The organism is Sporomusa termitida, assembly GCF_007641255.1.
In the GTDB taxonomy this organism is placed as follows: Bacteria; Bacillota; Negativicutes; order Sporomusales; family Sporomusaceae; genus Sporomusa; species Sporomusa termitida.
Genome location: NZ_CP036259.1, coordinates 3,217,843 through 3,448,528 on the forward strand (window position 1 = coordinate 3,217,843; position 230,686 = coordinate 3,448,528).

General features: G+C 48.1%; 196 protein-coding genes, 1 other RNA gene, 7 pseudogenes, 4 riboswitches and 3 other annotated features (2 of these 211 running past the window's edge). Of the genes and pseudogenes, 36 read left to right on the plus strand and 168 right to left on the minus strand.

Going from position 1 to position 230,686, the window contains the following annotated elements; genetic code table 11:
- The 12 genes from SPTER_RS15185 to SPTER_RS15240 form a co-directional block, all read right to left on the minus strand.
- A protein-coding gene (locus tag SPTER_RS15185; protein WP_144351150.1) for a sulfurtransferase crosses the window boundary here: on the minus strand, nt 1-9 show its 5' portion. Its footprint begins 993 nt before the window's first position; the window shows 9 of its 1,002 coding nt (coding positions 1-9); the start codon lies at nt 7-9; its stop codon lies off the left edge, out of view.
- Nucleotides 10-32: 23 nt separating this feature from the next.
- Nucleotides 33-719: an aquaporin gene (locus tag SPTER_RS15190; protein ID WP_144351151.1), complete on the minus strand. Its 687-nt coding sequence runs from the start codon at nt 717-719 to the stop codon at nt 33-35.
- 19 nt (nt 720-738) lie between these two features.
- Nucleotides 739-1,707 (minus strand): arsenosugar biosynthesis arsenite methyltransferase ArsM, encoded by a 969-nt coding sequence (gene arsM / locus SPTER_RS15195; RefSeq protein ID WP_144351152.1) that lies wholly within the window; start codon nt 1,705-1,707, stop codon nt 739-741.
- 71 nt (nt 1,708-1,778) lie between these two features.
- The gene (locus SPTER_RS15200) at nt 1,779-2,495 is read right to left on the minus strand and encodes a TorD/DmsD family molecular chaperone (RefSeq protein ID WP_144351153.1); all 717 of its coding nucleotides are present in this window, start codon (nt 2,493-2,495) and stop codon (nt 1,779-1,781) included.
- Complete coding sequence (locus SPTER_RS15205) at nt 2,492-3,040, minus strand: 4Fe-4S dicluster domain-containing protein (protein ID WP_144351154.1); 549 nt, start codon at nt 3,038-3,040, stop codon at nt 2,492-2,494. The genes SPTER_RS15200 and SPTER_RS15205 overlap by 4 nt, the downstream gene beginning before the upstream one ends.
- 27 nt (nt 3,041-3,067) lie before the next feature.
- Nucleotides 3,068-5,272 (minus strand): molybdopterin-containing oxidoreductase family protein, encoded by a 2,205-nt coding sequence (locus tag SPTER_RS15210; RefSeq protein WP_211367294.1) that lies wholly within the window; start codon nt 5,270-5,272, stop codon nt 3,068-3,070.
- A gap of 42 nt (nt 5,273-5,314) precedes the next feature.
- Nucleotides 5,315-6,310 (minus strand): radical SAM family protein, encoded by a 996-nt coding sequence (locus SPTER_RS15215; protein WP_144351155.1) that lies wholly within the window; start codon nt 6,308-6,310, stop codon nt 5,315-5,317.
- Between the two features lie 24 nt (nt 6,311-6,334).
- Nucleotides 6,335-7,108: an ABC transporter ATP-binding protein gene (locus SPTER_RS15220; RefSeq protein ID WP_144351156.1), complete on the minus strand. Its 774-nt coding sequence runs from the start codon at nt 7,106-7,108 to the stop codon at nt 6,335-6,337.
- Nucleotides 7,102-8,121, minus strand: a complete 1,020-nt coding sequence (locus SPTER_RS15225; RefSeq protein ID WP_144351157.1) for an ABC transporter permease — start codon at nt 8,119-8,121, stop codon at nt 7,102-7,104. The genes SPTER_RS15220 and SPTER_RS15225 overlap by 7 nt, the downstream gene beginning before the upstream one ends.
- Entirely contained in the window at nt 8,118-9,107 is a 990-nt protein-coding gene (locus tag SPTER_RS15230) for an ABC transporter substrate-binding protein (RefSeq protein ID WP_144351158.1), read from the minus strand. The genes SPTER_RS15225 and SPTER_RS15230 overlap by 4 nt, the downstream gene beginning before the upstream one ends.
- Nucleotides 9,108-9,219: 112 nt before the next feature.
- Nucleotides 9,220-10,182: an arsenosugar biosynthesis radical SAM (seleno)protein ArsS gene (gene arsS, locus SPTER_RS15235; RefSeq protein ID WP_144351159.1), complete on the minus strand. Its 963-nt coding sequence runs from the start codon at nt 10,180-10,182 to the stop codon at nt 9,220-9,222.
- Between the two features lie 230 nt (nt 10,183-10,412).
- A complete protein-coding gene (locus tag SPTER_RS15240; RefSeq protein ID WP_144351160.1) occupies nt 10,413-11,249 on the minus strand; it encodes a replication initiation protein in 837 nt (278 codons plus the stop codon).
- A gap of 259 nt (nt 11,250-11,508) precedes the next feature.
- On the opposite strand from SPTER_RS15240, the gene SPTER_RS15245 reads away from it, so the two are divergent.
- A complete protein-coding gene (locus SPTER_RS15245) occupies nt 11,509-12,669 on the plus strand; it encodes an amidohydrolase (RefSeq protein ID WP_144351161.1) in 1,161 nt (386 codons plus the stop codon).
- 62 nt (nt 12,670-12,731) lie between these two features.
- Here SPTER_RS15245 and SPTER_RS15250 read toward each other — a convergent pair whose 3' ends face one another.
- The 4 genes from SPTER_RS15250 to SPTER_RS24820 all read right to left on the minus strand — a co-directional run bounded on the left by SPTER_RS15250 (nt 12,732) and on the right by SPTER_RS24820 (nt 14,338).
- On the minus strand, nt 12,732-13,172 hold the full coding sequence (locus SPTER_RS15250) for a hypothetical protein (protein WP_144352928.1): 441 nt from the start codon (nt 13,170-13,172) through the stop codon (nt 12,732-12,734).
- A gap of 120 nt (nt 13,173-13,292) precedes the next feature.
- The gene (locus tag SPTER_RS15255; RefSeq protein ID WP_144351162.1) at nt 13,293-13,580 is read right to left on the minus strand and encodes a sll1863 family stress response protein; all 288 of its coding nucleotides are present in this window, start codon (nt 13,578-13,580) and stop codon (nt 13,293-13,295) included.
- Nucleotides 13,581-13,777: 197 nt separating this feature from the next.
- Nucleotides 13,778-14,035 (minus strand): hypothetical protein, encoded by a 258-nt coding sequence (locus SPTER_RS15260; protein WP_144351163.1) that lies wholly within the window; start codon nt 14,033-14,035, stop codon nt 13,778-13,780.
- A 147-nt stretch (nt 14,036-14,182) separates the two neighbouring features.
- Nucleotides 14,183-14,338: a hypothetical protein gene (locus SPTER_RS24820; RefSeq protein WP_170233292.1), complete on the minus strand. Its 156-nt coding sequence runs from the start codon at nt 14,336-14,338 to the stop codon at nt 14,183-14,185.
- A gap of 310 nt (nt 14,339-14,648) precedes the next feature.
- Between SPTER_RS24820 and SPTER_RS15265 the strand changes: the two genes are divergently transcribed.
- Nucleotides 14,649-15,329 carry a flavodoxin family protein gene (locus tag SPTER_RS15265; protein ID WP_144351164.1) on the plus strand — a complete coding sequence of 227 codons (681 nt, stop codon included), beginning with the start codon at nt 14,649-14,651 and terminating at the stop codon, nt 15,327-15,329.
- Nucleotides 15,330-15,412: 83 nt separating this feature from the next.
- Here SPTER_RS15265 and SPTER_RS15270 read toward each other — a convergent pair whose 3' ends face one another.
- Complete coding sequence (locus tag SPTER_RS15270) at nt 15,413-16,687, minus strand: multidrug effflux MFS transporter (protein WP_144351165.1); 1,275 nt, start codon at nt 16,685-16,687, stop codon at nt 15,413-15,415.
- Entirely contained in the window at nt 16,674-17,165 is a 492-nt protein-coding gene (locus SPTER_RS15275; protein ID WP_144351166.1) for a MarR family winged helix-turn-helix transcriptional regulator, read from the minus strand. The genes SPTER_RS15270 and SPTER_RS15275 overlap by 14 nt, the downstream gene beginning before the upstream one ends.
- 189 nt (nt 17,166-17,354) lie before the next feature.
- Between SPTER_RS15275 and SPTER_RS15280 the strand changes: the two genes are divergently transcribed.
- Together SPTER_RS15280 and cydB are read left to right on the plus strand one after the other, a co-directional pair.
- Complete coding sequence (locus SPTER_RS15280; protein ID WP_144351167.1) at nt 17,355-18,689, plus strand: cytochrome ubiquinol oxidase subunit I; 1,335 nt, start codon at nt 17,355-17,357, stop codon at nt 18,687-18,689.
- A gap of 31 nt (nt 18,690-18,720) precedes the next feature.
- Nucleotides 18,721-19,938 (plus strand): cytochrome d ubiquinol oxidase subunit II, encoded by a 1,218-nt coding sequence (cydB, locus tag SPTER_RS15285; RefSeq protein WP_144351168.1) that lies wholly within the window; start codon nt 18,721-18,723, stop codon nt 19,936-19,938.
- A 198-nt stretch (nt 19,939-20,136) separates the two neighbouring features.
- Here the strand turns inward: cydB and SPTER_RS15290 are convergent, their stop codons facing one another.
- Genes SPTER_RS15290 through SPTER_RS15300 form a run of 3 tightly spaced genes read right to left on the minus strand, consistent with a single transcriptional unit; the run spans nt 20,137 to nt 21,867 of the window.
- Nucleotides 20,137-20,991, minus strand: coding sequence for a pirin family protein (locus SPTER_RS15290; protein WP_246105315.1), 855 nt, complete (start codon nt 20,989-20,991; stop codon nt 20,137-20,139).
- A 5-nt stretch (nt 20,992-20,996) separates the two neighbouring features.
- Nucleotides 20,997-21,443, minus strand: coding sequence for a DoxX family protein (locus tag SPTER_RS15295; RefSeq protein WP_246105316.1), 447 nt, complete (start codon nt 21,441-21,443; stop codon nt 20,997-20,999).
- Nucleotides 21,427-21,867, minus strand: coding sequence for a MarR family winged helix-turn-helix transcriptional regulator (locus tag SPTER_RS15300; RefSeq protein WP_144351169.1), 441 nt, complete (start codon nt 21,865-21,867; stop codon nt 21,427-21,429). The genes SPTER_RS15295 and SPTER_RS15300 overlap by 17 nt, the downstream gene beginning before the upstream one ends.
- Before the next feature lie 321 nt (nt 21,868-22,188).
- On the opposite strand from SPTER_RS15300, the gene glgC reads away from it, so the two are divergent.
- The 6 genes from glgC (at nt 22,189) to SPTER_RS15330 (ending at nt 29,007) form a co-directional block, all read left to right on the plus strand.
- Complete coding sequence (glgC, locus tag SPTER_RS15305) at nt 22,189-23,424, plus strand: glucose-1-phosphate adenylyltransferase (RefSeq protein WP_144351170.1); 1,236 nt, start codon at nt 22,189-22,191, stop codon at nt 23,422-23,424.
- 100 nt (nt 23,425-23,524) lie between these two features.
- Nucleotides 23,525-23,784: a binding site (T-box leader), on the plus strand.
- 107 nt (nt 23,785-23,891) lie between these two features.
- Nucleotides 23,892-25,214, plus strand: a complete 1,323-nt coding sequence (locus SPTER_RS15310; RefSeq protein WP_144351171.1) for an MFS transporter — start codon at nt 23,892-23,894, stop codon at nt 25,212-25,214.
- A 199-nt stretch (nt 25,215-25,413) separates the two neighbouring features.
- The gene (locus tag SPTER_RS15315) at nt 25,414-25,884 is read left to right on the plus strand and encodes a GNAT family N-acetyltransferase (protein WP_144351172.1); all 471 of its coding nucleotides are present in this window, start codon (nt 25,414-25,416) and stop codon (nt 25,882-25,884) included.
- Nucleotides 25,885-26,499: 615 nt separating this feature from the next.
- Complete coding sequence (locus SPTER_RS15320; protein ID WP_144351173.1) at nt 26,500-27,000, plus strand: metallophosphoesterase family protein; 501 nt, start codon at nt 26,500-26,502, stop codon at nt 26,998-27,000.
- Entirely contained in the window at nt 26,997-27,275 is a 279-nt protein-coding gene (locus SPTER_RS15325) for a hypothetical protein (RefSeq protein WP_144351174.1), read from the plus strand. The genes SPTER_RS15320 and SPTER_RS15325 overlap by 4 nt, the downstream gene beginning before the upstream one ends.
- A 106-nt stretch (nt 27,276-27,381) precedes the next feature.
- Nucleotides 27,382-29,007 (plus strand): NADP-dependent glyceraldehyde-3-phosphate dehydrogenase, encoded by a 1,626-nt coding sequence (locus SPTER_RS15330; RefSeq protein WP_211367295.1) that lies wholly within the window; start codon nt 27,382-27,384, stop codon nt 29,005-29,007.
- A gap of 80 nt (nt 29,008-29,087) precedes the next feature.
- Here the strand turns inward: SPTER_RS15330 and SPTER_RS15335 are convergent, their stop codons facing one another.
- The 7 genes from SPTER_RS15335 to SPTER_RS15365 all read right to left on the minus strand — a co-directional run bounded on the left by SPTER_RS15335 (nt 29,088) and on the right by SPTER_RS15365 (nt 37,166).
- Nucleotides 29,088-30,179 carry an alpha/beta fold hydrolase gene (locus SPTER_RS15335; RefSeq protein WP_170233293.1) on the minus strand — a complete coding sequence of 364 codons (1,092 nt, stop codon included), beginning with the start codon at nt 30,177-30,179 and terminating at the stop codon, nt 29,088-29,090.
- 156 nt (nt 30,180-30,335) lie between these two features.
- Complete coding sequence (locus SPTER_RS15340; RefSeq protein ID WP_144351177.1) at nt 30,336-31,604, minus strand: serine hydroxymethyltransferase; 1,269 nt, start codon at nt 31,602-31,604, stop codon at nt 30,336-30,338.
- A 340-nt stretch (nt 31,605-31,944) separates the two neighbouring features.
- Complete coding sequence (locus SPTER_RS15345) at nt 31,945-33,756, minus strand: sigma-54 interaction domain-containing protein (protein WP_144351178.1); 1,812 nt, start codon at nt 33,754-33,756, stop codon at nt 31,945-31,947.
- 525 nt (nt 33,757-34,281) lie between these two features.
- Nucleotides 34,282-35,466, minus strand: coding sequence for a M20 metallopeptidase family protein (locus SPTER_RS15350; protein WP_211367296.1), 1,185 nt, complete (start codon nt 35,464-35,466; stop codon nt 34,282-34,284).
- A gap of 67 nt (nt 35,467-35,533) precedes the next feature.
- Nucleotides 35,534-35,980, minus strand: coding sequence for a hypothetical protein (locus SPTER_RS24825; RefSeq protein WP_170233294.1), 447 nt, complete (start codon nt 35,978-35,980; stop codon nt 35,534-35,536).
- On the minus strand, nt 35,977-36,777 hold the full coding sequence (locus SPTER_RS15360; RefSeq protein WP_144352931.1) for a DUF3100 domain-containing protein: 801 nt from the start codon (nt 36,775-36,777) through the stop codon (nt 35,977-35,979). Before SPTER_RS15360 ends, SPTER_RS24825 begins: the two co-directional genes overlap by 4 nt.
- Nucleotides 36,778-36,821: 44 nt before the next feature.
- Complete coding sequence (locus tag SPTER_RS15365) at nt 36,822-37,166, minus strand: hypothetical protein (protein ID WP_144351180.1); 345 nt, start codon at nt 37,164-37,166, stop codon at nt 36,822-36,824.
- 356 nt (nt 37,167-37,522) lie between these two features.
- Here SPTER_RS15365 and SPTER_RS15370 point away from each other — a divergent pair, with 356 nt between their 5' ends.
- Nucleotides 37,523-39,208, plus strand: coding sequence for an ATP-binding protein (locus SPTER_RS15370; protein WP_144351181.1), 1,686 nt, complete (start codon nt 37,523-37,525; stop codon nt 39,206-39,208).
- Nucleotides 39,209-39,831: 623 nt separating this feature from the next.
- Here the strand turns inward: SPTER_RS15370 and SPTER_RS15375 are convergent.
- Entirely contained in the window at nt 39,832-41,139 is a 1,308-nt protein-coding gene (locus tag SPTER_RS15375; RefSeq protein WP_144351182.1) for an MFS transporter, read from the minus strand.
- 49 nt (nt 41,140-41,188) lie between these two features.
- Nucleotides 41,189-42,403 carry a metal-dependent hydrolase family protein gene (locus tag SPTER_RS15380; protein ID WP_144351183.1) on the minus strand — a complete coding sequence of 405 codons (1,215 nt, stop codon included), beginning with the start codon at nt 42,401-42,403 and terminating at the stop codon, nt 41,189-41,191.
- Nucleotides 42,404-42,628: 225 nt separating this feature from the next.
- On the opposite strand from SPTER_RS15380, the gene SPTER_RS15385 reads away from it, so the two are divergent.
- Nucleotides 42,629-43,534 (plus strand): LysR substrate-binding domain-containing protein, encoded by a 906-nt coding sequence (locus SPTER_RS15385; RefSeq protein ID WP_144351184.1) that lies wholly within the window; start codon nt 42,629-42,631, stop codon nt 43,532-43,534.
- On the opposite strand, the gene SPTER_RS15390 is transcribed toward SPTER_RS15385, so the two are convergent.
- From SPTER_RS15390 to SPTER_RS15475, 18 genes are all read right to left on the minus strand, one after another.
- Nucleotides 43,525-45,315 carry an ABC transporter ATP-binding protein gene (locus SPTER_RS15390; RefSeq protein ID WP_144351185.1) on the minus strand — a complete coding sequence of 597 codons (1,791 nt, stop codon included), beginning with the start codon at nt 45,313-45,315 and terminating at the stop codon, nt 43,525-43,527. The two genes, SPTER_RS15385 and SPTER_RS15390, sit on opposite strands and share 10 nt — an antisense overlap.
- Nucleotides 45,300-47,099, minus strand: a complete 1,800-nt coding sequence (locus tag SPTER_RS15395) for an ABC transporter ATP-binding protein (RefSeq protein WP_144351186.1) — start codon at nt 47,097-47,099, stop codon at nt 45,300-45,302. Before SPTER_RS15395 ends, SPTER_RS15390 begins: the two co-directional genes overlap by 16 nt.
- A 38-nt stretch (nt 47,100-47,137) precedes the next feature.
- Nucleotides 47,138-47,347: a hypothetical protein gene (locus SPTER_RS15400; protein WP_144351187.1), complete on the minus strand. Its 210-nt coding sequence runs from the start codon at nt 47,345-47,347 to the stop codon at nt 47,138-47,140.
- Nucleotides 47,348-47,543: 196 nt separating this feature from the next.
- A complete protein-coding gene (locus SPTER_RS15405) occupies nt 47,544-48,521 on the minus strand; it encodes a helix-turn-helix domain-containing protein (protein ID WP_144351188.1) in 978 nt (325 codons plus the stop codon).
- Between the two features lie 210 nt (nt 48,522-48,731).
- A complete protein-coding gene (locus SPTER_RS15410) occupies nt 48,732-49,610 on the minus strand; it encodes an urease accessory protein UreD (RefSeq protein WP_144351189.1) in 879 nt (292 codons plus the stop codon).
- Entirely contained in the window at nt 49,610-50,221 is a 612-nt protein-coding gene (gene ureG / locus SPTER_RS15415) for an urease accessory protein UreG (RefSeq protein WP_144351190.1), read from the minus strand. Before ureG ends, SPTER_RS15410 begins: the two co-directional genes overlap by 1 nt.
- Nucleotides 50,222-50,232: 11 nt before the next feature.
- Nucleotides 50,233-50,910 carry an urease accessory protein UreF gene (locus SPTER_RS15420; RefSeq protein ID WP_144351191.1) on the minus strand — a complete coding sequence of 226 codons (678 nt, stop codon included), beginning with the start codon at nt 50,908-50,910 and terminating at the stop codon, nt 50,233-50,235.
- Nucleotides 50,907-51,338 carry an urease accessory protein UreE gene (locus SPTER_RS15425; RefSeq protein WP_144351192.1) on the minus strand — a complete coding sequence of 144 codons (432 nt, stop codon included), beginning with the start codon at nt 51,336-51,338 and terminating at the stop codon, nt 50,907-50,909. Before SPTER_RS15425 ends, SPTER_RS15420 begins: the two co-directional genes overlap by 4 nt.
- Before the next feature lie 33 nt (nt 51,339-51,371).
- Nucleotides 51,372-53,078 carry an urease subunit alpha gene (gene ureC, locus SPTER_RS15430; protein ID WP_144351193.1) on the minus strand — a complete coding sequence of 569 codons (1,707 nt, stop codon included), beginning with the start codon at nt 53,076-53,078 and terminating at the stop codon, nt 51,372-51,374.
- Nucleotides 53,079-53,107: 29 nt separating this feature from the next.
- A complete protein-coding gene (locus tag SPTER_RS15435; RefSeq protein WP_144351194.1) occupies nt 53,108-53,461 on the minus strand; it encodes an urease subunit beta in 354 nt (117 codons plus the stop codon).
- Nucleotides 53,458-53,781, minus strand: a complete 324-nt coding sequence (locus SPTER_RS15440) for an urease subunit gamma (RefSeq protein ID WP_144351195.1) — start codon at nt 53,779-53,781, stop codon at nt 53,458-53,460. Before SPTER_RS15440 ends, SPTER_RS15435 begins: the two co-directional genes overlap by 4 nt.
- 27 nt (nt 53,782-53,808) lie before the next feature.
- Entirely contained in the window at nt 53,809-54,501 is a 693-nt protein-coding gene (gene urtE, locus SPTER_RS15445) for an urea ABC transporter ATP-binding subunit UrtE (protein ID WP_144351196.1), read from the minus strand.
- On the minus strand, nt 54,494-55,249 hold the full coding sequence (gene urtD, locus SPTER_RS15450) for an urea ABC transporter ATP-binding protein UrtD (RefSeq protein WP_144351197.1): 756 nt from the start codon (nt 55,247-55,249) through the stop codon (nt 54,494-54,496). The genes urtE and urtD overlap by 8 nt, the downstream gene beginning before the upstream one ends.
- 20 nt (nt 55,250-55,269) lie before the next feature.
- Nucleotides 55,270-56,325 carry an urea ABC transporter permease subunit UrtC gene (urtC, locus tag SPTER_RS15455; RefSeq protein WP_144352933.1) on the minus strand — a complete coding sequence of 352 codons (1,056 nt, stop codon included), beginning with the start codon at nt 56,323-56,325 and terminating at the stop codon, nt 55,270-55,272.
- A gap of 43 nt (nt 56,326-56,368) precedes the next feature.
- A complete protein-coding gene (gene urtB, locus SPTER_RS15460; protein ID WP_144351198.1) occupies nt 56,369-57,274 on the minus strand; it encodes an urea ABC transporter permease subunit UrtB in 906 nt (301 codons plus the stop codon).
- A 75-nt stretch (nt 57,275-57,349) separates the two neighbouring features.
- Nucleotides 57,350-58,597 (minus strand): urea ABC transporter substrate-binding protein, encoded by a 1,248-nt coding sequence (gene urtA / locus SPTER_RS15465; protein WP_211367297.1) that lies wholly within the window; start codon nt 58,595-58,597, stop codon nt 57,350-57,352.
- Between the two features lie 232 nt (nt 58,598-58,829).
- Nucleotides 58,830-59,921 (minus strand): response regulator transcription factor, encoded by a 1,092-nt coding sequence (locus SPTER_RS15470; RefSeq protein WP_144351199.1) that lies wholly within the window; start codon nt 59,919-59,921, stop codon nt 58,830-58,832.
- A 28-nt stretch (nt 59,922-59,949) separates the two neighbouring features.
- Nucleotides 59,950-62,583 carry an ATP-binding protein gene (locus SPTER_RS15475; RefSeq protein WP_144351200.1) on the minus strand — a complete coding sequence of 878 codons (2,634 nt, stop codon included), beginning with the start codon at nt 62,581-62,583 and terminating at the stop codon, nt 59,950-59,952.
- A 246-nt stretch (nt 62,584-62,829) separates the two neighbouring features.
- On the opposite strand from SPTER_RS15475, the gene SPTER_RS15480 reads away from it, so the two are divergent.
- A complete protein-coding gene (locus SPTER_RS15480) occupies nt 62,830-63,927 on the plus strand; it encodes a response regulator (protein ID WP_144351201.1) in 1,098 nt (365 codons plus the stop codon).
- Nucleotides 63,928-64,076: 149 nt separating this feature from the next.
- On the opposite strand, the gene lpdD is transcribed toward SPTER_RS15480, so the two are convergent.
- The 12 genes from lpdD to SPTER_RS15545 all read right to left on the minus strand — a co-directional run bounded on the left by lpdD (nt 64,077) and on the right by SPTER_RS15545 (nt 75,024).
- A complete protein-coding gene (gene lpdD / locus SPTER_RS15485; RefSeq protein WP_144351202.1) occupies nt 64,077-64,445 on the minus strand; it encodes a prenylated flavin chaperone LpdD in 369 nt (122 codons plus the stop codon).
- Nucleotides 64,446-64,472: 27 nt separating this feature from the next.
- Nucleotides 64,473-64,676, minus strand: coding sequence for a hypothetical protein (locus SPTER_RS15490; RefSeq protein WP_144351203.1), 204 nt, complete (start codon nt 64,674-64,676; stop codon nt 64,473-64,475).
- Between the two features lie 12 nt (nt 64,677-64,688).
- Complete coding sequence (locus SPTER_RS15495; protein ID WP_144351204.1) at nt 64,689-66,041, minus strand: UbiD family decarboxylase; 1,353 nt, start codon at nt 66,039-66,041, stop codon at nt 64,689-64,691.
- An 84-nt stretch (nt 66,042-66,125) separates the two neighbouring features.
- On the minus strand, nt 66,126-67,106 hold the full coding sequence (locus SPTER_RS15500; protein WP_144351205.1) for an ABC transporter substrate-binding protein: 981 nt from the start codon (nt 67,104-67,106) through the stop codon (nt 66,126-66,128).
- Nucleotides 67,107-67,133: 27 nt separating this feature from the next.
- Entirely contained in the window at nt 67,134-67,949 is an 816-nt protein-coding gene (locus SPTER_RS15505) for an ABC transporter permease (RefSeq protein ID WP_211367298.1), read from the minus strand.
- Nucleotides 67,950-67,971: 22 nt separating this feature from the next.
- Complete coding sequence (locus SPTER_RS15510) at nt 67,972-68,745, minus strand: ABC transporter ATP-binding protein (protein WP_144351206.1); 774 nt, start codon at nt 68,743-68,745, stop codon at nt 67,972-67,974.
- Between the two features lie 52 nt (nt 68,746-68,797).
- The gene (locus SPTER_RS15515) at nt 68,798-69,649 is read right to left on the minus strand and encodes a nitroreductase family protein (protein ID WP_170233295.1); all 852 of its coding nucleotides are present in this window, start codon (nt 69,647-69,649) and stop codon (nt 68,798-68,800) included.
- Nucleotides 69,650-69,671: 22 nt separating this feature from the next.
- A complete protein-coding gene (locus tag SPTER_RS15520; RefSeq protein WP_144351208.1) occupies nt 69,672-70,997 on the minus strand; it encodes an amidohydrolase in 1,326 nt (441 codons plus the stop codon).
- A gap of 165 nt (nt 70,998-71,162) precedes the next feature.
- Nucleotides 71,163-71,525, minus strand: coding sequence for a 2Fe-2S iron-sulfur cluster-binding protein (locus SPTER_RS15525; protein ID WP_144351209.1), 363 nt, complete (start codon nt 71,523-71,525; stop codon nt 71,163-71,165).
- Between the two features lie 13 nt (nt 71,526-71,538).
- Nucleotides 71,539-73,206 carry an FAD-dependent oxidoreductase gene (locus SPTER_RS15530; RefSeq protein ID WP_144351210.1) on the minus strand — a complete coding sequence of 556 codons (1,668 nt, stop codon included), beginning with the start codon at nt 73,204-73,206 and terminating at the stop codon, nt 71,539-71,541.
- Nucleotides 73,199-73,726, minus strand: coding sequence for an L-2-amino-thiazoline-4-carboxylic acid hydrolase (locus tag SPTER_RS15535; protein WP_144351211.1), 528 nt, complete (start codon nt 73,724-73,726; stop codon nt 73,199-73,201). The genes SPTER_RS15530 and SPTER_RS15535 overlap by 8 nt, the downstream gene beginning before the upstream one ends.
- 248 nt (nt 73,727-73,974) lie before the next feature.
- Nucleotides 73,975-75,024, minus strand: a complete 1,050-nt coding sequence (locus tag SPTER_RS15545) for a LacI family DNA-binding transcriptional regulator (RefSeq protein ID WP_144351212.1) — start codon at nt 75,022-75,024, stop codon at nt 73,975-73,977.
- A gap of 565 nt (nt 75,025-75,589) precedes the next feature.
- Between SPTER_RS15545 and SPTER_RS15550 the strand changes: the two genes are divergently transcribed.
- Complete coding sequence (locus tag SPTER_RS15550) at nt 75,590-76,279, plus strand: DUF421 domain-containing protein (RefSeq protein WP_144351213.1); 690 nt, start codon at nt 75,590-75,592, stop codon at nt 76,277-76,279.
- Nucleotides 76,280-76,612: 333 nt separating this feature from the next.
- Nucleotides 76,613-77,392, plus strand: a complete 780-nt coding sequence (locus SPTER_RS15555; protein ID WP_144351214.1) for an IclR family transcriptional regulator — start codon at nt 76,613-76,615, stop codon at nt 77,390-77,392.
- Between the two features lie 216 nt (nt 77,393-77,608).
- On the opposite strand, the gene SPTER_RS15560 is transcribed toward SPTER_RS15555, so the two are convergent.
- From SPTER_RS15560 to SPTER_RS15675, 24 genes are all read right to left on the minus strand, one after another.
- Nucleotides 77,609-79,108, minus strand: coding sequence for a UbiD family decarboxylase (locus SPTER_RS15560; RefSeq protein ID WP_144351215.1), 1,500 nt, complete (start codon nt 79,106-79,108; stop codon nt 77,609-77,611).
- A 149-nt stretch (nt 79,109-79,257) separates the two neighbouring features.
- Complete coding sequence (locus SPTER_RS15565; RefSeq protein ID WP_144351216.1) at nt 79,258-80,604, minus strand: MFS transporter; 1,347 nt, start codon at nt 80,602-80,604, stop codon at nt 79,258-79,260.
- Between the two features lie 63 nt (nt 80,605-80,667).
- Entirely contained in the window at nt 80,668-81,573 is a 906-nt protein-coding gene (locus SPTER_RS15570) for a phosphate acyltransferase (protein ID WP_144351217.1), read from the minus strand.
- 13 nt (nt 81,574-81,586) lie between these two features.
- Complete coding sequence (gene buk / locus SPTER_RS15575) at nt 81,587-82,654, minus strand: butyrate kinase (protein WP_144351218.1); 1,068 nt, start codon at nt 82,652-82,654, stop codon at nt 81,587-81,589.
- A 124-nt stretch (nt 82,655-82,778) separates the two neighbouring features.
- Entirely contained in the window at nt 82,779-83,651 is an 873-nt protein-coding gene (locus tag SPTER_RS15580; RefSeq protein WP_170233296.1) for a thiamine pyrophosphate-dependent enzyme, read from the minus strand.
- A gap of 2 nt (nt 83,652-83,653) precedes the next feature.
- Entirely contained in the window at nt 83,654-84,838 is a 1,185-nt protein-coding gene (locus tag SPTER_RS15585; RefSeq protein ID WP_144351219.1) for a pyruvate ferredoxin oxidoreductase, read from the minus strand.
- Nucleotides 84,835-85,155: a 4Fe-4S binding protein gene (locus SPTER_RS15590; protein WP_144351220.1), complete on the minus strand. Its 321-nt coding sequence runs from the start codon at nt 85,153-85,155 to the stop codon at nt 84,835-84,837. Before SPTER_RS15590 ends, SPTER_RS15585 begins: the two co-directional genes overlap by 4 nt.
- Nucleotides 85,109-85,648 carry a 2-oxoacid:acceptor oxidoreductase family protein gene (locus tag SPTER_RS15595; RefSeq protein WP_144351221.1) on the minus strand — a complete coding sequence of 180 codons (540 nt, stop codon included), beginning with the start codon at nt 85,646-85,648 and terminating at the stop codon, nt 85,109-85,111. The genes SPTER_RS15590 and SPTER_RS15595 overlap by 47 nt, the downstream gene beginning before the upstream one ends.
- A 221-nt stretch (nt 85,649-85,869) precedes the next feature.
- A complete protein-coding gene (locus SPTER_RS15600; protein WP_144351222.1) occupies nt 85,870-86,424 on the minus strand; it encodes a UbiX family flavin prenyltransferase in 555 nt (184 codons plus the stop codon).
- Nucleotides 86,425-86,569: 145 nt separating this feature from the next.
- On the minus strand, nt 86,570-87,706 hold the full coding sequence (locus SPTER_RS15605) for a uroporphyrinogen decarboxylase family protein (protein WP_144351223.1): 1,137 nt from the start codon (nt 87,704-87,706) through the stop codon (nt 86,570-86,572).
- 503 nt (nt 87,707-88,209) lie between these two features.
- Nucleotides 88,210-88,749, minus strand: a complete 540-nt coding sequence (locus tag SPTER_RS15610; protein WP_144351224.1) for a GDSL-type esterase/lipase family protein — start codon at nt 88,747-88,749, stop codon at nt 88,210-88,212.
- A gap of 62 nt (nt 88,750-88,811) precedes the next feature.
- Entirely contained in the window at nt 88,812-89,372 is a 561-nt protein-coding gene (locus SPTER_RS15615) for a hypothetical protein (RefSeq protein ID WP_170233297.1), read from the minus strand.
- Between the two features lie 214 nt (nt 89,373-89,586).
- Nucleotides 89,587-90,447, minus strand: a complete 861-nt coding sequence (locus SPTER_RS25695) for a methyl-accepting chemotaxis protein (protein WP_144351226.1) — start codon at nt 90,445-90,447, stop codon at nt 89,587-89,589.
- A 47-nt stretch (nt 90,448-90,494) separates the two neighbouring features.
- A complete protein-coding gene (locus SPTER_RS15625; RefSeq protein WP_144351227.1) occupies nt 90,495-90,878 on the minus strand; it encodes a RidA family protein in 384 nt (127 codons plus the stop codon).
- Nucleotides 90,879-90,996: 118 nt separating this feature from the next.
- On the minus strand, nt 90,997-94,503 hold the full coding sequence (gene nifJ, locus SPTER_RS15630; protein ID WP_144351228.1) for a pyruvate:ferredoxin (flavodoxin) oxidoreductase: 3,507 nt from the start codon (nt 94,501-94,503) through the stop codon (nt 90,997-90,999).
- 124 nt (nt 94,504-94,627) lie between these two features.
- Nucleotides 94,628-95,137: a nucleoside recognition domain-containing protein gene (locus tag SPTER_RS15635; RefSeq protein ID WP_144351229.1), complete on the minus strand. Its 510-nt coding sequence runs from the start codon at nt 95,135-95,137 to the stop codon at nt 94,628-94,630.
- Nucleotides 95,130-95,786 (minus strand): nucleoside recognition domain-containing protein, encoded by a 657-nt coding sequence (locus SPTER_RS15640; RefSeq protein ID WP_144351230.1) that lies wholly within the window; start codon nt 95,784-95,786, stop codon nt 95,130-95,132. The genes SPTER_RS15635 and SPTER_RS15640 overlap by 8 nt, the downstream gene beginning before the upstream one ends.
- Nucleotides 95,787-95,849: 63 nt before the next feature.
- Nucleotides 95,850-97,016 carry a M20 family metallopeptidase gene (locus SPTER_RS15645; RefSeq protein WP_211367300.1) on the minus strand — a complete coding sequence of 389 codons (1,167 nt, stop codon included), beginning with the start codon at nt 97,014-97,016 and terminating at the stop codon, nt 95,850-95,852.
- Between the two features lie 232 nt (nt 97,017-97,248).
- Entirely contained in the window at nt 97,249-98,154 is a 906-nt protein-coding gene (locus SPTER_RS15650; protein WP_144351231.1) for a glycyl-radical enzyme activating protein, read from the minus strand.
- Nucleotides 98,141-100,510 (minus strand): glycyl radical protein, encoded by a 2,370-nt coding sequence (locus SPTER_RS15655; RefSeq protein WP_144351232.1) that lies wholly within the window; start codon nt 100,508-100,510, stop codon nt 98,141-98,143. The genes SPTER_RS15650 and SPTER_RS15655 overlap by 14 nt, the downstream gene beginning before the upstream one ends.
- An 88-nt stretch (nt 100,511-100,598) precedes the next feature.
- Nucleotides 100,599-101,261, minus strand: coding sequence for a GntR family transcriptional regulator (locus tag SPTER_RS15660; RefSeq protein ID WP_144351233.1), 663 nt, complete (start codon nt 101,259-101,261; stop codon nt 100,599-100,601).
- Nucleotides 101,262-101,431: 170 nt separating this feature from the next.
- The gene (locus tag SPTER_RS15665; protein WP_144351234.1) at nt 101,432-104,575 is read right to left on the minus strand and encodes an efflux RND transporter permease subunit; all 3,144 of its coding nucleotides are present in this window, start codon (nt 104,573-104,575) and stop codon (nt 101,432-101,434) included.
- 13 nt (nt 104,576-104,588) lie between these two features.
- A complete protein-coding gene (locus SPTER_RS15670; protein ID WP_144351235.1) occupies nt 104,589-105,755 on the minus strand; it encodes an efflux RND transporter periplasmic adaptor subunit in 1,167 nt (388 codons plus the stop codon).
- Between the two features lie 24 nt (nt 105,756-105,779).
- Nucleotides 105,780-107,075 carry a TolC family protein gene (locus tag SPTER_RS15675; protein WP_144351236.1) on the minus strand — a complete coding sequence of 432 codons (1,296 nt, stop codon included), beginning with the start codon at nt 107,073-107,075 and terminating at the stop codon, nt 105,780-105,782.
- Between the two features lie 235 nt (nt 107,076-107,310).
- Between SPTER_RS15675 and SPTER_RS15680 the strand changes: the two genes are divergently transcribed.
- Nucleotides 107,311-107,745 carry a MarR family winged helix-turn-helix transcriptional regulator gene (locus SPTER_RS15680; protein WP_246105317.1) on the plus strand — a complete coding sequence of 145 codons (435 nt, stop codon included), beginning with the start codon at nt 107,311-107,313 and terminating at the stop codon, nt 107,743-107,745.
- Between the two features lie 102 nt (nt 107,746-107,847).
- Here the strand turns inward: SPTER_RS15680 and SPTER_RS15685 are convergent, their stop codons facing one another.
- From SPTER_RS15685 to SPTER_RS15740, 12 genes are all read right to left on the minus strand, one after another.
- Nucleotides 107,848-108,111, minus strand: coding sequence for a hypothetical protein (locus tag SPTER_RS15685; protein ID WP_144351237.1), 264 nt, complete (start codon nt 108,109-108,111; stop codon nt 107,848-107,850).
- 516 nt (nt 108,112-108,627) lie between these two features.
- A complete protein-coding gene (locus SPTER_RS15690) occupies nt 108,628-110,310 on the minus strand; it encodes an FAD-dependent oxidoreductase (RefSeq protein ID WP_144351238.1) in 1,683 nt (560 codons plus the stop codon).
- On the minus strand, nt 110,303-110,548 hold the full coding sequence (locus SPTER_RS15695; protein ID WP_144351239.1) for a 4Fe-4S dicluster domain-containing protein: 246 nt from the start codon (nt 110,546-110,548) through the stop codon (nt 110,303-110,305). Before SPTER_RS15695 ends, SPTER_RS15690 begins: the two co-directional genes overlap by 8 nt.
- A 19-nt stretch (nt 110,549-110,567) precedes the next feature.
- The gene (locus SPTER_RS15700) at nt 110,568-111,581 is read right to left on the minus strand and encodes an ABC transporter substrate-binding protein (protein WP_144351240.1); all 1,014 of its coding nucleotides are present in this window, start codon (nt 111,579-111,581) and stop codon (nt 110,568-110,570) included.
- 20 nt (nt 111,582-111,601) lie between these two features.
- On the minus strand, nt 111,602-112,372 hold the full coding sequence (locus SPTER_RS15705) for an ABC transporter ATP-binding protein (RefSeq protein ID WP_144351241.1): 771 nt from the start codon (nt 112,370-112,372) through the stop codon (nt 111,602-111,604).
- 13 nt (nt 112,373-112,385) lie between these two features.
- The gene (locus tag SPTER_RS15710; protein ID WP_170233298.1) at nt 112,386-113,189 is read right to left on the minus strand and encodes an ABC transporter permease; all 804 of its coding nucleotides are present in this window, start codon (nt 113,187-113,189) and stop codon (nt 112,386-112,388) included.
- Between the two features lie 601 nt (nt 113,190-113,790).
- Nucleotides 113,791-114,384 carry a hypothetical protein gene (locus SPTER_RS15715; protein ID WP_144351243.1) on the minus strand — a complete coding sequence of 198 codons (594 nt, stop codon included), beginning with the start codon at nt 114,382-114,384 and terminating at the stop codon, nt 113,791-113,793.
- A gap of 89 nt (nt 114,385-114,473) precedes the next feature.
- Nucleotides 114,474-116,048: a hypothetical protein gene (locus SPTER_RS15720; RefSeq protein WP_144351244.1), complete on the minus strand. Its 1,575-nt coding sequence runs from the start codon at nt 116,046-116,048 to the stop codon at nt 114,474-114,476.
- Nucleotides 116,049-116,075: 27 nt separating this feature from the next.
- On the minus strand, nt 116,076-117,050 hold the full coding sequence (locus SPTER_RS15725; protein WP_144351245.1) for a CHAT domain-containing protein: 975 nt from the start codon (nt 117,048-117,050) through the stop codon (nt 116,076-116,078).
- 190 nt (nt 117,051-117,240) lie between these two features.
- Entirely contained in the window at nt 117,241-117,849 is a 609-nt protein-coding gene (locus SPTER_RS15730; protein WP_144351246.1) for a hypothetical protein, read from the minus strand.
- A 161-nt stretch (nt 117,850-118,010) separates the two neighbouring features.
- Nucleotides 118,011-119,387: a hypothetical protein gene (locus SPTER_RS15735; RefSeq protein ID WP_144351247.1), complete on the minus strand. Its 1,377-nt coding sequence runs from the start codon at nt 119,385-119,387 to the stop codon at nt 118,011-118,013.
- Between the two features lie 126 nt (nt 119,388-119,513).
- A complete protein-coding gene (locus tag SPTER_RS15740) occupies nt 119,514-124,820 on the minus strand; it encodes a TonB-dependent receptor domain-containing protein (protein ID WP_484376702.1) in 5,307 nt (1,768 codons plus the stop codon).
- A 261-nt stretch (nt 124,821-125,081) separates the two neighbouring features.
- Nucleotides 125,082-125,264, minus strand: a riboswitch (cobalamin riboswitch).
- A 258-nt stretch (nt 125,265-125,522) separates the two neighbouring features.
- Nucleotides 125,523-125,712: riboswitch (cobalamin riboswitch) on the minus strand.
- Nucleotides 125,713-125,999: 287 nt separating this feature from the next.
- Here SPTER_RS15740 and SPTER_RS15745 point away from each other — a divergent pair.
- From SPTER_RS15745 to SPTER_RS15785, 7 genes and pseudogenes are all read left to right on the plus strand, one after another.
- Nucleotides 126,000-126,239, plus strand: a complete 240-nt coding sequence (locus SPTER_RS15745; protein ID WP_144351249.1) for a helix-turn-helix domain-containing protein — start codon at nt 126,000-126,002, stop codon at nt 126,237-126,239.
- 166 nt (nt 126,240-126,405) lie between these two features.
- Nucleotides 126,406-126,589: riboswitch (cobalamin riboswitch) on the minus strand.
- Between the two features lie 903 nt (nt 126,590-127,492).
- A complete protein-coding gene (locus SPTER_RS15755; RefSeq protein ID WP_144351251.1) occupies nt 127,493-127,705 on the plus strand; it encodes a helix-turn-helix domain-containing protein in 213 nt (70 codons plus the stop codon).
- A gap of 403 nt (nt 127,706-128,108) precedes the next feature.
- Nucleotides 128,109-128,495: a helix-turn-helix domain-containing protein gene (locus SPTER_RS15760; RefSeq protein ID WP_144351252.1), complete on the plus strand. Its 387-nt coding sequence runs from the start codon at nt 128,109-128,111 to the stop codon at nt 128,493-128,495.
- 162 nt (nt 128,496-128,657) lie between these two features.
- Nucleotides 128,658-130,391, plus strand: a pseudogene (gene dptF, locus SPTER_RS25410) (DNA phosphorothioation-dependent restriction protein DptF).
- Nucleotides 130,392-131,810 carry a DNA phosphorothioation-dependent restriction protein DptG gene (gene dptG, locus SPTER_RS15775; RefSeq protein ID WP_144351255.1) on the plus strand — a complete coding sequence of 473 codons (1,419 nt, stop codon included), beginning with the start codon at nt 130,392-130,394 and terminating at the stop codon, nt 131,808-131,810.
- The gene (dptH, locus tag SPTER_RS15780) at nt 131,791-136,980 is read left to right on the plus strand and encodes a DNA phosphorothioation-dependent restriction protein DptH (RefSeq protein ID WP_211367301.1); all 5,190 of its coding nucleotides are present in this window, start codon (nt 131,791-131,793) and stop codon (nt 136,978-136,980) included. Before dptG ends, dptH begins: the two co-directional genes overlap by 20 nt.
- A gap of 281 nt (nt 136,981-137,261) precedes the next feature.
- Complete coding sequence (locus tag SPTER_RS15785) at nt 137,262-138,005, plus strand: KAP family P-loop NTPase fold protein (protein WP_144351256.1); 744 nt, start codon at nt 137,262-137,264, stop codon at nt 138,003-138,005.
- Nucleotides 138,006-138,055: 50 nt separating this feature from the next.
- On the opposite strand, the pseudogene istB reads toward SPTER_RS15785, so the two are convergent.
- Nucleotides 138,056-138,706, minus strand: a pseudogene (gene istB / locus SPTER_RS15790) (IS21-like element helper ATPase IstB); the annotation flags it as partial.
- Nucleotides 138,707-138,849: 143 nt separating this feature from the next.
- Nucleotides 138,850-140,070, minus strand: a pseudogene (gene istA, locus SPTER_RS15795) (IS21 family transposase).
- A 741-nt stretch (nt 140,071-140,811) separates the two neighbouring features.
- Here istA and SPTER_RS15800 point away from each other — a divergent pair.
- Nucleotides 140,812-141,324 (plus strand): hypothetical protein, encoded by a 513-nt coding sequence (locus tag SPTER_RS15800; RefSeq protein ID WP_144351257.1) that lies wholly within the window; start codon nt 140,812-140,814, stop codon nt 141,322-141,324.
- A gap of 166 nt (nt 141,325-141,490) precedes the next feature.
- Here the strand turns inward: SPTER_RS15800 and SPTER_RS25790 are convergent, their stop codons facing one another.
- The 12 genes and pseudogenes from SPTER_RS25790 to SPTER_RS26050 all read right to left on the minus strand — a co-directional run.
- A complete protein-coding gene (locus SPTER_RS25790; RefSeq protein WP_144351258.1) occupies nt 141,491-141,697 on the minus strand; it encodes an ATP-binding protein in 207 nt (68 codons plus the stop codon).
- Between the two features lie 661 nt (nt 141,698-142,358).
- Entirely contained in the window at nt 142,359-143,561 is a 1,203-nt protein-coding gene (locus SPTER_RS15810; protein WP_144351259.1) for a cysteine desulfurase family protein, read from the minus strand.
- Entirely contained in the window at nt 143,558-143,932 is a 375-nt protein-coding gene (locus tag SPTER_RS15815; RefSeq protein ID WP_144351260.1) for a DndE family protein, read from the minus strand. Before SPTER_RS15815 ends, SPTER_RS15810 begins: the two co-directional genes overlap by 4 nt.
- Nucleotides 143,929-146,121: a DNA sulfur modification protein DndD gene (gene dndD, locus SPTER_RS15820; RefSeq protein ID WP_170233299.1), complete on the minus strand. Its 2,193-nt coding sequence runs from the start codon at nt 146,119-146,121 to the stop codon at nt 143,929-143,931. The genes SPTER_RS15815 and dndD overlap by 4 nt, the downstream gene beginning before the upstream one ends.
- On the minus strand, nt 146,111-147,499 hold the full coding sequence (dndC, locus tag SPTER_RS15825) for a DNA phosphorothioation system sulfurtransferase DndC (protein WP_144351262.1): 1,389 nt from the start codon (nt 147,497-147,499) through the stop codon (nt 146,111-146,113). Before dndC ends, dndD begins: the two co-directional genes overlap by 11 nt.
- Nucleotides 147,496-148,590 carry a DNA sulfur modification protein DndB gene (dndB, locus tag SPTER_RS15830; protein WP_144351263.1) on the minus strand — a complete coding sequence of 365 codons (1,095 nt, stop codon included), beginning with the start codon at nt 148,588-148,590 and terminating at the stop codon, nt 147,496-147,498. Before dndB ends, dndC begins: the two co-directional genes overlap by 4 nt.
- A 268-nt stretch (nt 148,591-148,858) precedes the next feature.
- Complete coding sequence (locus tag SPTER_RS15835; protein ID WP_144351264.1) at nt 148,859-149,350, minus strand: restriction endonuclease; 492 nt, start codon at nt 149,348-149,350, stop codon at nt 148,859-148,861.
- 585 nt (nt 149,351-149,935) lie between these two features.
- The gene (locus SPTER_RS15840) at nt 149,936-150,250 is read right to left on the minus strand and encodes a type II toxin-antitoxin system RelE/ParE family toxin (protein WP_144351265.1); all 315 of its coding nucleotides are present in this window, start codon (nt 150,248-150,250) and stop codon (nt 149,936-149,938) included.
- Entirely contained in the window at nt 150,234-150,521 is a 288-nt protein-coding gene (locus SPTER_RS15845) for a type II toxin-antitoxin system prevent-host-death family antitoxin (protein ID WP_144351266.1), read from the minus strand. Before SPTER_RS15845 ends, SPTER_RS15840 begins: the two co-directional genes overlap by 17 nt.
- A 921-nt stretch (nt 150,522-151,442) precedes the next feature.
- A protein-coding gene (locus SPTER_RS15850; protein ID WP_246105599.1) for an IS3 family transposase occupies nt 151,443-152,590 on the minus strand; the annotation gives its coding sequence in 2 pieces (ribosomal slippage) (nt 151,443-152,335 and nt 152,335-152,590; 1,149 coding nt in all).
- A gap of 71 nt (nt 152,591-152,661) precedes the next feature.
- A pseudogene (locus tag SPTER_RS26045) lies at nt 152,662-152,990 on the minus strand (transposase); the annotation flags it as partial.
- A 9-nt stretch (nt 152,991-152,999) separates the two neighbouring features.
- A pseudogene (locus SPTER_RS26050) lies at nt 153,000-153,269 on the minus strand (transposase); the annotation flags it as partial.
- Between the two features lie 352 nt (nt 153,270-153,621).
- Here SPTER_RS26050 and SPTER_RS15860 point away from each other — a divergent pair.
- From SPTER_RS15860 to SPTER_RS15905, 9 genes and pseudogenes are all read left to right on the plus strand, one after another.
- On the plus strand, nt 153,622-155,052 hold the full coding sequence (locus SPTER_RS15860) for a sigma-54 interaction domain-containing protein (RefSeq protein WP_144351269.1): 1,431 nt from the start codon (nt 153,622-153,624) through the stop codon (nt 155,050-155,052).
- Nucleotides 155,053-155,572: 520 nt separating this feature from the next.
- Entirely contained in the window at nt 155,573-156,790 is a 1,218-nt protein-coding gene (locus tag SPTER_RS15865; RefSeq protein WP_170233300.1) for a CaiB/BaiF CoA transferase family protein, read from the plus strand.
- 106 nt (nt 156,791-156,896) lie between these two features.
- A complete protein-coding gene (locus SPTER_RS15870; RefSeq protein ID WP_170233301.1) occupies nt 156,897-157,772 on the plus strand; it encodes a 3-hydroxyacyl-CoA dehydrogenase family protein in 876 nt (291 codons plus the stop codon).
- A gap of 51 nt (nt 157,773-157,823) precedes the next feature.
- Nucleotides 157,824-159,032, plus strand: a complete 1,209-nt coding sequence (locus tag SPTER_RS15875; RefSeq protein ID WP_144351272.1) for an acetyl-CoA C-acyltransferase — start codon at nt 157,824-157,826, stop codon at nt 159,030-159,032.
- A 142-nt stretch (nt 159,033-159,174) separates the two neighbouring features.
- Complete coding sequence (locus SPTER_RS15880; RefSeq protein WP_144351273.1) at nt 159,175-160,314, plus strand: acyl-CoA dehydrogenase; 1,140 nt, start codon at nt 159,175-159,177, stop codon at nt 160,312-160,314.
- A gap of 162 nt (nt 160,315-160,476) precedes the next feature.
- Nucleotides 160,477-161,577, plus strand: a complete 1,101-nt coding sequence (locus tag SPTER_RS15885; protein WP_144351274.1) for a glycerol dehydrogenase — start codon at nt 160,477-160,479, stop codon at nt 161,575-161,577.
- A 125-nt stretch (nt 161,578-161,702) separates the two neighbouring features.
- Nucleotides 161,703-163,094 (plus strand): short-chain fatty acid transporter, encoded by a 1,392-nt coding sequence (locus tag SPTER_RS15890; RefSeq protein WP_144351275.1) that lies wholly within the window; start codon nt 161,703-161,705, stop codon nt 163,092-163,094.
- Between the two features lie 778 nt (nt 163,095-163,872).
- On the plus strand, nt 163,873-164,697 hold the full coding sequence (locus SPTER_RS15900) for a hypothetical protein (protein ID WP_144351276.1): 825 nt from the start codon (nt 163,873-163,875) through the stop codon (nt 164,695-164,697).
- Between the two features lie 297 nt (nt 164,698-164,994).
- Nucleotides 164,995-165,186, plus strand: a pseudogene (locus SPTER_RS15905) (transposase); the annotation flags it as partial.
- Between the two features lie 235 nt (nt 165,187-165,421).
- Here SPTER_RS15905 and SPTER_RS15910 read toward each other — a convergent pair.
- The 24 genes and pseudogenes from SPTER_RS15910 to SPTER_RS16020 form a co-directional block, all read right to left on the minus strand.
- Nucleotides 165,422-167,332 carry a TonB-dependent receptor plug domain-containing protein gene (locus SPTER_RS15910; RefSeq protein ID WP_246105318.1) on the minus strand — a complete coding sequence of 637 codons (1,911 nt, stop codon included), beginning with the start codon at nt 167,330-167,332 and terminating at the stop codon, nt 165,422-165,424.
- A 523-nt stretch (nt 167,333-167,855) separates the two neighbouring features.
- On the minus strand, nt 167,856-167,990 hold the full coding sequence (locus tag SPTER_RS25700) for a hypothetical protein (RefSeq protein ID WP_281289451.1): 135 nt from the start codon (nt 167,988-167,990) through the stop codon (nt 167,856-167,858).
- Nucleotides 167,991-168,097: 107 nt separating this feature from the next.
- Nucleotides 168,098-169,096, minus strand: coding sequence for a short-chain-enoyl-CoA hydratase (locus SPTER_RS15915; RefSeq protein WP_342787134.1), 999 nt, complete (start codon nt 169,094-169,096; stop codon nt 168,098-168,100).
- Between the two features lie 13 nt (nt 169,097-169,109).
- On the minus strand, nt 169,110-169,514 hold the full coding sequence (locus SPTER_RS25415; protein WP_246105319.1) for a 3-hydroxyacyl-CoA dehydrogenase NAD-binding domain-containing protein: 405 nt from the start codon (nt 169,512-169,514) through the stop codon (nt 169,110-169,112).
- Entirely contained in the window at nt 169,511-170,704 is a 1,194-nt protein-coding gene (locus SPTER_RS15925; protein ID WP_144351279.1) for an electron transfer flavoprotein subunit alpha/FixB family protein, read from the minus strand. The genes SPTER_RS25415 and SPTER_RS15925 overlap by 4 nt, the downstream gene beginning before the upstream one ends.
- A gap of 22 nt (nt 170,705-170,726) precedes the next feature.
- The gene (locus SPTER_RS15930; RefSeq protein ID WP_144351280.1) at nt 170,727-171,515 is read right to left on the minus strand and encodes an electron transfer flavoprotein subunit beta/FixA family protein; all 789 of its coding nucleotides are present in this window, start codon (nt 171,513-171,515) and stop codon (nt 170,727-170,729) included.
- 152 nt (nt 171,516-171,667) lie between these two features.
- Entirely contained in the window at nt 171,668-172,807 is a 1,140-nt protein-coding gene (locus tag SPTER_RS15935) for an acyl-CoA dehydrogenase (RefSeq protein ID WP_144351281.1), read from the minus strand.
- A 146-nt stretch (nt 172,808-172,953) separates the two neighbouring features.
- Entirely contained in the window at nt 172,954-173,160 is a 207-nt protein-coding gene (locus SPTER_RS25100) for a thiolase family protein (RefSeq protein ID WP_144351282.1), read from the minus strand.
- A gap of 32 nt (nt 173,161-173,192) precedes the next feature.
- The gene (locus SPTER_RS25955; RefSeq protein WP_425474277.1) at nt 173,193-173,318 is read right to left on the minus strand and encodes an acetyl-CoA hydrolase/transferase C-terminal domain-containing protein; all 126 of its coding nucleotides are present in this window, start codon (nt 173,316-173,318) and stop codon (nt 173,193-173,195) included.
- Nucleotides 173,318-174,886 (minus strand): acyl CoA:acetate/3-ketoacid CoA transferase, encoded by a 1,569-nt coding sequence (locus tag SPTER_RS15950; protein ID WP_144351283.1) that lies wholly within the window; start codon nt 174,884-174,886, stop codon nt 173,318-173,320. The genes SPTER_RS25955 and SPTER_RS15950 overlap by 1 nt, the downstream gene beginning before the upstream one ends.
- Before the next feature lie 142 nt (nt 174,887-175,028).
- Complete coding sequence (locus SPTER_RS15955) at nt 175,029-176,426, minus strand: GntP family permease (protein ID WP_144351284.1); 1,398 nt, start codon at nt 176,424-176,426, stop codon at nt 175,029-175,031.
- Nucleotides 176,427-177,116: 690 nt separating this feature from the next.
- Nucleotides 177,117-177,515 carry a MarR family winged helix-turn-helix transcriptional regulator gene (locus tag SPTER_RS15960; RefSeq protein WP_246105320.1) on the minus strand — a complete coding sequence of 133 codons (399 nt, stop codon included), beginning with the start codon at nt 177,513-177,515 and terminating at the stop codon, nt 177,117-177,119.
- A 1,262-nt stretch (nt 177,516-178,777) separates the two neighbouring features.
- Nucleotides 178,778-180,229: an IS1182 family transposase gene (locus SPTER_RS15965; RefSeq protein WP_246105321.1), complete on the minus strand. Its 1,452-nt coding sequence runs from the start codon at nt 180,227-180,229 to the stop codon at nt 178,778-178,780.
- Between the two features lie 388 nt (nt 180,230-180,617).
- The gene (locus SPTER_RS15970) at nt 180,618-181,103 is read right to left on the minus strand and encodes a hypothetical protein (protein ID WP_144351287.1); all 486 of its coding nucleotides are present in this window, start codon (nt 181,101-181,103) and stop codon (nt 180,618-180,620) included.
- Between the two features lie 4 nt (nt 181,104-181,107).
- Nucleotides 181,108-182,118: a DUF3231 family protein gene (locus SPTER_RS15975; RefSeq protein ID WP_144351288.1), complete on the minus strand. Its 1,011-nt coding sequence runs from the start codon at nt 182,116-182,118 to the stop codon at nt 181,108-181,110.
- A gap of 153 nt (nt 182,119-182,271) precedes the next feature.
- Nucleotides 182,272-183,339 carry an ABC transporter ATP-binding protein gene (locus tag SPTER_RS15980; RefSeq protein WP_144351289.1) on the minus strand — a complete coding sequence of 356 codons (1,068 nt, stop codon included), beginning with the start codon at nt 183,337-183,339 and terminating at the stop codon, nt 182,272-182,274.
- Nucleotides 183,323-184,153 carry a molybdate ABC transporter permease subunit gene (modB, locus tag SPTER_RS15985; RefSeq protein WP_144351290.1) on the minus strand — a complete coding sequence of 277 codons (831 nt, stop codon included), beginning with the start codon at nt 184,151-184,153 and terminating at the stop codon, nt 183,323-183,325. The genes SPTER_RS15980 and modB overlap by 17 nt, the downstream gene beginning before the upstream one ends.
- 87 nt (nt 184,154-184,240) lie before the next feature.
- Nucleotides 184,241-185,269, minus strand: coding sequence for a substrate-binding domain-containing protein (locus SPTER_RS15990; protein ID WP_144351291.1), 1,029 nt, complete (start codon nt 185,267-185,269; stop codon nt 184,241-184,243).
- A gap of 355 nt (nt 185,270-185,624) precedes the next feature.
- Nucleotides 185,625-188,329: pseudogene (gene ppsA, locus SPTER_RS15995) on the minus strand (phosphoenolpyruvate synthase).
- A gap of 495 nt (nt 188,330-188,824) precedes the next feature.
- Complete coding sequence (locus SPTER_RS16000; RefSeq protein WP_425474372.1) at nt 188,825-189,826, minus strand: ABC transporter substrate binding protein; 1,002 nt, start codon at nt 189,824-189,826, stop codon at nt 188,825-188,827.
- A gap of 108 nt (nt 189,827-189,934) precedes the next feature.
- Nucleotides 189,935-190,147 (minus strand) — a binding site (T-box leader).
- A gap of 84 nt (nt 190,148-190,231) precedes the next feature.
- The gene (locus tag SPTER_RS16005) at nt 190,232-191,023 is read right to left on the minus strand and encodes an ABC transporter ATP-binding protein (protein ID WP_144351293.1); all 792 of its coding nucleotides are present in this window, start codon (nt 191,021-191,023) and stop codon (nt 190,232-190,234) included.
- The gene (locus SPTER_RS16010; protein ID WP_144351294.1) at nt 191,024-191,905 is read right to left on the minus strand and encodes an ABC transporter permease; all 882 of its coding nucleotides are present in this window, start codon (nt 191,903-191,905) and stop codon (nt 191,024-191,026) included.
- A gap of 84 nt (nt 191,906-191,989) precedes the next feature.
- Nucleotides 191,990-192,988, minus strand: coding sequence for an ABC transporter substrate binding protein (locus SPTER_RS16015; RefSeq protein ID WP_425474373.1), 999 nt, complete (start codon nt 192,986-192,988; stop codon nt 191,990-191,992).
- 108 nt (nt 192,989-193,096) lie between these two features.
- Nucleotides 193,097-193,306 (minus strand) — a binding site (T-box leader).
- Between the two features lie 292 nt (nt 193,307-193,598).
- Nucleotides 193,599-194,126 carry a cysteine hydrolase family protein gene (locus tag SPTER_RS16020; protein ID WP_144351296.1) on the minus strand — a complete coding sequence of 176 codons (528 nt, stop codon included), beginning with the start codon at nt 194,124-194,126 and terminating at the stop codon, nt 193,599-193,601.
- Nucleotides 194,127-194,860: 734 nt separating this feature from the next.
- Between SPTER_RS16020 and SPTER_RS16025 the strand changes: the two genes are divergently transcribed.
- Together SPTER_RS16025 and SPTER_RS16030 are read left to right on the plus strand one after the other, a co-directional pair.
- Nucleotides 194,861-195,484, plus strand: coding sequence for an ABC transporter permease (locus tag SPTER_RS16025; protein WP_246105322.1), 624 nt, complete (start codon nt 194,861-194,863; stop codon nt 195,482-195,484).
- Nucleotides 195,485-195,618: 134 nt separating this feature from the next.
- On the plus strand, nt 195,619-196,032 hold the full coding sequence (locus tag SPTER_RS16030; RefSeq protein WP_170233303.1) for a M20/M25/M40 family metallo-hydrolase: 414 nt from the start codon (nt 195,619-195,621) through the stop codon (nt 196,030-196,032).
- A 260-nt stretch (nt 196,033-196,292) separates the two neighbouring features.
- Here SPTER_RS16030 and SPTER_RS16035 read toward each other — a convergent pair whose 3' ends face one another.
- The 23 genes from SPTER_RS16035 to ssrA form a co-directional block, all read right to left on the minus strand.
- The gene (locus SPTER_RS16035; protein WP_144351298.1) at nt 196,293-197,120 is read right to left on the minus strand and encodes an epoxyqueuosine reductase; all 828 of its coding nucleotides are present in this window, start codon (nt 197,118-197,120) and stop codon (nt 196,293-196,295) included.
- 105 nt (nt 197,121-197,225) lie between these two features.
- On the minus strand, nt 197,226-198,008 hold the full coding sequence (locus tag SPTER_RS16040) for an ABC transporter permease (RefSeq protein ID WP_144351299.1): 783 nt from the start codon (nt 198,006-198,008) through the stop codon (nt 197,226-197,228).
- A complete protein-coding gene (locus SPTER_RS16045) occupies nt 197,992-198,825 on the minus strand; it encodes an ABC transporter ATP-binding protein (RefSeq protein ID WP_144351300.1) in 834 nt (277 codons plus the stop codon). The genes SPTER_RS16040 and SPTER_RS16045 overlap by 17 nt, the downstream gene beginning before the upstream one ends.
- 23 nt (nt 198,826-198,848) lie before the next feature.
- Nucleotides 198,849-199,844, minus strand: coding sequence for an ABC transporter substrate-binding protein (locus SPTER_RS16050; protein ID WP_144351301.1), 996 nt, complete (start codon nt 199,842-199,844; stop codon nt 198,849-198,851).
- Between the two features lie 371 nt (nt 199,845-200,215).
- Nucleotides 200,216-200,389, minus strand: a complete 174-nt coding sequence (locus SPTER_RS25960; RefSeq protein WP_425474279.1) for a hypothetical protein — start codon at nt 200,387-200,389, stop codon at nt 200,216-200,218.
- The gene (locus SPTER_RS25110; protein WP_211367302.1) at nt 200,365-200,823 is read right to left on the minus strand and encodes a reverse transcriptase domain-containing protein; all 459 of its coding nucleotides are present in this window, start codon (nt 200,821-200,823) and stop codon (nt 200,365-200,367) included. Before SPTER_RS25110 ends, SPTER_RS25960 begins: the two co-directional genes overlap by 25 nt.
- 1,191 nt (nt 200,824-202,014) lie before the next feature.
- Nucleotides 202,015-202,602, minus strand: coding sequence for an LOG family protein (locus tag SPTER_RS16060; RefSeq protein ID WP_144351302.1), 588 nt, complete (start codon nt 202,600-202,602; stop codon nt 202,015-202,017).
- A gap of 167 nt (nt 202,603-202,769) precedes the next feature.
- Complete coding sequence (locus tag SPTER_RS16065; protein WP_144351303.1) at nt 202,770-204,077, minus strand: amidohydrolase; 1,308 nt, start codon at nt 204,075-204,077, stop codon at nt 202,770-202,772.
- Nucleotides 204,078-204,223: 146 nt separating this feature from the next.
- Nucleotides 204,224-205,474: a C4-dicarboxylate transporter DcuC gene (gene dcuC / locus SPTER_RS16070; RefSeq protein WP_144351304.1), complete on the minus strand. Its 1,251-nt coding sequence runs from the start codon at nt 205,472-205,474 to the stop codon at nt 204,224-204,226.
- Nucleotides 205,475-205,753: 279 nt separating this feature from the next.
- Nucleotides 205,754-207,079: a GTP cyclohydrolase gene (locus tag SPTER_RS16075; protein WP_144351305.1), complete on the minus strand. Its 1,326-nt coding sequence runs from the start codon at nt 207,077-207,079 to the stop codon at nt 205,754-205,756.
- A 214-nt stretch (nt 207,080-207,293) separates the two neighbouring features.
- Nucleotides 207,294-207,389: riboswitch (guanidine-I (ykkC/yxkD leader) on the minus strand.
- Between the two features lie 74 nt (nt 207,390-207,463).
- Nucleotides 207,464-208,429 carry a hydroxyacid dehydrogenase gene (locus SPTER_RS16080; RefSeq protein WP_144351306.1) on the minus strand — a complete coding sequence of 322 codons (966 nt, stop codon included), beginning with the start codon at nt 208,427-208,429 and terminating at the stop codon, nt 207,464-207,466.
- A 49-nt stretch (nt 208,430-208,478) separates the two neighbouring features.
- Nucleotides 208,479-209,528, minus strand: coding sequence for a tripartite tricarboxylate transporter substrate binding protein (locus SPTER_RS16085; protein ID WP_144351307.1), 1,050 nt, complete (start codon nt 209,526-209,528; stop codon nt 208,479-208,481).
- A 77-nt stretch (nt 209,529-209,605) separates the two neighbouring features.
- The gene (locus tag SPTER_RS16090) at nt 209,606-211,129 is read right to left on the minus strand and encodes a tripartite tricarboxylate transporter permease (protein ID WP_211367303.1); all 1,524 of its coding nucleotides are present in this window, start codon (nt 211,127-211,129) and stop codon (nt 209,606-209,608) included.
- 3 nt (nt 211,130-211,132) lie between these two features.
- Nucleotides 211,133-211,588: a tripartite tricarboxylate transporter TctB family protein gene (locus tag SPTER_RS16095; RefSeq protein WP_170233304.1), complete on the minus strand. Its 456-nt coding sequence runs from the start codon at nt 211,586-211,588 to the stop codon at nt 211,133-211,135.
- 432 nt (nt 211,589-212,020) lie between these two features.
- Entirely contained in the window at nt 212,021-212,653 is a 633-nt protein-coding gene (locus tag SPTER_RS16100) for a VOC family protein (RefSeq protein WP_211367304.1), read from the minus strand.
- Nucleotides 212,654-212,886: 233 nt separating this feature from the next.
- A complete protein-coding gene (locus SPTER_RS16105) occupies nt 212,887-213,318 on the minus strand; it encodes a hypothetical protein (RefSeq protein ID WP_144351309.1) in 432 nt (143 codons plus the stop codon).
- 1,243 nt (nt 213,319-214,561) lie between these two features.
- Complete coding sequence (locus SPTER_RS16115; RefSeq protein WP_144351310.1) at nt 214,562-214,987, minus strand: EamA family transporter; 426 nt, start codon at nt 214,985-214,987, stop codon at nt 214,562-214,564.
- Nucleotides 214,988-215,673: 686 nt separating this feature from the next.
- Complete coding sequence (locus tag SPTER_RS16120) at nt 215,674-215,925, minus strand: DUF2442 domain-containing protein (protein ID WP_342787135.1); 252 nt, start codon at nt 215,923-215,925, stop codon at nt 215,674-215,676.
- A 9-nt stretch (nt 215,926-215,934) separates the two neighbouring features.
- Nucleotides 215,935-216,135, minus strand: coding sequence for a hypothetical protein (locus SPTER_RS16125; RefSeq protein WP_144351311.1), 201 nt, complete (start codon nt 216,133-216,135; stop codon nt 215,935-215,937).
- Nucleotides 216,136-216,624, minus strand: a complete 489-nt coding sequence (locus tag SPTER_RS16130) for a PIN domain-containing protein (RefSeq protein WP_211367306.1) — start codon at nt 216,622-216,624, stop codon at nt 216,136-216,138. It lies immediately after the preceding gene.
- Between the two features lie 234 nt (nt 216,625-216,858).
- Complete coding sequence (locus SPTER_RS25420) at nt 216,859-217,062, minus strand: nucleotidyltransferase family protein (protein ID WP_246105323.1); 204 nt, start codon at nt 217,060-217,062, stop codon at nt 216,859-216,861.
- A 381-nt stretch (nt 217,063-217,443) separates the two neighbouring features.
- Nucleotides 217,444-217,941 carry an HNH endonuclease gene (locus SPTER_RS16140; protein WP_144351312.1) on the minus strand — a complete coding sequence of 166 codons (498 nt, stop codon included), beginning with the start codon at nt 217,939-217,941 and terminating at the stop codon, nt 217,444-217,446.
- Between the two features lie 77 nt (nt 217,942-218,018).
- Nucleotides 218,019-218,365, minus strand: a transfer-messenger RNA (tmRNA) gene (gene ssrA / locus SPTER_RS16145).
- 342 nt (nt 218,366-218,707) lie between these two features.
- Here ssrA and SPTER_RS16150 point away from each other — a divergent pair.
- Nucleotides 218,708-219,607 (plus strand): DMT family transporter, encoded by a 900-nt coding sequence (locus SPTER_RS16150; protein ID WP_246105324.1) that lies wholly within the window; start codon nt 218,708-218,710, stop codon nt 219,605-219,607.
- On the opposite strand, the gene smpB is transcribed toward SPTER_RS16150, so the two are convergent.
- From smpB to SPTER_RS16205, 11 genes are all read right to left on the minus strand, one after another.
- Complete coding sequence (smpB, locus tag SPTER_RS16155; protein WP_144351313.1) at nt 219,608-220,078, minus strand: SsrA-binding protein SmpB; 471 nt, start codon at nt 220,076-220,078, stop codon at nt 219,608-219,610.
- Nucleotides 220,079-220,155: 77 nt separating this feature from the next.
- Entirely contained in the window at nt 220,156-222,441 is a 2,286-nt protein-coding gene (rnr, locus tag SPTER_RS16160) for a ribonuclease R (protein WP_246105325.1), read from the minus strand.
- The gene (locus SPTER_RS16165; protein ID WP_144351315.1) at nt 222,434-222,829 is read right to left on the minus strand and encodes a PaaI family thioesterase; all 396 of its coding nucleotides are present in this window, start codon (nt 222,827-222,829) and stop codon (nt 222,434-222,436) included. The genes rnr and SPTER_RS16165 overlap by 8 nt, the downstream gene beginning before the upstream one ends.
- A gap of 19 nt (nt 222,830-222,848) precedes the next feature.
- On the minus strand, nt 222,849-223,580 hold the full coding sequence (locus SPTER_RS16170) for an alpha/beta hydrolase (protein ID WP_144351316.1): 732 nt from the start codon (nt 223,578-223,580) through the stop codon (nt 222,849-222,851).
- Between the two features lie 176 nt (nt 223,581-223,756).
- Complete coding sequence (locus SPTER_RS16175; protein ID WP_144351317.1) at nt 223,757-225,763, minus strand: sodium-translocating pyrophosphatase; 2,007 nt, start codon at nt 225,761-225,763, stop codon at nt 223,757-223,759.
- A gap of 78 nt (nt 225,764-225,841) precedes the next feature.
- Nucleotides 225,842-226,072, minus strand: a complete 231-nt coding sequence (secG, locus tag SPTER_RS16180; protein ID WP_144351318.1) for a preprotein translocase subunit SecG — start codon at nt 226,070-226,072, stop codon at nt 225,842-225,844.
- A 190-nt stretch (nt 226,073-226,262) separates the two neighbouring features.
- Nucleotides 226,263-226,502, minus strand: a complete 240-nt coding sequence (locus SPTER_RS16185; RefSeq protein WP_144351319.1) for a hydrogenase maturation nickel metallochaperone HypA — start codon at nt 226,500-226,502, stop codon at nt 226,263-226,265.
- Between the two features lie 27 nt (nt 226,503-226,529).
- A complete protein-coding gene (eno, locus tag SPTER_RS16190) occupies nt 226,530-227,819 on the minus strand; it encodes a phosphopyruvate hydratase (RefSeq protein ID WP_144351320.1) in 1,290 nt (429 codons plus the stop codon).
- 12 nt (nt 227,820-227,831) lie between these two features.
- Nucleotides 227,832-229,373 carry a 2,3-bisphosphoglycerate-independent phosphoglycerate mutase gene (gpmI, locus tag SPTER_RS16195; protein WP_144351321.1) on the minus strand — a complete coding sequence of 514 codons (1,542 nt, stop codon included), beginning with the start codon at nt 229,371-229,373 and terminating at the stop codon, nt 227,832-227,834.
- 23 nt (nt 229,374-229,396) lie between these two features.
- Nucleotides 229,397-230,146, minus strand: a complete 750-nt coding sequence (tpiA, locus tag SPTER_RS16200; protein WP_144351322.1) for a triose-phosphate isomerase — start codon at nt 230,144-230,146, stop codon at nt 229,397-229,399.
- Between the two features lie 21 nt (nt 230,147-230,167).
- Nucleotides 230,168-230,686, minus strand: the end of a protein-coding gene (locus tag SPTER_RS16205) for a phosphoglycerate kinase (RefSeq protein WP_144351323.1). It continues 669 nt past the right edge of the window; 519 of the gene's 1,188 nt are visible here — the last part of the coding sequence; its start codon lies off the right edge, out of view; the stop codon is at nt 230,168-230,170.

A 230,686-nucleotide genomic window follows, 5' to 3' on the forward strand; every position in this document is an offset into this window, starting at 1 on the left:
TCTTTCCATCTTATCCGCTCCTTTGCCTGTGGTTAGTTACTGCACTGCTTACGCAATTGCGGAACTTCCAGAAACTTATAAATGACGGCCGCGGAAACCGCGCCTAACACCGGTGACACAATATACAGCCAGAGGTGTGCCAGGTTGCCGGATATAACAGCCGGCGCAATGGAACGGGCCGGATTGAAAGAACCGCCGGAGACCGGTCCGGCCACCGCAGCGCCAATAAAAACAGTCAGGCCAATGGCCAGCCCGGCGAAGCTGCCCTCCGCCCGGGCATCGGTGGCAACACTGATAATGACAAACATCAGGAAAAAAGTAAAGATGAACTCAATGGCAAAAGACACGCCGATAAGGTGCTGACCCACCGGCAGCGAAGGAAACGTACCGCCCAGATCATACAAATTGCCAAACAGCAGCCGCAGCACGGTACTCGCGCTTAATGCGCCCAATAACTGGCTAATGATGTAAGGCGCAACCTGGCCGGGGCTGAATTTACCCACAGCGAAAAAGGAAAGTGTGACCGCCGGGTTAAAATGGGCACCTGAAATATGCCCGCAGGCATAAATCAGAACAACAATGACAAAGCCAAACGCCAGCGCGATGCCAATATGGCCCAGTGCATTCTGGGCGAGGTGATTGACAATGATCGCGCCTGTGCCGACAAACAACAGGAAGAACGTACCAATAAACTCAGCAATATATTTTTTCATTTCCATATTTGTCCCGCCTTTCCGGCTAGCAGCAGCCGCCGCCCCCATAATGATAAGTGGCCTTGGTGATGAACAGGTCCGGCCGCTTCAGCGCCCGCAGATTGCCGGCTGTTTTTTGGCAGACCGGCAGGGGCACATCGCGCTGAATGACATGGCCTTTCCCATCGTCATAGGCTTCGTCCGGCCCGGCATAGATTGCCGTCTCGCCCGCGAATACGCAGGCCCCGTCTGCCGGCACCGGATTTTTATAAACAACAAGCTCCAGCGATTCCAGTAGAATATCTTCGTTTATCCCGTAGCGCCCTTTGTCCAGAATCCGGTACGGCCGGCGGGACCGGACCTCAATTGTGCCAAAGCCGGCATCAACAAATTTGTCCAGGTAAGCCTGATAAGCAAGAGCTCCCGACAGGCACATCGCCCGCAGCCGTTCATCCTCCCGCAAATGCGCCGGGATCGGCTGGGACGTAATCGGATCTGATATGTACAGCCGGCCGCCAGGCCTTAAAACCCGGTACATTTCACTGATAGCCCGCTTTAGTTCCTCTTCTTTAAAAATATTAAACAGGCAGTTCTGCGCGGCTACGTCGACGCTATCGTTTGCCAGTGGCAGGCTGAGGGCGTTGCCCCGGACCAGCTTCACAAAATCCGGCCGAAACCACTTATTCGCCTGAGCTGCCAGTTGGAAATTCTCCTCGGCCCGGGCCAGCATCTCCGGCACACTGTCAACGGCGATAACCGACTGGGACCTGCGGGTAAAATAAGCAAACTGCAGCGCTTCCAGCCCCCCGCCCACGCCGACATACAAAACCGTCTCGCCGGCGTTAAGATCGCCGTAATGCACCGTAGTGCCGCAGCCATAATTCATTTCCTCCATAACCTCCGGAATCACCAGCTCCGGCAAATATCTGGCCTGACTCGTCACGCAGCACAGACCGGGCTGCGGCGTAAGGGCCGCTTCCTTATATAACTCTTGGGCGGTTTGCAGGTAACTCATATTATCCACTCCCTCTAATATTTTAGTTTGCGCCGGCATAAACACGTGAAAGAATCATATTGCTCCCCTTCTCAGCCACAGTCCCGGCCGGCGATTGCCCGCTTTAACAAATCCACCTGCGCCAGGTCTTCCCTAATAAATCCGGCCATAAACCCAGCCAGCTTCCGGAAAAAATCCTGACCGGTATTCGCGGCGATATCCCCACAGAACGCAGGCACCCACTGGCTAAGGTGCTCAGCCAGAAATTGCTGCTGCCGGTCAATGGCCGCCAGCACGGCGGCCGCTTGCTGCCGCGCCAGAGCTGCCGCCGCCTGCTGGTTAAGGTAGTATATAAATTCCAGTTCCAAACCAATATGATCATCGGGTTCACGATTGAAATTCCGCACCAGCAGGCCGGCAGCCCGGTATTTTTTCCGGACTGCCAGGGTTGTCTCCTGCATCAGCGCCCGGGCCGGCGACCGGTACACGGACTCGTAAGGCGGGGCCGGCACATGGCGGGGGCCGATAAACAGACGGGTAAATTCGGGCTGGAGGATTGCACTCAGCCGCTCGGTCCGGTCCGGCTCCAGGGCTTGCAAAAAACAGATAAAATTCTGTTCCCAGACAGGTCCTGCCCCGGTATCAGCCGCTGGTTGCCCGGCAGTCAGTTCAATCAGGGACGACAGCAAATCCCGGTTCGGCCCGGTCAAAAACAAACGCCGGAGGAAATCATAAATACACTCGCGCCGGCTAAACATAATGCGTAAACTGCTGCCGTCCAGAAAAAAGGCCTGCTTATCTTCAGTCATGAGCCGGCCCTTTTTTCCGGGGCAAAGCGCATAGCCGGCCCGGTTGCGTTTCGCGAAAATCCCGGACAGTCCCCGGTGGCCCCCGCCTTGTCCATGCGGTTGAGCTCCCCGGCCTGCAGCACCTGCAGCGGACAGCCGCGGACACAGGCCGGCGCCTCGCCCTGCTGCCGGTTATCCAGGCACAGATCGCATTTGGATGCCTTTATTTCCCGCTGGCTAAAGGCAATTGCCTTATACGGACAGGCATAAACGCAGGCGCGGCAGCCAACACATTTTTCGTGATTCTGAATTACAATCCCGTCTGCCGGCCTTTTACTAAAAGCCTTCACCGGGCAGACCCGGACACAGGCCGGTTTTTCACAATGCATGCAGGCCCGGGACAGATACCGGTCGACCTGCCGCCCGTTAGCCTTGGTTTCAAAGTGATCGACAATTCGCCATCTGATGCCGGGCGCCAGCTTATTTTTCACTTTGCAGGCCGTTTCACAGGCCTGACAGCCAATACAATAGTTCTGATTGTAATAAAACCCCACTTGTTTGCTCATCAGTATCTCCCCTTTATTAGTAAGCGGCTAGGCCCTGGCAACCTGGACAAGGTTGGTATGATAGGTTGAGACCCCGCCCATATCGCCAAGCCGGTCAGGCGCCAGGGCATTGATATTGTTTAACCCGGGGCTGAGTTTTTGCCACGGGGCTTTAGGCGACATAACCACCCCCGGCTGCACCGCTTCGGTCACTTTTACTTTCAGCCTGACTTTGCCCCGGTCGTTGACCGCATGGACCCAGTCCCCGGTATCGACCCCTCTGGCTTCCGCATCCCGGGGATTGATAAAAATAAGCGGGCCGTCATAAATCTCCTGAATATACGGCAGGTTATGAAATTGAGTGGTAATAAAATATTTTGTTGCCGGCGTCACCAGCTGCAAAGGATATTTGGCATACAAGGCCGGCGTCACCTCTGCGTCCTCGGCCGGCGGCACATGTTCCGCCACAGGGTCGAACCCGGCTTTAGCCAGGCTTTCCGAATAAAATTCAATCTTACCGGAGGGTGTATTAAATTTTTTATCGGCAAAAGGAGTGGCTAGATTTAATTTTTGCCAGTGCCTGGCCTGCAGCGTTTCATACGTAATCCCCGCAAACAGGGGACTGCCGGACTGCAGGGAGGCCTTAATCACCTCGGCGGCAGATTCGCTAAAACACCGGTCCGTAAAGCCCATCCAGCTGGCCAGCTCGGCAAAAACCTCCAGATTGGACTTACTTTCGCCCAGCGGCGGAATAGCCGGCTGATTCAGCCTGACATACCAGCCGAGATAATCGGAGTTGATATCCTCATACTCGAAGAAGGTTGCCGCCGGCAGCAGGATATCGGCATAATCGGCCGTGTCGGTAACAAAAGGGTCCACGACGACAGTAAACAGATCCTCCCGGGCCAGCCCCTGCTTGATCAGATTGGTATTAGTGGACATCGCCAGCGGATTGCTGTTATACACAAACAACGCCTTGACCGGCTTGTCCCGGGTCTCCGGGGTCTGCCCGTTAAGCGCCTTGCCGATCTCATTCATATTGATCGAACGGACCTGCCGGTTGGCCAGCAGATCGGGCCGCTGGAGCGCTTTCCAGTCATAAGCCCAGTAATCGCCGTTGATATAGACATAGCCGCCGCCGTCAACGCCCACCATTCCCACCAGGGCCGGCAGCAGGGAGATAGCCCGCACCATCCGGCCGCCGTTGGAATTGCGCTGCAGGCCGTAGCCAACCCGGATGATGGAGGGTTTGACGGTTGCATACAGCCTGGCAAATTCTACAACCGTACCGGCAGGTACGCCGGTGATTTCCTCTACCCGTTCCACCGGGTAGTCCTGCACCTTGGCCGCCAGCTTGTCAAACCCGAAGGTGTAGTTGTCCACAAAATTTTTGTCGTACAGCCCTTCATTAATAATGACATTCATAATCCCCAGTGCCAGGGCGGCATCCGTCCCCGGCCGGGGCTGAAGATGCAGGTCGGCCTGGGAAGCCAGCGGCGTCCGCACCGGATTTATCTCTACCAGCTTCGCCCCCTTGTCCCGGGCCTGGTTAATAAATTTAATGATATGAACATTGGTTGCCCCATGATTAACACCCCAGGCAACAAAAAGTTTGGTCTTGGCATAAGTTTCCGGATCAATCCCGCCTACCTGACCATAAGTATATTTTGTTGCCGGTTTACCGGCGTCGGAGCACACGGCCCGTTCCAGCTTGCTGGCCCCCAGCTTGTTCCAGAAACGAAAGGGAACCCCGTAATTATTCACAATCCCCAGATTGCCGGAATAGCTGTAGGGAAGAATGGCCTCGGCCCCATCGGTGTCAATAATCAGCTTGAATTTGTCGGTAATGGTGCGGTAAGCTTCATCCCAGGAAATACGCTGCCAGCCGCCCTCCCCCTTTTTGCCGGTCCGTTTCAGCGGATACAGAATCCGGTCCGGGTGATACACCCAGGTTGGGTAACAATGCCCCTTGACACAGGGAGTACCGGCAGTAATCGGATGCGTGGGATCGCCGGTAACACTCACAATCCGCCCATCTACTACTTTGGAGATCAGTGTGCACGTATCATGACAATTACGCGGACAGGCCTGATAGCTCAGGGTGCCGGCAGCGGCAGCCGGCAGCCGGCTGGCTGCTTCCGCCGTCAAAACATCCATCAGGCCAAGCAAGGAAACACTTGCCCCCATGGCGGCAGCTCCGGCTAAAAAAGTCCGGCGCGTCATCTTTAGTTCAAATCTGTTTTCATTATCCATAATCACTACTCCTTTGTCCCCTATCCACAGAAACTGTTACACCTAGCCGGGACTAAACAGCACCGACGGCCCCTCTACCATTTCCCACCCGGCCTGCTGGAAGGTTTCCCGCCGGCTGGCCACCGTCCCGCCAATCACCGTATTGGCTTGCGTATCCCGGGGATTGGAACCGGACTCCGCCCATGACAGGTTTACGCCCGCCATCGCGGCAATGCCGTAATCGCCGCCGCAGTGACCGGGTACCGAATAGCCAAAAGCCAGTTTAACCGCGGCAATAATGTGGGCTTGCCGGGCCTGGGTCAGAGCGCCATACGGCTCCAGGGGCGAACCGGGAATATTGATGCGCCGCCCTGATCCGGCATGTACCGGCCTGATTTCTTTAATCAGCATCGTTTTCTCGACAATCTCCTCAACAGTGTGTTCGGGTCCCACCGGTTCCACACAGGTGCCGACCAGCAGCCCCGCTTGCCGGGCAGCCGCAATTGTCCGCAGTCTGGTCCCGGGGGCGATATTTGTCACCCGGCCCTCACCCATCCGCAGCACATGATATACGCCGGCAAATCCGGCCTGTTTCAGAGCTATGGCGCCGTCTTCAGCAAAATCGTCGACATTGCCCACCAGCGGTGTCTCCGGCTTTAAAGCCGTCCTTACCGCCCGGGCAACGGCCAGATAAGCCGGCAGCCCATAGGTGGCCGTCGCCATGAGATAAATGGCATTGGCACCGTCAGCCTCAAATACTAAGGCTTTGTCAATTATCTCTTCCAGGCTGTACACCTTTTCGGCCTCGAAAATCTTATTGACCGGTGCAAACGAGCAAAAATGACAATTTTTCGGACAGGGTCCGGCGTTTATCCCCACCTGGGCATGTACTTCAGCCTTTCCGCCCGCAGCAGCGGCGCTGATCTTTCTGGCGGCATACTGGATCATGTAGGCTTCTTCCGACAAATAATCGACCGTGAGCAGGCGACTTAGTTCCAGGCCTGTAAGTTCGCCGCCGTCAATGGCCTTATTGATGATCTGGGCAATATTTCTATTCACGCCACCATTCCCCCCTGCATTTCGTTATGTTGACTGCCCTACCCCCAGCAAAGCCAGCAACCGGCTCCGGCCGGCAAAAAACTCCGGTGCATTTCTGCGGCGGGGCCGGGGAAGCCTGACCCTCATGGTGTCTTTTATCCGCCCCGGCCGTTCGCTCATGATGATAACCCGGTCACTCAGATACAGCGCCTCATCAATATCATGGGTGACAAACAGCATCGTCGCCTGCCTTTTCGCCCAGATACGGAGAATTTCATCCTGCATTGTCATCCGGGTCAGGGCATCCAGCGCTCCCAGCGGCTCATCCAGCAGCAATACCTTGGGGTGATTGATCAGCGCCCTTGCCAGTGCGGCCCGCTGCGCCATCCCGCCAGACAGCTGATGAGGAAACGCCCCGGCGAAATCGGCCAGGCCAACAAGCTCCAGGAATTGGCCGACCTCACCTTTATGTGCTGCCAGCAGGCCTCTCGCCCGCAAGCCGGAAGCCACATTGTGCCAGATATCCAGCCAGGGGAACAGCAGCGGGTCCTGGAATACAAAGCCCCGTGTGTGGTCCGGCCCGGTAATTGGCAGCAAATCGGCCTGCACGGTCCCGGACGTCGGCTGCTCAAGCCCGGCAATCAGCCGAAGAAGTGTTGATTTCCCGCAGCCGCTGGGGCCGATAATGCTGACAAACTCACCGGCAGCGACATCCAGATCGACAGGTTCCAGCGCCCGGATTGGCCTGCCCGAATAATCCCCGTAGGTTTTTTCCACCTGCCTGAGAGTAATTTTAGCGCCAGTTGCCGCCTCTACCATTTTACTAAGCCCCGCTGCCAGACCAGCAGCCGGTCCCGGAATTTAAACAACAGCGAAATCAGTGAAGAAAAAAGCACAGCACTGATAATCAGGGCTGCATAGACTTTATAATACTCGCCCCAGCCCTGGGCCCATTCGATATACCAGCCAAGTCCTGCTTTCACGCCCAGCATCTCGGCTACAACCAGGGTAACAAAAGAGGTCCCCATGCCCATAAACAGGCCGATAAACACCATCGGCAGCGCCGCCGGCAATGCGATTTTGAACATGAGATACCGTTCATCAGCCCCCAGCGTCCGGGCGATTTCAAAATATGATTTATTAACACTTGCCACCCCGGACCAGGTCATAACAGTCACCGGAAACCAGGTGGCCAGGGCAATCAAAAAAACGCTGCCGGCGAAACTGGTCGGAAAAACCGCCAGCGTAACAGGTATCCAGGCAGTGGCCGGAACCGGACCGATAATCCGGACCAGCGGATTGACCCAATAGCGGAATTGCCGGTACCAGCCCATTAGAAGGCCGGTGGGCAGTCCCAGCAAAACACCGCACATATATCCCAAAAACAGCAGTCGCAGTGAATACAGCGTACTAACCGTCAATATCTTCCCATCATGGGTAAAAGCCTCCAGAATCTTCGCCGGCGAAGGAAAAAACGGCAGGGGCAGGCTATTGAATTTAAGAGTATGCAGATCATAGAGAGCCAGCAAACCAAAAGCGGCTGCCGCCAAAGGCGCGTGACCATGCAGCTGGCGGCGCCAGTCGGGGCGGAAAAAGCCGGCAATCGCCCAAATTGCATAGATTGCGGTAAGAGCTGCCAATAACCGGCAATAGTTCGCAGTTGTCAACACCAGCTGCCTGTCAGGCAGCCCGGTGTGCAGGAGCAGTGAAATCCCCAGTACCAATGCCGGCAGCCACAGGATAAGCCACCCGGCCAGGCAGCCTGCCACTGCGCTCCTGCCGGCAGCCGCCATGGGACTGAGGACCGGTTCCGCAACCCAGTGCCTGCTCATTCCTCTAACACCACAAACGTATGTCCAACCAGGGCGTCCACTTCGGTCGCAGCATCAAGCACCTGCAGCTGCTTCATGCCGTTAAGGAAATAGGTATAGCTTGCCCGGGCCTGCAGGGGATCGGCTATCCAGCGGTACTGAGCCAGCAAGGCACTGTTCAGCGCAACATCGCCCCCGGTGTATTTTTTATCAATACTGATTTGAGCAGCTTCCGCCGGATGCTCCCCAACCCATTTAGTCGCTTCGGCAAACGACCGGGTCAGCGCCTTGGCAATATCCGGTTCATTGCTGACGACCCTGCCGTTGATCCCCACATAACAGCATAGCTGATCGGCATAGGGCGCCGAGTGGGTGTTGCTGAAAAACGCCCTGGCCTTACCTTCATTGACGGCAATCTGCGGAAACGGGTCCCAGGTGGAAAACGCATCAATTTCCTTTTTGGCCATGGCCAGGCTTAGCTGGGGTCCCGGATAAGCCTGCCAATTGACCTCTGTCTTGGGGTCGATCCCCAGCCTGATCATTTCCATTCCCAGATAGATCATCGGCGGTCCGCCAATTGCGTCTACCCCCACAGTCCGGCCTTTCAAATCAGCAATTGACCGTACCGGCGAATCAACTGGAACAACGGCCTGAATACAACCGGTATGAATGCCGGCGGTTAGCTTAATATTCAGCCCCTGTTCCATGGCCTTAAAACCGCCCGGCGACATCATAACGGCGTCAACCTTGCCGGTCGCAATCCCCTCTTTGGTAGTAGCCGCCGTAAGTTTAACAAGTTCAACCGTAAGGCCGTTTTTCTTAAACACCCCTTGCTCATGGGCAACATAAATCGGAGCTTCACAAGTTCCGCCATAATAACCGACATGCACTACCCTGGCCTCCCGGTCCGCGTTGGCACTGCTTTGCTTATTGCCGCCGCAGCCGCCAATAAACAAAGCAGCGGCAAACAACCCCGCCAGTATCAGCCCTGCCGTTTTTTTCCTCATCCTGCTTACTTCCCTTCTTAAAATAATTCCCGCTGTTCCTGCCTGAGCGATTAAAGCCGGCGCCGGGAACGGCAACCACCGGGAAGCCCCGCAGGTTGCGGTGGCGCAGACTTTAGCCGGCCTTATTATCCAGACTCCCCTGACAACTGCTGCCGGCACCGGCCGTGCAGGTGAAACAATGATTCCCCAGCCTGACAGGCATCCCGGCCAGGCCCTGGGCGGTAATGCTGCCTATGTAACTATCGCCGGCCGCAATCGGCAGCTGTAATACCTGATTAAAATCACAGTCGTAAACACGGCCCTGCCAGTCTACATTAAGCAAATTCCGGCACATCACCTTAGCCAGATTAGCGGGATTGAAATTGTCGGCCAGCAGGTTCATATAGCCTTCCAGCTGCCCTTGTTGTTCCAGGTCGGCCCGGAAGCGGCCAATAGGAGCATTGGTAATTGTATACAGATTATTGAACATAATCCCGAACCGTTCGCCCAGGCTCTCTTTATAGGCAAAATCCAGTTCATTTTGGGGCGCAGGCAAAAAGCTGCCGCCGGGGTTATAAACCAAATGCAGCTTGGGGCCTGCCCCCCCATAGCCCAAACGGTTCAGTTTCTGCAGCACCTTAATGTTCTGGCTGTAGACCCCCTTGCCCCGCTGAAACTCCACATTCTCCTCCAGGTAACAGGGCATAGATGAAATAATGTCGACATTATTCTCCTTTAAAAACGCCGGCAATCTTGCATACTTAGGCTCATTCAGAATCGTGAGATTACTCCGCAGTAAGATGCTTGCCGCCGGTTTCAGCCTGCGCAAGCCCCGAATCAGTGCCTGTAAATTAGGATTCATCTCCGGAGCGCCGCCGGTAATATCGACAACATTTATGTCTGAATTTTCAATAAAGCGCAGACAGTCATTAACCACTCTCAAACTCATCATTTCCTGCCGGTCGGGACCGGCCTCCACATGACAGTGCCTGCAGCTAAGATTGCAGACATATCCCATATTCATTTGGAGACACCGGACATTATCTTTTAACACCACATCGCCGAACCGGCCCACATACTCACCGAAGTTTTTCATAATGCCACATCCTTCCCATTAAAAATCGCTTTGTTGACTACAATAATTTTTTTGCCAGCTGTTTGTTTCGCATTTATAATTGCAAATTAATTGCAATTTGCAATTGTTGTGATTAAAAAAAATGCGAGAAATACGGATTATATCTCGCCTAGTTCTCAGTTATCTATATTATATGGCAATCTTTTATCAATTGCAACATAAATTATATTTGCAATTGATGTATTTTACTTTTATTTTATTGCGCCATGCTTTTGCTCCGGCGACGAGAATTTAAATTCCGGTTCTTGTTTTCGCAACTGCCTGGCTTTTTCCCCGGTTATCACTTCAAACCAGATACCTTCCACTCTGCGTCCGGAAAATGTTGGTCCAAACCGGACAAAAATAGCGTCATCCCATTCATAAATTTCCTGGATTGACGGTTCAATGACCCGCAGCCGCAGCTGGCCATAGGAATAGCGAGTGTGTTCCAGCGATAGCTGCCGCATCATCTCGGCAATACTGTATTCTACCACCCCGGCGGATTTCCAGGACCGGAGAATCTCGAAAACAGCCAGCGTATGTTTGCCTTTATACTGAATTCCTTTTACCAGCCGGTACTCAATATCACCGGGATCAATAGCAGCAATTAAAGACAGTACGCGCTCAGTAAACTGAAAGAGAATCTCCTGCCCCCGATAGGCAATCGCCTGGAACCACTGGGTCCGGATCAGGGTTTGCGTCTGCTCATCATACAGCCACAGGCCTTTTTTGGATATTTTCTCAATTTCATTGACGATATAAGCATACATGTCATTAGACGATGAATCACCACAAATTTTAACAAAATCATTAAAATGCATCTTATAAGCAGCGTGATCCGGTTTATTCGGCCTGCTTTCGTAGCTTAGGGCGATCGCGGCAGTCAGTATTTTTTGCTGCAATTCTGTCAGTGAATCCCGGCGGCCAATGATACTGCCTGTTTTAACAAGCTGATTAGGCCGGGTTATTTGTCCGTCCGGGCAAAGAGCAGTATTAATAAGCTTTTGCTGTTCCAGCCCGGTAATCGTTCTTTTGAGATTAATATCCATTCAGCCTCACCTCTTGGGTTTATTATATAGTATACCGGCCTCCGATTGCAAGCTTATATTTATTTGCAATCCATGTTTCCAACCCAGAGCCGGACCGGAAAATATCAGGCAGGAAATCTTGCCGGCAGGAGGTAATATAGGTATAGAGCCCGGCCTGAATACAAGGGGCTCCGAAACCGTCCGCCCCGGCACCGGGCTGGAGCAAAGCTGGCTGCGCCGCTGCCGATTGCGGCGCCCAATACTGACTTGGAGGAAAAAAATGATTGCATTAACAGGGGGGAAAATCCTGACCATGTGCGGCAAAACCCTGGACCAGGGCACCATTATCATCCGCAACGATAAGATACGGGCCGTCGGCAGCAACCTGGACATCCCGTCCGGCTGCCGGGTCATCGACGCAACCGGCAAAATCGTCACCCCCGGCCTCATTGACGCCCATACCCATTTGGGGATTGAAAGCGAGGGTATGGGCTGGGCCGGTTCGGATGTCAACGAACGCAGCGAACCGGTTACCCCCGGCCTGCATGCCCTGGATGCCATTAATCCCGCCGACCTCGGCCTGCTGGAAGCCTACCAGGGGGGAGTAACTACCGTGATGGTGGCGCCTGGCAGCGCCAATCCCATTGGCGGCCAATGCGTGCTCCTGAAAACGGCCCCCCGGGCCACCGTCGAACAGATGCTGCTGCAGCGGTATGCAGGGCTGAAGATTGCCTTTGGCGAAAACCCCAAACGGGTTTACGGGGCCGACCGCAAAAAGATGCCGGTGTCGCGCATGGCTACCGCCGCCCTGATCCGGGAGGCCTTCTGGCAGGCCCGCCAGTACCTGCAGCAGCAGGGGGAAAAAGATTTCAAGTATAATATGGGCCTGGAGGCAATCGCCAGGGTATTGCGCCGGGAGATGCCGCTCCGGGCCCACGCGCACCGGGCCGATGACATTATTACAGCCATCCGGATCGCCCGGGAATTTGATGTTGAAATCATTATCGAACATGGCACCGAGGCTTATCTTGTTGCCGACCTGCTGGCAGCCGAAAAGATCCCGGTAGTCCTGGGGCCAGCATTATCCACCCGGTCAAAAGTGGAGCTAAAAGACAAGACCATGGAATCGCCGGCCCTGTTATACCGGCAGGGCGTAGCCTTTACCATGATGAGTGACCATCCGGTAACTCCCAGCTGCTTCCTGTCACTCTATGCCGGCCTGTCCACCCGCTATGGCCTGCCGGCCCGGCAGGCGCTGCGCATGATTACCTGCGACGCCGCCAGAATTCTGGGGCTTGCCGACCGGATCGGCAGCCTGGCACCCGGTCTGGACGCTGATTTGGTCGTATGGAGTAAAGATCCGCTGATCATGTCGGCCCGCCCGGAGATTGTCATGGTCGACGGCGAAATCGACTTTTTACAGGCTCCGCCTCCCTGCTAAAAGGGTGGCCCATAACAAAGAACCCGCGAAAATTCCGCGGGTTCTCATGTCAGGCTTACGCTTTAAAACTTAAAGGTTGCGCCGACACCAAACTTGCTTTTATTGCTGCCTTCGTCCGGTCTGAACGAGCAGTAATTAACGTTTAGATCAACATTATGGGTGAGACTGTAGTTGGCCCCAACCTGAAATTCCGCAAAACTGCCGCCGGCAATCACCGAGGCGTAGCCATCCACAGCAGGAGCCAGGGAAGTGGTGGCCGCAACACCACCATAAAGATGCGAATCAGAATCATAATCCCGGCTGCCAATAATAGCCCGGAAATTCCCCTTAAGGTTAAACTGACCGTAAATATCGTCATCCTGCAGCCCTACCGTAATCTCATTAGTAAGTTTATGTTCAATATAGAAATCATCTCTCACGAAGCCGACCGCGGTCTGGCCTTTATCCAGGTTATTTATCGGCGCGGCAAAAACGGTGCCTGCGCTAGTTACAATAAGAAGCATTAATGCAAATATAATTTTTCTCAACAAGAACTCCCCCTAATATTTTTTAACCTTATAAAAAATTCCATATATAATCAGTAGCATCCGGGTGCCAAGCCGGTCCAACAAACCAGCCGGTGGTTATTTAAACCGGTGAGTGGCTTTATCAACAGCCTCTGTCAGCTCATTCCACGCCTTTTCAGTCCCTGATTTTACATCCTCCCAGGCACTCTCACTAGCCTGTTGGAGCTGCTCATGCTTGTCCTTAACATTATCACGCATCTTTTCGACCTTCTCTATCTGATTAAGGTATTCTAATTTCATGTCGGCCTGCACCTCAGCCGCTTTAGCCCTCATCTCCGCTAACTTTGCATTGTACTGGGCCAGATTGGCCTCAATCTTTTCTATGTACAGATTGCGTTTTTCCATATACTTGTCCCCCTTATTAATCTTCCGACCGATCTATCCAAGTCGTTGTTAGCACTCGTCGCCAATGAGTGCTAACAACCTATACTTAGTATACACTGGAATAAAATTACTGTCAAGCAATTTTTTGTAATTTTTGTCGAACCTTGTCGAAAAGTCAGAATATTGGTGGCCGCCATCGCCGCTGAACACCCTCCGCCTCAGTGTTGGGTTGATATATGTAACGGATCCGTCTTTTTTAAGACACCGGCGGCAAGCAGCTGCTGAACGATATCCTCCTGAATGGCCAGCGACTGGATAAAGCCCTCCAGCGGCATGATGACCCGCTTGCTGATATTCACCACCGGCTTACCGTCTTCCCCGTTACACTGGGGCTGCAGGGACATCAGGTCGATACGGACAAGATTGCCGGTTACATGGATAGCACTGATCCCATCGGCAAAAATTTCGTGCTTCATAGGTTCACCCGCCATTTCATTCGATGTTAAACTCCTGGATTTACTCCCTGTATTCCTATTCAGTCCAGCTGCTTATTATTAATCGAATGTGTGATTATCCGGCTGCAGCTACTCCCCGGCTGGCTGCGCAAAACACAAAGATGCACCCTATGGGTGCATCTTAAGTAATTCTTCCGCCTGCTTCAGTAATTGAATATCACCGCACATCGGTATATTGCCGCAGGTTTCGCGCATCGGACACCTGGCACAGATTGATTCGGCCAGGTGAGCAAGGCCGTCAGTCACCGCTTGGATTTGGAGCATACTGCCACCTCCCACCGTCAGTATACTCCCGGCAATAACACCCGGCAATTACCGGTTAATGGCAATAACGGCACCTAATTTCCATTATTGCCATTATTCAGTTAAATTCCAGCTGTAAAAACGTATCAGTAAAATTTAGGCTCCGCTTGGATATTTTCCGTCTTCTTGTTCAAATCATTCATAAAAACAACCCCCTTTACTTACTTTAAGGTTAGTATATAACAAATATGTTCATACTTAACTCCTGTCTTATAACAATATATAATACATATCAGGAAGTCACGTTCAAATACTAAAGGAGGAATTTTCAATGAATGTGTTAGCGATCAACGGCAGCCCCAGAAAAAGCTGGAACACGGCAACACTGTTGAACAAGGCGCTGGCGGGAGCAGCCGCTCAGGGCGCTGCCACTGAGCTCATCCATCTGTATGATCTTAACTACAAGGGATGTGTCAGTTGTTTTGCCTGTAAATTAAAAGGCGGGAAAAGCTATGGCCGCTGTGCCTATCAGGATGATCTGACGCCAGTGCTGGCAAAAATCGCCAAGGCGGATGCCGTTTTCCTCGGATCGCCGATTTACCTGGGCAATGTCACCGGCGAGATGCGATCACTCATGGAACGCATGGCCTTTCAGTATCTGGTCTATGATAAGAATTACTCATCCCTTATTGAACAGAAAAAACCGGTAGGTTTTATTTACACAATGAATATCACCCACGACATGGTACACGAATGGGGCTATGATCTTATTCTCTCGACAACGGAAAAAGCTTTTGCCAGAACTTTCGGCGCTATCGAATCGTTGTATGTCACAGATACTTACCAGTTTAGCGATTATGATAAGTATGTGGTAACAGCATTTGATGCAGCCGCCAAGGCGAAACGCCGTGAGGAGATATTCCCCCAGGACTGTGAAAAAGCCTACGCGCTGGGCGTCAGGTTCGCAACCAAAAGCGTGGCCGAGATTGGCACCGGGCAGCCGGCGCTTTAAGGCACGAACCCCCGTATTGACTTTCAGCAAAACAAGGAAGCAACCTGGCCTGGCTCAGGAGGGTTGCTTCCTTATTCTGTATACTAATCATTGGCAATCAACGCTTTTCCTTCTTCTTCCCCGGCCTCTTCACAAGCCTGGTTTAAAAAATCCTGCCGCGAGATGTATAGCCAGACCCCGCCGCATACCAGGCCAAGAATGAGGTGCAAGGCCCCAACAACAGCCATCAAATTACTCCAGTCAAAAGAAACAATCAATATCCCGATACTTCCGAGGGCAATACCAAAACAATTAATTAGCGACGACACTGAGCCGGTGTCGCCGTTTTGTTGTTCCATCATCAGATAAGTACTTGGCGGGCGCAAAGCGCTGGTGATAATCGTTGCCGGCAATAAAACAACGGCAAATAACCACGGACTGTAATCACCAAAGAGACACATCAGCAGGCCACTAAGGATCAGAACGACAAACCCTGAGTTAATAATCATATTCCGCCGGAAATACATAGACAAACGCAAGTACAGCAAGGGGCCAAGCAGCATGCCGATGGCATTGAAGGCAAAGTAGTAGCTGTACGCCTGACTACTAAGGCCAAACGAATTTTGATAGATATAGGTCGAGCCGGCAATAAAGGACAAGGAAGCTATCCCGAGCAGCGAAAAAGTAATCAAGAGAGAGGTAAACCGGGGATTTTTGAGTACCGCCCCCAGTCTGCCGATCGTGTGGAGCACCGTACCGGCGCTTTTTTCAGCCAGCGTTTCCTGTAAAGCAAACGTACCGGCCACCGCCACCAGCCCGATGGCTGCCTGCACCAGGAAAACGCCTTGCCAGGAGGTAAACATCAATAAAAATGCACCGATAACAGGGGCAACAGCCGGGCAAATCACCACCATCGACTGCACCAGCCCCAAAACAGCTTCGCGTTTGCGGCCACGGTAAACATCCTTCACGACTGCAGTCGCGACTGCAGTGGCGGCACTCCCGCCCAGGGCCTGCAAGGCCCGGGACAAAATCAGCTGGTTTATCGTCAACGAAACAGCACAAAAAACACTTGCCGCCGTATAAATAATAAGACCGGTCAGCAGCACCGGCTTCCGTCCGTACTTATCGCTCATAGGCCCCCAGAATAAAGTACCGATACCGAAAAAAATGAAAAACAGGAGTAAGGTCAGGTTGGCAAGCGACTGATGCGCCTGGAAGTAATGAGCAATAGTAGGCAACGCCGGCAGATAAATGTCGGTTGAAAGCGGTACAAAAGCGCTAAGCAACCCTAACAGAGCAACAAGTCCTTTGTTGCCAAGATAGCGCTGCGGCTGCCCACCTTGCTGCCTAGGGTCTGTATCGTTAGCAGTTTGCATGCGGCATGCTCCTTTTTAACTGGGCCGGCGGCTGGGCACCCATAACCTCAAGATTATTAATCATCCGGAGGTAAAACATTTTTAATTGCTCAATTTCAGCCGCTGTAAAGCCGGTGAGCATACCCTGGTCTACTTTTTCAAATGCCAGCTCACACTCGTTGATAAGCTGTATTCCTGTTGCCGTAAGCGTGATCAGCTTCCGCCGGGTATCCTGTTTATCCGGGATTTTGTAAAGCAGTCCGGCTTTTTCCATCCGCTTAATTGAAATGGCCGCAGTCGGCGGGCTGATCCCGATTGCATCGGCAATCTCCTTCTGGGATGCCAGCATATCTTTTATTTCGTGCTTCAATGCAAATAAAATCACCGGGTGGCTTGCTGCCCGCAGCCCCCGTTTTTTCAATTCAGCCTTCAGGCAATTGTGGTGCATCCGGTCAAAGGCCCGGAACAGCCATTTCAGCCCATCTGGATTGTATTCCATGGCAATTCCTCCCAACAGTTTTATGACTAACTATTTGCCGACTAACTATTATTCTACAGATTCCAGACGCCGGCGTCAATATAAATATTGCCGCAATGGATTAGTATCCGCCCCCTTTTCCCGGGACTAACCTTCTCCGAAACAGGAGATACTAACATAACCACGATTGCAGCGGTTATGAGGATACGAATGGATAAGCTACTGTTAGCACGATTGCAATTCTCGACAACATTGACATATCACTTCTGGTTTTTATCACTCACCCTCGGCTTAGTCTTGCTGATTGCCCTGCTGGAAACTATGTACGTCCGCTCCGGCAACAACAACTATAAAGTACTGGCCAAATTCTGGGGCAAGCTTTTTCTGATCAATTATGCAGTAGGTATCCTCACCGGTATTATTCAGGAATTTGAATTTGGTATGAACTGGTCCGAATATTCCCGGTTTGTGGGCGATATATTTGGTGTGCCTTTAGCCATCGAAACGCTGACGGCCTTTTTTGTGGAATCCACCTTCATCGGCCTCTGGGTCTATGGCTGGGACCAGCTGCCCAAGCGGCTTCACTTGGCCGCCATCTGGCTGGTGGCTGTGGCCGCCAATATTTCTGCTTTCTGGATTCTTACAGCCAACGCCTTTATGCAGCACCCTGCAGGGTATATACTGGCCGGTGAGCGTTTGGAGCTGCTTGACTTTATTGCCGTCATCACCAACCCTTATGTTTTCTATCAGTATCCTCACACAGTGCTGGCCGGAGTGATGACCGCCGGGTTCTTTATGATGGCGGTCAGTTCCTACTATCTGTTACACAAACGGTATACCGGTTTGTTTAGAATTTCCTTTAAAATGGGCTTCCTCTGTGCGGCCATTGCCACTGCTCTGGTCATTGGCACAGGCCATGTTTATACGCAGTATCTGGGAAAAGCCCAGCCGATGAAGCTTGCGGCGATGGAGGCTTTATGGGAGACCTCCGACCAGGCTCCCTTCACGGTTGTGGCCCTGATCGACAAGCCCAACAGCAGGAATTCGTTTGAGATATCAGTGCCGGGCCTGTTGTCCATAATGGCTGGCAACCACGCAGCTACGCAGGTCCAGGGTATAAAAGACCTGCAGGCCGGCTTTACAGCCGCTTATGGCCCCGGGGAGTATATACCGCCGGTCGCTCTGTTATTCTGGAGTTTCCGGATTATGCTTGTTATCAGCATGTACCTGGTGGTGCTGCTGCTGGTAGTATATTGGTACTGGCGGACACAAAGGCTGGAGGCAAGCCCCTTCCTGCTCCGTACTATTATGTGGAGTATCCCTTTACCCTATATCGCCCATACCGCCGGCTGGATTATTACCGAAGTCGGCCGGCAGCCCTGGATCGTGTATACCCTGCTCCGGACAGAACAGGGGATTTCGAAAGTTGTCCCCCTGGTAAACATCGGCATCTCACTGACCGGGTATACGGTAATTTATCTGATCATGACCGCGGCAGCCTTATACTTCATGCGCAAAGTCATTATCGCCGGGCCTGAAGCATAATCATAAAAAACTTTTTTTAAAAAGGTGCTGCATGGATCTAAATACTCTTTGCTTCCTCTTATTCTGCCTCTTGTTTACCGGCTTTCTGCTATTAGACGGCCTCGATTTCGGGGTCGGCATGCTGCTGTGGGCCGGTAAGAATGATATCGAACGGCAGGCGCTTATCCAAACAATTGCTCCGGTATGGGAGGGCAATCAGGTTTGGCTCATTGTGGCGGCCGGGGTATTATTTGCCGGCTTTCCCCACGTGTACGCCACCCTGTTCAGCGGGTTATATCTCGCTCTGTTTATTGTTCTTGCGGCCCTGCTGCTCAGAGGTCTGGCGATTGAACTCCACAATAAAGAGGATCATCCGGCCTGGCGCAGCTTTTGTTACTGGTCGGTTTTTCTGGGCAGCCTGGTGCCGGCGCTGCTATGGGGGATTGCGCTAGGCAGTATGCTGAGCGGATTACCCATTGCCGGGGATAAGCAATACAGCGGCGGCTTCTTGGCTTTAATTAGCATGCATTCCCTGTTAAGCGGTCTCACCTATGTTCTCTTGTTTTTATCCCAGGGAGCAATCTATCTTGCTGTGAAATTGGAATCCAGCCTGGCCCGGCGTATGCAGCAAGCAAGCCTGGCTACCGTCAAATATACCCTGCCGGCAGTTGTTTGTCAGGCCATCTTCACGGTCACCGCTACAACGGCAGGTCATAAGGGTCTGGTCTTTATACTGGCTGTAACAACGCTTATATGCCTGTTTTTCAGCGGCCACTATCTGCGCCGGGAGCAATATCGCCCCAGTCTGGGTCTCAGCGGCCTGGCGCTGATCACCCAGACCGTCTCGCTCTTCACCGGCTTGTACCCCCGCATCATCGTATCCAGCCTTGACCCCCGCTGGAGCCTCGATATTTATAATTCTGCCGCCAGTCCTTTAACATTAAAAATTATAACGTCATTAATGCTCGTTGTCCTGCCTGTCATTATTGCCGTCGAAATGTGGAAGTTTTATATTTTCCGGCAGATAGTCAGTTTACAGGAAATTGAACTGGCCCCCCGGCTTCCCAGGCTGCGCCAAATGCGCGAGCAACTGCAGCAATATATCAAATATGCCTGCTGCCTCGCAGATACCCTGGATAAAACCAGGAAAGCGCTTCGCAGCAACGACGGCATAATCATTAATAAATTAAAAGCAAAGCACCGGACACTCTTATTTGGCAAACCGCATTTACACCGGCGGCCCGTAAAGCAAAACCGTACCAAAAAATAGTGGCGTACGTAATCTATTTTTGCCGTGATTCCCCCCTTATTCTATAGCCAACAAGCATAAAAACCGTATCAGGCCCAAAGCTGATACGGTTTTTATGCTTGTTGTTAAAAGCGCGCCGGCACAATGGCGTTAATGCTGGTACAACAAAGCGAGCAAGCAATCCCCCCTTGCCGGTGATTGCTTGCTTCAAACAATGCATTATTTGCCGATAAACGTCCCGTCTTCAATCTCTTGAAAAGCCTGCTGCAATTCCTCGCGCGTGTTCATAACAATTGGCCCGCCCCAGGCTACCGGTTCCTGCAGCGGTTGGCCGGCAAACAGGAGAAATCGAACTCCCTGCCCGGCCGCGTGGGCAACAAACCTGTCGCCCTCGTCAAACAGCACGGCCTGATGGCTGCCGATCACCTGGTGCCTGTCACCGGCAAAATAGCCGGCCCCGGCCACAAGATAGATAAACAGTGTGGCCTCCCGGGCTGTTGGCAGCTGCCACTCGCGGCCCGGTTCCAGCTCAACATCCAGAAACAGTGTTTTTACATAATCGCCCTGGGTCGCACCGGTTGTCCGGCCATAACGGCCGGCAATCACCCGTACAACCGCCCCCGGCTCCTGTACGCACGGGATCATCGCTGCGGAAATGTCACGATACTGCGGCCGGGTCATCTTGTCGCGGCGGGGCAGGTTCAGCCACAGCTGAACCCCCAGCATCCGCTCTGAGGCCTGGGGCATTTCCTGGTGGAGAATGCCGCTGCCGGCGGTCATCCACTGGCAGCAGCCATCCAGAATACTGCCCTTATTGCCCAGACTGTCACTATGTTCAATGTCACCGCTGATCAGATAGGTCACGGTTTCAATGCCCCGGTGCGGATGCCAGGGAAACCCCCGGATATAGTCGTCAGGATTGCGGGAGTCAAAGGCATCCAGCATCAGAAACGGATCAAACTCCCGGGTATCGGCGCGGCCAATCACCCGCACCAGCCTCACTCCTGCCCCGTCAACCTGAGCAGTACCGGCCACAAGCCGGCGTATTGTCCTGACAGTATTAATTGTGCTCACCCTCTCTACCTGGTCTGGTTTAATTTCGGCATATCCTTATTCTGGCACAGCCAGTCTACACTATACCGGCCGGGGCCGATAAATATCAGGCTTAAAAAGACGATCCCCACTTCCAGGGCATGGGAAGCCCCGCTCAGGCCGGCGCCGGTACTAAACTTAAGCACAACGGCCACAAACATATTGAAGGCCAAGGCCATAGCCGCCAGGCGGGTCAGCAAGCCGGCAGCAATAAGCATACCGCCGAAAAATTCGGCAGCGGCTGCCAGGAAGCCCCAGAATACAGGCGCAAAACCTAAGCCCAGGTGTTGCATCGCCAGACCAAGCTTATTCCAGGTTTCTACACCGCCGGAGATTTTCGGCCAGCCATGAAAAACAAACATTAAGCCAATCCCCACCCGCAATATCAAGATCCCAATATCCCTGTGCCTGTCCCAATTACTTAGCATCATCATCCTTACCTCCTCTTAAACTGTTTATAAATGACACCTCCGCCCCATGTACTGCTCGCGTCTGGTGTCCATATAACCCAAGCTTCTTAAGCAAAGCAATCACCTGCTCCATCTCGGCTGGTGTCAGGCCCCGAAAAGCCTGCGTCAGCGTGCGGGCATGACGGGGGAAAATCTCGGTAATCAGCCGGCGCCCCGGCTCTGTCAGGGTGGCATAAATCACCCGCCGGTCCCCTGCACAGGGTATACGCGCCAGCAAGCCTTTCTGCTCAAGCTTGTTAATCACATAAGTGATACTGCCGCTGGTAATAAGGATTTTTTCCCCGATCTGCTGCAGCGGGTATGAATCCCGGTGATACAAAAGTTCCAATACGGCAAATTCTGTCTGATTCAGGCCATATTGCCTGATATCACGCCGGTCGATCTCCATCAGGGTATTATGAGTCCGGGCCAGAACCGTAAATAAATTTAGTGCCAGCGTCTGTTCATCACTTCTCAGGCGCGCTTCACCTCCCGGTAATTTTATGTATTAATTATCTTGATGTTAAGATAATTTTAACTCTCATAGTAATAAATGTCAATAAATAATTATTATTATTTTAAAATATTTATATTAACAATAAATATAAATATTTCCAAATAAAAGTAGGAATTTTATCTCTATTATTAGAATAATTAAATGCAAAGACCTGTCTTACATTCCATTTTCCCAGCAGACTTTTTCATTGACAACGAATAAGGAGGGAGAATAATGTATACTTCGGCAATAAGTAACTTTGCGGGTAATACGATCGCTATGGTATTGGCAGGCGGCAAAGGTGAACGGCTGAGTCCGATCACCGAAAACAGACCCAAACCCTATGTTCCTTTTGGCGGCAAATACAAAATTATTGATTTTGTCCTGAGTAACCTGTTTAATTCCGGAATCAAAAGGGTATACATTCTAACCCAGTACCGGGCTTACTCCTTAAACAAACACATTCAAGACTCCTGGGCCAAATGGGCCGGACTAGGCGAGTTTTATGACACGATTTCACCGGAGACCACCAATATAGGGGAAGAATGGTTTAAGGGTACGGCTGACGCTATCTTTCAGCTTATGAGAGTCCTGGAGTCGACTGATGCCGATTATATTGCCATTTTTAGCGGCGATCATGTATACAAAATGGACATCGGCCAGATGATCAGCTACCATATTATCAATAAAGCCGATATGACCCTGGCGGCGCTGGAGGTATCACCGGCGGAAGCAACACGGTTTGGCATCTTCACAGTCGATGACAACTACCAGGTCACCGCCTTTACCGAAAAACCCCGGGAACCGGTTACTATTCCTGACCGCCCGACTTGTTTTGCCTCAATGGGCAATTATATTTTCTCCACCCAAAAGCTCATTGAGGTACTGAAAGCCGGCCGGCAATACCATGCCGATCTTGATTTCGGCAAACATGTCATTCCGATGATGATCGAAACCGGCAACCGGATCCTTGCCTATAATTTTATGGATAACCTGCTGCCCCGGATGGGGCCGGGGGAAAAAGGCTACTGGAAAGATGTGGGGACCATCGATTCCTATTATGAGGCCAATATGGATCTGATTAATGTGGTGCCGCAGCTCAACCTCTACAACTACCGGTGGCCGATCATCACTAACCAGGGCAATTATCCGCCCTCCAAAACCGTGTTCGATGAGGACGGCCGCCGCGGCCAGAGCCTCAACTCCTATACCTGCGGCGGCTGCATCATCAGCGGCAGCACCGTACGCCGGTCGATCCTGGGACCATGCTGCAAAATCAACAGTTACAGCCTGGTCGAGGATTCAATCCTGTTTGACAATGTTGAGATTGGCCGCCATGTCAAAGTCAAAAAAGCAATCATTGATGCCCAGATAAAAATTGCCGATGGCGAGGAAATCGGCTATAACCATGAAGCCGACCGGCAAAAAGGCTACATGGTTACCGACTCGGGTATTGTTGTGGTAACCTGACAGGTGAAATTATCATTGACAGCAGGAACAATTCCTGTATATACTGTACATAGATTTACAGTGTTACATTGTTTCCTCACCCAAAACTACATAATGTTAATGAAAAGTGATGAAGGAACTAATTGTGTGTAGTATGTTTCAGAGAGCCGGTGGCAGGTGCGAACCGGTAACAGAACGGCACAATCGTCATTCCTGAACTGCAACGCTGAACGTTGAGTAGGCGGCGCCGGTATCAGCTCGCTATGAGTGCAACCGTTATATTGCTAGGGTTGTTGGACCTGATGAGATGTATCTATATGTTTTTATGTTTTATAGATATAACAAGGGTGGTATCGCGAGAGTTAACCTCTTGCCCCTTTATAGGGGCAGGAGGTTTTTTATTTTCGCCGCCAGCCACGCGCGCCCCCGCGCATCAGGCCCGGAAGTACAGCAGCGTGCCACTATTATTCACAGGAGGTTTTTTTATTATGGAGCCAAAGTCTTCCCAGTTCCGCTGGGCCTTAGCAGCCCTGATGTTCCTGATCAGTTTTCTCTCCTACATGGACCGCGTCAATCTGTCGGTCGCCGCCCCGGCCATCATGCAGGAATTCGGCTTTAGCAAAATTGACATGGGCTTACTGCAAACCGCTTTTTTTCTGGGCTATGCCCTGATGCAAATCCCGGGCGGCATTATGGCCGAGCTGTTCGGCTACCGCAAAACCATCACCTTTGCCGCCTCTTTCTGGTCGGTCTTCACCGCCTTAACCGCCATCTGCAGCAACTTTACCATGTTTGCCGCCATGCGGGCCTTGTTTGGTATTGGCGAGGGTCCGCTGGCCCCGTCCTTCGGCCGCTTTATCTACCGCTGGTTTAACCCTGGCGAGCGCGGCCGGGGCTCAGCTCTGTTTCTGAGTGGTATGTTTATCGGCCCCGTTTTTGGTCCGGCCGTTACTGTGGCCCTGATGCTGGCCTTCGGCTGGCGTTCGGTATTTATCCTTTTCGGCGCCGCCGGCCTTGTCCTGGCCTTGGCCTGGTACTGGTTTGCCACCGAATCGCCCCGTGACAATAAATATGTGTCAACCGCGGAAGCGGACCATATCGAAGCCGGCCGGCCGCCAAATACTGCCAAGGAACTGGCTCCCTGGCGTGATTTTATGTACTCCTCCCAGTTTTGGGCCGTCGGGATTCAGTTCTTTATCACCGACTATATCATGTATGTCTTCCTCGCCTGGCTGCCGATGTATCTCATGGAAGCCCGCAATTTCACCCTGACCAGTATGGGCATTGCCGCTTCCTTCCCCTGGGCGGCCCTGTGCCTGGTGACCCTGGCTACCGGCTTTATCAGTGACAGGCTGATTGGTGCCGGCCTGTCCAATCACAAAGTCCGGACCCTGTTCGGCATAACCGGCCTGACCATTTGCTGTGCCGCCCTTTACCTCGGCGCCGTCACGGCCGATCCCTGGTGGAACGTCTTCTGGCTGACACTGTCCCTGGGTTCACTTGGCTTTACCTTCAACGCCGGCTGGGCTGCCTGTATCGACATTGGCGGCAAATTCTCCGGTTCTGTCACCGGCTGGATGAATTTCTGGGGCAATATCGGCGGGGTAACCGCCCCGACCCTGACCGCCTGGCTAGCTACCACCTATGGCTGGCAGATGGCCATTACCTTCACCGCCGCCCTGGCCGTGATCGGCATCGTCGCCTGGCTGGCCGTTAAGCCCGACAGACCGCTCGTCCCTGCCGGCCACGGCGGCGGTGCCGGGCAAAGAGATTTGTTAATCCGACCAAAAACGACTATCCCGAATAGATAGAATGCAAGCACAAAATAATTTTGGCAATACAAAAAGCGCGGCCGCTGACTGATTTACCTTAGCCGTCAGATAGGGTATAATATAATTGTTTTATTTTAACAATTGAGCATTATAATTGTTTTTTGGCTGATGCTTGTATGTAGTAGTTTTGGGCGGCTGCTAAGCAAATTTTAATTGGCGTGCATGCAGGAGGTTACCAATGAAAGACTATACAATCGGCGAGATTACCCCTGAGGAAGCCGGCAGCGCCCTCACCTTAATCAATGCAACCTTTGACCGCTTTGTTGGCCCTGGCTATTCCGAACAGGGGATACAGGCCTTTAAGGATTTTATCACCCGGGAACGCAGGCAGCAAGGCTTTACCGATTATGCCTTTATGCTGGTTGCCCGGCAGGAGCGACAAATCATTGGCGTCATAGAAATTTGGCATTACCGTCATATTACGCTGCTATTCACAGCGGCAGAATGGCATAACCGGGGCGTTGCGAAACGACTGCTCCAGGCAGCGATCAGCATATGCCGCCGGGAAAACCCGGCCCTCAATGAAATCAGCGTCCGCTCTTCCCCTTTTGCCGTTCCCGTCTATCAAAAGCTGGGCTTCATTGCCAGCGGTCATGAACAAACGGTTGACGGTATGCGCTTTACCGAAATGACAAAACCCATACCCTAGCGCCCCAGTGCCTGCGCGTGTCAACTGAGGCACTGGCGCCTGCTGTGAGAGCAGCGGTTATCACCGGCCTAACTATGGAATTTACATTAATAAACCGCAGTCCGTTTGCTTCGAAAAACACCTGGAAAAATCTAATCACCGGAAGGAGCCGCTATGATTACATGCCTGTATTGTGGATATGAATGCCCGGACACAGCCCAGCTCTGCCCAAACTGTGGCAAGCCGCTTGTCCGGGTCCCAATGGACAAACGGCCGGCAGCTGCCAACAGTAAAGAAACCGGGCACGGGGACCAGGCGGGGGAAAGCCGGAACAATCACTCCCGCCCCGACAGGTTATCCTGGCAGCCAGCGGCATTCTATTACTGGCTTTTATTGTGTATCAGATCTTTGCCGGCTAAGGCCAGGCGGCAGCAACACACAAAAAGGCAACAGAGGGTGAGCAGCCGGAGGAGTGTCCTCCGGACTGCTTACCCTCTGTCAGCTTTCAGGAATGGGTTTCCCCCAACCGCGGGGTAACCGCCCCCCTGCCGGCTTTAAATAAGCCAGTACAGCTTTTGGATATAGTAATAAGGGATTCATAATTTTTCAAGATCAGCAATCGCTGCAGGAGGTTCCATGAAAGCAATCGTTATTGCCGACACCCATCTCAAAGCCCCGGAGAAGCTGGCCTGGCTGACCAGCAAGCATACTGACGCCGGGGTGATTATCCATGCCGGTGACTATACCGGCAGCTCTGTCCTGACATTTCTGCAAAGCCAGGGGCCTTTCTTCGGCGCCGCGGGCAACGCCGACCCGGAGGCAATAAAGCTTTTGCTGCCCGAGAAGCAGGTGCTGACACTGGGGTCCTACCAGGTTGGTCTGTATCACGGGCACGGACCAGGCGGCACGACGCCGGCCAGGGCGTTCCGGGCCTTTGCCGGCGAACAGGTAGATATTATCATCTTCGGCCACAGCCATCAGCCCTGCATATTCACCCGCAGCAAAATCCTCATGCTGAATCCGGGTTCCCTCACCACCAAACGCCAGGAAAGATGGTTTTCCTACATCGTACTCACCCTTGCGCCAACAGGCCCAACCGCCCAACTAATATTTGACTCAAGGGGACGGTTCTCATGAGTCATTTCATCGGCGCTTCAGACTGCCAGGGAAATAACGAAACAAGGGGCAGAGCGCTGTCCTCTGCCTCTTTAATTAAGGGTAATCTGCAGTTCAGCGTAACCGGCAAATTGCTCCAACAGACCATTAAGCGCGTTGTCACATTCGCCAGGGTTACAGTCAACGGGTTATTTTTATTCCCCCAAGGAAGCTCGAAGCCAAACAACCCGGCCAGCAACATGATAGGCTTTATTGTTGCCGATCTTTATGTTGGAGATGGCCTTATTCTGAAATAACCGGCCAGCTTTACCTTATCCCGCCTTATAAGTTGGAGGAAAGTGGAAACTATAATCGAAGTACTTAATCAATATAGACAATTATCATTTTAAGGAGTGTGAAATTTTGGGGCAGAACAAACTAGTTAACAGTTTTTTTCCCTGCGAAACCGATATCCCTGAGCAATACCGGATTAAGCAGCCTATCCAGCAGCAAGAGTACTTGATTAATGGCGAGATCAGACGGTGGGAAGGACCGTGCCAGCAAGTAGTCTCACCGATACAGGTACTGAGAGAGGGAACTCTTCAGCCGGTCGTGCTTGGCTGTTATCCTGTCCTGACTGAGCAGGAAGCCCTGGCGGCCCTGGACGCTGCGGAAAGAGCCTACGATAATGGCGGCGGGCTATGGCCTACGATGTCTGTGGAAAAAAGAATCCGCCACATGGAGCTTTTTACCCGCAATATGATTGCGAAGCGGGAAGAGGTTGTAAAACTGCTCATGTGGGAGATCGGGAAAACACTGGCAGACTCGGAAAAAGAATTTGACCGGACGGTAGAATACATCCGCGATACCCTGGAGGCACTCAAGGTCCTGGACCGGGAGTCTTCCCGCTTTACCATCGAAGAAGGCATTCTGGCCCAGATCAGGCGCGCCCCGCTGGGCGTGGTATTATGCATGGGACCCTATAATTATCCATTGAACGAGACCTTTACGACACTGATCCCGGCCCTGGTTATGGGCAATACCGTGGTTTTCAAACCGCCCAAGCTGGGAGTATTGCTGCATTCGCCACTGCTGGAGGCCTTCCGGGCTGCTTTTCCGCCCGGGGTTGTCAATACCGTATACGGGTCCGGACAAAAAGTGGTTGGACCGATCATGCGTTCAGGAAAAATCAACACGCTGGCCTTTATCGGCTCAAGCACGGTGGCCGTTACCCTGAAACAGCAGCACCCCAAACCGCACCGGTTGCGCAGTGTTCTGGGACTGGAGGCCAAAAACGCCGCCATTGTCCTGGCCGACGCGGCCCTGGACCAGGTCGTGGAGGAAACGCTGGCCGGCTCACTCGCCTATAACGGCCAGCGTTGTACAGCGCTAAAAATCCTGTTTGTCCATAACCGGATTATTGACGAATTCATTAAGCGCTTCGCCGGCAAAGTCAGCAGCCTCAAGCTCGGTATGCCGTGGGAACCGGGGGTCAAAATTACGCCGCTGCCTGAACCGAATAAAAGCAGGTATCTGCAAGAACTTATTGAAGATGCCGTTAAGCATGGGGCAACAGTAATCAATCCGGACGGCGGGACCAGTGCCGGCTCGCTGTTCAAGCCGGCGGTATTATATCCGGTGAATGAAAAAATGCGGGTATACAGCGAAGAACAGTTCGGACCGGTGGTACCGATTGCCGGTTATGATGATATCCGTGAACCTATACAGTATATTATCGACTCCAATTACGGCCAGCAGGTCAGCCTCTTCGGCACCGATGCCGATCTGATGGCCAGCCTCATTGACCCGCTGGTTAATCAGGTCTGCCGGGTAAACATCAACAGTCAGTGCCAGCGTGGCCCGGACCGGTTCCCCTTTACCGGCAGAAAGGATTCAGCCGAAGGCACATTATCTGTCACCGACGCGCTGCGGGTATTCTCGATCCGGACGATGGTGGCCGCAAAAATGACACCGGCCAATAAGCAATTAATTACCGATATTGTTAAAGGGGATAAATCAAAATTTTTATCGACAGATTTCCTGTTGTAGAATTTAACGGGATTTTAGCACCAAGGGACGGTGGGTTGTAAGACACAACCCGCCGTCCCTTTTGTCGCTCAATATTTAATTTAAGAGAGAAAACTCCTAAGAATTCTACTATAAAGCAATTCATCCATTAAAAAAGCATCATGCCCATACTTCGAGTTCACAATTATTTTGTTTATTGCGGCGAACGGGCCAAGCTGCAAATTTGTTTCTTCAATAATCCCAACCGGAAACAAGATATCTTCCACGCACCCAGCCAGAAATACGCTAGGTTTAAAGGAACACGCAGCCAGTGGTGAATTGCGAAGCTTTAACTCATACCGCCGCATCGCCTGCAAGAAACCCAGGTAACTATCACAATTAAATCCGGAGGCAAACATATCTTCCTCTGCTTTTAAAAAGCAACCCAGCTGCCAATCAGGATTGGTGCTCTGCTGATATGTAAAAAATTCTTCACCGACATAAGAAAGATTAGCCAAACGCCGGGCCAGTTTTAAGCCGTTGTCTGGCATTGCTCTGATTATCTCTTCTTGAATATCCAAAAGTCCTTGTCCAATAAACGATAATTTAGCACCGGCATTAAGGCACACAGCCCGCTGAATCTTTTCCGGATAGGAAACAAGCCACTCAAGTACCGCCATACCGCCAAGCGATCCACCAATGACAGCGTACCATCGATCAATTCCCAGTTCGGCTTGCAACTGTTGCTGACAAAACACGATGTCGGCAATAGCAGGCGGTGGAAATACCGGCCCGGTACTGCCAAAACAGCCGCCGAAATTATTGGCACAAACAATAAAATATCGGTTCGTATCCAAAGGCTTGCCCGGCCCAACTGCCCATTCCCACCACCCTGTCACATCAGCAGTATTATGGGCGGCAACGTGGGAGCCGGATGAAAAACCATGAATCACTAATAGTGCATTGTCTTTAGCCGGATTCAGTTCCCCATAGGTTTCATAAGCTAGTGTTATTTCCGGAATATGGTTAGAGTAACGTAAAGGTACTTTATTGGTTGTAAAAAACGCAACATCACAAATCATAAGCAAATCACCTTCCGGCCTCCTGTATCTGCCCTCTTTCCTGTCATCAAGGCAAGCTTCACCTATCAACGCCCTGTATCTTATTATAGCTGAAAATACTCCCATAAATAAACAGACAAAGTAAAGTAACATCATTCCTCTTTACTCTGTCTGGGTTATTCCAGTCATTCATTTATAACCGCTCTGGCCACAGCATTGGTTTAATAACCGCTAAATCTACCTCAGCCCATACTGACACCTTCAGCCTGCCCTCCCGCCCCTTGCCCCAGGCCCCGTGGCTTTTACAGCTTAATCCCCTACTGCAGCTCTTAGTTCGGTCGTTGTGAGATATAACGGGTAGTGCAGGCAAAACTCCCGGACGCGGTTCTTAGCATCCGCAAGCACCGATTCATCCTGGCCGTTGGTCAAAACGCGCGCTATGATATTCCCTATTTCCTCCATGGCATCTTCTTTACTGCCGCGAGCGGTCATGGCTGCCGTACCAAGCCGGATGCCACTGGCATGCACCGGCGGACGCGAATCGTAAGGAATCAGGTTTTTATTAACCATAATGCCAATTGCGGCTAAGCGTTCCTCCGCGGCCTTGCCTGTCAGCATTCCTTCCAGATCTACCAGGAATAGGTGGTTGTCGGTGCCGCCGGCAACGATACGGAAGCCACTTTTCTGCAACGTACGGCACAGTAGCTGGCTATTTTTCACTATCTGTTGTTGGTAAGCAATAAAATCATCAGTCATAGCCAGTTTAAAGCATAGAGCTTTTGCGGCTACAGCCTGCAAAATATGTCCGCCCTGAATGCCGGGAAAGAGAGCTTTATCAATCTTGTCGCCAAATTCCTGGCGGGCGACAATCATCCCCCCTCTGGCGCCGCGCATCGTTTTGGTGGTGGTAAAAGTAACAAAGTCGGCATACGGCACCGGGCTGGGCAGCAGCTTGGCTGCTACCAGACCGGCGATATGGGCCATATCAACAAGCAAATAGGCGCCCACTTCATCGGCGATGTTCCGGAAGGCAGCATAATCGATCTGGCGGGAATAGGCGCTGGCCCCGGCCACAATCAGCTGCGGTGAATGCTGTTTGGCCAGCGAGCGTACCTGGTCATAATCAATGACTTCGGTATCTTGGGTTACACCATAGGCAAAAGACTTGTAAAAACGGCCGGAGATACTCATTTTTGTGCCGTGTGAAAGGTGGCCGCCATGGTCAATACTCATGCCAAGAATGGTATCACCCGGTTTGAGCACAGCAAAATATACCCCCAGATTGGCATTGACGCCCGAATGTGGCTGGACGTTGGCATACTCCGCGCCAAATAGTGTTTTCGCCCGTTCAATGGCCAGTGTTTCAATAACGTCGATGTGCTCGCAGCCGGCATGATAGCGCCGGCCGGGATAACCTTCAGCGTATTTATTGGTCAGTATTGACCCCTGTGCTTCCAGGATGACCGGTGGAACGAAATTCTCCGATGCAATTAATTCAATGGTCATGTTCTGTCTAATCAGTTCGTTATGCAGCTGATCGGCAAGTTCACGGTCAACTACGGTCAGTTTGCTAAGCATGTTGCCCCCACTCCTTTCAACAGGATGTTTTTGCAGCTTACGAACCCATAATATAGCAAGTATAATGCCAACGACAGGCCAGTCGGAAAACACCTGCCAGGATACGCGCCGGTGTACAGGGTTCCGGACTCTTTGGCGATTTGCGGAAAAAACCATGTTGTAAGCGCAAAGTCCTTTTTATCAATTATGAGAAAAATTTGTTCCATACTAAGCTCAACTTGTTGGTATTACACGGCACTGCCCATAGGACAACGATCTTATTAATTATTAGAAGTAGATTCTTATATTTAATAAATCGTATACAAAAACCTATACCCGGCAGGGGTATAGGTTTGGTGCTTTATTTATAAGGCCGAACCCGCTTATCAATTTCAGAACCGGGGAAACTGCCTTTATCCATCGCCATTAATTTTCGGTATAATGAGGGTACACTGATTCCCAGCTCCAGCGCTGCTTTTGTCTTCCCACTAATTCCCCAGCCGTAATTGTTTAACGCTTCCCTTATTTGTCCAAGCTCAAATTGTCTCACTTTATCCCGCAAGGTCCGTTTAGGATTAGACTGTTGAAACAGCCGTTTAGGTAAACTGGCCGGTTTTATATACCTGTCGGTTTCAATATTGACGGCATACTCAACGGCATTTTCCAATTCTCTTACATTACCGGGCCAGGAGTAACTGCCCATTACCTCCAAAGCACCGGGTAAAAAACCAATGATATCCTTTTTCAGTTTTTGATTGTAATGCAAAAGAAAATATTTGCTGAGCACGGTAACATCTTGTTTTCGCTCACGCAGGGGAGGGATAAAAATCGGAATTACATTAAGCCGGTAAAATAAATCCCGCCGGAATTCGCCGGCCCGGACTTTGGCCTCCAGGTCCTGGTTGGTGGCGGCGATAATCCGGATATTTAAATGAATCGTAGTTGTGCCTCCCACCCTTTCCAGGCAGCGCTCCTGTAAAACCCGCAGTAATTTTACCTGAAGATGAAGCGGCATGTCGCCAATCTCATCCAGAAACAGTGTTCCTCCTTCAGCCAGTTCAAACTTGCCCGGTTTACCGCCTTTTCTCGCGCCGGTAAAAGCTCCCTGCTCATAGCCGTAAAGCTCGCTTTCCAATAGCATTTCCGGAATAGCGGCGCAATTAATGCCCACAAATGATCCTTTCCCTCTGCCACTGGCTGAGTGGATCGCCCGGGCAAAAACCTCTTTGCCTGTACCACTTTCTCCCTGGATCAGAATATTGGAATCACTTTGCGCCATTTTCAGTGCCTGCTGCTTCACATCGATAATAAGCTCACTCTCGCCGATAATGGCTTCAAAAGTTGCATTTCCCTGCATTCCGGTCATCTCATTGACAACGGTCCGGATATTATGAATATCGCTCAGGGTCAGCACCGCACCGGAAATTGCCTGCTCATTATAAATAGCCTTTATCGAAATTAAGCAATGAATGGCAACCGTACCCGGAAAAATATACTCCTGGTTCAACAGGGTATTGCCGGCCCGGATAAAGGCCAATATGCTTTTCCCGACAATAATTTCATCAATATGACTGCCGATTAACCGGGCATTATCAATTTTCAACAGGCGGCAGGCCACGCCATTGGCATGGGTAATTATCCCTTTATCATCAAAGGTGATAATTCCGTCATTGATCGAATCCAGGGTAGTTTCAATAAGACCGTTGACTTGCTTCATCCCGTCAATAAATTCCTTTTCCCGGATTTTACTGACCAGCATTTGGGCCATTTCGTGAATAAACTCCAGCAGGGTGTCAATTTTGCCCAACAAACGGTAGCGCTGCTCCTCATCCAAAGCCACCATACTGATAACGCCGATGATTTTTTCATCCATTTCGATGGCACACAGCACTTCGGCCGTTTCCGGGCACTGTCCCTCCAGCCGGCAGCCCTTGCAATAGAGGAAATGCCCCGGACTTTTGCAAACAATGACCTTTTCTTTCATTACGGCCTCAATAAAAGGTTTATGGGGTTTATAGATTTCCAAGTTGTTAACCTTAGCATCTATATAGCCTCTGCTTGAAGCTATCAGTTTCGAATCGGAATCAATGATCGCCACTTCCACGCCAATCGCTGCTGCTATCGCAGCCACCGTTTGCTGGACCGAATCCTGAATATTGCCAAGCTTGAACATGAACTTTCCTCCTCCTGGTAAGCCACTATACTTGTTCCGGTATCAGCCCCTGCTCTGCCTGCACCATCTGCTATAAATACTGCGCCGCTCGGCAAATAGCAGGTTCGCATAAATATTTTACAGTATATTCAAATAATTGTTCAGTAAAAAAACGCTTTTACAGCATTTTCTGTCAAAAGCGTCATTGCTTGCCACATCTATTTTAATATTTATAATAACATAGCAGGGAAAGTTGTCAACATACCGCCACGCATAGCGGCTCCAGGCTGCTGCTATTCATTTAATTTCGTGACCGTTTCGGCAAGCCCCCGCATGACAGCATTGATTGCCCCGGTGCCTGCTTTTGAATTCCCAGCCAAGAATTCAGCGGCTTTTCCCTCTACAAAATTGAGCAAAAAAGGCAAAAAGCATTATATCTGCTTTTTGCCTGACGCTGCCGGCCTACACCCTAGCCCCAACCGGAATTCACAGTGTTTTATCCCTTCGCTTACTCCGGCCAAGTCTACTGCGGTGGTGCAGTTGCAATTACTCATGGCTTGTCAACGGATAATCATAGGCCAACTGAGCTAACGCGGCCGCCCCGTATGGGAGTGCGGCCTCATCAATATCGAAACAGGGGCTGTGCCATTGATGAACTATGCCTTTGCCCGGATTGCCCACGCCCAGCCAGAAGAAGACGCCGGGCACCTGCTCCTGAAACAGGGCGAAATCCTCGCCCCCCATACTTGGTATTGGCGTAACCAGGCCAGTCTCACCCACCACCGCTGCGAGCCGCCGGCGGCACCAGGCTGCCAGAGCCGGCGGATTGAAAACAGCCGGCAAATCCTGCCGGTACACAAACTCAGCTTCCGTGCCCATAGCCTGGGCAATGCCGCTGATCAGCCCCTGCATCCGCCCGGGCATTTCCCGGCGCAGCTCAGCGTCAAAAGTCCGCACGGTGCCGGTCAATTCCACCTTTTCGGGAATTACATTATTGGCGTTCCCGCCCTGGATGGTGCCGAAGGAAATAACTGCAGCTGCCAGCGGGTCGACCTGGCGGCTGACAATGGTCTGCAACCCTTGGATGACGGCGGCAGCTGCCGTTATCGGGTCTTTTGTCTTCTGCGGAATGCCCCCGTGGCCGCCGGTGCCTTTGATCGTCAGAAAGGTAGTATCGACAGCCGCCATTAACGGACCTTCCTTGCAGCCGATTTGCCCGGCGGGAAGCGTAGGCGTATTGTGCAAGCCGAATATTGCGTCAACATTGGGGTTTTTCAGGACGCCCTGTTCCAGCATCAGCCTGGCCCCGGCATTAATTTCCTCGGCCGGCTGAAAAATAAACTTAACGGTACCGGCCAGACTGGACCGGTGCGCGGCCAGGATCAACGCCGCTCCCAGCAGGCAGGCGGTATGGGCGTCATGGCCGCAGGCGTGCATAACCCCCGGTTGCTGAGACTGGTAAGAGCAGTCGTTTTCCTCATTCACCGGCAAACCGTCAATATCGGCCCGCAAAGCAACCACCGGCCCCGGTTGATCGCCTTTGAGCAAACCAACGACCCCGGTTTCGCCGCCCCAGGGCACCACTTCAATGCCCGCCTGGGCCAGAATTGCGGCAATATAGCGGGTTGTGCGGTACTCCTTAAAACTAAGTTCAGGGAAACGGTGCAAGTCCCGACGGATTTCAATCATCTGCGGCGACAAGGCAGTTGCCTGTTCCAGAATAGAATTCATGCGCATTCCTCGCTTCCGATCGCAGGCCGCAACAGCTGCCGTCAGCCGGCCTGCATATCAAATTATATTAAATCAAACCCTCAACCTTAAGCATAACCTGGGCAATCATCGTGGCGCATACAAAAGTGCCGGTATAAACGAACAAGGCGACAACAATAATCCGCCAGGACATATTCTTAAACAAGGGCAAATCCTTGCCTACAGCCAGACCGGCGTAAGCCAGAATCGGGGTAGCTAAAGCCATAAATTCCAGCTTGCTGGTATACTCAATAATGATTGAGGCCCAAGGCGAGATCGGCGATGTCGACAACACGGCCAGCAGGGAACTCCAAAAGACAATCGGCATCTTAACAGGCAGGTACCGGGCCAGGACCATTCCCAGTAAAGTAATCACCAGCAAAAACAGGTAGCCGGCAGCAGCCATCGCCAGTGGCTGTTGATACCCGACAGTATTACCAACTACTGTTATAATACCAGTAACAGCAAAGATTGCAACTGTTTCCGCCCATTTCATTTCACAATTACCTCCTGCTTCTGTTTCGGCCCAATAATAGGTGTCAGCACCTTATACAGGTAATTGGTTACAGGCAGGGATACAAACAAGCAAAAGTAGATACCGATAACTGTAGTCAGCAGGTTGCTGGCCCCGGCATACATCAAAATCTCATTGCCGTATTCGGGGAATACCGCTTTAATTGCTCCGGAAGCTGCTGCCATCATACTGCCTGAACCAACACCGGCTCCCATGGCCAGCGCATAGGGATGGAAAATTTTGAGCGCGGCCAGATAACCGGCCAACAACCCCAGCCAGATCGCGCCAAAAACGGTGCCGCAGATATATACTGCCATAACCCCGCGCCCTTCCGGCGAATCCAGCCCGTATTTTTCCCCAATAATGGCGATATTGGGCTCCCGGTCGATAGAAAAGGTAGCGCCTACCGATTCCCGTCCCAGACCTAAAAAAATGGCAACAGGCAACCCCAGAATCACGGTACCGAAAAAGTGCCCCAATTCCTGCAGCGACAAGGCCAGACCCGATTGCGCCACTTTGGCCACCTGCGGTCCAATAATTACCCCCAGTTTTGTCACCAGCAACAAGGCAATCAGACTTAATACCCGGGAGGCGGTATTCATTTCCTGCAATTTGATCAATTTAAGACGAGGCCAGCTGATTATGCCGCCAATCACCATGGCGTACAGCAAAGGCAGGAATAGTAATACTCCCGGACCGACCGACACCTTCTTTGTGCCGATCCATTCACAAATAGCAACAATAAAAAATGCGAAAATATGAATTCTCCAATCTTTCATCACCCAGACTTCAGCCCCCTTACTTATTCACCCCAGGAAACACTTTATCCCTTGTTCAGTTCTCCGTTTGCGCCCGCTTTTGCCAGATAAAGCAATCCTTTTTTGTCAACATTTACTCCTATATCTTCGCAAATTCTATGCCAGCATGAGCTATGATTTTTAAAACAAATAAATATAGTATAATCATCTATTTTCCAGCCCGTACAAGCTGCCGTCGATACGGATTTGAGAACACCATAAAGCATATTGCGATCGATACTGCACTGTGGGATTATGCTAAATTTTCCGACTACCGCTAGCAGCAGTAACCGAATTTTTATTATATTTAATAATTTTTGGGCTTCACTTATATAAAATTCAGGAATAACCTTACCATTCCTGGACCTCATATCGTGTTATCAAAAATAATAACAGAATTATTACTTTTGAGTATACGGTTACCCCATTCACATCTTATCCAGACCTGCTCAACAGTTAATGCTAAAGAAAACACGGCCGGGATCATTGGCTCAGTCAAGCCCGGATTCCTTTCAGGAAACGGTCCCCTGCCCCTTTAATTAAGTTTATTCTGCAGTTCAGTTAACCGGCAATTGCTCCGGAAGACCAGTAAGCGCGTTTTCACATTCGTCAGGGTTATTTACCTATTACAAAAAATGCTAAAACATCCTAAAGCAGGAAATATTGCGATTATTGTAGAACAAATTATTTTAAATGTGTAATAAACTAGCTTTCGGCAGGAGTAATTATGGATTATATTCAATTATCAGTAATTGGATCATCGATTGGCACGATTTCCATAGTTCTTGTTTATATATATTTGTATGTACTGTATCGCGAACCCTACATGGGTATATGGGCATTAAGCTGGCTCATCCTTCTCTCACGGTTTGTGATTTTCGATTCAGGACTACTCTCCTGGAAACAATCCGACTTAGGCATAACTACATATCAAATGCTAAATATAATCAGTGCTCTACTGTTTGTATGGGGTACTTGCAACTTTATAAATAAACCTCTTAGTAAATGGTGGTTTTATGGTGTTGTCGGCATTTTCTTCCTCAATGCTGCGTTAAACGTCCTATGCTCATCTGTGGTTTATAAATTGTTCCCCACTCTCTTTATTTGCTGCGCTGCAATCCTATGGCTAGGTTTAACTTTTATACGCTACTTGGCACTACCGGCAATTGGCCGCTTAATTACCGGCTATGCGTTCATTCTATGGAGTTTACTCAGTTTAGCGCTGCCTTTTTCAGTTGCCGGATCATGGTTTGCACCTTGGGGTTACTTATTAGGTGGGATATTGCGCATGGTCATCGCTCTAGGTACACTAATAGTATACTTTGAAAAGACCAGAGCAGATTTGGTAAACAAGGAAACGCAATACCGGCTATTAGCCGAGAATGCCATTGACGTAATCTATCATTATCAACTATTGCCTGAAGCAAAACTCGAATATATAACCCCCTCGGTCTTGTCAGTCACTGGTTACTCCCCGGAAGAATATTACGCCGACAACAAATTAGTTCTCAAATTGATACATCCTGATGATCGTTGTCTGTTTGACCGTTTTATCAGTAATCTGCCACACTCGGTGGAATTGCCACTAACACTGCGCCTGATTTGCAAAGATAAAACTACCCTGTGGATCGAACAAAAATGTGTCCCCATTTATGATGGCAAAGGCCAGCTCATAGCACTGGAAGGTATTATTCGCGACATCACGGTGCGCAAAAAGCTGGAACAAATGACCTCAAGGTTTGATAAGATGAATATGGTAGGTAATATGGCTGCAACTGTCGCGCATGAAATTAGAAATCCGCTGACTACTGTACGCGGTTACCTGCAGGTTCTGGGAAGAAAAGAAAAATATCAAACCGAGCAAGAAAAATTCAAACTAATGATCGAGGAAATAGACAGAGCCAATAACATTATCCGGGAATACCTTTCTTTGTCCCAGAACAAGGCAATGAATTTTAAAATAGGCTCTTTAAACAATATTATCGAGGCGTTGCTCCCCCTAATCCAGGCAGATGCTACTACTTCAAAAATATATACACAGATTGAACTTGCCCGTATTCCCGGACTACTGCTCGACGAAAATGAAATTCGCCAGCTACTGCTGAATCTGGTACGTAATAGTATTGAAGCAATGCCGGCAGGGGGGAACCTGATTATTCGCACCTTCGCGGAAGATACCAAAGTTGTTTTGTCCATCAGTGACCAGGGCTCCGGCATACCCGCGCATGTACTTGATAAGTTGGGTACACCGTTTATTACTACCAAAGATACCGGCACAGGTTTAGGGCTGCCAATCTGTTACCAAATAGCCCACAGACACAATGCCGTTATTAAAATCAATACCAGCGATGAAGGAACTACGTTCTTGGTTAATTTTACATTGTCAGTAATAAAAAACTCCAAATCACTCTGACCCTTTTTTAATGAGTAAAAACACTCCTGAAAAAGGGCTTTTTATATCTTCCAAATAGTTATATTTACTTATCGCCTTATAATTTAACATTATTTCCCAATCGAAGAAATGGTAGGTAATGGAAATGTAATATCTACCTGCAAAAAATTCGGTACATCAATACCTATTGCCTTGACCATGTCAGATGTTAGTTTTAGGGCGAGACAAAATGGCAAAGGCAAGGAAGCACTTATAATGCATACAGGAAGGGGTCTGCTAGGAGGGGCTGACGCCGCCATTTGCCATTTTGGCCGTCCATCAAACGTAAAATATACTTTGCCAAGGTACTATAGGAAAAAACCCTCCGCTTAAAATGATGTTAACCCGCCCTCCCCCCAGAATCATATACTGGCGTCACAATCGCAATATATACGAATTGGAAGGTATGCATAAATCAAAAACCGCGCTTATCAGGCGGGCTTCCAGCCTAAGAGGCGATGCCGGGGGATAAAGTAGTGTTCACTGCGCCGCCGGGTACAGTGCCGTGGTCACCTAAAGCAAGGAAGCAACCTTTCCTAATAACAGGAGGGTTGCTTCCTTGTTTTACGGCATCACCAGCTGCAGTAACGACTTTAGTCACACGGTTAGGCCAGCTCTTTATTATGCGTTTCTTCAGCCAAAAGCACTAAAACCAGCAAGGTGACCATCGCGCCGGCGATCAAATAGTAGGTCGGAGCCAGGTTACTGCCGGTAACCGAGATCAGCCAGGTCGAAACAAACGGCGCTGTCCCGCCAAAACAGGCCACCGCAATATTATACCCAACGGCAATTGCGCTGCAGCGGATGTTGGTCGGGAATATCTCCGTCATGTAAACCGTAGCGCCGCCGCAAATCATGGCTTCCAGAACGGCTAATACAACTAATCCTGCAAGAAACATAACAGAGCTTTCCGTAGTGCTTAACAAATAAAATACCGGGTAGCCCAAAACAATTAAGCCTAAGGCTGCGCCCATCATGACCGGCTTTCGCCCCACTTTATCAGCAAGCATGCCGGTAAACGGAATGGCAATCATAAAAATTATAATTAAGAACGTATTAAAGGAGAGTCCGACAGATAACGGAAATTTTAATACCTTGGAAATATAAGTTGGCATATAGGCCATGATAATCCAATACGAAATCGTCCAGCCAATTACAATACCGAAGCTCAGTATCGTTTCCCGCTTATAGTGCTTGAACACTGTCTTAAGCGGCGTCTGCACCAATGCCTGGGCATCCTCACAGCCTTTAAACACCGGCGTTTCATCAATTTTACGCCGTATATACAAACCGTAAGCGGCAATTAAAATTCCACTCAAAAACGGGAGACGCCAACCCCAGGCATTCATGTCCTCAGGCGAAAGCAGGGAACTGAGAATAGCGCCGGAGCCCGAGCCGAGCAGCAACCCCACGGCAATACTAAACTGCGACCAGCTTACAATAAAGCCCCGGTTGTACGGAGTAGCGTATTCCGCCAAAAACGACATGCAGCTTCCCCATTCACCGCCGGTGGATATTCCCTGCAACAACCGGCAAACAGCCAGCAAAATTGGTGCTAAAACCCCTACCTGCGCATATGTTGGCAGAATTCCCACAATGAATGTACTAACACCCATTAACATAACCGTCCAGGTCAGCACATTACGCCGGCCCACCCGGTCGGCATAATGGCCAAAGATAAGCCCGCCTACAGGCCGCATGACAAAGCCAACCCCAAATACAATGAACGCCAGCATCAGCGCAGTAACAGGATCTTGGGAAGAAAAAAACTGGGAAGAAATAATGGAAGCAAAATAACCATACAGACCATAATCAAACCATTCCAATGCATTGCCGATTGATCCCGCAAGAACCGCCTTGAACATACGGGGACTTGCCGGTACACTACTGTTGAGCTTACTGGAAGCAATCATATTTTTCTCCTTTCCAAGCTTGTATTTTTTCACCTGACAAACCGAACAGTTACAGCATCACCCCGCTTTTGATCACCTGGCAAATACTATTGATGCTGCGAATATCTTCCAAAGGGTTTTCCTTTAAAAGCAAAATATCAGCCTTTTTCCCGGCCTCAATCGCCCCAAGCACCTGGCTCCTGCCTAACGCAGCCGCCGCGGTGTGTGTTGCCGCCCGCAAAATATCGGCCGGCTTCATCCCGTACTGGCCCATTGTACACATTTCCAGCAATACCGACGGCTGAGGCCCAAAATTGGGCGAACCGGCATCCGTTCCCAGCGCAATCGGAACACCAATATCCATTGCCTTGCGAAAAGTCTCCCGGTGCCAGCCAGCAACCGTCTTGGCCTTGTCAACATATTGTTCAGGGATTTGCCCTGAGCTCTCCGATAACTTTTTATATACAGCCAGTGTGGGAACAAAATACGTGTTTTTTTCATGCATCGCCTGCAGAATACCTGACGAAATATCTGCGCCATGCTCTATGGTATCCACCCCGGCCCGCACCGCATTTTCAATCCCCACCCGGCCGAGCGAATGGGAAGCCACCTTTAATCCCAAATGGTGGGCCTCGGCTACGATTACCGCCAGGTCTGCTTCTGAATAGACCGATGGACCTATCTCCTCCGGACCGTAGGCGCCGCCGGTCGAGGCTACTTTGATCACCCCGGCGCCCCGCATTTTCATATAACGGACAGCTTTAATCAGCTCCTCCCGGGAATCAGCGATATAACCAAGCGCCGGCACATGGCCGCCGGTCGGCTGAATAATCCGCCCGGCGCCAACCACGGTTGGACCCAAAATCATCCCCACCTCAAATACCCTGGCAATATCCACGGCAACATCATCAACAGACCCGACATCCCTGACCGTGGTAACCCCCTGGGCCAGTGATCTCCGGGCATTCATTATCCCTCTGGCAAAAGCCAGATAATTGCCTTCTTTGGCCATGGTATACAGCGGATCGGCACTGCCGTCCCAAACCAGATGGACATGCAGGTCGATCAGGCCCGGCATCATATACATTCCCGCTGCATCAAAGCTCTCAACCCCTGCGGGAATTTCCGGACCGGTAAACAGCTCCACAATGCTGTCATCCTGAATGCGAACCGCTCCCCCCCTGATAACTGCTCCCTGCACTATATCAAGCAACGCAGCATTTTTTATTATGTATTCGCGTGGTCTCCCGGTAACAGACAATCTGTCTTCTGACAATTGAATCATCCTTTCCTCCCGCCTTGAAAAAAAAAGCAACAAAAAAACTTTTGACCGGTAAAAGTCAAAAGTTCAGCGCTGAACAATTATATGTTTCCCCAATAAACCGTGCTCCGGTATCTGGGGTTCTGTATAAACTTAGTATATAGCAGCAGGAAACAGATGTCTAATATATAAATAACACTTAAATAATACTTTTAAAATATAATAAAAAAATGTAAAGGATGGATAGAAATGGAGCTACGGCATCTACACTACTTTATTGCAGTCGCGGAAGAATTGCATTTCAGCCGGGCCGCCAGCCGTTTAAAGATGGCCCAGCCGCCGCTAAGCCAGCAGATTCAAAACCTGGAAACAGAAATAGGGGCTCCGTTGTTTTACCGCACGAAACGCCAGGTGGCACTGACAGAAGCAGGCAAGGTCTTTCTGGAAAAAGCCTATCAAATCATTGCCGACGTTCAAAAAGCCGGTGTTGCTGCCCGGAATACGCAGCAGGGAAAGCAAGGCTGCTTAATTGTCGGCTTTACCGGCATCGCGACCTTTAATATGCTGCCCCGCCTGATCCCCGCGTACCGGGCCAGGTATCCGCTGGTCGAGCTGACCTTGCGCCAGCTGGGCACCACTGAGCAGGCCCGGGCCTTGCTGCAGGAAGAGCTGCAGGTGGGGATACTCTGCCTGCCTGTCATTACCGCCGAGTTGAACTTTGAGGTTGTTTGCCGGGACGCCTTCGTTGTCGCCTTGCCCCAAAATCATCAGCTGGCAGAATGCCAGTCGGTTGATGTGCGGCAGCTGGCGCCGAATTCCTTCATCATGACAACCAGGAAGGTCGGGGAAGGGTATCATGACGGCATCATTAATATCTGCCGCCATGCCGGTTTTGAACCCCGCATATCGCAGGAGGTCCATGAGCTGCAAACCTCGGTATCCCTGGTTGCGGCCGGCATGGGCATCGCCCTGCTGCCCGGCTCCATTCAAAAATTAAACATAAAGGGGGTCGTCTACCGGCCGCTAACAAACGCCATCCCGCCGCTGGAAACGGCCATAGCCTGGCATAAAAATGAAAAATCACCCCGTGTCGAAAATTTTCTGGCCCTGGCCCGCAGCGTTTCACCCGGGGTCAGCACCCGGGGTCAGGCTTGACTTATAACTAAATTTGACTTATTTCCATCTACTTCGCCTAAACTCCACCCTTCCGCCGCCTGCCGGATGGCCAGGAACCGCCTGTACACCCCGTCCTGCCGGCTCAACTCCGCGTGGGTGCCCTGCTGGGCAATGCGGCCGGCTTCGACCACCAGGATCTGATCGGCGTTTTGGATGGTGGCCAGGCGGTGGGCAATAATCAGCATGGTTTTACCCTGCACCAGGGCACTGAGCGCCTGCTGAATGAGATGCTCATTCTCCGGATCCACACTGGCGGTTGCCTCGTCCAAAATGACAATAGGTGCCGCCTTCAGTATGGCCCGGGCAATGGAAATGCGCTGTTTTTCCCCGCCCGAAAGGGTGGCGCCGCCGTCGCCGATTACAGTCTCGTACCCGTTGGGCAGCTTGGTAATGAAATCATGGCAGCAGGCCTTGCGGGCGGCCGCCACCACCTCGTCCATTGTTGCCGCCGGCTGGCCGAAGCGGATATTATTCAGTACCGTATCATGAAACAGGTAGACCTGCTGGAATACCATACTGATATGGGCAAGCAGGCTGTCGCAGGTCATGGTTTTGATATCAACCCCGCCAATCAGCACCCGGCCCTGATCCACATCATAGAAGCGGGCGATCAGGCTGCAGATTGTCGATTTGCCGCTGCCCGAAGGACCGACAATGGCTGTCGTGGTGCCGGCCGGGACCGTAAAGGACACATTCTGCAGCACCGCCTGCTGGTCATAGGCGAACGTGACCGCCTGAAACCGGATATCATAGGCCGGCAATTGCACATCGACCCCGTCTTTATCAATAAACTCCGCGGTCTCAATCTCCCCGAGCTTATCGAGGGTGGCATCAATGAGTTCCAGCACATGGGCGGCATTGTTGACTGTCTCAATCTGTTTAAAGATCACAAAGGAGAAGATCGCCATCATCAGCAGCGTCGGCACAGCCATCGCCCCCTGCAGCGTCAGCAGGGCCGCGGCCAGGACCACGCCGGTGGCGGCGGTTTTCAGTGCCAGTAAATGGAGGCAGTTATAAGGCACATACTCTTTTTCAATCTTGCAGTTGATCTCCTTGCTCAGCCGGTAGGCATTACGGATTCCGTCCCGGGCCACACCGTCCTGCTTAAAGGCCTTGACAACCGCCATGCCCCGGACATACTCAAGGGTGGCGGCAATCATGCGGTCCTGGGCGGTCTGATGGACAGGGGCGTTGGCCTTGCTCTTTAGGCCCAGCAGCTGCAGCGACCAGGCCGAGGCCGCAATGCCGGCCGCCGCAACCAGCGCGACCTGCCAGCTGTACAGAGCCAGGCACAACACCAGGGTAATCGCACTGATATAGCCGTTGACCACCACGTCAACCATCTTCATGCCAAACAGCTCCAGTAAGGATAGATCGGTCGTCACGGCGGCGGCAATCTCGCCGGCAGTTTTCTTGCTGAAAAAGCCCAGCGACACCCGTTTTAAGAGGGCGCCAATCGCCAGCCGCTGCTCGGCGGCCACTTCATAGCCAATACTCTCCTGGGCGGCGGCCCGCAGATAGGCGAACCAGAACCGCCCGGCCACGGTAACCAGCATAAACCCCAGCATATACCAGACCCGCGCCCCGTCAAGGGCAGCGGCGCCCCTGCTGTCCTCTATAATCAGATTGAGGCCGCAGGCGGCGCCCATAATCGGCAGAGCGGTAAATACCGTGTGCAGGAACGAATACACACAACCGGCATATAAGCGTCTTTGGCGCGGCCCCGACCAGGCGATAATCCGTTTTATTGTTTGCAGCATGGGCTGTTGTCTCCTTGTTCATGATTGGCCGCCCACTGGCGGGCCCCGGTATGGGCCGCCCACATCGACCGGTAAAGCGGGCAGCCGGCAAGCAGGGCGGCGTGCGTGCCGGTCTGGACAATCCGGCCCTGCTCCATAACCACGATCTGGCCGGCCCGGATAATTGTCGACAGCCGGTGGGCGATGACCAGCAGGGTCTTGTCGCGGGTCAGGGCAGCCAGGGACTGCTGGAGCTTGTCCTCATTCTCCGGATCGGTAAACGCCGTTGCTTCATCCAGGATGACCACCGGCGCGTTTTTTAAGATGGCTCTGGCAATCGCGATTCTTTGCTTTTCCCCGCCCGACAACCTGCTGCCCGCTTCACCGGCGCCGGTATCGTACCCCTTAGCCAGCCTGCGGATAAACCCGTCGCAGCAGGCCGCCCGGGCAGCGGCCATAACCTCCTCGTCCGACGCCCGGGGATTGCCAAGGCGAATGTTCTCCCTCAGGGAGCAGTTAAACAGGAAATTATCCTGAGTTACAAAACTGACTGTGTCGGCCAGCTGGGACAGGGGCAAATCTTTGATATTCACCCCGCCGATGCGGACTGCGCCGTTCCCCACATCCCAAAAACGGGCGATCAGCCTGGCAACCGTCGATTTGCCGCTGCCCGACGGCCCCACCAGCGCCGTAAAGGTTCCCTGGGGCAGGCGCAGCGTCAGGCCGTCGAGCACCCTGCGGCCCCCGGCCGTCCCCGGGGCCGCTGCGTCATAGGCAAAAGACACCTGGTCCAGCGCAATATCATAGGCTGCCAGCTCCACCGGCGCCGCCGCAACCGGCAGCCCCGGCAGGTTTAAAAAATCAGCCGCGTCTTTCACCGCATATTCGATGGCCTTGTCATCATTGACAAACACCGTAAAGCTCGTCAGGGGCGCGACCAGCCCCAGGGACAGGATCAGGCACATCGTAAGCTCTGCTGGCTGCAGCGTGCCATTAAGATACAAGTACATCCCGGCCGGCATGGCGCCAAGCAGGGTGGACGGCAGCACCGCGCCGCCCAGGTTCATGACTTTCCAGGTACTCCGGAACCAGGCCAGGGTATACTCCCTAAACTGCCCAACTGCGCGCTCATACCGTTCATAGGACGCGGCCGACTGGTTAAAGGCCTTGATAACCTCAATCCCCTCAATATATTCGACAATCACACTATTGACATAATTGCCGGCAGCCATATATTCAGCATACTTTCTGTCAAAGGCTTGCAGCAGCACTGCATAGATGACGGCAGCGGCCGGTATCGTAAGCGTAGCCGCCAGGGCCATCCGCCAGTCGATTGCCAGCAGATAGGCAAATATCGCCAGCGGCAGCAGCAGATTGGCAGTGCCCTCCGGGATGAGATGGGCCAGGGGGACCTCCACGCTTTCCACCTTATCGACAATCACACTTTTCATTTTTCCCGCCGTCTGGTTCAACACCGTTCCCAGCGGCGCCTGCAGCAGCCGGTCGGCGATGCGCAGGCGCATATTTTCCAGGATGCTGTAGGCGGAAAAATGGGCCAGCATCGTCGACAGGGCATAGAATCCAAGCTGGATTAGATGTCCGCCCAGACTCAGGGCCGCCCAGAATAAGACGGCCCGGACCGTTGCCTGTTCTTCCAGAAATAAGATAATAATCTGATAAACGCCCAGATACGGCACCATGCTGCCGGCCACACTGACAATTGCGCATAGTATCGCCAACAGCAGCTGCAGCCGGCACCCGCCGGCAAACAGCCACACGGTTTTCAGCCAGTTATTTTCCTCCATGAATGCTTCCACCTTTCTTAGGCGACCACGCCGTCCAGTCAAAAAACAATCAGCAGAAAAGCGCCTGCAAAACGCAGCGCCGTCCGCCCCATTTTCTGAACCGCCATCAATGCGGCCAGCAGCAGAAATAAGCTGAAAAGCTCGCCGCGGCTCCCGCACACATAGGTCAGCCAGGAGACTGTGACAACCAGAAACAGCCACACCCGCGGGTCAGGTTTGGCCGCCTTTAAACCGGAGCCTCCATCCATCAATTCCCCTCCTCCACCTTGCCCGCTATATGATAATAATTATTTATATCATTTATTAGTCTACTAAACCGGACGGACGGCCTCTACCTGTATCCGGATTTCAGCAACAGTATCGGGATTTTTTCGCTCGCCGCCCCGGGTCGCAAACAACAAACCGGCTGCATCCTAATTGATGCAGCCGGTCCACAGCCGGGGCTTATTCTCTCTGGGCTAAATACTCGCGGGGGTTGATACCGTTTTTCTTACGGAAGGCCAGAGCAAAGTAACTGGCGTTCGCATAGCCGATGTGCGAAGCCACCTCGCCGATGTTGAGCTTTTTTTCGGTCAACAACCGGACAGCCAGTTCCAGCCGCTTATCGACAACATAGCTGTGGACCGTCTGGCCGAATACCTGTTTAAAGCCGTTTTTCAATTTAAACTCATTCAGGCAGACCATTCTGGCCAGGCCGGCCAGAGTCGGCGGTGTGATAAAATTCCGGTCCAGAAGCTGCCGGGCCTGCTGCAGGCTGGTAATATCCTGCCGGGAAAGCCGGAGCGGTCCGTCCGGGAGGACAGCCTGCCGGTAAACCGTCTCATTGAAATAAACAGCCAGCAGTTCCAGCAGCTTTCCTTCTATATACAGCTCCCGTACCGGGTCCGGATAAGGGCAGTCGATCAGTTGCTGCAAAATATGCCTCAGGCCCGGGGACAGCCGGTGGTTGGAGAAAAAACGCTCCCCGGCCGGAAAACTGGGCAGCAGGGCCTGCAGGCTACTGTCCACCCCCTGCATTTGCTCAGGATAGATTTCCACCGTAATTATCCGGTTATACAGACCGGACTGAAACCGGACCTGCCGCAGCTCAGCCGAGCGAAACGCCAAAAAGTTGGTGTCATCCACGGCCAGGTCGTTTTCCTCCAGGGCAAACTGCCCGGCCAGGCAGAAATACAGCACAATATGCGGTATGGCAAAGCGGGCGCCGCCGGCAATGCTGTCGCCAAAGGTCAGCTCTGTGTCCCGGATGCGGGCAAAGGGGCCGCTGAACAAATGCCGCACACTGGCCCGGCCAAAGCGCTCGCCAGCCCCGGCCACAACCCGGTCCGGGGTTGAATACATTACATAAGGCCGATTGTTATGCATCAGCCAGTGTTCTTCGCCGGCCGGGACTGTTTTTTCTGCCGCTTCCCATCCATTCATGGCAATCTCCTCATCCCCAGGTTAACCTGCCTGGCCTGCCCCAAAAATGACACCGGTTATCAGGACAGCAATACCCCCAGTAATTAATTAATTGATTATCATTATCAATTATATCATGAGCAAACGCCATATACAAGCTGTCCCTGAACAAACCGCCGCCCCAGCCAGACACGAGTCACCCCTGCCCAGCGGGCCCCGGTATAGTAAGCTTCAGTACTTTCGCCACGGCCAGGCCGGTTGGTTAAATAACCGGTTACGGAAAAACTGCCATAGTTCCTTGAAGGCTGCCTGAATATTGTCGGCACTGGGCCCTAATGCCCGGAAACAATAGGCCTGGCCGGTAAGCTTAGTACCGGCCAGCAGTACACCGCACCTGCCGGCTAGCTGCTCCAGATAACCGGCTTCCGCTTCCGTATTTCGCTGCAGCACCTGGCCTAGTGCCTGTTCGGCATTAGGATCAATGGTCCAAAAGGTGCCGGTATGCGTATAGCCATGCAGCAGGCCAAGCGGCTTGCGCCAGGACTGCAGCTCGGCCGGAATACTTGCCGGCGCAAGCACAAACCGGTCGCTGCCAATTAACTCCCGGTCAATATAGACATTGGTCTGCTGGTCCAGTTTATGATAGGCAAAAAGCTCCTGCCGGGCGACACGGCCGGGGGCGTTAATTTCCCAAAACAGGGCCGAGGCCTGGCTGGCAACCAGGATGTTGGTTCTGCTGAACAGACAGCTTTCGGCAAAGGGAATGACCACCTCCGGCAGATACTCCAGTCTGGCCCCGGCCTCGACGCGGATAGTCGTAAACTGCCGGGAAAATTTGCGCCGGGGGGAGCGAAAAACCTTGGTGGCGCCCTGCCCCAGGACGACAGCCTGCGCCCCGGCTTTAACACATAGATAAATACGATGCTGGTCTCCCTGGAGAAGACCGGCCGCAGGATTCATAATAAAAAAACTTACCGTCCGGGGACTGACAGGATACAGCGGGCTGGAGACACGCAGCGGCATCCGCTGCCGCAGGGAACTAACCACGCTGCGCCCGTTTACCAAAGCTACCTCGGCCTGAATAACGCCCTGTTTTAACCTGGCCAGCATCAGGCAATATCCGCCATAATGACATTATGACGAAGCCAGGCCAACACCTCAGCCAGGCCTTCCTCGGTCTTTAGGTTTGTAAACAAAAACGGTCTCTCGCCGCGCATGCGGCGGGAATCGGCAGCCATAACTTCCAGACTGGCACCAACATGCGGGGCCAAATCAATTTTATTAATAACCAGCAGGTCCGAGCGGGTAATGCCCGGGCCGCCTTTGCGGGGAATCTTCTCCCCCTGCGCTACATCAATAATGTAGATGGCCACATCAACCAGCTCCGGACTAAAGGTTGCCGCCAGATTGTCACCGCCGCTTTCCACAAAAATAAGCTCCAGGTCGGGATGGCGCTCCAGTAAAGCTTCGATGGCCTCCAGATTCATGGACGCATCCTCCCGTATGGCCGTGTGGGGACAGCCGCCGGTCTCGACACCAATAATCCGGTCAGGGGGCAAAATGCCGTTGCGGCAGAGAAACAGAGCATCTTCCTTGGTGAAAATATCGTTGGTGATAACCGCTAAGCTGAACTCCGCCGCCAGGTACCGGGTTAACTTTTCCACCAGAGCCGTTTTTCCCGAACCTACCGGTCCGCCTACGCCAATGCGAATGGGCTTCATTCCCTCGCCTCCTATGACATAAAGATTCGTGAATATAAGCCTTCATGCGCCATACCGGCCCAGTCCAAGGCCGGGGCGCTGCCGCCCCATTCCTGTTCGGTCGCCGTTAAAGCCCAGTTAATACACACCTCGGCCAGCGGCTGGAGCCGGGCAATGACTTGCTGGCCGTCAGTCTGCCCCAGCGGAATGGCCCGTACGCCATTGGCAACCAACGACACAACGGCAGCATGGGCATAGGCTGCCAGCAGCGGCTCCAGCTCGCTGGCCAGCGCCCCATAATGACCAAAGACAATGGCATGATGGCACCAGGGCAACCGGCCGGCCGGCTGATACGCCGGGTCGATTTCACCTAAAATCCGTCTTAGGCGCTTACCCATTTTCACACTGCCCTCCCGGCTTTCATAAGGCAGCTTCATGGCATGCAGCCGTTTGTCCAGCACCATCAGCTTATTCATGTTCAGCGCCCGGGCGGCCTGCCAGGCAAGCCTGACCGCCAACAAATCAGTAACGCGCCAGGTATAGTAGAGATAGGTTGCCATATAGCCGGCCAAGTGGCGGCTGTTGTTAATATCGCCCCGTTGAATAAACGTTTCCAGCCCAAACGACTGCGTAAAACTACCTGACGGAAAAGCCGAATCGGCAAGCTGCATCAGCCTTAGGCTTGCCTGTAATGACGGCCGGCTGCTCATGGGGCGAACGGCCGATTTTCCACCTGGGTTGCCAACCCCAATTTCTGCAGTTGAGCCGCTAACACAGAATTATACGGTGTAATAATTGTGTCTGCCGTTATCTCGACCGGCGCATGCATGTTGCCGATGGCATGCGCCGCCAGGCCCATATTGCGCATAGTGTCGACAGACACAACCAAAACAGCTTCGGCTTTGACTGCCACAATGATTATATGCTGACCCTCGCGATGCAGAATATCGCCGGGATGTAAATGTCCGTGCTCAAGCTGGATACCGATTTCCCGGCCGCCATCGGTAGTTTTGCGCAAAATCCGTTTAGGCAGCTCATCCCAGGACAGCAGCACTCTTTCGATGGTAAAGTCCGCATTGCCCTGCTGGTGGTCCAAATTCAACTCGGCCAGCTTGCCCACAACCTGATGAACAATCATAGCGATTTACTCCTTGTTTCCATTAGCTTCAGTTTAAAACAGGAAATACCGCTGCGCCAAAGGCAATTCGGCCAGTGGTTCACAGACCAGCGCCTCGCCGTCAGCGGTAACCTGATAGGTTTCCGGATCAACGGCAATAGCCGGGGTGGCAAAGTTATGCTTCATATCCTGTTTGCCAATATTGCGGCAGTTGCTGACAGGCACCAGCTGTTTCTCCAGTCCGAGCCGGTCTGCCAGCCTGGCGGCAGCCGCGGCCTGCGAAATAAAAGTAACTGCACAACTGGCAATAGCCTGGCCAAAAGCAGCAAACATCGGGCGCTGGATGACCGGCTGGGGGGTGGGAATCGAAGCATTGGCATCACCCATTGCCGCATTCATAATCAAGCCGCCCTTAATAACCAGGGCCGGCTTCACCCCAAAGAACTTCGGCTGCCACAATACCAGGTCTGCCAGTTTTCCGGGCTCTACCGACCCGACCAGCTGACTGATGCCGTGGGTTATGGCCGGATTAACGGTATATTTGCTGATATACCGTTTAATACGGTTGTTATCCTTATGCAAACCGTCGCCTGCTAACGCCCCCCGCTGCAGCTTCATCTTATGGGCTGTCTGCCAGGTCCGGATGATAACCTCACCGACCCGCCCCATGGCCTGGGAATCGGAAGACATCATGGCAATCACCCCCAGGTCGTGCAGGATATCCTCGGCAGCAATGGTTTCCGGGCGAATGCGAGAATCAGCGAAAGCCACGTCTTCCGGAACATTGCGGTCCAGATGGTGGCAGACCATCAGCATATCCAGGTGTTCTTCCAGGGTATTCACGGTAAACGGCCGGGTAGGATTGGTGGAGGACGGCAGGACGTTCGGCAGTGCAGCTACCTTAATAATGTCCGGCGCATGGCCGCCGCCGGCGCCCTCGGTATGGAAGGTATGGATCGTCCGGCCGGCAATGGCGGCAATGGTATCTTCGACAAAGCCGGCTTCATTGAGCGTGTCGGTATGAATGGCAACCTGCACATCAAACTCATCAGCCACTTTAAGACAACAGTCGATGGCAGCCGGGGTAGACCCCCAGTCTTCGTGCAATTTGAGCCCGATGGCCCCGGCTTTAACCTGGGCGGCTAAGGCCTCAGGCCACGAATTGTTGCCTTTGCCAAAAAAGCCAATATTGACGGGAAAAGCTTCTGCCGCCTGCAGCATGCGGTACATATTCCATTCACCGGGTGTACAGGTGGTGGCATTGGTGCCTGCGGCCGGACCGGTACCGCCGCCCAGCATAGTTGTAATGCCGGCGGCAATGGCGGCTTCGATTTGCTGGGGGCAAATGAAGTGAATGTGCGAGTCGATGCCGCCGGCGGTAACAATGTAATTCTCCCCGGCAATCACCTCGGTGCCGGCGCCGATGGGCAGGTTGACACCAGCCATGGTCTTTGGATTGCCGGCTTGACCGAGCCCGCAAATGCGGCCGTCTTTAATGCCGATATCGGCCTTAATAATCCCCCAGTGATCAATAATCACCGCGTTGGTGATCACCAGGTCCATGGCGGCGGCAAGCGCCTCCGGGTCCTGGCCCATACCGTCGCGGATAACCTTGCCGCCGCCAAATTTGGCTTCATCGCCCGGTTTTGTCAGGTCTTGTTCAATTTCAGCCCATAGCTCCGTATCAGCCAGCCTGATTTTATCGCCGGTGGTCGGTCCGTACATATCGGCATGCTGCCGTCTTGTCATGGTTAAACTCACGCTAGTCCCCCCTCAGCTCTTGGTCCAAGCTATTTTATAAAGCCCTTTTCTCTGGCCCGGTCAATGCATTGCTGCCTGTCGGTCGAGCCGGCGGTTAAGTTATTGGCCCCATGCCAGGGGCCGGTACCGGAAAACCTGACAAGCGCAACGGTACGGCTCTCGCCCGGCTCGAAGCGTACAGCCGTTCCCGCCGGAATATTAAGGCGCATCCCCCAGGCCCTGGTCCGGTCAAAGGCCAGGTATCGGTTGACCTCAAAAAAATGAAAGTGCGAGCCGACCTGGATGGGCCGGTCACCGGTGTTTTCCACTGCGATTCTAAGTACTGCCAGATTGCAGTTGGCGCTAATATCCTCAGTGGCCAATATCAGTTCACCCGGTATCATAATGCAGTCCCCCTGGCCAGACGTATCGGCTGATGTACGGTAACCAGCTTGGTGCCATCGGGAAAAGTTCCCTCGACCTGAAGCTCAGCAATCATTGCCGGCACACCTTCCATAACCTGCTCATACCCCAAAATGGCCGTTCCCCTTGTCATCAGCTCGGCCACACTATAACCATCGCGAATGCGCTCCAGCAATTCGGCCGTTATCAAGGCTACCGCCTCAGGATAATTGAGCTTCAGGCCCCGGTTCAGCCGTTCCCGCGCCACCTGCCCGGCAACATATATGAATAGCTTGTCTTTTTCCATCGGACTCAGATGCATTGTCTAACCCCCTGCCAGCAAATTCACCTAAACAGCCATGCGCTTTTGAATCTCTTCCGGATTGATCTCCTTGGTCAACCCCTCGGCAACAATCTGCCCTTTCTCCATGACATAATAGTAGTCGGCAACCGTCATGATAAATTCAAGATACTGTTCAACAATCAGAATAGTAATATTGCCCTCTTGCCTTAACTGCTTGATTACGCTGCCAATATCCTTGATTACCGACGGCTGAATCCCTTCTGTAGGCTCATCTAAAATAAGCAGTTTGGGCTTGGACACCAGGGCTCTGGCAATGGCTAGCTGCTGCTGTTGGCCGCCGCTTAAGTCGCCGCCTTTGCGGGCGAGCATGGTTTTTAATACGGGAAACAGGCTGAATATTTTATCGCTGATTGCCCCTTTGCCGCCGGCCATGCCCAAGCCCAGCTGCAAATTTTCCGCTACCGTCAACTGGGGGAAAATATCCCGTCCCTGCGGTACATAGCCAATGCCCCGCCGGGCGCGCCGGTAAGTAGGGTCACCAATCATTTCCCGGCCGTCAAAAACAATACTGCCTTGCGGAGTATTCACCAGACCCATTAGGCTTTTAAGAAAGGTTGACTTGCCAACCCCGTTCCGGCCAAGGAGACAAACGACCTGCCCCGGCGCCACCGCCAAATTTACTTGGTCTAAAATAGTACTTTCCCCATAACACGCCGTTAAATTTTTTACACTAAGCATCCTGCTCGCCACCTCGCCCCAGATAAACGTCAATGACTTTGGGATTGTTTTGTACATCGAAGACACTGCCTTCATCCAGCACGGCGCCTTCATGCAATACCGTGACCCTGGTGGCAAAGTCTCTGACAAACTGCATATCATGCTCAACAACAACCACCGTACAGTCCTGACAAATCTTTTTCAGCAATTCTCCCGTTTTCTCGGTCTCGCTGCGGCCCATGCCGGCAACAGGTTCATCCAGCAGCATCAGCTTGGGCTGCTGGGCCAGCAGCATGCCGATTTCCAGCCACTGCTTTTCACCATGGGACAGGGCTGCCGCCCCCCGGCGGCGCTTTTCATACAGCCCGATGGTATTCAGGATATCGTCATTACACGCTTGCTGGGCTTTACTCATACCGGCGAACAGCGACGCATACAGCGAACGGTCTTTGACTACAGCCAGTTCCATATTTTCCTCTACGGTGAGACTGGTAAACACCGACGGAACCTGAAACTTGCGGCCAATACCAATGTTAACAATCTCATGTTCGGCATATCTTGTCACATCAAGCTTGCCGTTGAATAAAACCTGGCCGTCTACCGGCTTGACCCGCCCGCAGATGGCATCAAGCAAGGTCGTTTTACCGGCCCCGTTAGGGCCAATGAAAAATCGTATTTCCCCTTGCGCAATCTCGGTATTTACACTATTGACGGCCTTGAAGCCATCAAAACTGACCGTCAGATTATCAATTTGTAAAATTGCCTCCATTTGACCTGCCTCCTTCCCTGTTACGCAGCCTCACCGGCTTTAACATCCTTACTGCCGGGCAGCCTTAACCGGCGGGCAAGCTTCCTGGCCAGACCCACAATGCCTGCCGGCATAAACAAAACGACGGCCACAAAAGCCAGGCCAATAAAGTACGACCACACAGCCGGGAAACTTTCACTGACCCCGCTCTTCAGGGCATTGACCAGGATGGCGCCGATTACCGCCCCGACTAATGTCCCCCGGCCGCCGATTGCCACCCAGATAATCATTTCGATAGAAGGAACGATCCCCATTTCCGCCGGTGAAATAATGCCCACCTGGGGTACAAAGACGGCGCCGGCCACACCGGCAATCGCAGCGGACAGACAATACACAAAAATTTTATAGGCCGCCGGATTATACCCGGAAAATCTGACCCTATTTTCACCGTCGCGAATGGCTATCAATATTTTGCCGATCCGGCGGTTCACCAGCACCCGGCACAGATAGTAGGTCAAACCCAGCAAACCTACCGCCACATAATAAAGCACCAGCTTGGTAGTATCATTCGCTAACGGCAAGCCCATTATGCTTTTGTAGTTGGTTAAGCCGTTTGTACCGCCGGTATAGGCTTGCTGACCAACAAACAGTACGACAAAGATAAGAGCCAGCGCTTGTGACAGTATGGAAAAATACACGCCCTGAATCCGGTTTTTAAAGGTCAAATAGCCGATTACCAGGGCGATTCCTGTGGGAATCAGGATTGCCAAGACCATCGCTGCCGCCCCGTTGGCAAAAGGCTGCCAAAACCAGGGCAACACCTCCAGGCCGCTCCAGGACATAAAGTCGGGCAGTTTCCCGTTTGCGGCTTCCAGTTTTAAATACATGGCCATCGCATAGCCCCCCAGGCCGAAATAGACCCCGTGGCCGAGACTTAAGATCCCGGTATAACCCCAGATTAAATCCAGCCCAATAGCCAAAATAGCGTAAGCAACAAACTTGCCCAGCAGATTGGTTCTGAACTCTGACAAAAATAAGGGCGCCAGCGCCAGGCCGATAAGGATCGCAATAAAAACCATTTCTTCTTTGGCTTTCATCTTATGTAAAAGGTGCAAAGGTAACCCTCCTTCCTTTGTTTGCTTAATCCAATGAGCGGCTGTTAATCGTAAACAGCCCTTTGGGCCGCCACTGTAAGAATAAAATAACCAGGGTAAAAACCAACACTTTTCCTAATGAGGTATTAGTAAAAAATTCAAAAGTGGTATTAGCGGTGCCAATGACCAGACCCCCGGCAATCGTACCCAGCAAAGTGCCGACGCCGCCCAGCACAACCACCATAAAAGTATCCACAATATAATAGGTGCCGACCGTAGAGCCAATCGACCCCAGTAAGGTTAAGGCACAGCCGGCAATACCGGCAATACCGGAGCCGACAGCAAACGTATACGCGTCAACCAGCCGGGTATTAATACCAAGGCTTGCCGCCATTGCCCGGTTTTGCATAACCGCTCTGATCTGGATACCATATTTACTTTTATACAAAAAAACAAACACCCCAATAATACAGGCAATAACCAGGACAATAATAAACAGCCGTTTATAGGGAAACTGCAGGCCCTGGGAGATTACTAAAGCCCCCTCTAACCAGCCCGGGCTCTGTACATCAACATTGGGCGCGCCAAAAATACTTCTGGCTAATTGCTGGAGAACCAGGCTGATCCCCCAGGTGGCTAATATACTGTCTAACGGCCGGCCGTAAAGATGCTTAATCACCGCACCTTCGAGCAGGAAACCCATCGCCCCGGCCACAAGAAAAGCCACGGGGATGGCGGCAACAAAATAGTAGCCAAAGAGACTTTTATCAACATAGTGCAGAAAAATATTCTGCATAACATAGGTTGCATAGGCGCCAATCATAATGAATTCACCATGGGCCATATTAATGACTTTCATTAAACCGAAGGTAATGGCCAGCCCCAGGGCGGCCAGTATATAGATTGAACTGACGCTAATGCCGTTAAAAAGCTGCAAGATATATGTTTCCATCTGCCCACCACCTTATTTTAGCCGTCAGGCGATGCCGGCCGGTCAGCCGCTGCATCGCCCCTGACTCATAACATGCTAATTGCTTAGCCCTTTGGCCCAGTCGTAGGTCTTGAGATAGGGGTCAGGCCTTACGGTCTGGCCCGTACTCCAGATTTCTTTAATCAGGCCATCGGCGGTAACTTCACCGATTCTAACCGGTTTCCAGATATGCTGATTCTCACCCTCGATTTTTACAAGGCCTTCCGGCGCTTTAAACTCGATGCCCTTGGCTGCCTCTTTTACTTGTTCAATATCGGTTGTCCCTGCTTTTTTAACCGCTTCGGCCCATAAATATACGGCAATATAAGCGGCTTCGATCGGATCATCGGTTACCCGGTCGGCCCCGTACTTGGCCTTGTAATTTTTCACAAACTCCTTGTTTTCCGGAGTATCAGTGGTTTGATAATAGTTCCAGGACACCAGATGGCCTTCCATATTGGCGGCCCCAATCCCGCGCACTTCTTCTTCAGCCACGCTTACCGAACAGGTTGTCAGGTCTTTAGCCGTAATGCCGGCATCTTTAAGCTGTTTAAAGAAAGCCACATTGCTGTCGCCATTGAGCGTATTGAAAACAACATCCGGCTTCGAAGCCTTTATTTTGTTGATAATTGTGCTGTAATCCGTATGGCCCAGCGGCGTGTATTCCTCGGCAATTAATTCGCCGCCCATGGCTTTTAGCTGTTCCTTGATGATTTTGTTGGCGGTGCGGGGAAATACATAGTCAGAACCTAATAAGAACATCTTTTTGCCTTTGTTTTGCAGCAGCCATTCTACCGCCGGGACGATTTGCTGATTGGGAGCAGCCCCGGTGTAAAAGATATTCGGCGATGACTCCATGCCCTCATATTGGACCGGATACCAAAGCAGCCCTTTATTCTCCTCGAATACCGGCAGTACAGCCTTCCGGCTGGCCGAGGTCCAGCAGCCAAACACCGTCGCCACCTTATCTTGCTGCAGCAGTTTTTTCGCTTTTTCGGCGAACGTAGTCCAGTTAGATGCACCGTCTTCAATTACCGGTTCAATTTTTTTACCTAATAAACCGCCGGCGGCATTAATTTCTTCGATCGCCATCAGTTCGGCATCCTTAACCGATACTTCGCTAATCGCCATTGTCCCGCTGAGGGAATGCAGAATCCCTACCTTAATCGTCTCGCTGGCCGGGGACGCCGCCTGGTTGGCCGGCTGGCTGGAAGAGCAGCCGGTAAGTACTACGCTGGCCGTTAGCGTCACCGCTAAGGCAGCGGCAAGACGCTTCTTCAACATTTGCCAAACACTGTTTGTCATGGATTTTCCACCTTTCATTCCTTGTTCATTACTGCAACACCGCCGCGGCCGCTAACGGTGCTGACAAAGTGCCATAGCGCTACAGTCCAAACAGAAAAGCGCTGTAAGCAGGGACATATCCTTAAGGATACGGTCTGCTCACAGCGCCGGTGCTGGTTGGATTACTTTTCTATTGATGCTATTTTACAATGTTTACGCACCAAGGAGAACAGTAAAATCCCGCTATTTTCCCTCAAAAAACTGAAAAGAAAACTTTTCTATATTCCAGCGGCGTATGGCCTGTGTAGTTTTTAAACAGCCGGCAAAAATAGTCCGGACTGCTATAACCAAGCTTTTCGCTGATTTCATAGTTTTTATACTTGCCGGTGCCGAGCAGTTGTTTGGCATGCTCCATTTTGGCTCTGGTCACATAATTAATAAAATGAAGTCCGGTTTTTTGCTTAAACATTTTGCTTAAATAATCTTTATGCAGCTGCACCTCCTGGGCAACAACCTCCAGGGTGTTATTCTCTTCAATATGCTCCATAACATACTGGCAGGTTCTTCTGATAACACTGTCGGTGTGATGGAGCTCATATTTCCTTATTATCTTGATCCGCAGCGAAATACAGGTGAGAAAACTGTCTTTAATGCTCGCCAGCGCGTCATTTCGTCCTATCTGATCCTGACACAGCATACTTTCAAAGCTGGGCAGCCACGGGAACTGTTTGACCAGCTCCGCATTGACATTGGCAAGAATGATCTCCAGTAATTGCCCCACTTTTAAGCTGTCCCGACCCAGCATGGCGGCTAAGTCGTTAAAGGCAGCTTCCGCCGACACCAGGGCGGCCGCATTGCCGGCCAGGATATAGGCTATAATTTCTTTTTCCTGATTTACCGGATAATGGATGGCGAGGCTTTCTTCGATCAGTCTTTGCTCCGCCTGTATTTTTCTCCGGGTGTTTTCTTTTTCTTGCAGACAGTGTTTAACCCGTTCCAGTACCTCGCCCAGGACTGCATCATCAACGGGCTTGGTTACATAGTCAAACACCCCCAGCCTTATGGCTTGTTTAGCATACTTAAAGTCGCTGTGGGTGCTGAGAAAAATCATACAAATATCGATATGCGCCCATTTGAGCTCGTTCAAAAACTCAATGCCATCCATTCCCGGCATCTTAATGTCGGTAATGACCAGATCAAAGCTCTCATTAGCGAGCATTTTCAGCGCTTCTTTGCCATCACCGGCCTCACCGGCAATAGCAAACCCATAGGTTTTCCATTTGCCGAACCGCTTGAGAATATAGCGGGCTGTTTTATCATCGTCGACGAGCAGAACCTTATACATGTTTTCTTCCTCCGGGCGGACTGAATTTTTACTGGTGGCCGCGAATGGCCTTAAGCTGGTTATACGCTTCAGCGAAATCATAAGCCTGGATCGTCTTGTAAATTTGCCAATAGGCATCACTGCCCATCCCGGTCTGCAGAATCGCCTGCGATTGCGCAAACAGGCTGCAGGCCTCGGCATCGCCGGCTTCCAGCAGCTGCGCTATTTTATCGAGAATATCGTCCAGGTCGGTCCCTTGACCAGCCGGCATTGTATTTGCTGCCGGTTCAGTAATGGCAGTCGCATATTCAATGGCACCCAGACAGGTTTCCGCCAGGACAATGGCCAGATTTTCTGTTGCCAGTCGCAGCGCCTGGTCATTTTCCTGGCTTAAGGCCTGTTCTACCTGGCAGCAAACCTGGGTTAACCTGGTGGCGCCAATGTTGGCAGCCGTGCCTTTAAGCGTATGCACCAACAGCTTAGCGCCGGCAAAGTCGCCTGTGGCTATTTGGGTTGCCAGTGTGTCTGCATCCCCGCCATGACCTACAAAACGCTTCAGCAACTGTTTATAGGCGGCTTTTTTGCCGCCTAACCGCGCAACCGCACTGGCAGCGTCCAGGCACGCAGCGTTGTTAGACTGCTCGCCGGCGGTTGCTGCTCCAGACCCGGATGCCGGCGGCAAAGCAAGATGCGTTTGGAGGACCTCAATCAACCTGGCAACCTCCAGGGGCTTGGTTAAATAGCCGCTAAAGCCGGCCTGTCTGGCCTGCTCCTCTACGCCCTGGACAGCATCGGCAGATAAAGCCACCAGCGGCGGACATTTTTCCCCGGTGGCGGCGATAATCCGGCGGGCCGTTTCATAGCCATCCATTTCCGGCATCCGTATATCCAGCAAAATGGCGTCATATGTTGCCTGGCCCAGCCATGCCAGCGCCATTCGCCCGCTCGGAGCGGTGTCGACAGTAAAACCAAAAGTTTCCAGAATTTCCTTGGTCATCTGCAGATTAATCAGATTATCTTCGACCAGCAAAATTCGTTTTTCGATCATGATCTTCTTATTGCCGGCAGCAGCGGTCCGGTGACAGGAAAGCTGCGCTACCGCGGCCAGCGGCACAGCAAAACTAAAACACGAGCCCTGGCCAACAGCACTGTGAACAGTAATGCTGCCGGACATAAGCTCAACCATTTTCCGGGCAATAGCCAACCCTAAGCCGGTGCCGCCATATTTTCTGGAGGTCGAGGCATCGCCTTGCGTAAAAGCATTAAACAGCCGCTGCTGCTGCTCCGGGCTGATCCCAATCCCGGTATCGGTTACGCTGACGCCAAGGACAATATGCTCGCCCTCGTTTTCAATAAGTTCTAAAAAAATCCCAATACTGCCCTGCTGAGTAAATTTAACGCTGTTAGCAAGCAAATTCAGAATAACTTGCTTAAGCTTTACCATATCGCCCTTTACATACCTGGGTACAGCCGACTGAATTTCACGGTTAAACATCAGGCCCTTCTGCCTGGCCTCCACCTCGACCATACTGCAAAGCTCTTCCACCGTATCATAAAGATCAAACTCCACTGCTTCCAGGGTCATCCGCTGCGCCTCGATCTTGGAAAAATCAAGAATTTCGCTAATAATTGCCAGCAGCCCGGTTGCGGCCTTACTTATATTGCCGCTGTATTCCTGCTGCTTGGGCGTAAGTGTTGTACTGCCCAGCAAATAATTATAGCCGATAACCGTATGCAAAGGCGTACGGATTTCATGACTCATATGAGCAAGAAATTCGCTCTTGGCCTTGTTGGCCTGCTCGGCCTCTTCCTTGGCCGCTTTCATTGATGTAAACAGATTATTAAAAGTGTCGGCAAGCAGGCGTAATTCCCGGGAGCCGTCAGGAACAAGCCGAAAATGTTCGTCATCAAGCGAAAAGCCTGTTAAGACCTCATTATAATTTTGAATCGGGCGATTCACCTGCGTAAAAAACAGTCTTAACAGCGCCGCAACAGCACCGATAATAATGACGGCCAGGACGACCTGCAATAACGCGGCCTTCTCGGTTCGGTCACGGGCCGCCGATAATTCGGCTTCCAGCCGGGCATTCATAATATCCTGAAACTGAGCAATGGGCTGCATGATACTTTGCTTGTCTAAGTCATATTTATTGTCAAACATGATATCCCGGGCCCTGGCTAGTTTTTCAGCGGCATTTAATTTTTTATCCTCCGCAGTGAGTTGAAAGTGGGCAACCGCCGGCGGCATCTCGCTTTCAGCCGCCCCTTGTGCTTCCAGAACCAGCCGCATCGACTCCTTTTCCGTTTCTACAAGCGCATCGGAATTTTTCTTGGCTTCGGCCAGCAATTCCATTTCGGCGTTGGGTGAATCAAGCTCCCCCAACCGGGCGATAACATAATCCCTGGTTTTGGTCTGGTTAATTTCCTCCCAGTATTTATACATATGAATAGCGTCTGTCGTGACAGCATACTTGCGGGCCTCATCGGTTAAATAGTCGGAAGCGGCCGCCAGGTTAATGCCTAACTGCTTAAATTCGGTTCGCCTTTTTTCTGCGGTCTGCTCATCTTGAATACTAATGTTCATATAGATAACACTGCCGCCAAGCAGCAGGGCGATAAACAGAAAAATCACCAGCAGCAGGGCACTAAGCGTGGACTGCCTGATAATAAATTTTGCCGGCATGAATTCACCTCCCCCGCCAAAAATAGCAAAAAGGCATAGTCGCAAGTTTGATTGCTCAAACGGCCACTATGCCATACTTACTTTTTTCTTTTATTGTAATGCAAATAAATGCCGTTGACAAATATTTTTTTGCCAGACCGGCAAGCAGCATCGCTTTATCTTTTTTATCAACAGCATATCTTGAGATTATGTTATCACTACTTTAAAATAAATAGTAACATACGACTTTACGGAGGATGACCGGAAATGGAATTTAATCAGCCTGCCAATCAGCCAACCATACTTATCATTGATGATACCCCGGAACACATTGAAACTGCGGTAGTTGTCCTCCGCGCCAATAATTTTAATGTCCGCGTGGCTACCAAAGGCAGTATAGCTTTAAAATTGCTGGAACAGCATATCCCGGACTTAATTCTCCTTGATATCTATATGCCGGAAATGGATGGTTTTGAAATCTGTCAGCTGATCAAAAGCGATCCTAAATTCAGCTCGCTGCCCATCATATTTTTGACCTCCCTTACGGATGAAGCAAGTATCAGCAAAGGCTTTACCCTGGGCGCCCAGGACTATGTGGCCAAACCCTTTAATACTTCGGAACTGCTCGCCCGCGTCGACACCCACATCAAACTAAAAAAACAGGCTGAATCCCTGCAGCATGCGAATAAAGAACTGGATAGTTTCTGCTACTCTGTCGCCCATGATCTTAAATCACCTTTACTATCCATAAATAAACTTACCGAATATCTTGCTGCTGATTATGCCGCTAACATGGATGCCGAAGGCCGGGAACTCATCAGCAATATCCGGGAAAAATCGCAGGAAGTCGTCCAAATCATTGATCATCTGCTTGATTTATCCCGGATGTCGGAAATAAAGATGAGCCTGACGGCGATTAACCTGAACCGGTTGTTTGCCGAAACCTATACTGAACTGGTTGCCCTGGAACCCAGGCGGGATATTGAATTTACCCTGGCCCCGCTCCCCACCCTCCAGGGCGATGTTCTCATGCTTAAACTGCTTGTACAAAACATCCTGGCTAACGCCTTGAAGTATACGCGCCATCAGGCCAAAGCCACGATTAACGTTACAGCTACGCAGACTGACACGGAACATATTGTTGCCGTCCAGGACAATGGCGTGGGTTTTGACATGAGATATGCCGCCCGACTGTTTAACATCTTCCAGCGGCTTCATGCCAATAATGAATTTGAAGGCTCCGGCGTAGGCTTGGCCATCTGCCAAAAAATCCTCAAAAGGCATCAGGGCACAGCCTGGATGACCGGCAAAGTCAATGAAGGGGCCACCTTTTATTTTAGCTTAAAAAGAGATGATCTAACCTAATTCTCGACAACTCGTAGGCAATGTTGCCCGATATGACTGTCACCGAACAAGGCACAATGATCATGCCGTCCCATTTCTGTGAGCCGCTGGCTACAGGCGCAAACAGGTCAAGTACTGCTCCCTTCCCCTATATCAACTGCTTCATCACCTTATATACGTATCTTTTCCAGGAACTCTGTCTGAGTTTCTTCCACGAGCTTTTTTATACGCTGCACTGCTTCTGCCGATATTTGATCATAATGAATGCCACAACTGACAACCACTGACTGATTCAGTTCTTTAGCAAAAAACAGAGCAGCCGGTCTGGCAATTTCGTCATCCATATGCCCGGTGACACTTAATACCGATGCAGATGCGCTGATTTTTCCTGAACCGGATAAGCTAAGACGGGGAATAGCCAGGGCGACAGCTCCCAAATGGGCTGCACCTCCGGTAATAACTATGTTCCATTGACTGCCCATCGCGATTGCCTGCAAGCTTATATTTATGTCGCCCTGCGTTTTATTGATTTCAATCATGGACCGCCTCGCCTCATTCTCAAAACATTAGTCTTTAACAGCATCTATACCATTAATTAAATAATGACCTTCCTCGTTGCGTTGCAAAATATTCTTCTCACGAATGATTGCCCAGGCTAACAGTATATTTCTATAAGGATTAGTCTTAAATTTTCTGAGAACATCGGCAAAAAAGCGCGGTTCTGCTGTAATATAAGTTTCAATTTCCCTGGATAATGCTGTGATTTCCATCTCTACTCCCCCTTAGTCCAGATAATCTGACAGATGCACATTGTCAGGATTGAAATATTGAAGACGCTCATAAGCCTTGCGCGGAATACCGACCGGAATGGTAGCATCAATTCCCATTTTACTGGTAGTCGGCATTTGCCCTTTGGGCAATTCGGAAGAGCGAACTGAAGGATCGACATGCTTTGCCTGCAAATTGCTTACAATTAAAACATCTTTATCGGCTTGCATTCTTAATGCCACAGCCCAGCGAACCTGTTCATCGTCATAAATATCAATGTCATCATCCACTACGGTAATTAGTTTAACCCCCATCATGGCCATGAGAGCCGTGATGGCCGCTTTGCCTTCACCCGGTTTGGGGTTGTCAAGAGCTACAATGAGTTCAAAGAAGTTGCAGGAACCTACCGTCGTACGAATAGCTTTAGGGCGCAGTCGCACTGCCTTTAAAATATTATAGGCCTGCAATTCACGGTTTGGCGCCCCGAGGCCGTATACCTCCCAGGGCATAATTAAGGAGTGAAAGATGGCGTCTTTACGCCGGGTAATAGTTTTTACTTTCACAACCGGATTCTTTTTAACATCACCGGAAATTCCATGAAATTCTCCATAACGCCCTTCATCGGTTGTCCAACCGGTCGGCAGAACCTCGCACTCCAGCACGATTTCGGCATTAGCCGGCACTTCCACATCAATCGTTTCGCAAGGAATCATTTCTACCGGCTCTTTTCTTAAACCACCGGCAATAGTCATTTCGTACAGACCGGTAGCCGCGCTGCAATCAGCCGCCAAAAGTTCAATGGGATGCAAACCAATAGCCACAGCCATTTCCAAAGGTTTTCCCTTTTCATAGGCATCAGAGTAAAACAAACGGATATCATTGGGAGAATTAAAATCCACCCCCATAGTATTTTGGGTACGGAACATGTGCCGGTAAATGCCGGCATCTTTTCCCCATGTTTCATGAACAGCAAATTGCACACCCGAACCGATATAAGGACCGCCATCTTTTTCATGCTGCATAATTTGTGGCAGTAACGTCAAATCAATATCTTTTTCACCAATAATAATTTCCTTGAGCGGAGCATCTTTTACGATCACTGTTTCCACCGGATTTTGTATGGCATTCGATAAACGTTGTGCAATTTCATCATGACGGCACTCCAGGCCTAAGGCTATTTTGCGTGTATCGCGGACCAGGCCGCCGACGATCGGCATATCATATCCGTCCACATCCCGAAGCAAAACAGCTTTATTCGAATCGCTGATTAAGGCCGATACATGCAGCGGATTAACTTTTTTATTGACTACAACCAATTCCTCATTTTGTTCAAGAATCCTGAGAAAATCTCTTACACCTTTTTGCATAATCTTTCCCTCCAAAAACCGATTATTGATAGATTTATCCCTGTAGGCCCGCTGCCGCAAAGGTGCAGGCCCTGCTGTGATTATTTACGGAAGGTATGAAAGATCTACCCCTTGTTCAAAGCTGATTTCTTTGGAAATAACCTTGGCAGCTATCTGCGCTTGCAGGACTTGATTGGTACCTGCCTTTGTTACCTCTAGATTGGCAGGCACTCTTTTGAAAATATTTACGACCGCACTGGTAAGCACTTTATCATCCAGATCCGGATACCAGGCTTTTAACGCTTTGGTGGCATAGGAAGGGTCGGCAATAGATTTTTCCGCCGCTTTTTTCGTCACAGACAAAAACAACTTTAAGGTTTCCGTATTGTTTTTCGCCCATTCCGGTTTACCGATCAGCACCAGCCCGGCCGTATCAAAAGTCGGATCCACAAACACTTTATAGTTGCCGGTAGCCGTCATAGCGGAGGCGGTAGGTTCTGAGACCATGCCTGCAGCTATTTTCCCTGATTCCAGCGCCGCCGACATGGTGGCACCGGTACCGGCATTGACGATTTGCACATCTTTAACAGTGTCAATCTTGTTTTCTCTTAATATTTCTTTGAGGGTGGTATCAGATAGGCTGCCGGCCTTGGTTACCCCTAACACCTTGCCTTTTACATCAGCCACTTGTTGTAGTGGTGAATCCCTGTGAACCAATAACTGATAACTGGATCCATTGTTTAAGAGCGCAAAGGCTTTGACATCCAAGCCGTTATTGATCTGATTGAGCACATGCTCATAGCCGCCCTGGAATACATCCAGGCTGCCGCCTACCAACGCCTGTACGGCATCGGCCCCGGAGTTAAAGGATACAAATTCCACATCAATCCCGGCTGCTTTGTAGGAACCATCATTAATGGCTACTCCTACCGGTCCGATTGTCTGACCCACCATGCCGATTTTAATTGTTTTGCGCGGTGTACCGGCGTTTTCCTGATTGGAAGGCTTTTCGCTGCCGCACGCCGCCACCATCAGGGTCAGCAGAGCCGCAAGTATTATGGTAATTATTTTGTTTAGGTTTTTCATAGTTTCTCTCACCTTTCAGCATTTGTATTATTCATTCGGTATGCGATACTTAAAGATACTTTTTTCAATCAAGACAATAATCTGATCCAGTATAACCGCCACGATCATAATAACAAACAACCCGGCAAAAATGCCCGTGGTATCAATCAAGGCCGAGGCATAGTTGATATAGTAGCCGACACCACGATTGGCCCCTACCATTTCGGCAATCACTGCCCCGATAGCCGAAGTACCGATACCCAGTCTCAAGCTGTTCATAACCCACGGAGCGATAGACGGCAAAATCAGCCACCGGAGTTTTTGCATTCTGGTTGCTTTATAAGAATTCATCATTTGGATAAGATCGTTATCAATATTACGTATACCCTCATAGGCATTATAGTAGGCAACAAACACTACCATCATAACTACCATGAGAATTTTTGAATACAGACCAATCCCAAACCAAACCACAAATAACGGTGCCAGCGCCGCCCGCGGCAAACTGGATAAGGCCATAATATACGGCGAAAAATAATGCTGTACTTTGCCACTGTTTGCCATTACTATTCCCAAAGCAGTCCCCACTGCCATGCCGACAATCAAACCAATCAGCATTTCTTCCAGCGTGATACTAAGATGAAACCACAAACTGCCATCCATGGTCATTTTAATTAGCCGCTTAATAATCAAAGACGGCTGACTGATCCAAGTCTCTTTAATAACACTGCCGGAAAGTCCCTGCCACAGGCTTAAAACAATCACCCCGGTTAAAATTCTCCCCAGAATAATTTGCTGTTGAGCTGAAACTTTGGTTTTTTTCACTGTTTTTGTTTTTTGTTGTTCTGACAATACCTCTTCCATAAACATCACCACCTTACTTATGTCACTCTTCCGTCGCAATCTGGTCCCAGATTTCCTTCTGCAGTTCCTTAAAACGTGCATCAAACCGCGCATCATAATAGGGACGCGGCCGTTCAATGTCTATGGTAAACTCAGCTTTTATTCTGCCGGGCCGCTTGCTCATTACAATAACCCGGTCGGAAAGCACAATAGCTTCCTCGATATCATGAGTTACAAACAGCACACTCTTGCCTACCTTTTCCCACATTTTTAAAAAGGCACTGCCAATTTTAACTCTGGTCTGCGCATCCAAGGGGCCAAACGGTTCATCCATAAGATAAAGATCAGGATCATAGGCAAAGGAACGCGCCAAGGCTACCCTTTTTCTCATTCCGCCTGAAAGCTGCTGAGGATAATACTGTTCAAAGTTTTTTAGCCCTACCGAGTCAAGCAAACTTACCGCTTGGGCCGTTTGCTCCTTTATATTCAGCCCCTTTACCTCCAGCGGTAACCTCACATTATCTACAACGGTTTTCCACGGCAGCAAGGCATCATTTTGAAAGACAAACCCCACTGAGTCAGGCACACCCTGCACGTCCCTGCCATCCAGCAATATTTCGCCACTCTCCGCCTTTAACAAACCTGAAACTGCTTTGAGCAAAGTGGATTTACCGCAGCCACTTGGACCGACGATGGAGACAAATTCGCCATCCTGTACCGTCAAACTAATATTATCAATGGCCAGAGTGCTGTGTTCCTTGGTAATATAGCGTATCTTTAGATTATTAATAGTCAGTTTAGGTGCCTCATTGCCCATATTTTCACTCCCATTTAAAATTCCGCCTATATTCCCTTGCTCATACCGTCTCTTATAATTCGGTCAATAGCGCCTCCTCAACAGAAATTCGCTGTGGCGGATAGGGCGTCTGATCTGGCCAGCCGACATCGACATACGTAACCACACTGAGGTATGCGGGCAAATCAAAATGGTTTCTTACACGTTCTTTCATTGCCTCAGTAAAGGTAAGCCATACCCCGCCCAGGCCATAAGCATGAGCTGCCAGCACAATATTCTGCGCTGCCGCGCCGCAATCCAAGAGACGATTGCGCACCGGATTTAATGGGTTAGCGGCATAGACCCGTTCATCCTGTAACAGTACAAGATGTACCGGACCCCCGGGTATATCCGCTCCTACAAATAAGCCGGGCGTTTTTTCTTCCCGCACAACCAGATAGCGGATGGATTGCAGATTGCAGGAATGAGCCGCCCACAGCCCGGTTTCCAGCACCTTTCGTACTACCTCTTCCGGCACGCGTTTCGCTGCCCAATGGCGAACCGAACGTCTTCCATAAATGACCTGATCAAACAGCGTTTGTTCTCCCGGGGTGAGGATATGCCACTGCCAGTCTGATAAATTGAGCTCCTGTCCTGCAAGGAGAATTTTGGCAAAACCGAGAAGCTTTTGTGCATAAACATAATCGGGTAATTCATGAGACAAACCTCTTTTATCCCATAAGGCAAGCAAACGCAGCGCGGTCTCTGTCTGCTTGTCATTTAACGTTTTTTTGTAATAGGCAGCATGATAAACCTGGATTTCCATAGTATGATGCAGGCGTTCCCGAAAGCGGGCCCGAAATTCAGTTTCCGCCAGAGAGAGGTATTCAGCATCCGAAAGATTAAACTTTTTTTGAATTTCTTCAATATTTTCTTTAGTAGACATTGCCGCTTCACTCCTTTGTGCTTCACTCATCCTTATAGTTCTTGTTTTCCGTACGAATCAGGTCTTCCATAAAGTCAATATACTGTTCCCGGGTATATTTAGGCCGGTATTGCCCGGTAAGTTCCCTGGCCTTGGCGGCATTATCCCGGAGCAGTTTATAGGCTGCCAGCGCAAAAATCTTGGCGGTGATGATATACGCGGCTTCCTCATCCACTATGGCAAATTTATCGGTATGAGCCCCGCCGGCAACCCCGCCGGTGTAAAAGCCCAGTACAGGCAAAACATGTTCTAAATCTCCGACATCGGTTGAACTGGTTTTATGAGAGGCCGGATCGGCTTCATGAATAACAGCCTGCGGCGCTGCCTCTCGTGCTGCTTCTATGAGGATCGTACTGGCCGGCTGCGGCAACCGTGGCAAATATCCCGGCATGGTGGCAATCTCAATGGCTGCCCCAATGGCTTGGGCACCGGCTTTAAACGCGCGGTCAGTCTTTTTTTCGGCATCAAGAATGGCTTCGACATTCCTGGCCCTGACAAGGGTTTCGATCACCACTTCATTGGGCACCACATTCACCAGATTTCCTCCTTTAGTCACAATAGGGTGTACCCTAACCGCATCCTGATCCCGAAAGGTTTCCCGCTGAAACGCCAGGGCCGCCAGACCAAGGGAAGCCGCATTTAAGGCATTAATACCCTTCTCGGGTGCTGCGGCAGCATGTGCTTCTCTCCCTGAATAACGGACGACTTTAGAAACAAAACCGTTTGATGAACCGCTGCCGATCGAAATGCCGTCCTCCCCGGAGTGATTGACAATCGCCAGATCCACATCATCAAATGCGCCAAGCCTGATAAGCTCGCATTTGCCACCGCCATACCTGATCTTGCCTTCTTCCTTAAGCTGATTCTTAAATTCAATTTCACCGTATTCCTCAGCTGGTACGGCAAAGAAGATGACCTCACCGCCGAGAGCGGCGGCTATCTCCGGATTGCTTAAGGCTAAAGCCGCTCCGACAACTCCGGTCAGCTGGACATTGTGACCGCAGCAATGAGCTGCCCCGGTTTCAGAATTAGCAAAAGGATGGGAAGGTATTTTCAGAGCATCCAGTTCACCAATCAACGCCAGTGATACTTCCTGACGGCCTCCTTTCAAATATCCCTTGACGCCGGTAATGGCTAACCCTTCCTCGGTCTGTAAATTGAGTTCCTTGAGAACTCCCGCGAATTTGGCTGCAGTACGGAACTCCTTATATCCCAGCTCGGCATGAGTATAAATATCCCGGCCAAAAGAAATTATTTTTTCCTTGTTCTGATCAATAATTGCAATAATCCGTTGCTCTATCCTATCCATAACATATCCTCCTGTTGTGATAGTCTTTAAATGACAAAAAGGCTCACTTCTCCGCCTGAGAAATGCAGCCTTTGGTTATTTCCAATCAGCTATGCACGCTGTCCTTTTTGTATCAAATCAATCGTTTTTCTCAGGCCTCTGCTTTTTGTCAGTCAGCCTCTAAAATCAACGGGCAATTGTAAAAACGTTGCCTGTTGCCGGTGCCTTCCGTTGAGCCCCAAAGTCAACCACTAAATCGCGGATAACCGGATACTTTCTGGCTGGTTCCACTAAATATTCCCGGCCCGGCTCCAAAACAACATGGCACGATTTTTTGACCACCCCATCCACAGTCATCAGGCAACTGCCACACAAACCGCGTCCGCAAAAGTAGTCACGAAAGCCCAGTGTAGGATCAATGGTCTTGTAAACCTTTTTTACTGCCATCAGCAGTGTCAGCCCCTCAGCCCCTGGCAATACATAGGTCGTATAGTAAGGCAGAGAATCGGTTTCCGGATTAAAGCGAAATATTCTTAAGCGAATGTCCATAATATACCTCCAATTAAAGCTTGGTTACGGGAATAGCGGTGACTTTGGGCTCACCTTGCTGTAGCGAAATTAAAGTATGCTGCCCCTCGGCTTCGGTTTGGGGATAATCGGTCCGGAAATGATGCCCGCGCGTTTCTTGCCGCGCGAGAGCCGATAAAATGACGATTTCCGCCAGCGCCAGCATGCCCCGCACTTCATAAGCTTCCTGGACCTCATAACAGTAACGCTTGTGGGGAACAACCTTAAGAAAAGATAAAGTTTTCCGCAAATCACGGACTTTTCTTAGCCCGGTGTTTAGGCTTTCTTCATTTCGTTCCAGGCCCACATATTGATCCATAATCGTTTTGAGCCGGGATTTTAAAGCAATCGGCCGGACCGCATACTCTTTGTCCTGCTTCCATTCGTCAATCTGACGATACTCTGTCAGCACTTCCTGCTCAGCCGCAACCACTGCAAAATCAACCTTTGCCGCGAACTGACAAGCACTCAGGGCTGCCCTGCGGCCGAATACCTGGGTTTCAGACAATGCATTGCCGGATATGCGGTTGGCACCATGTACATTACCGGTAATTTCCCCGGCCGCAAATAAGCCCGGCACATTAGTCCGGCCATGTTCATCAATTTTTATCCCGCCCAGGCAATAATGGGCCGCAGGCGCCATTTCCAGCTTGTCTGTTCTAAGATCGATACCGACATTAAGCAGATTACCAAATTGATGCAGCCAAGCTGTAATTCTTTCGGTGAGCACCGCCGGCGGATATTTAGAATGCGTCAAATCGACAAAGAAACCGCCATGAGGGCTGGCTGTACCCTTTTTCACCTCTTGGCGTATGGCTTTTATAAACTCATCCCTGGCGGGAAAACCCTCAACAAATACTTCTTCCTTGCCGTTCAGTACCCGGCCGTCCAAAATATCCGGGTTCAATATGTATTCATACTGTACCAGCCAGCCGCGGGCCGCCGGCGGATATACAACCACCCCGGGATAATAAAGTACCATTTCCAGATCGACAAGCTGTGCACCCACTTGATAAACCATAACCAACGTTTCACCAGTTGCATCAGGCGGAGTGTCCGTAAAGGGCCACAGCTCCTCATAGCCTCCCGTCGCCAAAAGCGTGGCCTTAGCCTGAATCACTCGGATTTCTCCACTGTTTGTATTTAAATACACCACGCCGATCACCCGGTCATCCCGGACCAGAAAACGCGTAACAACAGCACTGTCGATGATAAATACATTGGGTAGTTGAGCTACCTTTTTATGGAGACTGGCAGCCAGCCCCCAGCCCCCTCCCATAATAAACAAATTGCGGGAGTGGCTTTGCCCCGGACGTACGGAGGTTGCAAAAGTCCCATCCTCCTTCTTCTTGAATTTAGCACCATAGGCCTCCAGTTCTTTGATCCGCTCCACCGAATCTTCGGCCAAAGCTTTGGCCAGGTCCTGATCTGCCAGACCCCGCCCCGCCGTGACAGTATCCTTAAAATGCATTTCTACCGAATCACCGGCATTAACGGCCCCTTCGATCCCTTCGCCTGCAACCGGGGTAATCCCGGTTTTGGCTAAAGGCCCTTTACTGAGAAGGACAACCTGCCGCCCCTGTTCGGCTGCCGCAATCGCAGCCTTAATGCCGGCACCGCCACCGCCAATGACTAAAATATCGGTTTTCTTCGTCTCAAACATGACCGTCCTCCGCTATCTGTTTATCATTTTTCTGCCATTGCACGACCGTATGACAATGGGCGTCTCCGTTTAAAACATTGGTGAATTGCTGCAAATCAAAGCCCTTATTGTATCCCTTACGCATACACAGATCCTGCTCGCAATAGATAAGCCCCAGTTTTTCACCGCCCATTTCTTTCCATTGCTCTGCAAAAGGGCAATAAACCACCTGTTTCTCCAGATAATTCTCCTCCACCTTGATTTTTTTCGAAACCCAGGCTAAAGGTAACGGCAGGTCGTAATACCGGGACAGGTTCTCGACCGTCAAAGGGAGTCCCGTACCCGTAACCTCTTTATGAATCTTGCGCCCCCGGGCCTCCCCATATTTATGAATCGCCCGCCGCACAGCCGCTTCACCTTCAACACCGAATTGAGCTGTCACTTCACTGCCCATATAATAGTACAGCATGGCCAAGGTACGTGCCATTTTATCGACAATGTCCCTGACCTCAGACTGCGTAAATGTTTTTTCTGCCGGCATTACCTCACAACACCTTTCTCTATCCGATTCCGAAACAACGGTAACGATAACAATAATAGCAAAAACCTGAGCCGTATTATAAAGTTGGGTGGCTTTCACCAGAATACTGTTAACAGCATGGCTTGGCCGAAAATAAGCTTTCAGGCGGAAATGCCTTTACTCATATCTATCCTCCTTTACCGGCAGCTTTATTTCACTGCCGCCTATTTCTTTGTCCTTTATGTTACCGGTAACACAAGGGACAAAGTTTAACTCCCGGCGGCCACGGTCGATGCCCTGACAAGCATTTCTCCTTTTAAACTGATTTCACTAAAGGAGCTTCCTGGCGAACAGTCATTAATACGCAGGAATAAAAGTTCGGCAGCTTTATGCCCCAGGTCAAAAGCCGGAATAATATTACAGGTAAGCTGGGGCACAATCAGGTAATCTACTTCAGCAAAGGAATCAAAGGAGACCAGTGCCAGTTGCCGGGGGATCTCCACGTGTTTATGCCGGCAGTACAATAAAGTGCCGCCCGCAAATTTGTTCACCGTAGTAAAAATGGCGGTCGGGGGCTGCGGCTGCTCCAGTAAATTCCTGGCACAGTCATAACCGACAAGTTCATCAACAACTGTGCTGGTTTGCAGCAAACTTTCCTCATAGGGGATGTGCGCTTCAGCCACTGCCTTTTGGTAGCCGTCCAGGCGCTGATTGTTAAGGTCAACCTGGCGGCAAATAACACCGATGCGTCTGTGGCCAAGCTCAGTCAAATGCTTAATCAACTGATAGCTGCCATAAAAATCATCAAACGTTACACAATCGGCCGCGATTCCTTCAGCCTTCCGGGCCACAAATACTAATGGTATATTTTTGCTCTTAACTTCCTTTAGATGTTCAGTCCCCAAACAACTCGGCGCAATAATAATGCCATCAACCAATTTGTCCACCAGGGTGTACACGTACTCCTGTTCGCGTTCCAGCGAATAACCTGTATTGCAAACAATTAAGTTATAGCCATGCTCAAAGGCCAGCGTTTCTACCCCTTTGATAATCAGAGTATACAGAGGGTTCGAAATATCGCTCAGAATAAGGGCGATATTCTTCGTAGTTCCTGTTGTAAGACTGCGGGCGATACGATTGGGACGATACTGGAGTTGATTAATAGCCTCTTGAATTTTCAATCTGATTTGTTCGCTTACATAACCGGAACCATTGATATAGCGTGATACCGTCATGCGCGACACCCCAGCCAAAGCAGCTACTTCGTGCAAGGTAGGAATAAAATCACCTCTTAGGAAAATATATGTGAACGGTAACATACAATAAAACAAAAAGGCTAAGTTTCTCCTCTAAGAAAAACTTAGCCTTCATTTAGTATGATCAGCTAAAGTATCATCTGTTTATTCTATTGCTCCATCTAAAATATGTACTTATATTAACAGAGTTTTTATGAATTGTAAAGACCTTCTCATATTTTTGTTGAAGAATCCCGAATATCAGGGCCAGGTCCATTGTCCCTTATTCTATTCGGTCGATTACACAGTTCGGCGGCCAGTTATACTGCCAATATATGAGCTAATTCATGGCGTAAATGGCATAAACTATCGAAGTTTCGCCCGTTTACAAATTCGGTTTTAAAGATCTTAAATCTGGCTTCTGCCACGGCATTGCCCTAGGGCCACTCTGGCTTTGTGCGTTCCAGTAACCATCGCTTTCGTGGCGCACGACAGGCCAATTATCCCAAACAAATATATTAAAATAGCTTTATACCGGGACAAGGAACCTGTCCCCCTGTCCCGGCACAGGCGGGTTGCTTCCTTGGTTTATGGACATAATACTGCTGAGGAATGCATACCGCTTACCTGTCGAAAGGAATACACACCGATGGAAATTATAGCAGATTTACTCAAAATACTGGGGCGAATTATAACCATTTTGCCGCTGATGCTATTGGTAGCCCTCTTTATGGGCCGGCGCTCAATCGGAGAACTGCCGGTATTTGACTTCTTACTTGTTTTAACCTTAGGCGCTGTTGTGGGCGCAGACATCGCTGAACCGGAGATCAATCATCTCTACACGGCGTTTGCCATTGTGGCAATCGGAATCCTGCAGAAGATATTCTCTGAGCTATCAATACGGAATGACAAATTTAAAAAGTTAACTACCTTTGCGCCTGTAGTTGTTGTCAAGGATGGACTCTTCCTTGTAAACAATCTCAAAAAAATCAACTATTCCCTGGAAAATATTTTAGAATTTTTACGGGAAGACGGGATTTTTAACATCACCGAGGTTGGCTTAGCCCTCATAGAAGCCAATGGAAAACTATCGGTTTACAGGAAGCCGGAAAAAGCTCCGGCTGTAGGAATAGCCAAACCAAGTACCGGAATTGCTTATCCGGTAATCCTCGAGGGTAAGGTATCCCACCAGACATTAAGTGACCTTAACTTAAATGAAGATTGGCTCCATGCCCAGCTAAAAAGCCAGGGCTTTACTAACAGCAAAGCCGTCTTCTTTGCTGCTGTGGACGCTGATAGACAAGTCCATATCTCACCCTATAGCGATGGCCGGGCCTAGTGGTCTGACTACATTATCTTTTTAGTTTGGATGACAATATCCTGGCGATACAGATCAAGATACGCTTCGTTTTGGGCATAATTGCAGGGAACCGGCATACCTATTGATTGGTGTTATCTGATACGGCCGCGCTAGTTCTGCCTGCTGCCGGACCTGGGCCGCCACCCGGTGGGCCAGGCCTCATCGTGCCGCCCAGGATAATGACATGCGATGGCAAGCGGTCGATAACATCAATATGTAACCGAAAAAAGGTTAATCAAAGCAGAAGCAGGAAAATAGTACTAAGTACCGAATAATGAATAAACTAAAATATCTAAGGTACTAGGGGATAGTATGTCAGAAAAATTTTTGCAGTCAGTTGACAACGCGTTAAGGATTTTAGAGTTATTTGCAGAGACCGATGGTGAGCTTGGGGTAACCGAAATCAGCCGCCGGTTAGAGGTCGGCCGAAGCACAGCCCACAGGTTGTTAACCACCCTGGAGAAACGCAATTTCGTTGAGCAGAATCAAACTACAGGTAAGTATAAGTTAGGAATTAAAATCGTAAATCTCGGGGCACATATCCTTGGCAGTCTTAATGTTATTAAAGAATGCCGGCCATTTCTCGAACAGGTCAGCAAAGCGACGGGCGAGACCTGTCATTTGGCGTTTTTAAGTAATGGGGAAGACATTACCTTTGTCGATAAAGTGGCTGGCAAGAATCCGGCCGTAATGTCTTCCCTGGTAGGCTTAAAAATGCCGGCCCATGTCACCGGTACCGGTAAATCGATCCTGGCGTTTCTCCCGGAGAATGAACTTGCGCGGTATTTCAGCAAAGCGCAGCTCAAACGCTATACGCCGAATACCATCACAGACCCCGGGGAATTGCGCAATTATCTGGAAATAGTAAGAAAACAAGGCTACAGTGAAGATCAGCAGGAATCCGATGAGGGCCTCACCTGCTTTGCCGCGCCGGTACGTGATTTTACAGGCAAAGTCATTGCTGCCATGAGTGTATCCGGGGCCTCCAGCAGGGTAAATCAACATAGGGATGAACTAATACATGAAATTAAAAAAGCGGCCGAACAAGCATCACGGTCCTGTGGCTGGTCTTTCAATTATGAATGGAAGTAAACTCCATTCTCTTTTTTTTTGCATTTCCAGCCTCAATATAGCGAGCAATTCAGCAAGCAGTTCATTGCTCATGGCCATAATCTCCTCAATTGCGTCAGGTGTGATACCGTCAAGACGTTACAAGCAAGCAGGCGTCTGTTCCCGGCCACGTGAATTAAAACTGCAAATAAAGACGCCCCTTATGCCTTTCGATCAGTTCTAGAGCACATTACCACCTTATTCTTTACTATCTCCGAATAGTGATGGCGCGAAACGCCGCACGTCGACTTCTTTAAATTTTGCCCGCTGGAAATCTCTTTTCAGACTATAAGGCACGGTACAATCAAAAATAACCTTGCAGGAAATTCCGGTATCACGAATGGAGGCACTAAACGCCGGAACCTGGGAAGGGTCCAGGGGGTGGCAGCGAACGCCGGGAATAAAGACGGTGCTGACATCGCCCTGATAGCGGGTATTCAGGGCCCACAACACATCATTGCTGTCAAACAAATCAACATCCTCATCCACCAGGATTACATGTTTAAGTTCAGAAAACGCGGCAAATGCAAGCAATGCTGCCTGCCGTTGCCGGCCCTCATCACTGGGTTCACTTTTTTTAAACTGCAGGACTGCCATGTATTTCCCCCCGCCGGCGGCATGAGCATACACATTCAAGAGTCGTCCCGGCATGGCCCGTTCAACCATTTGCAGGATACTGGCTTCGGTGGGAATACCAGCCAGGTTGACATGTTCTTCACTGGGCCCAATCACCGTTTGCAGGATTGGGTGCCGCCGGTGCGTCACCGCCTTAACCTTAATCAGCGGTACGGACGGGTTAGCTGCACCTGTGTAACCGGGAAACTCCGGCATGGCTTTGCCGGTATTGGTATGCTGATCTTCTCTGACCCGGACATTAGGCAATAATTCACCCTCAATAACGAACTCGGCATTGGCAATGGCCTTAGCCTTCACCGTCAGGCAATCCACCAGTTCAACCGGTCGTTTACGAATACTGCCGGCAATTGACAACTCATCGCAGCCCAGTGGTGTAGTAGGCGGTTCAAAACAGGCACCAATTTCAACCGCCGGATCAACACCAATATTAATTGTTATCGGCAGCGGTTTTCCCGCCGCTTCCGCTTTTTGCCGGAAAACATCCAGATGGCGTCCTGGGGCGAAATACATGGAAACCTCATCGGCGCTTTGGACACACAACCGATGGATAGTAACATCGGCTTCGCCGGTTTCCGGATCAGCTGCATAGGCCATGCCGATGGTAATGTACGGGCCGGCATCCTCTTCCGTATTTGTTGGCGCAGGCACTATGTTGCGAATATCGAAACCGGGTTCATCAGCGCGGTGGACAACTTCCTGACAAACGGCGTTCTCCCGGGCAATTGTTATCGGGGCGATGGGCGCCGCTACCGCTTCTGTAAGAAGGAATGCCAGCCGCTCCGGCTCCGCCCCCAGCATTGTTGCCACACGGTTGCGGCTGCCAAGCAGGCCAATGACGATCTGAACATTTTCATAGCCTTTCACATGCTTAAAAATCATGGCCGGTCCCAGACGGGTTGGCCGTGCTACCGTACCACCGGCGCCGACATAGCGGTATACTCCCGCCAGCTCCGCCTGCGGATCAACCGGCTCATCTGTATAAAGCAGTTCTCCCGGCTTAGACTTTAAAACCGCAATTGCCGAACGCAGGTCATTCACGGGCAGCATATCTTTCCTATCCATCAATTACGCCCCTCTTTTGTATGAATTAAGCTCTAAAAATCTGTACGAAAAAACAAGACCCACCGTAGTATTAGAATAAATTTTATTAAGGAAACGGCCCGCCATACTGCCGAGCCGTTTCGTTGGCTCTTAACTGAATGGTCAGGACACTAGTCCTGAATAGGTTCCTCAACAGTCAGTACCATTAAGAAACTCAGGAATGCGCATACCCCCAGGAAGATGAACACAACATCAAATGTTTTATACACATCCAGCAGGTAACCGCCTACCATCGGTGAAAAAAAGCCGCCCATATTGCCAACAGAAGTCACGATTGATATTGCGGTGGGATAAGTTTTGCCTGTTGTCAAACCCATTGGGTAGGCAAAATAGCAAGGCCAGGCCAAATTGAGCAAACCACCGGTTAAAAACAGTACAATAAAAAGTATCACGCTATTATTGGGCACATTGATTAAAGCTGCCAGCATGACGATTAAACTCAACGGCCCAAACATCATATTCGGCTTCCGGCGTTTGAGCAGCAGCTTATCGGAAATCCAGCCGCCCAGCAACTGGCCGCACAGGGCGCCAATCCAGGGCGCCGAGGCGATCCAGCCCATTTTTACGAAGGAGTATCCTTTGGCATTAACAAGATAGGAAGGAATCCAGGTCATCAGGCCATAGGTGACAAAACCGATGAAGAAATAGGTTATGGCAATCCCCCATACATTCCAGGATTTGAAGACTTCGGCATTAGTCTCCAGGCAGCTCAGCCGCTTGGCGCGAATGATTTTGTCCAGCCACCCGAGCGACTGGCTTGGTCTTTCAGAACAGGCATCACCTGTGTTTGCGGCGGTCGAAACGCTGCGAATATAGTCAACCTCAGCCTTGTTGCAATAAGGACTGTCTTCCGGACGGCTGTGAACAAAAAAATACCAGATGGCCGAAAGAATGATCCCAGGAACAGCAAACCAGTAAAAAACAGACCGCCAGCCGTAATTGACCATAATCCATACTGCTAACGGCGGTACCGCCATAAGCGCCAGCGACGTAGCACCCATGAATATGCCGGCGGCCGTTCCCTGCTCCTGCGGCGGATACCAGTTCTTGATCGTCGCCGACCCGCCAACAGGGCTTGGACCTTCACACAAACCGAGCCCCAAGCGGAACCATTTCATCATGGCGGCGCTGGTGGACGTACCAATGAGATAGGTAAAGACAGAGAAGCCAAGTATTGAGAGCGAAACCATCCCCCGGGTACCAAACTTGCTCATAAACAAGCCTGCCGGTATTTGCGTGATGGCATAGCCGAGAAAGAAGAAGCTCATCAAAGAACCAGCCTCGAAGTTGCTGAGGTTGAATTCGGATTTGATCATCGGTAAAACAACCCCGATATTGGTACGATCGGCAAAATTGATCATGTAAAACAGGAAAATAATCGCTAATACAATCCAGCGGTACTGGGTCTTTCGCTCAACAACAGGTTTAACAGTGACATTAATGGAAGTATTTGTCATTTGTTTTTCCCCCTTACTATTGATTCAGTAAATGGTCGATGATCTTCAGAACCCCCCGGCCTATTACAGCGATTGCAGTACAGACATAATAATTGAGTTAAGCTTGTTTTCCGCCGAATCACTTCTGGAAGTCATGATGAGTGGCACCCTGGCCCCGGCCACTACCCCGGCTGTCTTGTAGCCGGCCATATACCGCAGTGACTTGTCCAAAATATTACCGGCAGTTAGGTCAGGCATAATTAAAATATCAGCATAGCCGGCCACCTGGCTCTTAATCCCTTTATGCTGTGCGGCCGCCAGCGAGACCGCATTATCAAACCCCAGCGGCCCATCCACATCACAACCTTTTATTTGCCCCCGCATATTAGCCAGGGTCAGCATGGCCGCATCAGTGGTCGCCTGAATCTCGGGATTAATCTGTTCCAGCGGCGCGATGACCGCGACTTTTGGGTGTTCAATGCCCAGCTTCCGGCACAAACCAACGCAATTTTGAATGATCTTCAGTTTTTTGCCATAATCAGGAGTAACGTTAATGGCGCAGTCACTGACCACCATCAGCCGATTCTCTTGCGCATAGTGAAAAATTGTCGCCTGGCTGATAAGCGCATGCTCGGCAAGCAGACCAAATTTTTTGTCCAGCATCGCCTTTAAGAAGGTACCTGTTGGCAGTAAGCCTTTCATCGGCATGTCTACTTTTTTCCCGGCAACTAAGCCGGCGGTGATAGAGGCCGCCTGGGCATCATTTTTTTCATCGATGATTTCCCAGTCAACTGCTTTTTCCTGTAATTCTCCCAGTAAACTTTTTATTTTATCACCATCGCCGACCAGGACGGACTCCAGAATCCCTTCCCGCCGGGCAACAACAACAGAGGTCAGTGCATCTAAATCATGTGCTGCCGCCACAGCCGCCTTTTTTCTGATATTGTTATTTTTAAGCCACAACAAAGCTGCATTAAAATTATTAAACATTTGGCCCTCCCTCCTATAGTGATTTAAGCGGCTCGTTGCCCCGCAAAGCTTCCAATGCCCCCAGGGCCAAAGCATCCATTTCATTTTCACCAGGATATAATGCAACCGGTGCAATAAACCCAAGCTGATCTTTCATTCTGGCGGTAATCATTTTTGAATGGGCAATGCCGCCGGTAATAATAATGGCATCAACCTTACCTGCAAGAACAGCGCCCATAGCTGCGATTTCCTTACAAGTCTGGTAGTTCATGCCTTCTAAGCACAACCTGGCATAATCATCGCTAGCTGCCTTTGCCACTATTGTCCGCACATCATTTTCCTTAAGATAAGCCGTTAAACCGCCTTCCCCGTTAAGCATCTTTTTAATTTCCTTATGGCCGTAACGACCGGAAAAACACAAATCAACCAAAGCCCCTACCGGCAGCCCGCCAGTCCGGTTGGTAGAGAAGGGGCCATCGCCATCAATACCGTTGGTGGCATCAATCATTTTCCCGCAGCGATGCGCGGCAACGGTAATACCGCCGCCCATATGCGCAATAATCAGGTTCAAGTCCTCATATTTTTTCCCCTTGTCCCGGGCATACCGCTTGCCTGTCGCCCGGTGGTTTAAAGCATGAAACCGGCTCTGGCGCGGCAGCCCGGGATGCCCGGACAAGCGGGCCACATCAATAAACTCATCCGTCACCGGCGGATCAACCACCACGGCCAGCAGCCTGGTTCCTGCCGCCATGTTATAAGCAATTTTACTGCCTACATCGCAGGCATGCCTTCCATACAAACCGGAAGCCTGCTGTTCAAGCATTGTCTCATTAATCTGATAAACGCCGCCTGCCAGTGGTTTTGTATGACCGCCACGGCTGGCGATGGCATCCAATTCACCGACACTGATGCCGTTGTCCCCGAGAAACTTTTCAATAGCCGCCCGGCGATAACCGTCTTGTTCCATCAAATCAGTAAATGCCGACAGATCTTGCACCGAATGCTCCAAGGCAGTTTTTATCTTACATGCATCCTCTTCATAATAAGCCAGTTTGGTTGAGGTTGAGCCAAGGTTAATAGCCAGAATTTTGTATGGTTTCATATAAATCCACCTCTTGCTAATATTCTGATAATTAATTCGATAACAGTGTATTCCCATGCTTATAAACCCCGGCCGCAAGGGAATACACCTTCTAGGTTAGTAAGAATCCCGCACCGGAGGCAGCCTATTTATTAGTGAGGCGGGTATAATCCTGCCCGACCGCTGTTTGCATTGTTGATAACTCTTCTGGCGCAACCCCGTTAAAGCGCTTCTGCAGCTTCAGATACTCAGCGACCGGCTTCGGTTTGGCCACAGGCACGGTTACTTGGTAATTCACACCGTCGGTGATCTCATACAGCGGCCAGCACTGACTTTGTACCGCCAGCCTGGCGACTTCGATGGTATGTTCCGGTTTTGAACCCCAGCCTGTCGGGCAGGGAGTATGAATATGAATATAAGCAGGTCCTGTTGCGGTGGCAGCCTGGGCTTTTGCTACTTTTTTCCTTAGATCATCCACATAACCTACCGAGGCGGTAGCGGCATACGGGATTTTGTGGGCAGCCACAATACCGACCATATCTTTGCGGTAGACACTCTTGCCGCCGGGGGTTGTTGTGGTCCAGGCATTCAGCGGCGTTGAGCCGCTGCCCTGAATCCCGGTGTTCATATAGGCTTCATTGTCATAGCAGATATAGAGAATCTTATCGCCCCGCTCCAAAGCGCCTGATAAAGCCTGCAGGCCGATATCCACCGTTGCGCCGTCGCCGGCAAAGCCCAGGACCTGGATATCGCCGCGCCCCTGCACTTCAAAACCGGCTTTGATGCCGGCCGCATAGGCGGCGGTACTCTCGAGGTTGCCCTGAAAACCGGGAATTTTGGTAACTGTCTCATTGCCATAACCGGAAAACAGCGCCGCACAGCCGGGAGGAATAACAATAACGGTATTAGCGCCCAGAACGTCTAAAATAACCCGCGCCGCCAGTTCCAGTCCGCAACCGGCGCACGCGCTCACGCCATGCGCAATCAGGCCCCTTGCTTCAGATTTCATGGTTAACATCGTTACTTCACCTCCCGGATTGTCAGTGCATTTTCTTTTACGTCCACCCAGTCCACATCGGCGGTAATCTCGCCTGTTAGGAGCTTTGCAAAGGCTTTGACAAAAGTTGCCGGCGAGATGTCGCGGCCACCGAGGCCGGCGATGAAACCCTGTACCGGCTTACCGCTGAGAACCGCCCGCACCTCGGTGGCTACAGGCGCTACCTGAGCACCATAGCCCGGACTGCGGTCCATTACCCCGACAACGGCAACAGGGGCCAGCGCCTGTTTAACCTGCTCAGCCGGGAACGGCCGGTAGGACGTGAGCTTTAATACGCCGACTTTTTTCCCCTGACCGCGCAGTTGATCGACAGTGTATTTTGCCGTACCGGACATTGAGCCTAAGGTCACAATAACCGCTTCAGCGTCATCGCATTGGTATGCTTCCAGCAGAGAATAGTCACGTCCAAACACCCTTTTAAAGTCAGCCATGGCCGCCAGCAGAACCGCCGGTGCCTGGTTAAAGCCTACAGCCTGTTGGTATCTCATTTCGGTGTATTCGGCCGTAGGGGTAAGGTTGTTGATAAACATCGGATCATTGGGGTCAAGATGAAAGTTGTGGCATACATAGGGCGGCAGATAGGCATCAACAGCAGCCTGATCAGGCACATACACGGCATCACTCATATGCGAAAGGAAGAAACCGTCCAGGCAGACCATGGCCGGCAGTTGAATGCGGGCATCCTCCGCGGTCCGGTAGGCAATAAGAATCAGGTCAAGCACTTCCTGGGCACTTTCCGCATAAAGCTGCAGCCAGCCGCCATCTCTTTCCGCCATAGCGTCCTGATGGTCGCACCACAGGCTCCAGGGGCTGACCAGCGACCGGTTGACAACAGGCATAACGATGGGAACCCGGCAGCCGGCGGCTACCCCCAGTACTTCATGCATGAGTGCCAGACCAACCGAAGAAGTGGCCGTACCGGCCCGGACACCGGTAAGCTGGGCGCCAATCGCGCAGCACATGGCACTGTGTTCTGACTCCACCCTGATATATTTGGCATCAAGTTTTCCCTGAACAACAAAATCAGCCAGTTTCTCCGAGATCGGGCTCTGGGGGGTAATCGGGTAAGCCGAAACCACCCTCACCTTCGCCAGCCGCAGACCCTCGGAGGCAGCTCCGTTGCCGTCAATCATTACTCTGGTACTCATAGCTTGCAAACACCTTCTTCCGGTATCATGGCAATACATTGTTTCGGGCAGATATTCGCGCAAATACCGCACCCTTTACAATAATCCCAGTCAAAATAGACACCGCTATTAGGGTCTTCCTTAGCCACAGTAACCACATCGGCAGGACAATGCTTACGGCAAGTGCCGCAAAAAATACAATCTTCAATGGTAACATCCGGCCGGACTACCCGCCACACACCGGTTTTAGCCGCCACAAATTCTGTAGCCACCGGCCCGACAAAATACTTTTTAGTTTTTTCGCAGTCCGTCATAGGCTTTTTTTGCTGCCTCTGCATTGGCGTCACCCGCCTTTCCAAAAATTTTCCGAATGGCATTCATAGCCGCCTCAATACCAACCAGCCCGGCGCCGGCCATTGCTCCCAGCATCGCTGAATTAGGGATATCCCGCCCCAGGGTATCAAGAGCAATCTGTTTAGCACCGCTGTAATAAACCAGATGGCTGGCGAAAGGGTATTCCGGCAATACACATTCGTTGTTAATGATGAAGACTGTGTCCGGCTTGGTTCCCGCCATCACATCGACGCCTTTATCCATCACTGACAGATCGAAGATAACAACATAGTCCGGTTCATAGACGAAGGACTTGACCCTAATCGGGCCGTCGCTGACAATCAAGTCGGAGTACACCGGTGCGCCGCGCCGCTCATGCCCGTACGCCGGAATGGACTGGGCGTATTTACCTTCGCCAATAGCTGCTGCTTCGGCAAATATCTTGGCGGCAGTAACAACACCCTGGCCGCCAAGGCCGAAGAGTTTGATTTGTTTCAAGATACTTCTCCTCCTGCATAATTTATTGATGTGAGTTTGACCGGTAAAAACCTTCACCTCCTTTTGCTTCTTGCTAAACACAACACCGGTAATTCAAACTCTTGTCTGAAGTTAAAACCAAAATCTTCTTATTATACTGCTTGTTCCTTTATGCGGGATTATATCCCGATATTTAAGCATTATTATCTTCTGAGCAAACAGTACCGGCTGATTCTGGTGTACTACTGCCCCCATCTTTTAGTAAGACCGCTAGCCAAGCCAAAATGATCCAGTATTCGCGCTACCGTGTGATTGATAATATCCTCAATGGTTTGCGGGCGATGGTAAAAAGCAGGCATGGGCGGCATAATGATTGCTCCCGCCTGATCAGCAAGCAACATATTGGTTAAATGGATCCTGCTTAGTGGCGTCTCTCTGGGAACCAGCACCAGCTTCCGCTTCTCTTTAAGCATTACGTCCGCCGCCCGGACAATCAGACTATCGCTGTAGCCATGAGCAATGGCGGCTAACGATTTCATGCTGCAGGGAACTATCATCATGCCGTCAGTAAGAAACGAGCCGCTGGCAATGGCAGCATCAAGCTCTTTATTACCATAGGTAACACAAGCCAGCCCCTGTAACTCTTCCAGACTCTTATCAGTCTCGCAGGCTAGATTATATACCGCCCAGTCACTTAAAACCAGATGGACCTCGACCTGAGCCTGTTTTAATACTTCCAGAAGTCTGATTGCATAAACAATTCCGGTGGCGCCTGATACACCGACAATTAATTTCATGTCCGCTCCCTTGCCCAACCCGCATGCCTTACTGGCTGCGATCAAAGCATTATCCAAATTTGCCGCCGTCTATATTCCTCTATATGGAATATCGTTCCTGTATGGCAGCATGAAAATATAACGGCAATTCGCCAAGCTTCCTGTATCAATTATACCGCCCATATTTTTCAACAGCGTCAAAAAATGCCTTGACGTTTTCATGCTTCGCATTCATCGGCAGCGAACACCCTGAAGAATAAAGCAGGCCTTCTCCATTACGGAAGGTAGTAAGTAATTTTTTGGCGTATTCCTCCACCTCGACGGGAGAAGCCACCGTAAATAAGGCAGCCTGCACATCGCCCTTAATTGCGCAATGCCCCTTCAGGATTGCATGTGTTTTAAAAATATCGGTAGCACCATCCAGCTCCAATACAAACTTGCCCTTCGGCAAATCAAGAAAGTATTCCAGATTATTTGTCCAGTCAGCATCAAAATGCAGGATCGGAATAATATTTCTTTCAGCCAGCTTCTCAACCATCACTTGCAAATAAGGCCATACATACTTCTCAAACTGTTTGAGTGAAATAAACTGGCCGGCCCCTCTGACGCCACCAATAAATACCCGGTTAACACCTGTCGCCGCTACATTTTTTTCTGCAGCCTCAACAATTGCATCATTGGCAAGCCGCAGAGGCTCTGCCAGTTGATCACGCAACTGAAACATATCTTTGAAAAACTTCTCAATCGAACGCATCATGGAAAAGCAGTCAAAAGGCAATACCGGGCAAAAAGCCCCCCAGGTCGGACTTTGTCCGCGGCGGTATGTGGCCTCAAGCTCCAATTGGCGATATTTTGCCAACTCCTGAAAGCCCGCAAGCACCTCCTCACGGCTTTTTTGATGGGCCCTTTCCAGAAAAGTCAATCGGTATTCCATAAACCCTTTTTCTTTTATCAGTGCATATTCATCACGGGTCATTGCTTCAAACTCCAGCATCTGGTACTGGGCATTATCCTTCAGCTCCACGCCTGGATATTTACAGCGCATCGAGCCAACAACCTTTCCTACCTGGCCGCAGCGGGTATGCTGCATAAATGCATTGCTGTCCCAGATCGGATAAGCCTCCTGCAATTTATCAATAGCCCTGATGCCTTTATCCCAGTCCCAGAGAAACTCTTTGTTGGTAATACCGGCGAATTGCCCCGCATATTGATCAATAAGCGGCGCACAAACAACCCTGTCTACCGGCTGCAGATTAATCGCGGCAACAAGCCGTTCCTCGGCTGTCATTACATCCTGCCCCATCCGCACTCCCCCTTTCTACTAGTTCTAGTGCCTGTTGAAGCCGTCACACCTCCATTCGATTTCATAGAACGCAGTCTTAACTATGTAATAACTTTAAATTTTGTTCCTTTATGCGGAATAGCGTTCTTTTATAATAGCACTATTCAACTTCCATCAGAAAATTCCTGCTAATAGTTTGAATTTTTTATATAATGCCGCAACTATTTTTTTGCCGTGTTTTACCTAACCTCTATTCTTATAGTAAAACAAACAGCAAGGGGCTGGCGGCACTATACTGGCCATCGCCTGTATTATTTCGCCCCAGAATTGCCCCGCGACAATAAATATGCAGCCACTGCGGAAGCCAGCTATATCGAAGGGACGTTCGGCGGATAACGGAGGCTAACGGAAGAGTACAGAAAAAATGTGGTTATTAGGTGCTGGAAATACCAAAAGCGCCCTATATTTAAGGACGCTTCCTCAGACCGTCTCTGTGCAACCGGAGGCGGTCTTGTAGTTCCGCTTCACATTAGCATGCTGTTTATAACCGGCGCCGCCGCCGCCGCCATCACCCGGTAGCCGGCTGCATTGGGGTGAAGCACATCGGCATACAGCGTACGCCAAGCCGCAGAGGCTTTGAAGGCCGCATAAAAATCAATCACGGTCAGCTTGCAGGCCAGCGCATAGTCCCGCATATCCTGGCGGTACAGGTCAAGATACGCTTCGTCCGGTGGATAATTGCCGGGAACCGGCAGCCCGATAAGGGGTGTGATCTGATACTGCAGCGCTAGTTCTGCCATCTGCCGGACCTGGGCCGCCACTGCCTCGGCCGCCACCCGGGCACAGGCATCATTCGTGCCGCCCAGGATAATGACATGCGACGGCGAGTGAGCGATAACATCCCGCTTAAACCGCGCCAGCATCCCGGCCGTGCTGTCACCGTTGACGCCTTTATTAAGCAGCGTAAGACCCAGTTCGGCGCCGGTCAGCCTGACCCAGGACATATCCGGCGTATACGGATAGCCATAGGTAATGGAATCGCCAAGGGCAACGATCGTATTCATGCAGCAGTCCTCCCCTGTTGCGTTTTTTCGGGCCACGTTGCAGCCATGCTGCCAGCCCGGTGTCAAACCCGGAACTCAAAGTTTTGTTTGACTTTGGGCGCTGTTGTCTGCGGCGACACCACGATATCCAGACCATCCTGGTTCATTACGGCGGTGGTGTGCTGCGAATAGTCGACAACGGTACGTTGTTGTTCTTTTTTATGTTTAAACAACCGCAGTCCGCATAAGATGACAGCAATGACGACCACAACGGCTACAAAGGGAACATAGCTGTACCCTGCCGGCTTGCGCTCCGGCAGCGGCGGCTGCGCGGGGACGGTCGTCCGGGCAGCAACGCCGGCCTCAGCGGCCAAGGGCCTGGCAGGAGTTGTTATATTCCTGGCGTCGGCTTTTGGCGGGGTCGAATTGCCCGGCAAGGCCTTGCCCAGTCCTTCAAGCTCCCTGGCCGTACCGGTCGCAGCCGGGCTTACCGTCTTCCCCGGCTGGGGGGATGAATCGGCGGCAGTCGTCGGCGGCTTGCCGGCGGTATTGGCATTGGGCAGCGTAACAGCCGGGGCTACAGGCGGCGAGGGTTTTGTTGGCGGGGTGGGAGCTACCGGCATAGGGAAACCACCTTCATTCATCCTAGAATTAGCTAATGACTATATTCCGCACACTATGCAATCATCCCTTTTTTTTCGCCTGTGGTTATTAGCCTGCCCTCCCCATAGGTCTTTTTGACAATGGAAAAAAGGTTATCGACATTCTCCGTTTTGCACTTGGCGGCGGATATCTGGTTAAAGATAATACTAAAGGCCTTTTAAAACTAAAAGGCCTTTAGTATTTTGTTACGTATTCCTATTCAGCTTTTGCCATCGAGAGCAGTTTTTGGGCAACACACTTTAATGTCATAACCCTTTCCGTAATCGACTCAGTCGCTTTGGCTTGTTCTTTAGTAATGCCGGCTGTTTGCTGAGTATGATTAATAACCGTTACCATCGACGACTTTAAATCCTGTAAGGTAGCCTTAATGTCTTTGGCCGAATGCTGACTCTGGTCGGAGAGTTTGCGAACCTCTTCGGCTACGACAGCAAAGCCCCGGCCGTGCTCGCCAACTCTAGCGGCCTCAATAGCGGCATTAAGACCGAGCAGATTTGTCTGACTGGCTATTTGATGAATGGTTGATAATACAGTATCGGTATTATTAACATTAACCGACACACGCTCAGATAAATTAGCGACATCCTGCATTGTAGCGGTTAGGTCCTCCTGAGAAGCGTTCAGCTCCTCAATAGTGGCGGCAATGTTTGTAATCGAATCGTTAACCTGCTGTGCTTGGTCAAGCAGCACTTCCTTATTTTCCGCAGACTGCAACTCCCAGCGAATAATACCTGTGGCAATCTTGGCGATAGGTTTTGAGTAAATAGGGTCTCCGCTTATACCGAAGCTGCCAATCCATTCGTTTTTATACACGATAGGCAGATGCACACCCATTTTAACAGTCCCACCCGAACGTTGCTCATCTTCAGCGGTGACAATTCGATGCTCGATTTTCTCCGTAAGCACCTTTTGCGAGCCACTGTGAGCTTTGCCCACTCTGGCAACATCCCGGGCGGCAACAATTATCCCCTCACGGTCACAGATAACCGCACTTAATCCTGTTTCCTGAAAAATAAAATCCATAGTTTTGTTAGCAATACCTTGGTCCAATTGTATCATCCTCAGCTAGAGCCTCCAGTTTAATACCTTGGGTTATAAAATCATTCTTAGCATGCTAGGTAAGCAATAGCTTCAATTTCAACAGCAACGTCTTTAGGCAGCCTGGCGACCTGAACACAGCCCCTGGCTGGAGCGTCCTGGGAAAAAAATTCTCCATACACTTGGTTTACTGTTTGAAAATCATTCATGTCTGCAAGGAACACGGTAGTCTTCACAACATTCGCCAAACTTAGATTTTCGCTGTTCAGAATTGCTGTTATATTATCTAAAACTCTTTTTGTCTGGGCCGCAACATCACCGGCCACTACCGTGCCAGTGACAGGATCAACAGGTATTTGACCGGAGATAAACAGGAAGCTGCCCGCTTTTATGGCCTGAGAGTAAGGTCCTATCGCTGCCGGGGCTTGATCGGTATTAACAACACTTTTCATAGAGTAATTCCTCCTATATACTATCTTGATATTTTCCAATAAATTAAATCTTACCGCGAAGCTCTGGTACAACCTACAAATCACTATTTTTTGCTGCCGCCTCTTGGTTCACTCTACCTTATTGGTTAGCCAACAGCCTATACTTTGCCAATCTTTCTTTGGCGTCTTGCTCGGTTTTTTCAAATAACGCCTCTGCCAGGTCGGGAAATTGTTGTTGCAAGGCCGAATAACGCACTTCGCCCATTAAAAACTCTCTGAAGGCCATTGTTGGCGCTTTAGAATCGAGTTTGAAAGGATTTTCCCCGCTGGCCTCGAGTTGGGGATTATAACGATACATAGCCCAATAGCCACTGTCAACCGCTCGTTTTGCCTCCAGCTGGCTGCACCCCATGCCCACTTTCATCCCGTGATTGATGCAGGGAGCATAGGCGATAATCAACGACGGGCCCGGATACGCTTCCGCCTCGGCAATGGCTTTGAGTGTTTGGTTTTTATCTGCCCCCATGGCAATTTGCGCCACATAGATATAGCCATAACTCATGGCTATCAGGCCAAGATCTTTCTTCTTGGTCTTTTTGCCGCTAGCCGCAAATTTAGCAACGGCAGCGGCTGGCGTAGCCTTGGAGGACTGACCGCCCGTATTGGAATATACTTCAGTATCAAATACCAGTACATTTACATCTTCACCAGAAGCCAGAACATGATCCAAGCCGCCAAAACCAATATCATAGGCCCAGCCGTCACCGCCGAAAATCCATTGCGAGCGTTTAACTAAGAAGTCTTTGTTGTTATAGATTTCATTAAGCAGCCCATCACTGCCCTTTACTTGTTCCAACAGTGTAATAAGCTGATCCGCACGTTCTCTTGTGCCTTCACTCTTATCTTTATTCGCCAGCCAGGTTTCACAAGCCGCTCTGAATTCTTTTCCCAAATCCAGTTGAGCGGCCTTTTCTATCGCTAAAGCTACTTGTTTTCTAAGCTGCTTAACCGCCATCTGCATACCTAAGCCATATTCTGCATTGTCCTCAAACAAGGAGTTTCCCCACGCCGGTCCATGCCCGCGATGATTAGTGGTATACGGCATAGAGGGGACGCTGTCAGCCCACACCGAGGAGCAGCCGGTGGCATTGGCCACCATCATCCGGTCACCAAACAGCTGTGTCACCAGCTTGGCATACGGCGTTTCGCCACAACCCGCGCAGGCGCCGGAGAATTCTAACAGCGGCTGTTCAAACTGGCTGCCTTTTACGGTGAAAGGATTCAGCGGATTGGCCTTCGGGGCCATTGTCATCGCATATTCCCACAGCGGCGCTTGGTGCAATTGCGTCGTCAATGGTTTCATTGTCAATGCTTTTTCTTTCGCCGGACAAATTTGGACACAGTTGCCGCAGCCGGTGCAATCATAAGGTGAAACTGCCATTGCAAAATACAACGCTTTCTGCCCATTGCAAGGTCTTGTAATAAAGCCGGCCGGGGCCTGTTGCTTTTCTTGTTCAGTAAGTAATACCGGCCTGATCGCAGCGTGCGGGCAGACATAGGCGCATTGATTACATTGAATGCATTGCTCGGCTTGCCACTGTGGCACATCAACAGCAATGCCCCGTTTTTCATAGGCGGCTGTTCCCATCGGGTACGAACCGTCTTCCAGGCCGATAAAGGCGCTAACCGGTAATTTGTCGCCTTCTTGCCGATTCATCGGCATTAAGATATTTTTAATAAATGCCGGCACCTCTTTACTAACCGCTGCCGTTTCCGCTGCCGCCTGCCAGGCTGCCGGAACAGCGACCTTCACAATGGCGTTTATCCCCTGGTCTACAGCGGCATTGTTCATGGCAACCACTTTTTCACCTTTTTTGCCGTAGGATTTTTGAATAGCTTCTTTTAGGTACTTTATAGCTTCTGCTTCCGGAATAATGCCGGCAATTTTGAAAAACGCCGCCTGCATAATCATGTTGATCCTGCCGCCAAGACCAATTTCCTGAGCAATCTTTACGGCATCAATAATATACATTTGAATATTGTTGATGGCGAGATAGCGTTTCATCGCCGCCGGCAGCTTTTGCTCCAGTTCGGTTTCATTCCACTGGCAATTCAGCAAGAAACTGCCACCTTGCTTCAGTCCTTCCAAAACATTGTAGTTATGCACATAGGACTGATTGTGGCAAGCAATAAAATCAGCTTTATTAATGAGATAAGGAGATTTTATCGCTTTTTTGCCGAACCGCAAATGGGAAATGGTAACACCGCCGGACTTTTTGGCATCATAAGCAAAATAAGCCTGCGCATACATAGCGGTGTGATCGCCAATAATCTTGATTGCATTCTTATTGGCTCCTACTGTTCCATCGGAGCCAATCCCCCAAAATTTACAGGCTTTTGTGCCGGCGGCAGTAGTATCAATATCGTCACCATATGGCAGGGAAGTATGATTAACATCATCAATAATACCGACAGTAAAGTTGTCTTTCGGCTTTTCAGCTTTAAGGTTTTCAAAAACACCATGAATATGACTGGGGATTACATCTTTGCCGCCAACCCCGCACCGTCCGCCAACAATAGCCGGCTGCCAGGATTGCCCATAGAATGCGTGTTTGACATCTAGGTAGAGCGGTTCTGCCAATGAACCCATTTCCTTGGTTCTGTCCAGTACAGCAATTTTTCGCACAGTAGCAGGAATGTATTTAAAGAAATGTTCCAGCGAAAACGGCCGGTAGAGATGTACTGTCAGCAGGCCTACTTTTTCGCCCTTAGCATTAAGATAATCCACCACTTCTTCAATGGCTTCACACATAGAGCCCATGGCAATAATCATTCGCTCGGCATCAGGAGCGCCATAATAGTTGAATAAATGGTATTCCCTGCCGGTCAGTTTACTAATTTCGGCCATATAGCCCTCTACGATTGCCGGGATGTCCTCGTAAAACCGGTTCGATACTTCTCTTTGCTGGAAATGGATATCAATGCCCTGCACGGTACCTTTGGTCAGTGGATGGTCAGGATTAAGCGCCCGTTTTCTAAAAGCGGCGACAGCCTCCCGGTCTATCAGTTTATCTAATTCCTCGTATTCAAGAATTTCAATTTTTTGCACTTCGTGAGAAGTTCTGAACCCATCAAAAAAGTTGAGAAACGGCACTCGGCCTTTAATCGCCGCCAGATGCGCCACAGCTGCTAAATCCATGACTTGCTGGACACTGCTTTCTGCCAGCAAAGCAAACCCGGTTTGTCTTGTCGCCATAACGTCAGAATGATCGCCAAAAATACTGATGGCATTGGCGCCAACGACTCTGGCGCTGACATGGAATACGCCAGGTAATAGTTCACCGGCAATTTTATACATGTTGGGAATCATCAGTAAAAGTCCCTGTGAGGCTGTATAGGTAGTAGTCAATGCGCCGGCATGCAGCGAACCGTGAACAGCGCCGGCGGCGCCGCCCTCTGACTGCATTTCTACAACTTCAACCGTCTGCCCAAAAAGATTTTTTTGGCCTTGGGATGCCCATTCATCCACACTTTCCGCCATATTTGATGACGGTGTGATGGGAAAAATCGCTGCAACATCGGTAAATGCGTAAGATATGTAGGCCGCGGCTGTGTTTCCGTCCATTGTTTTCATTTTTCTATTCATATTCCTCGTCAATCCTCTCGTCTCGCATCACATATATCTTTGTTTGTCACTCATAACAGCAAAGCAAAAGGGGTAGGCTGATTGGCTTTAGCAACACCTTCTACCCCTTGTTTTTTTTAAAAAGTTATCCGTTTAAGCCCATAACACTCAAAACGGCTCTGGTCAATATCATAACAACTGCAGCGTCTACAAGGGGAACGCATATCAGCAGCGAATGCCATTTTTTATTGACATTTGATACAATTACAATACGCACAAAGTGGCCAATCAGCGTGCCCATGGTTACACACGCGGGAAACAGGATTGTCGCCTGGGCGGCAGTTATAACGCCTTTAGAATATAGGGTGGCCGCGGTAGCACAGCCTGCAGCCTTGGCAAAGAAGGCGGCTACCAGAGCAAAGATAGCCTCACCCGGCAGGCCAAATACGGTCATCACCGGCTCCAGTATTTTACCTACACCCTTCATCAACCCGGTAATTTCTAAAAACAGAATGAGCACATACGCCAAAACCATGGCCGGTGCAATCATTTCCGCACCAATATAAAACCCCTTTTTGGCACCCGTCACAAATTCTTCAACCACACTTGGCTTAACTTTCTGCAAATCTATGCCGGCGGCAGTATGATCAGCCATTCGCTGCGCCCCCTTCTCCTCTGTTTCCGGACAGCCGGCTTAGATACAAGCGGACCAAATTAGCGCCCAGGACTTTAACAATAAAGATCAGCCCGATAATAACACCTACTGGCAAAACGCTGATAGGCAGCAAGGCGGCGCCGGTACCGAAGGTATTGGTAACCGGGGCGGACCCGGCATACTGGTAGGCAACAAATACTGTTCGTTCTTCTTCAGTCATCATTTTGTCTTCCACTAGCCCTTTAGTCATGACTGCCGCCACATCAGAACTGGTAAAGCTGCTGACGAAAGCCAGCCCGCTTGCCCCCGGAATCCCCATGAGGGGCTTAAGAATAGGCCGAAATAATACTTCAGCCGCCCGCAAAGCACCAAGTGACTCGGCAACTTGGATGCATCCTAACGCAAACATCAGGGTCGGGAAAAGAGTCAAAGCAAACATGAAACCATCACGCGCCCCGGTACCCCCTTTCCCAGTAAAGATTATCCCCTCGGACACTCGCCCGAATTCTCCGGTAAGCACTTGAAAATCCAGCGCCCTTAACGGCCCGTCAATCTTTGCAAACACCCCGGAGAAAGAAATAATCAAGATGATTAATGCCAGCCATCCCTTCCAGGTAACCTTGTACTTTTCCTGACTTTGCTCTGCCATGTGCTCTCCTCCTGATAATGTTAAAATTCAAATACTAGGATCACCAGACCCACCCCCGCGCAACTAGTTGTTGTCTAACTTAAGCACACAGGCGATCATGAGTTTAGCTCTTTCAAACAGGCTTTCGACAATGGCATATTCCTCCGGACTGTGATTGCGTCCTCCTTTTACCCCCATAGCACATACTGTCGGCACCCCGGCCAAAACAGTATAGGCCGAATCAGAGCCGCCGCCCACCCATTTCGCATAAGGCGTACCAAAACCGTTCTCTTCATAGGCTTTTTTCACTAGCTCAAACAACTGCTCAACCCCATCCGTTGTTTTCATCGGCTTTATACCATCCATAAAAGCAACCGTAGTGGTCGTGCCGGCAACATAAATTTTGGCTGCAACTTCTTCGATCTGCTTAATAATCGCCGGTAAGTCGTCCGGGTTCTTATAGCGAACATCAATAAAAATACTTGCATAATCGGGAACCGCAGTCGATGTTGTCCCGCCTTGCATTACCCCGACATTAAAACTGATGCCCTTTTCCCAGTCAGTTAAATTTTGCACGGCAATAATCTTGTGTGCGATTTCTAAAATTGCGCTCCGGCCGTTTTCCGGATCGTTGCCCGCATGAGCGGCAATGCCTTTCACTTCCATCATAATCCGGGCTACACCCTTACGCCCAACAACAATTCCATCGTCTACAAAGCCTGTCTCCATATTAAATGCCGCGGCATAGCCTTTTGCCTCGGCAATAAATATATCAGGTGCATTAGACCTGGCATGCAAAACCTCTTCGTCCCCGGCCAAAAGAACTTTAAGTGAACGCGAATTATAGCCGGCAGCTTTCAATGCTTTGATCGCATAAAGAGCAGCCACAATACCGCCTTTCATGTCCAGAACGCCTGGTCCGTAAGCAATGCCGTCTTTTATGGTAAAAGGTCGCTCAGCGATTGCACCCGCAGGACAAGCAGTATCCATATGCCCCATAAAAATCACACCTGGCTTAGACTGGTTTTTGCCAATCTCTGCAATCAACATACTGCCGGCTTTTTCAAACTCGACCAGGCGGGAGCTTGCGCCTTCCTCATCAAGTATCTGTTTAAAGCGGGCAGCGACTTTGTTAATTCCTTCTTTTTCGTGGGGGCCGCTCTCTATGGAAACAACCTCTTGCCATAGCGATACCATTTCGTCACGATGCTCGTCCACAAACTGAAATGCTTTCTGTTTTTTGTCATTCATTATTAACTTCCTCCCCATTATTTATTAAATACATTGGCACTCTTTTGAGCGCCAATATAGAAACCGAGAGTTGATTTGCAATATTTAAACTAATAATTTATTCAGTTAATTGAGTAGTTGTAAAAAGGTGCAGTAAATGAAGACCTTGGTCCATCTTCCTCATTTAAAGCACCTTTGCTTTATAAATAGCCCTATTTTTTTATCTTAGAAACCACGGATAGCTAGCATTACGCTACTTAAAATCTACAATACCGATACCATAGTTAGATATTATTCTGTTTGCGTCTGCAATTTCAGTAGCAGCAGGAGTAGTGAAGGTCTGACCACGAACGCCAATGGCACTATACTTCGACTGGCCGAAATCATGATAAGGCAAAAGTTCGACCCCCGCCACGCGTGTATTATTCTTAAGATAGTCACACATTTTTTTGATGTTTTGCTCATTGGCATTAACTTCGGCAATAAAAGGCACGCGAACGATGGTATGCGGATGCAGCTTCGATATCTGAGCGATATTTGCTAAAATCTTACGGTTGCTGACTCCGGTCATCTGCATATGAACCGCATCGTCCATATGCTTGATATCTACAAAAACACAATCCAAATAGGCAAAGATGTCTTTAACTTGTTCAAAATCAAAATAACCGCTGGTTTCGACAGCAGTATCAATACCCAGTTGGCTGCAGGCTGCTGCAAGCTGCTGCAGAAATCCAGGCTGGGCAAAGGGTTCGCCCCCGGAAAAGGTGACCCCGCCGCCAGACTCCCGATAGAAGACAGTATCTCTTTTTACCACTTTTAGAACATCTTCAACCGTCACCGCAGCACCTATCAGCTTACGGGCGCCGGTCGGGCATACCTCACAGCAGCCAGCGCAGCCGGAACATTTTTCACGCGCAAAACGGATTATATTCCCCGCCGGGGAAATGGCCCCTTGGCTGCAAACCGGCAAACAGCGCTTACAAGCAATACATTTCTCATGAAAAAACAACACTTCCGGCTTTCCCTGCCACGACTCCGGATTCGAACACCATTTGCATCTTAGCGGGCAGCCTTTAAAGAAAACAGTACTTCTGATCCCTTCCCCGTCATTAATCGACCAGCGCTGTATTTGAAATATATTGCCCTTACATTGCTGCATAGGTAGTTCTTGCAATAATTGCATCCTGAGCTTCCCGGGATAGGTTGACAAACTGTGTACTATAACCGGCAACCCTGACCAGCAAATCTTTATAATCCTCCGGCTGGGCCTGTGCTTTTCTCAATACTGCGGTGGAAATCACGTTAAACTGAACATGAAAAGCGCCCAGTGCAAAATACGCTCTGATAATAGCCGCCAGGTTTCTCAGGTCTCTATCTGATTTCAATAAGTCAGGGGATAATTTTACATTCATCAGTGTCCCGCCGGAATGCACGTCATGATTGAGTTTGGCAACAGAACGCATCGCCGCGGTAGGACTGGTCAAATCAGTACCGGCATGTGGTGAAACGCCTTCTGTCAAAGGTGTCCTTGCTTTTCTGCCGTCCGGTGTCGCCCCGATTACACTCCCCGCCGGAATATAGTTGGAAATCCCCATGAACGCCGAATTGAAAGGTGAGCCAAAGTAATCTTTATAGGCCCGTACTTCTCTGTAGAAAAAATCGCTTATTTCGGCAGCGATAAAATCAACATAGTCATCATCATTGCCATACTTCGGACAAGCAAGCGCGGCTTGCCTCATTTGTTCATAACCTTCCCAGTCGGCAGCCAAAGCCTTATCGATTTCTGCTAATGTATATTTTTTATCCTCAAATACCAGTTTCCTGATCATCGCTAAAGAGTTGGCCGCGTCAGCGATCCCGATGCCGGTAAGAACCGGTCCCAGATTATATTTAGCTCCGCCCCTGCTAAGATCTTTTCCTTGCTCCATACAGCCTTCCACAAGCATAGAAAGGTAGGGCCGCGGTACCATTTCCGAATGAATCTGCTGGGCGGTAATTGAGCCGATAACAGCATGCTTTACCAGATAAGCAAGTTGTTTATAAAAGGCTGCTTTTACTTCTTCATAGCCCATAAATTCAGAAATAGGGATTTCGGCCAGACCCATATCTCTTCCCGAGATCCGGCTTTTCCCGCTATTTAAGGCAAATTCAAGGGCGGCGGCCAGATTAATATTAACTGCCGACGTCCACTTGCCAATTTTCCTAAAGTGCGGCACCACACAGCCGCAATTACTCCAATCACGTGCATCTTCGGGCGAGAGTCCTTCCGCGAGCAGCATGGCCGCCCCAACCCCGTCGTTGTGTACGGCAGGAAATCCGGTCCCGGCACGAATCAGTTTACATACAGCTAAGAGAAATTCAGCCGGACTATCAGGATGAATCCGCACACTTAAGCCTGGCTGGTGTGTTTTTACGTTCTCAGTGGCTGTAAGACACATATAGGAAAGTTCATTGGTTGCATCCCGGCCGTCTCTGGTTCTGCCCCCCAGAGTCATATTCTGGAATGAGTTATAGCCGGCAAAAAATTTGGCGGTATTACTCGAAATAGCCCATACCCATTCAGACAGCTTAAGCCAAAGCGCCTCAATCAATTCTTGCGCTTTTTCCGCAGTAACAGTGCCTGTTTTTATATCACCGGCATAATATGGATACATATATTGATCAAATCTGCCCAGATTCAAGGCCAGGGAATTCTCGGACAGTATCGAGCCCAGCTGGGTAAACCATACAGCCTGTGCCGCTTCATAAAAAGTTGCCGGGGGCTGCTCCGGTACCTTACGGCAAATCCTGGCAATTGCAAGCAGTTCTTCTTTACGCAGACTATCCTGCTCGGCTTGCGCCAGCTGCATAGCTTTATCCGCATAGCGGTTAGCCAGAGTGACAATCCCTTCGCATACCAACACGGCAGCGTGGTAAAAGTCGATTTTTTCCAAGGCCTCGGCGCTAACCGGTTCCAAGCTTTGCAGCTGCCTGAGCGCCTCGGCCTTAAGCCCGCCAAAACCTTTTTTAAAGATGATATCCTGATAATCGGCCGTAATTTCGCCAACTGCATTTCTCCATTTGGAATCATTGTCGATAATGCCTGTATCAATTAAAATTTTGGCTGTTTCCGGATTGATGCGTGACAGAAAATTTTCCTCCAGCGATTTGCCTTGCCAGTAAGGAAAAATCTCTTTGCGCAATATATCCTTTGCTTCTTGATCAATACAATAGGGGTCCTGGTCCCGGCTTTCAAAGAAGTCCATTTCCTCCTCGACCCATTTCCAGGAATATTCGGGACAAATAACCCCCGTCTTCAGGAATTCGCCGACAGAGCCAACAATAAGCTCATTGTCAAAAATGGTGACAGGAATACGCTTGCACACTTCCTGAAATGCTTTGGCCCGCCGTCTAATCACTGATTCACCTTCAGTTTGTTGGTGTGATGCCGTAAAAGCCATCGCCCGGTGAATACTAATAGATGGCTTAGCATCGATGTAAAACTTTTTAAAATCCTCAATGCGTTTACTAGACATGATTACCCCTCCTTCGGATTTTGCTAGCTTTAGCTAATTTTCGATTTTCGAAAGTATACAATAGCGAAAACATTATTAATGTAATCACTCAGCTTAAGTATTCGATCAGATTCTTGCTCGCATCAACCATATGTTTGCGCAATTGTTTTTGCGCACCTTTGATATTTCCCTGAGCACAGGCATTGAGTAACGCGCGATGTTCTGCCTGTGATTTTGTCTGATAATGCATCGTTGTCAAATATAAACGCATATAACGTTCCACATTGTTATGCATATTTTGAATCAGCGCCAGCAGCTTTGGCCTATTTGCCGACCGGTACAGTGTTTCGTGAAACTGCCAATTCAGTTCACTCCAATGCTTACGCAGGGTTTCTTCATCTGCTTTTTTCAGAATTTCATCCGCCTCTGCCAAATCTGCCTGAGTCAAATTAGGAATAGCCAACTCTAGTGCCCCTAATTCTAAAAAAAGTCTTATATCAAATATCTCCTGCGCTTCCACTGCCGATAATTCACTAACCATAGCCCCACGATTAGGATAAAACCTCACCAAGCCCTCTGCTTCCAGGTTTTTCAACGCTTCCCGTAAAGCACTCATGCTTACGCTAAATTTCGCCGCCAATTCCTCCTGTTTGAGTTGGACGCCCCCGCTAAGTTCGCCCGCCAGAATGGATTCGCGCAAAATATTGGTAATCATGCCAGGCAAGGTACGATATGAGGTTTTTATCTGACCTGTGACATTATTATTCATCATAGTGTAACTATATAACTTTTTCTTAGTATTGTAAATATTATTTTCGAATGTACACAGTATACATTCGAAAATCAATCTACTCGAAGACCCGGTTCCTGCCCCTGTCCGGAAGCAACCTGCTCCCCAGAGGGGGGTTGCTTCCGGGCTCCATACAGAAACTGAACATTAAGTTACTCCTTTAACTGGGAAGAGCCGGAACGCTTGTTTCTAACCTTTTCGGTGATAGCTTCGACCACAACAAACAGCACCGGGATTAAAAATATTCCCAGCACGGTCGCGGTAAACATACCACCCACGACGGCTGTGCCCATAGAATTCCTGGCGCCGGCCCCGGCCCCTGTCGCCACGGCTAGCGGGAAGCAGCCAATAATAAAGGCCAGTGAGGTCATAAGAATCGGCCGCAGCCGGGTTTGGGCCGCTTCAATCGCCGCCTTAACCGGATTCATGCCTTTGTCAACCCGGACTTTGGCAAACTCAACAATCAATATCGCATTTTTCGCAGCCAAACCAATCAGCATAACTAAACCGATCTGCATGTATACGCTGTTTTCCAGATTGCGCACATACTGAAACAGGAAGGCGCCAAAGACGCCGGTTGGCACGGAAAGCAGCACGGCAAAGGGAACACTCCAGCTCTCATACAGAGCCGCCAAACATAAAAAGACAAAAACGATTGCCATACCAAACACAATCGGCGCCTGGGAACCGGAGAGCTTTTCCTCCCGGCTTTGCCCGGACCATTCATAGGTATAGCCACTGGTTAAGGTTTGCTCGGCCACCGCTTCCAGGGCCGTCATGGCTTGGCCGGAGCTGTACCCGGCAGCCTGCGTGCCGCTGATTTGCACGGCTTTCACACCATTAAACCGGGTAATGACAGTTGGCGCGTTAATCTTTTTCGGTGTAAGGAGGGTATTTAGCGGCACCATCGTATCATTAGAGCTTTTTACATAAAGATAGCGCGTTGCATTCGCATCACTGCGAAATGACGGTTCGGCCTGCACCGTAACCTTGTAGGAACGGCCAAATTTATTAAAATCATTGACCTGGGTGCCGCCCAGGAATACCTGCAAGGCCGTAAATACATCATCAACGGCCACCCCCAGTTGTTCAGCCTTTTCCCGGTCTACCTCAAATTCATAGCTTGGGGTATTGGCTTTGAAGGTAGAGGTAATCGAGCCGATCTCCGGCCGCTCCTGGGCCGCCGCCACGAATTTTTGGGCCATGCTGTCAAGATCAGCTAAAGAACCGCCGCTCCGGTCTTGCAGCATCAGGGTAAAGCCACCGACCATGCCCAGCCCCGGCAGACCGGAGGGAGCAAAGGAAACGACCGAGCCTTCCGGAAATTGGGCTCCACTCAGCAAGGTCTGGCTTATTTCGGCTTTTACCTGTAATTCAGGCTTTTGCCGCTCGCTCCAGGCATCCAGGGAGATAAACATAGCCCCGGCATTCGTCTTGGTGCCGCCCCCCAATATATCCATACCTGATAACGACATAATATTAAGCACCCCAGGCTGGGCACTTACCTTGTCGGTAAATTGCCGCATCACATCAATCGTCCGGTTCAAACTGGACGCTTCCGGCAGCGTGATGGCCGTTATATAGAAGCCCTGATCTTCATCAGGCACAAAGGAAGACGGCACCGCTTTATACAACCCGCCGGTCAGGATGAGTAAGACGGCCAGCAGCACCAGGCACAGGCGGGCTTTGGGAATAAGCCGGCCGAGCCTGTTCCCATACTGCGCAATGCCGCGTTCAAACCAACTATTAAAAGCACTAAAAAATCTGGCCAATGCCCCGCTGTGCGCCTGGGGATCATGGGGTTTAAGCAGCAGCACGCACAGGGCCGGCGTCAGTGACAAGGCAACAATGGCCGACAAAGCCATTGATACCACAATGGTTAACGCGAATTGTTTGTATAAGATCCCTGTAGTGCCGCCGAAAAAAGCCACCGGAATAAATACGGACGCCAATACGAACGCAATCGCGACAACCGGGCCGGATACCTCGCTCATGGCCCGCTTGGTGGCGTCCAGCGGGGACAGTCCGGAATAGCGCATATGATACTCGACAGCCTCAATAACAACAATCGCATCATCCACAACCAGCCCGATAGCCAGCACCATCGCAAATAACGTAAGCGTGTTGATGGTAAAGCCTAGTGCACTAAAGGCGGCAAAGGTGCCCAGCAAGGATACCGGAATGGCCAGCAAAGGAATCAGCGTGGCCCGCCAGCTCTGCAGGAAAACAAACACCACAATTAAAACCAACAGCAATGCTTCGGCAAAGGTTTTAATTACCTCCTGCATGGATTCGCGCACAAACTCGGTATTATCAACAACAATTTTATATTCCATGTCGCCGGGGAAATTCTTCGCGGCCTGGGCCAGCACAGCTTTTACCTTACTGATGGTCTCTAAGGCATTGGCATCACTGGTTAGCTTAACAGCAAACCCGGCTGCCACCTTACCGTTCACCAGGCTGTTAAAATCATATTCCTTGCTGCCCAGCTCCACCCGGGCAATATCCTTAATCCGGACGAAGGAACCGTCTGACTGGGAACGAACGATAATATTTTCAAACTCGGTCTGATCCGTGAGACGGCCTTTCACCTTGGCTGTATACTGGAATTGCTGCGCAGACGCCGTCGGCATTTTACCAAAGGCGCCGGCGGCCGCCTGCACATTTTGCGTTTCAATCGCGGCCGTCACCTCACTGGCGGCAATCCCCAGCTGCGCCATTTTTTCCGGCTGCAGCCATATCCGCATACTGTAATCCGAGCCAAAGGCCGATACCTCGCCGACACCCTTGACCCGTTTGATATCATCAATCAGATAAATACTGCCATAATTTTTCAGGAAATTGGCATCAAAATTGTCATTGGGCGACCAGAGGGTAAAAATAAGCGACATATCCTGCGAGGCTTTGCGCGTTGTAACCCCGGTGGTCTGCACCGTACCGGGCAACGAGGCATTGGCTTGCGCTACCCGGTTCTGTGCTTGTACCGCGGCCGTATCCGAGTCTTTCTCGGTCTCAAACTGGATGCTCAGGGAATAAGCACCGGAATCGGTGCTGGTGGAGGACATATACACCATATCCTCAACACCATTGATCTGTTCTTCAATGACCTGGGCCACAGTTTGATCAACAACATCGGCATTAGCCCCCTGGTAGGAAGTGCTTACCGAGATTGTCGGCGGCGAAATCTGCGGGTACTGCGCTACCGGCAGGGTAAAGGCGGCCGTTGTGCCCAGCAAGGTAATAATGATCGACAACACAATGGCGAAAATCGGGCGCTTAATAAAGAAGTCAGCCATATATCAACGCCCCCTATTGCTGAGCCGGAGTCTGTGCATCCGGCTGTATCATTGTTACTTGTAAAGCATTGCCTTGTTTTACCTTGTCGATACCGTCCACAACCACCCGGTCGGTGCCGCTAAGGCCTTCTTCCACCAGCCACATATCGCCAATCCTGTCGCCAAGCTTTACTTGCCGGCTTTCGGCCTTGTTATCCTCGGTCACGACGGTAACAAAGGTAGTATCCAGCACTTCCTTAACCGCTTTTTGGGGAATCAGCAACGCCCCCTGCCGCACCGTTTCCTGCGCAACCACCCGGGCAAACATCCCTGGCAGCAAGTAGTTTTGCGGATTATCAAAGCTGGCTTTGAGCGTAATCGTGCCTGTTGTATTGTCGATTCCCCGGTCGATTTGCTCCACCCGGCCAATGAGCGAATATTCCGTGCCGTCGCTTAATACCAGCTGCAGATGCTCCTTAAAGCTGGCCGGCAGGGAACCGTTGCCGGTCCGGAGATAATTCAGGTATTCCGTTTCGCTCATGCTGAACTGCACCCAAACCGGATTGATGGAGGAAACGGTAGCCATTGTTGTCGAACCGGCGGCCACATAATAACCGAGACTTACATCATTCACATCAATGCGGCCGTCAACCGGCGAAACAATCAAGGTATCCTGCTCATCCTCAAGGGCCTGCTGCAGGACGGCCCGGTTGACCTCCACCGTAGCAGCTTCTTCTTCCGCCTGGGCTACATAGGCATCTACCGTTTGTTGGGCAACCCCTTTGACCGCGGCCAGTTTCTGATAGCGCTCTACGTCTTTCCGGGTATTATTAAGGGTGGCCTGCGATTTTAGCAACGTAGCCCTGGCCGAATTAATCGCCGACCGGTACTGCTTATTATCGATTTGGAACAAAGGCTGGCCCTTATAGACCGTATCGCCGCCGTTCACCATCTTCGCCACAACATTCCCGGCTACTTTGGACATGATTTTTACTTCACTCTTGGCCTTTACCTGGCCCACAAATTCACGGTTGACAGGTGTGTCCCGCGTTACTACCTGCATCGCCTTTACTACTACCGCCGGCGGGGCTGTATTCAGCTGTGTTTTGGACAATATCCCGCTGCGTACAACCACAACGCCAAGCAAAACAACGGCAGCAAGCAAGCCAATGTACAGTTTTTTTGAACCCTTGATACTCAATTGTCATTCCTCCCACTCCCCCGGTTACTGCACCGGTAAGCCCATGGCCTGTTCCAGTTTAACTTTGTTGAGATTGTAATCATACAAGGCCTGGATATAATCCTTTTGCGCCGAGTCCAGCGATAATACCGCATCGCGCAAATCAAGGTTGGTGCCAATCCCGGCCTCATACCGGGCTTTCTGGATCATTAGACTTTCGGCGGCATAGTTGACAGATACCTTATTGGAATCAATCCGCTTCTCGGCTTCCTGCATACTCAAGTAATACTCACGGACATTCAAAAGGATAGTATCACGCTGCTGCTCAGCCTTATCCAGCACCATATCCACATTATGGCGGGCTTGCTTAACGTTGGCACTGGTTAAACCGGTGTCAAACACATTGATCGATGTGGTTAATTTCAATAGCCAGTTGCTATTTTTCGCGCCGACGAAATGGCTGTCATACCAGCCCTGCTCGGCCGTCAGATTAACCGCCGGCCGCCGGCCGCTTTTGGCGATATCCACATCATAATTGGCACTGGCGATTTTGGCCTCATATTGAACCAGCTCGGGCCGGTGCTCCCCGGCATACTGCAGGCATTCCGCCAGCGTTTTAGGATATTTTTCATAAGTAAACTCATCTTTTAGCGTAACCTCGGCCGCATGGGGCAACCCCATCGCATTGTTCAGGGCCGCTACGGCATTGGTATAATTATTTTGGGCTTTTACCAGATTATCCTGAGCACTGGCCAGATCCACCTGGCTTGACAACACATCGGTCTTTGCTACCAGGCCCAGGCCAAATTTATCATTAACCAGCTGCAGGTGTTCCTCATAGTTCCTGACCGTCTCCTGATTCACTTGGACTTCATTACGGTATTCCAGCACGGTAAGGTAATTGGACACCACGGTCAGCTTCAGCTGTTGTTTGGCTGCCTCCACCTCCAGATCGGCCACCGTAAGCTCAAGCTTAGCCTGTTTTATTTGATTCTCCAGCTTTCCGCCGGAATACAGCGGCAAGGTGAGCGCGACCTGGTTCGCAAAATCTGACGTATATTCATATGTAGAGGTTCCGGTCGCCGCCGGCGGCGTGTTGTAGCGCTGGTCGGTATGGGTAAAATCGAGGGAGAGTCCTTTATTGCTCCGGGCTGCTTTCATGGCCCAATACGCTTTTTCCCTGGCCGATTTTGCATATTTGAGATCATGGTTATTCTGTAAGGCCAGGGCGATACTGTCTGCTACCGATAACTCCACCGCCGTGGCCAACACCGGCGGGGTTACTGTCATTAGCATGACGACAGGGATAATTGCCAGGAAATACCGCTGGTATTTCTTCATACTAAAACCTCCTGAAAAAATTATTCTGTTTGTGAATGCTGGGGATTCGCCTCAGAGCAAGCGCAGTGTTGAATGCTGGCTTGGATTGTAGTAGTACTCATGATATAATATAAATATTAATATACTATTAACATCCAAATATATTCAATATATGCGTATAGTAAAGTTTTATTTACTATATTATATATTAATCCTATTATGATATCCTGTCAATAAAAAATAAGGAGTGCTTGTTTTGGATCGCGTAAAAACCGCTGAAATGATGTTTCATTTAATTCCGCTCCTTGATAAGGAGTTTGTGAGGCCGGTTGAACAACAATTTAAAACGATTCTTACTACGGCGCAAGTGCATGTACTGGCGATGCTAAGAGAAAAAAAGGCCACGATGACGGAACTTTCCCAGGCAATGCTTATGTCCAAGCAGCAGATGACACCGATTATTGATAAACTGGTGGCAGCAGGTTTTGTCCGGAGAGAATACGATAACATTGACCGGCGAATTATCCGCATAGGCATAACCGCGTCCGGCTTGAACATTTGTGAGAGCATAAAAGCAAAAGCAATGCTGCTATTAGAGCAGAAAATTGAACGTCTAGAGGAACAGGATGTGCTGCGGCTAAATAAGGCGATCAGTGAATTGCAGCAAGCCATAACGAAAATGGCTTACTGATAAGCCGCAATAAAGACAAGGCAAGAGACCGGTGGTATGCAACCACCGGTCTCTTGCCTTGTCTTTTACCGCTGCGGGGACATAGCTTTTGCCCCGCCCCGATCAGCCCTTATGACTAATTTTACTGCCATTAAACAAAAACCGCATCAGCGTCAGCACCGCGGCCGGATTCATCTGCTCGTCATAGCCCAACTCTTTAAACTCAGCTCTGACGCTCGCTTTGCCGGCCTGGGAAAGCACTGCCAGGCTGCGAATTTCAGCAACAACCGCTTTAATCTCATCGTTATCCATCAAGGCAATGATGCGTTGGCCCTTTTCCCTGCCCATAAGCATCAGAAAAATGGCCACCTTGTGTAGTGGCGTCACTACGAACTGCCTCCTCTTAGCCCCTGCGAACCGGCCCCGCCGGCAGCCAAGCCTCGCTTTTATCCCCGTTAATTCTACCACTTAGCTTATATTACGTAAAGCCGGCGTTTTAGCCGGACTCGCCTGGCAAGCGGAGGCATCCTGAGGCTTGTTAACCTGATTTTCTAATATCATCCAGTATTTCCAATATTTCTTTTTCATTGTCCTTGGTGCCAAATAGCGCGCCCCAACCAAAATTTCTTTGAAAAAGACCGTCATAGGCACTGTCATGAAAAGATTTCAGATAATATTTTGATCTGACGCTCTGCTAAAATTGCGGCCAGTAATTGGGCCTCAAATTCGTCCTCTATTGTTGCTATCTTAATATATTCCATGAAAGCACCTCGCAATTTTGGTCTGGTTAAGCAGCTTACAGTTAAAAATCCTTGCACCATGAGGCACAAGGATAGAATAACCCATACTTAGAAACACAAACGGAAAATAATCTGCCCCGGCCCGAGTTGGATAGTGCACCTTTTATTTAATTTGCTCACGCCAATGCAACCGGGTTTCACCCGCGGCCTCAGCAATCGTCAGAAACTTGCCGTTTAATAACGGATTGGTGAACGTATAGTCCGAACGCTTGTGCAAGCCCCTTGTTTCCTTTCTTTCTCTGGCAGTGATGCAAAGCAAACGGCCAATTTGCAGAAGATCAAAACATTCTAAGGCGCGCATCAGTTCATGGGCTGTTTGTACGCCAATGGCTGCTTTCGCTTTTTGCTCTAACTGGTCTAGGTAAAGCAGCGCGGTGGTGAGAAGGTTTTCCGAACGCACAAAGGTCACGCCGGCATAGTCGTTCATAATTTGCTGAATGGCCGCATTGAGGTCCTGCCAGGGCTCGCCGTCCGCCCGCGATAACAAAACATTGCAAAAAGCGGTTTTTTCAACAACAGTACAGTGATCCACCAAATTATCATTAGTCAATGTACTGTCCTGGGCATAGCGGGCAGCATTTTCCCCGGCAATTCGTCCCATAACTGCCGCCCCGGAAATATCGGCCCGAAAGTTTCCGACTTCATCACCCGCTGCATACAAGCCGCTAACATTGGTGGCAGCCTGTTCGTCAATTTCGATGCCCCGGCCAATCAGAATGGGCTCATATCTGGTAAATTCGACCTTATGCCTGGTAAGGTCGATTCCCTCGTGTTCCATAGCATCCAGCAGCGAGGTATCGCCTTCGCACTCTAAGCCCCACCGCATATATTCCAGATCCGCGGGCGAGGTCTCTGAACAGTCCATGTACACAGGGCCGGTGCCATTTTGCATTTTGTCGGTAAATACAGAATGCCAGACGTCGGCAGTAATATCGCCTAGCTCCCGGGTGGGCTTGGTTACAAATGGCCCTACCGGTTTTCCCTCCGGGTCATTCAGGATCCCGATCCATGTTGCTTTGCCGCACCGTTCGAAATACTTAGGACCGGCATGGGTATTAGGAATTTCAAGATTGATCAACCGGGCGCCGGCTCTGTAGGCGGCGGCCCGCCCCCCGCCGGCGTTAGCCGGGCAATGGGCTGTATTAAATAATTTAGTAGGCGTGATTGACGGATATAACCGGCTGGTATTGCCGGTAGCGGCAATGATCGTTTTGGTGCGGAACAGTACTAATGACGGTTCTGCCGCCGCAATGTCCAAGCCAACTGCACCGATGATTTTATGGGAACTATCGGTTATAAACTCAATAACCGGGGTTTTGTTGACAATTCGCACGCCCCGTTTGCGGGCTTCGTCGGTAAGCACCTGTTTCTGGTTATACCCATTATATTTCAAAAATATTCTTCTTCGGCCCGGATAGGCATGGCCATTGAATTCCCACTCGCCATGCGGCTGCATATCAATACCCCATGTATGCCAGTCCTTTACCACCTCAAACGATCTTGCGGCAAATATGGCCTGGATTTTCGGATCGGCATTACCGCCCACCAGGGACATGTTGTGTTCGACCAGATATTCTTCCACTGTACATTGATGATACTCGGGGATATAACAGGTAAAATGATCATTGCCTGTCGCCCCTGATCCGCTTCTTCTGGTATCGCCTTTATCGGCAAGAACAACTTGGGCGCCACTGTCAGCCGCGGCAATCGCCGCCATTAAACCGGCGATACCGCCGCCCACCACCAGGACATCGCTCTCTATTGCTTCCTGCTTTATCTTAATCATGATTCCGGCCCCCGGCACCAACTGCTTCTCTATATAATAACGACATCGGCAACGGCAATTTCAGCCTGATCGCTTGCGCCGGGCAATCCAGGACACAGGCGTTGCAATGCCAGCAGTCGTCTTTATAGATGGGGCTAGGCACCGCCTTCTTTTTGGCCGGGCCATAGACATCAAGCCCGCAAATCTCGGCACACTTTCCGCACCTTATACATTTACCCGCATCAACAATTGGCGGCATATTCTCACATTCTTTCTGCTTATTTCTTTATGGCTTTGCTGGCCTCCTGGTAATAGCTGCTGTCAATCCATTGATCCAGATCAGGTTTGTCCCTGATTAATTCGTTGGCAAATAAGAAGTTGGCAACGCCGGCAAAGGCCTTTTTGGCCGCATCGCCGGCCACCACGTTGAAATCAATTTTTTGATCAGGGAATAACAGGGCCAGGGCCTCCAGCGGGTAACCTGATTTCTCAAGAATAGTAATTGCTTCCTGACTATTGGCTTTTGCATACTCACCGGCTTGAATCAATGCACTGACCACTGCGGTAACTGCTTCTTTATTGGCTTGTGCGTAGGCGCTGCGGGCGATAATGCCGTGACTGCCCTTCCACTCGGGGTTGTCAGCGCCAGACAGCAAAATTACACCGTGCCCGGATTTAACGATTTGCGCTTCCTGCACTGCGGAAAGCACTGCGGCGTCAACCGTTTTACTGATGATCGCTGCCGCCGCATCCTGGGAGGTCATATTGACAAATTCAATATCGTTGATTGTTAAATTATTGGCAGTAAGCATATCGGCCAGCGATTTATGCATATACGAACCCTTGAGGGTGGCGACCTTTTTCCCTTTTAAAGCCTGGATAGACGTTACGCCTGCATCCTTGGGCACCACCAGGGCGGCATCGTTAAAGCCCACTTCGGCGGCGACTAAAACCGTATCGACGCCGTTGCTTTTGGCAATGGTAACAGGTACGTCACCTGACGATGCCATATCAATACTGCTGCCGGCGATCGCCTCATTAATGGCCGGACCGGCACCGGTAAACGGTATGGCCTCTAACTGATAGCCGGCTTTATCCAGCTCTGCTTTTAGAAAACCTTTGTCTATCGCGATCGCCAGGGCATCATTGGGAAAGGATTTACCACTATCGACATAACCAATTCTCACAACTTTTGCCGCTTCGCCGGCGCCCGTTGGACTTGATTTACCGGCGCAGCCGGCAACAAATACCCCCAATACCAGTAAGGCAGCCAAAAACGTTTTCAATCTCATACAATTCCCTCCAATTTTTTTTAAAGATAATACTCAGGATCACGTTTTTTCGAGTCAAAAAACTCTTGCATTATCTGGGCCTTAAGCAAGCTAAAGTAATGGCCTGTTCTTTCCCGGGGCCGCGCCAGATCGACCGTAAATATTTTTTTGATTGATGCCGGCCGGTTGGTATTAATGACAACGCGATCACCCAGATAGATTGCTTCATCAATATCATGAGTAACAAGAATCATCGTCGTTTTTTGTTGTTCCCAAATCTTTAGTACCTCATCTTGCATTTGAATTCTTGTTAATGCATCTAACGCGCCAAATGGCTCATCCAAAAGTAAAATATCCGGTTTGTGTACAAACGCGCGGGCAATTGCCGTCCGCTGGGCCATACCGCCGGACAGCTGATGCGGATACGCCTTTTCGAACCCCTTTAAGCCCACAAGCTCAATATGTTCGCGTATTCTGCCCTGCTTTTCCTGTTCAGCCAGGCCATATAAACCAAAACCAATGTTCTCCGCCACCGTCAGCCACGGCAGCAGCCTGTGGTCCTGAAAAATCATGCCTCTGTGTACGTCCGATTCCCGCAGGTCCTGACCGCCGCAAAGTACTGTTCCGGCCGAATATTCAACAAGGCCGGCAATAATTTTCAGCAACGTACTTTTGCCGCAGCCGCTGTGGCCAACGATACTGACAAATTCCCCTTCTTTAATATCGAGAGTAATATTATCCAATACTGGTATCGACTCAGACCCAACCCAAAAGCTTTTACTCAAAGCATTAATATGTAAGTCAAATCCCATTGCCTGCCCCTCCCTATGCTCGTTGCCATTTGAGCACATACCTGGCTATTGCTTTAATAACGAAATCCATTATGCCGCCGATACAACCAATTAAAATCATATATACAATTACCACATCAGATTGCATTAGGTTGCGGGCGTCATTAATCCTGTACCCGACGCCGGCGGTGGCGGCAATCATTTCGGCCGCCACAATGGACATCCAGGCCGTGCTGGCTCCGAGCCGCAGCCCAACGAAGATGGACGATAAGGCCCCGGGCAGATAAATGCGCAGGAGAATATCTCTTTTCTTGATTTTATACAGCTTGGCAAATTCTAACAGACCTTGGGGCACACCGGTAATCCCGTTCACCGTATTTAATAAAACCGGGAAGAAGGAACCGGTAATAATTAAAATTACTTTTGATGCATCGCCAATGCCAAACCATAATATCAACAGCGGAATCCAGGCTAAGGGCGGAATTTGCCTCAGCCCGTTAAGCACCGGATCAAACAATCGCTTGACCCGGGGAAAAATCCCCATTAAAATCCCGGCTGTCAACCCTAACAGACTGCCGCCAATGTAGCCCTGCAAAACGATGGATAAGGAGGAAATTAAGTCTTTTGCCAGCAGCCCGTTTGTTAAGTTCTTGGTAAAGGCACTCCATATCTTGGTTAGCGGCGGCATTAAAATCGGCGGAAAGATTTCGCTGCTGCTTAAATACCACCAGCAGAAAATCAAAGTTAGAGGAACAATGCCGTTATTAGCGAGGTTAACCAGGCCGGTAAGTGATATTCTCCGGGAGATTTGTTTTTCTTTCCCTGTTTCTAACGCCACATCATTCACTCCTACACTTCCTGGGGCTATCCGTCTCTGCATTGTAAAACGGTTAAGACAAACAAAAAAAGCTGCAAACCTAAACTGCCATGCTAATGGCGCGTGTTAGGTCTTCAGCTTTCTGATCAACCACAGAATGTTTAATTAGGTAGATTATAGCAATATTTTTGTCGAAATGTCAACCTACTTTTGCCAAAACAAGTCGAAAACACATATATTCCCGGGCTATTACCCTGTAGATTAAATATGTCAATATGTCCGATATGTGCGGCTCCTCCGCCTTGCATTGCGAAAAAATCTACGCAAACTATTCCATCGCTTTTAAGAAAGATGAAGTACTTGTAATTTTCTCTATATTCTACTTTAAATCCTTTGTTTTTTTGCTTTAATATACTCAATAGAGAGACAAAAAATGATTTTGTCCATATATATGCACGCAAACAGCATTCTGATCACCAGGAGGCAGTTTGAAGACACTACTCAATAAAGAAAACAATAACAGCGATATCTCAAAATAAATGAGACATCGCTGTTATCCAGCCGGTTCTATATCCCGGCAAGTTAGAGCAGATTCTTTCAGGAGACTGAAACGGAGCATGTATTACCTTGCCCTGACAAGCTCAAAAAATACCCCGCCCCCGGCCAGAATTAAAGTGTCATTATCTTTAATAAAGAAAATACAGCCATTGCCTTGTGCATCTGCCGCCTGGATTTGGCTAATAGCATCGCTCGTGATACCAAGTGCAGCAAGTGTAAGACGATAGGCGGTTACAAAATCACTTGCAGAAACAACCGTTTTCTTATATACAGGGTTAATCGCTATATCGTCTACATATTTTAATTGGTCACCAAAACAGCTTGCTTGTTCTTGGGAAAAGCTTAGCTTTCTCCCCGCTATACTTTTTATGTCATCCTGACTATAAGTTCCTACCGGACCATAGGCCAGTACTTTCTTAATAACCCACTGGCCATAAAATATCTCCTGATTTATTGTTGTCCCGGCCGAAGTAGTGGCGCCATTTTGTGGTGTTGCTATTATTTTGTCAGCTTGGGGCTGAATAGCTGCTGTGTTTTGCGTATCGCTTACCGACTTGGTTGGCGATTCATTGGCCGCTTGCTTTACACAGCCTGCTATAACAACACTTAAAGAAATAAGTGAAATTACCACTATGAGTTTAGTCATAAACTCCTCCATTAGTTATATTCTTGCTTCTTTTCCCAATATCATTATAAATCAAAGGAATTAAGGTTGCTATATTGAAGGAGCTGCCACTTTTATCCCTGCTAACTCCTTTCTGCTGTAGACAGAATGCATTCCCGGCATAACGCTTCCAGCATATGCTTTTCATTGCTGTTACTAAGATAAACCATCCGCTTATTGCGTTTGCCGGCGTACTGAACGGCCCTATATAACAAGCTATGACCCAAACACTTCCAGTTGATTACAATCACATCGGCGGTGTTCAGCACCGCTAGGTCAAATTTTACATCTTCCGCTGAAATATAGGTAAAACTCTGATATCTGTGCTTCAGCCGCTGCTGCCAATCTGCCCGCCCGCCGATAATTACGACTTTGAGCAGTGCTATTTTTTCAATTGTTTCTGGGCTAAGTTCCATTTCCGGCTCGTCTTCCTTTTGAGAGGCGAGCAGACTGGCCAGCAACTGATTGGCCTCGTCCAGTTTGGCCTGCCACTGCTCCCTTTCCTTTTGACGGGAGATCTCATTTTTATCTATTTTAAGCTGGAGTTCATTCAATACGTTTTGCTTAGCCGCCAGCTTTTCTTCCAACATCGCGTTCTTTTTCTGCTCCTGGGTCAGCTCTGCTTTCAGTTTCTTGGTCTGCAGACGCTTGACCGTTGTCTTATCTTCCTGTTTAATGCAGTTCAAAGCAAGGGTTCTTAGTTTATCATACGCCATAGCGCAGGCCCGGATCAGCAACGTTCGCGTGAAAAGATCCAGCGCGGCCTGTTTCAGTTGGCCGGTTGCCTGAACTGCTTCCGGCAGCGAAGCCGCCATTGCCTCGATGGCCCGCCTCAGCTCCCGGCGGCTCACCGGCACCCGTGCAATCTCGTCGAAGGGCAAGCCGCTGAAATTTTCCTGTCTAAATAGATATCCGCTGCCGTTACGGGTATATTCCAGAGTATGAAAATACTCGTCCAAGCTGGCCGGAATTCCTTTTAATTTTTGGTCGATGGAGTGCCACAGCTCATCGGCCAATTCTTTTTGCCTGTCCGTTAGAGCAAGTGGTTGTTGCCCCCTGGTCATTTTTTCCTGAGCTTGCAGATGGGCAGTAAAATTGGAATGAAACATTGTTCCCTGCTCGGTGAGAGTCTTGCCAAAAGCATTAGTCAAATGCCAGAAAATTGCAAAATCCCCGTCCAGCATGTCTTTTTTCTTGATGTACGGCTTAATTGGCCGCCCCCTTCCGGTTAACACCGGCAGCGGAGGAGCGGGTAAATTCCGCATTTCCTGAGCTGTTAACCGGATTGCTTTCTTCATTAAAAACTGCCAGAACGATTCAAACCGAACTTCTTTGCCATTAGTTTTTATATAGGTATAAATCTGTTTCCAGCATTTTTTCAGCAGTTGGTCCAATGCTGCAGCCGCTTTTTGGCCATCTTCGTCTTCTTGAAATGAAGTGATGATTAGGTCCGTGGCTTTTAAGCAATAAAGCTCCGTATATACATCACTATCCCGGAAATAGCTATTATAGGTCTGCCGCCTCGAAGCAACGGCGCTATCAATAAGGATGCCGCCGGCGGCGCAAATTTTGTCCAATTCGCGCCTGGCGGCTGCATTTTGCGCGATCCCTTTAGCCATAAATGGCACCAGGTCCAGGCGGATTTCTTGTTGCTGCATGATGCTTCCCCTCTCCGGCTCGCTGTTTTATGTCTTAACTAATACGAGCTGCGCCGGGTCCAGACCTTCTTTGACATACAGAAGCGGCGTATTTTGTTCGGGTATGCCGCTGAGCATCAGTGCCGCTTTCGCTTGTTCAAAGGCATTCTGCAGGGATTTGCCGAAGCCGAGGGCCGAATAAAACTGAGCGGCAAACACTCTGGCCGCCTCGTCGCTAATCTGGGTTTTCATGCCGATGGCCGCCTCCACATACTTGACGACCGCTGCCGCTTCATCGTCGGAAAAGCAGACATTAAAAAATGCCAAACGGATGGTGTCGGAGGCGCTCAGCATGACCTGCACAATCGCTTCCAGACGCACCAGTGTCGGTTTGCCGTCATCGCCCTGCAGCACCAGCTCATCTCTTTCTGAACCATGGCCACTGAAATGAACCACCTGCGGACTGGTCTCATTGATGGCCTGCAAAACGTCCAGGGGCTGTGCCGCCCAGCGGGTGACAAAGTTGATGGCGTCGCGGTATTCGGATTTGCGGATGTTTTCCTGGATGGCTCTGGCTTCGAAGTCGAGCTGCAAGGGAGCATCCTCCAGGGCATTGGCTGCCAGGAACAGGACAGTAACCTGTTCGGCCGCTTTTTTTACAATGGGTTTGGGCCGTTTCACCTTTTGCCGGGCTTTTTTCTTGGCCAGCTGGTCGGCGGCATAAAGCTGCTGCTCCATATGGGCAATTTCCTGCTCCAGCCCGGCAATGGCAGCGACCAGATCGATTGCTTTTTGCGCGTTCTGCCTGATCTGGTTTTTGGCAGCTTCAAACAGGTTATCCACGGTCGGCGCGGCCGACGCCGTCGTTGCCAGTCCATGCAGGCCCCCCGGCGAAATGGTTCTGACCATAATCCGATTATGCTCAGCTACTTTTTGCAGGGCCTGGGCCTTGTCGCTTTTTAGTTTAGTCAAATCCGCTTTTTTTTGCAGAATACTTTTTCTAAGGTCATCACTTTGTTCCATGCGTCCTCCCCCTAATTAAATCGTACTTTATAAACGGGCAATTAGCCATTGCCTTCGCGATAAAGGGTATTAAATCCAAGCATGATAAAAATAAGCAAAAAGACAGAAAACCGGTAGCAGCTTCTGCCCTTGCGCAAACCAACAAATTAATTTCAGGAGGCGTTGAAGGGGCGGCTTGACCCGGCACTTGCTAATTTTGCGCAGTTTTCAATTGCTCGCGCAGGAAAAATTGATCCGGGTTCAGATCAAGGCGAAAGCAAAGGATAAGCTTGCGGTCTTGTTCGGGCAATGCCTGCCAGAGCTTGGCAAAGGCTGGGCCTAACGGATTGCCGAAAGCCAGCGCAACGTAAAAGGGAATCACAAAGCGCCGGCTGAGATCATCGTCCGCTTTCTTTTGCATGCCTACGATTGCCGCTATTTTACCATTGCTTACGCCGATTTCTTTCGCGGTAATTTTTCCGTTGATATAAACTAGTTTTATTTCCGCCACTGCCGCACTGATTCTTTTCAAAAAAAAACTTTTGCCGCACCAATCGGCAACTTGTCCCTGATCATCAATAAAATGAAGACGGCCGTCGCTGGTGCATTCACCGTAGAAATGCACAATATCGGGAAGATTGGTTTGAACCGCCTTAACGACATCGTCACAGCTCAAAGCGCGGATCTTCAGCACGTCCACCGAGTGGGGGCAGACGTCACCGAGATGCTGCTCCAATACATGAATTTCGCTGTGGCCATCGGCCGGCTTAGCCGTGACCAGCAATAATTTTATTTTCGGTCTTATTGGTTCTTCCGGCATCTTTTCACCCGCTTTTTTAGTATTTTACTTTCACCGCACAAACGATTTGTACAGGGGAAGTAAAATACTGCCGTACCGTACAGCTTGCGCTTGCGCATGGCTACGATACGGCAGTAATGAAATAACCAATAAAAATCAAGCTATAGTACCCTTACCTGTTCTTATTTTCTTTTTTCCAGTTCTTCCGGACGGGCCAGACGTTTCGCCAGCTTCGTAACGGTGGCGCGAGCAACGCCCCTTGGTCTTACCAGCGCAGTTTTCTCGATGACGATACCGGCCGTATTGAGGACATAACCTGCTGTACCGCTGTTAGAAAAGTCACTTGCCGCAACAATTGGATTGATTGCTCCTGTAGCATCAATATCACCGCTAGTATTAATCTCATTGACATGAACCCCATCTACAAAGTACAAGCTATTATCTCCTCCAGGCAATAGCGCAAAGCAAGGCGATGCCGGGTTGACTGTAGCAATTACAAACTTATCATCATCAGGATCAAACGCTCCCCCCCGCAAACTATCTTCTGTGGTTTGAATGATAGCGTATTTGTACTGGCTGTAACTAGTATCATATTGAGCAAGCAAAACATAGGCCTTACCATTCACAAAAGCAACATCCGTATAGTCGCCTTGAGTATAGCCGATACCGGTAGTAAGTAAAGCATCCGACTCGGCAGTAGTCAAGGTTGCTACAATTGTAGGAGTTGCCGAAGTAATATCAACAACTTGCAATTGCGAAAGGTCACTGCCATTAGCAACTTGAGCGCCGCCAACAGAAGTTACATAAGCATACTCACCCTCTACAACAACCCCATTGGTGTTGCCATTGACAGCAACTGTGGTAGCCGCGCTTGTACTCAAATTGATTTTAACCAAATCGGAGGGTCCATAGGTATAAGTCCAATTTACATTGGTATAACGGTTAAAAGTAGCAATTAAATAATTGTTGCTTCCCTCAGTGTATAAATCCAACCCTGTACCGGCGCCCTTCCAGGTATTGCCGCCGCTGCTGCCCGGAACAAAACGGTAAAATTCTCCCAATTCTTCAAATGGCGTTGCACCGGATAAATCATACTTGTAAATACTTGCCGAATACTGCAGCGTAGGATCGGTGGAACCAGGAGGCAGCGTATCCACATTGTCATTATCGATCAAGTAAAAATCGTTGCCAAACACAACTGCGCCATAAGGATTGGTCACCGACCAGGTTTTGGCGGCTCCTTCGACAGTCTGGTTTGCCTGAGCGGTTGTTAGTTGCTGCCAGTTGGCAGGCGTCGGGTTATAAACCCCATACAAGGCTCTCCCTTGCTTGCCTAAACCGCTATCGTCTGGCGTGCCATAAGTATAATAATTGGCTACTGTAACGGGGCTGGCCTCTGCAGTAATCGGAATAACCCGGGGGTCAGACGACCGGTCCACCGTGGCTAAAATACGATCCACAGCAATATGGACTCTGGAAGCAGCCGTTTCTCCAACGCTGCCAAACCAGCCTGTGCCGTACCCGGCACCGACGAGACCTAAACCTACTTTGAAAGCCATAATTTTTCACACTCCTTGATTATTTTTTTGCGGTCTTTCCCGCTGCCACATTGCCTTAACCCGCTATCAGGCAATATCTATATGCAGCGCAACGGACAGGGACCCGGCCCGCCGCACGACATACCATTAGAAGCGATACTCCATGGTCGTATAATAGGTGCGCCCGGCCAAAGGATAGTAGGAAGGAGTCATATCGCGATTCATGTTTCTAGTAATATACACATCCTTGCCTTGATCAAAGACATCGTTAACGCCAGCGCTGAGACGCCAGTTTTTGTCGAATTTATATTTAATCCCTAAATCGACTAAGGAATAAGCATCCCTGACATCCGTGGGAACATTGGGATTATCCTCACCGCTTGAATCTTCGCCGCGGAGCACTTCTTTCGCGGTATAGCGGTATTCGCCGAAGACATTCAGCTTGTCGCCCGGGAATAAGTAATCAAGGCGGGCGCTGACGACCCATTCCGGCACAAAGGAGGCTCCGGATTGCGCCCAGTTGTATTTATAACCCAGGCCGCCGTCTAGCTCCTTGCTCTTTTGCCAGGTCGCGGCCACAGCCAGGTTCACGCGCTGCCACTTCATGTTATGGGAGAGCTCAAGGCCGTAGACGTCGATGATGCCGGTCGGGCAATACGCGCTCAGCCCGCTGCCGCCGCGCGGCGTCCAAAGCACCAGCTGGTTTTCCGCCCGCCGTTTATAGTAGGTAAGGATGGTATCGGTGTCGGCATTGGCCATCTCCCCCTGCCAGTTCAGGCTGAAGTCAAATTGCCTGCCCCGCTCCCAGAGGCCGGCATCAATGACCCCACCTTCACCGGCTAGAGAGAAGACATAGTTTTGGGCGATGAAGCCGCCGTCGCCGAAAATCTCATAGAAGTTCGGATGGCGGTTATAGGTGCCCCAGGTAGACTTGAAGCTCCACTGGTCATTGATTTGCTTTTGCAGCGCCACCCCGCCGGAATACCGCCAGCGGCTGTCGTCGGAACCCATCGGCCCCAAGCCTTCCATTTCCACCTTATCGGCCCGCAGGATCGGCGTCAATTTCAAATCGCCGGCGTCATTTAAGGTAACCGTATCCTGCAGGGTCAGGTGGTACTCACGGTTGTTGTATTTCGACAGCATTTTGCGGATGGTATAGTTTACACCGGTTTGCCGATCGATGGCTTCCTGGGACAAATCCCAGCGGTTGCCGTTGGTCCGCATGGTTTCGCGCGTAAGGTCGGCGTTAAATTCCAGGAGATGGTTCGCCATCTTCATCGCCATGTTCAAGTTGCCGTTCCATTTCTTGGAATGATAATTGCCCCACAGTTGACCGGGTAAATAGTCAGTTTCCGGCTTATTGAGCTCGGCGATTGCTCGATAGCCGCCGGTATTGGTGTAATGCTTGTCACTGTCGAGATAGGCCACATGCCAGCCGTAGTCCAGATTACCTATCGTATCCCGGCGGCCGATCAGCAGTTCTTGGTAATCGATTTTTAATCTGCCATCTGAATACGGGCTGTTGCTATAATTATGATAACTATCTACTATGGCTTTGGCCAAGCCTTCGTCCAGCTTTTTCCACGCAGCCTTGACTGTCCAATGCTCACCCTGCCATTTGAGCATGCCGTTATTGTTCTGATAATCGTTGCTGCGGCGGGTAAAGGTTTTATCAGCATAATAATTACTTGGATAAGTCCAGTCAAAATCCCCCTGCCAGATATCGCGGCTGAAGGTGGCCAGGAGGCTGCCGCTGCCGAGGGGCATGCTGTATTCGTAGTCGGCCGTATAGCCGCCGTGGGAGCGTACGCCCTGACGAATATGCCCCTGCCCTTCCTGCGGTTTCTTAGTCACGATATTAATGACGCCGCCCATCGGCGCGCCGGCAAAGCGGGCCGGCACATAGCCGCGGTAGACTTCGATGCGTTCGATATTTTCCGCCGGAATCGCGGACAGATTCACGGCCGCGTCGCCGGTCAGGTTCATCATCACGCCGTCGACAAAGACCGCGACCTGCGCCGCCGTGGAGCCGCGCATTCTGGCTACCGTATAGTGGCCGACGCCGTTGATGCGTTGGATAAAGAGACCCGGCACCCGGTCCAGCAGCTCCGGCAGGTTCTTCTGCTCGCCCTCAAAGGCTTGCGGGTAAATGACGCTGACCTGGCCGGGGCTGAGCTTCTTTTCCCAGCCGGGGCGGGAGGCTTCGACGGTAATCGGGGCTAAGGCATATTCGCCGCTGGCCGGCGTGTAATCAATAGCAGCCGGGCCGGCGTTATCCGCTGCGGTTGCAGCTTCCGTTGTGTACTCCGCAGCGTCCTCCGTACCGGATTGGCCTGCGGTTTGCTGGCTTGCCAGCTCGCTTTCGCTTACCGGCAAGCCAGCTTCAATACCAGGAATGGCAGACGCTGTCGCTGCCGGCGCTTCCGGTTCAGGCATTGGTTTCGGCTTGCCGATGACCACGGTCGTAGCAGTTGCTGCTGGCGGGGCATAGTCAAAGGCCTGCTCCGACTTATTACTGCCACTGCCGAAGCCGCTCCAACGCCAATTGAAGCCGCCGTTGATGCTCCAGTCATTGCCGACGTCGCTGCCGGTCGTTTTCAGGTAATCCAGGGTAAAAATGCCGGTCGGCGAGATCTTGACTCTGCCGCCCAGGCGCCATTCCCACCAGCTGTCATGGCCGCCGGCGGTATCGATGCGCCGGCTGGAAGTGCCGTACCGCTGGTAGATATCCTGACCGCTGGCAAAGTCATGCCCGTAATTGACGCCGGCGTAGACCTGGGCACCTTCGCCAAAGTCTCGGCCCGCTTTCAAGCCTGCTTTACCGATGGCGGTGTCGTAGCCTTTTTCCGTGATGTGCAGACCGTTGCCAAGGGCGTAACTGTTTTCGTCCACATGGCCGAGGAAGAAGGACAGCGAGGGTTCCCAGAACCAGGCGTCAGCCAGCAGATTGCGCTTGCCGTATTGCAGGCCCAGCCCGTAGCCCCAGGTATTGCTCTTGCCGTCGACCCGGCCGATGGTACCGTCGCCGGTATTGGCGGTAAAATAGTATTCGTTCTTGATTTTGGCGGCGTTGACCGCAACGTCCACATAGTGGCCTTTATCGCCTACCCAGCTGCCGTAAAGGCCAATGCCGTGGCTGTCCTGCTCGCCGCCGCCGGTGGCGGTATGGCTGTCGCCGTTAATTTTACTGATATAAAAGCCTGTATAGACGCTGCCGCCGCAGAATGGCTTGCTTAATAATTTGTCGTAACCGACCTGGATGCCGTCATAGCTTTGGTCGGCACGGCGGCCATAGCCGGCGGCGCTGTCATATTTGCCATGCCAGACAGCGGCCCACACGCTTTCACGCAGCTCGCCAGCCCGTTCCGCCGGCGCAAGCGGCGGATTCAGATTGGCCAGATGCAATTCGTCGGCGCGGCGGAACATATTGAGATTGTTGGCTTTAGCGACATTCCGCAACACCGCGCTGTTTTCGGAGGCTGATTTGCCGCTCTCGGCCATTTCGCCGGTATCCTCGTAGGTGTACTTGGAGACGAGCCAGGCCGTGCCTTGCGTATTGTCGTAGGTGTTGCTTAATGTAGTGGCACCTTGAGACTTAAGATAGTCCCATTCTTCCTGCGTCAGGTTTTCCGGGTCGGCAGCGCGGAAGGGCACGGTGCCGTCGGCATTCATAATAATAATAATGTGGTTGCCATCGTTTTTATAATAATTGCCGTTGCTATCCTGGGCGTATTTAAGCTTGCTGTTTTCTGTCTGGTAATAATTATCGTAACGGGTGATTTCCGGCGTAATCATATAATTGCTGAAAATGCCGTCGACGGTGGTTGCCCGGCCGATCACTTCAAAGTTTTCCGCGCCGTTATAGATGCCGATGCTGCCCGCGTCGCTGCCTTCACCGAAGGGACTGGTGCCAATCCCCGGCACCCAGCCTATTTCGTAATATAAGGTAGTTTTCGCGTTGGCGTCGATTTCCTTTTGTGCCTGATTCGCTTGCCCAATCAATACATTATCGCTGGAACCTGCGAAACTACCATCATCCTTTATAATTCCATATTTGCCTAATCGAAAAGCAGTACCGTTGCCCAAGATGGCTGTATCGGCCAGTAAGGTGCGGCCGGTAGGAACATAAGCATCAACAGTTTTACCGCCGCTTTCATATGTCAAGCCTGTTTTGAAACCACCGCCGTTATCATTGAAGGCTAAAGAATCCCTGCCGCCGACCGTATTCACATAGGTAAGATCGATCAGGCTGTTTTCACCGGTAATTAATTCTTGGGTTGAAATTACCGTTTTAGCCCCAGAACCATTCAGCGGGGTTTGCGTTCCGGCAGCGCCTACGGAGTTACTGACACCGGCATCCGATGTCACCTTTAAATTTCCTTCATAATCCAACGCATAGGACGCTCCATCCGGTCCTGTTATCCAATATGTATTAATTTTATAAGTCACAGCATCGGAGGGTTCTACGATAATCGCTCTATCATCCGGCCGCCAGGTGCCAGTTACGGTAACCTGGTCATAGGTATAAGCCTTATGACCGGTAGAGCCTGTAACAGTACCAGTTTTCGCCATTTGCAGCTTAACATTAAACCCTATAGCGTTCGAGTCATTCACCGAAAAATCATATAGACTATTTGCAATAGTAGTTTCATTAGCGCTGTTATCGCCTAAAGCATTGATTGCTTGCAGTTGTTCCTCATTCAGCACCACAAAATAAAATTCAGGCAGATATTTTTCCATGACAGCTTTAAGTTGAGCTTCATCACCGATTGCCGCATATATTTCTCTTTGAACTTCTATTGTTTGAAACAGCGAATTATTAAGATATTTAACTATATTTCCAGTAACAATAGTCTGAGTAGAGTTTGTTTGTACTACTTTATAACTATAGCTATCGGTTTCCTGATCATAAACGCGCATTGCAATAGCGTTTGCATTTTCACCGTTAATTTGAGGAGTTGTCGGAATGGAGGGAAAATTATTCAAATTATTTCCCGCGCTAGCTGGAGATCCATACTCAGACCAATCTGCTCTCAAAGTACCAGCCGAAAGGTTAAAGGGTCTCGTAATATTATCAAGCGTAGACGGCTTAGTCGATTGAACCGGATTTGAGACCGTATCATAATTTTTAAAGAAGGCGCTTCCGCCAACATTATTACCATATGTAATAATTCCATCGCCTGTCAGCGTCACGCCGTCAGCCGCCCATGCTGCTGTGGGTACGCATACTACTCCCAAGGTCGCCGCAATCGACGCGCAGATTACCTTTTTCCTGGCTTTTTTGCTCATATAGTTACGCGCATTGACTGCATAGCCGTCAGCAGCAGCAGGTTCCGCCGCACAACTTATTTGCGGCCACGACAGTACCTCCGTCCCCGGTGCTAAACTTTTAGCGCCACAGCGACGGCGGACCGATTTCGCCCGGCCATTATTTTTCGCCAATTCAGATACCACCTGCCAACAGGCGCGAGTGCGGTTCCAAATGACTTTATAAATATGATTTAAAATCGCAGATCATTCCTTTACGTTTTCTTACCGTCCTTGGTTGACTATTGCTTTACTTTTTTATCTTTAATAGGTTGCATACTGGTACAAACAGATCTTGTACACGAAAAATACCAAATAAAAAACTCCCATATCGGGAGTGCTTACGCCAACCAGCCGGTATCCGGCCCTGGTTTTTCGTAATCTCCTCCCTGTCACTCGCAGGTATAATGGCGATTGCTGGATAAGGCAGTTCTCCTGACTCCGGTTCATAACGATCCCGCGCCTTCCCAAAGCTTTCGCCTCAGTGGCATATATGCGAGATTGCTCCCCGTTACAGTGGCGGGACCGTGCCGGTATTTCACCGGTCTTCCCTTTTAAGCCCTTGCGGGCACCTATCCCAACGTTATGCTGTTGTCGTTTCCTCATTTAACTGTATGTGCTCTTTCAGGATAATATGACTGTTTTGTCCATATTTGCTACTAAACTCTATTCCTATATTCAACAATGGGTTCTGCTTGTCCGGCTCAATCCGTCATATTACTTATTTTCCACCTGCCGTACCGCAGGCTTTAGTCTTCTTTCCCTCCTTTTGCGATAACGATTTGTCTCATGCAAGGATAAAAGCTCACACAAGTCACATAATCTTCTCCCTGTTCCTCGCAGGTCAAACGAAGATTGTCGGTACAGGCAATTCTCCTGACTCCAGTTCATCATCAGTCCATCCTTCCCGGCATGTTTATCTCATCCCAGTGGCATTCGTTAGACTGACTCCCGATTACAGTGGCGGGACCGTGCCGGTATCTCACCGGTCTTCCCTATTAATCCTTTTAAAAAAGGCGCCTGTACCCGCATTGATTTCTCATTGCCCGTTCTATGTTTATAAGTCCGTTCCCCGTTGCGTCTATGCTATAATGGCTACTGAAGCTTGTACCTCGTAATCACGACATCCGCTTTCCCGTTGTTACTACCTAGTTAATCCTATATTCATTGCATTAACCTGATTCCATTCACGCTCCTTTCACTAAGCAACTGCAGGGCTCTTTAGCACAAATGCTCTTTTCATCAATTGCCAGTCATTACCCAATAGGTGAAAAGACCAATTCCCTGATGACCTTTATAATTTGATTGCAGAGGTGAAACTATTTTATGAAATCAACCAATGATGAACGGTATCGCCAAATTGCTAAGAAAATCGTCTATTATCGCATTCGCCGGGGACTTTCCCAGGATGAATTAGCAGATAAAGTTGGAATAAGCAAGAGTTATCTAAGCAAGATAGAAGCGCCAAACTCCGCCAAGGCTTTCTCTTTAGATGTTCTATTCGCTATCGCAGACGGACTAGAAGTTGATGTGATTCAGTTTTTTATGCCGGTTAACGACAATTAAAGTATGCGACTAGCTGTCTATTCCCGCCTGTTTGCCCACCATGGCAAAACAAAAGAAGCCTCCCTGTGATGTTAGCATCCAGAGAGGCTTCTTGCTATCCGACGAAGCTGTCGGTACAAAATCAAAAATTGCATCGCAATCCCCTCCCCGGTCCATCGCAGGTAAAACGGTGATTGTTATGCAGGCAGTTCTCCTGGCTCTGGATCATCACTCCACCAAACCTTCCCAAGACAGTTATGTCTCAGTGGCAAAAACATGGCTTTGCTCCCCATTACAGTGGCGGGACCGCGCCGGTCTTGAACCGGCTTTTCTGTTAGGCCCTTACGGGCACCTGCACCAAAATAATAAATATTTTTGTCACTGGATATTACAAAAGGCCAACGGGGGACAACCCCTTTTGTCACCTTCTAGCGCCTGTACCATTCAAAGGCAGGAACTATGCGCCCAATAGGGATAAAGTTTGACTCATAGAACCATCCTCATAAGTCGTTCTATTCCCCTATGTAAAATTATGGTTGAAAATGAAACATTTACCTAATTATAATACATGCCATCCAATTCGTAAATACCTTATGCAAGGTATTTTTTAATCCAGGATTAAGAGAATCCGCTTTCCCCCATTATCATCTTTACACGCGCCGCTCCCCTGGATATACAGTTGTTCTTTTTATTACCATGAAGCCTGGCCAAGGATTATTATATTTCTCTATCCCTCTCACTCTCCTATAGCAATAATAAATTCCCGCCTGTCTTTTTTTGAGGCTAAATCTGTAAATCTTTGCTACATTTTCTTCAGCACCTGCATTGAAGCTAGGCGCAGGCTGCGTTATAATGGAGACAATCGTATGTGGAACACACCCCTGTTTTCCGTTCGATTATCTCCACCCGCAGCAGTCGCTTACTGTGACGATAAGCGACAAGTGTCTTCGTGACACGTTTTTGAGCAGACTTTGCCTTTGTCTGGCAGCTTACATTGTGTAAGCCGGCCGTAATTTCGACTGTTCTTTTATCCACCTCCTTTTTTGGATCAGATAAGTGTTTTTTCTACCGACCTTATGGCAAAGAAGATCAGCAAAGAATACCGCGTTTATATTTAAGAAATTTAGACTGCCTCGGTTCTTGTGTCGATATACATATATAATTGATTTCCTCTTGTGGGTGTACTACCCTCCAATCTAATATTAGGAACAATTTGTTCCTCTTTATTGTATAGGAACATTCGGTTCCTGTCAATGTATTTTAGGAGCGTTTTGATGAATTTTTCGAATCGACTAAAAGAATTAAGACAAAAGCATAATGTATCGCAACAAGAATTAGCCGATTTACTGGGCATCTCCACTCGCGCCTGGAGGTTTTATGAATCAGGAGAGAGAGAACCCAATATTGCCAGACTTATCACCCTTGCTGACTATTTCAATGTTTCTCTGGATTATCTGGTCGGCAGGTCAGATAAAGCCCGAAGATAATAATAAATTTACGGTTTACCAAAAATAAGTTATACTGGAATTGCTATTAATAGAATGTTATGCGCCTTAATGCCGTAATGTGGTATATAAAACTAGTAACATCCAATGTTTGGAACTTTGCCATGCGGCTTATCTTTCTTGTACATTTTCCCCTCCTTTTCTTCATGCGCAGATCGTCTCCTTAACATATATTTTTTATTATTGTTTTGCAATACGAAAGAATTGTAGAAAAATGCTTTTAAATCACCAATACCGCTTTATCACCTATCTTAAATGTTTTCACCTTTTATCATAATCTTAAATCTTTCTATTGTAAATTATAAACAACAAAACCTCTATTGTCAAGCATAAACAACAATTATTTTTATTTTGTAAACAATACGGGGGGGGAGGGAGATAAAACATGTCTAACAAGTTAGGCAGTTATATTAAACAAAAACGCGGAGACGAATCATTACGAAAATTAGCTAAACGTTGTGGCGTGAGCCATACTTTAATTGATACGTTAGAAAAGGGTTATGACCCCAGAACCCAAAAGCCAGCAAAACCTACCGTAGATTCTTTGAAAAAAATTGCTTCGGGCCTAGGCATAAATGTAATAGAACTATTATTATTGGCTGTTGACGAAGAGTATACCGAGATATCGCCTTCTAATTCTCCTACATTATTACCTGATAATTTCTCATCTGAAGATCTTGAGCTTTTAGAAATTGCCCGTAAATTTAATAGCCTTCCTCCAGAAAAGAAGAAGGCTATTAAGGTATTGATTGAAATCGATAAAAAATTCTAAACATGCTTAGATATAGAAATCAAATTCATTTAATAAAGGTTTAAATACCCAGCAAAATTTTTATTTAATTTATGTTGATATAAAATACAATTTTGCTACTAATGGGGTGTAAAAGATTTGGCGAATATTAACTCCTGTTTAGTAATCGAGTTAAAAAAATTAATGGAATCTTCAAAAGAAGCCGTTGAAAACTTGGCTTCATTCAGCAATTTTAAAAAATATATACATGTTCAGCGACAAGTGGAACTCGAATTGTTATCGATTTTAGAAATTGCTGCAAACTCAAGCATACCTCAACTAATATTAGTTTGTGGTGGTGTTGGCGACGGTAAGTCTCATTTAATTTCGTATATGTTTCAGAAATATCCTGTATTATTGAATAATTTTCAAAAACATAATGATGCTACAGAAAGTTTTGAGCCTAATAAAACTTCTATAGATACATTAAATGATGTGCTCAATGCATTCTCAGATGAACATTTGGATGAAGGTAAACCAGAAAAACTTATACTGGCAATCAATTTAGGCGCTCTTAATAATTTCATTGATTCTGAAAAATATCGCGACCATTTCACTAAATTAAGAAGATATGTTAACGATAAAAAAATTCTAGAAACAACTATTCTAAACAACAGCTATGATAAGGATGAATTTTTTCAATTTATTAATTTTAGTGATTACCATATGTTTACACTCAATAATACAGGACCAAAATCATCCTATATCTACGAACTAATTTACAAAATTAGTAATCAAAATAATAATAATCCATTTTATAACACTTATGTGGAAAATTGCTGTTCTTGTATGATTCAAGACAAATGTCCAGTAAAAGCTAATTATGAATTTTTTATGGATCAAGATGTAATTGAACAAATTACTCAATTATTAATAGAAACGATGATTAAACAAAAATTAATTATTTCTACTAGATCTCTATTAAATTTTATATTCGAAGCTATTGTTTGCAATCAGTTGAAAAGTGTCCATATAACTGAATATAAAGAAATATTATCTAAATTCAGTTTTAGTGAATATATCAGGTCTTTAACTCCCAATATTTTATTTTAACAAAAAGACCTATCCAATATCTTTGATTCTTTAAAATTTTTAGATCCAATTTGTAATAGAAAAGAAGAAGTTGACCAGTTAATTATTCAATTAAATACTATATATAATATCTCTCAAGTATTTCAAAAGCATATTAAAAAAATTTATCCTAGTTATTTTCAAAAGATACTTGACAATCAAGAATTATTATTATTAGAGCTGGAAAACACACCTTCATTGAAAGAAATACTTACAAAAACTTTTTTAAGAATGTATTTGTTTAAACCAAAATCAACTTGGCTTAAATTAAACGACGATATTTACTTAGATTATATGCAAAATTTATATTGGTGGAATAAAGGCGACAAAACTAAATTAAAACCATTATTTGATCGTATAAAAGAAAGCATTTATAAATGGAATGGTAAAAGTGCACCTGAGACAATTAATTTATTTATAGGTAGAAATCAATTGCATTATAAAATTAGCCAACGTTTATCCTTATCTCCTGTTCTAAACAATTTACCTCAAATACCAAAAAATGAATTACATAAATTTATACCATACTTAATCTTAGAATATAAGGACTTTAGCAAAAATACATCTTACTCTATTTCAATTGATTTTTCACTATATAAATTACTGATGAGAATTCGAAAAGGATATCGGCCTAATAGAAAAGATAAGAATGACTTTATAAATTTTGTTGAGTTTATTGATAAAATCTTGAAACTAGGCAATCAAAATAAAGAGCTTTTTATCGAAGACCGACTAGAAAATAAACGCCAATTTAAATTAGTATTTGATTCAGAATTTGAACAGTACAGTTTTGAGGAGATGTCGTAAATGGCATATAAAATAGATTTCGAAGGAATTCATAATTCATATAACTTTAATGATGAAAAAAGGACTCTCCGCCATAACACTGGGAAAAAAATAACTTTGTTTCCTTATAATACAAAATTTGAAAAAAACAGGCACAAAGAAACTATTGAAAATTATATAAGTGTAGTCGGCGAATTTTCTAGAAACTTGAATAATCTAGCCTTTGAAGACTTATCCTTAAACGAACAATGGATTGATGATATTATCAGTCACGTTAATATTGACAGCCGTCACAAAATTATCTTAAAAGGCATTCTTAAAGAACTTTTTTTTAACGGCGATCAAATTGATCTGTTTCACCCTAAAATATTTAACTACATCAAAAAAGATAGCGCCCCTAATACAATTAACCCGAATCTTGCAAAATTCTTATTTGACACACTTTTAGAAAATTACGATACTAGCTTACAAAAAATAATTTACAATACCTATAATCATGAGCCTCAAAATATTTTAGCTACATTATTATTAAAGACCCTCCCCCCTATCCCTAAATTTCAAGAGAAAGAAAAAAAGAAAAAATATAAAAGTTGTATACCATTCATTAGTAACTTATTCTGTGAAGATTTAAACTTTATGTTAAATAACTCTCATTTCTTTTTAAATTCCTTTGATAAACTACTAAAATTCTACTATTTTATATATGTTGCTCAGCTAGCAATGAAGTTAAATCGTTTCTTAGCTACTGATATTGCAATCCCAGAGCCAATTTACTTTAATTTAGAGTGGGAAAGTTTAAGCAAGTCACGAACCAGCTATAATCGTGGATGGAAGCTCCTTGCACCCAATATACACAATATCTTTTCACATGCTAATTGTTTAGAGTTATTAAACCATAATTTTTCCAATCAATCTTATACCTATGCAGAACTCCGTAATAAAATATATTCTATGAGTCAAGACGAACAATCCGCTTTTTTAGATGATTTAAAGAAATTAAAAACTAAATATATTGAACACATATCAGATGTTAATCTTGAAGCTTTCAATGTAACTCAAAAATTTGAGGATGAAATACAAAACGAAATATTTGAATTATTTAATATTATAGACTATCAATTTAACGTAGTACGCAAAAGTCCATATCAGCGTTATGCTTTATGGTTTGAAGAATTTTGCAAAACACATTTTTTAAAACCACGTGGCAGTTTAGGAAATACCCTTAATATGTCAGAAGAAAATCTAATATTTATTACACGTTTATGTATTAAGGATAAAAGCCGTTTACGACTTAAACTATTGTTTGAGGAATACGAAAAAAGAGGTGTTTATTTTGACCGAGATTCTCAAAATAAAATTGTTCAATTATTTGAAAAGCTAAATTTAATTGATAAAAAAAGTGATAGCGGGGATGCTCAATATGTCAAAGCAATTTTATGATTATCTTTCTAATCTAATATTAAAATATTTTGATAGCCATGAAATAAAGCCTGGTGATAAATTCCATATACAATTTGAAAAGGAAGAGCAAGTTTCAGCTTTATACGCATCTTTAAGTCAAGCAAATAATGTTACTAATTTTATTTATTTATCCGCTAACAAAATACCACTATATAATTCATGTTGTTTAATTTATAAAGATGTTAGCATTATTATTGCTACAACAATAAATGACGTAAAACCAGATTTTTTAACTATGTTGCGTAATAAAGTTGGAATCGAATCAGAACCACAATTTAGAAATTCGGCCATTTTATTTATTCATGATACGACATTAGATAGTATTATTAAAGGCACAGCAAGTTTTCAAAAATCTGGTATGCCACTTCATGTAAAATCAATAATATCCGATATAAAAAGTAAACTCAAACTTCCTACGGGCATTTTGAAAAGGCATGATCGTTTTATTCTTCATTTTGCATTAGATCAAAAAAATAACAGCCTTATTGAAGACAATACATCCATATTCGAATACGAAACTATTTTAGATATTTTATATACCGGCAAAATTAAACAAGAGCAATATAAGGATTTTGGCCTGTTTTTTGATGCTGCATTAGTTCAAGCAACCGATGATGCAACTTATTCAAGAATGCAAGATAACTATAATCTATTTATGCAAATAGATACCATTCATAAATATGGTAATCCAGATATTGAGTTAGAAAAATTCTTTGACGAAAAAGGCGTTGATTTATTAAAAACTAATGAGTGGCATAATTTAGATTATAAAGAAGTAAAAAATTCTGCCACTCGAAAAAAAGAATTTATTCCGATTACTTATAAAGAAAGTAAAATCGCTGAAGCACTAACATATTGGGAACGTCCTGACGGTGAAAGTAAAGTTAAATCCCGCATAAGAAATATTATTATTTTTAACGAGGAAAAACAAATAGCTCTTAAATTAGAACTTTTTTTTAATGATTATATTAAAAGTTCTAATTTAAAATCTGATGGGGATATTTCAATAAGTAACTCGGGTAAACGTTTGTTGGTTAATTTAATTCACAAACCTCATACAACTACTTTTAGTAAAGTTATATATAAAGAAGATAATAATAATATAAAGCTTGAATTTAAAATTGCTATAGTAGAATGTTCAGCAAAAGTCTTGGAACAAATAAAAACAAAATTCTCTATTTATATGAAAGGGAAGGACAATTTCATTCATTTTCATTTTGATGAAAATGAATTTATCTTCAACCCCTCTGGTGTAATTGATAGCCATGATGCAATCGATTCTTTAGATTCAACTTTTGAGATAGATGATACGCAAAAACTTATTTTGAAGAAAGCCGGAAATTTTGATATTGTAAATGAAGATAGTGATTATATAAAAATAAACCTTATTATTAATAGTTGCATGATTCCTTTAGCAATTGAAGATAATGTGACCCTTCCCACTGTAATTACTGGAATAAGTATGTGGAAGAAAAAGAGAGAACTTCAACTCAATTTTGAATATCAGTCTAATAAATTAATTCAAAGAAACCATGAGTATTTTGCCAGAGATGACTTCAGAAAAAACCTTGAAAGAGAAAAGTTTATTATCGAAACTGGTGCTCTTCACTTTACGGAATTGGGAGAAGAACTATTCCCAGAAGATGTGGAAATAGCTCCCGAATTAAAGGGATCATACGAACGCTTAATACAATATTACCAAATAACTGGATTGACCCCCAGTTTAGCTCATTACGACGATTCCCTCGTCGCACTGACTCAAGATTATATTACAGAATATATTAAAGCTCTAAGTAGCATTGAAAACGGGACTTACATTACTTCTATCAAAAAAGACCTTACTAAAATTGGGGTAATTACAAAGCTTGATGGGGAACAAGAAATACTTCTAACCCCTTTACATCCCCTTATGGTAGCGTATCAGTTATTAATAAATAATAAGATCGGCAATGAAGAATTACCAGATGAATTACTAAAGAAATTGAATCCTGCGGCTCTATTACCATATATTCATGATTATAATGGAAAACTATATAAACCAATGGAGCAGACTCATTCCCCTGAATGGCTACTTTATGTTGATTCGGCTAAACAAAGATATAAAGGTTCTAGAAATTTTGTAGCAAAATTAGTGCAAGAGAAAATAGAAGAATTTATGGATCACTTCTCTTATTTATTTAACTTAACCAGCAGAGCTCCTATAAAAATCAGTTTGGTCAACTTAGGTGATTGCAAGGAAATATTGCAAGGTATTTTTTTCTACTACATTAGTGCACTTCGAAAAAACCCTTCAATTGAAAATTTAATTACCATTGAATTATATATTTATAGTGAACTTGATTCTATTAATGCATTTGAAGAAATATCCTTCTATGATGATATTTCAACTATAAAAGAAACTTTTAATTTAACATTTTCAGTTGGTAGTAGCAATAGTTTTTTTACTGAAGAAGATATCTTAAATATTTTTAGAGAAAAAGTGTATTTCTTTAAAAAGCACAAAAAAGAAGATATTTATGAATATGTCCATATAACCTTTTATGAAATGAATCAAGACACAAAAGGTACTAGCAGTAATATGGAAGATATATCTACTGGGGTAGCACTAGCCGGTATAGTCTCAGGTATCCCTTCAATTTATTTAGGTGATTCTTATCGTACTGGCTTCGGCACCAAGCATCTTGAAAAGATAAATGACACTCCTCTTTTGATCATTGCAACACTGTTAAATGCATTGGAAAGAGTTATCGCAAGTGGTGACCCCTTTGACAACAAAAAATGTATAACCACAGCAATATTTGAAGATAGAAAAAAATCACTAGATAAGGTTTATGACACCTCTCACTGGATAACTTTTATAGACCCCAAAGTTGATTTAAACTTTTTTAAAAGTGATTTCAAAACAAAAGATCTACTGATTATTCATTATAGTGACCAGTATACTTCATCCAGTGGTTATGATGCTATTACAGTAACAAGAAAGTCAAAACAATATCAAATGATAATAGAAGAATTCCTTCATACTAAACAGTTAAATCCTGTAGATACAGCATCAGCTAAAATAATTGATTTTTTTAATGCTATAAATGGTAAATGGCTTTTACGTTTAATCTCTAGCAAAAATCAAATGCCACGCGAAAAACTTAGTATTCTTTCCGCTATAAAAATATCTCTAGCATACTTTTATCATCCTGACATTATATGGGTTCCTATTTCACTTGAAGAAATATTACGCGTTTCCGGTGGGGCTGGTTTAAGTAAGAATGGTGGTTTATTCTCTATTAAAAACCTCAAAGGTTCGGGAAACTATTCCGATGATATATTGCTGATAGGCGTTCATGTTTATGGTACCGAAATAAACGTTTATTACTATCCTATAGAAGTAAAAATCGGCAACAATGCGCTAGGAGTAAAAGAAAAGGCTGTAGAGCAAGCCAACAAAACCAGAGATCTTATAGAAAAATTTCTAATTGAAACTGAAAACGAAAGTAACCCTATGACTAAGAAATTATATCGTAATTTTTTAGTGCAATTAATGATTGTTAGTGCAGAGAAAATGAAACTGTACAATATATGGCCTGAACAAAATTGGGATATGATTTTAAACAGTACGGTTAGAGCTCAACTTCTAAATGACAGTTACACTATTAGTAGTGATCATGATATCTTTATCGGCCGAGGCGCCGTACTATCCTTTAAGAAAGATATATATTTCAATGAACATCCAATTATCAAAGATAATATTCTGATTCTTGAATTCTCGGAGCAGGCTGGTTATAACCATATTACCATTAATATCGAAGAGCTAAAAAATAAGTTCCTTAATGGAAAAAATGACTTTGACCCTGCTACATTGTTTTGCAACACATTTAGGCTTAAAAATAAGCCAGAAGCATTAGCTAACGTTTCTGAATCTGGTTCTAATAATGATAATCATCATATCTCCTCTGCAGTTTTTTTGATGCAACAGCGTCAAAAAACTGCAATACAGCCATTACAAGTTGTGTTTGGAACTCAAACTGATACTAGCCAGCCTTTAATTTGGTATCCTACCGATACTAATAAAACATCTCATACAAATACCGGTATTATTGGGACCATGGGGACGGGTAAAACACAGTTTACAAAATCCTTAATTACACAACTCTACCAAAACCAACACGATAATGTGAATAGTAAACCTATAGGTATCTTAATCTTTGATTACAAAGGCGATTATGTTGATGAAAATTTTCGGAAAGCTACTAATGCTACTATTCTTGATTTATTTCACTTACCTTATAACCCCCTAGCATTATTCGTAACTAAAGATTCAAGGCCTCTATTGCCATTGCACACAGCTAATATGCTTAAAGAAACCATTTCTAATGCTTTTCACTTAGGTCCTAAGCAGGAAATGTTATTAAGAGAAATTATTATGGATACCTATGAAAGACAAGGGATAAAAAAGGCAGTTTCGTCCACATGGACCAATCCGCCCCCAACATTAAACGACGTTTTTGGTCTCTATTTTTCGAGAGAAGATATAAAAGAAGATGTTTTATACGCATCCCTGCGTAATTTAGCTGATTTTGAACTCTTTGAACCTGATGTCAATAAGACAAAACCATTATTTGATATTATAACTGGGGTCACAGTAATAAAACTCTCAGGATATGATGAGAGCATTCAAAATCTTGTAGTGGCCATATCTTTAGATATTCTCTACACTCAAATGTTAATCGCTGGAGAAAGTGAGACCCAAGATGAATATCGTCAATTAACAAAAATGATCTTAGTAGATGAAGCTGATAACTTTTTAAGCAAAAATTTTAATTCTTTAAAAAAACTTCTAAAAGAAGGACGTATGTTTGGTGTTGGAACAATACTGTCTACTCAATTTTTAAGCCACTTCTCAACAACAGATAATGATTATGCAAACTATATTTCAACTTGGGTGGTCCATAATGTATCTGACTTAAACGCTAAAGATATAAAGTATATTTTTAATACCAGTAGCAAAGTTGAAGAAGATAATATTTCTTCCAAGATTAAGCGGCTTGAGAAGCATCAGAGTCTAATTAAATTTCCACATATAAATAAGCCCCTGCATTGTAAAGATAAACCATTCTGGCAGTTAATACAAGAGAGTGTAGACATTTCAGAATAACTATTTATTGTGAACCATTATTTTTAAAAATCAATTAAGGTTATAATAAACATTGATAATAATTATTTGTTTTCAATAATTAGGAAACTAGAATATTACGAGTAAATTGAATATCACATTGCCAGGATTGCACAGGCTAATCGCTAGGGAATCCCTGATTAAGACTTCTGACTTCAAAGTAATATTGAAATAGGATTAGCATCTCTGAGGGAAGGCATACATAACGACTAACGTATAGGCTGCACTCACAATACAGTAACTTACAAAAGAAGGTGAATTTTATGCCTGCAACTAACTTTATTAATGACTGTATAAGTGAATCTGATTACTTGGGTTATCTACCTTATATTAAAGCTTTTGAATATATAATTTGTAATCATAATGAACTAATGAGTTTACCTGTTGTTTTCGGTGTCCATGGAAAATGGGGTGTAGGAAAATCAACATTCTTGAGCTTAATAAAAAAAAATCTAGATTTAACAAATAAATTCTTTACGATTGAGCTCAACCCATGGGAGTATGGGAATGATAATAATTTTGTTGCAACATTTTTGACTAAATTATACAAAGAAACAGAAAGTCATTTATGTAATAATGAGAAAAAACAAGAAGATATTATTTCCACACTTTTTAAATTAATATTAAAACCTTTTAAAATTACAGCAGACCTACAATTAGCAAAGGTTGAATATGATTTTAATAAGTTAAACTTTCCAAGCCAAAAACAAATTATAGATGATTTTATTACGGAAAATTTTGCAAAAAAAGAAACCATAAAATTTATATTAAATGCAGAAATTTTCGAAACAAAAAAAGTTATAATTTTTATTGATGATTTAGATAGATGCCCCGCCGATAAAGTTATGGAAGTAATTGAGTCTATTAAACTAGTATTAAATTCTAGAAACTGTATCTTCTTTCTTGGATGTGATAAAGAGTATTTAGAAAATGCACTGTCGCTAAAGTATAAAGACTTTATTCAGTTCTGTCAACGCCGGATTAAAAATGACCGAATCGCCGGTTGAAAAATGACCCACTCGCCGGAAGTAAAAACGCCGGAGCCCGTAACCGCCGATCAAGATATCGCCGGTTTGTCCGCTGCATGGATGTCAGCCGGTGGCACCGTTTTTACGCCGGTCTTCAATCTATCCCTGAGTCTATAAGTGTCTCCGCGAATGTTGATGACATGGGCATGATGCAGTAACCGGTCCAGCAAGGCCGTTGCAATTACGGTGTCGCTCATTAATTCGCCCCAGTCGCTAAAGAACTTGTTGCTAGTAAGTATTATGCTGCCCTTCTCGTAGCGTGAGCAGATTAGCTGGAACATTAACTCCGCTGCCTCGCGGTCGAGCTGCGCATACCCAACCTCATCAATGATCAGTATGGCTGGCCTTGTGTAGACCCTCCATCGCCGGTCCAGTTTACCGGTCAGCATGGCTTTTTTCAAATCAGCAATGAGCTGAGCCAAGCTGACGAAATATACTGTGAGGCCTGCTCTGAGCGCCTCAACCGCCAGGCCAACGGCAAGATGGGTCTTACCCACACCAGGCGGACCGAGAAACACTACATTTTCTCGCCGTGCCGCAAAGGCTAGTGTTGCCAGTTCTTTCATTTGTCTGCTATCTATGCCTGGCTGAAAGTTGAAATCGAAATCATCCAGTGTTTTACGGTGCGGAAGACGAGATAATTTCATCCTTGTTTCTTCGCTGCGCCGTTTACGCTCGGCGTTCTCTACTTCGAGAAGCCCTCCGAGGAATGATAAATAAGTTAGTTCACTGTGAGCCGCAGCCTAGCCGTGCATCCAGCAGCTCAGATGCCGTGCTAAGTCCCAGTTCTTTTAAAGGTCACGGGTGTGTTCCAGTTCTATCATCAGATCACCCCGGCAACCCTGTCATACAAGCTGAGCGGCCTGATTTCAACCGTCGGGTTGTCCGTCTGCTTCGCATACGAAAACGGGGCTGCCATCCCATTTCTTTCTGCCAATCCTTCATACTGGCCTTTGAGCCAGACGATTCTGCCCGATGTATATACCACTTTATGATGGGCGATTCTCACTTCGCCGTCATAAGCCTCAAATTTGTCACCGGAAATTCGCACTCTGACTTCACGTCCGCTATACTGCCAAGGTACGCCGTATTTAGCTCCATCAAAGCTGACAAAACCATCGCGCGTCACTTTTCGCAGTTCCCAGCGATAGTTATCGCGAACCGCTTTATCCGGTAGAGGCAGGAGCGGCTCCTTCTGTAAAGCATGAAGTGGTATTTCGCCCGTAGTACCATGTGGTTTGCTATCCACTTTACGGCACCACTCCAGTGCCTGAAGATTCAGGTCGTCAACATCCAGAAACTGTCTGCCTGGAAGGAAGTTGTTTTTTTTACATAGTCCACAAGCCGTTCTACCTTACCTTTTTAGTCTGAGGCCTTCTCGGCCGACAAACTTTGGTAGGAAGCCCATATCGGCGGCAAAATCCTCAAAGCGCTTATTCCAGAGCGGCTTGCCGGCCTCGCTGCCATCAATGACTGTCTTCATCCTGTCAGTGAGAACAACCTGGGGAACACCGCCGAAATATTCGAAGGCGTTTACCATGCAGCGAAGCAGGCTGTAGAAATCGCAGCGTTTCGTGAACTCCACATACTTACTTCTTGAGCTACCCATGATCATCACGAATACCGGCGTTTTATGAACGATGCCATGCTCATCCAGGTAGTGAGTGATGCCCCAGTCCATCTGAGCCTGTTTACCGGGAGGGGTTTCATATCGCCTTACCGCCGGTGAATTCCTTGCTGGACGCATGTCCTTCACATAGTCCTTAAGGATGGTAATGCCGCCTGTATAACCAAGGTTTTGTAGGTGTTCATAGATTACTACACAGTTGAATATGCCGTTTTGTACCATTTCGTCGATTATGGACTTAAATGGATCGAGTTTAGAAGGCCTTGTCCGACCTTTCAGCCGGTGCTGTCCTGTATCACCGGCAGCATATTTCTTTGCCGTATTTTTCGATATACCTAATTCTTTGCCAATTGTATACGGGGATTGACCCGCCAAAGCTTTTTGCCGTATCATAAGTATTAGCCCACTCCTTAACATTTGCTACCTCCTGGTGATCTTGTCAATCCCCATGGTAGCTTATGATTTTGGTGTGGGTCAATTTCTTTTCGGCTCTATGGGTCAATTATATCCCGGCGGTGACAGTTCCAACAAGAAGAAGATCAAAATGATTTTTTAGAAACTAATAAACATCCCTATAAAAGCAGTTTAAGTAAATTCGCCAGAGAATATCTAGAAAAAATAATTCAAATACCTTTTAATATTCCACCGCTTAACACAGATGGAATTGCTACTTTTATAAGTTATTTAATACAGCCAAAGCAATATATTTCAGCAAACTTTAAAGAATTCAATAAAAATTATTATGAAGAATTTAAAAATAAATTACCCCAAAAAACTTATAACGCAACTTATTGTAAAGGCAAATATAAATCTGAGACGAATAAAACGTATCCTTAACTTAATTTTTTCTAAACTATGTTTTTATTAAATTCAAATACAAAAAATGCTATATTTAATAATAATTACATTGATTTAGATTTATTAAACTTTCTGGGCTTTATAAAAGATGTTGAACAAGATTTCTATAGATCTTTTATTTTTCTAATACTATTATTTGTAAACATATCTTTAGAAACTGTTATCTGGTACAAAATAATAACAATGAAGATAATAATGATGACGAATTTAAACATATCGATACATATGTTTTACCACCTAGCATTATTGATTATTTTAAACTTTTTTTTGAATGGTCAAATATAACTTCCAATGAATTACTTGAGCAAAAAACTAATAAACATAGAAACTTATATTAGTGTGAGTAATACAACAACTTTAGAAGAATACAAAGAAAAAGATTGGGGAAGTATTGGTGAAATTAGATCCGAAATAACTAATAAAAAAGTTGCTGTATTTCTAAACAGGCTACCGAATAGCGAAATTATTCAGGATTTTGTTATATGGTTTTTTGAGAATATTTATGACAGGTCATACCATGCAATTGGACTGCAACGTAATATACATTTATATAAAAAATCTTCTGAGGGCTCTTTCGATATTGACAAAGATTTTTTATTTAGACTAGAATTTAACGATAAAGAAGGTAATCTTTATTTGCGTTTTGAGCGTGGAAATTTAAAAACTGCTTTAAGCGAAAATCTTGACATATTAAAGCAAATAAAAACATATAATAGAAGTAAAAAACATATTGTATTACATAGTGATATAAATAATGACATCTTAAATAATATAAAAATTAATTTGAAAAAATTGGTACAAAACTTACCTTGAAAAACTAATAATTCTTCTACTCTACGTATATCGGATTCTGAAGACAATTTTGACAATAAATAATGGATATTCAGTTGCGGCGGAGCCGCAGTTCCGGAGGTTTAGAAACCACCTGTCTGGAAATGGAAACCGCACTGAATAATCCACTCGCTGAAGCTTTTACCTATTATCTTAACCATTCGCCGCCCAATTGCTCATACCAGCTTTCCAGGCGGAACTGAGAGCAAAAGACGACAGTAGCGGATTTTTTACAGTGCTTATGAAAAAGTTCAAAGATATTCTTGCTTTCACATTCTGGGAGTTTTAGGAGCAGCCATTCATCCAGGATGAGCAACATTGGCTTAGTATATTTTCTAACGTTTTTTTGTAGCATCCTTCTGATCTTGCAATTTCAAGATCAAAAAGCAGATCCGGAAGCCTGACATATTGACTGAATACATACTGCTTGCAAGCCTCCGTCCCAAAAGCGCTGTCGTCCAATGGACATGAGATGTTCAGCGCCCTAGTTCTATTGATGACTCGCTTGACTGTTTACTTAGACATTGCTGCTGTAGGCAAATGTTCTGCTGACTAAATCCCAGATTTGCAATCTAGGATCCCACGGTACTTGGTCATTTGCTGACCTCCTCCAAATGCATTTTACACCAGTAGGGGCATAAATACATTATATAGGAGGACCTGCCAGGCTGTTCCACCTCTGGTATCACGGTTTCTATTTAGCCGGAATCGCAGGTTCCTACGACCGGACTGGCGTGTATTCAGGTCCGGAATACTACAATACTCAATATACTCAATTGCAGGGCCTGCAAAAGCTGAAGATTCAGTTGAAGCTTACTTTTGAAATTTATTATCTGCGAAAAGTAAGGACACTCTCGATTGGGACACAATTAATAAATTAGCAAGTAAAATCCTGAGTTTAGGAAATTCATTGTTTCAGTAAATGATTCATATATTAATAATATTCATAAAGAGAACTACGAAAGGATTCTTGATGCTGACGTTCTTTAAGATAGATTTTAAAAAGTATGTACAAGCTAGCTTGTACATACTTTTTTTATGAATTCATTAATATCATTTTCTTTTTCGTTTTTTGATATAGTGACTCTAAATGTATTTGAAGTAGCTGCACCTCGCCCTATCGCCTTCAATACATATGAAGGCTCGTCAGCAGAACATGCCGATCCAGTTGACATAGCCACATCATCTTTTATCTTTTTTATAAACAATTCATTACTTAACCCTGGAATCGTAAAACTTATTACTCCTGGAATCTTTTCCGTCGGATGGCCATTAAATTGAATACTTGGGAAGTTAGTTAGAAGCTCCTCTTTGAGCTTTTTTTCTAGTTGTAGTATATGTGGAATATAGGTATCTTTATCTCTTTTTGCTATCTCCGCTGCCTTTCCAAAGCCAACAATATTATGAACGGAAAGTGTGCCCGCTCTATAACCCTCCTCCTGACTCCCACCATGTATAAGAGCTGTCAGCAGGGGCTTCAGGCCATATTTATCCTTTCGAATATATAAGGCCCCTATTCCCTTTGGCCCAAAGATTTTATGCGCTGAGAAAGATAAAAAATCAATCGGAGTTTCCTTGACATCAATATTAACTTTTCCTAATACTTGTGTTGCATCTGAGTGAAATAACATACTCCTTTCCCGAAATAATTCTGCAAACTCTGTTACTGAGTTAAGCGTACCAATTTCATTATTACCCCATATTATCGAAACTAAAGTAGTACTTTCCCTCATTGAATTTTCCAAAGTTTCCTTTTCAACTTGTCCGTAAGCATTTACTGGAAGGAAACTCACCTCATATCCTCTATCTATTATCTTATTCGCCCTTCTTCCAGGTCTAAAGCGATTCATTTCCTTATTCATGATTGCAGTGTCAAAGCCGGCTAGAAATTGACAAGTCTGGAGTACAGATTTATGCTCGACTGATGATGTGAGTATATGATTTCCTTTGTTCTCAACGTGCTTTTTGTAGTCGGCAACTCCCTTAATAACCATATTATTACTTTCAGACGCACAACTCGTAAAGATAATTTCGTCAGGATCTGCATTTATTAACTCAGCCAGTTTTGCGCGGCTCTCTTCCACTGCTCTCCGAGCATTTTCAGCGAGCAAGTAATATTTGCTGGAAGGATTTCCATATTCTTCTTCTAAATATGGAAGCATTGCGGTCTTCACTTCGGGATCAATCGGAGTTGTTGCACTATTATCAAGATAAATCATATTGCAGCCCCCTCAAGTCCAGCCAGATATGAGATTAAGTCTTTCGCATATCTAAATTCGTTATGAAGAATTACAGCGCCTCTATCTAAGTGCGCTTTTACATATTTCGGGAAGTAATCTTCTTCTGTGAGATGATATCCGCAGTGCTGTTCCATCAAACATTTGTATAAGTTATCATACTTTCCTGTTATTGTTTGCTTGTTCAAATCTAAGCCATTCGTATCTGTGTCAAATCGCAAACTATCTTGATCTTCTTTTAACGATAAGGCAATAGCTATCTTGGATAAAGCAAAAGGTTTTAAATTAGTTTTCTTCTGTAACTCCGTGAATATTGTCATCGTTTTTTGAGAAGTTCTTAACCTAAATATCATGATGCAACCTCAAAAAAATATTTTTCATCCAATAATGTACGTTGTTCAGTATCAGAATAAGCAATAAGGAATTCTTTTGCAATATGCGGTTTCAGTATTTTATAATAATCCTGATTTACTTCTTCGTCAGTCGATAATACTAGAACCTGACTACTTAGACTTGGGAAAAAGCGTGTAGTTATGTTTGCCCGATGCACACTGTCTATTCGTGCATATGGTGTATCAATTATAAAAGGCACTCTATTATTGGAGATTTTGACTAATGCCCAGTAAAGTGACATAATATATATTTGCTGTTCACCCTTAGAAAATTCCTTAATATCAACTTTAATTGGAACCGTAACTTCTTGATTTCCCTCATATCCTACTAAATTCTTTTCTAACTCTGTTTTTTTAGAAATTCCTAAAGTAATTATCAACTCTTTCACACAAAGTTCTCCTATTTGAGTTGAAAATGCTTCTAATCCAATTTTCTCAATTATATTGCCGAGCTTGTCCATTCGCATATTACTGCGCCTATAAAGTGTAACATTAAAATCTTCATCAATTTCTATCTCGTCAACATAGTTGTCCTTGGAAATAAGTTGTTTAAACATATACATGAAATTTTTCTTAATATCACTTAATTTATCTTTTATTAACATTGGTATAAAGTCTGATAACATTTCATATGACTTGTTACACAGAAGATAAATTGACTTATCTTTTCTAACGCTTTCAAGTATTTCCTGAGCTTTATTTAACCTCACCTTTAATTCTTTATTTTGCTCAATTAGGGTTTCTAAATAAATTTCAGCTTTTCCTTTATCCATAATCAAAGTACGAATCTTTTCCTTTTTTTCTTCTATAAACAAAGAATATGCTGAAAGTTCTTCATTATTCTTTTCGCTGAATTCCAGTTTCTTTTTGAGCTTCTGTGTTTTTGCTAAAGACCGAGTAATGTCAAGTTTAGTATCAGTAATAATGTTTATATCCATGCCTTCGATAATACGAATTAACTCTAGAACCTTTTCCTCATTGTCATGAGACAGATTATGAATCAACTCAAATGAGTTAAGATCAAAATTAGGCTTAAGTCTCTCATCTATATGTTCTGATAAAATTCGTGAAAACACATTGGCACAATCTTGATCGTAAGAGTCAACAATCCTTATATTCGAATTATTAACTTGGTCTTGAATAATTCGACTAATAAAGCTTTCATCAAGTGTTTCTTTTACTGCTATATATTTTTGATATTTATTTTCTTTGATTATTTGATTTTTAACTTCCGAAATAAGCGGATTAACTATAATAAAAGGCAAATAATTATTGGCAAATTCTTTAAGCCACTCATGTTTTTCTTCTCTATTTTTTTCTTCTCTATAAATCTCATTTTTTAATTGTGTAATCTCTTGAGCGAGTAATCCACCAGCTTTTCTAAAATCCTTTTCCAATTGCCGTTCTTCTTCTTCAGTCTTTTCTATTTCAGCTTGTAAATCAGAAATCTTTACCTTCTCTAATATAATTGATTTCTCGTTATTATCTAACTCATTTTTTAGTCTTGCAACATTAGTCTCTTCTTCATTTAATGAATAGTCATGCTCTTGATGAATAAATCTTCGAAAATTGTTTTTCATAATATCAAAGGTATCATAGCCGCAAAGGACCAAAAGCGCTTCTCTTAAATTCTTTGCGCTATTCCCCTCAAGAAAGAAGTCACTTATTTTTTCACCATCAAAAAAGAACAGGTCAAATAATTGCGGGGGAATTAATATTTTTAGATAACTTTCAAAGCTCTCTCTCTCTTCAATATTTAATATCTCGCCGTTTCTATAAACACAAAATTTTTCAATCAATTTTTGCTCTTCATAATTCCATTGTCTGATAAGTTTATAGTTAGCTAAATCTCGTTCTTCTTCTAAATCAAAATTGAGTTCAACATATGTATTCAAATCTGGTTTACCTAGAGAATTTTTATTAATTAGTTTTTTCATTCTTCGATAGTAACTAGAAGTTGTGCTATCATAGCCAAAAGCAACTGGCCCATATAAAGCTAATTTTATTGCTGTAAATAATGTAGTCTTTCCTGCTCCATTCTTTCCACCAACTAGAACTACATTCTGAAATTCTGAATTCACAGCAATATCAAGATTTACTGTCCCCTCGAATGAGCCAAAATTACATAAACAAATTTTATTAATTATCATAATCAAAACCTTCTTTAATGTGATGGTGATGTAGCCATGAAGCATTAAGAATTTTTTCAAAAGATTCTTTAAGCACTGGTCTACGAGTATTAAGTTTATTAGTGTTTATTGAAATAATAAGCTTACTTATTAATTCAAATTCAATACCGTATTGCTCGCAATATATTTTTAGCTGATCAATAATCTTTTCATCATAAAGTGGCTTTTTAAAGGTATCCCATGGCAATGGTTTACCTTTAATTTTTTTATATAAATCCACTAATTCTCTTCTGGAAAGATCTCCTTCTTTATCCCAGATTTCATCTATCTTTCTCAATTCATCGATGGTAATAAGGTCAATGCCAACTTCATTCTCAACTTCCAGTAGTTTTTCCAAAATAATTTTTCGGCCTGTTAATGTAAAAGGACCAAACCCCCGGCTCCCATCACCCTTTTCATATACGGTACCGTCCCTTCGCTTGGTATCTCTTAAGTTCGGGTCATTTCTAATGCTTAATAACCAATCACGAAATTCCCGCAATGGTACTAGCCACCGCTCACCGCTTTCAATGAACCCTTTCAGTGATTTATCTTCTCTTACCATTGTACAAACCCAACAACCGAAACGGGTATTGCCACAAGTTGGTATATTAGCATCTTTTTTTGTTTCAACTATTGTGAATGGGCATTCTCCCCCTTCTTCACTCTTATATAGTGACAAGAGAAAATTATTATCTGATCCCCATGGAGATATCCCATTATTGGTATTCAAGAGAATAGACCAAACTTCTTCAGTTGAAAGTTCGGATATTGGGTTATATACGTATGCTCCGTCAATCACTTCATGTTTATTTAATAGTTTACCCACTATTTTTCTTTCTTCAATTCTCCTTGCTCTTGCTGCACTTTCTGCCTTTCTTACTCCTAAAAGAATGACTACTTCACCTTCATTTTCAACTCTTTCACGAATAAATCTATTTGACGGATAAATTTTTAGTCTATCAGTACACCACCTAAAGCCTGGTGGTTCTGGGGTTGGGTACCCCAACCCTATAAGCGAACTCCAAAAAGTTTCTTCTATTCGTGGCCGTACCAGACGCGCAAATATGGCCAGTTCTTGTGCTTTAGCACTCTGGTCAATCATTTGCAGCATTTCTTTCAAATACTCTATTACTATAGGATTTTCTACCATAGTATCGGAAGATACTATATATACTGGTTTTATACGTTCCTCTTTGGGTAAACGTTTTAACATACTAAACACTAGCTGGCAAACAGTCGTTGAATCTTTACCCCCGCTATAACCGATTATCCAAGGTTTTTTATCATGTTTATAGACCAACTCAATTTCGTCTAATATGTCATCTATTACAGATTCTTGAAATAGCCCATTGCTCATTGTTGTGCCTCACTTTGATTTATCATCATTTCATCTAGTGTCTTTTCCTGTTCATCAAGTTTAAAACCAATTAAATGCTTAATTTTATTATAAGTTAACCTGATCGCAGTAGTATTTTTATTTATAGTTCCTTTAGGTGTTAAGGCTCGTCCATTCCAGTCTTTATTATTTGAACGGCTCCAATCTATTTTATTTAAACAATTTATATATTCCACATACTCTTGAATGTTATTGCAGTAAAGATAGTTGCCTAAATGCCCCAAAGCTACTAGCACAACTCCATGAGCATTAATATAATCTTTCCTGCATTCAGAAGCGCTTAAAGCCTTGTCCTGAACTTGTTTCCATTCATGCATGGTATTACATAGCGCTTTCCAATAATCCATCACAAATTTTTCATCATTTTTGTTAATCTTGTCGCCTTTTTTCTTTCCAAGGATACAACAAATTGAACTATGTATATTTGTTAAAGTAAAAATTCTAGGGGAATATTTTGATAAATTATCTGCTTCTTGATCTGTGAAACGTTTCAGTAACGGAATACTCTCAACTACTTTTTTAGATAATAACGCTAATGGATCACGATTGTCATATAAAATTCCAATCGACTTTGTTGTATTGACTGCATGTTTGTTTAAATCTGCAAACATTTGTTGACTCTTCTTTAAGCCATTATCCTTAAAAAAGACAACAGAGATTGTTTCATTTTCCAGTTCTTTATTGATCTTAAGAGCTTCTTCTATTGCGGCCCTCCTATGTTGGCCGTCATTTATTAAAAATTTGGCTTTTATTGGTATCTGAAGTGTTCCTAAATCCGTCTCTGAAAATGGAGTAAATATAATATCACCATCAACAGAAGCTGTAAGTGACGAAAATACATAACTATCTGGATTATTTATTATATAACCAGTAATTTCAGGAATTCTAGATTTATTCAAAATCCTTTGAGCTCTAAATTCGGGTGGGAAATCTTCATCGATAGATTGAAATATTTTAGAAATTACTTCTAGAGGACACATTGCCACATAATATTCTTCTTTAGCTTGAATTCCTCTGATAGCAGGAAATGAATAACTAAAACCCTTCACCATGTTACTCTCCCTACGTACGTAATTTATTTTTCTACTTAAGTATATTTTACATGGCAAAAACAGTCAATATTTCAATGCGATTCTTCTCGATAGATCCAGACTCAAAGGGACGGTTCTCTTGAGTCATTTATACCTTTTTATCACTCGACAGAATTCATAAAAATCGGGATATAATTCCTGCCCCTCCCCCGGTCCATAGAGAGACAAAGGGCACGATCCTTTCTGGTCACTTTTCGATCTCCTGTACCATTAAAGGGCAGGAAAAAATTCATTTAAACGGAACATAAACTTTTTTCATCGGAATTAGCGCTTTTGTCTCGTTAGGAAGACTCTCATACCAGTCGGTCAGTAAATCTGCTAATCCGGGTAAATCAATTAATTTTACATCATTTTGTTGGGCGACCTTTACAGCAGTAGATTTAAAACCGCCTGTTGCAACAAAAATGCAGCTTCCCCCCATTGGGCTAGCTCCTAGAAGCTGTTGAATCTCGGGGGCCGAACTTGTATCTTTTCTATGTTTAACTTGCACTTTAACAACAGGTTTTTCAAAGCCAAAAGCATCTTTGTGAGCCAAGATATCGACTCCTCCGTCAGGTCCTTTTGGACTTACCCGTACTTGATAACCCATAGCCCGTAGTATACCAGCAACTAAGTCCTGCATTTCCCATGGATCTAAATGGCCAATAGCGTCTTCAACCATTGATTTAGCTTGTTGGATAAAATCATTATGATTAAATTCAGCGTCCGCTTCTTCTTGCATTGGTTCAATGTCAACTATTTTACCGGCTAACAGTGTATCAAATTCACCGCCCCAATCGTCGACTCTAAATACAGTAGATATGCCGCCTAAGGAGTTCTTTGCTCCTGCGAGAGTACATCGCGTAATAACCGTTTTTTATCCCATTTCACCCCAATAATATTAGGGTAATGCTGATTGATCGAGGGATCATATTAATTCATTATTATCTCCAGCTCGAACCATCCACCATTTCGTCAATGTGGCCACCCCAATTACGATAAATTAATACTACTTTTATTCATCAAAAAACGCCAACCTCCTTGTTAAGAAGGTTAAAGAGCTTCCTTTATGCAGAAATATATAAAATAAAATTATGCTAAGAGAGTCAACTGTATATTAAAAGACAGGAACAATGCTCTTACAATGAGATAAAAGTTGACTCAAGAAAACAGTCATGGCAATGCTTGCCACGGTAGAATTGCTGAAATAAGGATTAACTTTCACGCTAACCGTCCCCTGCGTCTAAGGTAATGTCGATGAAACAGATACTTAAAAAACAAGATCGAGCAGTAAATCACAATGACTTTCTGCTCAATCGCTTTTTATTTACAGCAACCATCCGTAATTCTGGCGGGTATTCACAATCGCATCCATGCAAACGACGGAGCCTTTGATCTGGTAAATCAAAAGATATCTCTCAAGCAAAAGCTTTCGATATTTCCCTGGCGTAATAAGCGGATCAATCAGGCTTGGATTCCTTTCAGGAAACTGCTCCAGCGATTTGGCCATGCTCTGGAAATCTTCAATAAGCCGTGCGGCTGCCGCTTCACTGACCTGGGCTAAAAACCGGGCGTGAGAGACCAGCATTTGGGCAGCTTCTTCGGAGATGACAACCGTAAATATTCTATTTTCGCTGCCCATCCAGCACCTCACGGACAGCGGCCTTCATCATGGCAGATACATCGTCTACAGAATGCCCCCTATTTCCTTGCAGCCGGCTCTCTTCGGCAATAACCAGGCTTTCCCGTAAACGCAGCATGCTCTCCCGCCGCGCATAGGTCGCAATGTCCATAACTACAAGGTCACCTTCGCCATTTTTTGTCAGATAAACCGGCTCACCCGAGCGCTTGCACAACTCGGATACCTCGTTATAGTTCTTGCGGATTGCCGCAGACGGCTTTATATTCATCATGAAAACCAGCCCCTTAGTAGTATTTTTATATCCTTATTATATGATAATATTACTACCTATAGTCAAATTTGTCTACAGGTGTTCTTAATAACCCACACTGAAAAATACTAAATAATGCCATCCTGCGGCAAATTCGCAGAATGGCATTTAACTCATTCGGCAACGCTGATTCGGCAGATGAATAACCCATCCAAAACCTTAACCTGAATAAGTTAATGCCAATTGAGCCACTGAGTTAATGTTTGAGAGCCACCCTGTTAATCTAATAGAGCCACTATGTTAATCTGAGAGCCACCCATGTTTTTCTCCAGTAAAATGGAGACAGTGCTACTGAAATGCAGAGCACAAATAAACATGGGGAGGACTCAGAATGACCAAGTATCGAAATATCCTAAGGCTAAGCAAAATGGGCTTAAGCCAGCGAAGCATTGCATCAAGTTGTCAGTGCTCCCGCAACACAGTTGCCGATGTACTAAGCCGCGCTGACCAGAAGGGCGTGCTATGGCCGCTTCCAGAGGATGTTGGCGACCCAGACCTTCAGCTAATGTTATTCCCGGAAAGGATTCAGGTATCGCCGCGCAGGATTCCAGACAGCGAGCATATTCACAGAGAGATGGCAAAAAGCGGCGTTACACTTAGTTTGCTATGGAGTGAGTACTGTGAGGCCTGTCGTCTCAGCAATGAGATTCCTCTAAAGTACACACAATACTGCAATTATTACCGAAAATTCGCGGCAACTACCAAAGCGACGATGCACATTAGTCGAAAACCGGGTGAACAGTTAGAGGTGGATTGGGCTGGTCAGACAGCGGCCATCGTCGACAGGGATACGGGCGAACTATGCGGCGTCCCCCGTTCAATAGACAGAAAAAGCACAAGGATAACATAGTTTTTCACAGGATAGCTTACTATTTCGCTGATTTAAGCAGCCATAGCCAACAAATAGTACTCTTCGGGAGTTCGGTATCCATTGGTGGCATGAATTCGTTGCCGGTTATAAAAGATTTCCACATATTCAAATACGGCGGCCCTGGCCTGTTCGCGGGTCTGAAACCGTTGCCCGATCAGCCATTCATATTTCATCTTGCCCCAAAATGCCTCCATTGGTGCGTTGTCCCAACAGTTGCCCTTCCTGGACATGCTGCAAATAAATCCGCGCTCTTTGAGTACATCCTGATAATCCTTAGAGCAATACTGGCTGCCACGATCGGAGTGAATGAGTACGCCGTGGGGCGGCCGAGCTCGCTTGCAGACACTGTCTAACGCCTGCATGACCAGTTCTTTGGTCATCCGCTCACTCATGGATAATCCGACCACTCTTTGCCCGCATAGGTCAATGATGGCAGCCACGTACAGCCAGCCTTCCTCCGTCCATAGATAGGTGATGTCACTGACCATTTTTTGATTGGGCCTGGAGGCTGTAAACTCACGGTTTAACAGGTTTTCGGCAACGGCAAGGGCATGTTTCGAATTCGTAGTGGCCTTGAATATTTTGGCTGTTTTAGAGTGAATGCCCGCCTGCTTCATCAGGCGTTCTATCCGCTTATGATTTACTCTCAGACCCTTACGGCGCAACTCTTGATAGATTTTACGGCAACCATAAACATGGCGTTTCGTTTGATGAAGTTGCTCAATCTGCGCCAAGATGGCCTCGTTTTCTAAGTCCCTTTGGCTTTTCGGGCGATTTTCCCATGCATAGTAGCCACTGCGGGATACCCCCAGCACTTTGCACAGCTTCTCCACCCGATAGGTTTGGCGGTTAGCTTTGATAAATTTGAACCGTTTTATTTCTGGTTCTTCGCGAAGTACGCTGCCGCCTTTTTTAAAATCTCATTTTCCTCCCGCAGGTCACGATTTTCTCGTTCTAGCTTTCTTAGCCGCTCATCGTCTGGACTGAGCTTGCCGCTGCCGGGAAAAGGGGCATTAGGTTTTTCCCGATACTTTTTCAACCACCCATGAAGCGTATTCTCATTGATCCCTAACTCGGCTGCCACTTTGGATACCGGCCCACCGGTCGCTTCTACTCTTTTCACCGCTTGCAGTTTAAACTCGGCGCTAAACTGTTTCACCATTTCATTCCCCTCTCTGATTCCAGTATACTACGCGTTTCTACTGTCCATCAAAGGGGGGACGGGGCAGACTTCATTTTCTGCTTCGCTTCGTTGTGGTCTTCTATGAGCTTATAGTCGGGAACTTCGCTAATGAGCTCGGCGGGGATTACCCCGTTTTCTTTCTCAATGGCCCTTATGATTCTTCTTCCCAGATGCTTCATGATTCTTTCCGGCACTTTTTTTTAGTACTGGCCTGGGTATGCGTGGCGTCAATGCTTAGTCCGGTTCCTTTAATTATGCCTTTTTCCACACACTGGCGAACCACTTCCTGAATCATATCATCCACACTGGTTTCTTTTAGTCTATGTTTCCTAAACTTGGCCAGCAGGCTGGCGTCCGGCAGATCCTCTTCGGGATTGAGTCCCAAAAACCACATATAGGCTAAGTTTAATCGGGCTTCTTCTATGACTTTGACATCGGATAAGTTATATAGATATTGCAAAATGAGGATCTTGGCCAGCATTTCCGGTTCTTTGGCCGGCCTCCCCAGATGCTGGCAGTACGAATCCTTCAGCAACTCGTTAATGAAGTTACCAGCGATAATCTTCAGAATATGATTACTGGGAATTTTATCATAGAGCACGCTATATATACTTAATTGGTGCGGCACATTTTTTAGCAAGGCAAGCCCCTCCATTACGCAAATATCTACCGTTATATTTTACCATAATTCAGGGGCGCTTGCTTTATCGACTTTTCCAGTGCTTTCGGACGGTTCTCTTGACACTTTTCCTTAAGAATTGGGATATAGTTTCTGCCCTTAATAGTGCAGGCAATAAAAGGTGACAAAAACTCGACCGTTGTCTCCGTCCCCGTTGTCTTTAAAAGGGATTTTCAAACTTATGTCAAATACAAGGGGCAAGAGAATGCGAAGCTTGGCCAGTATTGCTTCCTTGAAAATTGTAAAGGAGAGGGCATATTACCTGTTCCAGCTGGTTTTTGGTGTAGGAAAGTAAAAAAATACAGGCGCAGAGAGGTGGGACTGCAAGGTGCAAAATAAGCCAGATTATGCTCAATTAATCGCCGCGTCGGCAGAGACCTTTTTTGTGACAGATAAAAACGGAAATATTTTAGTGGTTAATCCTGCGGTGTGTATGTTGTTGGATATGACAGAGGATCAGCTAGTGGGGGCTAATGTAAAGAATCTGGTAGAGGCAGGATATTACGATCGGTCGACAACTATGGAGGCTATCGAAAGAAAGCAGCTATTTTCAGGCATATATCGCACTAAAAGCGGCAAAGAAATCGTGTCTACAAGTAGACCGATTCTTGATGATGATGGCAACGTATCGGTGGTGATTACCAACAGTTTTGATACTGAGCGGGTCGATGGCTTTATTAAGATGATCGAAGAGGAACGGGCGTTGACCAAGCGGTATCGAGCAGAAGTTGAATACTTACGACATAGATACATCGAAAAAGACAATATTGTTTTTATTAGTAAGGCAATGGAAAACATTTTGCACAAGCTGAATACTGTGGCAAAAGCCGATAGTACAATCATATTATTTGGCGAGTCTGGCACAGGTAAAGATCTTCTGGCAAAATATACGCATAAGAATAGTTTGCGGGCCAATGGCCCGTTCATAGATGTAAATTGCGCAGCGATTCCAGAGCATCTTATGGAATCGGAATTGTTTGGCTATGAAAAAGGAGCCTTTACCGGGGCGTCCAAGCAGGGGAAAGTGGGTCTCATGGAGCTTGCTGATAAAGGAACATTATTTCTGGACGAAATAGGAGAATTGCCGCTGCATCTGCAAGCTAAATTGCTGCGTGTGCTTGAAAGTCATGAAATTCGACGAATTGGCAGTGTAACCGGCAGAAAAACAGATTTTCGCTTGATCACGGCTACGAATAGGGAGTTAAAAAAGATGGTAGAAGAGAATCGGTTTCGTGACGATCTCTATTATCGATTGAACGTTATTCCGATTCAGATACCGCCGTTACGTAACAGGCTGGAAGATATTATTGTTCTAGCTGAGCATTTTTTATCGTTGTTCAATACGAAATATGGCTATGGCCAAACTTTTACCAGGCAGACAATGGATGCGTTGTTGCAATATCAATGGCCGGGAAATGCGCGGGAGTTGCGTAATGTCGTCGAGCGACTAGTAATTACAGGTTCCTGCCCTGAAACCGAGCTGGCACTAATAAATGGGAATATCATTACCCCATCTTTAAAAGAGGGCGCTGGGGAAGAGGGGGGGAGGCAGCATAAAAGTGAAAAGTTATCGGAAAATGTTTTGCAGATAAATCTTTGTGATCATAACATTACCTTAAAAGAAGTTGTTGCCGAGGCTGAGAAGCAATATATTCTTAAAGTCCTAGACCAATGTGAGGGGAATGTTCGAAAAGCGGCCGAAAAGATCGGGATACACAAGACAATATTATACCGAAAATTAAGACGCATTCGCTCCTGAATAGTAGGAAAAGTAGCAATAATACTACTAGTAGCATTATTGCTACTTTTTTTGTACCAATAATGCTACTGAGGCAGTGTTTCCATGGAGAAAGAAGTTGAACTCCAAAGCAACGCTGCAAGTTGCAAAGCGGATTTAAGTTTAAAAGCGCAAGCTTTCTGCCTCTACGGTACGAAAGCTTGCGCTTTTATAATTCAGGCGTAGTCACCAGTGGCTCCATGGCGGCTGGGACCTTTATTTCAAAACCAATTTAACTAAAAATACAGAAGCAAATGAAAATGGTACAAAACTTGCATTGTAGTTAAGGCGTTGCTGCAATGAATAAAAAAACTTCGGTCCTACTTAAGCAATTATGGACACTCTGCCGACCCAATGGAGGTGAGTAAATGGCAGGTATATCAGATCTTCTATAACATTTGGGCCGCAATGTTTTTCTTGGCACCTATTTGCATTGATATAAGTTCCGGTGCAGTAACAAGTTCGCAAGCGTTTGAAAAAGATGCCTAGGGAGGATAGGAATATGTCAAAAGAATTACCTCTGAAAGGGGTAAAGATCGTCGATTTATCCACATTTGCCGCAGCGCCGGGAGCAGCGCGGATGCTAGCTGACTGGGGTGCCGACGTTGTCAAAGTGGAATCGTTAAACGGTGATGCCTGGCGTTTTTACGGTACATTAGGCAGTACACCCGCAACCGAAGAAGAGAATCCTTGCTGGGAAATTCAAAATGCCAATAAACGTTCGCTGGCAGTAGATCTAAAGAGTACAAAAGGAAAGGCGATATTGTATAAATTATTGACTGAGGCTGATGTATTCATCACCAACTTGCGTATGAAGGCCTTGCGCAAATTAAAGCTAACATATGAAGAGTTAGCAGGGCTTTATCCCCGGCTGGTATGGGCGCATATTTCCGGCTATGGTGTAAAAGGACCTGATGCGGAGCGACCTGGTTTTGATGTAGCTGCCTACTGGGCTCGTAGTGGTATGATGACTGATTTATGTCAGCCGGGCGACCCACCCTTGACGCAAGCCTATGCTTTTGGTGATAATTCCACCGGTTCAATATTATGTGCAGGAATTTGTGCCGCTTTATACAAACAGCAACGGACTGGTCAAGGCGAAAAAGTATCCATTTCCTTGCTGGGGAATGCGATTTGGAGTGCAGGTCTGATGGTAGCCTCTACCCAGGAACGTTATGGCGATGAATTCCCCAAATCCAGGTTGTTTCCGTCTAGCCCCCTGTGCGCAATGTATAAGTGTAAGGACGGGGAATGGCTGTTATTGTGCATTATCGAATATGAGCGTTATTATTCAGCATTTTGTAAGGTGGTGGGCCGAGAAGATTTAATTGATGACGAAAGATATAACACTTTACGCGCCGTAAAGAATTATTCTCAGGAATTTGTACAATTGCTGGATCGTATTTTTGCCACAAAAAACCGGGATGAATGGTGCGAAAAGCTGCTGGCTGTAGATATTGTCTGCGACAAAATTCTACACTTTAGCGAGGTGGCTAAGGACGAACAGGCCTGGGCAAATGATTATTTATACCATTTTGCCTATCGGAATGGTGAACAGGCCATATTACCTAATACTCCCATCCAATTTAAAGCGGAGCGCGGATTTGCGGGCGGGGCTCCGTTGTTAGGGGAACATACCCGGGAAATTTTATTTGAGCTGGGATATACAGCCGATGAGGTAGAAGACTTTCTAAAACAAGAAATTGTCAGTATCAGATGAGTGAATTTGGACAATGCTTCATAGTATCCATTTTCCCCTCTGTTGTGTATGGAAGCTTTGTTAGTGACATAAAAACCGTTTGGTTAATAAATATATGATTACTAAAATGGGAGATGTTGAAACAGTGACAGTGAAAAAAATTGGCGTGATTGGGGCCGGGATGATGGGCGCCGAAATCGCCCTGTGTTTTGCAAAGTGTGGCTATAGCGTGATAATGAGCGATGCCAAACAGGAATTCGCGGACAAAGGCAAGGCGAGACAGGCCGGGATTTTAGATAAGAATATTAGTAAAGGCAAACTGGCGGCAGAGCAGAAAGACGCTATTTTGCATAGGGTTGCCACAACTGAAACCCTTGCCGATATGGCAGATTGCGATATCGTTATCGAAGCTGTGCTCGAAGTTTTTGATGTGAAAACACAAATTTTTAAGGAACTGGATAAAATTTGTAAAGCCAGCTGCATTATTGCCAGCAACACTTCCAGTATTTCAATCACCAAGCTGGCTTCGACTGTCAGTAAAGAACGGGCAGCGAGGTTTATCGGCACACATTTCAATTCTCCGGCCAGCGTTATGAAGCTTGTTGAAGTTATTCCCGGCTACTTAACCGAGGAAACAGTGGTAGCGGCTGTAGTAGAACTGCTGTTGGCCATTGAAAAGGAGCCTGTCAGGGTTAAGGATGTTACTGGCTTTGCTTTGAATAGATTATTCCATGTCTTTACGGCCGAAGCTTGCCGGCTGGTTGAGGAAGGGGTTTGCAGCGTTGAAGATGTAGATAAGGTCTGCCTTTACGGACTGGGGCACCCAATGGGGATATTCAAACTGCTCGATCTAACAGGCCACGACCTAAATATGCAGGTTGACCAAATCCTGTTTGATGCCTATGGCGACCGTTTCCGACCGAGTGCATATATGCAGAGACTCGTTCATGCAGGGCTGTTAGGCAAGAAGACCGGAGAAGGTTTCTATAAGTACGATAAATGAGGCCGCACCCAAGACTCGTCGCTATTCCTATGACTTAAGGGAGGCAAAATAATGAACAAAGTATATATTGTGGCAGCAAAAAGAAGTCCAATAGGTAAGTTTTTGGGAAGCTTAGCAGCTGTAAAGCCGGGCGATCTGGCTGCCCAGGTAATGAAGCAGGTTATTAAGGACGCCCAGTTTGACGCTGCTAAGATTGATGAAATTTTTATTGGCCATCAGCATTCGGCCGGGCAGGGGCCGAGCATTGCCAGAAGAGCGCAGCTTGAGGCGGGAATCCCTGTTGAAGTGCCCGCAACCACTGTTAATATGCAGTGCGGCAGTGGCATGAAGGCCTTAATATTGGGCTATAACTCAATTCAGGCCGGGGCAGATATTGTCTTATGCGGGGGCGTAGAAAACATGTCGCAAGTACCTTTTATCCTGACCAATAAGGCCAGAAAAGGTGTTAAGATGGGCAACACAGCCATAGACGTTCAGGATTCGTTATTCTGCGACGGGTTAATTGATCAGTTCAACGGTTATCTGATGGGGGTAACGGCGGAAAATGTGGCAGAGAAGATCGGTGTTTCCAGAGAAGAGCAGGATATATTTGCGGTTTGTTCACAGAATCGGGCGCAGCAGGCTATTGAATCCGGGCGTTTCGCTGATGAAATCGTTCCTATTAAGCATGCAGGCAAAAAAGGTGTGGAAATGGTTTTCGCTACAGATGAAAGCCATACTCCCGGAACGACGCTTGCGGGGCTGCAGAAATTAAAACCGGCCTTTAAGAAAGAGGGCACAGTAACTGCCGGCAACGCTTCTCAGCTGAATGACGGTTCGGCGGCAATCATTCTGGCATCGGAAAAGGCGGTAATAGAAAATGGCTGGCAGCCTTTGGCCGAAATAATTTCGTCGGCAACAGTCGGCATTGATCCCGCCATAATGGGTCTCGGGCCGGTTAAGGCCATTATTAAGACATTGGCTGCTGCGAAAATGAATTTTGAACAAGTTGAGCTTGTGGAGTTAAACGAAGCGTTTGCTGCACAAAGTTTGGGTTGTGTAAAAGAATTGGCCAAGCAGTATAATGTAACAGAAAAATCCATTTTAGAAAAAACAAACGTGAACGGCGGAGCGATCGCTTTAGGGCATCCGGTAGCTTCTTCAGGAACCAGAATTGTCGTTAGCCTGATTTACGAAATGCAAAGGACTAACCGGAAATACGGATTGGCGTCCCTGTGTGTGGGCGGCGGCATGGGAACGGCAATGCTAATCAAGGTGTAAAATCACACAGGCAATATTCTGAATGGTGAAAGAGGTAGTGTTGGTGCCTAGGGACTGCTAGCGGTAAGGGGCAAGGTAAACCGAATGACAGGCATTTCGCATTAGCGGGTTTAGTTCTATTTAAAAGCTGGAGGTTGGATTTATGCAATTCGAATTTAATGAGCAACAAAAAATGATTCAAAAAATGGTGCGGGAGTTTGCGGAGAAAGAAATCGCACCAGGGGTGATGGAGCGGGAAGACAAAGAGGAATTTTCGCGGGCGTTGCTCGATAAGGCCGGTGAACTCGGGCTGACGGGAATTTGTTTTCCGGAAAGCTACGGCGGTTCTGACGGCGACTATATCAGTTACATTATCGCCAACGAAGAAATTGCCCGGGTTGATGACGGCGTGCAAACAGGTTATGCAGCATCAGTTTCACTATGCGCCATGCCGATTTATAACTATGGCACTGAAGAACAAAAACAAAAATTCCTGGTGCCGCTGGCAGAGGGAAGTAAGCTCGGCGCATTCGGCCTGACTGAGCCAAATGCCGGCACGGACGCTGCTGCGCAGCAAACGGTGGCTGTACTGAACGGGGACCACTATGTCCTGAATGGCAGCAAAATTTTCATTACCAATGGCGGTGCGGCCGAGATCTATCTCGTCTTCGCCATGACCGACAAGGCGAAAGGTGTCAAAGGCATCACCGCCTTTATTCTGGAAAAAGGCATGCCCGGCTTCACCTTTGGGAAAAAGGAGCACAAAATGGGTATCCGGTCTTCCCAGACGCAAGAATTAATTTTCCAGGATGTCAAAGTGCCGGTGGAGAACCGTCTCGGCCAAGAAAGCGCCGGTTTTAAAATTGCAATGACCACGTTAGACGGCGGGCGGATTGGGGTTGCGGCGCAGGCTCTCGGTATTGCCCAAGCCGCGCTGGAGCATGCGATCAAATATTCTCAGGAACGGGTCCAGTTTGGTAAACCCATCGCCAGCAATCAAGCCATCGCTTTCCTGCTCGCTGATATGGCCACCCAACTGGATGCCGCCCGGCTGCTAACCTATCGCGCCGCTTACCTGAAGCAGAAGGGGCAGCCTTTCGCCAAAGAAGCAGCAATGGCAAAAATGTATGCGTCCGATGCAGCAATGAAAATTACAACAGATGCAGTGCAGATTTTTGGCGGCTATGGCTTTAGCCGTGAATATCCGGTAGAACGTCTAATGCGCAATGCGAAGATTACCCAGATTTATGAAGGAACCAATCAAGTCCAACGCATGGTTATCGCCGGCGCCATTTTGCGCTAGAACTCTAAAAGCAACGCTTCGCGGCGCAGCAGACGTTTATCTGTCCCAGAGAAAGCAGAACTCCTGCGGCGCGAGAGGTTGTTATACTAACTGGTGGTAGCGGTGGTGTGTGTACTGCGGAATTATGGAGCTGATTGCAAATACGTTAGGAGGTTGGGCAGAATGGCTCAAGTAATAGCATTCCCGGGAAAATATGTGCAAGGGTACGGTGAGTTGTCCCATATTAGTAAATATGTCGCTGTTTTGGGTAAAGCCGTTTTAATCATCGCCAGCCAAGGAAGACTCAATGAGCTGCAAGGGATCATTCAAGACAGTTTTAAGGACACCGATATTGCCGTTGCCTATGAGGCTTTCGGCGGTGAATGCTCAAAACGGGAAGTGGAGCGCCTGCGGGCATTTGCCAAAAGTTATCAAAGCAAAGTTATTGTTGGTATGGGCGGCGGTAAAGTGATCGATACGGCCAAAGCCGTGGCCCATTATGAACAGCTCCCGGTGGTAATTATTCCTACGGTGGCGTCCAGTGACGCGCCGACCAGCGCGATTGCTGTTTTCTATAATGAAGATGGCAGTTTTCAGGAAGTGCTGTCCACCGGAAGAAATCCCAGTGTCGTTCTGATGGACACCAGCATTATCGCTAACAGCCCGGCCCGGCTGCTGGTCGCAGGCATGGGCGATGCCTTAGCCACTTATTTTGAAGCCCGCACCTGCGTGGAAAGCTACCGGCAAAATTATGCGGGGGGAATATTCACACTGGCATCGTACGCTCTTGCCAAATTATGCTATGAAACTCTGCTGGCCGATGGCTTTGCCGCAAAACTGGCGATTCAAAATAAGACTGTCACCAAAGCCTTGGCGAATGTAATCGAAGCCAATACGCTGTTAAGCGGCATCGGCTTTGAGAGTAACGGCATTGCCGTGGCTCATGCCGTTTATAATGGGTTCACGATCATGCCGAACGCTCATGCTTTGTACCATGGTGAGTGGGTAGCTTTCGGAACGCTGGTACAATTAATCCTCGAAAATCGTCCGCGTCAAGAACTGGAAGAAGTATTGCGGTTTTGTCTGAGCGTGGGATTGCCGACGACACTGGCTGATTGCGGTATGGACAATATTAGCCGCGAGCAATTGCTTGCGGTGGCGCAAGCGATCACGGCGCCCAAGCGGTCTGTCCACAACGAGCCGTTTCCGGTAACTGACCAAGACGTACTGGCCGCTATACTGGTTGCGGATGCAACCGGCCAGATGTATAAAGGGAAATCATGACAGGTCCAGTGTACCTTGCATAGCCGGTCTATCGCAGAAGCAGTTCGATTTGTCAAGGTGAAATACTGCGAATGAGTTGAAATAAACGAGGAAAAAACGTTGGTATTATTAAGGGAGGTATAATTATGGCTGGTTTGAGTTCGGCGAATAGATCTGAAAAGAACACGTCCCGGCGCTTGGTCGACAGATTTACGGAATGGAGCCTTAACTGGGTACCCGACTCCATGGTCTTCGTACTGGCGTTGACAGTAATCGTATACCTAATGGCCCTGGTCTTTACAGACCACGGACCAGTCGAGCTGGTTGACGATTTCGCTAGCGGTTTTTGGTTGTTGCTGACATTTGCCATGCAGATGTGTTTGATGATGATCAGCGGTTTTGTCGTAGCCGATTCCAAGTTCGTTAAAAGCGGTATCATTAAGCTGGTGGATTGGCCTAAGACCCCCAAACGGACTATGCTCATGTTTTGTCTGGTGGTCGGGGTGGTATGTTGGTTTCACTGGGGCATCGGTTTAATGCTTTCGATTGTAATGGGCAAGCAAATAGCGGTCCGCAAGCGGGGGCTGGGGATTCATTATCCCTTTCTGGCGGCCGTGGCCTACAGCACGCAGTGCATCATGGCCAACGGTGTGTCCCAGGCAGCCCCGCTGCTAATGGCGACTCCCGGCAATTTTTTGGAGAAAACGGTAGGTGGCCTGATTCCCCTGACACAGACAGCCTTGTCGCCATTTCTCATGACCTTTATGGTCATCCAGCTTTTTGCTATTCCCCTGCTGGTAATGTATTTGCTGCCGAAGAAAGAAAATGCCGTAGAGCTTGATGAAGCGCTTGCAAGCGAATTTGCCCATGTCCCGCCGGCAACCGGCGATGTAAAGGATTTGCGCCCCGCGGAGCGGTGGGAGCGTTCTCCCGTCCTGCCTACGCTACTGGCGCTCGTCATGTTGTTCTGGGTGGCAAAATTCTTCTGGCTCAACGGTGTAAGAAAGTTAGATTTAAACATGGTTAACTTTACCTTTTTTGCCATGGGGCTGCTGCTGCACAGAACGCCGCAGAGCTTTATCTCTTCCGTCAAACAAGGGGTTAATACGACTTTTGGTGTTATTATTCAATTTCCGTTGTACGCCGGTATTTTCGGCATTATCAGTAATTCCGGGTTAGCAGGTGTCATTACCCACTGGTTTATCTCCATTTCCACGACGGAAACCTACGCCTTGATTGTCGTGATTTATACTTCGATGATGGATTTCTTCGTCCCGTCCGGCGGCTCCAAATTTGTTATTGAGGCGCCCTATATTCTTTCCGCCGGTCAACACCTGGGCGTCCCGGCGCATCATGTAGTCAACGCTTACAGCACCGGGGCGCAGCTGGCTAACAACATCCAGCCGTTCTGGGCCTTGGCATACCTGGCGGCATTTAAACTAAAGTTCCAGGATATTCTGCCCTATACGTTCCTCTTCTTTGTTTTGTCCGGCATTATGGCGACGATCGCCTTTCTTGTATTCCCCACGGGGCTTTAAGAAACTGAGCAGTTGAGGAGGAAGCAGGCCTTCTATTGGCGGTTGCAGCAGAACGAGCAGCAAGAAGTTTCCCGCAAACTCCTATAGGAGCTAACCAACTTGCTGTGGTAGACTTCAAAACCCTGTTTCCCCAAAAAAAGTGGACAATGCGTTGCAAGTAGTGAGCTGTGGAGCTAAGGTGTGACCCGCTCACTCTGCAACGAATTGGCCACTTTTTTAATTTTGCAGAGAGCCGAAAGAAGGCCTTATTTTGTGTTCGACTCTTAAACGGCTGTTCATGGGGACTACCGCCTGGTGAGACGGCAAGCTTACTGTGCGGGTTTTATCTATTTCCTTATTGGATACTGTGCTATATTACCAAGTTGATTAAAGTCGGCCGACAATTCAGCCTTAAGGTTAAAAGAACCTGCAAAGAAGTGCGCGATAAACAAAACGAGATATTGGGGCAGTGAAAGAAGTCGATGGTGCCGTATTGGGCAGATAGCGCGCATAACGGAGCTATCGTCAATATTGATGAGTTTGATATGTGCAGGCAAGCCAGAATTGGTTGTGCTGCCTGTAAAAAAGCTCTTTACAGTAGACTTAATCAAATACTTGAGCCATTCCGTGAGCGCAGAATCTATTTCGAAAATCATTAAAACGAAGTTAGAGGCTTGATTGCCTGCGGCACAAGGCGGGCAAATGAAATAAGCGCTGAAACAATGAGAAGCGTAAAAACGGCAATGAAAATCCTAATCTGATATAAAGAGCTAAATTTTTAACCTATAAGGGAGATTACGTGCTAGGTCCTGATGGTAATCCATATATAGTACCCTATACGTTTGATTTTGAGGCATTTATTGAAAAATATAAATCGCTCGCTATTCCTCCCTCCACGGAAGGCTATATGGAGTATACTTACACTGTTCTAATTAATGCTTTCAGAACAGGTGCTATAGATGATCTGCAAAGGTCTTATGATGGAACCTATGGTTACTTCAACCCAGCTTTTATGTCGTTTACTGCATCAGCTAGTTTTGTATACGGAGTGGCAAGTAATCTTATGTGGCTTGATATAGATTCCTGCCTGTGGGGTGGAGGGAAGCTTAACCAAATACAAAGCTGGTTACCAGGGGCAACTAATGATATATCTGGTGAAAAGTATAATAATCCTAATAATCCACCGCAGATAAGGCACGGGTATAAATTCGTTGATTCATTACGGAGTCATGCTGAGCTATCTGGCTCACCAATGACTTCAGATTCTGCTCTAACTAACTATTCGAACTCATTCAATATCGAAACGAACATTGCCAAAGAACTGGCAACGAATAGATCAAATGCTTTATCTTTAACAACATATAATCAAAAATGGCAAGATAATTTTCAAACCATGTTAGGGCCTGCAAATCCTTTATTTGTTAATGCAGAAAAAGGTATCCCTAACAAGTATGGAGTGTTAATTGAAGTCGATGACTTCGGTAATCCGACTTACGAGGGGTTGATTCGGACAACTGACCAAGAAGAGTTTATCAATCGAGTAACTGAGAAATCAGTACTTGATTATTTACAAGTTGCTTGGAATGGATATCTTCAGGCCGAAGATTCAGCTCGTATGTTATGACATTAGAGCCACAGGGTGGATTTGCAAGGTCGCGGATCGCATATCGAACTCCTTTCCGAAACATTTTCGCACAGTCTGTCGTCCCCCCTTACCCTTATTTATCAGCCAATATAAAAAGAACTCCTGTAAGATCCGGTGCGATTTTACAGGAGTTCTTTTTTGCGTTGCAGGAGAGCCGTATTGGTGCAGTATTACAGCAATATTCTGGACTCAAGGGGACGGTTCGAAAGCACTGAAAAAGTCAATAAAGCAAGCGCCCCTGAATTATGGTAAAATATAACGGTAGATATTTGCGTAATGGAGGGGCTTGCCTTGCTAAAAAATGTGCCGCACCAATTAAGTATATATAGCGTGCTCTATGATAAAATTCCCAGTAATCATATTCTGAAGATTATCGCTGGTAATGTGGATTTTAGCTTCATTAACGAGTTGCTGAAGGATTCGTACTGCCAGCATCTGGGGCGGCCGGCCAAAGAACCGGAAATGCTGGCCTAGTCCATTTATGAACTGCATACCAACCCTTTACATGTTTACCATTCAACATTACGTTTTATATTCTCCTTTACCCTACAGGAAGGCGTTTTTCTACGCCACTTTACCGCTGTTAAAAATCTTACCTTTTTGGCTGTATATATGATCTTTAATATAAATAGGTACTGCTTACTACAAGTGTAGGCAGTACCTATTTATTAAAATTAAATGCTAAGCTAGCCGGGATAAAAACCTATATGCGGTGTTCTATACCCATAACAAAGCTTCGCCCTGCCATCGGATATACCCCAGTACTACCGTAAGTATAACCAACAAGTTCATAACCTTCATTAGTCAGGTTATAGCCTTTAAAGTAAATCTGCGTATCATTTGTGGCTTGATAGCGAATATTCATGTCCAATGCTAGATACGAATCCGAAGTATAGGCTGCCGTACTGCGCCCGGTTGCTGCCAGCATCGTTAACCCGGCATCCCATCTATCCTGATTATACTGGACTCCTAAAGAATATCCGTTGGGACGGCTATTGTTCGAATCCAGTGCATAGTTATCAGTACCACTTTGCTTCTCCACTTTTGCATAAGAATATCCGGCATTGACATTCCAACGGTCAGATAGTTTTCTCTTTACATTCAACTCCAAACCTTGTCTTTTTTCATGATTCACGTTGGTCCACCAGCCAAGGCCTGTACCCGGATCCAGAACCACCCAATCGAGGGCATCTTTCAACTTGCTTTGATAGATGCTGGCCTGTAAACTTGTTTTATTATCAAGTTTGGTATCCATACCCAGTGTAACTGTTTTAGACGTTTCTGGTTTTAAATCCGGATTTGGCAGCCAGGTCGCTGTATGGGCATAGAGATCCAGTACTCTCGGATTTTTGACCGCTTGCCCCCAGGATATATATACATTCGTATCCGGAGATAATGCTTTATTCAGGGATACGTGAGAAGTAACATCACTGCCGAAAGTACTATGGTGATCATAACGGTTGCCTACTGTCAACGAGTAATCATCTTTTAACTTCCACCGGTTCTCTATAAAAGCGGCACTTGTTGTAACATCGCCCTGTAAATTCGCCCCACCGGTTAGTTCTTTCACTTCTTCCTTGCGTAACTCGGCCCCACCAACCAAGGTATAATTCTCGTTTACCAGCCAGCTTTGCTGCCATTCCGCCCCGGTTGCTTTGAGATCATAGTTATAAGGACTGCCAAAATAAAGGGTATTTCCTTCACTGTTATTTTGGTAAATACGGAAACTATCTGCCCCGCCTTGACTTTTATTCCATGAATAAGTCAAGGCAACATTAACATCTAAAAGTTTCCGACGTGTATCTGGATTCCAAACATCACCAGTATTTACATCCGCCAAACCAATGCCAAAACCACCATTATCCTCCATACGCTCTATCGCCAACGACAGCTCATTATCATCACCAAGTTGTTTATCTATACGGAAATTTACATATTCTTTGTCAATTTCACTGGAATTAAATTCTCTGTTATTCCCTGTCCTTGGATCTTTATAGTTAAAATTATCCCGCTTTTGTTTATCATATGTAAACATGTAGCTTATATCCTTCTCGACGCCTTCTGTCGTTAAGGCATAACGCTGAGAGTTCCATGTGCCGAATTCCGTTGTTACTTTTGTACTATTTTCTTTGGCCTGTTTGGTAATGATGTTGATAACACCGCCGACAGCCGCACTGCCGTACAGAGAAGAATTGGGGCCGCGTACAATTTCAATGCGCTCAATATTTTTTACGGCGATATTATTAATATTCATACCATTATAGTTCAAGCCGTTATGGTGCGCATAATTCATTTTTCTGCCATCCACCATGACAAGAACACGGTCATCGCCGTTAAGGATGGGGTAAGAACCATAACTGCTTGTTCCCATATTTACATTATTTGCAGTCAAAATATCCGATACTTTACTATAAGTGCCTTTTTCAATCTCAGCATTGCCGATAACGGTAACATTAGCCGCTACTTCATTTTTCTTTACGGGAATACGGCTTGCGGTCACAACATATTCATCAAAATTAAATTCCTCTTCTTCTGCGTATGCATCATTCGCTATTCCCAATGATATTGCACTGCAGATTAAGCCGTACAGTAGGACTTTTGCCTTTTTGTTCAATTAAAACCTCTCCCTTATACCCACCTTTATTTCCGGGCAATGATAACGAAAATAGCTTCGATATTAATTATCATTATCATTGCCTTAATTATAATATAAAAAAAAATTACCATTGTCAATATTGGACGATTATGTAAACAATATTTCGATTAAAGTGGCAATATTACTCTAGCTGCCAAATTCAGCTGCTGTATACAATGACCATATCAAGAATGGAAAAGGAAAAGACGCCCCTGTGTTGTGTGCTGCTGCGCCAACAGTAGCACCAGGAACGTCCACCAAATAAATTCACATGATCATTGAAATGACTCACGCTTTTTTTATGCTTACCAGATTAATAATTGAGATTTGGCGGCCAGAGGAAAAAGCAGCCTGGCATATTGGATAAATTGCCGGTCGACTCCCGTCGCAACGCTATTGGCTATACTGATCTTCGGTCAACAGCGTTGCGTGACAATCTAATTTCTGTGCTAATGCACTAGTCTGCTGAAGTGACCACACGTCTTTGTTCATGCACGGCGCGCTATACTGCACTCCCCGGTTTTAAAGGATCACCAGCGTTGATTTTAAGATCCAATTTTTCCCCGGGCTTTGCCAATAAATACTTTTTGCAGTCAGTCAAGGTCACCCCGACATCACCCAATAACAATTCGTTCATATACGGTAAGGAGCAGAAAAAACGTGTAATATATCCCCGTTATCCATAGTTTTCATTTCCCCTTACGTTCTTAGAGCCACCCTGCACCAATCGATAGTTTCGGGCATTTATTTCCCGGTGAAATTGGCTTTGCGTTTTTCGACAAAAGCAGCCATGCCTTCTTTTTGGTCGCTGGTGGCAAAACAAAGGCCAAACACTTCGGCTTCATAGGCGATACCCGAATCAAGGTCAACATCAAGCCCTTCATTAACTGCCGCTTTGCACACTTGTACAGCGATCTGGCCCCGGAACATGATTTTCTGCGCCAAAGCCTTGGTGGTGTCCAGCAGTTCTGCCGGAGCCACGACCTTATTCACTAATCCGATGCGGTAGGCCTCGGCAGCGTCAATCATGTCGCCGGTGAACAGCAGTTCCTTAGCCCGCCCTTTGCCCACCAAGCGCGGCAGACGCTGGGTACCGCCGAATCCGGGAGGTATCCCCAGGGAAACTTCCGGTTGGCCGAACTTGGCTTTTTCCGATGCAATCCGAATATCGCAGGCCATGGCCAGCTCGCAGCCACCCCCTAGGGCAAAGCCATTGACTGCTGCAATGACCGGTTTAGACAAATTTTCAATTTTACTGAAGACAGCCTGCGCCAATTTGCCCCAGTTACGGCCTTCAACGGCGGAATAATTGCGCATTTCGGTGATGTCGGCGCCGGCCACAAAGGATTTTTCCCCGCTGCCGGTAACGATGACAACTTTCACGGCATCGTTTTGCGCCAGTTCATCGAACAGCCGGTCCAATTCATATACGGTCGCTGCATTCAAAGCATTTAAAGCTTTAGGACGGTTAATCGTTACAACAGCAATACCCTCTTGAACTTCCGATAATAAATTTTCATACCCACTCATAATGAACACCTCTCCTTTATTTTTGCGTATAATCGTAGAAGCCTTTGCCGGTCTTGCGGCCAAGGTGTCCGGCCTGAACCATTTCCGCAGCAACGGACAGGAACGGTATTTTGCGTCGCCAAAGCCGGCGAACAACACTTCCATTTCCATAATGTAGAGAACGCTGTCGTTGCCAATCAGGTCGAGCGGTCCCAGCGGGTAATTAAAGCCCAGCTTGGCGCAATTATCACATGTCCTCGGCGGTAGCCACGCCCTCCATCAGGGTATAAACCGCTTCGTTGATCATCGGCATCATGATCCGGTTGCCGACAAAACCCGGAAAGTCGGCCACCGTTACCGGCGCCTTGCCCAGTTTCTCGGCCAGGGTTTTTACCCGGCTATAGGTGTCCTCACTGGTCGCCAGACCCCGGATGATTTCCACTAGTTTCATGACCGGAGCCGGATTAAAAAAGTGCATGCCGACGAATTTATCGGGATGCTGGGTCAGCGCGGCCAATGCCGTGTCGGCAGGACGGAGCGTTGCTGGCGAGGATGGTATGGGCCGGGCTAAGCGGTCGACAGCGCCGCTGCCCATCTGCCCGTCACCGATGACTAATACCCGCTTGCATTCCACCGTAATCCCCTCTTTCAACTTGCTTTTATTTTTCTGAACTCTTCGGTGAGAATGGGCAATACCTCCACCGCGTCGCCGACGATGCCGTAATCTGCCATACGGAAGATCGGCGCGTCCGGGTCTTTGTTGATGGCGATAATGATGTCGGAGGACGACATGCCGGCCAAATGCTGGATGGCGCCCGAGATGCCGCAGGCAAAATAGATCTTCGGCCCTACCGTTTTACCGGTCTGCCCTACCTGATGCATAGGGGGTTTCCAGCCTGAGTCCACGACGGCGCGCGATGCTCCCACCGCTCCGCCCAGTACGGCCGCCAGTTCTTCCACGTAGCAGAAGTTTTCCGGTTTGCCCAGGCCCCGGCCGCCGGACACGATGATTTCCGCTTCCTCCAGGTTGCAGGATACCGTGCAGACTTGGACGAGGTCGAGGAATTTCGTACGAATGTCTGCCGCCTTTACTTTGCTGGCCACTTTAATGATTTCCCCGCTTTTGGCGTAGTCCGGCACCGGCCGTTTGAATACAGAGGGGCGAACAGTCCCCATCTGCGGCCGGTGTTCGGGGCAGAGGATGGTGGCCATGATGTTGCCGCCAAAGGCCGGCCGGGTCCAGGCCACCAGGCCGGTCGCCTCGTCGATGCCCAGCCCGGTGCAGTCGGCCGTGAGACCGGTGCCCAGCCGGCAGGCGATACGCGGCCCCAGGTCGCGGCCGTCGTTGGTGGCGCCCAGCAGGACCACCGACGGTTTGTAAGTGTGGATCAGGTCGGTGAAGGCCGCGGTGTAGCCGTCGGTGTTATAGCGGGCCAGCTCAGGCGCTGCCACCAGGTACACTTGGTCGGCGCCGTGGGCAAAGGCTTCTTGGGCCAGCGCTTCGATGTTGTTGCCAAGCAGGACGCCCGCTAGTTTTTGGCCCATGGCGTCCGCCAGTTTCCGCCCTTCTCCCAGCAGTTCGAGGCCGACGTTTTTAAGGCTGCCGGCCGCAACCTCCAGATAGACCCAGACGTCTTGGTACTGGCTTTTATCCATAGCGGCCGCCTGGTCTTCCGCTTCCCGCCGGATGGCTCCGGCCGGACAGGTGTCGACACAGGCGCCGCATTGGGTGCAGGCGTCGCCGATTACGGCTTTGTCCGCCTGCAGGCTGATGGCGCCGAAGGGGCATACCGCTTCGCAGGCGCCGCAGCCGATGCACTCTTGCGTTATGATTACTGCCATGGTGTCCGTTCCCCTCCCCTTGTTAGACGATTTTGCTGTCGGCCAGGCGGTGCATAAGCTCGGCGACGGCTTCCCGGGCCGTATCCCGTTGGATGACTACCCCCTGGGTGCGGCGCGGCGGGGTAAATATTTTTCGGACCTGGGTCGGCGATCCTTTGAGCCCCAGTCTTTGTTCTTCCACGTCCAGGTCGGCGGCCGTCCATACGGTGATTTCCGTCCGGTTGGCTTTCATGGTCCCTCTGACGGTCGGGTAGCGCGGTTCATAGTGTAGGGATTTGATGACCGATACCAGCACCGGCAGTTTGACTTCGATGATCTCATAGCCTTCTTCGTGCTCGCGTTCTACCTGGGCCCGGTCACCGGCTAGCTCCAGGTTGGCGACATAGGTGATCTGGGCGATCCCCAGATGTTCCGCCATTTCCGGGCCGACCTGGGCGGTGTCGCCGTCAATGGCTTGTTTGCCGCAAAAGATAATGTCGTAGCTGCCAAGCTTCCTGACGGCCGCCGCCAGCGTATAGCTGGTGGCCAGGGTGTCGGCGCCGCCAAACGCCCGGTCGCTGATCAGGATCGCCTGGTCGGCTCCCATGGCCAGACATTCTTTCAGGGCATCTTGGGCCTGCGACGGTCCCATGGAAAGCACGGTGACTTTCGCGCCGTGCTTTTCTTTTAGCTGCAAGGCCGCTTCCATGGCATTTTTGTCGAAGGGGTTGACGATACTGGGCACTCCCTGGCGGATGAGGGTGTTGGTTACCGGATCAATCTTTACTTCGGTAGTGTCGGGTACTTGCTTGACACATACTACGATCTCCATGCTTAAGCCTCCTATAGAATCTAAGACGCATGGGCTAACTTGGACGTAAAATCCAATTGCCCGATGATAGCTTTCGTTTAGTTAGTTTAGCAAGCTGTCCTGCCTTGCTGTAAACGATAACCGCTCTTTTATCGTGAAGATTGCGGCAAATTTTACCGCAGAATGGAACCGGCTATAACCATCCGCATTGCCTGGTTGGTGCCTTCATAAATCTGGGTAATCTTGGCATCCCGCATCAGGCGCTCTACGGGGTATTCCCGGCTGTAGCCATAACCGCCGAAGACTTGCACGGCGTCGGTGGCCACCGCCATGGCCGCATCGGAAGCAAACATTTTGGCCATCGCAGCTTCTTTGGAATAAGGAATGTGATTGGATTTGTTATAGGCTGCCCGATACACCAGCAGTCGGGCTGCGTCTACCTTAGTAGCCATATCGGCCAGCATAAAACTAATTGCCTGGTTACTGGCGATAGGTTTGCCGAATTGTACCCGCTCCTTTGCATACTTGATAGCTTGCTCAAGAGCTCCCTGAGCAATGCCAAGAGCTTGCGCCGCTACACCAATCCGCCCACCGTCCAGGGTAGTCATGGCAATTTTGAAGCCTTCGCCTTCTTTGCCAAGGCGATTGACAGCCGGAACGCGGCAATCTTCAAAGATTAGTTCTCTTTGTACAGAAGAACGAATCCCCATTTTTATTTCCTTTTTCCCGAATTTAAAGCCGGGAGTGTCTTTTTCCACAATAAATGCGCTCAGGCCTTTTAGTCCGGCAGCTTTGTCGGTGGCGGCGAATATGACTTCGATTTCCGCTTCACCGCCATTAGTGTTGAAGACTTTAGTCCCGTTGATGATATAATTGTCTCCGTCTCTAACTGCAGTCGTGGAACCCGCTGCCGCATCGGTCCCGGCATTAGGCTCCGTCAGGCCAAAAGCCCCCAATTTGCTGCCTGCCGCCAGCGGCCGTAAGTATTTTTGCTTTTGCTCTTCTGTGCCATATTTAAAAATCGGCCAGGAGCAAAGGGAAACGTGGACCGAAAGCCCAATGCCGGTGGAGGCGCATACGCGGGATATTTCCTCTACCGCAATGGCATAGCTTACAAAATCGCTGCCCACCCCACCATACTCTTCGGGATAAGGTATACCCAAAATGCCCAGTTTGCCCATCTGATCAAAGATCTCGCGCGGGAAATACTCCTTTTCATCCCGTTCGGCGGCCGTTGGTGCCACCGATTTCTCGGCAAATTCCCTAACCATTTTGCGAATGTCCGTTTGCTCCTGTGTAAGTACAAAATTCATAATTGTTTCCTCCTAATTTTTTAACCCTACCGGGTTATTTTTTATTGAATACGCCTGGATAGTGCGTACATCACCTGTGCTAGCATAGTTCCACAATAGTAGTAACACTTTGTCCGCCGCCAATACATAGGGTTGCCAGCTGCTGGCTACTCTGGAATTTCCTGTTTGAAGGCACCATTCTTGATGGCTTGCACGGCTTTTGTTTGGGGCTCAAAGGTTAGCTGGTCCTGTTCTTCCCGGCTGATTCCATATTTGGCGGCAACGTTTTTGGCGGTGATGCCCATGTGATAGCCGTTGAAGGCGCACCACAGTCCATCCTGGATCATGACATCGACGACTTTGCTGTTACCCATGCGTTAGCCCCAGCGGGCTTTACTTTCAATAGCTAGGGCGCGTTGGTCATACTTTCCATACCGCCGGCTAATAAGATGTCCGCGTCAGGATGCGCTATTGCAATCAAGGCCCGGGCACGTTCGTGGAGATTCTTGCCGCGGAGGTTGGCAACACCCATTATTTTCCGGTTTCTGCCAGCATGTCCCGGAGACCTATTTTCCCTTCCCGGAAGATACGCGCATCCATCAGCTTGAGACCCGGAGCGATAATTGGTTTGAAATCCATGAGCGCCAAAATATCTTTCTCAAGATTTACTCCGGGAGCAATTTCGGTCAGCAACATGCCTTCCTGTGTCAGGTGAAAAACTGCCCGCTCGGTAATATACATGACCGGCTGGTTAACCTGTTGGGCGTACTTGCCGCTGAACGTGATTTGCTCGACCTGGTCGAGAAACTTTTTATTCCTGCCTTCCTGAATAATGGTCAACTGACCGTTCTCTATCTTAAGTTGAAGCCCGCCCGCGGTAAAAGTACCGCAAAAGATAACCCGCTTGGCGTTTTGGGTGATGTTAATAAAACCGCCACAGCCCGCTACTCGCCCCTTAAACTTGCTGACATTAATATTTCCCTGCTTGTCAGTCTCGGCCAAGCCAAGATAGGCCAGATCAAGGCCGCCTCCGTCGTAAAAATCAAACTGATACGGCTGATCCAGAATCACATCGGGGTTGATAGAAGCGCCAAAACTCAGCCCACCGGCAGGAACACCACCTACAGGACCGGCTTCTACGGTGAGAGTCATTATATCGCCTACACCTTCTTCATTAGCCACCGCTGCCACGCCTTCCGGCACGCCAATGCCAAGATTAACCTTGGCGTTATGGACAAGTTCCATCGCCGCGCGCCGGGCGATAACTTTACGCTCAGTTAACGGCATAAACTGCAGAGCCGATAGAGAAACGTTGATTTCGCCTGAATAGGCCGGGTTATATTGTTCAGCAAAAGTTTGCATGTGCTCGGCCGGTTCGGCCACCACAATGTAGTCAACAATAATTCCCGGAATTTTTACAAACAGGGGGTGGAGTGTCCCGGACTGAACGATACGTTCCACTTGGGCAATAACAATACCACCAGAGTTCTTGACCGCCTGGGCGATTGAGAGAATTTCCCCGGAGACAGCCTCGCGCTCAATTGAAATATTGCCTTTTTCGTCGGCGGAAGTTCCCCGGACAAGGGCAACATTTACCGGAAAAGGCTTATACCAAAGCCACTCTTCACCACCCAGTTGCAAAACTTCCACCAGGTCTTCCTTAGTAACTTTGTTAATTTTCCCGCCCTCAACCCTGGGGTCAACGAAAGTATTCAACCCCACTTTAGTGATTACTCCCGGTTTTTTGCCGGCGATACTACGGAACCAGTGGGTTAGTGTTCCTTGCGGGAAATTATAAGCTTCGATCTTTTCATTGATAACCAGCTTGCTTAATTTGGGAGCCATATTCCAATGTCCGGCAACTACTCTCTTTACCATATTCTCATGTCCGAAATGGTTAGCACCGCAATCCTTACCATCGCCCTGACCGGCGCAGTGCACCAGTGTTAAATTACGCGGAACGCCTTCAGTAATAAACCTCTCTTCTAGCGCCTTCGTCAGCGCTTCCGGATTCGCACAACCCACAAAACCGCTGGTAGCCACAGTAACATTATTCCTGACCAATTTGGCTGCTTCTGTGGCGGTAACTACTTTGGCCATAATTACCTCACTCCCAATTAATATTTCATTATCCCGTTGCAGTCATTTTGACTGTCCGTGATAACAACCGCTTTCAACCCAGTTGCGGCATAATCCCCTCCTGCTCACGCCTGTCCTTAATTCAACTATCTTTTACGTTCAGTTATACAATCCCCGTAAGCATATATAGTCCTACAACCAAAAATGCTGTTACTATCTTAAGACAGGTTAAACCAAAGATGTCGTTATAAGCTTCTCTATGAGTCAAGCCGCAAACGGCAAGCAAGGTGATAATAGCACCGTTATGGGGTAGAGTATCGAGCCCGCCTGATGCCATGGAAGCGACTCTGTGAACAACTTCCGCCGGGATTCCCTGAGCCGCGGTCAGTTGCAGCCAATGTTTCCCAAATATGTCTAAGGCAATGGCCATACCGCCTGATGCCGACCCGGTAATACCGGCAAGGATATTAACCATCAAAGCCTCATTAAACAGTGGCGCATTCGCACCGACATTCAACAATGACTCGGCAATAACCTTGAACCCCGGCAATGACGCAATTACATTGCCATAGCCAACTTCCGACGCTGTATTCATAATTGCCAATAAGGAACCTAGTGCGCCGGCATTCATAGCATCCTTTAAGCTGCTGGTTTTTGGTATGTATTTATATCCGGTGACAGATGCAAGTACAATTGCAGTTACCAAGCCAACAATCAAAGCCCAAATCGCAATGGCGTTTTTCACCGACGCTGCCACCAGAGGCAGCTTCATTGCCTGGAATGCATCTAATAAGGTTGGGTCCCACTTATACACAAACGTCATGAGGGCATTTACAATCAGCACGGTCAACAGAGGTAAAATAGCTAACTGCCAGGGAGGTATTTTAGCATTCTCATCAATAATCGATTCATTGCGCGTATGATTTCCGTATCCTTCGCCCCGCGCCATGGCAACGTTGGCGCGCCATTCAATAAACAAATAACCGACAATGATTAAGAAAATGCCGCCTATCGTACCTAATACCGGCGCTGAATAGAGCGATGTCCCCAAGTAGGTGCTGGGTATGATGTTTTGAATTTGCGGGCTGCCGGGGAAAGCATCCATTGTCGAACAAAATACGCCCAGCACAATGCATGACGGCAGCAGCCGCTTAGGTATTTGCGCTTCCCTAAACATAGCGGAAGCAAACGGATAAATAGCAAATACGCAGACAAACATACTTATCCCGCCATAAGAAAGAATCATACCGGCAGCGCATACTGCCATAATTACTCGTTTTTTCCCAAGACGCTGTATAACTTCATGGGCAATACTCTGGGCCATTCCCGTTTCTTCCATTATCTTGCCGAAAACTGCACCTAACATGAAGATGGGGAAAAATGACTTGACATAGGTTACACCTTTCGCCATAAACAGCTCAGTATAACTAGGCAATAGCGGCAAATTGGACAAGCTTGCTGCTATCAGCGCAAAAATCGGCGCAAACAGAATGACTGAGAACCCCCGGTAGGCAAAGGTGACTAATAAAGCTAAGCTCAACAGAATACCAAATACCTCCATGAAAAAACCTCCAATTTTTCGATTATTGCACAGGGCTCCTAAATATGCTTGCCGCAATCCCCCCTTCCTAGAAAAACAACTAACCTCCTTTCTTTACTCCCTTTTTCCAGGATTTGTTTAACTTCCGGTTGCCGTAGACATAAAAACCCACCTCCGGTGAACACTTCTCAATGTCTTATGGGTATCTTTGCCTGGAACCCGGTTATTATCAAGTTTATTTTTTTAAAAAAATATATTATATTAATATATTACTCTTGCAAATATTATGTATGCCTAATATTTGTATACATAATAAATAAACAAAAAAATTTCTTTTTTTATAGTACATCAAGCCAGTTCACAACGATATTATAAAATTTCAATTAATAAACTAGAATTATATGAAGTTTTATATAAATACAAAATTATTAATATTAAGAATGTATTTATATTGCGTCCGTAAATTGCGCATGCAAAACAATTAATTGCAAAATCTTACTATTGACAATACCATAATACTATATTGTCTGAAAAATTGCAATACCCTTACTAAATTAAATATTTTAAAGTTTCAAAAAAAATTTACACTATGCTGTCAGCAAAAAAAAACTCCGGATTCTTCGAAATCCGTAGAAAAAACTAAACCACTAAAAAAACTTGCCCTCATAGCTTTTGTGGCATATATATACATAATTATTTACACGCAGGTTACTACATATCAAAATTGGTAAAGATTTTTTTTAGTACATTACGAAAAATATTGATTTCCGTTTCGTCACAATTTTTAAGCATTTCCTTTTCGATATCACTCAGTGCATTCAAAAGATCTTCTTTTAAATCCTTAGCCTTTTCAGTTAAAACAATATGGTAAGCGCGCCGGTCATAAGGAGCTCCCTCGCGACGAACCAATTCAGAACGTTCCATCCGGTCAATCAGGCCGGTAAGTGTTGAGTTATCCAAAAAAACGTTTTTACTCAGCTCAGATATCGAAATATTATCTTTTTTATAGAGGGAGTAGAGAATTACGGATTGGCCAGGGGATACTGCTAATTTTCCTGCTTCAAGTTGCTTTTTTGTATACAAGAAATGTTTTTGTTCCGCTTTTGCCAATAGAATACACATACTATCAAAGATATTAAGCACTCTTTATTTATCCCCCCCCTACCATTTGCATGCAAATATCATCATATAAAATACATTTTATACTATTTAAGAATATTGTCAATGGTCCATCAAAAACTGATTCCCTTGGCTGGAAACCCCGTAGCATTATCGTATCTGTCAATTGCAGCAAGATTTACTCACCTCTTTTGCATCGGACAAGGATAGCATCATTTATATAAAAATTATATAAAAATATTAGAAAAACTTGGCTTCTGCCAAGTCCTTTAGGACGCCGGCGGAAGCCTTATATTTTTCTTATCCTATAGATCAGGTAATGAATTTTATACTTTCTGCGGGGTAAGAAAACACGGCTTGCGCCGAGCCTTTGGTGAAGATGGAAGCCTTATCCAGAAGGAAAGTTATACTCCTTCAATAATCTTCCTAACAGGACAAAGAAAAACGGCTTCCTAGGGGACATCCGGTCGAGTAGAGGCCTATCTCGCGACGGCCCCCCTCACAGAACCGGACTTGCCCTATTAAGGCATCCGGCTCTTCATAGCAGCATTTACTTACGCTTAGCCATAGCTATTGTTTGGCCAACTCAGCTATCCATGTCAGTTTTGTTTCCAATGGTTTCTCTGCCTCTAGTGCAGCCATTGTTTCTCTTTCCAAGGGCTCTACTATGTTACGTCCTTCCCTCCGCAGGCATTACCCTGCTTCCTTGGTACTACTACGTAATCCGACTCCCTGCCACTCATTTGGCTTCCTTGTCTTCAACTTGTCGGCCATACTCCTATCGGAGAGCGGCAGGGTCTCCCAAGTTCACACGGAGTAACAGTGTGTAGCATGCCAAGACCTTCGATCCCGGGGCGCCGGGCTTAGCTCGCCTTTATCGCTAAACTCGGTATTGTCTTCTGCTCGTCCCATGCATCGACCTTTCCCATTAGGGATTTCGGGATTCTACATCTTCAGCTTGCGCTTTCGCCCTACTACCTTTCCTGCCTACGCTTAGACCTGGCGTTACCGCTTCAGTCCCAAGGCTGGATACTGGGTGACTGGCTAGGCCTTCCCAGGCGGGATTCCCACCCGCTATACTCCGTGTGCTTCTTGGCGCACGTTGGCGCACGGGACGTTCCTTTTTTGTCAACTTTATCGCCTGTCCATTCGAGGGTAGGAACTATGCTCCAGTTCTTACACGTGGGAATAGGGGATAAAATTCGACTCAAGAGAACCGTCCGAAACCACTGATATAAGCCTGTTTTTTTTAACTAACCTTGGGTAAAAATCGGAGTCAATCGGCAATAGGCTGCAAAATTGACAATTTGTTGCATAAACGCATGGCCGCAAAAGGATATCAGGGCTGCTATCCTTTTCAAATTTACGGCTAAGGCCGTCAGTTTGGCTTGCAGGGACATGCTTTTTAGACCATACCCCCGTGCACGGTCTAATCCATGGAAACGTTTCATTTCCCCGTTCTTCCACTCATGGCAGGCTCGCTTTTTGTACTTTAGCTTGAACTGATCGCTCTTGGCAAGCTGACTATGTTCGTAATATTGCGCGCAGTGTTCACTGACGCGCAGTACTTTTTTCTTCGTATTCTTGCCAGCACAGGTCAGCCGTTGCGGACACTGCACACAGTGCGATTTCACAAAATGATAGCGGTACACGTCATTTTTGTTCTTGTATTTTTGGCGCACTTTCTTCTCGGTATGATTGCCCATTTCGCAAAACCACTGGTCGCTGTCTTTGTTGTAACTAAAACGGCTTTCGTCTAGCTTGTAGACACAGGCGTTTACGGGAATGATGGCTTCTACCGCCTCGGTTTGTAAGGTATCTAAGATCGGTTTGCGAAAATAGGCCTTATCTCCATACACCTCTTGGATGGGTAAGCCGCAGGCTTTACTTCGCTGATACAATTCCTCAAATTGGCTGCCGTCCACATAGGCGCCGCTTTCCACTGTTACCGCCGTAATGATCCTTGTTTCCGGGAGCATGGCAAATTCTACTTTATAGCCGTAAAAGCTGTCTGTTTTTGATTTGTAGCCTACGCGCGCCTCTTTGTCTACCAGCGATCGGACTCCTTTTTGGACCATAAATTTCGGATCTTCCAGGATTTCTTTGGCTTCGTTAACCGCTTGTTGGCTGTTGGGCAGGATAGACAAATCGACATGGCTTTCGGTTTTCCCGATCAGTTCTTCCACATAGGACTTCATTTTCTGCTTCGCTTCGTTGTGGTCTTCTATGAGCTTATAGTCGGGAACTTCGCTAATGAGCTCGGCGGGGATTACCCCGTTTTCTTTCTCAATGGCCCTTATGATTCTTCTTCCCAGATGCTTCATGATTCTTTCCGGCACTTTTTTTTTAGTATTGGCCTGGGTATGCGTGGCGTCAATGCTTAGTCCGGTTCCTTTAATTATGCCTTTTTCCACACACTGGCGAACCACTTCCTGAATCATATCATCCACACTGGTTTCTTTTAGTCTATGTTTCCTAAACTTGGCCAGCAGGCTGGCGTCCGGCAGATCCTCTTCGGGATTGAGTCCCAAAAACCACATATAGGCTAAGTTTAATCGGGCTTCTTCTATGACTTTGACATCGGATAAGTTATATAGATATTGCAAAATGAGGATCTTGGCCAGCATTTCCGGTTCTTTGGCCGGCCGCCCCAGATGCTGGCAGTACGAATCCTTCAGCAACTCGTTAATGAAGCTAAAATCCACATTACCAGCGATAATCTTCAGAATATGATTACTGGGAATTTTATCATAGAGCACGCTATATATATACTTAATTGGTGCGGCACATTTTTTAGCAAGGCAAGCCCCTCCATTACGCAAATATCTACCGTTATATTTTACCATAATTCAGGGGCGCTTGCTTTATTGACTTTTTCAGTGCTTTCGGACGGTTCTCTTGCGTCATTTTATACTTTTTATCGCACTTTATCATTCGCCAGAATTCAGTAAAACCAGGATATAGTTCCCGCCCCTCCCTCTGAATACCTAAGAAGGCCTAACTACTCAGGGCTGGTTGGCCACACGTTCTCAGATAAAAAATGGAGCACCTGCTAATTTGTATAAAATATAGCAGGTGCTGCGCTTAAGGTTTTTATTCCGCAGTAGTGATTTTCTGCAGTTTGGAATTAGTACGGGAATTAATCAGCGTTTTGACAATCCCGCCAAGTACCGCTCCGCCTGCCAGGCCGATGAGGCCTAGCAGAATTGGGCCTAGCAAGGTTCCAAAAACTACAACAACAGTTGAGTATACTACGCCGAGTGTTCCGAAATAGGCACTGAACACGCAGGGCAGATATGCATAGGCAGCCTTGCCGCCTCCTGCATCGCGGAAAGCATCCCAGATAGCAAAGGAATAAATACAAGGATAAAACATGACCCATTGATAATTTGTTATCAGAATGGCTTGATCGATATCGCCAATAAAGCTAAAGACAATAGCTTGATTAAGATTAGCTTTCACATTGATCAAAAATTCCAGCCCTAAAAATATTACTCCCTTAACGAGCTTACCATTTAGAATTTGGCCAAACCCTGGAAAAGCGATGCTCCACAATACTTTTTCAATTTGATTAGCCATACCGCTAATGGTTTCCCACTAAGGCGGCCCGGTCTTCTGCCATTGGTGGTTGTTCCAGCCAGTTATTATCTATCATGATTTGAACACCGTCTTCAGCAAGCAACCCTATTGCAGCTATCAGGCGGCCATATAACACGACGAGATCGCGGCGCTGTGATGCGGCCGCGCCAACGGCGTAATTGCCAATACCGGCAGCATTCATTGTGCAGATATGAAAAATCATTAATTTATCAGAGAAAGGGGCTGTGGTGGAACCGGACACACTGGGATCGGAGGGCATCGGAACGGGTATGTCGTCTTGGGTTAATGTAGTGGTAAAGATAGCAATATGCTTTTCTGATATTTGTTTTGCCCGCCACAGAAAGTTCCTGGTGTCGTTATTCCGGGCACATTGGGCAAAGGCGATAGACATTGCCTTACCCATCTCGTTTGTTTTAATATTTTGGATAAGATGGGTAATCTCAATGGCGGTAAGCGTCCGCTTTTCGCCCAAAAAGCCGGTAAGAAAACTTTGCTTTTGAATGTATTCTGCTTTAAGCGGCGCTGAAATGGAAGGCGTGCGAACGTAAAGACCTTTTTTCAGTAAAAGCTGCCGCGCCCTGTCGTGTAACTCGACTGCTCCGGCTATGACCTCCATAAACAGGGTGCTAACATCGGAGCGGGCTGCTGTACCAATGGTAAGGCCGGCCCCTGTTATGCCAATAATGGACATATGCCGCAGATACATCAGTATGAAAACATCAGTAAACAGGCGGGGAGCTGTAGTGACGACATCCTCCGCTGGTGAAAAGCCGAAGGGGACAGGATAGCCGTCTTGGACAAAAATTTCTTTTATCGTGCGGATATGCTTTTGCGACTCTTGCATAGCATATTCAATGAGAGGGCGTATCTCGGCATCCTGGATGGTATTCAGGAAGTGGGTTAAAACACAGGAAACCATTGTATCTGCCTGATATTGACTCCAGAGGGAAGCAGCTTCGGCTGCCGTGAGTCTGATCGTATTATGGTTTGACATACTTGTTTCTCCTTTTGTTAATATATAGGTATTATGGCCGATTAAGGAAGAATTATCAAAAATTCAAGCCCAATAGAAAAAGGCACCAGACCGGTGCCTTTCTGCTATTGGGCGTTATTACGGGGAACGCGGGGTCGGGAACGGCTGCCGGGCTCACGCCCGGACAATCTGGTAAAGGTCCGCGCGCAACGCAACCCGCCGGCCTGCCGTCAGGTTTTCCTGCCTGGCTTTGGCTTGCGGTACGATCGCCATTACAGTCTGTCCTTCATCCAGCCGGATATGGAGTTGCATCAGCGGGCCGAGAAACACCGTGTGGCTGATAGTTCCGCAGGTTGCTCCTGCCGCTCCCTCAGCCCCGTCGTCTGCCAGCTCGACAGACAGATTTTCCGGACGTACCAGGGCAATGACAGCCGTGCCGGCGGGCAGATCCCGCAGTTGCGCGGGCAAAGGCAGCACCAGGCCGGCGACATGGACTTGGCTGTTTTTTATCCCACCGGCAAGGCGGTTGATATTCCCGACAAAACAGGCGACGAATTCAGTGGCCGGCGCCTGATAAATGGTTTCCGGGTCGCCAATCTGCACGATCTTGCCCTGCTCCATCACCGCAACCCGGTCCCCCAATTCGAAAGCCTCCTCCTGGTCATGCGTGACAATGACGGTGGTAATCCCCAGCTTCCGCTGCAGCGATTTGATCTCGTTGCGCAAGTGCTGCCGGATTTTCACATCAAGGGCGCTGAGCGGCTCGTCCAGCAATAAAATATCCGGTTTGGGCGCCAATGCCCGGGCGAGGGCCACCCGCTGCTGTTGTCCGCCGCTTAACTGATTGGGCTTTTTATGGGCCTGGTCCTGCAGGTTGACAATATGCAGCAGCTCCGCCACCCGGCTGTCGATGACCGCCCCGCCGGCTTTGCGGATTTTGAGGCCGAAGGCCACGTTTTCCCCTACCGTCATATTGGGAAAGAGAGCGTAATTCTGAAAGACAAAGCCGATGCCCCTTTTTTGCGGAGGCAGACCGTCGATCCGCTGCTCGCCGACATAGATCTCCCCTTGCACCGCGCTCTGCAGACCGGCGATAAGGTTGAGCAGTGTTGACTTGCCGCAGCCGCTGGGGCCGAGAATAGCCAGAAATTCACCTTGCTCCACCAATAGTGAAACATGATCCAAAGCCGTGGCCTGGCCGTATTTCATCGTCAAATCGCGTACATCAATGGATCGTGTCAATTCTGATTACCTCCCGTTTGTCCGAGGTCAGCCAACGCAAACAGAACAGGATAATAAAGGAAAATACGGCCAGGATCAGGGCGATAGCGCTGGCCCCCTCGATATCACCTGTATTAAAGCGGGAAAAAATATAGAGTGGACCGGTCTGGGTCCGGCCGATCAGATTGCCGGATACCATTAACGTCGCGCCAAACTCGCCGACCGATTTAGCGAAAGTCAGCACGCTGCCGGCGATGAGTCCGGTTTTGATGCCTGGCAGCGTAATATAGACCAGGGTTTGCAGGCGGCTCGCCCCCAGCGTCTTGGCAGCCCGCTCATAATTTTGGTCAAAGCCGGACAACGAGGTACCCACGGCCCGCACCATAAAAGGGAAGGTGAAGAAAATATGGGCCAGCAGGATACCGGGAAAGGAAAAAAGGATTTGGATGGTTTCCGGATCAATAAAGCGGCCCAGCCAGCCTGCCGGCCCGTACAGCAGCAATAAGGCAAAACCGATGACAACGGTCGGTATGGCGAGAGGGATGTCTACCAGCGCATCAATAACGTTCTTAAACGGCAGGTCAACCCGGTGCAGGACAAAAGCGACGGCTGTGCCGATGACGACATTGACCGCCGTCGACGCCAGCCCGATCTTGATAGTCAGCCAAATAGCCGCCAGGGCCTCAGGCGACAGCAGCCGGTCGACAAAAATCCCCAGCCCGGCCTTGGAAGCATAGGTAAACAGCTGCCCCAAAGGAAACAAAATCAGGATGGTAAAAATCAGCAGGATAATGCCGACAAGCGTCCGCGCAAGCAATTGTTCCAGTTTCATCATAACGCTCCTATATCTGATATTGGCTCTGGCAAAGAAACCGGTAACCGGAGACGGATAGCCGCTCCGGTTACCGATTCGCTGGCCCGGTTATTTTTGCTGCGTCTTTTTCCATAAGCCATCAATGATGGTTTTCTTGGCCTCCGTCGATCCGCCAAGGTAGTCCAGCGTGAATGGCAGTTCGATATTGGCGTATTTGCTGGCTAATTTGGCATTGATCTCCGGTTTGTAAGAACGGAAGCCGTACTGGGCGTAAGCATTTTGCGCTTCGTCAGAAAACAGGAATTTTACAAATTCATCAATAACTTGCTTTTGTTCGGGTTTGATGTTTTTGTCGACCTGTACAACCGTCCAGTCGGTCAGAATAGTGCTGTTGGGAACAATCACCTGGTATTTCTTGCCCTTTTCCAGTTCCAGCAGCCCTTCCTGCTCGTAAGTCACCAGCGCGTCCCCCTGACCCGCATCAAACTGCGCTGCAGCTTGTTTCGCCGATTCGGGCATGCTGATTACATTGTCTTCGATCTTTTTGAGCAGTTCATAAGCAGCGGCCTCATCTTTCTGGCCGGTTTTCGTTTCGGTTTCCTTTAATACCGAGCCGTAGAAGGAGTAGATGGCCCAGGAGGCGCCGCCGGAAGTGGCCGGATTGGAATGGATGACCTTAACGCCCGGTTTGGCCAGATCGGCATAGGATTGAATGCCTTTGGGATTTCCTTCCCGCACCAGCATGATAATCGTCGATGTGGCGACTACGCCTTTGTTGGGTAGAGCTTTCCAGTCGGAAGTCGTTAATCCCTCCGCTTTCAGCTTCAAGGCGTAGGATTCGTTGGACAGCACCGCCACCTGCACAGGCGTACCGCCCACAATCTGGTTGGTCAGTGTGCCTGAGCCGGCGAAAGAAGGCTTAACCTCAACCTCTTCCCCGAACTTCTCTTTATAATACTTTTTAAAAGCGGGGATTATTTCTTTAGTGGTTACATCTTCTGACACGCAACAGGAGGAAATGCCAATTTCAACGGTTTTTACCTCTTTGGCTACCTCCTTTTTGTCGCTGCCGCAGCCGACGACAAAAAGGCCCAGCCCTAGCAACAGCGCCCCAAACACAATCAGTTTTCGTTTCATTATGTAGCCTCCTATTAATAGATTTCCGTCCGCGCCTCACCGACAATAAAAAAGGCTTAAGAATCCCTCAGGGGAATTCTTAAGCCTTCAGACTGTCTGATCAGCTTTGCGGTACTTATTTTCACCTATTATACGTGAGAAAAACGGCCTTGTCAATACGCAGGCCGCCGGGACAACTCATTTGCCACACGGGCCTGCTTTACCACTTGGCGGGGCATTGGCGCTGATGATATGCATATTATGGCATAGTTCTCCGTTTACTTGGGAAATGTCCGTTCGTCCTAAGCTTGCAACCCTCTTTTAATCCTCCAAAGTCCCTGAGCAGTTAATAAAGAATGTTTGCGGGGACATTGCCTTATAGGATTTCTACATACCCTTCTGTTCCATGCACGCGAATGCGTTGCCCATCTTGTATCAGCTTGGTGGCATTTTCTACTCCGACAACTGCTGGTAAGCCATATTCCCGGGCGATAACGGCTCCATGGGTCATCAGTCCGCCAACTTCGGTGACTAGGCCTTTTATGGATACAAACAAGGGTGTCCAGCTAGGGTCGGTAAAGGAGGTGACTAATATATCTCCATCTTCCAGATCAGCATCTTCCATGTTTAAGATGACACGTGCTCGTCCCTCTATAGCTCCGGAAGAAACAGGCAGGCCTACAATAGCTTCGGCTGGGAGATTTTCTCGTTTGTACTCACCGGAGAGTGTTTCACCATCAGACGTGATAACACGTGGCGGAGTTAGTTTTTCATATAACTTGTGCTCTTCTTTTCGTTTGCTGATGATCTGGTAATCCAGTGTATTTGTGCGTACGACTTCGCGAAATTCTTCAAAAGTGAGATAGTAGATATCTTCTTTTTCCTGAATAACGCCCACTTGTACGAGTAGTTCGGCTTCTTTCAGCAAAGCCTGCTTATAAACGAAGTAGCGATTAATCATGCCGTATTTTGGGTATTCACGATAACCGATGAAATTCCGGATTAGGTCGATCATTCGTTTTGTCTCTTCGGCTTTTCGTTTACCATCCGGTAATTGCTGCAATTGATCTAATAACTTTTGTTCTTTTTTCAAAGCTGCCTGTCGCCCTTGCTCAAATTTCCGCATGCTGGCATTAGGCGCAAAGTTTTTGATGTTGCTGAGAATCATGGGGACAAGTGTAGTTGGTTGTTCGCGCCAACGCGTTCTCGTAATATCGATTTCTCCGACACAGCGCATTCCGTATTTATTGAGATAAGCATAGATAGCGTCTTGGGTTTCCTGTCCACCAGCAAACTTAACCAGTTCATCCAAAAAGTTATCGTCTTTTATATGTTGTAAATAATCAATTACTTCTGGATAAGGACGAATTACATCTGCGACATCCAATAGCGCCAGGCCCATTTCCGAAGTAATATTGTTGGGCACAGATTGAGAAAGCGTGTCTGCTACGTTTTTTTCACCTAACCACTTGTTCATTTTTTCATTGATCCATGCTGAAGCATCCATAGCAGCCATAATCACACCCAAACTTTGCGGGTCAAATAAAATCTGCTTTAATTGCTGGATATCTGCCAGAATAAAATCAAATAAATCTGCTCCTGATTTCGTTTGGATGTTTTGTTTTAACGCTTCTATTGATATTTGACTACTCTTAATCAGATCAGGAACGATTGTCGGATCGTTTGCGAATTGTGCCAGATAACTCCCCGGCATTCCTTTATTGCCGTTACTGTGACTCGGTTCTTTTTTTCCATCCGGTGACGATTTTATAAAATCTTCCCGCTCTACGATGGTCATGAGTGCGTCTTTTATGAGCGGATCGGATTGCCCCCAGGCATCTATTATCGTTTTTCTGCTGACAGGCGAAGCCAGATTATGCGTGATATCAACAAATAACCTTCCACCAGCCTTAGACATGGGTGCCGGGGTCGTTAACAGGAAAAAAGACAGTCCCAATGGTTTTATGGCATCGGTCATCATTTGGTTATGACCGACAGATACGTAGACGTGATTTTCCTGATCGTTCGCTGCAGGGATGGGGTATAAAGTAGTAATTGGCCGACTCTGGACAATATAAAATGTATCATCAACCAAACACCATTCGATGTCCTGGGGGTGGCCGAAATGTGCTTCGATCTTTCTGCCCATGCCCTCAAGCTGCAAAATCTGCTCATCCGTCAGCGCCTGCCGATTCTGCCGTTCAGGCTCAATCGCCTGTTCTTTCGTACCGCCGTCTTTTAACGCATAAACAGCCAGTTTCTTGGTGGATATCTTCTTATCGATAACCTTGCCGTTACACACTTTATAGATATCAGCATTCACCAGGCCGGAGACCAGGGCCTCACCAAGGCCGAAGCCGGCATCAATGGATAACACTTTCCTATTAGAGGTGACGGATCGGCAGTAAACAGAATTCCTGCCGCCTGCGGGAAGACCATCTTCTGAACAACTACTGCCAGGTGAACTTTACGGTGGTCGAAGCCGTTTTGCAGGCGGTACGTTACTGCCCTCGCGGTAAATAGCGATGCCCAGCACTTGCTGATATGCTTTAGGATTGCCTCCTTGCCGGTAATGTTCAAATACGTATCCTGCTGGCCGGCAAAGGAGGCCGTCGGTAAATCCTCTGCAGTTGCGCTGGATCGTACTGCGTAGGCATTGTTTTCTCCCAGCCTGGAGAGGCGGTGGGAGATCTCTTCATAAATGTCTTGAGGGATGGCTATCCCTTCGATGACCCTGCGGATCTCACTGCTAAGCTCACTGATTTTATCCCGGTCTTTCCCCTTTAGAAGCGCTAGCCGATCAAGTAGTTCGTTAAGCGCCGGCGTTTCTCCAATGATTCTTTTAAAGGCTTCAGTAGAAATACAAAAGCCAGCCGGCACGCGTATTCCGGCAAGCTTGGCAAGCTCCCCCAGGTTCGCGCCTTTACCCCCAACAGCCAGGAGTTTTGTTTTATCAATATCCTGAAAATTAAGCACAAAGTAACTCATACCTTTCTCTCCTTTGGCAATTCCTGCTTTGCTCATTTTGATGACGTTCTTCAGGCTAAACGATTTACCGGAGATGTACAGTGTCTTGACCATGTTATATTTTAGTTTTAGGGCGAGACAAAATGGTAAAGGGAAATTACTGCTCCCAAGTGTTTATAAATATCTTTCCCGTCAGGTTGTTTTTTCATGTCCTCAGACTCACGGGGGACGGTTCGTAACCACTGAAAAAGTCAATATTAAAACCGATTTCCTACAATATATTGAGAATGAAATTATATTGGACAACTATATATAGTATGTATTCGAGGACGAGTGGCACTTTTTCAGCAGTTTCGGACGGTTCGCTTGAGTCATCTCCTACCCTTTTATCCGCACTTATCAATTCACCAAAGCCAGTAACCGGGGCCTGGCAACTGCCCCCTTCCCAGCGGCGCACTTCCCCGCATCGCGGCACACAAAAAGGGGCAATGACCACTACGATCATTGCCCCCTGCCGCCGGCCTTACCTGCTACTCATCCCGCTCTAGAAAAACTCTGGCTGTATAAGAAGCCGGGTTAATTCCCCTGCAGACGACGCTAAGCCTGTGCCTATTCAGCCGCTTCGAGCAGTTCGTCCGGTATGGTTAAGCCGATTGCCGCAGCGGCTTCCTTATTGATAATGACCTTGGCCTCCTTCTGGGCGGCGACCGGCATAGCGGCCGGGCTGGCCTTGCCGGCTAAAATATCGGCCGCCATTTCACCGGATTGGAAGCCAAGCTGGTAGAAGTTCACCGAAACCCCGGCCGTCGCCCCGCCGGTCTTAACCGGGGCTTCATCGCCAATGAACACCGGCAGCTTGGCCGGCACCGCGATCTTGGCAATATTGGCCATGGCCGAAGCAATAATATTATCGGTCGGGCAGTAAATAAAATCCACTTTGCCGACAAAGCTCTGCACCGCCTGCTGAATGTCATTGACGTTCGTAACCGCCGCTTCAACCACCGTCAAGCCCTGTTCAGCGGCGTATTCTTTCATTGCCTTCACCTGTACCTGCGAGTTCGCTTCACTGGCGGTATACAGCGCGCCCACCGTTTTGGCCTGCGGGATCAGTTTTAGCGCCAGGTCGATCTGCTGCTTGGGCGGCAGGTAATCGGTTGTCCCGGTCACATTGCCGCCCGGCTTATCATTCGCCTTCACCAGCTTCGCCGCCTCGTAATCCGTAATCGCCGAGCCCACGACAGGGATCGTTTTCGTTTCATTGGCAACCGTCTGCGCCGCCGGCGTCGCTATCGCGTAGATTAAGTCCACCTTGTTATTGACAAACCGCTGGCTGATCGTTTTTAAGTTGGACTGGTCTCCCTGGGCGTTCTGCTGATCAATTGTAATGTTCTCACCGTTCTTATATCCCCGGGCCGCCAGTGCGTCCACAAAGCCCTGGTTGGCGGCGTCCAAAGCCCCGTGCTGCACCAGTTGCAGCACGCCGATCCGGTAGACCTTGCCTGCCTCCGCGCCGGCTTCCTTTTTTTCCCCGCCGCAGCCGGCAATAACGCCAGCCACCAGCACGGCCCCCAGCCCCAGGGCGATCATTTTTTTCAGATGCAAAGTTTTCAACATACCGCTCACTCATCCTTTTCTAACAAAAATCGTCCCTGCCCAGGGACGACGGACGTGCATCGCGGTACCACCCTAGTTATCCGGCGAAATAAAAAGAGCGCTACCGCAAGGGACGGAAAACTCCGCGGTACCACCCTAATAATCTCGAATCAGATCAACTCACAGCCCTATAACGGGTGCCACTCCGGCTCAGCCTACTGTCGTTTCAGCCTCGCAGTTCAGAAAGGTACTTCAGCCTATAGCGCCAACCGGTTTGCACCACCCACCGGCTCTCTGCCTGGCGCTTATAAACCTACTTTTTTTCATCATTACTGTTTACAATGTAACATTACTATGATTTTACTTGTAATACCACCGTTTGTCAATACCATTAGGCGGGACAAGCCTAAGCCAAGGCCCGGCTCAGCTCAGCAGCATGCGGTCGCTGACCTCCTCGCCGCCGGAATGCTCGAAAGCGTCCAGCAGGTCATGGACGGTCATTTTTGCCTTTTCCGCTCCATGAATATCTAATAAGATTTTACCGTCGTCAAGCATAAGCAGCCTGTTGCCAAAACGCAATGCGTCCCGCATGTTATGCGTAATCATCAGGGTCGTTAAACCGTTTTCCGCCACAATATTCTGCGTCAGGTTCAGTACCTTTTCCGCTGTTTTGGGGTCCAGCGCCGCGGTATGCTCATCCAGTAAAAGCAGCTTGGGCTTCCGCAAGGTTGCCATCAGCAGGGTAATCGCCTGCCGCTGCCCGCCGGATAAGGTGCCTATACGATTTTTCAGCCGCTCCTCCAGGCCAAGGTCCAATTTAGCCAGCTTTGCTTTAAATTCGGCAAATTCATCCTGGCGAAAGCTCCAGCGCAACCCCAGCTTTTTCCCCCGCCTGGCGGCAATGGCCAGGTTCTCCTCCACCATCATATCCGCCGCCGTCCCTAGCATAGGGTCCTGAAAGACTCTGCCGATATAAGCGGCCCGTTTATGCTCGGACATACCGGTTACATCAATATCGTCAAGATAAATCCGGCCGCAATCCACTTTAAATACACCGGCAATGGAGTTCAGGAGAGTGCTCTTGCCCGCCCCGTTGCCGCCGATGACGGTAATGAAGTCCCCGGTCTTCATCTCCAGGCTTACGTTTCTCAACGCCAGCTTTTCATTTACCGTACCGGCGAAAAAGGTTTTGCTGATACCTTCGATTTTTAGCATTTAGATCCCCGCCTTTCTGCTGTCCAATCTGGTTTTAACCAAAGGCAGGGACAAAGCAATTGCGACCAGGAGAGCGGTGAATAGCTTCAGATCGTTGGGCGGCATGCCCAGATACAATACAACCGCGATGACAATCCGGTAAACGATGGAGCCTAGGACCACCGAAATCAGGGCATTTTTCACACTCCGGGAGCCAAACAGCACTTCGCCGATAATAACGGAGGCAAGACCGATGACAATGGTGCCAACGCCCATGCCGACATCGGCAAAGCCATTGCTCTGGGCGATGAGAGCGCCTGATACGGCTACCACTCCGTTGCTGAGCACCAGACCCAGCAAGATCATATTATCGGTATTAACCCCCATAGCCCGGATCATTTGCGGATTATTGCCGGTGGCCCGCAAAGCCAGGCCGATTTCCGTGCCAAAAAACCAATAGAGGAGGGCCGGACATACCACGGCGGCAATCAGGCCGACCACGAAGGTCGTCATATTCGGCGATAAATGTAAAAATTCCAAAGAGGTATATACCGTATCGGTATTTAACAGCGATACGTTCGCTTTGCCCATAACCCGCAAATTGACCGAATACAGGGCAATCATGGTTAAAATCCCGGCTAACAAGGCGGGTATTTTCAGTTTCGTATGCAATAAGCCGGTGGCAGCGCCCGCCAGCATGCCGGCGATACCGGCGGCCAGAATAGCGGCAGCAGGGCTGTGCTGCCCCTCCAGCAGCACAGCCGCAACGGCGGCGCCCAGCGGAAAGGTTCCCTCCACGCTTAAATCCGCGATATGCAAAATGCGGAAAGTCAAGTATACGCCTATCGCCATGACCGACCATAGCAGCCCCTGGGCGATAGTAGAAATAACCAAATCGTTCATATTGTTCCTCCCCTGTGTTGCCTGCCGGCTGCTGTAAGCGCGCGGCCTGTACGGCCACAGGTGGCCGCCTTCCTGACCGCGCTCCTATTCAGCCGCTTTGAGCAGCTCGTCCGGTATGGTTAAGCCGATTGCCGCGGCGGCTTCCTTATTGATAATGACCTTGGCCTCCTTCTGGGCGGCGACCGGCATAGCGGCCGGGCTGGCTTTGCCGGCTAAAATATCGGCTGCCATTTCACCGGACTGGAAGCCAAGCTGGTAGAAGTTCACCGAAACCCCGGCCGTGCCGCCGGTCCTGACCATGGTTTCATCGCCGGCAAACACCGGCAGTTTGGCCGGCACCGCGATCTTGGCAATATTGGCCATCGCCGAAGCTATCGTATTATCGGTCGGGCAGTAAATAAAATCCACTTTGCCGACAAAGCTCTGCACCGCCTGCTGAATGTCATTAACGTTCGCAACCGACGCTTCAACCACCGTCAAACCCTGTTCAGCGGCGTATTCTTTCATTGCCTTCACCTGTACCTGCGAGTTCGCTTCACTGGCGGTGTACAGCGCACCTACTGTTTTGGCCTGCGGGATCAGTGTAAGCGCCAGGTCGATCTGCTGCTTCGGCGGAATGTAGTCCGTTGTCCCGGTCACATTGCCGCCCGGCTTGTCATTCGACCGCACCAGCTTCGCCGCCTCGTAATCCGTAATCGCCGAGCCCACGACGGGGATCGTTTTCGTTTCATTGGCAACCGTCTGCGCTGCCGGGGTCGCTATCGCGTAGATTAAATCCACCTTGTTATTGACAAACCGCTGGCTGATCGTTTTTAAGTTGGACTGGTCTCCCTGGGCGTTCTGCTGATCAAGGTGAATGGTTTCACCGTCTTTATATCCCCGGGCCGCCAGTCCGTCCACAAAGCCCTGGTTGGCGGCGTCCAAAGCCCCGTGCTGCACCAGCTGCAGCACTCCGATCCGGTAGACCTTGCCTGCCTCCGCGCCGGCTTTCTTTTTTTCCCCGCCGCAGCCGGCAATAACGCCAGCCACCAGCACGGCCCCCAGCCCCAGGGCGATCATTTTTTTCAGATGCAAAGTTTTCAACATACCGCTCACTCATCCTTTTCTAACAAAAATCGTCCCTGCCCAGGGACGACGGACGTGCATCGCGGTACCACCCTAGTTATCCGGCGAAATAAAAAGAGCGCTACCGCAAGGGACGGAAAACTCCGCGGTACCACCCTAATAATCTCGAATCAGATCAACTCACAGCCCTATAACGGGTGCTACCCCGGCCCGGCCTACTGTCGTTCAGCCTCGCAGTTCAGGAAGGAACTTCGACCCATGCGCCGACTGATTTGCACCAACCATCAGCTCTCTGCCCAGCAACATAGATTTACTTTTTTCCGTCATTACTTTTATATTTTCAGTTATTGTTGTTATTGTACTAATTGCCCGGTACTTTGTCAATAACCCCGGGGAAATATCCCGACTCATGGGCGACTCACGGGGACGGTTCTCTTGAGTCATTTTTATCAGCTTTATCACTACCACTCGCTAAAAGGCAGTAAGACCTAGACCATAGCTCCGGCCCCGATGGAATACCTAAGGCTGTCTTTTAACAGTCGTTTTTCCCTGACACAGTAAACCAAGCACGACTCTAGCCTACGGCTGGAGGCTTTTTCCTTCAACAATCGGGGTGATCGCCGCGGCATCAGCGGTTAACCACAGTCATCTGCAAACCGGCCATCACGTCGAGGGCAGCCTGATGCAACCGTTCGTCAAAACTGGCGGTGCAGGCGGCGTCGATGACAATCTCCGCCTCCGGCAGAGCCGCCTTGGCCAGTACGGCGTTGGCCAGGACGCAAATATGGGAAACCACGCCGACCAGTTCCACCCGCTCGAAGCCCTGCCCGCGCAGATACGCCACCAGTTCCATTGATCCGAAAGCGCCTTTTTCAAAACGCAGATCGCCGGCAGAGCAAAGGGAAGCAACCTGACCGTACAGTTGCCAGCCCGGCGTGTACTGCAGGCAATGGAGCACCGGCAGCTTTTTACCTTCCTGGGTTGCCAAATAATCCGGCTGATGCGTGTCAAAGGTAAAGGCAACCGGGTCGCCGTTGCGTTTGTAGTGTTCAATCTTAGCGACAATCGCCGTCTCCAGCTCCGCTGCTTGGGAAAAGCCCAGCGCGCCGTCAACAAAGTCGTTTTGATAGTCAATGACCAGTAAGATATTTTTCACTTGTGTACACTCCTTCTCTGTCCAAGCTGCCTCCCGCCGCTTTGTCAAACAACTCATATTAACCGCCCTGCTTTTTTGAAGCTTTTTGTAAATTATACCATATTGTCGAAACCTCAGTGAAGCCTACTCAAAAACTCTTTTATAAAAAGTCGATTCAGTTAGATTCTCCCAAGGCCGAAGGAAGCCCCGGTGAATGCAGGCACAGAGACTGACGCACGAAGTGCGGCTGCAAAAGAGGAGACGCGGCCCGGTTCCGCATGAACCGTTTTTGGTAGCTATTGACAAATCAATTCATTTCATGATAATTTAGTAATGATCCTATGCCTTATTATAGAAATTAGGCCGGAAATTCGTCTGACTTTGATAACAAAAGAGGACGAGAAAATTCTTAGCGAATTTTCTCGTCCTCTTTTGTTCTTAAACAGAAAGTTATAACATTCTTAAAGGCAGGCTAAAGCCAAAAGCGTCCTTGCGCTTTCGCCAAGACTTAGAATCAGACGGGTTTTCTAACTGATCAGGACAGTCACAACTACCTGCCTCAATAATAATAAAGTTTTGCTGTATTCTGCAATACTGTATAAAAAAAGAATCGGGAGTAGTGATAATGAATTGAAATCAATAAAGCGTTATATTTATAGTTTAAGGCGCTTATTGGGGATAGTTGTTCTGCTGATGTTATGGGAATTTTTGCCGCGAATGAATGTTGTGGATAAAAATTTTCTGCCTCTTTTTCAGTGGTTGTAGCTACTTTTTGGCAAATCCTGTTGTCCGGCGAATTAGTTGAGCACATTTTTGTTAGTTTAAAACGGTCAGTGGCCGGTTTTTTTCTGGGAATTGGCCTGTCTGTACCGCTGGGCTTTGCTGTCGGCTGGTTTAAACAGGCCGAATTTTATATTGACCCCATCATCCAGTTGTGCCGGCAAACATCTACCCTGGCACTTTTACCGGTGTTTATGCTGGTGTTTGGGATCGGTGAATTGTCCAAAGTGGCCATTGTGTTTTTGGGCGTATGGTCGGCGATTCTGTTAAATACCATAAACGGGGTAAAAGGAGTTGACCCTTTGCTGATCAAGGCGGCAAAATCCATGGGTTCCTCTCAGCTCACCATATTTTACAAAGTGGTTTTTCCGGCGGCGCTGCCCTCAATTATTACGGGAATCCGCCTCAGTGCCACCTCTTCCATTTTAGTCCTGATTGCGGCGGAAATGATGGGCGCCAGTTCAGGTTTAGGTTATCTGCTGATGGATACACAGCTTAAGTACCTTATACCGGGTATGCCAAACGGGCGCAGACGGCACGGGCAACGATGGATACACAGCTTAAGTACCTTATACCCAAAATGTATGCAGCCATTATGACGATGTCGATCATCGGCATCATTGTCAATTATGTGATTGTTTTCTTTGAAAAAAAAGTATCCCGTTGGCGACGCCAGGAAATATAACCCCATTGCCCGGACAGGTTTAAATTAAATGTCATCGCGGAAAAAGCGGTGTTGGGCGGTACGCTGCGTTGTTTTAAAACAGAGATTGCCGAACAGGCCGGCGAACTGATTGAACAGACTGTGAAAGCCATCTCCTCACTGCATGGGGCCCAGTATCAGTTTTCCTTTGCCAGAGGCCTGGTTCCGTTGATCAATGACGCTACAGCGGTTGACCTCCTGACCAGCGCTGCCAGGGAAATTGCCGGCGAGCACAGCGTTGTGCCGGTGCCGCAAGTGCTGCTGGGTGAAGATTTTTCTTTGTATTGCCAACAAGTTCCGGCCGCATTTTTTGTTTTGGGGACAGGCTTCGCGGGGCAAAAAAATTACCAGCTCCATCATTCGAAATTCAACCTGAATGAGGCGGCGCTGGTGGTTGGAGCCTCGGTGCTGGCCAATGCAGCACTCGCTGCTTTGCGTAAATAACGGCACTGGCAAATGACTCACGGGGACGGTTCGAAACTGCTGAAAAAGTGCCACTCGTCCTCGAATACATACTATATATAGTTGTCCAATATAATTTCATTCTCAATATATTGTAGGAAATCGGTTTTAATATTGACTTTTTCAGTGGTTACGGACGGTTCTCTTGAGTCATTGCATGCCTTTTTAGCGTACTTATATTCCACAAAAGTCAGTAAGAACGGGGACATAGTTCCTGTCCCCCTGTCCCTGTCCCCCTGTCCCTAGAATAACCGTTCACCGTCCGAACCATGGCGGCGCATATGCACCCACCTTTTATAGCGGGGATCCTCCGGATTTTTACTGATAGTCTCTTTTTCCTGCAAATACAAACCAATATCAGTGCTGTTAAAAACCTGCCGATCCTCACCTACCGGACAAACTTTGGCACAAACTCCACAGGGATAACGATGCTCCTGACGCAATTGCGCGTGATAGCGCGCGCAGGCATGTTTATCCATCAGGGCAATGAGTTGATCGTCACGGCTCGTAAAGGCCTGGGTTGGACATAGCCTTTGACATACCCGGCATTTAGTGCACAAATCGGTTGCCAGAACATCATCAGGCGCAATTTTCAGCCGGGTAAATACCGAAACATATCTCACCCTCGGTCCGTACTGCCGGTTAAGCAGCACGTGGCTATAGCCGATTGTTCCCAGGCCCGCATATTTGCCGGCAAACACATGACTAAACGCCGCTACCGGCTTGTTCACCAATACCTGAATATCACCATAAGCATCACGGGGCATAAATATCGACCCATGGCCTTTTTCCGTTAAATACACGGCCAGCCGGTAAGCAATCTGATCAAGCAATTTATTGGTGGTGTCATATAATTCGACATAGTTGATTGACGGCGTTGTTTCAATGATCGGTAATAACACCGGAACGCCCAGGACAATGACCGTATTGGTCTCAGGCCAGATGGCTGCAGGTCTGTAAGCGGCTTCTACTTCATTGTATTCATCCCAGCGCGAGGCCGGAGCAAACCCAATCAGGTTCGCACCAAGCTTCCGTGCGTATTTGCTAATTTGCAGCTTAGTGATTGCCATATTAAACTCCCTTCCCTTGCCGGTAACGGGCAACATGCAGGCTTTTTGCGCTTGCTGCCGCCAACGCTCTCGTCAGAACGCATTCGATCAGCGTTTTTTCATTCTTTATTCACCAACAGAGACATCCTGCTTCCAATTAGTAAAGAACTTTTCAATCAGCTTTAAAACATAATTAATGCCCAGACCCATAATGGCCAGACTGACAATACCGGCATACATTTCCGGGATATTAAAGGTCTCCTGCGAATACATAATAAGATATCCCAGGCCTGCCGTAGCGCCAATCATCTCTGCCGCTACGAGCGCCATGACGCAATAAGAACCGCCCAGCCTGATGCCGGTAAAAATATCAGGCGCCGCTGCCGGCAGAATGACTTTCAGAAAAATAAAACCCTGCGATGCCCCCATCGATTTTACCGATTGAACGACAAGCCTGTCAACATGTTTTACGCCATGGCTGGTATTGAGCAGAACCGGCCAGAGCGAAGCCCAGAAAATAATGATCGTTTTCGATAACTCACCCACGCCAAACAGCAGGATAAACACCGGAAAAAGCGCAAATGCCGACATCTGCCGAAAAGACTGGAACAAGGCGTCCAGAAATCTTTCGATTCTTTTGAAGTAGCCGATAAATAAGCCGAATATCGTACCAACTATGACCGACACCGCCATTCCAATCAGCACGCGCTGCAGGCTGATCAACAGATGCTTGGCAAGCTCGCCGCTGTGAAAAAGTCCGATCATTGCCTTGTACACCGCTGAAGGAGGGCTTAAATAAGTAGAGTTTACCCAGCCGGCCTGCGGCGCTATCTCCCATAATGCCAGAAACAGGATAAGACCTACTGTCTTTTCAAAGGAGCTGCTGAACAGATCAGCCAGTTTTTTCATGGTCTTCACCCTCTTTCGACCCGGTTTGCAAACGCTGCGCTTTGCTGACTTCATCTTTAATAAGTTCCCAGGCATACTGCCTGATCCGGGCAAATTCGGCTGAGTTGCGGATTTCCTCCGTCCTGGGGCGTGGTAGCGGCACTTCAATGATTTCCTTAATCGTGCCCGGCCTCGCCGTCATAACGGCTACCCTGTCCGACAACAGAATCGCTTCATCAATGCTATGCGTAATGAAGACAATAGTTTTCTTGTCTGCTTCCCAAATTTTAATTAATTCGATTTGCAAGGTTTCCCGCGTTTGCGCATCTAGGGCAGCGAAAGGCTCGTCCATTAATAAAAGATTGGGCTGATAAGCCAGTACCCGGGCAATGGCAACCCGTTGGCGCATGCCGCCCGATAATTGGTGAGGATACTGATTGGCAAAGGCCGACAGCCCTACCAAAGCTAAATAATGCCGGGCAATGGCTCTGCGTTCTTTTTTGCCGATATTGCGAATTTCCAGGCCCACTTCCAAATTCTCCAGCACCGTCCGCCAGGGCAATAACGCGTAACCCTGAAACACTAGGCCGCGATCAAAGCTCCGGTCTTTTACCGGCTGACCGTCGACCAGAATCTCTCCGCCGTCATGCTGATCCAAACCGGCCAATATATTCAAAAAGGTGGATTTTCCGCAGCCGCTCGGTCCCAGGATTGACAAAAATTCCCCTTCGCGAACCTGCAAATTGAAGTCATCCAGAACTACCAGTTTCTCTTTTTTTCCTGAATTGCTTTTTACCTGAAATTCGCGGCAAACCTGACTGGCCTGTATCTTGGTCATAACAAATGCTGCTCCATTCTGATTTATTTCTTTGCGGGATTGAAGTCATTGGTATAAATCTGTTCAGGCGTCACCTGACCCGGAGCAAGCTTATTCGCGGCAACCAGCCGGTCAATCCAATATTTTACCCCGGCTTCCGGCACAAGCTGGTCCGGATAAAACTCATACATCTCCGCTTGATTGACATCAATATTAAACCTTTTGGCCATGATGGCCCTGGCTTCTTCCTGATGCTCGTTATTCCATTTGGCTGTTTTAATCAGGATTTCCGTCAGCTCTTTTACCGCTTCCGGATGCTCTCTGGCGAATTTGCCATTAACCGAATACGGACACATACCACTTAATCCCTGGTCAATATCATAATCACTGAATAATAATGTAAACTGCGCGGTATTGGCCGCAGTCCGGCCCGAAGCCGGCGGATGGATAATGGCAATATCGGTATCGCCGCGCAGCAGCGGAACTTCCTGCTGATCTTCCGGTGCAGTCTTAAAATTGATGCTGGCCGGGTCAGCGCCGTTCTCCTGCAGATACTTCTTGGTTACATATTCCGAGCAGGCGCCGAAGCTGTTCAAGCCAATGGTCTTGCCGGCAAAATCTTTTATGGATTTGATCTCTGAATCTGCTTTGACAAAATATTTCATATGCGGCCATTGCTTGGTAGACTGGCTGCCGGCGGCAAAAATCTTAATATCAGCGCCGCTGGCCACTGCGGCAATGACGACCGGAGTATGGCGTGTCGCTATGTCAATCGATCCATTAACCAGCGAGGGAATTACCTGTCCGGTAGCCAACTTGCCGATATATTTGGGCCGTACACCGGCATCTTTAAAATAGCCCAGTTCATCGGCCAGATAAATAAAATCATAATAAACCAGCTCCGGATACTTAAATTCCACGACCTGCTTCTCGCCTTTCTGCGCCGTCTGCTTTGCCGTATCGCCACCGCAGCCGGCGATAAGCACACTGAGGATAATTGCAATAACTCCGAGGACAGCCATCTGTTTGATTTTACCCATTTCATCATCTCCCCCATTAAATTAGGTCTGTGAATAACTCACCGCTTTTGACATCACCTGGGTTCCTGCAACATTAAATACCAGGCTTTCGCCGGGCGTCAGCAGTGTTGATCGCAAAAAAAGAAAAGGCTAAAGATGTCAAAACATCTTTAGCCTTTAGCTTATTTGCTAATCAACCAAATGAATTTGTTTGCCGTTACGTTGCAGTATAAAGTTTTTCATAATCTTGTGAATTCAGTATACTATCAATTACTCTCCATGTCAATTCATGTCAGCGGGTGGATGGAACGGGGGGGTAAGTAGCCCGGAGGAGTTCCACCCCCAGGCTCTCTCAGAACCGTACTTGAGCCTCTCGACTCATACGGCTCCCATCATCTAATCATTGGAATAATTCCCATTTGCCAGTGGCTGAAAAGACTAGGTTCACACTGCGCTATTTTTGCCAACCAGTTTTGCGCTTGCTTTGGGCGGCCATTGACTCGCTTGTACTTCTTTGCTACCCATCTAATTAAGCTCTGGTTTAATTTTTGCAGGATTGGATACATCGCAGACCTATAGAAGCGGCCATAGTAGTTAACCCAGCCTCTATAATCTTCGTCTTATCTGGATGAAGTTCAAGTCCGCATTCTCTAAATCGCTGGTCTAGTTTACCGAGTAGCTTTTTTGCCTCTTCTTTGGTTTTGCAGTGGATTATTCCATCATCTGCATATCTTGCCCATGGATTTTGTGGATTGTTTCGCGCCATCCATTTATCAAATGCATAATGCATAATTAGGTTCGCTAGTACCGGACTAATTACCCCGCCTTGTGGCGTTCCCGCTTTTCTCACCATTATTTTTCCATCTGCTGTTTCAAATGGGCTTGCTAACCATCTCCTGATGTACAATATTATCCACTTACAATCCGTATGTCTCGTTACTGCCCGCATGAGTAGCTCATGGTCTATCGTGTCAAATAAGGCCTTGATATCATACTCCAATACCCAATCGTATTCCGGCTGATCCCTTGTTCGCTTTTACCTGTTCGTATGCTTGTTTTACTGCTTCTCGGGGAATTACAAACGATTTTGTTTTGTCCATTAGTTCCTCCCTATTGGTTGACCAATTTTCAAAACCAGATAACATGGCTCCTTCGCTCCGCTTTCATTTCAAAAGTTTCCTCACTACTACGAGCTATTCCGCCCCTATACCCCGCATCCGTACTTTCCTCCTTTGCGGGGTCTCCGCTTGGAGTTTTCCTTTCTCATCAGGGTCGTAGGTTCCCACGTTCCTAACTAAAGCCTGTACCACATTCACGCCGCCTCTATACCGGTCGCCCTCTGGTCGGTAATCAGGTTTCCTCCAGACTCTTCCCAGGATACCTGTCTGCTCCTGGTTTTGACGACTCCTGCAAGTTTCGATACTTCAACAGCGGTTCATTTTTATTCGTCTCCATTGGCACTTACCTGACAAACTCTTAGTTCGCCTTTTCCGTAACGCTCACTACCATGGCTTTTGTCCACAGCAGCTTACGGTGGTTTGAGTCCTCCACCTGAATGGCGGTTCGGAGGGCCTTCCTCCATCTCTAGTTAAGCTTAGCGATGCTTGTTGTTCTCAACCATCGCCTTCGTGGCGCACGACAGGTCATTTGTCCCCAAAAAGCTCTGTTAAATGACAAACAGGGAGCGCCTGGCCGTCATACCGATAAAACCAGTTACAAACCCCCGATATTACCGCGGTTATCCCATAAAAAGGCAGCATTGATGTCTATGCCACTGGCAGGTGCAGCCATATGACTGCCGCTAGCATAAACCACCAGATCAGTGAACTGCATTTGGTAAGAAACGTGCAAAATATCATACGCGAACATTTAGGAGCAGTCCTTGCTGATGTCCTAACTAAGCTGTCCTTACTAATGGATCAGGATAACAACGATTAAAATACACATAATAGAGAGTCCAACCAACGCCTAAATTGTAGTCCAGACTCGTCACAGAACACCTATAAGAAACTGCTGCAGCTTTTGCTTTTTTGTTTTTTAATACATAAAAAAACACTCCCGGTCCGATCATAAAACGGGGAGTGACTCGCAAGCGGCGAAGCCTTTTTTTCTTTTTAAGGTGTGTAGCTGCCAATTAAGCCTCAAATTCTTCCGTCAATACGACAGCCCGCCAAATTGGCGGGCTTAGCGTTTAATCCTCCACAGCGGTAAGCCACCGCGGTGCAAACACAGGTGGCTCATAGGAATCAATATAATCTAAAGCCGAAGAAATATCACCGGTCACAAAGTATAGTTCCTGGCATTCCGTTTTGGCAAATTGCTGAGCGATGATCGTCTCAAACTGTTCCAGCAGATTGTCATAGAAATGGTTGATATTCAAAATGGCAACCGGTTTATTATGATACTGCAGCTGCTTTAAGGTTATGATTTCCAGAATTTCTTCCAGGGTACCGTATCCTCCCGGTAAGGCGATAAATGCGTCGGAACGTTCGTCCATAGCTGCCTTTCTTTCTCTCAGGCCTTTTGTGACAACAAGTTCATCACACCGGTCATATACAATTCCCTTAACATTTAATGCCGCCGGAATGATCCCGATAACATGCCCATGGTGCTGATGCACCGACCGGGCACAGGCCCCCATCAGGCCGGTGAGCCCGCCGCCAAACAGGAACAAATGCCCTTTCGCTGCAATTTCGCGGCCCAAAGCTGTGGCTGCATCGAAATAAACCGGATCGATAGCCCAACTGGAAGAACTATATACGCAAATAACTTTACTCATCGCTACCTTCTCCATTTTGCCAAAGTATAAAAAGCGCAAACACCTATTAAACTACCACCGTCTGTTCAAACTGTCCACAGCCGGCTTGTCTGTGCGCGAGCTAACATACCGCCGCAATCTATACAGTCATATTATATACATTATTTCACACTAATTATAGATAGGATTTATTGCTTACGCAACAGTTCAACGGCGGCCTGGCCTAATAAAGCGGTCGCACTAACTAAGCTTTCCTCGTCAAAATCAAAACGCGAATCATGATGCCCGGCTGCCAGTTCGGTACCAATCATCAGGTAGGCAGCCTGCCCGCCCTGCTGCTGTACCCGTTCCATGAAATAGGTACAATCTTCGCTGCCGCCGATGTTTCCTGCCGGCAATATACTTGCAAACAGGTTGCTTTTTTCAGCAACCTGCCGCAAACGCCTGACAAGTATCGGATTATTATCGCAGTTAGCGGCACCGCCCATCGGCGACAAATCAAGTTTAACTTCATACATCGCGGCTGCTGCCGCCAGGATACGAAGCGCTCTCTGGTACATATAATCGTTGATTTCGCTGGTAGTCCCGCGGGTTTCAAGCTTCAATACCGCCTTGTCCGGTATGACGTTGCGGCCTGTTCCGGCCTGCAATACGCCGACATTGATACGCGAAGCACCTTGGCTATGGCGGGAAATAGCGTGCAGATTAAGGGCCGCCGTGGCCGCCGCCAATAATGCATTGTGTCCGGTTTCCGGCGCTGCGCCGGCATGGGCGGGCACACCGGTATAGACTGCATCAAGTTTCGTCGTCGCCAGGAAGCCTACCGTGTTACAAGTCATGGTGCCTTTTTGCTGCAACCCTATCCCCAAATGCAAGCCGACAAAGAAATCCACATCATCTACAATACCGCGCGCAACCATCGCTTTCGCGCCGCGTACCCCTTCCTCGGCCGGCTGAAAAATCAGCTTTACCGTCCCGGCCAGTTCGTTTTTCACTTCAGCCAGAATTTCGGCCAGGGTTAAGCCGATCGCGGTATGCCCATCATGCCCGCAGGCATGCATCGCTCCCGCATTGACTGAAGCAAACCCGTCACGCCAAGGCCTGTGCTCCGCCAGCGTAGCTTCCACTACCTCATTGGCATCCATATCAAAGCGGAAGGCTACCACCGGCCCCGGTTGAACGAAGTGCAGCACGCCCATTACCCCGGTTTTACCACCCTGCATTCTGCCTACCCAGTTGGGATCAGCCCCCTGGGCTATAGCTCTTTCCTGCTGGTTGATCAATTCCTGCGGGGACGGTACTCCCATCATAACCTCAGCATCAATCACCTCTTCGCCCACTGCCACTTGATAGCCGAGGCGGGTTAAGGTTTCAGCCACGATAGAGGCGGTACGAAATTCCGTCCAGGCTGTTTCTGCATGTTTATGTAAGTCGCGGCGGCAATTGACAAGCTGCTCCTGTTTTGCTTTCACTAATTCCAAAATGTCCGTATTCATTCGTTACTCTCCCTCGTCCAATAAGTTACGCCTGACTATTGGGCATTATGTGTAATACGTGCAGAATTTCCTATTGTAATCTTGGTAAGATAACGCAAGCCGTACACCGCTGGGCGATGTACAGACTTGCCTCTTTTCTCCTGCTATCAATACATCAAAAGGGCCATACCGATAATCATAGCTCCCACCACCGGCAGCCAGTTACGTTTTGTCACTTCCATCGGATTTACGCCGGCAATACCGGCTACAATGATAGTTGCGCCGGCAATCGGCGACATCGTGCGCCCAAGCGTACCGCCTAAGGTTGCCATACTGCCCATTTGCTTAATTTCCATGCCAAAATCCGCTGCATGCGGCGTAACTGCCTGATTGAAAGCCATCGTCGCTGCATCGCCGGAACCAGTGATAAAGCCCAGAAGGAAAGGCCCGACGGCAGCACACACCTTGACGATGGCCGGATTATTGAGCATAGCGTCAATAAAGGCCTTGACTAACCCCATTGAGGTCAAGCCCGACACAAATACCCCGGCCGCAATGATAATGCCGATTATTTCACCATATGCTTTGCCCATACCGTCAAAAAAAGCATTGCTAAGACCGACAGGATTTTTCCTGGTAACTAAAAGGGACAGAGCACTGCCGATAATCATCGCCTGCGGCACATCAGTTTTTAAAGAGGGCACCAGGGTAGCCCCTAACAGGAGAAGCAGAATCGGAAACATCGGCATCAGGGCATAAAGCAGATTCACTTTAAAGGAGTTATCCACTTCCAGACCTTCCGCATGGTAGCCCTTGTGTTCTTTTTTATAGTAGGCAATAGCGGTAATTAAAATCGCCGCCACAATCAGTGACGCAATATTGGCTTTGAATTGAAAGGCAATTACTTCCATAACTCCTATGCCGGCAATTTTTGCCACAACCGGATTATGGGCCAAGCCGGGATTAAGCATACTGCCGTATGTACCACACTTGACCGCTGCTGCCGCCATGGCCGGATGCACGCCGGCAGACATCATCAGCGGCACAAAAATTGCGCCTGCCGCCGCTGCTGTTCCTGCCGCACTCGGCAAAGCCACATTGACGGCATAGGTGGCAACCACCACGCCGGGAATCAAAAGCGGGCGAACTTTTCCCAACCCACTGGCCATCAGATTGATTAAATGTTTGTCACATTCGGTAAACCGCATAACCATAGCAAAGCCCATAACCGAACATACAGCCTGAATCAGGCCGGCATTTGTCATGTCTTTGGCAAAAGCGTTCAAAGCAGCCATCGGGGTGCCAGCCACACAGGCCATAAGAACACCAGATACTAAAAGCACTAAGCGCGCATCGTAACGTTTGACTAAAAAATAAATCGTAATAATGACCAAAATCACACCAATTGTAAGCATCATAGCAAACACTTCTCCCCTTATCGCTGAATTTCGTTACGCCTTATTTCTGCAGCCTTCTCCTTTCCGTGATTTTTCAAATTAGGCAAACCGAGTAAACAGTACGCCGTCATTCCATTTTCAGTCTATTTACGGATATTTCCTTAAATAGTAATTTAAAAACGAGTTTTACCTCGTACAACAAAAGCCCTCGTATAAAATACGAGAGCTTCATTGCTATGTACTATACTATACTTGCTTTTCTGGCCACTGTCAATATCTTTTAGGATGAATTTATCTTGATTAGGTACAATGCGCCAGCAGTAACTGTACATTGATTTTATAGAGTTTGCGCGGCCGTCCCTTGGCAATCATCTCTTCTCCGGCAAATTCAGCCAAACCATTCTCCACCAAAATAGTCAAGATTCTTCTGGCGCTGCGCGACGTAATGGTCAGATAGACGCCTAACTCCTCCGCCCCAATAGTATCCTTATCCAGCTTATCAATCACTGCCAGCAAACGATTTACCGTTGTGACGCTGAGGTTTAGCTGATCAGCCACCCGCTTGCAGGACGCAGCATCGGCCTGCACGGAATACTTAAGGTGGACTGCCGAGCTTAACGGGCCGATCACTTCCCGGTCATCATTAACCGCCAGCCATAATCCCTTGCCTTTCTGCTGGGCCATGCCCAACGCGCGAAATGCATTTTGTTCGGCATCATAGGCCGTAACACCGAAACCAATACCGCCGCTGACTGCAGCCTTTACCTGGCAGGATATTTCTTCCAGTATCGGAATAATAGTAAGCTCATTAGTGCTGTCTTCCAGTATGCCCCGGGTAGAATACAAAGTGTACTGGCCATCGCCCCGGCTTACGAGCGAACCTTTCAACATTTCGGCATAGTCGATTAAAATCTTGTATAAACACATTTCCATGCGTTTCACATTATAGCTTGAACTGGCCCGTACTATATTATCGTATTCATCAATCGCAATTTCTTGTATCGCCAGTTGAGTTCCTTTAAATCGTTGCGCCAAACAGGAATTTATTGCCACATCCAGTGTGGTGCGAATATTACTCCGTGTCGTCCAGACACGGATAACAGGTACCCCTAGTTCTTTTAATCTTTCATAAGTTGCCAAAAAACAAGTGACGGCAATATCGATCTTGCCGGCCTGCCAGAGTTCATAATGATGATTCGCAAAATCCTTGGCCGAAACCACATCGGCAAAAGGCTTAACATATATGGTAGGCAACGGTAGATTGATATCCTTAAAAGTTTCTTCTACATCGGCCTGGTTATATGTATCAAAGCTAATCCTATGCAGCTTCAATTTTTTAATATACGTGATTTCAAACAAGGCCCGATATAAACTGCAACCGGTATGGGGGATATAAAACACCGGCTTATGTGTGGCTACAGACAGTGCATAGTGGTATGGCACAATACCGGAAAATAACCACATATCAAACTCCGGGCAACGGGCCCGCATAATCTCGGGAACCTGCGCTGCGTCCTGATAGACGATAACCTGCGGCGCTAAGATATCGTTGCGCTCCGCTGCTACCGCATAGGCTAAGGACACCGAATCGGAAGGCCCGACAATAGCTAATCGTATTTTTTCCATGTATGCTTTTATCTCCAGTTCTTTTCGCTCTCAATGGTACAGCCTGTAAAGACCGCCCGCATTCTTGTTAAAGCTCTACCGTGTACTTTTACTCACTTTTTCCATTATAACCGATTTTCATATTTTGCGCATATAGCCTTACCTTCTTCTTTAGTATCAACAAAATACGGGCAAAGAAATAAAGCCCGGGAGAAGAGCTGCCTTGTTGCAGTTATTCTCCCGGGCTTTTATCCCTCCGTGCTCCAGTCCGTAGACTGTCGTTTTCTCTCGGACCAGACCAGCGAACTGCGGAACCCTAGAAAACTATTTATACCATTGGCTAATATTATACGCGGTTGGTTTGCGTTATCAAGGCTTGTTCCTTTATAGACTGAAACCAAGAACCTAAAGCCAACTGTTCACGTCAACACGGTATTTGGATACGTCCCCTCCCAGTTCCAGCAGCACTGCGGCCGCAATTAACAGGGATGTCCTGTTAAGCGCTTCCTGGGCCGCACCGGCCACATGAGGCGTCATCAAGCAATTTGGCAGAGAAAACAAGGGATGCTCCGCTCCGGGCGGCTCAGTGTGCAATACGTCCAGGACCGCTCCCGCTATTTGGTTATGAGTCAAGGCTTCATACAGCTCTTCCTCATTCACAACACCGCCCCGCGAGGTATTGATGACATAGGCGGTGCTCTTCATCCGGGCCAGAGCCGCCCGGTCTATCAAGTTGCTCGTACTGGGAAGCAGCGGCACGTGCAGACTCACGAAATCCGACTGCCGCAGGACCTCCTCCTCGGACACCAGCGTGATCCCCGTCAAATCAGGCGCAATATCATAAGAAGTCAAGCGGGGGTCGCACCCGATCACGTTCAGCCCCAGGGCTTTAGCTTTGATTCCGGTCCGGTGTCCGATCTCGCCTATGCCGATCAGTCCCAGGGTTTTACCTTGAATTTCTGTGCCGCCAAAGCACTTGCGGTTCCAGCCGCCCGCTTTTACATCGGCAGATGCGGCCAGAAGCGGCCGGCTAATCGTCAGAATGGCAGCCAACACGTATTCTGCTACCGACACGGCGTTTGCATTTTTGGCGGTGACAACCGGAATTCCGTGCGCAGCGGTTGTGCCCAAATCGATATTATCCAAGCCGACGCCCAGCCGCCCGATAATTTTGATATTTTTCAAGTCATACAGCAATTCCTTGTTTACTTTCGTCTGGTTACGCACAATAAGCGCCTTGGCCTTGGCAACCGCTGCTTTCAGCCGTTCCACATCTGACCATAGCGACGGATCGTATTGAACCGAGTACCCGCTTTTGCGTAAGACCTCTAGTCCTGGCGCCCCCATAGCTTCGGTAATAATAATGTCCATCCTGGTATAAGCTCCTCTACATTGCGGATATTTAAAAATCAGCCCGCCTTTACTTGACTATTCCCAATTGGGTCGCCAGGTTGCCGTAATAAGCGGCTTCCTGGGTTACAAATTGATTAAAATCGGCTGTATTCAAGTAAGAAGGCTCCATTTTCATTGTTTTGAGTTTCGCTTGGAACTCAGGGTCCTGCGCCAGTTCGGCCAGCGTATCGCTCCATTTTTTCACAATGGCCTCCGGCGTACCCTTCGGCATGCTTAACCCGGTCCACCAAAAAGCGGATAAATCCTTAAATCCCTGCTCTGCAGTTGTCGGCACATTCGGGAAGAAGGGGCTACGGTCGGTACTGGACACAGCGAGAATTTTCAAATGTCCCGAGTTTACCATTGTGGCCACTTCGCTGACAGGATGCACGGCAAGCAGCGCATTGCCCCCTGCTATCAACGGCAGCGAGTCTGCCGTTCCGTTCGTCACGATCATACGGGTTTTGCCAACGTCCACACCCAGTTGGTGTAGCCATTCAGCGGCTACATAGGTCGAGTAGCCGGCAACGCCGGATGTGGTCCAGCTTAGCTTCTCCGGATTTTGTTTAACCCACTCCGAAAACGAATTAAAATCATTCCACTGGGCATCAGATTTGACCGTAAACGCGGGCGCATCCTTGACGATTCGTGCAACCAGCTGCTGATCCTCCAGCTTGATGGCCGGATTCTTATAGCTGGCGGCCATCATGGACGTATTCGATACCACATTGGCAAGGACCGTATACCCGTCGGCAGGTTGTGCCAGCGCATACTGGGCCCCGACAGCGCCGCCTCCCCCGGTTCTGTTCACCACCGAAATAGGCTGGCCCCATTTTTTACCGACCGCATCGGCCACGGCGCGGGCCACCAGATCCACGCCGCCGCCGGCGGCATAAGGCACGACATATTCAATCCCCTTGGCAGGGTAATTGGCGGCCGCCTGCGGGGATGAGTCCGTATTCTTTCCCGGCGCACTCTGTTTGGAATCGACTCCGCACGCGGTCAGCATAAAGACCGCAACAAGGGCTGATGCCACCACGGCCAGTTTTTTTCTTTGCTGAAAAATTATTTTTTTCATGATAGTTCTCCTTTATATTATCAATTTTATATCCGCAATGTATTAAATATACCTGTTGCCATTACCCGCAAAACCATTCAGGACAGCGGGCTGATCTGCCCGCTTCCCTCCTGTTGCAGTCTTTGCTTTGTCCGCCGCACCAGCAGGCCCGAGATAACAATCATCAGAGCGGCCACTACCAGAAAGGCCAGCGCCAGCGGGCGGGTGAAGAATATCCCAAAGCTGCCGGCCGACATAGACATCGACTGGATAAACGACTGCTCCAGCATCGGTCCTAGAATAAAACAAAGGATCAGCGGCATAACGGGCCAGTTGAATTTATACAGGAAATAACCGACAAATCCGAACAGCACCGCCACCAGCACATCAAACAGGCTATTACGCACCGAGTAAGCGCCGATCACGCTGAGCATCAAAATCACCGGTCCCATAACGCCAAAGGGAACTCTTGTCAGTCGCGCCCATAAACCAATCAGCGGCAGGTTAAGCAGCAGCAGCGCAACGTTGCCGATGATCATGCTGGCGATAACCGTCCAGACAAATCCCCCTTGCTGGCTAAACAGCAACGGTCCCGGCTGCACCCCGTAAATCATCAGCCCCGCCAAAAGAACAGCCAAAGGCGGCGAGGCGGGAATTCCGAGCGAGAGTAAAGGAATAAAGCCCGCTGAACTAGTGGCATTATTGGCCGCTTCCGGTGCGGCCACCCCTTCGATGGCCCCCTTGCCGAACAGACTGCGGCGTTTGGAAAACTTTTTAACGATATCGTAAGACAAGAAGGACGTAACTGCGGCGGAGCAGCCGGGCAGCAATCCCATTACAAACCCGATGACACTTCCGGCGGCAATGGCGCCCGCGCTTTGCTTCAAATCGCTGCGGCTCGGATAAACGTTCCCGATTTGATCGGGAGAGATGGCGGTTTGCCGCTCGCCGATGTTCTTCAGCACTTCCGTGATCGCAAACAAACCGATAACGATGCTGACCATTTCGAAACCGCCCGACAAGGCATCAATTCCGAATTGAAAACGGAATAACCCGCTGAACGTTCCCAACCCGGCTAAAGATAGCATAAAACCGAACAAGCCCATAATAGCCGCCTTGACCAGGGAACCGCCGCTGAGGCCCGAGGTAACGGTCAGCGCCAGCACCATCACGGCAAAACGCTCCGGCGGACCGAACTTGATCGCTTGCTCAGCCAGAAAAGGAGCAAAAAACACCAGTCCTACGAGTCCGACCATCCCGGCGATGAACGAGCCAATGGCCGCAATCCCCAGCGCCGGCCCCCCTCGGCCCTGACGGGCCAGCTGATATCCGTCGAGGCAAGTCGGTACGGACGACGCCTCGCCCGGGATGTTGAGCAAAATCGCTGTCGTCGAGCCCCCGTACATGGATCCGTAATAAATCCCCGCAAGCATAATGATTGCCTGGGAAGGTTCCAACACCGAAGTTACCGGCAGCAACATGGCAATTGCCGAAGTCGGCCCCAAACCGGGCAATACCCCGACGAATGTGCCGATAAATGCTCCCAGTACGGCCATCAGCAAATTTATGGGAGTAACGGCGGTGAGGAAACCCTGTCCCAGAGAAATTATTGACTCTATCATCCATCACACCTGCCATCTGCCGGACGGAAGCGGAACATTCAGCCACTGAACAAAAATCAAATATAGCGAGGCCGTTAAAACGATCGCCGCCGGCAGCGACAAATACCAACGGAACAAACCGATCCAGTGGAAAAAAATCACCGATACGAAAAACGTGGCCACTGAATAGCCTGTCCATTGGATCAAAGCCACATAAAGAAGCAGTACCATCGGTACGCCGAAAATGAGAACAGGCGTTTTGGAAGCAGGAACGGCGTCAAAACCGGCAACCCGGTCCCCGCGAAACGCCAGAATGATCCCGAAACTAATGAGCCCGATTCCCACAGCTAACGGAAACAGATGATCACCACTGGAAACAGCTACCCGGTATGGATAAAGCCTGATGGCCTCGGTGAGGGACATCGCGCCGATCAGGACGGCAACTACGCCTGCTATACGGTCGGCTAATTTTACTTTCATATACAACCTACTTCCTTTTCTTATATACCTGTCTTGTTTCATCACGAACCGAAACCACAACTGGCAGCTGGCCCAAATCTACAAACCGCAGTTCTTGCAGACTAATTGATTTCATCACTCCTATTCCTTGTTGAGGCATCCTCAGGTAACCGGTAGTTATTGGCCATAGTAAGCGGCCGGCGTATGGCGCCTGTAGGAATGCGTTTTGTCTGGAAACTAAGCTTTGTGTTACTACTTATGTTTACACCTTCAAAAAAAATAAAAAGACTGAAAGCAAACGGATATTACCGCTTGGCCTTCAGTCTTCTGATCAACCTGACATTATTATATAATTCTTTTAAAAAAAATTCAATATGCAGCAATAAATTCTTGTGGTTTAACTTGTAATAATGTCACCTAAAACGAGTTGATGGTTTTTGTCTCCTGCTGCGATCATAGCTCCACCCGCCCCTGCGGACAATCAATGGTCGCAATGAGTCCGGGCCGCGTCCCCGGCGCAACCGGAAGCTTCAGGCCAAGGCTGTCCAGACTGGCAGCCGCCCCCGCCGCCTCCGGATGCTCGGCGCGCAAGCTCACCAGCAAAGCGCCCCCGGCGGCGGCAGGCGCGGGATGTCTTGTATCGCCCCAGTCAATAAAGGCGGGGATAATGCCATCGGCAACTATCACCCTCGGATTAGTCAACTGCCAGGAAAGCAGCTCGCCGCCAGGAGTACGCCGGCTCATTGCCATTACCTCGCCCAGAATTATACCCTGCTGTTTGGCCTGGCTCACAAAATGCGCAAGCTGACTGCCTTTAGCTACCCAGGTGACCAGCCGCGGCGCCGACAAGCTGTCGATTTGGAAGGGGCGGGGCTGCTCCGGCCCAGGACTTTCCGGGTCAGGGCCGATAATTTCCAGATAGCTGTCCGGTCCCAGGGAAATAAGGGCATTATGGGTTCCCCAGCCGGGATGCCGGCCCCCGGGGGTGGCTGTAATACCCAGCAGTTTTTCCAGCTGTTCAATACCAAAATTCAGGTCAGGCGTGGCATAAACAATATGGTCCACCTGGTCTCGCAACGTTTTCATCTACCCAATCCTCCCTTGGTTTCGACTGCATACTGCAAAAAATATTGTAACCGCTACAGCTCTATTCTTAGATTAAGATATTCTTGCCGCGACCGCAAATATCCTACCAGGTCTATTGGCGAACAGACGAATGCGGGCGACAGCCGTCGTTCTATCCTTAGAAGGATTGTGGGCACTTTTGCCTGCTGCCGATACTTCTGATGCTTAGGCGGAGGAAGCAACCGTTGTGCTTCCTAGCGCTGCTGCAGGAAAGTCATAAACTCCTGGTGGATATGGCTGCAGTCCCGCAAGCCCTGCTTGTAGGCGATTTCCGCCGACTGGCCCGATTCCAATGCTGTGAACGACTCGAAATCCATGACCAGCTCCAGCAATTCCGGATACTGGCCCGCCAGTTCCCCGGCCAGGGCCAGCAGCCGGTCCAGGATGGCGCCGACTTTACTGACCGTCTTACTGTATTCGGCATCGTTGGTGCCGGCCAGTTTGAGGATACTGTCCACCCTGACAAAAATATACTGATTAAAGGCCTCGTTTAAGATGCTTTGCAGCATAAGCCGGTCGTCCTGCCCGGCCCCGGGCTGCTGCGGCTCCCGGTCCCTCTCTGCCGGCAGGGCCGACACCGGCCCTGGGCAAGAAGCTACGCCGGCTGCCGTTAATTGTTCAGACATATATATATACCCCCCATATCAGACTGCGGCCGGTAATTGCCGTCAGCTTTTTTACAGGGGGAAATTAAAAAGAACGCATGCAAAGGGTTTATCCCTACACATGCGTTCTGTTGTGATATCTGTTACATACTCAACGCTAATAAGCCGGACAAATCCGGCCTGAGCAACAAGGCGGCCATAAACCGTAGGGTTCCGGTTCCCTGCTGCTAAGCATCAGCTGCTGAGACTAGTCGGAATCAATTGCTGCGTCCGTCGCACTCACAGCCCGGCGTCACCCGCCGGCAAAGCCTATTAACCCGCGCGCGCCCCCGCTTGTGCGGCGGCAGAAGAGCGGTGTATAATAGAAATGTCGTCGTGGACAGCTTGGCTGTTACGTGTAGGTGTCACTGCACCTTGCGCGGGCCTGGAAGTGCGGGAACACTTCCAGGTCACGGCGACCTTTTAATTTCCACCTATTGTTAATTATAGCTCATTTCGAGCGAATTGCAAGTAAACCAAACCCCACCGGCAGGATTTTTTTCTGACCGGTTGCATATTCTTATACTACTTTTTTTTCGCAGTTTCAGATTCAATCAGTCACAAGCATTCTCTGTCCAGGCGAAGTAAAAAACTGCTCATTGTGTAATTTGATTACCTTAAGATATTTATACTATACTCTGGACTATCTACGTAATGCCACAATATTCATAGCGCATACAGTTAAACAATAAAAAACCGCCGGCGCGGTCTTTGGTCTTTGCGCCTGGCAGATAATGCCGGCAAACAAGGGCCTGAGCTTACTTTTGGCATCGACCCAAAAGTAACAAAAAGTCTAGGCCCGCAGCCTCCAAAAGCTGAAAAGCCGGGCGGTATTCCTAAAATCCGAAACTCGCTGCGCTCAAACAGTACGGATTTCTTAACGGCATACCGCCCGGCTTTTCTCCTGCGGAACGCTTTTTCCGGCAAAGGGCCGGGGGTTGCCGGGGTTGCGGGACCGCCGCCTCTGCTCAAGCTGGGCATTGACCTTGGTTCCCTTATTTTATAAGTACTTTCAGCCTCTCAACTTATACTTTCTGATCTTACAAAAAAACCGCGAATTTCGCGGGTTCTCAGCTTTTCCGGATTGACATGGTGGAGGCGATCCGTCACCAGTCCTAATCCACGAAATCTATGAGAATACATACCCATTACCCTGTATCTATCAGGTTGTTGCGTTCTCATTTTTGCTTAAACAATACAAAGTTATATTGTCATATAGATTTTGTTATTTACCTATCAGGAATAAACCAAGCCCACAGATAATCAAACCAACTATTTGCCGTAATGATAAGGCTTCTTTATATAGCAATAGTCCTACTAGCAGTAAAACACAAGCTAAAATGATATTTGCAACTAAAGACGCTTCTCCTATTTTCCAACCTGCGCGATATATGCTGATATAACCAAACTCAAGAGCTACAATCGAGATACCCAAAACGACTGAAGTCCAATTTGCTTTGGCAAGTTCAGTCGTTAGTTTTAGCGGACTGTCAGTAATAAAAAACATGATAATTCCCAGGATCATGGCGGTAAAATAAGCTATGCTCAACGATGCAAACGCATTTATATCAACTGGCGTTGATTTTGCGCATATATTGTAAAAAGTATTTGCCCCTACCACAAGTAAAATTGGCCATATTAGTTCCCACATATTTCCTCCAAAAAAAAACCGCCAACAAGAAAAAGCCTTGTTTGCGGTAAGGTGCTCAATCCGAACTGAGCCATTTTTTTTACAATATTACCATAAATATTTATGAGAGTCAACACAGAGTCCAGCTGTAAGACTCAGAAACTGTTTGGGCATGATGACAACCACGTCAAAATCGCTGCCAAGCAAAACCAGTACGCTCACGAATCACCAGCCGAAGCAGGCAAAACGTCAAGGTTCTCTGGCATCGCTGCCCGAATCTCATTAGGCAGGCTTCGCATATCCTTTTCCGACTCAGCACCAGCTCATAGCCACCGTAACCATTATCTCCCGCTCTATCTTCACCGTACGCCGCATCCAGCACCAGTTACAGCCTCCAACACTACGGCAATAACCTCTTGCGGCAATTGGAGGCCAGAATCTACTTGGGACAGGTCATTTGCCCCAAATAGATTTAAAGTTTTTTATATTCTCCATAACAGGGTACGGAACCACCGAACCTGTCCCTATTGTGTTTCATTTATTTAATGACCATAATTACATAGTTGGTGTAGGAGACCTCCACCAAACTCCATATAAATACAAAAAACCCGTGAATTTGACGGGTTCTCAGCTTTTCCGGATTGACATGGTGGAGGTGATCCGTCACCAGACAAACTCCATATTTTATTCCACAATCTGGAATTGGACTAATTCAGTTCCTTGCCTTTAGTCCAAAGCTCGTTCTCACTCAAGTCAACATCATCGTTCCAGCTAAATCCAAAGCCCCCGCCGTCAACCTGAACGGCTTTGAAGAAGCCTCTATCGCGTAAAATGCTAAAACGTTCGTCACTCAATTTAGGCTTTAAATCGTACAATTTTGTTACTCCATTGTCAAACGTAATATGCAGAACATAGTTATCGCAAGCCTGAACCTGTCTAACGCGTGGCACCATAAGCATATTCTGCACCTATACTTTGCTAATTGCTTTCATTGCATTTTTACTTAATTCCCTGACACTAATATCGGTGTCAAAATGTGTATCCTGCCATTTCGTGTAATCGAAAGGTTCTTTGATGATTAAAGAAATAAAACGTTCCGCATCCACTTTACCAAGCTTGGCAATTAAAATACTCATACCTTCATTTTTAATAATGCTATCCGTTTTCATTTACTCAACCTCCAGTCTGGTTAATAACTCAATTGGGCTGATTACGTCAATTTCAGCAATGTCCTTGTTTAAAAGTTTCTTGTCAGTAGTAAGATAGTAATCGCACTTTGCGGCAACTGCGCAAGAAATATGCAAAGCATCTTTAGTTTTAATTCCTTTTGTTTTTAAAGCTTCTGCAAATAGTAAAATATTTTCTGATTCAACGACGGTTTCGATGGCAATCTCTTTCCAGAGGATGATAGAATTTTTTCTGATTTCAAAAGGGTTTTGCATATTCTCATATTCCAAAATATATGACCAAACAAAATCAAATTCACCTTTTAATATTTGCTCTTGGACATATAATTTTGCCTGTGTTTCTAAATGGATTTTTAGTTGCGTTTGGTCATCAAAAGGACGATTAAAACAACAGTTATCCAAATAGATCTTTGTTTTTTTAGACACTGCTTTTTGCTCGGCATTTTCTATATATTTTTCGATTAGATCCACAGAGGAGCCTCCTTACTTCATCCCTTTACCGTGTTTTTTTATTGGGTGATGCCCAGGAATTGCAGCCAGTACCGCGCTAACTTTTTCACATTACCTTCTGCGGTCATACGGCAATTCCCTCTCTAACAATTGCCTGATGAAGTGGTAGCAGCGACCAGACAGGAGATTCCCATTTTTCCTTTGGAATAACCACTACGCTGATGTTGGTATCATACTCCAAATTAACAAAGAACGCTATATCAAATATAGAGGTTTCCTCTGTATAGGAGATTGGCTTTCCGTAAAAATCAGTACATCCAGATCGGACTCTTCTGTTGCCTCGCCACGAGCTACCGAACCAAAAACAACAGCTTTCTCGACTGCCGTTTTCTCTTGTACACGCTTCTTTAGTTCAGTCAGTGCAAACTGCTCATTATCCTTAGCTTTCAATAAATCCATAAATCCATAGCCACTCCACACACCTCCCCAATCAAACGAAACCCAGCGATGTTTATAATACTTTATTCTATACACATATTATAGCAAAAATCGCTACCATATCATACATTCTACTCAACCCATTCATATGAGAAATACCCAAACTGCTTACTATCATAATTCAAAGCCAGTCCCTTATAACCAATTATCCGAAACATAACTGGCCCCCGCAATCGGAATGCGCCTATGTCGCCGCAAACGCGGGGACAGGGACATTGTTTCCAACTCTCAACCTGAATCATTATGCATATTGCTTTCTGGGAACCTTTTAAGCCTGCAACTTATTTTAGACGGTATTGTCCAATCTGATCAAGTAGTCCGGTACTTATTCTTATCTCATTCCTAGTAAATATATAAACCGGCTTCTTCCTTTACCTCATTCTTACAGTTGCTCACAAACGTCTTGGTTCCCGCCTCATAGTTACATTTAGCATGACTAAAAGCGATATTATCCATGTCGTAAAAAAGCTGTGCCGGGTTATCGCTTAGAAGCCAGGATTCCTTGTGATCAATAGTAAATTCACCGATATCCTCAATTTTCCGACCACAACGAAAACAGGTATCCAGGTTACATTTTTTGGCCAGGTCAAACATTAATATTTTATTCAGCTTTGACTTGGCGGTACTTAGCTTTTCGCCCAGGAGTTCTTCTATTTTCTTTGTTCGCCGCTGATATGGCTTTAATCCGTCGTCAGGTGTTTTATGCCTTATTTTATTTGCATAAGATGCCGTACAGCTAAGACTGCAAAAAAAATGATTACGGCCAGCTCGCAACTGACGCCGTATTTCCTTTTCCACTTTTTCAAAATCCTTCCCACAAAAATAGCATGTTAAGCGCATAACAAAACCTCCACCCAATAATATATAATACAGGTCATAAACCCATTATACATCAGGTGGAGGCGACTTTCAAGCTGTGGTGGAGGCGAGGAGAATCGAACTCCTGTCCAAGAATGTTACTGCATAAGCTTCTCCGAGCGCAGTCGGTGATTTAAAATTTCGCGCCGTTGACGCCCACAGACAGGCTTCGCCGTTGCTATCTCGATAAAGTTTCCCAGTCGGCTCTCCGAGAATTGAGCCTCAGGTATCCCACTAAATGACGTCCTGTCCTAGGCCGCGGGAGTGCGCAGGCAGAACGTTAGCATTAAGCTGCTAAAGCGTATTCGTTGTTTGCGTTTACTTTTTTCCACCGTGTTGACGGGCTGATGGAACCCCGGCTCGCTACCTATACCATAACTACCCCTGTCGAAACCAGTACGCCCCCATATCAATAAGGGGATCTGGGATTACTGCTGCTTTTGCAAACAAGTCCATATACTTCTTTATTCATTTATTATATCATAAACCTTATGTTCAGCCAAATAAAACTTTTACCATCTTAGTACCCATATACAGGATTAATATTACATATGCCGAATATATTGAGAAGTAGTCCACCAAGCCCAAATCTACAGTGTTCTTGGCGCGAGATTTCCCGTCCAGCTTCGTTGTCGTCACCTTGCATATGTCCGATATGCAAGGTTCCTTCGCCTTGCTGGGCGAAAAATCTCGCGCAATTCATCCTATAGCTTTAGACTTGGCGGACTACTAGAGGAGGGGAATTTTCTTGTCATCACAACATACCGGCATGCTGCTGGTTGCGGCTTCGGCCGCCGGCTTTGCCACTTTGGCAATTTTCATTAAGTTTGCTTATGCTGCCGGCGCCAATATTATTACCATTCTGGCCGGACGGTTTGTTCTCGCCGCAATTTGCCTGGCCCTTATTCTAAAATGGCGTGGTATTCCGCTGGCCGTCAATAAAGGGTTACTGCGCGACCTGTCGCTGATGGGCGGTTTGGGCTATGGCTCCATGTCCCTGCTGTTTGCCCTGGCGGTCAAATACCTCCCGGCCTCACTGGCAGCAATGCTGTTGTATACCTATCCGGCAATCGTCAGTTTGTTGTCTTTTAGCCTGGGCGATGAACAGTACACCTGGCCGAAAGGAGCGGCGCTCGCAATCTGTTTCTCAGGCTTGTTCCTGGTGCTCGGCGTCTCCTTCGAGAATGCCAGCCTGCTCGGCTTTGCTTTTGGCCTGGGTGCCGCTGCCGTCTACTCAGTCTATATTGTTGTCGGCAACCGGCGCCTGAAGCATGTTGATTCCATGGTTACCACCACCTATGTATGCGCTGCGGCGGCGCTTGTTTTTGTTCTGACCGGACTTGTAACCGACAGCCTTATCTGGAGCCTGCCATACCAGGGCTGGCTGGCAATCATCGGTATTGCCCTCATCCCCACCATTGTCGGAATTATGGGCTTCTTTGCCGGCATGAGCCGGATTGGCGCCACGAATGCTTCGATTATCAGCACCACCGAACCGGTAATAACCGTGCTGCTGTCGGTGCTCCTGCTTAATGAAAAAATAACGCCGCTGCAGATTAGCGGCGGCATTCTGATCCTGGGCGGCATATTGATTTTGCAGCTTTGGGCCGGAAAAAGCAAATGCTCACAGGCAGTGGAACAACAATAATTATTCCTTCTGCCGGTCGCGCAAGGCCCGTTCCATATCACGCTTAGCATCCCGCTCGGCAAGGTCCTGCCGTTTGTCATAGGTATGCTTGCCACTGGCCAGCCCCAGTTCTACCTTGACCTTGCCTCTGGTAAAATACATTTTAAGCGGCACCAGGGTATAGCCTTTTTCCTTGGTCTTGCCAATCAGTTTATTAATTTCATAGCGGTGCATCAAAAGCTTACGGGTGCGCAACGGTTCATGATTGAAGCGATTACCCTGCTCATAAGGGCTGATGTGCAAATTATGCAGCATAAGCTCCGCGTTATCAATTCTGGCATAAGAGTCTTTCAGATTCGCTTTGCCTGCCCGGAGTGACTTCACTTCGGTGCCGGTAAGAGCAATGCCAGCTTCATAGGTCTCATGAATATGATAATCGTGACGGGCCTTCCGGTTTTCCGTTGCTATTTTTATGCCTGCTTCCTTACTCACCGCTTCTCACCTCTTAGAATCCTCAGATACGCATACCTATTGTAGCTGATTTACTGTCTGACGTCAATTCCGGCAACTCATTTTTTCGTTGCCCGCGGCTTCTTGGGTTTAGCCACAGTAACCGGTTTCTTTTTGGCAGGGGCCGGCTGGTTTTTAGCGGCGTCACTGCGGCCCGGCCCCGGCCGGCTGCGTCGCTTGTCCGGCGACGGCCTACCAACAGCCTGCAGTGATTTCCCTTCCGTTGCCACCAGGTAATCAATGGTACGGTCGGCTGGATTTACCTTGGAGACAATAATCCTGACACTATTGCCTAGCCGGTAAATATTGCTGGTCCGCTCCCCAATCAGGGCATATTGCTCTTCAACATACTGGTAGTAGTCATCCTCCAGGCTGGACACCCGGACCAAGCCTTCAATACCATTGGTAATCTCAACGAAAAACCCAAAAGCAGTTACGCCACTGATAATCCCGTCAAATTCCTGGCCGACAAACTGGGCCATATATTCGACCTTCTTTAAGTCTACGGTGGCCCGTTCAGCCTCGGCCGCCGCCCGTTCCCGTTCCGAGGAGTGCAGGGCAATCTCCGGCAGCATCACCGATAATTTTTGACTGCGTTTGGCAGAGATATCGCCGGTGGTGAAGGTTTCCCGGATAATGCGATGCACGATCAAATCCGGATAACGCCTGATCGGTGAAGTGAAATGGGTGTAATAGGTAGCGGCAAGACCAAAGTGACCCAAATTCTCGGCATCATAACGGGCCTGCTTCAGCGATCGCAGCATAACGGTACTGATAATGCGCTCCTCCGGCCGGCCGGCAATCTTGCTTAACACGCGCTGCAGGGCCATCGGCTGAATTTCCTGCGTTTTCGGGATGTGCTGGCCAAAATTGCCGAGCAGCACATTTAAACGGCTCATTTTTTCTTCATCCGGCTCTTCATGCACCCTGAACATGGATGGTACGCCTAACCAGTGCATATGTTCGGCGACAGTCTCGTTGGCGACCAGCATAAATTCCTCAATGATGGATTCGGCAATGCTCCGGATCCTTTTTTCAATGGCAATTGGATGCCCTTCAGCATCAAGCTTTACTTTTATTTCCGGGAAGTCGAAATCAATCGCGCCCCGGCGCATCCGGCGGTCCCGCAGAATCCGGCACAGCCTTTCCATCTCTTCCAGCGGCGCTACCAGCTCTGCATAGGCAGTCCGCAAAGGTTCATCATGGTCGGCAACAATTTGGCGTACAATATTATAGGTCAGCCTGGTTTTTACCCGGATAACACTGGGGAATATTTCATGATTTATCACCTGGCCGCGACCGTCAATTTCCATCTGTGCGGTCAGGGCCAGTCTGTCCTCACCAGCGTTTAAACTACAAATCCCGTTTGACAGACGCGGCGGCAGCATCGGCAGTACCCGGTCAACCAAATAGACACTGGTGCCCCGGATTCTGGCTTCATTATCCAGGGGCGTGTTTTCCCGTACATAGTGGCTGACATCGGCAATACTCACATTCAATAAATAGCGGCCGTTTTTGAGACGCTCCACATATACGGCATCATCCAGATCTTTGGCATCATCGCCGTCAATTGTCACCATATTCAGAGCGCGCAGGTCACGGCGCCCCAGCAAATCCTCATCACTGATCGTTGTTTTGACCCGTTCGGCTGCTTGCTCAACCTCTGGCGGAAACTCGGTCGGCAGATTGTGTTTCTTAATAATGGATAATATCTCAATACCAGGGTCACCCTGACGGCCCAGAACTTCAATAATCCGGCCTTCGGCGCTTTTCTGTTTCTGCGGCCATTCTGTAATTTCAACAACCACCTTGGAGCCGGTTTTAGCGCCCCTAAACTCATCTTTGGGTATGAAAATATCCCGGCCAATCTTCCGGTCATCAGGCAAAACAAAACCGAAGCTGCGGCTGGACTCGAAGGTACCCACCACTTTGGTGTTCGCCCGGGTAACAACCCGGATAATTTCCCCTTCCACCGCTTTCCCGGACAGGTGCCGCTTATGCATCCTGGCGATGACCCGGTCACCATGCATAGCGCCGCCAATCGCATCCGGCGGAATAAAGACATCATCAAGTTCAGGGTTTTCCGGCAGAATAAAACCAAAGCCTTTGGTGGTTGCCGAAAACTTACCGACAACAAGGTTCATGCGGTCGGGAATTCCATACTTGCCATAGCGGGTTTTTATGATGGCCGCGGCCGCTTCGAGCTTGTCCAATACCAGCCAAAACTCTTCCAGTTCTTTGCCGCGAATACTCAAGCCGTCAGCCAAATCCTCGGCCGTCAGCGGCTTATACACTTCTTCCCGCATAAACCCCAGGATTCTTTCAGCTAAATCCATGTTACTCATCTCCTTTTATCGCAATTATCGCCTTTCCCTCAGCGGTTACTGTTCCATCCGGCAAAGTAATGTTACCGGCTAGCTCATACATTTTTCCCCGTTGGCCGGTAATCCATCCACTAATGGTTAATTCCTGACCAATTGGTGTTGGCTGGCGGAACCGCACCTCCAGCCTGGCAGTGACGGCATTAAGCCCCTGAGCATGCAAATAACGGGCCATAACCTCATCCAGCAATGTACTTATCAGCCCGCCATGCATGATACCGTCATACCCCTGATGTTCGGGCCCCGGGACAAAAGTAGTCAGATATCGATTCTCTTCTGCGCGAAAAGAAAGCTTCATGCCGATGGGGTTATGCGGCCCGCAGCCAAAACACCATTGATTACTCTCGTCCATAATGCACCTCCCGTATTTTTTAAGCCAAAAACCGGCCAATCCTTTGAAAAACAAAATCACGTTCTACATCAAGGGTAACAATGTGACCGGATTTGTTAAGCCATACCAGCTGCTTGTCGGTACTGCCCAGCTTGTCATAGATATATTGGGCACTTTCCGGTTCAACAGTATGTTCTGTCTTTGATTGGATGATGAGTGCCGGCACGGTAACTGCCGGCAATACCCCTCTGACATGCTTGACAAGCTCAAGCAGGCTGGACAGGCTGCTCAGCGGTGTTACCTCATACGTAATCGAGTACTCCTCAGCGGCATCGGCCAGACGTTTGCGCTTTTTGGGAACAAAATTGGTAAACAGGCGGTACAGCGGCAATAATTTCAGGCGTTTATTGGCAATATAGATAGGGGCGCTGATAACGGCCAGCCGCCTAAGCGGATATTCGCTGGCCAGCTTAAGTGACAGCAGCCCGCCCATGGATAAGCCGACTGCCGCCACGCTGGTGCAAATACCGGCTAACAGGTGATACCCGTCGACGACACTGTCATACCAGTGCGGCCAGGCAGTTTTCGCCATTTCATCCGGGGTGGTCCCATGCCCTGGCAGACGTGGTGCAAATACAGTATAACCCAGATTGTTTAAATATTCTCCGGCCAGGCGCATCTCTGACGGCGCACCGGTAAAACCATGTACCAGCAATACGCCTTTTTCACCGCCTTGCAGAAAAAAAGGCTCAGCTCCTCGCATTAAAGCCACATATAACTCCCCCAATGTTCAAGTACTTTACTCTATCTACATGCGCTGAAGTGATTTTGCAGGCAGTATTGGGCTGAACGCCCAACTAAACAGACATACCAATAGTATTATACCATTATCTGACACAATAACAAAACGCCAAGCTAAAAATAGCCTGGCGTTTATGTTCAATTAGTTTAGAAGAAGAGCAGCGGCGCAATGATCAGCGAGATCGTGCCGGCCACTTTAATCAGTGGATTCATAGCCGGACCGGAGGTGTCCTTAAACGGATCACCCACAGTATCACCGATAACGGCAGCCGCATGGGTCGGCGTACCTTTACCGCCGTATTTGCCGGTTTCAATCCATTTTTTGGCATTATCCCAGGCACCGCCGGCATTGGACATGAACAGGGCCATCAGTACACCGGCGGCAGTAGCACCGGCCAGGAAGCCGGCTAAGGCTTTCGCCCCCAGAATAAAGCCTACCAGGATGGGGGAACCGACAGCAAAAATACCAGGCAGCATCATTTCGCGGATAGCGGCCTTGGTGCTGATATCCACACAGCTTGCATAATCAGGACGCCCGGTTCCTTCCATAATGCCGGGGATCTCCCGGAACTGGCGGCGAACCTCGGCAATCATTTCGAACGCAGCTTTCCCTACAGCTTCCATAGTAAAGGCGCATACCAGAAACGGCAGGGTCGCACCCAGGAATATACCGATAATTACAGCCGGCTCCGTCAAATTGATGACCAGATGGCCGTTGACCAGCAGGCCGGACAGTTTCGGATTTTTGGCAATCTCTTCACCGAACGCGGTAAACAGCGCCAGGGCAGTTAACGCGGCGGAACCAATGGCAAAACCTTTGGCAATGGCAGCGGTGGTATTGCCGACCGCATCCAGTTTGTCAGTGGTTTTACGGACTTCCGGTCCAAGCTCCGCCATTTCGGCGATGCCGCCGGCATTGTCGGCCACAGGGCCAAACGAGTCAACGGCAACAACCATACCGGCCGTGCAGAGCATGCCCATCGCCGCCATGGCAATCCCGTAAATACCAGCCTGGCTATAAGCAACCCAGATGGCAACAGCAAATACCAGCATTGGCAAACCAGTGCTTCTCAGGCCAAGGGCAATACCGGCGATCACATTGGTAGCCGGACCGGTTTGCGAGGCATCGGCAATATGCTGGGTAGGCGGCTTATTGTTGGCGGTATAGTATTCGGTAATCATACCAACAAGTACATTAACAGCCAGACCGCAGATAACGGCAATGGTAATACCTACGGCTTTGCTGGGCAGCATAGCACTGGCAATCGCATAGGTAGAAACAGCAACAAGAATATTAGTTCCCCAAATACCTCTATTTAGAGCAGCCAGGGGATCACCGTCTTCGCTGGTCCTGACCAGGAAAGTGCTGACAATAGAGGCAAAAATACCGGCTGCGCCAATCACCAGCGGGAACAGTACGCCGTTAATATTGCCGGGGAACACGGTTTGCCCGATAAGCATGGCAGCAATTGCGGTCGCGGCATAAGATTCAAACAGGTCGGCCCCCATACCGGCGGTATCACCGACGTTGTCACCAACATTATCGGCAATAACAGCCGGGTTGCGGGGATCATCCTCAGGGATACCGGCCTCAACCTTACCAACAAGGTCAGCGCCGACGTCAGCCGCTTTGGTAAAAATACCGCCGCCAACACGGGCAAAAAAAGCGATAGCGCTGGCGCCAAAGGCAAAACTATTAATAACAACAGGGTCGCCGAAGGCTATGTACAGGCTTGATACACCCAGGAGACCAAGGCCGGCAACCGACATACCCATAACCGCGCCGGCCCGGAAAGAAACACCAAGGGCTTTATTAAGGCTGGTGCGGGCGGCCTCGGTAGTCCGGGCATTGGATTTAGTCGTGGCCGTCATGCCCACATAACCGGCAATGGCCGAGCAAACGGCCCCTACCAGGAAAGACACTGCCAATTTATATCCATCAACATAAAATAGTATAAAGAAAATGACGATAGTAAACGGGATGAGTGTTTTGTACTGACGATTAAGGAAGGCCATCGCTCCTTCAAAAATTGCCTGCGAAATTTCCTGCATGCGGGCGTTACCCGGGTTTTCTTTCAAAACACTAGCCATCAAATAACCGGCAAATGCCAGCGCCACAAGACCGGCAAATGGCGCAATATACAATAAATCCATGTTCTTACTTTCCCCCTTTGAGCTAACCGCAAAAATACCTCAATATGCCGGAGAGTCTCCAGCAATTGAGGTTAGTACCTACTGCATTAATTTGACTAAAATCATAGTAACAATGCCAAACAATGCAGCAATAATAATTGTTGCTTTTGCCAGAATCTCATCAAGCCCCTTGCGCTTGCCGCCAAAAATGGATTCGGCACCGCCGGCAATTGATCCTGATAAACCGGCACTTTTGCCTGACTGCAATACCACTACTGCAATTAATACAATCGAAAGCACTGCCTCCAAAATCATCAGCCCTGTTATCACTTTCCTAACCCCCTTCACGACTGAACCATTATCCCTTGCTCACTGTGCTTGCCAAGGCCTGACAATATTCTAACACACTTAATTGATGCTTGACAATTATTTAGTAAATGTTTTCACTATTTTTATTATACATATTTTACCCTTTTTGTAAAAAATTAAACAGCCGGCGCTAACCGGCTGTTTGCGAATCTTATTGGCGCGGGGGGGAGGTTGGCACCGGTTGGGGATGATCAACCTGGGATGCGGTGTTGGTGACATGAGTATTCAGGCGGCTGGTACAGCCAAACCGGCCCTCATCCTGTTGGATTACCTCTATGTCGGAACTGCCGCAATGCTCACAGACTTTATGGTTTAAGCATTCCATCAACTCAGTCTCACACTGGTACAGGTAACCGCAGCTGCTGCAGCGAATCAGATATCCCTTCGGCATTTAGTTCACCTCCTTCCTCCGCGAACCTTATCTCAGGTTATAGAAAACTTTCCGGCCGCGGTATTGGGCCAAATCACCCAGCTGTTCCTCAATCCGGAGCAATTGGTTATATTTCGCCACCCGGTCGGTCCGGGCCGGAGCACCGGTTTTGATCTGACCGGCGTTCACAGCGACGGCAATATCGGCAATGGTAGCGTCCTCAGTCTCGCCGGAGCGATGGGAGATAACGCACGTATAGCCGGCCCGCTTTGCCATCTCGATGGCATCAAAGGTTTCGGTCAGGGTGCCGATTTGGTTCACCTTCACCAAAATTGAGTTCGCGGTTCTGCTGGCAATGCCGGTGCTTAAACGTTCCACATTGGTAACAAACAGATCATCGCCTACCAGCTGAATTTTGCTGCCCAACCGTTCAGTCAGGAGTTTCCAGCCGTCCCAGTCATCTTCCGACATACCGTCTTCAATCGAAATAATCGGATATTTGTCAACTAACTGACTATAGTATTCCACCATTTCAGCCGGAGTTTTCACAACACCTTCACCTTCGAGATGGTAATTTCCGTCTTCTTTAAATAATTCAGTGGCGGCAACGTCAAGGCCCAGCATAACCTGCTCACCCGGTTTGTAACCGGCCTTTTCAATCGCTTCAATAATAACCTTGAGGGCTTCTTCGTTGGAAGCCAGATTAGGGGCAAAACCGCCTTCATCACCGACTGCAGTTGCCAGCTTGCGGCCGGCCAGAACCTTTTTCAGGCTGTGATAGATTTCCGAGCCCATTCTCAGCGCCTCGGCAAAGCTTTCCGCCCCCACCGGCAGCACCATGAATTCCTGCACATCCACATTATTGTCGGCATGTTTGCCGCCATTTAAGATGTTCATCATCGGTACAGGCAGTTCTTTGGCATTAGTACCGCCCAGATACTGGTACAAAGTCAGCCCTGCTGCGGCAGCGGCTGCTTTGGCCACAGCCATCGATACACCCAAGATCGCATTGGCGCCTAATTTTGCTTTATTAGGCGTGCCGTCAAGCTCCAGCAGCGCCTGATCAACACCGATCTGATCCAGGGCATCCATACCGACAATCTCCGGCGTAATCAGCTCATTCACGTTTTCCACAGCCTTAAGCACACCTTTGCCAAGATACCGGGTGCTGTCACCGTCGCGCAGCTCCACCGCCTCGTAAGCGCCGGTGGAGGCCCCGGAGGGAACAGCCGCCCGGCCTAAGGTGCCGTCTTCCAGTAAAACATCAACCTCTACCGTGGGATTGCCGCGGGAATCCATAATCTCCCGGGCCAGAATATCAACAATGGTTGTAGGCATGTTATTTTCCTCCTATTTTTCAATCAGGCTTTTTCCGGTCATTTCCGGCGGTTGTTCCACACCGGCCAGGTCTAAAATGGTAGGGGCGATATCGGCCAGAATCCCCGCCCGCAGCCTGCGGCCCCGCTGGGACTCGGCCACCATGATAAACGGCACCTGATTCGTAGTATGGGCAGTGAACGGTTCACCGGTCACAGGGTCTTTCATCACTTCGCAGTTACCATGATCAGCTGTAATCAGGGTAATACCGCCCCGGGCCCGCATCGCCTCAACCAGACGGCCGACACACTGGTCAACAGTTGCCACCGCCCTGACAGCGGCATCGAGGAACCCGGTATGGCCAACCATGTCGCCATTGGCATAATTGAGGATAATCAGGTCGTATTTGCCGGAGTGTATGGCCTCAATCACCTTGTCAGTGACCTCCGGGGCACTCATCTCCGGTTTCAGATCATAAGTAGCAACCTTCGGCGACGGGATAAGCACCCTGTCTTCACCGGGAAAAAGCTGCTCCTCACCGCCATTCAGGAAATAGGTGACATGGGCGTATTTTTCAGTCTCGGCAATCCGCAGCTGCGTATAGCCGGCTTGGCTGAATACCTCCCCCAGGGTATTGGCCGGATGGCTGGCCGGAAACGCCACCGGCACACTGGAGCTTTCATCATACTGGGTCATGCTGGCAAAATACAGCGGGAAGCAGCCGTTGGCCCGCTCAAAGCCGGCAAAGGCAGGGTCGGTCAGCGCCCAGGTCAGCTGCCGGGCCCGGTCCGGACGGAAGTTAAAAAAGATAACGCCGTCATTGGGTTGAATCCCCGCATAGCCGCAGCCGGCAATTACAACCGGTTCGATGAATTCATCGGTTACCCCGGCCTGATAAGAGGCTTCCACGGCCGCGACAGCACTGGTCGCCTCCGTGCACTGGCAATGAACCAGCGCCTGATACTGCTTGCTGACCCGCTCCCAGCGCTTATCCCGGTCCATCGCGTAATAACGGCCGGCAATAGTGGCAATCTCGCCGGTCCCCAGGGCCGTCATTTTTTCTTCCAGGGCGGTAATGTAGGTAATGGCACTGGTTGGCGGCACATCGCGCCCGTCCAAAAAGGCATGAACATAGACTTTCTCGATTTCATACCGTTTCGCCAGTTCCAGCAGGGCATACACATGGGTAATATGGCTGTGCACCCCGCCGTCCGACACTAAGCCCATCAGATGCAGGGCAGTACCGGCGGCTTGCGTTTGCTCGCAGATCCGGCAGAGTACAGGATTGGTAAAAAAATCGCCGTCGGCAATCGCCTTGCTGATCCGGGTAAGCTCCTGGTAAATAATGCGGCCGGCGCCAATGTTCAGGTGGCCCACCTCGGAGTTCCCCATCTGCCCGGCCGGCAAACCAACAGCCTCACCGGAGCAGACCAGGCTGGTTGCCGGGTATAACTCGGTGAGCAGGCTGATATGCGGTGTACCGGCTCTGGCAATCGAGTTGAACTCGTCTTCTTCCCGGCCAATGCCCCAGCCATCCAGAATTACAAGGGCAATGGGCGCTGCTAATTTTGCCATCGTTTTGTCTCCTTTATCCAGTCCTAAAACTTAACCAGCTTGCTAAAGGAACCGGCCTCCAGGCTGGCGCCCCCTACCAAAGCCCCGTCAATATCCGGTTTAGCCATAAGTTCAGCAATATTATCAGGTTTGACACTGCCGCCATACTGAATCCGGACCTGCCCGGCGGCAGTTTGCCCAAACCCGGCGGCTACGGTGCTGCGAATAAAGGCGCATACGGCATTGGCGTCAGCCGCGGAAGCCGTACGGCCGGTACCGATGGCCCAAACCGGCTCATAGGCAATTACCAGCTTTGCCACCTGCTCAGCCGTAAGACCGGCCAGGCCGCTGTTGGTCTGCCCGCCCACAACCTGTTCCGTCGCCCCGCTTTCCCGTTCAGCCAGGGTTTCACCGACGCACAGGATAGGAGTCAGGCCGGCTTTGCAGGCGGCTTTTACTTTTAGATTCACGGTCTGGTCTGTTTCCGCAAAATACTGACGCCGTTCAGAATGGCCGATAATGACATGAGTGCAGCCAATATCCTTGACCATGCCGGGAGAAACCTCACCGGTAAAAGCCCCCTGGTCTTCCCAGTGCATATTTTGCGCGCCCAGGCCAATAGCCGACCCGGCCACAACCCCGGCTACCGCCGCCAAGGCGGTAAAGGGGGGACAAATGACAAGCTCAACAGCGGTCGCAGCCTTAGTCAGAGCCTGCAGCTCCCCGGCCAGAGCAACCGCTTCCCCGGCTGTTTTGTGCATTTTCCAATTGCCGGCAATAATAGGTTTGCGCATCGTCTCAACTCCTTACTTTTTCTACTTGTCGGCCAGAGCGGCAATTCCCGGCAGTTCCTTGCCTTCCAAAAACTCCAGCGAGGCCCCGCCGCCTGTTGATATGTGCGTAATCTTACCGGCAAGCTTTAACTTTTCCAGGGCAGCGACAGAGTCGCCGCCGCCGACAATGCTCTTGGCCCCTGAAGCCGCCACCGCCTGCGCTACCGCTTCCGTGCCAGCAGCGAAAACATCAAACTCAAATACCCCCATGGGGCCGTTCCAGACCACCGTTTGCGCCCCCGTTAACGCGGCCGCAAAGCTGGCCGCACTGGCCGGACCGATATCGAGCGCCATCCATTCCGCCGGGATCTCAGCCACACCCACCGTTTTCCGGACGGCATCGGCGGCAAACCGGTCGGCCACGACCACATCCTCCGGCAGCAGCAGGCTGACACCCTTAGCCTTGGCGACTGCCACCAGTTCCCGGGCCAGCTCCAGTTTATCGGCCTCAACCAGCGATTTGCCGGTTTGATAGCCCTGGGCTGCCAGGAAGGTATTGGC

Excerpts from the sequence above, each read along its gene's own strand:
- SPTER_RS15190 (WP_144351151.1), bottom strand. The coding sequence starts at position 719 with ATGGAAATGAAAAAATATATTGCTGAGTTTATTGGTACGTTCTTCCTG.
- arsM (WP_144351152.1), bottom strand. The coding sequence starts at position 1,707 with ATGAGTTACCTGCAAACCGCCCAAGAGTTATATAAGGAAGCGGCCCTT.
- SPTER_RS15200 (WP_144351153.1), bottom strand. The coding sequence starts at position 2,495 with ATGACTGAAGATAAGCAGGCCTTTTTTCTGGACGGCAGCAGTTTACGC.
- SPTER_RS15205 (WP_144351154.1), bottom strand. The coding sequence starts at position 3,040 with ATGAGCAAACAAGTGGGGTTTTATTACAATCAGAACTATTGTATTGGC.
- SPTER_RS15210 (WP_211367294.1), bottom strand. The coding sequence starts at position 5,272 with ATGGATAATGAAAACAGATTTGAACTAAAGATGACGCGCCGGACTTTT.
- SPTER_RS15220 (WP_144351156.1), bottom strand. The coding sequence starts at position 7,108 with ATGGTAGAGGCGGCAACTGGCGCTAAAATTACTCTCAGGCAGGTGGAA.
- SPTER_RS15225 (WP_144351157.1), bottom strand. The coding sequence starts at position 8,121 with ATGAGCAGGCACTGGGTTGCGGAACCGGTCCTCAGTCCCATGGCGGCT.
- SPTER_RS15230 (WP_144351158.1), bottom strand. The coding sequence starts at position 9,107 with ATGAGGAAAAAAACGGCAGGGCTGATACTGGCGGGGTTGTTTGCCGCT.
- arsS (WP_144351159.1), bottom strand. The coding sequence starts at position 10,182 with ATGAAAAACTTCGGTGAGTATGTGGGCCGGTTCGGCGATGTGGTGTTA.
- SPTER_RS15240 (WP_144351160.1), bottom strand. The coding sequence starts at position 11,249 with ATGGATATTAATCTCAAAAGAACGATTACCGGGCTGGAACAGCAAAAG.
- SPTER_RS15245 (WP_144351161.1), top strand. The coding sequence starts at position 11,509 with ATGATTGCATTAACAGGGGGGAAAATCCTGACCATGTGCGGCAAAACC.
- SPTER_RS15250 (WP_144352928.1), bottom strand. The coding sequence starts at position 13,172 with ATGCTTCTTATTGTAACTAGCGCAGGCACCGTTTTTGCCGCGCCGATA.
- SPTER_RS15255 (WP_144351162.1), bottom strand. The coding sequence starts at position 13,580 with ATGGAAAAACGCAATCTGTACATAGAAAAGATTGAGGCCAATCTGGCC.
- SPTER_RS15260 (WP_144351163.1), bottom strand. The coding sequence starts at position 14,035 with ATGAAGCACGAAATTTTTGCCGATGGGATCAGTGCTATCCATGTAACC.
- SPTER_RS24820 (WP_170233292.1), bottom strand. The coding sequence starts at position 14,338 with ATGCTCCAAATCCAAGCGGTGACTGACGGCCTTGCTCACCTGGCCGAA.
- SPTER_RS15265 (WP_144351164.1), top strand. The coding sequence starts at position 14,649 with ATGAATGTGTTAGCGATCAACGGCAGCCCCAGAAAAAGCTGGAACACG.
- SPTER_RS15270 (WP_144351165.1), bottom strand. The coding sequence starts at position 16,687 with ATGCAAACTGCTAACGATACAGACCCTAGGCAGCAAGGTGGGCAGCCG.
- SPTER_RS15275 (WP_144351166.1), bottom strand. The coding sequence starts at position 17,165 with ATGGAATACAATCCAGATGGGCTGAAATGGCTGTTCCGGGCCTTTGAC.
- SPTER_RS15280 (WP_144351167.1), top strand. The coding sequence starts at position 17,355 with ATGGATAAGCTACTGTTAGCACGATTGCAATTCTCGACAACATTGACA.
- cydB (WP_144351168.1), top strand. The coding sequence starts at position 18,721 with ATGGATCTAAATACTCTTTGCTTCCTCTTATTCTGCCTCTTGTTTACC.
- SPTER_RS15295 (WP_246105316.1), bottom strand. The coding sequence starts at position 21,443 with ATGATGATGCTAAGTAATTGGGACAGGCACAGGGATATTGGGATCTTG.
- SPTER_RS15300 (WP_144351169.1), bottom strand. The coding sequence starts at position 21,867 with ATGGAGATCGACCGGCGTGATATCAGGCAATATGGCCTGAATCAGACA.
- glgC (WP_144351170.1), top strand. The coding sequence starts at position 22,189 with ATGTATACTTCGGCAATAAGTAACTTTGCGGGTAATACGATCGCTATG.
- SPTER_RS15310 (WP_144351171.1), top strand. The coding sequence starts at position 23,892 with ATGGAGCCAAAGTCTTCCCAGTTCCGCTGGGCCTTAGCAGCCCTGATG.
- SPTER_RS15315 (WP_144351172.1), top strand. The coding sequence starts at position 25,414 with ATGAAAGACTATACAATCGGCGAGATTACCCCTGAGGAAGCCGGCAGC.
- SPTER_RS15320 (WP_144351173.1), top strand. The coding sequence starts at position 26,500 with ATGAAAGCAATCGTTATTGCCGACACCCATCTCAAAGCCCCGGAGAAG.
- SPTER_RS15325 (WP_144351174.1), top strand. The coding sequence starts at position 26,997 with ATGAGTCATTTCATCGGCGCTTCAGACTGCCAGGGAAATAACGAAACA.
- SPTER_RS15335 (WP_170233293.1), bottom strand. The coding sequence starts at position 30,179 with ATGTTACTTTACTTTGTCTGTTTATTTATGGGAGTATTTTCAGCTATA.
- SPTER_RS15340 (WP_144351177.1), bottom strand. The coding sequence starts at position 31,604 with ATGCTTAGCAAACTGACCGTAGTTGACCGTGAACTTGCCGATCAGCTG.
- SPTER_RS15345 (WP_144351178.1), bottom strand. The coding sequence starts at position 33,756 with ATGTTCAAGCTTGGCAATATTCAGGATTCGGTCCAGCAAACGGTGGCT.
- SPTER_RS15350 (WP_211367296.1), bottom strand. The coding sequence starts at position 35,466 with ATGAATTCTATTCTGGAACAGGCAACTGCCTTGTCGCCGCAGATGATT.
- SPTER_RS24825 (WP_170233294.1), bottom strand. The coding sequence starts at position 35,980 with ATGAAATGGGCGGAAACAGTTGCAATCTTTGCTGTTACTGGTATTATA.
- SPTER_RS15360 (WP_144352931.1), bottom strand. The coding sequence starts at position 36,777 with ATGAAAGATTGGAGAATTCATATTTTCGCATTTTTTATTGTTGCTATT.
- SPTER_RS15365 (WP_144351180.1), bottom strand. The coding sequence starts at position 37,166 with ATGAGGTCCAGGAATGGTAAGGTTATTCCTGAATTTTATATAAGTGAA.
- SPTER_RS15370 (WP_144351181.1), top strand. The coding sequence starts at position 37,523 with ATGGATTATATTCAATTATCAGTAATTGGATCATCGATTGGCACGATT.
- SPTER_RS15375 (WP_144351182.1), bottom strand. The coding sequence starts at position 41,139 with ATGATTGCTTCCAGTAAGCTCAACAGTAGTGTACCGGCAAGTCCCCGT.
- SPTER_RS15380 (WP_144351183.1), bottom strand. The coding sequence starts at position 42,403 with ATGATTCAATTGTCAGAAGACAGATTGTCTGTTACCGGGAGACCACGC.
- SPTER_RS15385 (WP_144351184.1), top strand. The coding sequence starts at position 42,629 with ATGGAGCTACGGCATCTACACTACTTTATTGCAGTCGCGGAAGAATTG.
- SPTER_RS15390 (WP_144351185.1), bottom strand. The coding sequence starts at position 45,315 with ATGCTGCAAACAATAAAACGGATTATCGCCTGGTCGGGGCCGCGCCAA.
- SPTER_RS15395 (WP_144351186.1), bottom strand. The coding sequence starts at position 47,099 with ATGGAGGAAAATAACTGGCTGAAAACCGTGTGGCTGTTTGCCGGCGGG.
- SPTER_RS15400 (WP_144351187.1), bottom strand. The coding sequence starts at position 47,347 with ATGGATGGAGGCTCCGGTTTAAAGGCGGCCAAACCTGACCCGCGGGTG.
- SPTER_RS15405 (WP_144351188.1), bottom strand. The coding sequence starts at position 48,521 with ATGAATGGATGGGAAGCGGCAGAAAAAACAGTCCCGGCCGGCGAAGAA.
- SPTER_RS15410 (WP_144351189.1), bottom strand. The coding sequence starts at position 49,610 with ATGCTGGCCAGGTTAAAACAGGGCGTTATTCAGGCCGAGGTAGCTTTG.
- ureG (WP_144351190.1), bottom strand. The coding sequence starts at position 50,221 with ATGAAGCCCATTCGCATTGGCGTAGGCGGACCGGTAGGTTCGGGAAAA.
- SPTER_RS15420 (WP_144351191.1), bottom strand. The coding sequence starts at position 50,910 with ATGAGCAGCCGGCCGTCATTACAGGCAAGCCTAAGGCTGATGCAGCTT.
- SPTER_RS15425 (WP_144351192.1), bottom strand. The coding sequence starts at position 51,338 with ATGATTGTTCATCAGGTTGTGGGCAAGCTGGCCGAGTTGAATTTGGAC.
- SPTER_RS15435 (WP_144351194.1), bottom strand. The coding sequence starts at position 53,461 with ATGATACCGGGTGAACTGATATTGGCCACTGAGGATATTAGCGCCAAC.
- SPTER_RS15440 (WP_144351195.1), bottom strand. The coding sequence starts at position 53,781 with ATGCATCTGAGTCCGATGGAAAAAGACAAGCTATTCATATATGTTGCC.
- urtE (WP_144351196.1), bottom strand. The coding sequence starts at position 54,501 with ATGCTTAGTGTAAAAAATTTAACGGCGTGTTATGGGGAAAGTACTATT.
- urtD (WP_144351197.1), bottom strand. The coding sequence starts at position 55,249 with ATGGAGGCAATTTTACAAATTGATAATCTGACGGTCAGTTTTGATGGC.
- urtC (WP_144352933.1), bottom strand. The coding sequence starts at position 56,325 with ATGAAAGCCAAAGAAGAAATGGTTTTTATTGCGATCCTTATCGGCCTG.
- urtB (WP_144351198.1), bottom strand. The coding sequence starts at position 57,274 with ATGGAAACATATATCTTGCAGCTTTTTAACGGCATTAGCGTCAGTTCA.
- urtA (WP_211367297.1), bottom strand. The coding sequence starts at position 58,597 with ATGACAAACAGTGTTTGGCAAATGTTGAAGAAGCGTCTTGCCGCTGCC.
- SPTER_RS15470 (WP_144351199.1), bottom strand. The coding sequence starts at position 59,921 with ATGTATAAGGTTCTGCTCGTCGACGATGATAAAACAGCCCGCTATATT.
- SPTER_RS15475 (WP_144351200.1), bottom strand. The coding sequence starts at position 62,583 with ATGCCGGCAAAATTTATTATCAGGCAGTCCACGCTTAGTGCCCTGCTG.
- SPTER_RS15480 (WP_144351201.1), top strand. The coding sequence starts at position 62,830 with ATGGAATTTAATCAGCCTGCCAATCAGCCAACCATACTTATCATTGAT.
- lpdD (WP_144351202.1), bottom strand. The coding sequence starts at position 64,445 with ATGATTGAAATCAATAAAACGCAGGGCGACATAAATATAAGCTTGCAG.
- SPTER_RS15490 (WP_144351203.1), bottom strand. The coding sequence starts at position 64,676 with ATGGAAATCACAGCATTATCCAGGGAAATTGAAACTTATATTACAGCA.
- SPTER_RS15495 (WP_144351204.1), bottom strand. The coding sequence starts at position 66,041 with ATGCAAAAAGGTGTAAGAGATTTTCTCAGGATTCTTGAACAAAATGAG.
- SPTER_RS15500 (WP_144351205.1), bottom strand. The coding sequence starts at position 67,106 with ATGAAAAACCTAAACAAAATAATTACCATAATACTTGCGGCTCTGCTG.
- SPTER_RS15505 (WP_211367298.1), bottom strand. The coding sequence starts at position 67,949 with ATGGAAGAGGTATTGTCAGAACAACAAAAAACAAAAACAGTGAAAAAA.
- SPTER_RS15510 (WP_144351206.1), bottom strand. The coding sequence starts at position 68,745 with ATGGGCAATGAGGCACCTAAACTGACTATTAATAATCTAAAGATACGC.
- SPTER_RS15515 (WP_170233295.1), bottom strand. The coding sequence starts at position 69,649 with ATGTCTACTAAAGAAAATATTGAAGAAATTCAAAAAAAGTTTAATCTT.
- SPTER_RS15520 (WP_144351208.1), bottom strand. The coding sequence starts at position 70,997 with ATGGATAGGATAGAGCAACGGATTATTGCAATTATTGATCAGAACAAG.
- SPTER_RS15525 (WP_144351209.1), bottom strand. The coding sequence starts at position 71,525 with ATGGACATTCGCTTAAGAATATTTCGCTTTAATCCGGAAACCGATTCT.
- SPTER_RS15530 (WP_144351210.1), bottom strand. The coding sequence starts at position 73,206 with ATGTTTGAGACGAAGAAAACCGATATTTTAGTCATTGGCGGTGGCGGT.
- SPTER_RS15535 (WP_144351211.1), bottom strand. The coding sequence starts at position 73,726 with ATGCCGGCAGAAAAAACATTTACGCAGTCTGAGGTCAGGGACATTGTC.
- SPTER_RS15545 (WP_144351212.1), bottom strand. The coding sequence starts at position 75,024 with ATGTTACCGTTCACATATATTTTCCTAAGAGGTGATTTTATTCCTACC.
- SPTER_RS15550 (WP_144351213.1), top strand. The coding sequence starts at position 75,590 with ATGGAAATTATAGCAGATTTACTCAAAATACTGGGGCGAATTATAACC.
- SPTER_RS15555 (WP_144351214.1), top strand. The coding sequence starts at position 76,613 with ATGTCAGAAAAATTTTTGCAGTCAGTTGACAACGCGTTAAGGATTTTA.
- SPTER_RS15560 (WP_144351215.1), bottom strand. The coding sequence starts at position 79,108 with ATGGATAGGAAAGATATGCTGCCCGTGAATGACCTGCGTTCGGCAATT.
- SPTER_RS15565 (WP_144351216.1), bottom strand. The coding sequence starts at position 80,604 with ATGACAAATACTTCCATTAATGTCACTGTTAAACCTGTTGTTGAGCGA.
- SPTER_RS15570 (WP_144351217.1), bottom strand. The coding sequence starts at position 81,573 with ATGTTTAATAATTTTAATGCAGCTTTGTTGTGGCTTAAAAATAACAAT.
- buk (WP_144351218.1), bottom strand. The coding sequence starts at position 82,654 with ATGAAACCATACAAAATTCTGGCTATTAACCTTGGCTCAACCTCAACC.
- SPTER_RS15580 (WP_170233296.1), bottom strand. The coding sequence starts at position 83,651 with ATGTTAACCATGAAATCTGAAGCAAGGGGCCTGATTGCGCATGGCGTG.
- SPTER_RS15585 (WP_144351219.1), bottom strand. The coding sequence starts at position 84,838 with ATGAGTACCAGAGTAATGATTGACGGCAACGGAGCTGCCTCCGAGGGT.
- SPTER_RS15590 (WP_144351220.1), bottom strand. The coding sequence starts at position 85,155 with ATGCAGAGGCAGCAAAAAAAGCCTATGACGGACTGCGAAAAAACTAAA.
- SPTER_RS15600 (WP_144351222.1), bottom strand. The coding sequence starts at position 86,424 with ATGAAATTAATTGTCGGTGTATCAGGCGCCACCGGAATTGTTTATGCA.
- SPTER_RS15605 (WP_144351223.1), bottom strand. The coding sequence starts at position 87,706 with ATGGGGCAGGATGTAATGACAGCCGAGGAACGGCTTGTTGCCGCGATT.
- SPTER_RS15610 (WP_144351224.1), bottom strand. The coding sequence starts at position 88,749 with ATGAATACGATCGTTGCCCTTGGCGATTCCATTACCTATGGCTATCCG.
- SPTER_RS15615 (WP_170233297.1), bottom strand. The coding sequence starts at position 89,372 with ATGAATGAAGGTGGTTTCCCTATGCCGGTAGCTCCCACCCCGCCAACA.
- SPTER_RS25695 (WP_144351226.1), bottom strand. The coding sequence starts at position 90,447 with ATGATACAATTGGACCAAGGTATTGCTAACAAAACTATGGATTTTATT.
- SPTER_RS15625 (WP_144351227.1), bottom strand. The coding sequence starts at position 90,878 with ATGAAAAGTGTTGTTAATACCGATCAAGCCCCGGCAGCGATAGGACCT.
- nifJ (WP_144351228.1), bottom strand. The coding sequence starts at position 94,503 with ATGAATAGAAAAATGAAAACAATGGACGGAAACACAGCCGCGGCCTAC.
- SPTER_RS15635 (WP_144351229.1), bottom strand. The coding sequence starts at position 95,137 with ATGGCTGATCATACTGCCGCCGGCATAGATTTGCAGAAAGTTAAGCCA.
- SPTER_RS15640 (WP_144351230.1), bottom strand. The coding sequence starts at position 95,786 with ATGGCAGAGCAAAGTCAGGAAAAGTACAAGGTTACCTGGAAGGGATGG.
- SPTER_RS15645 (WP_211367300.1), bottom strand. The coding sequence starts at position 97,016 with ATGAATGACAAAAAACAGAAAGCATTTCAGTTTGTGGACGAGCATCGT.
- SPTER_RS15650 (WP_144351231.1), bottom strand. The coding sequence starts at position 98,154 with ATGCAGCAATGTAAGGGCAATATATTTCAAATACAGCGCTGGTCGATT.
- SPTER_RS15655 (WP_144351232.1), bottom strand. The coding sequence starts at position 100,510 with ATGTCTAGTAAACGCATTGAGGATTTTAAAAAGTTTTACATCGATGCT.
- SPTER_RS15660 (WP_144351233.1), bottom strand. The coding sequence starts at position 101,261 with ATGATGAATAATAATGTCACAGGTCAGATAAAAACCTCATATCGTACC.
- SPTER_RS15665 (WP_144351234.1), bottom strand. The coding sequence starts at position 104,575 with ATGGCTGACTTCTTTATTAAGCGCCCGATTTTCGCCATTGTGTTGTCG.
- SPTER_RS15675 (WP_144351236.1), bottom strand. The coding sequence starts at position 107,075 with ATGAAGAAATACCAGCGGTATTTCCTGGCAATTATCCCTGTCGTCATG.
- SPTER_RS15690 (WP_144351238.1), bottom strand. The coding sequence starts at position 110,310 with ATGATTAAGATAAAGCAGGAAGCAATAGAGAGCGATGTCCTGGTGGTG.
- SPTER_RS15695 (WP_144351239.1), bottom strand. The coding sequence starts at position 110,548 with ATGCCGCCAATTGTTGATGCGGGTAAATGTATAAGGTGCGGAAAGTGT.
- SPTER_RS15700 (WP_144351240.1), bottom strand. The coding sequence starts at position 111,581 with ATGAGATTGAAAACGTTTTTGGCTGCCTTACTGGTATTGGGGGTATTT.
- SPTER_RS15705 (WP_144351241.1), bottom strand. The coding sequence starts at position 112,372 with ATGGGATTTGACTTACATATTAATGCTTTGAGTAAAAGCTTTTGGGTT.
- SPTER_RS15715 (WP_144351243.1), bottom strand. The coding sequence starts at position 114,384 with ATGGAGGAGTTTATGACTAAACTCATAGTGGTAATTTCACTTATTTCT.
- SPTER_RS15720 (WP_144351244.1), bottom strand. The coding sequence starts at position 116,048 with ATGCAGCAACAAGAAATCCGCCTGGACCTGGTGCCATTTATGGCTAAA.
- SPTER_RS15725 (WP_144351245.1), bottom strand. The coding sequence starts at position 117,050 with ATGGAACAAAGTGATGACCTTAGAAAAAGTATTCTGCAAAAAAAAGCG.
- SPTER_RS15730 (WP_144351246.1), bottom strand. The coding sequence starts at position 117,849 with ATGCCGGAAGAACCAATAAGACCGAAAATAAAATTATTGCTGGTCACG.
- SPTER_RS15735 (WP_144351247.1), bottom strand. The coding sequence starts at position 119,387 with ATGGCTTTCAAAGTAGGTTTAGGTCTCGTCGGTGCCGGGTACGGCACA.
- SPTER_RS15745 (WP_144351249.1), top strand. The coding sequence starts at position 126,000 with ATGAAATCAACCAATGATGAACGGTATCGCCAAATTGCTAAGAAAATC.
- SPTER_RS15755 (WP_144351251.1), top strand. The coding sequence starts at position 127,493 with ATGAATTTTTCGAATCGACTAAAAGAATTAAGACAAAAGCATAATGTA.
- SPTER_RS15760 (WP_144351252.1), top strand. The coding sequence starts at position 128,109 with ATGTCTAACAAGTTAGGCAGTTATATTAAACAAAAACGCGGAGACGAA.
- dptG (WP_144351255.1), top strand. The coding sequence starts at position 130,392 with ATGGCATATAAAATAGATTTCGAAGGAATTCATAATTCATATAACTTT.
- dptH (WP_211367301.1), top strand. The coding sequence starts at position 131,791 with ATGTCAAAGCAATTTTATGATTATCTTTCTAATCTAATATTAAAATAT.
- SPTER_RS15785 (WP_144351256.1), top strand. The coding sequence starts at position 137,262 with ATGCCTGCAACTAACTTTATTAATGACTGTATAAGTGAATCTGATTAC.
- SPTER_RS25790 (WP_144351258.1), bottom strand. The coding sequence starts at position 141,697 with ATGCTACAAAAAAACGTTAGAAAATATACTAAGCCAATGTTGCTCATC.
- SPTER_RS15810 (WP_144351259.1), bottom strand. The coding sequence starts at position 143,561 with ATGATTTATCTTGATAATAGTGCAACAACTCCGATTGATCCCGAAGTG.
- SPTER_RS15815 (WP_144351260.1), bottom strand. The coding sequence starts at position 143,932 with ATGATATTTAGGTTAAGAACTTCTCAAAAAACGATGACAATATTCACG.
- dndD (WP_170233299.1), bottom strand. The coding sequence starts at position 146,121 with ATGATAATTAATAAAATTTGTTTATGTAATTTTGGCTCATTCGAGGGG.
- dndC (WP_144351262.1), bottom strand. The coding sequence starts at position 147,499 with ATGAGCAATGGGCTATTTCAAGAATCTGTAATAGATGACATATTAGAC.
- dndB (WP_144351263.1), bottom strand. The coding sequence starts at position 148,590 with ATGGTGAAGGGTTTTAGTTATTCATTTCCTGCTATCAGAGGAATTCAA.
- SPTER_RS15835 (WP_144351264.1), bottom strand. The coding sequence starts at position 149,350 with ATGCAAGAAGAAGCGGACGCTGAATTTAATCATAATGATTTTATCCAA.
- SPTER_RS15840 (WP_144351265.1), bottom strand. The coding sequence starts at position 150,250 with ATGGGCAGCGAAAATAGAATATTTACGGTTGTCATCTCCGAAGAAGCT.
- SPTER_RS15845 (WP_144351266.1), bottom strand. The coding sequence starts at position 150,521 with ATGATGAATATAAAGCCGTCTGCGGCAATCCGCAAGAACTATAACGAG.
- SPTER_RS15865 (WP_170233300.1), top strand. The coding sequence starts at position 155,573 with ATGTCAAAAGAATTACCTCTGAAAGGGGTAAAGATCGTCGATTTATCC.
- SPTER_RS15870 (WP_170233301.1), top strand. The coding sequence starts at position 156,897 with ATGGGAGATGTTGAAACAGTGACAGTGAAAAAAATTGGCGTGATTGGG.
- SPTER_RS15875 (WP_144351272.1), top strand. The coding sequence starts at position 157,824 with ATGAACAAAGTATATATTGTGGCAGCAAAAAGAAGTCCAATAGGTAAG.
- SPTER_RS15880 (WP_144351273.1), top strand. The coding sequence starts at position 159,175 with ATGCAATTCGAATTTAATGAGCAACAAAAAATGATTCAAAAAATGGTG.
- SPTER_RS15885 (WP_144351274.1), top strand. The coding sequence starts at position 160,477 with ATGGCTCAAGTAATAGCATTCCCGGGAAAATATGTGCAAGGGTACGGT.
- SPTER_RS15890 (WP_144351275.1), top strand. The coding sequence starts at position 161,703 with ATGGCTGGTTTGAGTTCGGCGAATAGATCTGAAAAGAACACGTCCCGG.
- SPTER_RS25700 (WP_281289451.1), bottom strand. The coding sequence starts at position 167,990 with ATGAACGAATTGTTATTGGGTGATGTCGGGGTGACCTTGACTGACTGC.
- SPTER_RS15925 (WP_144351279.1), bottom strand. The coding sequence starts at position 170,704 with ATGGCAGTAATCATAACGCAAGAGTGCATCGGCTGCGGCGCCTGCGAA.
- SPTER_RS15930 (WP_144351280.1), bottom strand. The coding sequence starts at position 171,515 with ATGGAGATCGTAGTATGTGTCAAGCAAGTACCCGACACTACCGAAGTA.
- SPTER_RS15935 (WP_144351281.1), bottom strand. The coding sequence starts at position 172,807 with ATGAATTTTGTACTTACACAGGAGCAAACGGACATTCGCAAAATGGTT.
- SPTER_RS25100 (WP_144351282.1), bottom strand. The coding sequence starts at position 173,160 with ATGGGTAACAGCAAAGTCGTCGATGTCATGATCCAGGATGGACTGTGG.
- SPTER_RS25955 (WP_425474277.1), bottom strand. The coding sequence starts at position 173,318 with ATGGGTGTTGCCAACCTCCGCGGCAAGAATCTCCACGAACGTGCCCGG.
- SPTER_RS15950 (WP_144351283.1), bottom strand. The coding sequence starts at position 174,886 with ATGGCCAAAGTAGTTACCGCCACAGAAGCAGCCAAATTGGTCAGGAAT.
- SPTER_RS15955 (WP_144351284.1), bottom strand. The coding sequence starts at position 176,426 with ATGGAGGTATTTGGTATTCTGTTGAGCTTAGCTTTATTAGTCACCTTT.
- SPTER_RS15970 (WP_144351287.1), bottom strand. The coding sequence starts at position 181,103 with ATGGCTAATCAAATTGAAAAAGTATTGTGGAGCATCGCTTTTCCAGGG.
- SPTER_RS15975 (WP_144351288.1), bottom strand. The coding sequence starts at position 182,118 with ATGTCAAACCATAATACGATCAGACTCACGGCAGCCGAAGCTGCTTCC.
- modB (WP_144351290.1), bottom strand. The coding sequence starts at position 184,153 with ATGATGAAACTGGAACAATTGCTTGCGCGGACGCTTGTCGGCATTATC.
- SPTER_RS15990 (WP_144351291.1), bottom strand. The coding sequence starts at position 185,269 with ATGAAACGAAAACTGATTGTGTTTGGGGCGCTGTTGCTAGGGCTGGGC.
- SPTER_RS16005 (WP_144351293.1), bottom strand. The coding sequence starts at position 191,023 with ATGCTAAAAATCGAAGGTATCAGCAAAACCTTTTTCGCCGGTACGGTA.
- SPTER_RS16010 (WP_144351294.1), bottom strand. The coding sequence starts at position 191,905 with ATGAACGATTTGGTTATTTCTACTATCGCCCAGGGGCTGCTATGGTCG.
- SPTER_RS16035 (WP_144351298.1), bottom strand. The coding sequence starts at position 197,120 with ATGGCAATCACTAAGCTGCAAATTAGCAAATACGCACGGAAGCTTGGT.
- SPTER_RS16040 (WP_144351299.1), bottom strand. The coding sequence starts at position 198,008 with ATGAAAAAACTGGCTGATCTGTTCAGCAGCTCCTTTGAAAAGACAGTA.
- SPTER_RS16045 (WP_144351300.1), bottom strand. The coding sequence starts at position 198,825 with ATGACCAAGATACAGGCCAGTCAGGTTTGCCGCGAATTTCAGGTAAAA.
- SPTER_RS16050 (WP_144351301.1), bottom strand. The coding sequence starts at position 199,844 with ATGGGTAAAATCAAACAGATGGCTGTCCTCGGAGTTATTGCAATTATC.
- SPTER_RS25960 (WP_425474279.1), bottom strand. The coding sequence starts at position 200,389 with ATGTATCCAATCCTGCAAAAATTAAACCAGAGCTTAATTAGATGGGTA.
- SPTER_RS16060 (WP_144351302.1), bottom strand. The coding sequence starts at position 202,602 with ATGAGTAAAGTTATTTGCGTATATAGTTCTTCCAGTTGGGCTATCGAT.
- SPTER_RS16065 (WP_144351303.1), bottom strand. The coding sequence starts at position 204,077 with ATGAATACGGACATTTTGGAATTAGTGAAAGCAAAACAGGAGCAGCTT.
- dcuC (WP_144351304.1), bottom strand. The coding sequence starts at position 205,474 with ATGATGCTTACAATTGGTGTGATTTTGGTCATTATTACGATTTATTTT.
- SPTER_RS16075 (WP_144351305.1), bottom strand. The coding sequence starts at position 207,079 with ATGGAAAAAATACGATTAGCTATTGTCGGGCCTTCCGATTCGGTGTCC.
- SPTER_RS16080 (WP_144351306.1), bottom strand. The coding sequence starts at position 208,429 with ATGGACATTATTATTACCGAAGCTATGGGGGCGCCAGGACTAGAGGTC.
- SPTER_RS16085 (WP_144351307.1), bottom strand. The coding sequence starts at position 209,528 with ATGAAAAAAATAATTTTTCAGCAAAGAAAAAAACTGGCCGTGGTGGCA.
- SPTER_RS16090 (WP_211367303.1), bottom strand. The coding sequence starts at position 211,129 with ATGATAGAGTCAATAATTTCTCTGGGACAGGGTTTCCTCACCGCCGTT.
- SPTER_RS16095 (WP_170233304.1), bottom strand. The coding sequence starts at position 211,588 with ATGAAAGTAAAATTAGCCGACCGTATAGCAGGCGTAGTTGCCGTCCTG.
- SPTER_RS16100 (WP_211367304.1), bottom strand. The coding sequence starts at position 212,653 with ATGAAAACGTTGCGAGACCAGGTGGACCATATTGTTTATGCCACGCCT.
- SPTER_RS16105 (WP_144351309.1), bottom strand. The coding sequence starts at position 213,318 with ATGTCTGAACAATTAACGGCAGCCGGCGTAGCTTCTTGCCCAGGGCCG.
- SPTER_RS16115 (WP_144351310.1), bottom strand. The coding sequence starts at position 214,987 with ATGTGGGAACTAATATGGCCAATTTTACTTGTGGTAGGGGCAAATACT.
- SPTER_RS16120 (WP_342787135.1), bottom strand. The coding sequence starts at position 215,925 with ATGCTTATGGTGCCACGCGTTAGACAGGTTCAGGCTTGCGATAACTAT.
- SPTER_RS16125 (WP_144351311.1), bottom strand. The coding sequence starts at position 216,135 with ATGAAAACGGATAGCATTATTAAAAATGAAGGTATGAGTATTTTAATT.
- SPTER_RS25420 (WP_246105323.1), bottom strand. The coding sequence starts at position 217,062 with ATGGATTTATTGAAAGCTAAGGATAATGAGCAGTTTGCACTGACTGAA.
- SPTER_RS16140 (WP_144351312.1), bottom strand. The coding sequence starts at position 217,941 with ATGCGCTTAACATGCTATTTTTGTGGGAAGGATTTTGAAAAAGTGGAA.
- rnr (WP_246105325.1), bottom strand. The coding sequence starts at position 222,441 with ATGAGTAACATGGATTTAGCTGAAAGAATCCTGGGGTTTATGCGGGAA.
- SPTER_RS16165 (WP_144351315.1), bottom strand. The coding sequence starts at position 222,829 with ATGGACGAGAGTAATCAATGGTGTTTTGGCTGCGGGCCGCATAACCCC.
- SPTER_RS16175 (WP_144351317.1), bottom strand. The coding sequence starts at position 225,763 with ATGGATTTATTGTATATTGCGCCATTTGCCGGTCTTGTGGCGCTGGCA.
- SPTER_RS16185 (WP_144351319.1), bottom strand. The coding sequence starts at position 226,502 with ATGCCGAAGGGATATCTGATTCGCTGCAGCAGCTGCGGTTACCTGTAC.
- eno (WP_144351320.1), bottom strand. The coding sequence starts at position 227,819 with ATGCCTACAACCATTGTTGATATTCTGGCCCGGGAGATTATGGATTCC.
- gpmI (WP_144351321.1), bottom strand. The coding sequence starts at position 229,373 with ATGGCAAAATTAGCAGCGCCCATTGCCCTTGTAATTCTGGATGGCTGG.
- tpiA (WP_144351322.1), bottom strand. The coding sequence starts at position 230,146 with ATGCGCAAACCTATTATTGCCGGCAATTGGAAAATGCACAAAACAGCC.